The organism is Methylonatrum kenyense (assembly GCF_023195885.1).
Taxonomy (GTDB): Bacteria; Pseudomonadota; Gammaproteobacteria; order Nitrococcales; family Aquisalimonadaceae; genus Methylonatrum; species Methylonatrum kenyense.
Genome location: NZ_JALPKO010000004.1, coordinates 1 through 227,334 on the forward strand (window position 1 = coordinate 1; position 227,334 = coordinate 227,334).

The window sequence follows — 227,334 nt, forward strand, 5'->3', positions numbered from 1 at the left end:
CAGCGAATGCACGCGGTGTGATCCGTTACCATGGCGCCAGCGCGCGCTCGGTCACCGCCGCCGCCAATACCCATCCCGGCCCTGGTTTGTTCGAACACCTTCCTTGTCCGAAAACCTTTGTTCGCCCGCCAACAGATCACACTGCGTGGGTCCGCTTCGCTTGACCCACCCTACGCCTCTACCGAACCGCCACCGCGGCTTGCCAGATGACCAAAACGGGTCTCGGGCGCAGGCGCGCGAATAAAGCAGCGTTTGCTTAAAGGGAATCCTTGAATTCGGCGCTGCTGACGATGCTGCGTTCGCGGATGCTGGCGGTGCGTGACCGCTCGTAATCCAGGGCGGCGCCAGCGACGCTGCCACGCTCGCCAGTACGCAGCCATTGCCTGGCCCGTGATGCATCTCCCAGCGGGGTGCGTGAGCCGAACGAGTCGAGAAACACCATGGCAGTGGGTTCGCCATCGATATTGGCCACCATCACCAGGCAGCGGCCGGCTTCATTGATGTAACCGGTCTTGCTCAGGGTGACGCCCCAACTGCCGGCATGCACCAGGGCGTTGGTGTTGCCGTACTGCAGGTCGTACCGCGGCGAGCGGAAACGGGCCTGGAACCCTGGTGTCGTCGAATATTCACGGATGGTCGGGTATTTGTGCGCCGCTCGCACCATGGCCAGCAGGTCGGCGGCCGAGGCAATGTTTTCCTCGGACAGGCCGTGGGGGTCGACGAAGCGGCTGCTGTGCATGCCCAGTTCCGCGGCCTTCTCGTTCATTGCCGCGACGAAGGCATGGCGACCGCCGGGGTGGTGCATGGCCAACACGTCCGAGGCCAGGTTTTCCGAGGACATCAGCGCGATGCGCAGCAAGTCCCCGCGGGTCAGCTCGGAGCCGATACGCATCCTCGAATAGGCATTGCGGTTGACCGCGTAGTCGCGCTCGCGAATGGTCAACCATTCATCCAGCGGCTCGCCGCTGTCGAGCACGACCATGGCCATCATCAGCTTGGTGATCGACGCAATCGGTACGACCCGGTTGGCATGTTTGCCGAAGCGTATGCCATCGCCATTCAACGGGCCGACCGCCGCGTTCACCGACGCCAGGTTCGGCCCGCGGTCGCCGGCATTCGCGGCGTGAGGCGTGCTGCTGAAGAAAAGGAGCAGCGCGAGTGCGCTGGCGAGGCAGAATCGGACCGGTCTCGACATGGCAGAATTCCGTTCAGGACCGGTTTGGCAGTGCAGCCATCCGGCCGTTTTTTGTCTGCACCGATTACTTCATACTCCGGGGCGGCATTCAAGCCCTTTGCGTCACAAGTCCGCGTCCTGGTTTGTGACCAGAAAACGGCTGCGGCTGCCGCCTTACAAGTCATCAGCAGGGGAGGCGATTCATGCAACGCATCGTGATTACCGGCGCAAACCGCGGCATCGGACTGGAACTGGTGCGCCAACTGCAGGCGAGAGGTGATGAGGTGATTGCCTGCTGTCGTCGGCGCAGCACCGAACTCGAAGCCACCGGTGCGCGGATCGAGGACGGGCTGGACGTCGCCGATCCCGGCTCCATCCGCGGGCTGCGCCGGCGGCTTGATGGACAGAAGGTGGACATGCTGCTGAATGTGGCAGGCATCATGCGGCTGCAGCAGTTCGGCGCAATCGACGATCAGGCGCTGGAGGCCATGCGCGAGCAGTACGATGTCAATGCGCTGGGCCCCCTGCTGATGACGCAGGCGCTGGCGGACCTGATGCCTGACGGTGCCAAGGTCGGTATCGTCACCAGCCGCATGGGCTCGATTGCCGACAACACCTCGGGTGGAAGTTACGGCTACCGGATGTCCAAGGTCGCCGTGAACATGGCCGGCGCCTCACTGGCGCATGATCTGCGGGACCGCGGTATCGCCGTCGCCGTTCTGCACCCGGGCTTTGTTCGCACCGACATGACCGAGGGGCGCGGCATGATAGATCCGCCCGAGTCGGCGGCGGGCCTGATCGCGCGGATGGACGAGTTGACCATGGAGAGTTCCGGCGGCTTCTGGCACACCAACGGCGAACGGCTGCCGTGGTAAGGCCGTCGCGGCCACCGGCCGGCGGTGCGGCATGAACACCATTACCCTCTGGGGCCTGACATTGCCCGGCTGGGCACCCTATCTGCTGGTGTTCGCCGTCGCCGTCGGCATCCTGTTCGCCCTCGCCTGCAGCAGTCGCCACTGAGCGGGCGCCTGCCCAGCATTACTTCACGTCGATCAGTTCGACTTCGAAGATCAGCGTGGCGCCGCCGGGAATGGTCGGCGGCGAACCGCGCTCGCCGTAGCCAAGCTCGGCAGGGATCACCAGTTCGATGCGGCCTCCCGGGGCAATCAGCTGCAGACCTTCTGTCCAGCCGGCAATGACCCGGTTCAACGGGAAGGTGGCCGTTTCGCCACGCTGGTGGGAGGAGTCGAACACGTCGCCGTTGGTCAGGCGCCCCTCGTAGTGCACCTCGACGGTGTCTCTTGAGCCCGGCTTGTCACCTTCCCCTTCCTCGAGAATGCGATAGGCAAGACCGCTGTCGGTGACTTCGCCGCCATCGGCGATATACGCTTCGATGTAGGCCTGTTGTTCCGCATGCTGGTCGGCGTTTTCGGCGCTGGTCGCGGCCTGGCGCTCCTGAACGAAGGCACTGATCAACTGCTGCTGGGTATCCGCATCCACCTGCGGTTCGGCGCCCCGTACCTGGTCACGGGCCCCGGCCAGCACATACTCCATTTCCGAATCGCTGAGTTCCAGCTCGGCCAGCTGCCGGCCAAGGATCTGGCCCAGGCTGTATAGGGCCCGGTCCTCATCCGACGTCAGGCTGACGTCGCCGTCAGCGGTGGCGTTGTCTCCGGTACAGGCGGCCACGGTGGCCAGGCTGCCGGCCAGCAGCAGGGCGAGCGGAAAACGTACTGACATGGTCATGGGCTCCAGACACGGGAAAGTCCGGAGCATAGCGCAAGCGGCATCCGCGGTCAGTCCTTGCCGAGTGTTTCCAGCGCGCGGTCCAGATCCCGTTCGGCATCACTAACGTTGTCGCTTGCCAAGTGCTGCTCGGCCTGCATATGCAGAGTGCGCACTTCCTGCGCTTCCAGCGGCGTCAGGCGCGCCAGTACCTCACGGTCGTCCAATGCGTCCTCGACCGTGGCCAGCTTCGTTTCGGCGTCGACCTCGGCCTGGACCAGCAGCGGCAGGCTCAGCAGCAGGGCAAAAATCAGCGTGCGTAACATCGGCAACCTCCGGTGTCGGCTAATCATGTGGTGGTCTCGACTACGAGCCTTGCCACGAGTTCCTTGTCGCTGATCCGGTCGGGGCGACAGGAATTCCACTACGGAAACGCTGTAAACCCTTCCCTGGGCGCTCGACGGCCGCGTCCATGCGGCCGACGTTCCTCCGTGTAATGCCTGTCACCCCGACCTGGCGGTGGACCGAGCCTAAGGCGTTAATGCGATCGCAGATGCCACCACACGCATGCCTGGGGCGGGAGACGTCGTTGCGGGATGTCGGCCGCAGGGATGCGGCCGTCAAGCCCGCATGGATGCGTTTACGGCGGTCCCGTCACGGTGTCTCCCGTCCTCAGGCTCGGAGCCTCGGTATCTATGGTCTGCTCCGGGTTGGCGGCTAGCCGGACAATCCTGCGCGGGCCTGTTTCATCATGTCGCGCCGTGACATGCGCCAGACCGGGTCCGTTTCCGGGTCGAAGGCCGGATCCAGGGCCTGGATCCGGCGCACCAGTGGCGGGTGCGTCGCTGTCAGGCCGGCGGCCTTCAGGGAGATGCCGTCGGCGAACAGCATGTGGCGCACCTCCTCGCCATGCGGATTGCCGAGACGCTCGCCGCGCTGGAGCGCGCCAATCTTCTTCAGGGCACGCGCCAGGGCTTCCGGATTGCGGGTGAACTGGGCGCCGGTGGCATCCGCAAGGTATTCCCGCCTCCGCGAGACCCCGGCCTGGAGCAGACGGCCCGCGAAAACGCCCAGGCCGCCGAGGACGATCAGGGCCAGGCCGATCGCTATGCCCGCCATCGCCTCACGCTGGTCGCGGTTGCCGCGCAGCATCGTCGCCCGCATGGCCATGCGGCCGGCCACGTACAGCGCCACGAGGCCGAAGATCATTGCCATCATGCGCAGGTTCAGTCGCATGTCGCCATTGGCGATGTGGGCGAATTCGTGCGCCACCACACCGGTCAGTTCATCCCGGTCCAGCGAGGCCAGGGCGCCGTGGGTCATGCCGATGGCGGCCGTCTCCGGACGCAGGCCGGCGGCGAAGGCATTGATGCCCTGTTCATGCTTGATCACGAACACCCGCGGCATCGGCAGATTGGCGGCGATGGCCATCTCCTCGACCACGTTGAAATAACGCCGATGGCTGGGGTTGCTGCTGTCCCGGGTGACCTCCTTGCCGCCCAGGGAACGCGCCACATTGGCGCCATCCGCCCCCAGCATCATGCTGCGGATGCCGGCGGCGAGCAGGATGACGCCGAACACCGCAAGCCCGGCAATGATCGCAATCTCCAGATCCATGGCCTGCAGCATGCCGGCGGCCGAGGTCGAATCGGTGGCGGGTGCCGGGGTCTGCTGCTGTGGCCCGGCCGCACCGGTCTCGGCGGCAAGCATCACGCCGGCGAGGACCCCGATTGCCGCAGCGATCAGGACCGTGATCGCCAGGAAGGCGGCCACCAGCAGCATGGTCTGCCGCCGGGCGCGTCGCTGATGCTCCGCGAAATTGAAGCTGGCCGGTCGACTCATGGCGGTCAGAAGCTGACCTGCGGTGCCTGCTGGATCGCTTCGCGATCCTCGAACTCGAGCATGGTGGCCGGCTGGAAGCCGAACATGCCGGCGATAATGTTGGAGGGCACCGTCTGCACCGCGTTGTTGTAGGTCATGGCGCCGTCATTGTAGGCCTGCCGGGCATAGGCGACCCGGTTCTCGGTGGCGGTCAGCTCTTCCTGCAGGCTCTGGAAGTTTTCACTGGCCTTCAGATCCGGATACGCCTCGGAGAGCGCGAACAACCGGCCCAACACGCCGCCAAGACTGCCCTCGGCGCGCGCCAGCTCAGCCATCGCACCGGCTTCGCCGGCCTGGCCGCTGGCCTGCTGGCGGGCGCTTTCCGCCTGGTTCCGGGCCTCGATCACCGCGGTAAGCGTCTCACGCTCGTGGGTCATGTAGCCGCGGACGGATTCCACCAGGTTGGGAATCAGGTCATGCCGCCGCTTGAGCTGTACGTCGATCTGGGCAAAGGCGTTTTTGTAGGCATTGCGCAGCCGCACCAACCGGTTGTAGAGCATGGCCACGAAGGCGCCCAGTCCGATCAGGACGACCAGTATGATGATCAGTTCCATCGTTCAATCACTCCAGTGATCCAGTGTTTGTCCTGTTGCACGTATGCTGCGGGATGCGGAGTGCGGTTGTCAGTCGTCGTCGCCGAGGCTGGGGTCCCAGCCTGCAGCCCTGGCTCGTTCGATGGCTTGCCGATGAATCCGTTCATGGCGCTCCCGGATCGGCTCGGGCAGGTTGCCGACACGAAACCCGTAGCTTCGCCATTGTTCGTGGACCTGGTCCTGCAGCGCATTCAGCCGATCGAGATCCCAGCCTTCGCCGGTCTCGGTCTCCGGAATCAATTCAAAGATCCAGGCATCCTTGATGATCTGGCCGAGCATGGTCATGCCGCCATGCTGATCGTGGTGAATACCCATGTAGGTTCGCTTCTTCATACGATCCGGTCCTGATTAGCTCCTGCACCATTCGCTGATTCCGTCACGCGCTACCTGCTTGGCGGCGCGCCAGTCCTGCTCGTTGCCATCGATGTCGTCCAGTTCCAGCAGTTGTTCCAGCGCTCCCTGGAAATCGCGGCAACGGATTTCGCGGACGCGTTCCGAGGGCGCAGCGCTGCGGCTGACAGCCGATCCCGGGACCTCCAGCGTGCGGAACGATACACCGTCTGGTGGTCGCTCGTCGCTGTAATGCCGGTTGCCGCGGTCATCGGTCCAGATATAGACCGTGGTGGCCATGGCCAGTGATACCTGCAGCAGCAGGCCTGACGTCAGCAGGGCAAGGAGAATGCGGATCGTCATCGTGCTGCAACGCGTGACCGATTGATGATTTATCGTATCGTGTCGGACAGTAGCTAAGGAAACGCTGATCTATTCGGGCGCAGACGCGCGAATAGATCAGCGTTTCCCTAAACACGGGTTGTGTGGGCGTGACGCGATGCTGAATTTTCTGCAGGGGTTTTCCTATGGACTGTTCCTGTCCTGCATCCCGTGGTTCATCATCGGGCTGCTGAACCCCCGGCTTGCCGTGCCGACCCTGGAGCCCTCGCGCTGGCAAGTGGTGCTGCGCTACTGGTTGCTGTTGCCGGGCGCCGCGTTCCTGCTCTGGCTGACTTCGCTTTGGGGCGGTTTCGGGCCGACCCTGGGCGGTTGGCTTGCCGGCCTCGCGGCGGTAGCGGTGGCCTTGCCGGTGGAGCGCTGGTGGCACCGCTGGCGGGCGCGCCGTGCCGAACGCCGTCGGCAGGCTGCCGCGGCAGCGGCCGACCGTGCCGAATCGGAACGTGGTGTCGCGCGCCTGAATCCGGATGCGCCACCGGCCGATGCGGATGATCTGGTCAAGGCGCTGTGTCGTGCCAAGGGTGTCCTGCTGGCGGCGGAATGCCGGCAGCACGCCGGCCAGGCGGACCGGCTCTACAGTCGTTACCGGCGGCTGCAAGGCTTGCTGGATCGCCGGTTTGGCGAGGGTGAGCTGGCCGCGCAGCGTGGCCATGCGGTGGTTCGGGAAGTGGTGGCCGCGGCCACCGAGCGGCTGCAGGCGATTGCGGCCCAGGCCGAGGGGCTTGCCAGCCTCGATGAGGCCTATGCCCGGCGCCGGCTGGATGCTGCCGAGGATGTCGATCAGACCGAGATTGCAGCCCTGCAGCGCCGGCTGCAGTTGATTGCGGAAACCCGGGCGCGGCTTGATCGAATGGCCTCGCAGAACGAAACCGCGTTGACCGCTCTCGATGAACTCGCCATCGCCTTGGCTCGCCTTGATACCTCGAAACCGCGGCATGCGGTATCCACCGAGCAGGCCTTGCTCGAATTACAGCGGTTTCTGGACCGCACCGATGACTACACGCATTCCGCCCGGCGTGCAGAGGGACAGTGATCATGAGCAAGGATCGGAACCAGTCACCCCCGGACAATCGGCCACTGGCGCTGGAGGTGCCGGATGCCGCCGATGCCCCGGCGGCAGGCGACGAGACGATTTCCGACCCCGAGCTGGAGGCGCGGGCACGGGCCTTCGTTGACGAAATCCTCCGTGGTGTCGATACCCATGCCGGGGCCCGGCAGCGAATCGACGGCATGGGCATCGAGGTCCAGCGGCAGGCAGCCTACCGCAGCGACATGTTGCGCGCACCGATACGCCAGCTGGCCGGCCAGGGCAGTGATCAGGGACCGGTGTCGGATGGGCTGAACACCTTGCGCCAGCAGATGACGCGCCTGGATCCCGCGCGGCAGGCGCCGCAGGGCGGACCGCTGGCACGTCTGCTGGCGCGGATTCCGGGTGTCCCCAGTCCCTTGCAGCGCTATTTCCGGCGTTTCGAAACCGCCCAGGACGCGCTGGATGCGGTGATCCGGGACCTGGAATCGGGTGCGGAACGGCTGCAACGGGATAATCTGACGCTGGCCGATGATCAGCAGGCGTTTCGCAGCATCGGCTCCGACCTGGAGGAACAGATCCGCCTGGGGCGGCTGATCGATGGCCAGCTGGTCGAGGCATCCGATGACGAAGCCGTTGCGCCGGACCAGCGGCGGTTCATTCGCGAGGAATTGCTGTTTCCCTTGCGGCAGCGGATTACCGATCTGCAGCAACAACTGGCAGTGACCCAGCAGGGTGTGCTCGCGCTGGAAGTCCTGATTCGCAATAACCGGGAACTTGTCCGCGGCGTCGAGCGCGCCATCAATGTCACCACGTCGGCGTTGAATGTCGCCGTTACGGTTGCGCTGGCGCTGGCCAACCAGCGCCTGGTGCTGGAGCGGGTGGACGCGGTCAACAGGACCACGTCGGATCTGATTTCCGGCACTGCCACGGCGCTGAAACAGCAGGGTGCGGAGATCCAGAATCGTGCCGGCAGCGCCACGCTGGACATGGAACAACTGGAGCAGTCGTTCCGCCAGGTGCTGGATGCGATCGAGGATGTGTCACGTTACCGGGAGGAGGCACTGCCGGTGTTGGCGCAGCAGATCCAGCGCATGGACGCCATGGCGCGGGAGGGCCAGGCGGCCATCCACCGGCTGGATGAGGGGAGTGCCGCCAATCGCGAAACCCGATCCGGCGAGGACGATTCCGCCCATTGACGGCAATGAGCGGAGCGGCGACACGGTCCGCCTAGGGAAACGCTGACCAGATGACCACAACCGGTCTCGGGCGCAGGCGCGGGAATAATTCAGCGGTTCCCTAAAGGTGCAGGCCGCACTCCGTCTTCGGCTTGCCCTGCCAGCGGCCGCTACGTCCCTCGCCCTTGACGGTGCAGTGCGAGCATCCGATGGAGTGATAGCCCTCGGACACCAGCGGGTGGAACGGCAGGTCGTGTTCGCGGATGTAGGCGTCCCGTTCCTCGCGGGTCACGTCGATCATCGGGTTGAACTTGATGATGCCGCGTCGCTCCTCGAAAACGTCCAGTTCGGCCCGGTGGTCGGTCTGCCAGCGCATCAGGCTAGAGGTCCAGACGTGGTAGTCGCCCTTGACCTCTTCCAGCGGTTGCACCTTGTTTACCGAGCAGCACAGATCCGGGTCGGACTCGTAGAGCTTCTGCCCCTTGGCGAAGCGGAAATGGTGCGAATCCGGACGGATATCCTCGACGGTCAGGCCGAACAGTTTCGCCAGATAATCCCGGTATTCCAGGGTCTCGCGGAAATGAAATCCGGTATTGATGAAGTGGATCACCTGTTCCGGCCGAATCCGCGAAATGATGTGCAGGAAGTAGGCCGATGTCGCCGCGAACGACGAGGTCACCAGCACCTTGTCGGGGTCAAAGTCCTGGTACACGCGCCGGATGCGCGCCTCGAAGTCCAGTGGCGCATATTCCGCGTTGAGGTCGGCTATGGCCTCCGCGGTGAGTCCGGCGGAATTGGTCACCGGCTCGGCTTCTTCGGTTACCGTCTGCAGCGTGCTTTGCATCGTTCCGGGTATCGCTGATGGCTTCTCTGAGACAGGCAAGGATACGGATTAACTCGGCAGGAAAAAGGAATATGTAATTGTATGGATATGCTGCGGCGGCATAATCAGCCCGCCGCCGGGCCGACTGGCGTATCGGTTGACGACCGGAACCCGATTCGGCAGATGCTGTCTCGGGAAGGGCATCGCCCACGCCATCCCATCATTGAAAGGAGTCTCGGTACTATGCGGTATTCCGCAAAGCAAGGATTCACGCATGAGGATACGCCCCGGCTTGGCGTGCTGATTGCCAACCTGGGGACGCCGGACGCGCCCACGCCGAAGGCCTTGCGTCGCTATCTGGGTGAGTTTCTCAGCGACCCTCGGGTGATCGAGGTGCCGCGGATCCTGTGGCGGATCATCCTGCACGGTATCGTGTTGCGCACGCGGCCGGCGAAGTCCGCCAAGGCGTATCAGGAAGTCTGGACCGAGGACGGCTCGCCGTTGCTGCAGATTGCCAGGGCACAGACGCGCGGCATTGCGGAACGGCTAGCAAAGCGGGTCAGTGGGCCGATTGCCGTCGAGCTGGGTATGCGCTACGGCAATCCGTCGATCGCCTCGGCACTGGAGTCGCTGCGCGACCAGGGCGCCGAGCGGCTGATTATGCTGCCGCTGTACCCGCAATATTCCGGTTCGACCACGGCATCGACCTTCGACGCCCTGGCGGACACCATGAAGGGTTGGCGCTGGGTGCCGGAGTTGCGGATCATCAACCAGTATGCGGACGACGAGGCCTATATTGCGGCGCTGGCCAACTCGATTCGCGAGCATTGGGAGCAGCGCGGCCGCGGTGAAAAGCTGCTGTTCTCGTTTCACGGCACACCACGCCGCTACCTGTTGAATGGTGACCCGTACCACTGCCAGTGCCACAAAACGGCGCGGCTGGTGGCTGAAAAGCTGGAGCTTTCCGCCGACAGTTGGCAGGTGTCATTCCAGTCGCGTTTCGGCCGTGAGGTCTGGCTGCAGCCCTACACCGACGAGACGGTGATGGCGCTGGGCAAGCAGGGGCTGAAGACCTTGGACGTGATCTGCCCGGGTTTTTCGGCAGACTGCCTGGAGACAATCGAGGAAATCGAGGGCGAGAATGCCGAATACTTCGAGGAATCCGGCGGCAAGGAGCTACGCTACATCCCGGCGCTGAATGCGCGGGGCGATCATCTCGACATGCTGACCAACCTGATCCTCGATCACGCCCAGGGCTGGCCGGAAACCGGCTCGCGCACCCGCGGCGTTCGTGATGAGGCTGCCACCGGTCGGCGCGCACGCGAGATGGGCGCCGAGGCCTGAGCAAGTGGTTCCCGGGTTCCGCTTTGTCGAAAGCTCCAGTTAGACTGGCGCGCTTTAGGAAACACTGATGCACACAGCAGCGAGGGCATGACATGGCGAAGGCAAGCGCACGACACATTCTGGTGGCTGATGAGGCCCTGTGTCAGGAACTGAAGACCCGTATCCAGAATGGCGAAGGGTTCTCCACCCTGGCGCAGGAATATTCCAGTTGCCCCTCGGGGCGCGCTGGCGGTGATCTGGGAAGCTTTGGCCCGGGTCAGATGGTGCGGGAATTCGACGAGGTTGTGTTCTCGGCGCCGCTGAACCAGGTCCAGGGTCCGGTGAAGACCCAGTTTGGCTATCATCTGCTGGAAGTCACCGAGCGCAGCGACTGAAGGCTTAGGGAAACACTGATTTATTCGCACGCCTGCGTTGGAGTCCGCATTTTTCTCCGAGGCAAGGCGCGGTGCGCCGCGTGAGGGTGATTCCCTCGTCCAGCGCCGCAACGCCGCAGGGCAGTGAATCCGGCGGTCACCCGCGGGGCTCGGGCCGTTCTTCCGCCTGGCGGTGTCGCAGGCCACCCCGGGTAGCACCACTACCCAAGGTGACCTGCTCCTGGCCAGCCGCAAGAACGGCACACGAGCGCGGCAGCGTGCGACGGTGCATGCTTGCCTCTGGTCGGGCCGGTTTTGGCCCCTGGCTGTGTTGCGCTACCGGCCCGGTAGCTACGGCTACCGAACCGGCACCGCGCCTTGCCAGATGCCCAAAACCGGTCTCGGGCGCAGATGCGGGAATAAATCAGCGTTTCCCTAGGCGGGAACCGACCAGTGTCCGCCGATCGGCGGACACTGGTCGGTTCCCGCCTGTTTCAGCCGAAGTAGCCATGCAGAAACCAGCGCCCGGGGTGTCGCCGATCCCGGAAGACCCATAGCCGGCTGCCGTCCGCAGCCTGTGCCTGATAATAGTCGCGGCTGATGTCCTGGCCGTCCCACCAGCCTCCTTCGATGCGCTCCGGTCCCTGGCAGAGCTGCAGCCGGCCACGGTGTTCGGGCAGGCCGTCGCGGCATGCCAGTGGTTTCGGCTCGGGCAACAGCCAGAGTGGTCTGTGCGGGCTGGCGGTCTGCTGTCTGTCGCCGGCGGGTGCCGGCATGTGCCAGGCCCGTTCGGGGCGGTGATCCGGAGCCGTGCCGAGACCACTGATAGCGGTGTCGCCCAGGCGCGCACCCAGACGTTCGGTCAACTGCTGCCACGACATCCGGGCGGCTTGTCCCTGCTGCAGCAAATCGGCGGGCCGTGCGGCCAGTGGCAGCAGATGCCGGGCCTCCAGGATCAGGCCGGTCACCGGGGCCTTTAGCGGCGTGCGCTGCAGCCGCTCGTTTGCCACGGCAAGCAGGCGTTCAACATCACGACTCGGGTCCTGCAGACCAAGCAGCAGCAGGGTTGCGGCATGATCTTCGTGCTGCAATTGCAGGTGCACCCGCTGCACGCCGGCCTGCAGGCTGATCAGCAATGCCCGCAGATCCTGCAGCAGACGTTGCAGGGCGAAGAGCACGGCGGTGCTGTCATGCGCGGCTGCCGGCAGGGCCAGTTCGCCGTGAAAAACCGGTCGTGGGCGGTGACTCGGGCGCGGGTCCGGCCGTTCGCCCAGGGCGCGTTGCAGTTGCTCACTCAGTGTTCCGCCCAGCCGTCGGCCCAGTTCCGCAGACGGCAGTCGCAGGCAGTCACCCAGGGTTTGCAGCCCCAGTCCGCTCAATGCCCTGGTCTGCTCGGGCGTGAGTTCCAGTACCTGGATGGGCAATGCGGCCAGTTGTTCTGCCAGTGCGGCACGTTGTGTCAGCAGGGTGCCGCCCCCGGCCCGGCAGAACAGACCGGCCGCGGCGGCGGTGGGTGCGACTGCGGTTTGCCAGTGCAGCCCAAGTTGCTGCAAATGCGCATTCAGCTGCTGCTGCAGGCCGGTCATGCCACCGAACAGTCGCAAGCTGCCGCCGATCTCCAGCACCAGTTCCAGGGGCGGTTGACGGCTGACCCAGCCGCTGAACTGCAACAGACCGTCGGCCAGCCGGCGCAGACTGTCCTGTTCCAGATGCGGTTTGCGTTGCACCAGTTGCAGCTCCGGGCACAGGCTGCGTGCCTGGGCCGGGCGCATGCCGGGGCATACGCCTTCGGCGGCGGCCGTGCGACTGACGGCGAGCAGGCGCTGTCCGTCGATTACCGCCATCAGGGGCTCGTCGGCACAGCCGCGGCGGAACACGTCCAGCGGCAGCTCGGGAAAGCGCAGTGCCTGCCAGAGCAGGGCCATGACAACACGCCGGCAGCCAGTCAGTGCATATGGTCCAACTGCCGTTCGCCATCCAGCGGCAATTGCAACTGCGGTACACGGCTGTGCGTGCCGCGGGGTTGCGGATACAGTGGCCGGACGATCGCCTTGCGGGCTGGTGTCGCCTCCGGCGCCGGCCCCCGCCGGCGAACAGCAGACGCTGTGCGGGATACCGGCAGGGCCCGCACCCGGGGAGTGCCCAGGTCAAGTTGCAGCGATTGTGGGCCCACGCTGCCGCGGCACTTGATCAGGTCCAGCTGGTTCCCGCCATCCGTCTCGCGTCGCAGCCGGACCCGCAGGGTGGCCGGGGAGGGTTGCGCCGCATCGGCCTCGCTGCGGAACAAAAAGCCCATGCAGTCACCGGTTTCGGCCGCCAGTTGCAGTCGGCGCAGGGCGCTCGCATCCGCCTGGCCGGGCCAGCAGATCACCGCGGCGCAGGTGCCTGCCCGCAAGGCCTGTTCCACGGCCCACAGGATGTCGACATGGCGCTGCGGGCGGACCAGCAGGACCCGGGACAAATCAATGCCGCGTGCCGCCAGTGCCGGCGCATAGGGGATATGCGGCGGCGCAATCAGTGCAATCCAGCGGTTGTTCCGGCTCAGACGGGCCAGCGCCGGCATCAGCAACTGCAGTTCGCCAATGCCCTGTTGTGCATGGATCACCTCGGTCAGTGCCGCCCGGGGCCAACCGCCACCAGGCAGCCGGGTATCCAGCTCGGCAAAGCCGGTGGCGGTGGCCGCAGTGCCGGCGGGTGCCGAGGTGGCGCGCCAGATATGGGGTTCGCGTAGCAGCTCGTGCAGGGCATCAGTCATGGCGACCTCGTCGTGTTGTTCTGGTCTGCGGGAAACGATTACAACGGTGTGCCGTTGCGGATCAGGCCGACGCCCAGTCCCTCGATGTCGAGCGGGTCCCGGCGCAGATCCAGTTCCAGGGTCCGGAACTCCGGGTTCTCCGCCTGCAGCCAGACCCGGTGCCCATCGCGGCGGAAGCGCTTCACGGTGACCTCGTCCTGCAGTCGGGCGACCACGATCTGGCCGTTGCGGGCCTCGCGGGTGCGGTGCACTGCCAGCAGGTCGCCATCGAGGATGCCGGCGTCCCGCATGCTCATGCCGCGTACCGCCAGCAGGTAGTCAGCCCGGGGCGAGAACATGTCGGCGGCGGCATGACAATGTCCGCGCACGTGTTCCTCGGCCAGTATCGGGCTACCGGCCGCGACCTGACCGATAATGGGAAGACCCTGGTGGGATTCTGTCACCGGTTCCTCGTCCAGCAGGCGTATGCCGCGGGAGGAGCCCGGCGTGAGTTGCAATGCGCCCTTGCGCTCCAGGGCACGCAGGTGGCTTTCCGCCGCATTGGGTGAGCGAAACCCCAGTGCCCGGTTGATATCGGCGCGGGTCGGGGGGTAGCCGGTTTCGGTGATGAAACGCCGAATCAGGTCCAGAATTTCCTGCTGGCGTGTCGTCAGCGATTGCATGGCTGGTCTCCATCGGAGGAATGCTGAAGCGCGATGACTGTCACTATAGACAGTGTTTTTTTGTACAGCAATAGTGTTTTTCTTTCGACCGGGCGGCGTAGAATGCCGGCCGCTAGGGAAACACTGATTTATTCGCACGCCTGAGCCGTGACCGGTTCCGCTCATCCGGTGGAATGGTCTGGCGCCGTATGTATCAGGAGCAGCATGGTTAGCGTCACCGATGACCTCAGTGAATTGTTCGCCAGCGGTGAACTGACTCTGGATCGCTGGATGGAGATGATCCTGCCGCAGGCGTCGGCGGATGAGCGCCGCCCGGTGACCGTGGCCTGGGAACTGGCCCAGGTCAGTTACGGCACGACCTGTCGGGCATCCGGTGAGAGCTATTTCGAGCATGCCGTATCGGTGGCCACGATCCTGGCCGGCCTCAAGCTTGACGTGCATACCCTGGTTGCCGGCCTGCTGCACGATGCGCCAACGGTCAGCCCAAGGGTCTGGCATGCCCAGCGGGAACGCTGCGATGCCGAGGCCCTGGTAATGATCGACGGTGTCTCGCGGATGGACCTGATCAGCGAGTTGCATGAATCGCCGGGCAACGACCGCGAGGGGCAGTCCGAGGCCCTGCGCAAGCTGTTGCTGGCCATGGCCCAGGACATCCGAGTGGTGTTCATCAAGCTGGCCGAACGGCTGCATGACCTGCGTACGCTGAAAACCCTGCCCGAGCCGGTACGGCAGCGGGTAGCGCGCGAGGCGGCCGACATTTACGCGCCGCTGGCCAATCGCCTGGGTATCTGGCAGGTGAAGTGGGAGATGGAGGATCTGAGCTTTCGTTACCGGGAGCCGGAGACCTACAAGCGGGTTGCCCGCCTGCTGCGCGAGAAGCGCCAGGACCGTGAGCGTTACATCCAGACAATCACCGGCGAGTTGAAGGCGGCGCTGGAAAGCGCCGGCATCGATGCGGAGGTGCATGGCCGGCCCAAGCATATCTACAGCATCTGGAAGAAAATGCAGCGCAAGGGGCTGGGCTTCCATGAGCTGTTCGACCTGCGTGCCCTGCGCGTCCTGGTGCAGGACGTTGCCGCCTGTTACGCGACCCTGGGCGTGGTGCACAGCCTCTGGAAGCACATCCCGAAGGAATTCGACGACTACATCGCCACGCCCAAGGAAAACGACTACCAGTCATTGCACACGGCGGTGATCGGCCCCGAGGGCAAGACCGTCGAGGTGCAGATCCGCACCCACGAGATGCATGAACAGTCCGAGCTGGGTGTGGCTGCGCACTGGCGGTACAAGGAGGGCGGTGCCCGCGATGCGCGTTTCGAGCAGCGCATCACCTGGTTGCGGCAGTTGCTGGAGTCCGGCCGCGACGAGTCGGCGCCGGAGGACTTCATCGACCGCTTCAAGGCCGAGGTGTTCGAGGACCGGGTTTACGTGATCAGCCCCCGCGGCGATGTCATGGACCTGCCCCGCGGCGCGACGCCGCTGGATTTCGCCTATTACGTACACAGCGATGTCGGGCATCGCTGCCGTGGCGCCAAGGTCAACGGCCGGATGGTGCCGCTGACCACGACCCTGAAAAACGGTGATCAGGTGGAGATCCTGACCGCGCGCAACTCGGTGCCCGGACGCGACTGGCTGAACCCGGCGCGTGGGTACGTCACCACCAGCCGCGCGCGATCCCGTATCCGGACCTGGTTCCGACAACAGGATCACGAAAAAAACGTTGCAGCCGGCCGCCAGGAACTGGATCGGGAACTGCATCGCCTGGGCTTGCGCGACATCAATCTGGAGAAGCTGGCGCAACGCACCCGGTTCCCGCAGACCGAAGAGTTTCTGGCAGCGCTTGGCCGCGGCGACATCACTGGTGGCCAGATCGCCGGCCTGCTGCGCGATCAGGTGTTGCCACGGGACGAGGAGCAGCCCCGGTCACTGGAGCGCCAGGCCACCTCGGATGGCTCCGGCGACGTTTCGATCTACGGTGTCGGCAATGTGCTGACGCGCCTGGGCCGTTGTTGCCAGCCGGCACCCGGTGATCCGGTGATCGGTTTCATTACCCGGGGCCAGGGGGTGACCATCCATCGCCAGGATTGCCCGAATCTGCGCAAGGCACTGGAAACCGATAGCCACCGCCTGGTGGAGGTGAGCTGGCGAGCCGGCTCGGAGAAGAAGTATCCGGTGGATATCCAGGTGGACGCCTATGACCGGCAGGGACTGTTGCGTGACATTACCGCGATCCTGACCAACGAAAAGCTGAACGTGGTGGGCGTCAATACCAGTACCGGGCGGGACGATCACATGGCACGCATGACCCTGACTGTCGAGATCAACGATGTCGAGCAGATGAGCCGCCTGATGGAGCGTATTGCGGGGCTGCGCAATGTCGTGGATGTCCGCCGCGCGGCGAGTTGACCCGGTTTCCCCGAGGCCTGCCTTGGAGTACACTTCGCAGCGGTTTTGGGGACACTGCTCACGCCTACGGATGACTGACGGGGACTTCATCGAAGCCCCCGGATTTCGTGCGCCCGCATTCAGGAGAAGCTGTTGAACGCACCGGCTGTTCTTGCGCTTGAAGACGGAACCCTGTTCCGCGGCGAATCCATTGGCAGCGCCGGCAGCGCCAGTGGCGAGGTGGTGTTCAACACGGCGATGACCGGTTACCAGGAGATTGCCACCGATCCGTCCTACAGTCGGCAACTGGTGACCCTGACCTATCCGCATATCGGCAACACCGGCGTCAATGCCATCGACCAGGAGGCCGATCGAGTCCAGTTCGGTGGCCTGATCATTCGCGACCTGCCGGTGCGGGCCAGCAACTGGCGCAGCGAAGGCGATCTCTCGGACTATCTGCAACAGCACGGCATTGTCGCCATTGCCGGTGTCGACACCCGGCGGCTGACCCGGCTGTTGCGCGAGCAGGGTGCCCAGAGCGGCTGCATCATGGCCGGCGAGGTGGATCCGGAACAGGCGATTGCGGCCGCGTGTGCTTTCCCCGGCCTCAAGGGTATGGATCTGGCGCAGACCGTCACCACCGAGTCCAGCTACGAATGGCGCCAGGGCAGCTGGAGCCTGGCTGACGGTACCGCCGACACTGCCGAGACCGATGCCGCGGCCCTGCGCTGGCATGTCGTCGCCTGGGACTACGGTATCAAGCGCAACATCCTGCGCATGCTGGTGGATCACGGTTGCCGGGTGACCGTGGTGCCGGCGAAAACACCGGCCGCCGAGGTGCTGGCAATGCGTCCGGACGGCGTGTTCCTGTCCAACGGCCCCGGCGATCCCGAGCCCTGTGATTACGCCATTGCTGCCATACGCGAGGTGGTGGACGCCGGACTGCCCACCTTCGGCATCTGCCTGGGCCATCAGCTGCTGGGGCTGGCCAGCGGTGCGCGCAGCGTGAAAATGAAGTTCGGCCACCATGGCGCCAATCACCCGGTGGTCGATGTCGACAGCGGCCGGGTCATGATTTCCAGTCAGAACCACGGTTTTGCGGTCGACGAGGACAGCCTGCCGGCCACACTACGGACCACGCACCGTTCATTGTTCGACGGCTCCCTGCAGGGCATCCAGCGCACGGACCGGCCGGCCTTCAGTTTCCAGGGTCATCCCGAGGCGAGCCCCGGGCCGCACGATGTGCGGCCGTTGTTTGCCCGCTTCATCGAATTGATGCAGCAGCATCAGGCCTGAATCCGCCTCTGGCAGAAAGCGAGACACCATGCCCAAGCGTACCGACATCCAGAGTGTGCTGATCCTCGGCGCCGGTCCGATCGTGATCGGCCAGGCCTGCGAGTTCGATTACTCCGGCGTGCAGGCCTGCAAGGCCCTTCGTGAGGAGGGTTACCGCGTCATTCTGGTGAATTCCAATCCGGCCACGATCATGACCGATCCGGATACCGCGGATGCGATCTACATCGAGCCGGTGAGCTGGGATGTGGTCGAGCGGATCATCGAGGCCGAACGGCCGGATGCGCTGCTGCCAACCATGGGCGGGCAGACGGCGCTCAACTGCGCGCTGGATCTGGACCGGCATGGCGTGCTGGAAAAGTTCGGCGTGGAAATGATCGGCGCCTCCAAGGATGCCATCGACAAGGCCGAGGACCGGGAACGCTTCCGCCATGCAATGAACGCCATTGGGCTGGACACGCCCACCGCCGAACTGGCGCATTCCATGGACGAGGCGCTGGACGTGCAGAGCCGGATCGGTTTCCCGACCATCATCCGGCCGTCATTCACGCTGGGCGGTTCCGGTGGCGGCATTGCCTACAACCGGCAGGAATTCATCGAGATCTGCGAGCGCGGCCTGGACCTGAGCCCGACCAACGAACTGTTGATCGAGGAATCGGTACTCGGCTGGAAGGAATACGAGATGGAGGTGGTCCGCGACAAGGCGGACAACTGCATTATCATCTGCTCCATCGAAAACCTCGACCCGATGGGCGTGCACACCGGCGATTCCATTACCGTGGCGCCGGCGCAGACGCTGACCGACAAGGAATACCAGATCATGCGCAATGCCTCGCTGGCGGTGTTGCGCGAGATCGGTGTCGAGACCGGCGGCTCGAACGTGCAGTTCGCGATCAACCCGGACAACGGCCGCATGATCATCATCGAGATGAATCCGCGGGTGTCTCGTTCCTCGGCGCTGGCCTCCAAGGCGACAGGCTTCCCGATCGCCAAGGTCGCGGCCAAGCTGGCCGTGGGCTACACGCTGGATGAACTGCGCAACGAGATTACCGGTGGCGCCACGCCGGCCTCATTCGAACCCAGCATCGACTATGTGGTCACCAAGATCCCGCGCTTCACCTTCGAGAAATTCCCGCGCGCCGAGGCGGTACTGACCACGCAGATGAAGTCTGTGGGCGAGGCAATGGCCATCGGCCGCACCTTCCAGGAGTCCTTCCAGAAGGCCCTGCGCAGCATGGAGACCGATCTCGAGGGGCTGGACGAGCGGTTGCTGGCGAATACCGACGAATTGCTGGATCAGTTGCGTGACCGGTTGAAGATGCCGCGACCGGAGCGTGTGCTGTACCTGGCGGATGCCTTCCGCGCGGGACTGGGGGTCGACGAGGTCTACCGCATCACTGCCGTGGATCCCTGGTTCCTGGCGCAGATTGCCGACCTGGTGGCGCATGAAGCCGAGGTCTGCGCCGGCGGCCTGGCCCGGCTGACGGCCGACCGGCTGTGCGGGCTCAAGCGACGCGGTTTTTCCGATGCCCGCCTGGCCCGCCTTCTGGGCAGCAGTGAAGATGCGATTCGGGCGCTGCGCTGGGAGGCCGGCATCCATCCGGTCTACAAGCGCGTCGACACCTGTGCCGCGGAGTTTGCTTCCAGCACCGCCTACATGTACTCCACCTACGAGGAGGAGTGCGAGGCAGAGCCCTCGCAGCGGCGCAAGATCATGGTGCTCGGCGGTGGCCCGAACCGGATCGGCCAGGGCATCGAGTTCGACTACTGCTGCGTGCACGCCGCCTTCGCCCTGCGCGAGGACGGCTTCGAGACCATCATGGTCAACTGCAACCCGGAGACCGTGTCCACCGACTACGACACCTCCGACCGGCTGTATTTCGAGCCGCTGACGCTGGAAGACGTACTCGAGATCATTCACCGCGAGCAGCCAGAGGGCCTCATCGTCCAGTACGGCGGCCAGACGCCGCTGAAGCTGGCGCGGGACCTGGAGGCGGCAAAGGCGCCGATCATCGGCACCACGCCGGATTCGATTGACCTGGCCGAGGATCGGGAGCGCTTTCAGCAGCTGATCGAGCGGCTGGGCATCCAGCAGCCGCCGAACCGGCTGGCACGGGCCGCCGACCAGGCCCTGCAGCTTGCCGCCGAGATCGGCTATCCGCTGGTGGTGCGTCCGTCCTATGTGCTCGGTGGCCGGGCCATGGAAATTGTCTATGGCGAAGGCGAACTGACCCAGTACATGAATGAGGCGGTCAAGGTCTCGCACAATTCGCCGGTGTTGCTCGATCGTTTTCTCGACGATGCCGTGGAAGTCGATGTCGACGCGGTCTGCGACGGCAGCGAGGTGCTGATCGGCGGCATCATGGAACACATCGAGCAGGCGGGCGTGCACTCCGGCGATTCGGCCTGCTCCCTGCCGCCCTACACCCTGTCCCAGGCCATGCAGGATCGCCTGCGTGACCAGGTGGGACAACTGGCGCGGGCACTGGGCGTGGTCGGCCTGATGAACACCCAGTTCGCGATCAAGGGTGAGGAGATCTACATCCTGGAGGTCAATCCCCGGGCCTCCCGCACGGTGCCGTTCGTGTCCAAGGCAACCGGCGTGCCGCTGGCCAAGGTGGCCGCCCGCTGCATGGTTGGCCAGACCCTGGCCGAGCAGGGCCTCACCCGCGAGGTGATACCGGCCTTCTATTCGGTAAAGGAGGCGGTGTTCCCGTTCATCAAATTCCCCGGCGTTGATCCGATCCTGGGTCCGGAGATGAAATCCACCGGTGAGGTCATGGGTGTTGGCTATACTTTTGGTGCCGCTTACGCCAAGGCGCAGCGCGGGGCCGGCGTGAATCTGCCGACCAGCGGCCGGGTTTTCATCAGCGTGCGCGAGGCGGACAAATCCTTGTTGCCGGAGATTGGCCGGGCATTGACCGGCTGGGGTTTCGACTTGATTGCGACCCACGGCACCGCCGATACCCTGAAAGCTGCCGGCGTCGCCTGTGAAACCATCAACAAGGTGCGGGAGGGGCGTCCGCATGTGGTGGACGCAATCAAGAACGAGCAGGTTGACCTGATCATCAATACCACCGAAGGGCGGCAGGCGATCGCGGATTCCTATTCCATCCGCCGCGAGGCCCTGCATCACAAGGTGAGTTACACCACCACGATGGCGGGTGCGCGTGCCATCGTGCTGGCGCTGGACTATCTGAACGAAACCACCGTGAACCGTCTGCAGACATTGCACAAGGAGGCCACGGCATGAGCAGCAAGGTGCCGCTGACCCTGCGGGGTGCCGAAAAGCTTCGCGAGGAACTGAATCGACTGAAGTATGAAGAGCGGCCGCGCATCATCGAGGCCATTGCCGAGGCGCGTGCCCACGGTGATCTTAAGGAAAACGCCGAATACCATGCGGCGCGGGAGCAGCAGAGCTTCGCCGAGGGCCGGATCAGGGACATCGAGGGCAAGCTGTCGAATGCCCAGATCATTGACGTGACCAAGCTGAACGCCAACGGCAAGGTGGTGTTCGGTGCGACGGTGGATCTGGTGGATGAGGACTCCGGCGAGGAATTCACCTACCGCATCGTTGGCGAGGATGAGGCGGACATCAAGCAGGGCCTGATTTCGGTGCAGTCACCGATCGCCCGTGCCCTGATCGGTCACGAGGAAGGGGACATCGCCTCGGTGGATGCGCCGGGCGGCACCCGTGAGTACGAAATTCTGGCGGTGAAGTACATCTGAATGTGGTGTCGCTATGCCGTTGGCCGTTGAACGGGGGTAGGTGACTGCGGGGGTGCCGTGCAGGCGCCGCGGGAAGGTGGCCGGAACGCGGCTCCGGAACCGCCGTAAACCCATCCATGGGGGCTTGACGGCCGCGTCCATGCGGCCGACATTCCTGCGCCGCGTTCCAGCCACCTTCCCACGGCTGTCGGGCGCCGATAGGAATGAAAACTCCGATCAGCGTTTGTTCAGGGCAGCGCGATGCGGCGCTTCTTTTCGATGCGGGAGCGGCGGAACAGCAGGATGATGTTGCCCACGGCCTGGACCAGGGCGGCGTCCTGTTCCCGGCTGATCCGTTCACCGAGTTCGCGGCGCTCGGTACGGTCGTCGGCCACCAGTTTGACCTTGATCAGTTCGTGATCGTCCAGTGCCTGGTCGATTTCGGCCATCACGCCATCGCTCAGGCCACCGGCGCCCATTAGCACTACCGGTTTCAGCGCATGGCCCAATCGGCGCAGGTGCCGTTTCTGGTCTTCGTTGAGGCTTTTCATGATGCAGCAATCAGACTCCGGAAATCACAGGCGCGGGAGTGTAGCACGCGGCGGCGGCGCCACTCAGACGATCCTGCTGCCGGCGGTGAAGCTGGACTTGGGGGTGCTGGTGCTGGCCTTGCTGTGTCTCTGGTTCGGCGTCATGATCGCGCCGCTGAGCCGGCCGCTGGAACTGCTGACGTTGTTCGGCGGTTCGCTGCTGGGTGCCGGCTGGCTGGCCTGGCGTATTCGCCGGGCGCTGGCGCGGGCGCGGCAGGAATTGGCACGGGAGGCGGATGATGGCACGCAGCAAGAGTAGCGGTCGCTGGCTGCGCGAACATTTCAACGATCCGTTCGTCAAGCAGGCGCAGCGCCAGGGATACCGCTCGCGGGCGGTGTTCAAGCTTCAGGAGATCGACGCCAAGGATCGCCTGCTGCGGCCAGGCATGGTGGTGGTCGACCTGGGGGCGGCCCCCGGCGGCTGGAGCCAGTTTGCGGCCGAAAAGGTGGGCAGCGCGGGCCGCGTGGTGGCGCTGGACATTCTGCCCATGGACGCGCTGGCCGACACCACGGTGCTGCAGGCGGATTTTACCGAGGATGAGGCGCTGCAGCAGCTGCGTGATGCGCTTGGCGGTCGACCGGTGGACCTTGTGCTTTCGGACATGGCCCCCAATATCTCGGGAATGAAGGCAGTGGACCAGCCGCGCGCCATGTACCTGGTGGAACTAGCGCTGGATTTCGCCCGCGACGTGTTGAAACCGGGCGGCGATTTTCTGGTCAAGACTTTTCAGGGCGAGGGTTTTGACCCGTTCTTGAAAACACTGCGAAGCGAATTCGACCGGGTCGTCTCACGCAAGCCGGAGGCGTCGCGGGGGCGCAGCCGCGAAATTTACCTGCTGGCCCGGGGCCGGCGGCTGTAGTACCGTCGAAGGTTACCCCGGCGGTCATTGCAGTGACTCCAAATGCTATCGCGTGAGTGGCTTGCGCCGATGGCTTCAACGACCGAGGTGAACCACCTTGAATGATATGGCCAAGAACCTGATTCTGTGGGTGATCATCGCCGTTGTGCTGATGTCGGTCTTCAGTAATTTCCAGGATCGCCAGACGACGACCGACAAGATCACCTACTCCGAATTCCTTGCCGATGTGGAACGCGGCAATGTGAGCGAGGTGACCCTGCAGGGTCAGGAAATCCGCGGCACCACAACCGGTGGCAATAGCTTCCGCACGATGAGTCCGGAGACGGACAACCGTGCCCTGATCGGCACCCTGCTGGATAACAGTGTCAGCATTGATGCGGAGGAGGCCGAGGGCCGCAGCATGCTGCTGCAGATCCTGATCTCCTGGACACCCTTCCTGCTGCTGATTGCCGTCTGGATCTATTTCATGCGCCAGATGCAGGGCGGCGGCGGTGGTCGCGGTGCAATGTCCTTCGGCAAGAGCAAGGCCAAGCTCATGACGGAGGAACAGGTCAAGGTCACGTTCAACGACGTCGCCGGCGTCGAGGAGGCCAAGGAAGAGGTTTCCGAGCTGGTCGATTTCCTGCGCGACCCGACCAAGTTCCAGCGCCTTGGTGGGCATATCCCCCGCGGCGTCTTGATGGTTGGCTCGCCGGGTACCGGCAAAACCTTGCTGGCGAAAGCGATCGCCGGCGAGGCCAAGGTGCCGTTCTTCAGCATCTCGGGTTCCGACTTCGTCGAGATGTTTGTCGGCGTGGGCGCCTCGCGTGTGCGCGACATGTTCGCCCAGGCCAAGAAGCATGCGCCTTGCATCATCTTCATTGACGAGATCGACGCGGTCGGCCGACAGCGCGGCGCGGGCCTGGGTGGCGGCCACGACGAGCGCGAGCAGACCCTGAACCAGCTGCTGGTGGAAATGGACGGCTTCGAGGGCAGCGAGGGCATCATCGTGATCGCCGCCACCAACCGCCCCGACGTGCTGGACCCGGCACTGCTGCGCCCTGGCCGCTTCGACCGTCAGGTGGTGGTGCCGCTGCCGGATGTGCGTGGCCGCGAACAGATTCTCAAGGTACACATGAGCAAGCTGCCGCTGGCCCGGGATGTCGATCCGTTCATTCTTGCCCGCGGCTGCCCCGGTTTCTCGGGTGCCGATCTGGCCAACCTGGCCAACGAGGCCGCCCTATTCGCGGCGCGCAGCAATAAGCGCGAAGTGGATATGGAGGACTTCGAGCGGGCCAAGGACAAGATCATGATGGGCTCCGAGCGCCGTTCCATGGTGATGAACGAGGATGACAAGCGCCTGACCGCCTACCATGAGTCCGGTCACGCGATCGTCGGCCGGATCACTCCGGAGCACGACCCGGTGCACAAGGTCACGATCATCCCGCGCGGGCGGGCCCTTGGTGTCACCATGTTCCTGCCGGAAGAGGACCGGGTCAGCTACTCCAAGCAGCGACTCAACAGCATGATTACCTCGCTGTTCGGTGGCCGTATCGCGGAGGAAGTGATCTACGGCGACGACAAGGTGACCACCGGTGCCTCGAATGACATCGAGCGGGCCACGCAGATTGCCCGCAACATGGTGACCAAGTGGGGGCTTTCCGATCGGATGGGCCCGCTGGCCTACAGCGAGGATGAGGGCGAGGTGTTTCTTGGCCATTCCATGGCCAAGCAGAAACAGATCTCGGATGAGACCGCCCATGCCATCGAGAACGAGATCCGTCGCATCATCGACGACAACTATGCGCGGGCGAAGCAGATCATCACGGACAACATGGACAAAATGCATGCCATGGCCGATGCCCTGATGAAGTACGAGACCATCGACAAGAGCCAGATCGACGACATCATGGCGGGTCGTCCGGTGGGGCCGCCACGCGGCTGGAACGACGGTCAGGGCAGCTCCGGCAGCAGCGGTGATAACCGCGAGGCCAGGCCTGCCGATGACAGGCGGGAAGGCGAGGGTGGCATCGGTTCGCCGGCCGGCGAACACTAGGGAAACGCTGATTTATTCCCGCGTCTGCGCCCGATAGATCAGTGTTTCCTTGACGCCAGTGCCCGCACGGTCCGCCGCGCGGGCACTGTTTTTTAACGGATGCAGGCATGGAACGACAGGACAGGCAGGGGCCGGTGTTGGAGTGCGGGCGGCATCGGCTGGATTTGGCGGCACCGCGGGTGATGGGCATTCTCAACGTGACGCCGGACTCGTTTTCCGACGGTGGCCACTTCATCGATCCCGCGCGCGCGCTGGACCGGGCGCATGCCATGGTCGAGGAGGGCGCGGATCTGATCGACGTCGGTGGCGAATCCACCCGGCCGGGTTCCGAGCCGGTGCCGCTCGACGAGGAGCGCGGTCGCATCATGCCGGTGCTCGAGGCCCTGTGCCCGGCCCTGCCGGTGCCCGTGTCGGTGGATACCAGCAAACCCGAGGTGATGCGCGCGGCGGCCGAAGTGGGTGTCGGATTGCTGAACGACGTGAATGGCCTGCGTGCGGACGGCGCGCTGGAGGCAGCGGCGGAGACCGGTCTGCCGGTTTGCCTGATGCATATGCTGGGCACGCCGCGGACCATGCAGGAGGATCCGCGCTACCGGAATGTCACGCAGGAAATACTCGACTTCCTGCTGCAGCGCGTTGCCGCCTGCGAGGCCGCCGGCCTTCCCAGGCGGCGCCTGCTTCTGGACCCCGGTTTCGGCTTTGGCAAGCGCTCGGCCCATAATTTCCAGCTGCTGCGCGAGCTGGATCAGTTTGTTGCCACCGGGCTGCCGGTGCTGGTTGGCATGTCGCGCAAGGGAATGGTCGGTCAGGCGACCAACAAGCCGCCGCAGGAGAGGCTGCACGGCAGCGTGGCGGCAGCGGTGATGGCGGCGACCCTCGGTGCCCGCATCATCCGCGTGCACGATGTGGCGGCGACCCGTGAAGCCATGGATTTCGTCGCCGCGGTGCTGGGCGGCAAGGCGGCCGGCTGACGCAAGGGGTCAACAGGAAATGGCACGACACTATTTCGGCACGGATGGCATTCGCGGCAGGGTCGGCGAACCGCCGATTACCGCGGATTTCATGCTCAAGCTTGGCTGGGCCCTGGGCCGCGTACTGGGACGCGAGCGCCGGCCACTGGTGATGATCGGCAAGGATACGCGGATCTCCGGCTATATGTTCGAATCGGCCCTGGAGGCCGGTCTGTCCGCCGCTGGTGCGGATATCCGGCTGCTGGGTCCGATGCCGACGCCGGCAATTGCCTACCTGACCAGCACCTTTCATGCGGCCGCCGGCGTGGTGATCAGCGCCTCGCACAACCCGCATGAGGACAACGGCATCAAGTTCTTTTCCGGTCATGGCCACAAGCTGGACGATGCCACCGAGGAGGCAATCGAGCGCGAACTGGAACAGCCGCTGCTGACCGTGCCGTCCGCGGAGCTCGGCAAGGTTGCCCGGCTGGCCGACGCACCCGGGCGGTATATCGAGTTCTGCAAGGGTCGGGTCAGCCGGACAATGCGGTTCGATGATCTGCGGCTGGTCATCGATTGCGCCAATGGCGCCACCTATCAGGTGGGACCGGAGGTGTTCCGCGAACTGGGTGCCGATGTGATTCCCATCGGAGATGAGCCCGACGGCCTGAATATCAATGTCGATTGCGGGTCCACTCATCCGGAACAATTGCAGGCGGCGGTTCGGGAGCACGGCGCCGATCTCGGCATCGCCCTGGACGGTGATGGCGATCGCGTGCTGATGGCGGATGAGCAGGGCGAGTTGGTGGACGGCGACGAATTGCTGTTCATCATTGCCAGCGGCCGGCACGCCGCCGGCAAGCTCCGCGGGCCGGTGGTTGGCACGCTGATGAGCAATCTCGGACTGGAACTCGCGCTAAGCGAGAAAGGTATCGCTTTTCGGCGTGCCAAGGTGGGTGATCGTTACGTCATGGAGCTGCTGCGCCGCGAGAATGGCCTGCTGGGTGGCGAATCCTCGGGTCACCTGGTGTGCCTGGACCGAACCACCACCGGTGACGGCATCATTTCGGCGCTGCAAGTGCTGGAGATCATGAAGCATACCGGGCGCAGTCTTCATGACCTCAAGCAGGGGATGCGGCGTTTGCCGCAAACGATGATCAATGTGCCGGTCGAACGGGGCGTCAACCCGGTACAGGACGCATCGGTCCGGCGCGCGGTTGCCGCGGTGGAGGCAGACCTCGGTGACACCGGGCGCGTCCTGCTACGTCCGTCGGGAACCGAGCCCGTGGTGCGGGTCATGGTCGAGGGGGTTGACCCGGAGCAGGTCAGCCGTTGTGCCAGCCGCATTGCCGAGGCCGTGGGCGCGGCGGCCGGTTAGGCGGCGCCCCGTTCCAGGGTGTTCCCGGTTATCATGCCGGCCACCCGGCCGATCCCGAGTCGTCCTCTCGACAAGACTGGCTGCCTTCCTTACCATTGCCGGCTGATTTTCGGTCGCGCAATGAGGTTTTGTCCTCTGGCGGCCGGCGCGGCCGCCATAAGCATTGCAACGGAATCGGCCGCGACCTGGACGGCTTTCTCGGAGGAGCAAGGGCATGCGCAGGAACTTCGTGGCGGGCAACTGGAAGATGCACGGCAACCGGGCCATGGTCCGCGAACTGCTTGATGGCATCCTGGCCGAGGTCGACCAGATCGAGGCGCCGCCGGCCATGGCGGTGATCCCGCCGGCGATTCTGATTCCGCAGGTGGCCGAGCGAGTGGCCGGCAGCGCGATCGAAGTTGGCGCGCAGAATGTCTGCGACCAGGAGGGCGAGGGCGCCTTCACTGGCGAAATATCCGGTGCCATGTTGCAGGAGGCGGGCTGTCGTTATGCCCTGGTTGGGCATTCCGAACGGCGCGCCCTTTACGGCGAGTCGGATGCGCTGGTCGGCCAGCGCGCTCTGGCTGCGCTGGGAGCTGGTCTGACGCCCATCGTCTGCGTCGGCGAGACGCTGGAGGAGCGCGACGCGGATCAGACTGAAGGCGTGGTGCAGCGGCAGTTGCAGGCCGTGCTGGCAGCGACCGGCGCGGACCGGGCCCGAGACCTGGTCATTGCCTATGAGCCGGTCTGGGCCATTGGCACCGGACGCACGGCGACGCCGGAGCAGGCCCAGGCGGTGCACGCCTTCCTGCGTACCCAGCTTGGATCCGCCGCACCGGACGTGACGATCCTGTATGGCGGCAGTGTCAAGGCCGACAACGCCGACGCATTGTTCGGCATGGACGATATCGATGGCGGTCTAATTGGCGGAGCATCGCTGAAGGCCGATCAGTTTCTGGCAATTTGCCGGGCAGCAGCAGCCTAGGCCCGCGCCCCGGTTCGAGAGAGGTCCTGATGGGACAGATCATTCTGGTCATTCATGTGTTGATTGCGGTGGTGCTGGTGGTGTTGGTCCTGCTGCAGCATGGCAAGGGTGCCGATGCCGGCGCCGCATTCGGCAGTGGCGCATCGGCGACGGTGTTCGGTTCCCGGGGTTCGGCCTCTTTCCTGACCAGGATGACCGCCATGCTGGCGACCGGGTTCTTCCTGACCAGTCTGACGCTTGCAATGATCGCAGCGCGACAGGCGGGACCCGGCAGTGTGGTTGATCGGGTGCCGGACCAGCCGGTCCCGGAAGAGACTGCGCCGGCCGCACCGGAAGACGATGACGCGGCCAACGAACAGGCGCCGCCCGCCCCGGACGAGTAGGCTGCATTGCGCCAGATGCTGGTTGATGGCGGTTTCTCTCTTGCCGCTGCAGGGGGAGGTTGCTAGACTTCGGCCGGCTTTCAGGATCCAACCCTGAACATCAGCGGATGTGGTGGAACTGGTAGACACGCTGTCTTGAGGGGGCAGTGGCGCAAGCCGTGCCGGTTCGAGTCCGGCCATCCGCACCAATTATGCCCGGTCTGTTTCGGGCTTCTTAAGTTTTTGATTTTGTTAAATATTAATCCGTAGTGCTGGTTGACGGAGCGATCCGCGCGACCTTATACTGCACTGCGAAATGCGTCTGCGCGCGTGTCGTCCCGATGCGTGCTCTCGCGGGCGCCGGTCGAGGACGCTCGAATGCTCGAAGCCTACCTGCCAATCCTGTTGTTCATTATCGTCGGTCTGGGCATGGGCGTTGTGCTCATCACCGTGGGTTTCGTGCTGGGCCCGCATCGGCCCAACGACGAGAAGCTGTCTCCCTACGAGTGCGGTTTCGAGGCGTTCGAGGATTCGCGCATGAAATTCGACGTGCGCTACTACCTGGTCGCCATCCTGTTCATCATTTTCGATCTGGAGATAGCCTTCCTGTTCCCCTGGGCGATCGTGCTGGATGAGATCGGCCTGTTCGGCTTCGGTGCAATGGCGGTATTCCTGGGCATTCTGCTGATCGGGTTCCTTTACGAATGGAAGAAGGGAGCGCTGGAATGGGAGTAGAAGGCGTTCTGGAGAAGGGCTTCGTCACCACCTCGGCGGACAAGCTGATCAACTGGGCGCGCACCGGTTCGATGTGGCCGATGACCTTCGGCCTGGCCTGCTGCGCGGTCGAGATGATGCACGCTGGCGCCGCCCGCTACGACATGGACCGCTTCGGCGTCATTTTCCGTCCGAGCCCGCGCCAGTCCGACGTCATGATTGTTGCCGGTACGCTGTGCAACAAGATGGCGCCGGCGCTGCGCAAGGTCTATGACCAGATGTCCGATCCCAAGTGGGTGATTTCCATGGGCTCCTGCGCCAACGGTGGCGGCTACTACCATTACTCCTATTCGGTGGTGCGCGGCTGTGATCGGGTCGTGCCGGTGGACGTGTATGTGCCCGGATGCCCGCCGACCGCCGAGGCGCTGCTGTACGGCATTGTTCAGTTGCAGAACAAGATCCGCCGCACCAACACCATCGCCCGCTAGCTTCTCAGGATAGTGTGACCATGTCTGACGCCCTTGACGGCCTGCTGGAACGCCTGCGCGAGCGCTTTGGAGACCGGATAGTCTCCGCATGCCAGGATGTGGGCGAGTTGACCATCGAGTCGCGTGCCTCCGATCTGCTCGAAATGATGACCGCGCTGCGCGACGAGGAGCCGTTTCGCTTTGAACAGCTCACCGATCTCTGCGGCGTTGACTATGCCGCCTACGGCCAGGGTGAATGGATCACCGAACAGGCCTCCAATGCCGGCTTTTCGCGTGGCGTCCAGGGCAACAACTTCGCCCGACTGGGCCTCACCGGCATTTACGGTACAGATACCATCGAAAGCAATACCGGCCGGCGGTTTGCCGCCGTCTATCACCTGCTGTCGGTGACGCATAACCATCGCCTGCGCGTTCGGGTTTTCTGCGAGGACGACAATTTCCCGGTGGTGCCGTCGGTGATCGACATCTGGGCCGGGGTCAACTGGTTCGAGCGCGAGGCCTTCGATCTCTACGGAATCATTTTCGAAGGGCATCCGGACCTGCGTCGCCTGCTGACCGACTACGGATTTATCGGCCACCCCTTCCGCAAGGATTTCCCGCTGATCGGTAACGTCGAGGTTCGCTACAACGAGGAAAAGGGTCGCGTGGTCTATGAGCCCGTTTCCATCGAACCGCGGGTGCTGGTGCCACGGGTGGTGCGCCAGGACAGTCGTTATGCCGACGACGATCGGCCGCAGGAGGACGCCGGTAATGGCTGACATTCGCTCCTACACAATGAATTTCGGACCGCAGCATCCGGCTGCCCATGGCGTGCTGCGCCTGGTGCTGGAGATGGAAGGCGAGACCATTCGCCGGGCCGATCCGCACGTCGGCCTGCTGCACCGGGCGACCGAAAAGCTGGCTGAAAGCAAGCCCTACAATCAGAGCATCGGTTACATGGACCGTCTCGATTACGTGTCCATGATGTGCAACGAGCACGGTTATGTGCTGGCCATCGAAAAACTGCTCGGCATCACGCCGCCGCGGCGGGCGCAGTACATCCGCGTCATGTTCGACGAGGTCACGCGCATCCTGAATCACCTGATGTGGCTTGGCGCGCATGGCCTGGACGTGGGCGCGATGACGGTGTTCCTGTACTGCTTCCGCGAGCGCGAGGACCTGATGGACGTCTACGAGGCGGTCTCCGGTGCGCGCATGCATGCCACCTACTACAGGCCGGGCGGTGTCTACCGCGATCTGCCGGAGCGCATGCCGCAGTACGAGGCGTCCCGCTTCCGCAGCGACAAGGATCTGAAGGACCTGAATGCCGCCCGCCAGGGATCGCTGCTCGACTTTCTCGAGGATTTCTGCGAGCGCTTCCCGGCCTGCGTCGACGAGTACGAGACGCTGCTCACCGATAACCGGATCTGGAAGCAGCGCCTTGTCGGTATCGGCGTGGTGTCGCCGGAGCGTGCGCTGGAACTGGGCTTCACCGGCCCCATGCTGCGTGGTTCGGGCGTGGAATGGGATCTGCGCCGCAAGCAGCCCTATGAGGTCTATGACGAGCTGGATTTCCGCATTCCGCTGGGCACCAACGGCGACTGCTACGACCGTTACCTGGTGCGGGTCGAGGAAATGCGTCAGTCCTGCCGGATCGTCAAGCAGTGTATCGACTGGCTGCGGCAGCATCCAGGCCCGGTGATGCTGGGTGACCACAAGATCGTGCCGCCCAGCCGGGAAGAGATGAAGGACGACATGGAATCCATGATCCACCACTTCAAGCTCTTCACCGAGGGCTATACGGTGCCCGCCGGCGAAGCCTATGCCGCGGTCGAGGCGCCGAAGGGCGAATTCGGCTGCTACCTGATTTCCGATGGCGCGAACAAGCCTTACCGGCTGAAGGTCCGGGCGCCCGGGTTCACCCATCTGGCGGCGATGGACGAGATGGCCAGCGGTCACATGCTGGCTGATGTGGTAGCGCTGATCGGCACGCAGGACATCGTTTTCGGGGAGATTGACCGATGAGTGCGGTTTCCAACGATGGGCAGCTGCTGTCCGACGACGTGCGCCGTCAGATCGATCACTGGCTGGCCAAGTTTCCGCCGGAAGGCAAGCGCTCGGCGGTGATCCCGGCCCTGCATGTGCTGCAGGATGCCAACGGCGGTTACCTGACCAACGAACTGATGGATGCCCTGGCCGAGTACCTGGATCTGCCGCCGGTGCAGATCTACGAGGTGGCGACCTTCTACACCATGTTCGATACCAAGCCGGTGGGCCGGCACAAGGTCAATATCTGCACCAATATCTCCTGCATGCTGATGGGTTCGGACGAGATCGTCAGTCACTGCGAGAAGAAGCTTGGCATCCGTCTCGGCGAGACCACGCCGGACAACCGCATCACGCTGAAGGTCGAGGAAGAATGCCTGGCGGCCTGCACGGGTGGTCCGATGATGGTGGTCGATGGCCACTACCACACGCATCTGACGCCGGAGACGGTGGACAAGATCCTGGACGAGCTGGAGTAAGCCATGGCGAATGAAGTCTGCTTTCAGACGCTGGCATTCGATCAGCCCTGGAGCCTGGAAAACTATCGCAAGGTCGGTGGCTACCAGGCCTGGGAGAAGATCCTGGCTGAGAAGACGCCACCGGGCGAGATTATCGACACGGTGAAAAAGTCGGCCCTGCGCGGTCGCGGTGGTGCCGGCTTTGCCGCCGGTCTGAAGTGGAGCTTCATGCCGCGTAATGCGCCGGGGCAGAAATACCTGCTGTGCAACTCCGACGAGTCCGAGCCGGGTACCTGCAAGGACCACGACATCCTGCGCTTCAACCCGCATGCGCTGATCGAGGGCATGGCCATCGCCGCCTATGCCATGGACGTTACCGTGGCGTACAACTACATGCGCGGCGAGTTCCATCACCTGCCGTTCGAGCGCATGGAAGGCGCATTGAAGGAAGCCTACGATGCGGGCCTGCTGGGCCGCGATATCCGCGGCTCCGGCATCGACTTCGATCTGCACAACCATTACGGTGCGGGCGCCTACATCTGTGGCGAGGAGTCGGCGCTGATGGAATCGTTGGAAGGCAAGAAGGGTCAGCCCCGGTTCAAGCCGCCGTTTCCGGCCCAGTTCGGGCTGTACGGCCGGCCGACCACGATCAACAACACCGAGACCCTGGCCTCGGTGCCAGCGATCATGCGCGAGGGTGCCGACTGGTTCCTGAATCTGGGCAAGCCCAATAACGGTGGCACCAAGATCTTCTGCATGTCCGGCCACGTGGCCAATCCGGACAACTTCGAGATTGCCCTGGGCACGCCGTTCCGCGAGCTGCTGGAAATGGCCGGCGGGGTGCGTTACGGCCGTGAGCTGAAAGCGGTGATCCCCGGTGGCTCGTCGATGCCAGTGGTTCCCGGTGAGATCATGCTGCAGCTGGACATGGATTACGACAGCCTGGCCGAGGCCGGCTCGGCGCTGGGTTCTGGCGGCGTGATCGTGATGGACGAAGCCACCGACATGGTCAAGGCCATCTGCCGGATCAGCCGGTTCTACTACGCCGAGTCCTGTGGCCAGTGCACACCCTGCCGTGAAGGTACCGGCTGGATGTACCGCGTGCTGCGCCGCATTCTCGACGGCAAGGGCCGGCCGGAAGATCTGGAACTGCTGGATGCCGCGGCCGGCCAGATCGCGGGCCACACCATCTGCGCGTTCGGCGAGGCCGCTGCCTGGCCGGTGCAAAGCTTCCTCAAGCATTTCCGGCACGAATTCGAGTACTACATCGAGCATGGCCGTTCGATGGTGAATGGCGCCGCAGGAGCTGCCGCATGAGCGAACGGGCCGAAGCCAACAATCCGGGTCTGGTCACGATCGAAGTCGATGGCGTCGAAATGCAGGCGCCGAAGGGCTCGATGATCATCGAGGCCACCGACAAGGGCGATGTGGCGGTGCCGCGGTTCTGTTACCACCGCAAGCTGTCGATCGCCGCCAACTGCCGCATGTGTCTGGTGGATGTGGAAAAGGCGCCAAAGCCCCTGCCCGCCTGTGCCACGCCGGTGGCCGATGGCATGAAGATCCGGACCCGCTCCGAGCGTGCGCTGAAGGCGCAGAAAGGGGTCATGGAGTTCCTGCTGATCAACCATCCGCTGGACTGCCCGATCTGCGACCAGGGCGGGGAGTGCGAGTTGCAGGATCTGGCCCTGGGTTACGGGCGCGGCGTGTCCCGCTTCAGCGAGCGCAAGCGCGTGGTCAAGGACGAAAACCTGGGTCCGCTGATTGCCACCGAGATGACCCGCTGTATCCATTGCACGCGCTGCGTGCGCTTCCTCGACGAAGTGGCCGGGACCTCCGAGCTGGGGGGCATGTTCCGCGGCGAGCACACCGAGATTTCGACGTTCGTCGGCAGCGGCGTGCATTCCGAGATGTCCGGCAACATCATCGATCTGTGCCCGGTGGGCGCGCTGACCTCGAAGCCGTACCGCTTCAGCGCCCGCTCCTGGGAGATGTTGAGCCATGCCTCCGTGTCGCCGCACGACAGTGTCGGCAGCAACCTGCAGATCCATCATGTGCGCGGCTCGATCAAGCGGGTGGTGCCGCGTGACAATGAAGCGATCAATGAATGCTGGATCGCTGACCGCGACCGTTTTGCCTACCAGGGGCTCGCCAGTGACGAGCGCCTGAACGAGCCGATGGCCAAGGTTGACGGTCGCTGGCGGACGGTGAGCTGGGACACGGCGCTGGAGCTCACGGTCGACAGTCTGCGGGCAACTGCGGCCGAGCGCATCGGCGTGCTCGCTGGGCCGCAGGCAACGCTGGAGGAGCAATACCTGCTCGGACTGCTGTTGCGCGGCCTCGGTGGCAACAATATCGACAGCCGTCTGCGGCAGAGTGATTTCTCCGACCAGGCCGCGCGGCCGGCATTTCCCTGGCTGGGGCTGCCGCTGGAGTCGCTGGACAACCGCGACGTAACCTTGGTGATCGGCGGGCTGCTGCGCACCGAGCAGCCGATCCTCAATCATCGCCTGCGCAAGGCGGTGAAGGCCGGGGGACGGGTTGCCTATCTGAATCCGTTGGTGCAGGACCTGACCTATCCTGCCGACCAGTTTGCGGTTGCGCCTGAGCGCCTGGTGCCGGCACTGGCGGCGCTGGTGCTGGCCGCAGCCGAGGCGGCCGGCAAGCCCGCGCCCGACGGGGTCGCCGAACTCGCCGATCAACAGGTGATCGGTGAGACCGAGAAGAATCTGGCAGCTGCACTGGTGCAGGCCGAGCGTGGCCTGGTGCTGTTGGGCAGCCTTGCGGAAACCCACCCGCAGGCGGCGACACTGCGTTCACTGGCGGCCCACCTGGCAGGACTCGGCGGCAATGCCCATGGTGTGGTCGCGGAGAACGCGGCCAGCGTCGGTGCATGGCTCGCGGGTGCCGTGCCGCATCGCCGCGCCGGCGGCAAGGATGTGGACTCGACTGGACTTGACGTTGCCGGCATGCTCCGCGCACAGCTCGATACCTTCGTATTGTTCGGCACCGAGCCGGAGCTGGACTGCCAGGATAGTGCGGTGGCCTTGCAGGCCCTGTCCCGGGCCGGGAACGTCATCGCGGTGACGCCGTTTGCCTCCGATGCAATGAAGGAATACGCCAGCATCCTGTTGCCGGCCTCCAGTTTCGGCGAGAGTGCCGGCACGCTGGTCAATGCCGAGGGCCGTTGGCAGCGGTTCCCTGGTGTCGCGGCGCCGCCAGGCGAGGCCCGGCCGGGCTGGAAAATCCTGCGCGTGCTGGGCAACCTGCTGGAGCTCGACGGCTTCGGCTACAATGCCGCCGACGAAATCACTGATGAACTGGAGGCGGTATGCGCTGGCGTGAGTCCGCAGGCGATGGCGCCGGGGCCGCTTGCCGCCAACGCGGCAACGGAATCGGAGGGCCTGCAGCGTATCGGCCTGGTGCCGCTGTATGCCGGTGATTCACTGGTGCGTCGGGCGACCGCGTTGCAACAGACCGATGCGGCCCGGGACTTGAGGGCACGGATGCATCCCGAGGAAGCCGCGGCCCAGGGGCTGGACGGCGAGCACTGGGTTCTGCTGCGCCAGGATGGCGGGGATATCCGCATGCCGCTGGTGCTTGACGATGCGGTGCCACGGGGTGCCGTGGTGGTCCCGGCGGGGGTCCGCGAGACCGCCGGACTGGGGGCGCAGTTTGGGCGCGTCGCGGTACACAAGGCCTGAACACGGGCCTTTCGCCGGCAATCGCCGGTACAACGAAAAACGAGATTCGTGAGGTGCGGGCAGACAGGCGCCTCACGTTGCACGTCCGGTGCACTAATAGCGTGACCGGGACGATGACAGGGGTTGTGAGACACGCATGGCTGAGTTGATAGAACTGGTCTGGATTCTGACCAAGATTGGCGCCATCCTTGGGCCGCTGATCCTGTCGGTCGCCTATCTGACCTATGCCGAGCGCAAGATCATCGGCTGGATCCAGAACCGCAATGGTCCCAACCGCGTCGGCCCGATGGGGCTGCTGCAGCCGTTCGCCGATGTCTTCAAGTTGATGTTCAAGGAAGTGGTATTGCCGTCCAATGCCAACCGCTTCCTGTTCCTGGTTGCGCCGTTATTGTCGTTGATGCCGGCGCTGGCTGCCTGGGCGGTGATCCCGTTTGGTGCGGGCCTTGTCCTGACGGATATCAATGCGGGTCTGCTCTACGTGCTGGCGATGACCTCGCTGGGCGTCTACGGCGTCATCCTTGCCGGCTGGGCCGCCAACTCCAAGTATTCGATGCTCGGCGCCATGCGCTCGGCGGCGCAGATCGTGTCCTACGAGATTGCCATGGGCTTCGCCCTGGTCGGTGTGCTGATGGCCGCGGGCACGATGAACATGAGTGGCATCGTGCAATCGCAGGCCGGACCGATCTGGAACTGGTTCTGGTTGCCGCTGCTGCCGCTGTTCGTTGTCTACTGGATTTCCGGTGTGGCCGAGACCAACCGCGCACCGTTCGACGTGGCCGAGGGCGAGTCGGAGATCGTTGCGGGTTTCCACGTCGAGTATTCCGGCGTCGCCTTCGCGGTCTTTTTCCTGGCCGAATACGCCAACATGATCCTGATTTCCGGTCTGGCCGTGATCCTGTTCATGGGTGGCTGGTATTCGCCGTTCCACGGGCTGCCCGTACTGGGCCCGGTGTTTGACCTGGTGCCGGACCTGGTCTGGTTCGTGATCAAGGTGGCCGGCTTCCTGTACCTGTACCTGTGGTTCCGCGCCACCTTCCCGCGCTACCGCTATGACCAGATCATGCGCCTCGGCTGGAAGGTGCTGATCCCGGTCACCGTGGTCTGGCTGGTGGTCCTGGCGCTGATGATTCTGGCCGGTTTCGGCCCCTGGTTTGACTGATGGCTCGGCGTGATCGCCTGGAGCGTGTGGCATGACAGCGATTCGTGATTTCTTTCGGACCTTTTTCCTCTGGGAATTGTTGCTCGGGCTGCGCCTGACCGGACGCAACCTGTTCCGGCGCAAGGTCACGATCCAGTATCCCGAGGAAAAGGCGCCGCAATCGCCGCGGTTCCGGGGGCTGCATGCGCTCCGACGCTATCCCAACGGCGAGGAGCGCTGCATCGCCTGCAAGCTGTGCGAGGCGGTCTGCCCGGCGCTGGCGATCACCATCGAGTCCGAGGAGCGGGAGGATGGCCAGCGCCGCACCACCCGCTATGACATCGATCTCTTCAAGTGCATCTACTGTGGCTTCTGTGAGGAATCCTGCCCGGTGGATTCCATCGTCGAGACACGGATTCACGAGTACCACATGGAAAACCGTGGCGAGAACATCATGACCAAGGACAAGCTGCTGGCCGTGGGCGACAAGTACGAGAAACAGCTCGCTTCGGACCGCGCCGCTGACGCGCCTTACCGTTAGGGACAGGGGTCGGTATGACGCTTTTTATCTTTTATTGTTTCGCCGCGGTGCTGATCTTCGCCGCCACGATGGTGATCACCGCGCGCAACCCGGTGCATGCCGCCATGTATCTGGTGCTGGCCTTTTTCAACAGCGCCGCGCTGTGGATCATGGCCGGTGCCGAGTTCCTCGGCATCGTGCTGGTGCTGGTCTATGTCGGCGCGGTGATGGTGCTGTTCCTGTTCGTGGTGATGATGCTGGACATTAACCTGGAGAAGCTGCGCGAAGGTTTCGTCCGGCATCTCTATATCGGCCTGCCGATCGCGGTGGTCATGGTCGTGCAGATGCTGCTGGTGGTGGGTTCCGGGATCATGGATCCGGCGACCCTGCCCAGCGGCGACCTGCCGATTCCGGAGGATGCCGGGAATACCGCCCTGCTCGGCTCGGTGCTGTACACGGTGTACGTCTACCCGTTTGAACTGGCAGCCGTGATCCTGCTGGTGGCCATCATCGCCGCGATCATGCTTACCTTGCGCCGGCGCGAGGGCACCAAACACCAGGATCCGGGCCGTCAGGTGAAGGTCCGCAAGGAAGACAGGCTGCGGACCGTGGATCTGCCGCGCAACCAGCAGAGCGGCTCACGCTGAGCGCTAATCGGGCACAGGGATTTCTATGATCGGTTTATCGCATTATCTGGTGCTGGGGGCCTTGCTGTTCGCCCTGGGCATGGCTGGCATTTTCCTCAACCGGAAGAATGCCATCGTGCTGCTCATGTCCATCGAGCTCATCCTGCTGGCGGTGAATTTCAATTTCATCGGCTTCTCCACCTTCATGGGCGATCTGGCCGGGCAGGTCTTCGTGTTCTTCATCCTGACCGTGGCGGCCGCGGAGTCGGCCATCGGTCTGGCCATCATGGTGGCGCTGTTCCGCAACCGGAACTCCATCGATGTGGCCGATCTGGACACCATGAAGGGGTGACGGCACAGCTATGAAGACGATCTATCTGCTCATCGTGCTGTTCCCGCTGGTCGGCGCCCTGATCGCCGGGCTGCTGGGCTCGCGTATTGGCCGCGAAGGCGCGCACTGGGTCACCAGCCTGAGTGTCGGTATCTCCTTCGCGCTGTCGCTGCTCGTGCTGATCGGCCTGATGGCCGGTTGGGTGCAGCCGTTCAACGGCACCGTCTACACCTGGATGGTGTCCGAGGGGATCCGATTCGAGGTCGGTTTCCTGGTCGACAACCTGTCGGCCATGATGATGACCGTGGTGACCTTCGTCTCGCTGATGGTGCACGTCTACACCATCGGCTACATGTCCCACGACGAGGAAAACTGGCCGGCTGGCAGTCTGGCCGGGGTCAATGCCTATCAGCGGTTTTTCAGCTACATCGCGCTGTTTACCTTCGCGATGCTGATGCTGGTCATGTCCAACAACTTCCTGCAGCTGTTCTTCGCCTGGGAAGCCGTTGGCCTGGTCTCGTATCTGCTGATCGGTTTCTGGTTCAACCGGCCCACGGCGGTGTTTGCCAACCTCAAGGCCTTCCTGGTCAACCGGGCCGGCGACTTCGGCCTGCTCCTGGGGATCGGCGCGGTGCTGTTTTATTTCGGCAGCCTCGATTATGTCGAAGTGTTTGCCGCCGCCGAGGCGGACCCGGATCGCACCATGAGCATCTTCGGCGGCGCCGAATGGAAGGTGGTCACGGTGGCCGGCATTCTGCTGTTCATCGGCGCCATGGGTAAATCGGCGCAGGCGCCGCTGCATGTCTGGCTGCCCGACTCCATGGAAGGCCCGACACCCATTTCGGCCCTGATCCACGCCGCCACCATGGTCACCGCCGGCATCTTCCTGGTGGCGCGGATGTCGCCGCTGTACGAGCTGTCCGAGGTGGCGCTGTCGTTCATCCTGGTGATCGGCGCCTTCACCGCGTTCTTCATGGGCCTGATCGGCCTGGTGCAGAACGACATCAAGCGCGTGGTGGCCTATTCGACGCTGTCCCAGCTTGGCTACATGGTCGTCGCACTCGGGGTATCGGCCTATGCCGCCGGCGTGTTCCACCTGATGACCCATGCCTTCTTCAAGGCCCTGCTGTTCCTCGGCGCCGGTTCGGTGATCATCGCCATGCACCACAAGCAGGACATGCGCGAGATGGGCGGTCTCAAGCAGTACATGCCGGTCACCTACTGGACCATGCTGCTCGGCACGCTGGCGTTGATCGGTTTCCCGGGCTTCTCCGGCTTCTTCTCCAAGGACGCGATCATCGAGGCCGTGCATGCCTCGGATCGGGCTGGCGCCGGTTTTGCGTACCTGATGGTGCTGCTCGGGGTGTTTGTCACCGCGCTCTACAGCTTTCGACTGTTCTTCATGGTGTTCCACGGCGAGGGCCGCATGGATCACCACACCCGCGAGCACCTGCAGGAAAGCCCGCGGGTGGTGACCGTGCCGTTGATCCTGCTGGCGGTGCCGTCGGTACTGATCGGGCTGTTCACGATCGGACCGATGGTCTTCGGCGGCTTTTTCGATGGCGCCATCTTCGTCCACCGGGCGAATGATGTGCTGGCGTACCTTGGTCAGGATTACACCGGGCCGTTCGGCTTCATCGCCCACGGCTTTGTCACGCCACCGCTTTATCTGGCCGCCGCCGGTGTTGCCACCGCCTGGTTCCTGTATATCAAGCGGCCGGATCTGCCACCGGTGATCCAGTCACGCCTGCGGCCCCTGCATGCGGTGCTCGAGAACAAGTACGGCTTCGATGACCTGTACATCAAGGGCGTTGCCGGCGGTAGCCGCGCGCTGGGTGGCTTTTTCTCCCGGGTGACCGACGCACGCCTGATAGATGGCCTGCTGGTCAACGGCACCGCGCGCTCGATCGGTTGGGCCGCCGGCGTGATGCGGCGGCTGCAGACAGGTTACCTGTATCACTACGCCTTCGTGATGATCATTGGCCTGGTCGTGATGCTGACCTGGTTCGTATTCGGGGCACGTTAGGCAAGCCATTCTGTATCGTCGGCCTCCTGAGGCCGGCGGCACCATTTGACGGAAAGGAACACAGCGGATGTTGGAATCATCCTGGCCATTGCTGAGTTTGCTGATCTGGCTGCCGATCCTCGGCGCCGTGGTCGTGCTGGCGCTTGGCGACGACCGCGAGGAGCAGGGTCGAATCGTGGCCCTTGGCACCGCCGCATTGACGTTCCTGTTCAGCCTCGGGCTGATCACGGGGTTTCAGTCGGGCACCGCGGCGATGCAGTTCGTCGAGCTGCGGTCATGGGTCGAGGCGCTGAACGTCAATTACCACCTGGGTGTGGACGGTATTTCCATGCCGCTGGTGGTGCTGACCACCTTCTCCACCCTGCTGGTCCTGATCGCCTCCTGGCGCCGGATTACCGTCAAGCCGGCACTGTTCCAGGCCTGCTTTCTGATGCTCAATGGCATCATGGTGGGCGTGTTCTCGGCACTGGACGCGATCCTGTTCTACGTGTTCTTCGAAGTGATGCTGGTGCCGATGTTCCTGCTGATCGGTATCTGGGGCGGTGCCAACCGCATCTATGCCACGATCAAGTTCTTTCTCTACACCTTCATCGGCTCGGTGATGATGCTGGTGGCCCTGGTCTACCTGCAGTTCCAGGCCGGCGGTAGTTTCCACATCCTGGATTTCTACGGCCTCGACTTGCCGCTGAATGCGCAGATCTGGCTGTTCATCGCCTTCCTGATGGCCTTTGCCATCAAGGTGCCGATGTGGCCGGTACATACCTGGTTGCCCGATGCGCACGTGCAGGCGCCTACCGGTGGCTCGGTGATCCTGGCTGCGATCATGCTCAAGATCGGTGGTTACGGCTTCGTCCGCTTCAGCCTGCCGGTGGTGCCCGAGGCCAGCATGACGCTGGACTGGCTGATGATTGCGCTGTCGCTGATCGCGGTGGTCTACATCGGCCTGGTGGCGATGATGCAGCAGGACATGAAGAAGCTCATCGCCTATTCATCCATCGCTCACATGGGCTTCGTCACGCTCGGTTTCTTCATTATCTTCGCGATCGCCGATCGTACCGGTGGCAGCGGCATGCTGCTGGCGCTGGAAGGCGGCATGGTGCAGATGATCTCGCACGGCTTCATTTCCGCCGCGATGTTCCTTTGCGTTGGCGTGCTGTATGACCGCATGCACACCCGCGAGATGGCCCATTACGGTGGCGTCGCCCACCGCATGCCGGTTTTCGCCGGCTTCTTCGTGCTGTTTGCGATGGCCAATGCCGGCCTGCCCGGAACGTCCGGCTTCGTCGGCGAGTTCATGGTCATCCTGGCCGCCTTCCAGGCCAATTTCTGGTATGCCTTCGCCGCCGCCACGACCCTCATCCTGGGGGCTGCCTACACGCTCTGGATGGTGCGGCGGGTGATGTATGGCGAGGTGACCAGTGACGATGTGGCCAAGCTCGAGGATGTGGACCGGCGCGAGTTGCTGGTGCTGGCCGTGCTCGCCGCGGCGGTGCTCTGGCTGGGCCTGTACCCGGCACCGCTGATCGAGATCATGGAGCCGTCGCTGGAGAATCTGCTGGAGATCGTGGCCGCCGGCCTCTGATCGTGCCGTACAACTTGGAGCCCGCCGCTGCGGGCCCTGATGCAGGACGAAAGGAAACCTTATGACGACCGCTGACGCGTTCGAGACACCGGACCTGATGCTGGCACTGCCGGAAATCTGGCTGCTGGCGATGGCCTGTCTGGTGCTGGTCGTGGACCTCTTCAGCAAGGATCGGGACCACACGCCGGCTTTCTGGTTGACCCAGTTCGCGCTGGTATCGACCGCCGTGATCACGATCAACCTGCAGTGGGGCGTGGACGCGACCACCTTCAGCGGTACCTATGTCGCCGATGACTTCGGCACCATCCTCAAGGTCGCCGCGCTTGGCCTGGGTTTCCTCGGCTTTGCCTATTCCAGGGATTACATGCGGGACCGCGGGCTGTTGACCGGCGAGTTCTACATGCTGTCGCTGTTCGCGATGCTGGGCATGCTGGTCACCATCTCCGCGCACAATCTGCTGACCCTGTATCTGGGGGTCGAGCTGATGTCACTGTGCTTCTACGCGCTGGTTGCAATGGACCGGGATTCGCCGCGCGCCTCGGAAGCGGCGATGAAGTACTTCGTGCTGGGGGCGCTGGCCTCCGGGATGCTGCTCTACGGCATGTCGATGCTGTATGGCACCACCGGCAGCCTGGATCTGGCGACCATCCGTGAAGCAGCGGCCACGCTGGAAGACAACCGCATCCTGTTCCTGTTCGGCCTGGTGTTCATGGTGGTGGGCGTTGCCTTCAAGTTCGGCGCCGTGCCGTTCCACATGTGGGTGCCGGATGTCTATCACGGGGCACCGACACCGGTGACGCTGATGATCGCGACCGCGTCCAAGGTTGCCGCCGTGGGCCTGTTTCTGCGCCTGATCGGCGAGGGCCTGGAGCCGCTGATAGCGGACTGGCAGCAGATGATCGTCATTCTGGCGGTGCTGTCACTGCTGGTGGGCAACACCGTTGCGCTGGTGCAGACCAACATCAAGCGCATGCTGGCCTATTCCACGTTCAACCATATGGGCTTCATCCTGATGGGCCTCCTCGCCGGAGCGCCTGGCGGCTATGGCGCCGCGGTTTTCTATGCGGTGACCTATGCGATGACGGTTGCCGCGGCCTTTGGTGTCGTCCTGCTGCTCAGCCAGAAGAACTTCGAAGCGGATCAACTGACTGACTTCAAGGGCCTTAACGAGCGCAGTCCACTGTATGCCTTCATCATGCTGCTGCTGATGATCTCCCTGACCGGCATTCCCGGCACGGTGGGTTTTTACGCCAAGTGGCTGGTGCTGAAGGCGACTGTCGAGGCCGGCTTCGTTTGGCTGGCCGTGCTCGCCGTGGCGGGCGCTGTTGTCGGTGCCTTCTACTATTTGCGTATCGTGCGACTGATGTATTTCGACAAGCCCGAGGGTGCCGGTCCGCAGCCCTCCGGCTCGGGCGGCTTCCGTGCCGTGCTCACGCTCAACGGGCTTGCGGTTCTGGCCCTAGGTATCTTCCCGGGGGCGCTGGTCGCCATCTGCATGGCGGCCTTCGCGCCCTGAGCGAGGTCGGCACCCGTGGTGCCGGTGGTGACGCGTAGCTGGCCGTAGGCTGCCAACAGGCGGCGGCTTGGCGACCCGGGCACCCTGAATGGAGACGAGATGACTGAAACCGGAGCCTTTCTGCTGCTGATGCTGGTTGCCGTCGTGGCCGCCAACCTGCCCTGGTTCAGCGAGCGGGTGTTGTTCATTCGCGTGCCGGCCGCCGGCCGCAAGCGGGAATGGATCCGGTTGCTGGAATGGGGCTTCTTCTACGGTGTGGTGGCAGCGGTCGCCGCGGGGCTCGAGTATCGGGTTACCGGTGATATCTATCCGCAGGACTGGGAGTTCTGGGTCACCACCTTGTGCCTGTTCATGGTCTTCGCGCTGCCGGGATTCATCTGGTATCACGACCTGCGCCATCACCTGAAGAAACGTGGCCCGAAAAAGCGTCGCGCCGCCTCCAGCAGCGACTGATCAGGGAACCGCTGACGGCGCGTACCGGGGTGCATCGCGTTTTGGCAGCCTGGCGGGCCGGTGGCATACTCCAGGGAAGCACTGATTTATTCCCGCGTCTGCGCCCGAGACCGGTTTTGGTCATCTGGCAAGGCGCGGTGCCGGTTCGGTAGCCGTAGCTACCGGGCCGGTGGCGCAACGCAGCCAGGGGCCAAAACCGGCCGGGCCACTGGCAAGCATGCGCCGTCGCACGCCGCCGCGCTCTTGTGCCGTTCTTTCGACTGGCCAGGAGCAGGTCGCCTCGGGTAGTGGTGCTACCCGGGGTGGCCTGCGACACCGCCAGGCGGGAGAACGGCTCGAGCCCTGCGGGTGACCGCCGGATTCACCGCCCTGCGGCGTTGCGGCGCTGGACGAGGGAATCACCCTCGCGCGGCGTACCGCGCCTTGCAGGTCAGCGAATCCGACGGTCACGCGGTGGCGTGCGACGGTGCATGCTTGCCTCCGGTTGGGCCGCATTTTTCCCGACTGCTGCGTTGCGCTGCTTGACCGCAGAACGACTGCGGCGCTTCACAGCGCGCCTTGCCTCGGAAAAAATGCGGACTCCAACGCAGGCGTGCGAATAAATCAGTGTTTCCCTAGGGATGCGAATCGTTCTCAAGCAGATCGCCAAGCCTGCGACGAAGGAGTAGCCGTGACCTCTGTCCGCCCGCCCATTCGAGGCCTCTGGGTCCTGTCGTTTTTCCTATTCCCCCTGCTTCTGCTGCTGAACCCGGTTGCACAGGCGGGCGACCGCCTGTCCCTTGAGTTGAACAAACTCGAGGATACCGACGGTGCCTGCCGTGCGTACCTTGTGCTGGACAATGGTACCAATCAGGCGGTTGAATCCCTTCGCCTGCAACTGGTGCTGTTCGATCCGGAGGGTGTGATCAATCGCCGACTGGCGGTACAGGCCGGACCGGTCGGTGCCGGCAAGACCAGCGTCCGGATTTTCGATGTCAGCGGCCAGCAATGCGGGGAAATCGGTCGAATCCTGTTGAACGACATTGCCGAATGCGAAGGCCCCGATGGCGAAATCGCCGATTGTGCCGGGCGGCTTGATATCTCGTCGCGTGCGGACGTGCCGTTTGACGACTGAATTCTACCGGTCGTCCTGTTGCGCGGAAACTAATGCCCCGGCGTTGGTCAACGCCCCTTGAAAGATGGCGGTCAGTTGACTAAGATGCGCAGCGTCGATTGCGGGGTGGAGCAGTCTGGCAGCTCGTCGGGCTCATAACCCGAAGGTCGCAGGTTCAAATCCTGCCCCCGCTACCAGTTACAATAACAACGGGCAGCCCAAGGGCTGCCCGTTGTCGTTTCTGCCGTCGGTTAATGACTGTGGTGCTGCGCAGCGCGCCTTGCTTCGGAAAAAATGCGGACACCAGAGCAGGTGTGCGAGTGGATCAGTGTTTCCTTACCGTTCCGCTTGACGGTTTCGAGCCCGCGAGCGTACCATTTTGCGCTGTTCGCGGCGGAGCGTTGTCCATCGACAGGGCTGCCGTCATAAACGGGGGCCGCTTGCGGCCTTTTTTTATCGCTGGTGGGAGGTCCCTGGCCGGCGATAGCCAGACCGACTGGCGAAATTGCGGTGAGCGAGTCGGATGGGCATGAGCGGTGCTGCAAGGGCGGCATTGTCTCAGGGCCCTTTTTTTGTTTCCGGGATCGCTAATGGACGCATTGACAGAACGCCTGACTCAGCTGTTCGAGCCTGTGGTTGAGGGGCTCGGTTTCGAGCTGATCGGGGTGGAGTATCACCCGGGACGTGGCGAGGGCCTGTTGCGGGTGTACATCGATCATGCGGACGGTATCTCGGTGGACGATTGCGCGCGGGTCAGTCACCAGGTCAGCGGTGTTCTGGATGTCGAGGACCCGGTCAGTGGCCGCTACCGGCTTGAGATTTCCTCGCCGGGATTCGACCGGCCGCTGATCCGGGAACGTGACTATGTTCGCTTTGCCGGGCATGAGGTGAAGCTGAAACTGGCCGGACTCTGGGAGGGCCGCCGCAAACTGCGCGGCATCCTGCAGGGTCTGGAGGGCCAGGACGTGTTGATCGAGGAGGAGGGGCAGTCGTTGCGTGTGCCCCTGGATCGAATCGAAAAAGGCAATCTGGTTTCGGATCTGTGAGATCCACCAACGCCGCCGGCCGAAATCGGGCGGGGCGGCGCGGAGCGTAAGGTATGAGCAAGGAAATCCTGCTGGTCGTCGAAGCCATGTCCAACGAGAAGGGCGTGGACAAAGACGTGATTGTCGAGGCAATCGAGGCGGCCCTGGCCTCGGCGACCAAGAAGCGGTACCCCGAGGAAATCGATGTGCGGGTGGCGGTGGATCGCCAGACGGGCGAGTACTCCACTTTTCGCCGCTGGGAGGTGGTCGAGGACGAGGCACTGGACGAGGTCGAGTTTCCGGGACACGTGATGGCGCTGTCGGAAGCGCGCGGAAGACAGTCGGATGTCCAGGTCGGCGATTTCATCGAGGAACCGATGGAATCCATTGCCTTTGGCCGAATCGCTGCCCAAACCGCGAAGCAGGTCATCGTGCAAAAGGTCCGCGAGGCCGAGCGGGCCAAGGTGCTGGATGCCTACCGGGACCGGGTCGGCGAACTGATCACCGGCATCGTCAAGAAGGTCGAACGGGGCAACGTGATCGTCGATCTGGGTGCCAATGCCGAGGCGATCATTCCGCGGGAATGGGTGATCCCGCGCGAGGCGTTCCGGACCAACGACCGGGTCCGCGGTTACTTGAAGGAAGTGCGACCGGAGGCCAAGGGGCCACAGCTGTTCGTTTCCCGCACGGCGCCGGAATTCCTGATCGAGCTGTTCAAGCTGGAAGTGCCGGAAGTGGGCCAGGAGCTGATCGATATCCTGGGCGCTGCCCGTGACCCGGGATTGCGCGCAAAGATTTCGGTGCGTTCCAATGATCCGCGCATCGACCCGGTCGGCGCCTGCGTCGGTATGCGGGGGTCGCGCGTGCAGGCGGTGTCGAATGAACTCTCCGGCGAGCGGATCGACATCATTCTCTGGAACGATAACCCGGCCCAGTTCGTGATCAATGCGATGGCGCCGGCCGACGTCGAGTCCATTGTCGTCGACGAGGATTCGCACAGCATGGATGTTGCCGTGGTCGAGGATCAGTTGTCGCAGGCCATTGGCCGGGGCGGCCAGAACGTTCGGCTGGCAAGCCAGCTCACCGGCTGGGAACTCAATGTCATGACCTCGGCTGATGCCGAGGCCAAGAGTCAGGAAGAAGCCCAGAAGACCATTGACACCTTCATGAACACGCTGGGCGTGGACGAGGAGGTCGCGTCGATCCTGGTTCAGGAGGGTTTCAGCACCATCGAGGAAGTGGCCTACGTGCCGACATCCGAGATGCTGGAAATCGAGGAGTTCGACGAGGATATCGTCGAGGAATTGCGCTCCCGGGCCCGCGATGCATTGCTGACGCAGATGATTGCCACCGAGGAGCAACTCGGTGATGCCCAGCCGGCTGACGATCTGCTTGCCATGGAAGGCATGGATGAGGGTACGGCCCGTCGGCTTGCAGCCGGCGGGGTCGTGACCATGGAAGACCTGGCCGAGCAGGCGGTGGACGACGTGGTGGAGATCGCCGAGATCGAGGCTGAACGTGCTGCGGCCCTGATCATGAAGGCGCGCGAGCCGTGGTTCGCGGAACAGCAGGAAGAGAAGGAATCCTGATGCGGCACGCCGGGCCTTGACGGCCCGGCCGCACGACCCGTTGCCCAGTCGGGCAAGAGCCAGAGCAGGATTCAGGGAGATTTGCATGTCTGAAGTCACAGTCAAACAGTTCGCGGAAACCGTCGGGACCCCGGTGGATCGCTTGCTCTCGCAGCTGAACGAAGCAGGTGTCGATATCCAGGATGCCGACGCCGTGCTTTCCGACGAGGACAAGGCAACCCTGCTTGCGTACCTGCGCCGGGCCCACGGGCGAGGTGGCGAAGAGGCCGAAGCCGAGGCTGAACCGCGCAAGATCACGCTGCGGCGGAAGAGTACCAGCCAGATCAAGCTGTCCTCCGGCGCCGGTGGGCGCGGTGCCCGTGGTCCGGCGCCCACGCGCACGGTCAACGTCGAGGTGCGGCGCAAGCGCACCTACGTGAAGCGCAGCGTTGTCGAGGCAGAGCGGGAGCGCGAGGAAGAGGCGAAACGCCTGGAACAGGAGGCCGCCGAAGCGGCCAAGCGTGAGGCCGAGGAAGCCGCAGAGCGCGAGCGTGAAGCCGCCCGGCGTGCCGAGGAAGAGGCGGCCGAGGCCGCGCGCAAGGCCGAGGAAGACGCCCGCAAGGCAGAACAGGAGGCCGCCGCGCCGGCAGAGCCGGAACCAGAGGTCGCGGCCGAGCCGGTGGCCGCAGAGAAACCGGCCAAGCCGAGGAAGAAGGCGGAGCCGCCACCGGTGGCCGATCCGGCAACGCTGGAAGCGGAGGCCGAAGCCGAGGCGTCCAAGCGCAAGAAAGCCAAGGACAAGGAGAAGACGGAGGCCGAGGAGCGGGAGCGTCGGCGCAGCAAGCCGAAGCGCGGCCGTGGTGGTCGCGAGGAATTGCGAGTGGCCCCGGGCAAGGGCGGTCGCCGCAAGCGGCGTGATCAAACTGCAGCGAGTGGTGCCGGCCAAGCGCTGCAGCAGGGTTTCGAGAAGCCAACGGCGCCGGTGGTGCGCGAAGTTCAGATTCCGGAAAGCATCAGTGTGGGTGACCTGGCGCAGCGCATGAGTGTCAAGGCCGCCGTGCTGATCAAGGAAATGATGAAGCAGGGCATGATGGCGACGATCAACGAGATCATCGATCAGGACACTGCCGTGCTGCTGGTCGAGGAACTTGGGCACAAGCCGAAGATCGTCAGCGAAAACGCCCTGGAAGAGGAAGTGGCAGCCGAGCTGGAAAGCCCGGAGGGCGAACAGGTCGGCCGGGCCCCGGTGGTGACCATCATGGGTCACGTGGACCACGGCAAGACCTCGCTGCTTGACCATATTCGCCGCGCCAAGGTGGCGGCCGGCGAGGCCGGCGGCATTACCCAGCACATCGGTGCCTACCATGTGGAAACCGAGCGCGGCGTGGTCACCTTCCTGGATACCCCGGGACACCAGGCCTTCACCGCGATGCGTGCACGTGGCGCCAAGATCACCGATGTGGTGGTGCTGGTGGTAGCCGCGGATGACGGCGTGATGCCGCAGACCGAGGAGGCGATCAAGCACGCCAAGGCAGCCGGTGTGCCGCTGGTGGTGGCGGTGAACAAGATCGACAAGCCGGAGGCGGATCCGGACAAGGTCAAGCAGGAACTGACGGCCTATGAAGTCATTCCCGAGGAATGGGGCGGTGATTACCAGTTCGTGCATGTCTCGGCCAAGACCGGCGAAGGCATCGAGGAGCTGCTGGAGGCAATCCTGCTGCAGTCGGAGTTGCTGGAGCTGAAGGCGGTCGCGGATTGCGCGGCCACCGGCGTGGTTGTCGAATCCAGCCTCGACAAGGGGCGTGGTCCGGTTGCCACGGTGCTGGTGCAGAACGGCCAGTTGAAGAAGGGTGACTTCATCCTGTCCGGCGTCGAATACGGCCGTGTCCGGGCCATGCTCAACGAGACCGGTAAGCAGGTGGACAGCGCCGGCCCGTCGATTCCGGTGGTGGTGCTGGGGCTCTCCGGTACGCCCAACGCCGGCGATGACGTCATGGTTGTCAAGGACGAACGGCGCGCCCGCGAACTGGCCGAGCTGCGCAAGGAGCGCCTGCGGGACAAGCGCCTGGCGCAGCAGAAGGCGGCCAAACTGGAGGATATCTTCGGCGAGGCGCAGTCGGACGAACAGGTGGTGGTCAACATCATGCTGAAGGCCGACGTGCAGGGCAGCGCCGAGGCCCTGAGCCAGTCGTTGACCGAGTTGAGCAACGAACACGCCAAGATCAATGTGATCTCGGCGGGCGTTGGCGGCATTAACGAATCGGACATCAACCTGGCACTGGCCTCCAGCGCCATCGTGATCGGCTTCAACGTCCGGGCCGACGCCGCGGCGCGCAAGCTGATCCAGGAAGCGGAAGTGGATGTGCACTATCACAGCATCATCTACGAGGCGCTGGACCAGTTGAAGAACGCCATCAGTGGCATGTTGGAGCCCGAGATCCGCGAAGAGATCATCGGTCTGGCGCGGGTCCAGGACGTGTTTAAGTCCTCCAAGCTGGGCGCCATTGCTGGCTGCCTGGTGGAAGAGGGCGTGGTCAAGCGTGCCAACCCGATCCGGGTGCTGCGTGACGATGTGGTGATCTACCAGGGCGAGCTGGAATCCCTGCGCCGGTTCAAGGACGACGTCAACGAGGTTCGTTCCGGCACCGAATGCGGTATTGGCGTGAAAAACTACAATGACGTCAAAGTGGGTGATCAGATCGAATGCTATGAGCGCGTCGAGGTGGCACGCACCCTGTAGGCGTGCTTGGCAGCAGAGCGATGTATAACCGCGGGCCCGCCGACACCGTCGGCGGGCCCCGTTGTTTCGGCAGCAGCGCCGGAGATCGAGAAAATGGCGAGAGACTATCCACGAACGCGCCGGGTGGCGGACCAGATCCAGCGCGAACTGGCCGGACTGATCCGGGACGCCGTGCGTGATCCGCGGCTGGGCTCGGTGACCGTCTCCGAGGTGAACGTCAGCCGCGACATGGGCCATGCCAAGGTCTACATGACAGTGCTCGGCGCCGATGCGGACACGTCTCGCGAGGCGGTCGAGATCCTGAATGGTGCCGCCGGCTTCCTGCGCCGCGAGCTGGGCCGTTCGATGCGTCTGCGTACGGTGCCGGCACTGCATTTTTTGTACGACGATGTGTTCGATCGCGGCGCCGATCTGAGCCAGCTGATCGACCGTGCGGTGGCTTCGGACCGTGGCGACGATGGCCAGGGTGAAGGATCGGATCAGGATCGGTAGCGGCGGCTGGAACGGATCCTGATGGTCAAGCGAGCGAACCGCCGGCGGGTCGACGGCATCCTGTTGCTGGACAAGGCGGTGGCAGTCAGTTCCAACCGCGCCCTGCAGCAGATGAAGCACCTGTTCCAGGCGCGTAAGGCTGGCCATACCGGAAGCCTGGACCCGCTGGCCAGCGGTCTGCTGCCGATCTGTTTTGGCGAGGCCACGAAAATCTCCGGCTTTCTGCTGAATGCCGACAAGCGTTATCAGGTGGTCTGCCGGCTGGGCGTGACCACCGACAGCGGTGATGCCGATGGCGAAATCCGGCAACGGCGACCGGTGCCGGAGCTCGAGCGCGGGCGAATCGAGCAGGCGTTGGCGGCCCTGCGCGGCCCGATCCTGCAGGTGCCGCCGATGGTTTCCGCGCTGAAGCACCAGGGGCAGCGGCTTTACAAGCTGGCGCGTCAGGGCATCGAGGTCGAGCGGCCACCGAGGGCGGTAACCGTTCACCAATTGCGGCTTGAATCGCGGCCCGAACCAGATTGCCTGGCGCTGTCGGTGCACTGTTCCAAGGGCACCTACGTCAGATCGCTGGTGGAGAGCATCGGCGAGGACCTTGGCTGCGGCGCGCATGTGATCGCGCTGCGTCGGACCGCACTGGGCCCGTTTGCCGGCGAATCCATGGTAACCGCCGACGCAATGCAGGTGCTGGCCGCCCGAGGCGGTCTGGCGGCTCTGGACCGGCAGTTGCTGCCGGTGGAACAGGGTCTTGCCGGATGGCCGGATGTCCATCTGGCCGAGGAGGCCGCGCACTTTCTGGTTCAGGGACAGGCGGTGTGGACGCCGGGCCTGCCGGAGCCAGGCCTGGTGCGGGTTTTCGGGCCGACCGACTTTCTGGGCATGGGCCGGGTTGGCGAGGATGGACGGCTGCAGCCGCATCGGCTGATGCGGACCGACTGAATGACCGGTGTCCGGGCGCCATCGCCGCGTTGCCCCGGATTTCGGAAAAATCATTGAAAACAACGCGGCTTAGCTTGTGACACCGGGGGCGCGTGGCTACAATGTCCGCCCTTGCAAATCCGGCATGGAACCGATCGGGAGCATCTTGATGTCATTGAACGCCGAACAGAAGGCAGAAATCGTGCAGGACTACCGCCGCAGCGAGACCGATACCGGCTCGCCGGAGGTGCAGATTGCACTGCTGTCCAACCGTATTACCCACCTGACCCAGCATTTCGCCGACCACAAGCAGGATCACCATTCCCGGCGTGGTCTGCTGAAGCTGGTCAATCAGCGGCGCAAGCTTCTGGATTACCTGAAGCGCAAGGATCAGAGCCGTTACCAGACCGTCATCGAGCGCCTGGGCATTCGTAAGTAAGAGAGCGACGCGCAGGGGCGCGTCGTTCGTATTTTGGCAGGTGCAAGAGAGGACAATCGCACGTGGAACCTGTTAGCAAGTCTTTCCAGTACGGTGAACACACCGTCACACTCGAAACCGGTGCCATCGCGCGGCAGGCGACCGGGGCCGTCATGGTCAACATGTCCGACACCGTGGTTCTGGTTACCGTGGTCGGCAAGAAGGATGAACCGGGTCAGCGCGACTTCCTCCCCCTGACTGTCAATTACCAGGAACGGACCTACGCGGCGGGCCGCATCCCTGGCGGTTTCTTCAAGCGCGAGGGTCGTCCCTCCGAGAAGGAGACCCTGACCAGCCGCCTGATCGACCGGCCGATTCGTCCGCTGTTCCCGACCGGCTTCTACAACGAAGTGCAGGTGATCGCCACGGTGATCTCGATGAACCCCGACGTGGATCCGGACATCCCGGCGCTGATCGGGGCCTCGGCCGCACTGGCCATCTCGGGGATCCCGTTCGATGGTCCGATCGGCGCTGCCCGGGTCGGATATCGCAACGGCGAATACCTGCTCAACCCGAGCTTCAGCAGCCTGGAGACCTCCGAGCTTGATCTGGTAGTAGCCGGCACCAGTGATGCGGTGCTGATGGTCGAGTCGGAGGCCAGGGAACTGCCCGAGGACGTCATGCTGGGCGCCGTGCTGTTCGGCCACGAACAGATGCAGAAGGCGATCGCGGCGATCAACGAACTGGCGGCCGAGGCCGGCAAGCCGCGCTGGGACTGGCAGCCCGTGGAGAAGGATCAGACCCTGGGCGAGGCGGTGGAATCGATGGTCGGCGACGAGTTGCGCGCCGCCTACAGCATCGCCGACAAGCAGGAACGCAGCGATGCGGTTGCCGCCCTGCGTCAGCGCGTAGTCGAGGAACTGGTGGATGAAGAGGCCGAGGGCCGCACCGCCAACGACGTCGCAGGCGCCTTCAAGACCGCCGAAAAGGAAATCGTGCGCGGCCGTATCCTGGCCGGAGAGCCGCGGATCGATGGCCGTGACCGCAGCACCGTGCGGCCGATTGACATCAAGGTCGGCGCACTGCCGCGCACCCATGGTTCGGCGGTGTTCACCCGTGGCGAGACCCAGGCCGTGGTGGTAACCACGCTGGGCACCGGTCGCGACGCGCAGATCATCGATGCCATCGAAGGGGAGCGCAAGGAACCCTTCATGCTGCATTACAACTTCCCGCCGTACTGTGTCGGCGAGACCGGTTTCATGGGCGGCCCCAAGCGCCGTGAGATCGGGCACGGCAAGCTGGCCAAGCGCGGCGTGATGGCGGTCATGCCGCAGCCGGAAGACTGCCCCTACGTGATTCGCGTGGTCTCCGAGATCACCGAATCGAATGGTTCCAGCTCCATGGCCAGCGTGTGTGGCACGTCCCTGGCCCTGATGGATGCCGGCGTGCCGGTGAAGGCCCCGGTAGCGGGTATTGCCATGGGCCTGATCAAGGACGGTGAGCAGTTCGCCGTGCTGTCGGACATCCTCGGTGACGAGGACCATCTCGGTGACATGGACTTCAAGGTCGCCGGCACCGAGGGCGGCGTGACTGCCCTGCAGATGGACATCAAGATCAACGGCATCACCCGCGAGATCATGGAGCAGGCGCTGGATCAGGCCAAGGCCGGCCGCCTGCATATCCTTGGCGAAATGGGCAAGGCGCTTGCCACGCCACGGACCGAGATGTCGGAATACGCGCCGCGCATGCTGACCATCCGTATCGATCCGGAAAAGATTCGTGATGTGATCGGTAAGGGCGGTGCAACCATCCGTGCCCTGACCGAAGAAACCGGTGCCAGCATCGACATCAAGGATGACGGCACCGTCACCATCGCCTCGGTGGACAAGGCGGCCGGTGAGGAAGCGCGTCGCCGGGTGGAACTGCTGACCGCCGATGTCGAGGTTGGTCGGATCTACGAAGGTCGCGTGGTCAAGCTGATGGACTTCGGCGCCTTTGTCAGCATCCTGCCAGGCAAGGACGGGCTGGTGCACATCTCGCAGATCTCCAATGAGCGGGTCGAGAACGTTGCTGATAAGCTCAGCGAAGGGGATGTGGTGCGCGTCAAGGTGCTGGAGGTTGACCGCCAGGGGCGTGTGCGCCTTAGCATGAAGGCCGTGGAAGAGGCCGAGGCCTGATTCCTTAGCCCGCACGACGCATACCGAAACCCCGCCTGGCGCGGGGTTTTTTTTGGCCGCTGGTGTTGCTGTCAATGGAGGACGCCATGAGTTGGAATCCCGCTGAACCGCCGATCCGCGCCTGTGTATTTGATGCCTACGGCACGCTGTTCGATGTTCATTCGGCGGTCGATCGACATCGCGAGCGTATTGGATCGTCGGCCCAGGCGATGAGCGCGCTATGGCGCCAGAAGCAGCTGGAATACACCTGGTTGCGCAGTCTGATGGGGCGATACGTCGACTTCGACCGCTTGACCGCGGATGCCCTGGCCTATGCCATGGAGACCCATGCAATCGACGATCAGGCCCTGACCCGGGACCTGCTGGAGGCCTATCGGGAATTGTCCTGTTATCCGGAGGTGCCGGCCCTGCTGCGGCGCCTGCGGCAGGCGGGTTTGCCCACGGCGATATTATCCAACGGCACCGAGGCGACCCTGCATCACGCCAGCCGCAGTGCAGGGCTGGACGATGGGCTGGACCGGATCCTGTCGGTAGACACCCTTGGCATCTACAAGCCGGATCCACGGGTCTACCAGCTGGCCGTGGATGCCCTGGAGGTGCCGGCGGACCAGATCCTGTTCCATTCCTCGAATGCCTGGGATGTGGCCGGTGCTGCCAGCTTCGGCATGCGCGTGGCCTGGATCAACCGCTCCGGGGCATGCGCCGAACGCCTGCCGGATGGTCCCGATCTGGAGCTGGCCAATCTGGAGCCGATAGCGGATCTGCTACGGCTTCCCTGACGATTTCAGGCGAGCTGCGGCGATGCCTCGCCGATGCGTACGTCCGAGTGCTCACCCCCAGCCTCGGGCAGCAGGACCACGAATGTCGCGCCTTCACCGGGTGCGCTTTCCAGTGAAATCTTGCCCCAGTGCAGTTCGGCAATGCGCCGGCAAATGGCCAGCCCCAGGCCGCTGCCCTTGGGCTTGCCGGCCTGCTGATCGCTGATCTGGTGGAACTTCTCGAACACCCGGTCCTTCTCTTCCGGTGCCACGCCGGGGCCATGGTCCCTTACCCGCAATTCAATCCCGCGCCGAGTCCGTGACCACGACACCTCGACGTCGCCACTCTCCGGGTCGGTGAATTTCACGGCGTTGGACAGCAGGTTGATGACCAGCTGGATCAGGCGATCGGCATCGCCCTTGATGTTGCAGGGATAGTCCGGCGACCGGATCGCAAGCCCGACCTTGCGATCGCTGAACAGCTGCGAGGTCGCGCGCCGCGCCGAGTCCACGATTTCGCCCAGTTCCAGGTCTCGCAGCCGCCATTCGCCCCAGCCGCTTTCGATCTTGGACAGGTCCAGCACCTGATTGATCAGCCGGGTCAGGCGTTCGCTTTCGGCAACGATAACGCTCAGGAACTCTTCCTGTTGCTGCCGCGGCACCTCGGCGTCGTCCTGCAGGATTTCGGCGAAGGCGCGGATCGAGGTCAACGGTGTGCGCAGTTCATGGCTGACCATGGACACGAACTCGTCCTTCAGTCGATCCAGCTCCTGCAACCGCTCATTGGCCGCACGCAGTTCCGCGGTGGCCTGCTCCAGCTCCCGCGACTTTTCCTCCAGCCGGTGGCTGTACTCGATGGCCTGCGAGGTGGCGTCGAGCAGTTCCATCACCCCCTCGAAGGTCAGGGCCTCGCCCTTGACGATGGACGACACCATGACCCGTGCCGATGCGGAGCCGATGTTGCCGGACAGCAGGCGTTCCGCCTGGTTCAGCAGTTCCGCAGGCACCTCGTCATCGGGGCGCAACGGGTGCTTGCGACGGGCACTGAAGCTGCGAATCGCGCCTGCGGCCTGGTCCGGTCCGATGAAGCGGGCGAGCAGGGCCTCGAGGTCGCCGACGCTGGTGGTGCCCTGCCAGAAACGCGCATCGCGCTCGGAGCGCAGGAACACGTCGACGAACAGGGCAGCCTGGATCCGCTCGATATTGCTTTGCCGGTCGTACAGCGAGATCAGCACCAGGCCCCCGATATTGAACAGCCAGCTCCAGAACAGGGCGTGGGTTATCGGACTCATGCCCTCCACGCCGAACAGGCTGTACGGGGCCAGCCAGGTGATGCCGAACGGACCGTCCTCGACCAGGCTGACCGGTAACCAGCCCGGTTCCACCAGCGACGGCAGGAACAGCGTGTACAGCCAGATCAGGAAGCCCGAACCCAGCCCGAACAGGGCGCCGCGCCGGCTGGCGCCCTTCCAGTACATCCCGATCAGGATCGGAGGCGCGAACTGGGCCACGGCAACGAATGAAATCAGGCCGATGCTGACCAGCGCATAAGCATCGGCGATCAGGCGGAAATAGGCATAGCCCAGGAACAGCAGCGCAACGATGATGACGCGGCGCAGATTGATGATTAGCCGTTGCAGACCGATGCGTTCGATGATCGGCAGGTGCTGCATGCGCAGCAGTGCGGGCATCACCAGGTCATTGCTGACCATGATGGCTAGCGCGATGGTGGCGACGATGACCATGCCGGTGGCGGCGGAGAAACCGCCCAGATAGACGAACAGGGCCAGCAGTTCGCGACCCTCGGCCAGCGGCAGGGCAAGCACGAAGTTGTCCGGATTCACCGAGCCGTCGCCGAAGTAGAGCAGGCCGGCCACCGCGATCGGCAGCACAAACAGGTTGATCAGTAGCAGATACAGCGGGAACAGCCATGCGGCGGTGCGGATATGGTCCTCGTTGACGTTCTCCACCACCGTGACCTGGAATTGCCGTGGCAGGAACATGATGGCCGCCATCGACAGCAGGGTCAGCGCCATCCAGTTGCCATAGCCGCCCGGCAGGCCGGAAAACGACAACAGCTCCTGCAGCGCCGGCACCGCGGAGGCCTGGAAAAACAGGTCCGCCGGGCCGTTGAACAGCATGAAGGTGACGAAAACACCGACCGCGAGGAAGGCCAGCAGCTTGATCACCGACTCGAAGGCCACCGCCACCACCATGCCTTCCAGCCGCTCAGTGGCGTCGATGTGTCGGGTGCCGAACAGGATCGAGAAGGCGGCCAGCACCACCGCGACCCAGAGTGCCTTGTCCTGGACGATGGGCGCGGTGCTCTCGCCCACCGCATTAGCGGCCTCGGGGAAGGTCAGCAGCACGTCGAAACTGGCCGAGACCGCCTTCAACTGCAGTGCGATGTAGGGGGTAATGCCGATCACCGCGATGAAGGTGGCCAGCCCGCCCAGCAGCATGCTCTTGCCGTAGCGCGAGGCAATGAAGTCGGCGATGGAGGTGATCCGGTGCACCTTGCTGATGCGGATCATCTTGCGCAGCACCAGCCACCAGAGTGCCGCCATCAGCGTCGGCCCCAGGTAGATGGTCAGAAAGCTGACGCCGTCCTCGGCGGCCCGCCCGACGCTGCCGTAGAACGTCCAGGCAGTGCAGTAGACCGCGATGGACAGGGTGTAGATGTACGGGTTGCTGACCAGGGAACGCGCCGTGTAGGCGCGCCGATCCGCGTAGTATGCAATTGCGAACAGCAGGCCCAGATAGAGGAACGGCGTCAGCAGGATGGCCCATTGCGGCAGCATGTCAGAGGCGGTCCCTTTGCCGTCCGTTACCGCGATCGTTGCGACCGACGATCCACCAGGTCAGGCCGATGAAGCATGCCCAGGCCAGGAACAGGTAGGCCACCAGCAACGGGATGCCGAACACTTGTCCGTCCACCGCGAACAGCGAGAGCAGCGGGTAGTTGAAGGCCAGCGCACCGAGCACGAACAGCGCGATCACCCGTTCCCGTCGACGTCGTGCTGGATCAGTCATGCTCTGCGGTCCCTCCCGGAGCGCGGTTTTCCACCGGAGGATCGGAGGTCGGTTTCAGAATGCCCCCTGCCGGCGCCGCACCTCCACCATGCGGTCGGCTGCATCAATGGCCTGCTCCAGGGTCAGGATATCCCGAGCCGCCAGCAGTTCAATCATGCGTGTAAAGATGCCGGCCGTGACCAGGGCGTCACCCAGTGCCGTGTGCCGGCCCTCGATGTCGACGCCAAGCCGCCAGGCAATGCTCTCCAGCGTGTGTTCAGGCGTGTGGTCATGCAGGAACACCGAAAGCAGCAGCGTGTCCAGCACCGGGTTGTCAAAGCGGAGGCCGCAGTGCGCTTCCTTCATTCGCAGGAACTTCATGTCGAAGGCAGCGTTGTGCGCAACCAGTACCGCACCGTCGACGAAGGCATGAAATTGCGGCAGCACCTGCTCGATGCCGGCTTGGTCGGCGACCTGTTCGTCGGTAATGCCGTGGAAGCGGGTGGAGTTGCGCGGAATCGGTCGGCCGGGGTTCACCAGTCGATCGAATGTTTCGCCGCGCAGGATGCGACCGTTCATCACCCGCACACCGGCAAGGGAAATGATTTCGTCGCCGCCGGATGGTGACAGGCCCGTGGTTTCGGTATCGAACACGACGAGGTTGAGCCGGTCCAGGCGCTGCTGTGCCAGGACGTCCAGATCGGCCGCCTGGTCCGCCAGCGAGAAATCGTAGAACTCCGGGCGCGCGGGAGGCGTCGGGCTTGGCGTCTGCCACTGGCGCCGCGAGGCCGGCAGGGGCAGACGCAGCACTGCTCGTCCCCGGTCGACCGGGTGCGGACGGCTCCAGGCGGTGCTGCCATGGCGTTCCAGGACCTGTTGCGCGGTGCTCGCGCCGGTCAGCGCCGGCAGCGGTTCGGACAGCCAGTGATCCAACGTCGCGGCGGCCACCGGTGGTCCGTTCCAGAGTATCTCCAGGTAGACGCGCTGATCACCGAGCATGGCTTCGATCAATGCGGCACGCACCCGGTGGTCGCGTCGCAGCCGGCTCAGCAGGTGATCCAGCACCAGGCTCACCGAATGGATCTCGGCGTGCAGCCAGAGGGGGATGCCGCGTTCCCTCAGGCGCGGCAGTTCGGCGCCGCCCCGCAGGCGGACGCTGGTGATCAGGTCGGAGGACTGGATGTCGGCCATGGTCCAGGGGGCCGAGACGAAGCGCTGGCTTTCACTGGCCATGTGGTCAAAACGGCGACTGAGTTCCCGGCTCTCGCGGGCGATCAGTTCCTCGAACATCCGTCGATCGGTCTCGTCCAGATCCGTTTCCAGCACGATGTTCTCGGCCGCGGCGCGCAGATTGGCCAGCGGGGCGCGTAATGATTCCACGGCTTCGCGCAGCATCTGGTCGCGACGGGACAGGGCGTGGACCTTGCGGGTGACATCGTCGAACGACAGCAGGAAGGTCGACCGCAGGGGCGAGTCTGCCGGCAGCAGACTCATCCGGCAGTGCAGCAGCAGGCCGTCGTCGTGCGTGGTGCAGACAAATTCCGCCTCGCGTTCGGCATCGGCGTCGTCCTGGCAGCGCAGGCGCAGGAGCTGCAGGGTCTGTTCCACAGGTGTACGCGCCCAGATTGCATACAGCGAGCGGCCCAGGCCGATGGCCTCGGTACCGTCGAGGATGGCGACTGCGGCCGGGTTGTAGAGCAGGATGCGGCCCTCGTAATCGCAGACCACCACGCCCTCGCGGATGCCGCGCAGCACGGTCTCCAGTCGTGCCTTCTGGTCCTCGGTGTCGGCAGCGCCGGCCGACATCGCCTTGGTGACTTCCCGCCTGCAGGCGTAGAGTTCGGTGCCCAGGCCTTGCAGTTGCTCCGGCAGGTCGCCAAGCAGGTGGTGCTCCGGTATTTCCAGCTCATGTGGCGCACGTGCCTGACGCATGATTCCGGCGCCGCGGGACAGCGCGCCCAGTGGTCTGACAAGACAGTAGTCGATCAAGGCGAAGACGATTGCCAGCAGGGCAATGCCGGCGCAAGCGGCGACGACGGTTAGAAACAGGCCGCGGGTCTGCTGTTGTGCGCTGTCCAGGGAGGGCCAGATCGAGGCCAGCAGTAGTGAGGTCAGCAGCAACAGGGCCAGCGCCAGACAGCCGAACACCAGCCACAGCAGCAGGCGGGCCGAGAGCCTGTGACCGGCAAGGGTCATGCGTCGCCCAGAAGCTGGCGCACCTTGGTCACGACATCCTGGGTGGAAAACGGTTTGGTGATGTAGTCGTCTGCACCAAGCGACAGACCCTTCTCCCGTTCCACGTCACGACCCCGGGCGGTTAGCATGATAATCCGCAGGTCTGCGGTATCGTCCCGCTCCCGCAGTATCTGGCAAACCTGATAGCCGTCCTTGCGCGGCATCATCACGTCCAGCAGCAACAGATCAGGCTTGCGTGCCTCGATGGCTGCCAGCGCTTCCTCGCCGTCGCTGGCGGTGCTCACCTCGTAGCCGCGCCGCCGCATCAGGAATTCCAGCGAGAGCACGATGTTCGGCTCGTCATCGACGATCAGGATATGTTTTGCGGCGTTCTCTGACATCGGCTCTCCCCGTGTGTCGTTGTTGTCGTCTTTGCGGCTATTTCTGTCCTGCCGACGACCAGTCTGCGCCGGCCGTCGGTCCAGTGCTACAGGCCGAAGCGCGCCTGCAGTGCGTTCTGGAACCGTTTGACCGCGTGCATGCTCATGCGCAGGCTTTCCAGTGCCAGCGGATCAAGACTGTCGGTGCGAATTTTCTTGTCGGGCTCCTCGCCGGCCTCCGCCTGACGGATCTGGTGATCCAGTAGCAGGTCCATCAGCTCGGCCTGGGCGGCGATCACGGTATCGACGAAATCCGCGTCCAGCACGCCCTGGCGGACGAGCCCGCGGAGCCGCTCCAGGGTGTTCGTGTCGCTGATGCCGGCACTGACGGCGAAAATCCGCGCGGCGTTGTCGATCAGTCGCAGTCCCTGGCGTTTGACATCGACGCGGCTACCGGTCTTGTCATCGTCGGTGGTCAGCAGGCGCCGGAACAGGCCGATGGCCGGGCTGCCCTCGGCATCGTCCGCGGTCATGAAACCCAGCAGTCGCGGGCGTTTCGCCAGGGTCTTCAGGATGTGGCTCCAGAGCCTGCTGTACAGCCGCGCATCGCCGTAGAGCAGATCGAAATCCAGCATGATATTGGCCCAGCGGGCCACTTTCTCGTTCGGATGACGGGCCACCTGGTCGATCTGCCGACACCAGTCGCCCAGCGTTTTCTGGTAGGCCGGGTTGCGCGCCATGATGTCGCCGGGGCAGAGGATGTAGCCGGCCGTGTCCAGGTTGCGATTGAAGCGATCGGTGAATACCTCGAACCAGCGCCGTTCCTCCGCGGAGAGATTGCCGTCCTCGTCATCCAGGATGATGCCGTTGTCCTGGTCCGGATTGAGCAGCATTTCCCGGCGGCCGCCCGAGCCCATGATAATCAGTGCATAGGCGCGCGGCGCCTCGCCGAGATCCTCGTCCCGCAGTTCCTGCAGGGTCAGTTCCGCGCAACGCCGCTGGATCGCCAGGTGGAAATCACTGAGCAGCAGTACCGCCCGGTTGGCATCGCGGTTCCGCAGCCAGGCGTCGCGTGCGAACGTGGCCACGTCGTCGTAGATTCGACGCAGTGCCGCCGGCGAATCACAGGCCGTGATGTCCTCAAGCAGGGCGTTCTGCTGCGCCAGCAGGGCCTGCAGGATGTTGGTCTGCGACAGCATGCCCACCGGGCGCTGCTCGTCGACCACCACCAGGTACTTGACGCGACGCCGCTTCTGCACGGCCTCCGCCCGCCAGAGCGGTGTTTCCGGCGTGACCGTCTCGGCCTCCTGGCAGGCGACCGCGACGCTGGCATCGGTGGAGGCGCCGTCGACCAGCGTCGCACGGGCCAGACTGGCTAGGGTAACGACACCTTGCAGATGTCCGTCCTCGTCCAGCACCCCGAGGCTGCCGATCTTGCGCTCGTGCATGGCCTGGAAGGCTTCGATAAGGGTCCACTCGGCAGTGCAGCTTGCCAGCGGCGCGTTCATCACGCGGGCCACCGTCTGCGCCAGCGCTCCGCGTGGTCCGCTGTCGTTCTGCAGGCTGTGCGCGCGAATCCGCCCGCTGATAATGCGATTGAGCGTGCCGGCGATTTCGGGGTGATCGGATTCCAGCGCCCGGATGCGTTCGAAGGGCAGGCGCAGCATTACGCCCGGGCGTAGCGCGATGGCGGCCCCGTAGTAGCCTGAATCCTGTTCCAGATAGCGGTCCAGGCCCAGCACCAGCCCGGGACCGGAGCGTGTGCGTCCGCCGTCGGCGGCGTATAGCTCCACGGCCCCGCGCCAGAGAATCAGCAGCTCGTCATTTGCCGGGTCCTGCTCGATGCGTTCGCCGGGTTCCAGCTCGGTTCTCGACGCGGCTGCCAGCAGCGCATTCAACGAGTCCTCCGGCAGATGCTGGAAATCCGCTGGTGCGGTTTCTGCTTCGGCGGAATACATGGCGGAGCGACTCCTTGCCTTATGATTTATTCGCACGCCGGCGCTGGAACAGATCAGCGTTTCCGTATCCGATTCCTGCAAACGGTTTCCAATCTGGTGCCGAAACTCGGGGAACATCTGGCTTTCGCCTCATTATCGCGTAAGTGCCGGCCTTTCCAAGCCGAGTACCGCCGGTGTTACCAATGGCAACGCTTTTGTCGCTATCGGGTAACGTCTGGGACATTTTGTCTGCCTGTTGCCAGGCCGCGACGGGCGAAAAACGGCTTGACAATCAGTTTTCGCCGGAACCGGCATGATATTCGCCTTGCCAACGACTAGCCTTTCAGGAAGTGCGGGGTGATTGCCGCGTTTTCGTCAGGCGTCCGCACCATGGCAAGGCGCGAACGCGGCAACCATCGGCACTTTGCTGAGAAGTGCGGGTGCCGCGGCGGGTCCCATCCGCCCGGACGACGATAAGAATGCCGAGGGGGAGAATGTCATGTCAGCTATGGCCTGGTGGCTACTTATATTTGTAGGGCTTTATTGGTCCTACTGTATTTTCTGGGGCATCAAGGGCGCACTCTGGGCGCGCACCGCGAGTGACTATTTCGTCGCCGGTCGACAGGTCAGCATGTGGGTGTTCATGCTGGCGGCGACGGCCACGTCATTTTCGGGCTGGACGTTTGTCGGCCATCCCGGCCTGATCTACGTTGACGGGTTGCAGTACGCCTACGCGTCCTTCTACGCCATCACCATCCCGTTCACGGGCATGGTGTTCCTCAAGCGCCAATGGATGATCGGTAAACGCTGGGGCTATGTCACGCCCGGCGAGATGTTCTCGGATTATTTCCGGTCCGAGTCCATCCGCATGCTGATCCTGGTGGTCGCGCTGATCTTCGCCGTGCCCTATCTGGGCATTCAGCTCCGAGCCTCGGGCTTCCTGTTCAACGTGCTGACCGATGGCGCCCTGGGTGTCGAGGTCGGCATGTGGCTGCTGTCGGCGGTGGTGCTGTTCTACGTGGCCTCGGGCGGTCTGCGTGCGGTGGCCTACGTGGACGCCATGCAGTGCGTCCTGTTGATGATCGGTATCTCCGCGATCGGCGTGATCGCACTGTATTACGCCGGCGGCTGGGTCGACTTCACCCGGGGTATCGCGGCGGTGGCCGAGTGGGATCTGCTCAATCAGGGCGCGGGGCACCGATCCGGGAGCCTGACGCCTGCCGGCCACAGCGGCTATGTTGCGGTGCCGGGGGTCATACAGTGGGTGCCCGGCGCAGGCGCAGCCGCCGGTGGTGTCTGGACCGGGATGATGAACCTGACCTACATGTTCGCGCTGATGGGTATCATGGCCTCGCCGGCGTTTACCATGTGGGCATTCTCCAACACCAACCCGCGACCGTTCGCGCCTCAGCAGACCTGGATGTCGTCCTTCGGTATCGGCTTCATCCTGTTCGTGTTCACGGCCATCCAGGCCCAGGCCGGGCATATCCTCGGCGCGAACACGGACCTCGCCAAGGACGTGTTCGATCCGCAGTACGAGGAGACCCTGGGGCAGTACCGGGATCTGTTCGAGACGCGGCAAGACGCGGTGCTCCAGCGGGGGCTGATCGCCACGCAGAATCCGGACCTCAGCTTCGAGGAAGTGGACCGGCGGATCGAAGCCGGGCTGCAGGCCTTGCGGGACGGCGAGGATCCGGAGGCGGCCGGCTGGGTCGACCTGGTGCGTGATGGTGGTGGCGATGGTGCCCTGGTGCCGCAGCTGCTCGGCATGCTGCAGGCCACCGCACCGTGGCTGGCGGCACTGCTTGCGGTCTGTGCCCTGGCGGCGATGCAGTCGACCGGCGCGGCCTACATGTCGACGACAAGTGGCATGTTCACCCGTGACCTGTTGAAGCGATACCTGATGCCGAATGTGACGCACAAGGTACAGGTGTTTGCCGGGCGGTTGCTGGTGACGGCACTGGTGATAGCTGCCCTGATGGTGGCGACATTCACCACTGATGCGCTGGTCCTGCTAGGGGGGCTGGCGGTTGCGGTGGGGACGCAGATGTGGGTGCCGCTGGCGGCAATCTGCTTCTTCCCGTGGATCACCAGGGCCGGGGCCGTGCTGGGTCTCGCTGTCGGCGTCATCGCGGTGCTGATGACCGAGAATATCGGGATCAACGTGGTTTCCGGTTTCGGTATCGAAGTGCCGTGGGGTCGCTGGCCATGGACCATCCATGCTGCCGGTTGGGGCATCATCCTCAACATCGGGGTGGCGGTGGCCGTCTCGGCCGTAACCCAGAATCGGGAAGAGTATGAACACCGCATGACCTTCCACAATTTCCTGCGGGAGCATGCGGCCTTGCCGGAATCCAAGCGGCACCTGATCCCGATCGGCTGGATCATCGTGGTCGCCTGGTTCTTCTTCGGCAGCGGTCCCGGCATGGTGATCGGCAACTGGCTGTTCGGCCACCCGAACGATCCGACCACCTGGTGGGTCTTCGGCATGCCGTCCATCTGGGTCTGGCAGCTCATCTTCTGGGTCCTTGGCGTAGCCATGATGTGGTTCTGCTGCTACAAGCTGGAGATGAGCACGGTGCCCGAGAAGGAGATCGAGATCCTCTTCGACGAGGATGCCGGAGTGGATCGGGGAGCCACGGCCCGCAGCTAGTATGGCGGGACGTGTCACTCCTTGATCGGGGACAGACGGCGGGTGGGGCTTGCCCCCTCCCGCCGTCTTCATGTCTGACGGTTGCTACACATGACGCATGGTTTGTTCGTTTTCTACGTGGTTCTGCTTGCGGCGCTGCTGTTCTACCCGGTGAGCCAGTGGATCTGGGTCTTGAGCGTACGCCGACTGCAGCGCAAGCTGGATCGTGAGCTGAGTCAACCGGAGATCGCCGGCCAACGGCGCCGCGCCTGGGTTATTGCGACGGTGATCTGCCCGCTGTTCTCGGTCCTGTTCAATCTGTCGACGGTGGGAATGCCGCAATGATCATCACCGAACGCACGTACCAGGTTCTGAAATACCTTGCCATTGCCGTGGTCATCGCGCCGGTATTCTGGCTGGCCTACGAGGGCTTCGTGCCCGAGCGCGGGCCGGGGGATACCGCCGCCACGGCCGGTGATCGTGCCTTTGCCGACGGCTACTACGACCGCGCCCTGCGCGAGTACCGCACCGCGCTGGAGCGGGATCCGGAAAACCGGCACGCCCTGCTGGGCAAGGCCGGGACCTACGTCCAGATGGAACGGTACGATGAGGCGCTCGCCTCCTACGCCCAGTTCATCGAGCGCTATCCGGACTTTGCCGGCGCCTACGCCAACCGAGGTATCGCGCTGGATCGGATGGGACGCTACGAGGATGCGTTGGAGGACTATGATCGCGCATTGACCCTGGATACCTCGGTGGCCGACGGCCCCGGGTGGCTGACGCGATTCCTGCACATGGGTCCCGAAGGCCAGCCGACCGTGGCGGATCGTGCCGATTACATCCGCGAACAGCTGGCGCTGCCGGAGGATGAGCGGCAACTGTACGATCCGGAGCAGGATCGCGCCCAGCGCGTGTATACCCAGCGCGCCGATTAATCAAGCGGGAACGGAGCCCCTTGCCTGGGGCCCCGTCGGTGTCCGAGCTGGCTCCGAATGTGCGGCGCAGCACGACGCGCAAGGCCGCGGTGCGGCCGGGCCGTGCAAGCCTGCAGTTGCGCTCAGTCCTGGTCCAGCGGCTGGATGCCCCAGACCGGCAGGCCCAGGATGTCCACGAACAGGAAGCGCAGGGCGAAGGTCAGCGCGATGCAGCCGAACAGCAGATGGCCGGGCGTGTGCTCACCATTGGCATCACGGTGGGTGATGCCATGCCAGGCGATTGTGGCTGTAACCAGAAAATAGATCCAGGGCGACATATCCGCAGTTTCCCGCCTGCCGCCGTCGCTGGCAAGTGCTATTCCGAGCCGCAGTGTTCACTGCGGCGGGCATGAAAAAGGCCGCACCCTGTTGCCAGGGACGCGGCCCGTCTCAGCGTTTCCTTAACGGTTGGCGCGGTTCTCGATCAGCTCGTCGACCACCGCCGGGTCAGCCAGGGTACTCGTGTCACCAAGGCTGTCCAGCTCGTTGCAGGCCACCTTGCGCAGGATGCGGCGCATGATCTTGCCCGACCGGGTCTTCGGCAGGCCCGGGGCCCACTGGATGAAGTCCGGTTTGGCGATGGCGCCGATTTCCTTGCGGATGATGGCGATCAGCTCCTTCTTGAGGTCGTCGGACGGTTCCTCGCCTGCCATCAGCGTGACATAGGCGTAGATGCCCTGACCCTTGACGTCGTGGGGGAAGCCGACCACCGCTGCCTCGGACACCTTGGCATGCAGCACCAGCGCGCTCTCGATCTCGGCGGTGCCCATGCGGTGGCCGGAGACGTTGAGCACGTCGTCGACGCGGCCGGTGATCCAGTAATAACCGTCCTCGTCACGACGGGCGCCGTCACCGGTGAAGTATTTGCCCTTGTAGGTGGACAGGTAGGTTTCCATGAACCGCTTGTGATCACCGTAGACGGTGCGCATCATCGACGGCCATGCCCGGGTAATGCACAGATTGCCCTCGGTGGCGCCTTCCAGCACGTTGCCGTCGTTGTCCACCAGTTGCGGTGCCACGCCGAAGAACGGCTTGGTCGTTGACCCCGGCTTGAGGTCGGTGGCGCCCGGCAGCGGCGAGATCAGGATCGAACCGGTTTCGGTCTGCCACCAGGTATCCACGATCTGGCAGCGTTCCTTGCCCACGACCCGGTAGTACCATTCCCAGGCCTCCGGGTTGATCGGCTCGCCAACGGTACCAAGCAGGCGCAGGGAATCGAGCTTCGCGCGATTGACGAACTCGTCGCCCTGACCCATCAGCGCGCGGATCGCGGTCGGTGCGGTGTAGAAGATCGCCACCTGGTGCTTGTCCACCACATCCCAGAAGCGGCCGGCATCAGGATAGGTCGGCACGCCCTCGAACATCAGCGTGGTGGCGCCGTTGGCCAGCGGCCCGTAGACAATGTAGCTGTGCCCGGTGACCCAACCCACATCGGCCGTGCACCAGTACACCTCGCCGTCCTTGTAGTCGAAGATGTAGTGGTGGGTCAGGCTGGCGCCGAGCAGATAGCCGCCGGTGGTGTGTAGCACGCCTTTCGGCTTGCCGGTGGAGCCGGAGGTGTAGAGGATGAACAACGGATCCTCGGCGTCCATTTCCTCGGCCGGACAGTCGGCGGAGACGCTGGCAACGGCCTCGTGGTACCAGACGTCACGCTTGTCGTCCCACGCCACGTTGCCGCCGGTGCGTTTCACCACGAACACCGTGTTGACGTTCGGGCATTCCTCAAGCGCCACATCGGCGTTGGCCTTGAGCGGGAAGGCGCGGCCGCCACGTGCACTCTCGTCGGCCGTGATCAAGACCTGGCAGTCGGCATTCTGCATCCGATCCTGCAGCGCCTGCGGTGAGAAGCCCCCGAAGACAATGGAATGAATGGCACCGATTCGGGCGCAGGCCAGCATGGCGACAGCGGCTTCCGGAATCATCGGCAGGTAGATGCAGACCCGGTCGCCCTTCTTGACGCCGCGCTCCTTCATGGCGTTGGCGAAGCGACAGACCCGCTCATGCAGGTCCCGATATGAGATGTGCTGGGCTTCATCCTTGTTCGGATCGTCCGGTTCCCAGATAATCGCGGTCTGGTCACCACGGGTTTCCAGGTGCCGGTCGAGGCAATTGTCGGCTACGTTCAGCTTGCCGCCCTCGAACCAGCTGATCCGCCCCTCGGCCAGATCCGAGTTGTCGACCTTGTCCCAGCGCTTCATCCAGCGCAGCTGCTCGGCCTGTTCGGCCCAGAAATTGTCCTTGTCTTCGATGGACCGGCGATACATCTCCTCGTAGCCGGCCCGATCAACATGAGCCGCCTTGGCAACAGCCTCCGGAACCGGATAGGTCTTCTCTGCCATGATGTCTTTCCTCCTCTTTTAGAAAGGTAAGGTCGCCGGATACGAACAGCGGTAGCGCCTCGCCGAAATCGTTATCGTGTTCAGCGCCATTCAGCGCTTGCTGGTAGCCTAGCAGGCATGCCGGTCGCAAGCCCGCAGGTGGCAACGCTTTCCTCTGCCATTCCTCACCGTTACCCCCGCTTCCTCCGATTTCCGACCATCTTCGGCGACGGCCCACGTCGGGGGCACTATAAAGAGCAAGCCTCGTGCCGTAAACGGAAAATCCTTTTCCAGCAGCCGCTTGCATGGCTCCGCCTGCGTCTGGAATGGATCAAAGACGATACAGTGTTACCAATGGTGACATCAAATCGGTCCATCCGCGCCAGGCTCGACCCGGGTGCCCGCGGACGGGTCATGATTGCCGGCGGCGCGCGCGCGGGATACCGAGCCGTTGCCGTTTCTCCCACAGGGCCTTGCGGCTAATGCCGAGCCTGCGGGCCAGTTCGGTCTCCGTCAGCACGTCCTCATGCTCGCGCACGTACTGGCAGAAGTAGTCCTCCAGTGACAGATCCGGTGTGCCGCCGGTGTGCCGGCCGGCCGAGGGGCGGTCGCTCATGCCCAGCAGATCCGGCGTCAGCACGGTGCTGTCGCTCAGGATCACCGCCCGTTCGATGGCATTCTCCAGCTCGCGGACATTGCCCGGCCAGCTGTAGGTCCGGATTGCATCCAGCGCGTCATTCGAGAACCGCATGGGTGGTTGATTGAGCCGCTTGCAACCACGCTCCAGAAGAAACCGCGCCAGATCCACCACGTCCTCGCCGCGCTCACGCAACGGTGGCAGGCGAATCTCCATGACGTTGATCCGAAAGTAGAGATCTTCCCGGAACTCGCCGCTTTCCGATAACCGGGCCAGGTCCCTGTGCGTTGCCGCCACCAGGCGCACGTCCACTTGCCGGGAAGCGGCCGAACCGACGCGCCGGATCTCGCCTTCCTGCAGCACCCGCAAAAGCCTCGCCTGCGCTGCTGGCGGCAGTTCGCCGATCTCGTCCAGAAACAGGGTGCCGCCATTGGCTGCTTCCACCAGTCCCTGCCGCACGCCAACGGCACCGGTGAAGGCACCTTTCTCGTGCCCGAACAGTTCGGCCTCGATCAGCGACTCTGGGATGGCGGCGCAGTTGACCGCAATCAGCGGCGCATCGGCACGCCGACTGTTGGCATGCAACGCCCTGGCAACCAGCTCCTTGCCGGTGCCCGATTCACCCAGGATCAGGACCGTGGTGTCGGTCGGCGCCACCTTGCCGATGCGGTCGAACACCTCCTGCATCGGGCCGCAGCGGCCGACGATGCCGGCGACCGGATAACTGCGTTCGATATCCGCACGCAGGGCCGCGTTCTGCCGTTCCAGCCGGTTTTCCTTCAGCGCCCGCTCGACGGTGAGCAGGAGTTCGTCGTTATCGAACGGCTTGGCCACATAGTCCACCGCGCCCTGTTTCATGGCCTCGACGGCGGAGCGCACGCTGGCGTAGCTGGTCATGATGATGCTGGGGACGTCGGGCGCCCGTTGCAGCACATCGGTGCCGGGTCGCCCGGGCAGACGCAGGTCCGCGATGATCAGGTCGAAGCCGTCCAGGTTCCATTGCGATTCGGCCTCTTCCACCGATGCGGTATCGCTGACCTGGTGCCGTTGGCGTTCCAGCAATCGGCGCAGCGAGCGGCGGATGATTTCCTCGTCCTCGATCACCAGAATCCGTGCCATGTTGTCAGGCCTCCTCGATTTGCCGGACGGACGCCGTTTTCAGCGTCAGCGTAACGGCCGTGCCGGCGGTGTCACTGTCGATTTCCAGCGCCCCGCCACAATCGCGAATGATGTTGTATACCAAGGGCAGGCCGAGGCCGGTGCCATGGCCCGGCTGCTTGGTGGTGTAAAACGGTTCCAGCACCCGTGCTATGGACTGTTGCTCGATGCCGCAGCCATTGTCCCGCACCCGGATCCGGACCTGCGCGCCGCGATGTTCTGCGCTGACGCTGACCCGGCCGTCGGTGCGATCCTGACAGGCATCCGCTGCATTGGTGAACAGGTTGACGAAAACCTGGACCAGCGGCTGTGGCTTGGCCTCGACCTCAAGGTCCACCGGCACGCGGTTGTCGAAGCGCAAGTTACGCGCCCGTCGGCTGAGCATCGTTAGCCGGGTCGCCTCGGCCACGGTGTCATGCAGGTTCACCGCTTCCAGCGTGCCGGCTGACATCGGGCTGCCCCCGTGTGCGTAACGCACAAGGCTTTGCACGATGTTATTGATGCGCTGCGCCTGGTGCAGGATGTCCTCGGCGCATTCCTGAACCTGGGCCGGATCCGGCTGGTCGCGCAACTCCTGGGCCAGGCAGGTAATTCCGGTCACCGGATTGCCGATTTCATGGGCCACGCCGGCGGCCAGACGGCCAATCGAGGCGAGTCGTTCGCTGTGGGCCAGCTCCTTCTCCAGCACCTGCAGATCGGTGAAATCCTCGATCAGCAGCACCGTGTCACCGCTGCGGCCGTGTCCCGGTTCCTCGATGCTTGCCTTGTGCAGGCTGTACCAGCGGCTGCGGCCGGATTCCTCGACCTGTTGGCGGTGCCAGTGTGTCTTGCCGTCGTTCAGAAACTCGCTGAGCAGTTTGCCCCAGGGTGGTGGCAGTTCTTCCAGTCGGCGACCGATGACATCGGACAGCGCGATCCCGGTCAACCGCGCGATGGCCGGGTTCCAGCGCACCAGCCGGTTGCCATGGGCCAGCGCGCAGACACCCACCGGCAGGTCCTCGATGATTTGCCGGTGATACCGGCGCAGGCGGTCGAGTTCCGCGGCCAGGCCTCGCAGCCGCGTGCGTGAGGTCTCAAGCCGGTCCTCGACCAGGCGCACGTTCTGCGCTCGCGTCGTCGGATCCTCCTGCTCCAGTTCCAGCCGGTGATCGACGATCATCCGTGCCAGTACCGGTCCCATCATGCCCGACAGATTGCGCTGGATGCGGATTCGCAGGTCGTGCAGTGCACCCGGCCGGTTCTCGTTCCAGTCCATTGCCAGATCGCGCAGCGCGCGTTCAACCTCGGCCGAGGCGGTGTTACGCCCCATCACCGAGGCCAGGCGTTCAACGAACTGGTGTGGTGATGCGGCCCTCAGGTCGCCGACGGGGAAGGCCGGCGTCAGTTCGCGGCAGGCGGATGCGGCGTCTCGCTCGGCGTTGCTCTGGCGGCTGCACAGGGACACCAGAACGAACAGGATCGCATTCACGCTCAACGACCAGAACGTGGCCGACTGGTACATTTCCGGCGAACCCGCTGCCCCCGCCGCGCCCAGGCCGAACCAGGCCGGCCCGCTGTCGCCGGTCAACGGCGGCAGCAATGCGGTCAGGCTCCATACCGTGGCGCCTGCCAGCAGGCCGGCAATGAAGCCGCCGGCCGTGGCGCGGGGCCAGAACAGCAGGCCGAGGATGCCGGGCAGCAGTTGCGCCATGGCAAGGAAGGAGATCAGGCCCCAGCCGACCAGCCCGGTGCCGGCCTCCATCAGCAGGTAGAAGATGTAGCCGGCGGTAATGACCGCGACAATCAGTGCGCGCCGGGTCCAGCGCAACGCGCCGTACAGGTCGTTCTGGGGCTGCACGCCGGCCAGCGGCAGCAGCAGGTGGTTCATGGCCATCGACGAAATGGCCAGGGTCGAGACCACGATCATGGCACTGGCCGCCGAGATGCCGCCCAGGTAGGCAATGATCGCCAGTGTCGGCGAGCCGCTGGCCATGCTCAGGCCCAGCACGTGGTAGTCGGGGGAAGTCGCCGGCTGCAGCACCTGGGCCGACCAGAGAATCGGCGGAATCACCAGCGTCAGTGCCAGCAGGTAGAGGGGGAACGCCCAGCTCGCCGTGTAAAGGTGCCGTGAACGAATGTTCTCGGTGAACAGCATGTGGAACTGGCGGGGCAGCAGGAAGCCGGCCGCGAAGGCCAGTACCAGCAGGCTGGGCCAGGCCCCTTGCCGGGCCGGACCGTACAGATCCTCGATCAACTGCGGGTTCTCGACCAGGTGCTGCTGCAAGCCGGCAGGCCCGCCGAAAGCCTGGTAGACGGCCACGCCGGCAACCAGGAGCAGCGCAAAGAGCTTCATCACCGACTCGAAGGCGATGGCAACCACCATGCCCTCGTGCTTCTCCCGCGGCGTGACATGGCGGGCGCCGAAGATGATTGCAAACAGACTGACGATGATGACGAACCAGAGCGCCAGCACCTGCGGCGAGGAATCCTGACTGAGCACCACCGTGGACTCCGTGACCGCGCGGATCTGCAATGCAATGTACGGCAGCACGCCGGCCAGCATCAGCAGCGTGACCAGTATGCCCACCGGCTGGCTGTTGAAGCGAAAGGCGAACAGGTCGGCGACCGAAGACAGCTGATAGGTGCGGGTCAGCCGCAGGATCGGCATCAGCAGGACCGGAGTCAGGACGAAGGCCAGCGTGACGCCGAGATAGATGGTCAGGAACAGCAGTCCCTGCTGCTCGGCAAAGCCGACGCTGCCATAGTAGCTCCAGGAGGTTGCATAGACACCCAGCGACAGCACGTAGACGGCCGGGTGGCGCACCAGCTTGCCCGGTAACCAGCGTTTTTCCGCTGCGTGGGCAATCAGGAACAGCAGCAGCAGGTAGAGGATCGCGCTGATCGATAGGGTCGTGAGATCAAGCTGCATGGCGACGTGCCCGCCTGGCGAGCCAGGCGGTCAGACCGATGATCAGCAGCCACAGCAGGTAGACCACATACCAGGGTGCAGGCAGTTGCATCCACCATCTGGCAAACGGCGACACAAGCAGGAACAGCGAGAACAGGAACAGCAGCACGCTGGCAGCTCCCGGCCCTTGCTCTGTGGGCTGAGCCATCGGTCTTCGCTCCTTCCAAGGCCGACTTCGAGGTCACGCCGGCCGGTCCCGCCTGGGATGGCGCTCACCGGTTCGCGTGTCCTCACCGATCCGATGCGTGTTGCCGCATCGTGAGTGTTTGTTACGGAAGGTAGCATCCGTGCCCTTGCCTGGCCAGGCAATCAGGTTGTCATTCCCCGGTCCCCGTCTCGACGATCCGTTCCAGGCCTCGCAGCCGCTCCGGTTGCCAGTGTGACCTGGCCCACTGCCAGAGCGTAGCGACCGAGGCCCGTCGCAGGGCCGCCGGCGGTGCCTGTCGTAGCCGCTGCAGGGCAAGCCACAGGTTGGCAGCGGGCTTCCGGTCATCCAGTGGCGCGGCTCCCTGTTGCTTGCTCAGCTTGAAGCCGTGCTGGTCGACCAGTACCGGCAGATGGGCGTAAACCGGCGACGACAGCCCAAGGAGCCGCTGGATCAGGCGTTGCGGCGGCGTACACCAAAGCAGATCATGGCCGCGGACCACATGCGTGATGTGGCCGCCGCCGTCATCCACGGCTGCGGCCAGGTGGTAGGCCGGCAGGCCGTCGCTGCGCCGGACGATGAAATCGCCGACGGTCTCTGCCAGACAGGTCCGGATCGGCCCCTGGAGCTGATCGTCGAAACTGTCCCGTTCCTGGTCCACGCGCAGGCGCAGCGTTCGGGCCTCGCGTCCGGCTGGCAGTCCGTGGCGGCAGGTCCCCGGATACAGGGGGCCATTGGGACCGGGGCGGCCATGGCGGCGCAGGTCACGTCGGCTGCAACCACAGTCGAACAGGTGTCCGCGGGAGCGGAGTTCGGCAATCGCCGCCAGGTGCCGGTCTCGACAGGCGCTCTGGAAGCTTACCGCGGCATCCGGCTGCAGGCCGTGGACTTCCAGGCTTCGCCGGATGGCATCGCTTGCCCCTGGCATCTCGCGGGGCGGGTCGATGTCGTCGATACGCACCAGCCAGCGACCGTTATGGCGCCGTGCATCCAGGTAACTGCAAACGGCACTCAGCAGGGAGCCGGCATGCAAGGGGCCGGTCGGGCTCGGTGCGAAGCGCCCGCAATAGGTTGCGGCCGGGGTTTCCGTGTCAGTCATCGACCCAGTATCGCACGTGCCTTTGCATGGGCCGGAGCGGTCAGGATAATGGCCGCTTCGGCCGGCACCAAGTTGCGGCCTATTGGCACCCTCCCAGGCACCGGTGACCCAGCATGCGGCTGAAGACAATTCGACTCGCCGGCTTCAAGTCCTTCGTTGATCCCACTTCCGTGCATCTGCCCGGCCAGCTGGTCGGCATCGTCGGCCCCAACGGCTGTGGCAAATCCAACGTCATCGACGCAGTGCGCTGGGTCATGGGTGAGAGCTCCGCCCGGCATCTGCGCGGCGAGTCCATGACCGATGTCATTTTCAACGGCTCCGGCAGCCGCAAACCCGTCGGACAGGCCTCCATCGAACTGGTGTTCGACAACAGCGAGGGAGCGCTGGGGGGGAAATATGCCAGCTATGCCGAAATCTCCGTCAAGCGGCAGGTCAACCGCGAGGCCCAGTCCCAGTATTTCCTGAACGGTGCGCGCTGCCGGCGGCGCGACGTCACCGATGTATTCCTCGGCACCGGTCTGGGGCCGCGCAGTTACGCCATTATCGAGCAGGGCATGATCTCGCGGATCATCGAGGCCAAGCCCGAGGAGCTGCGCGTTTACCTGGAGGAGGCGGCCGGGATCTCGCTGTACAAGGAGCGCCGGCGCGAGACCGAGCGCCGGATTCGCGATACCCGCGAGAACATGGACCGACTCAACGATGTCCGCGAGGAGGTCGGCCGCCAACTCGAGAAGCTCAGCCGGCAGGCGAAAACCGCTGAGCGCTACCGGACCCTGAAGGCGGACGAGCGGCGTCTGCGGGCCGAGCTGCTGGCGTTGCGCCTGCGCGGCATGAGCGAGCTGGTCGCTAACGGCGAGCAGGACCTGCTGCAGCGGCAGAACGCGCTGGAGTCCGCCATTGCCGGCCAGCGGGCGGCGGAACGCGATATGACGCTGGCGCGGGAGCAGCAGGCCGAGCGGGGCGAGGCACTCAATGCCGCGCAGGGCGAGTATTACCAGCTCGGCAGCGAGATTGCCCGCATCGAGCAGCAGATCAGCCATCACCGGGACCTGCAGCGGCGGCGCAGCGAGGAGCGGGATGCCAACCGCCGTGCACTGGACGAACTGGCGCAGAACCTCGAGCAGGATCTGGAGAAGCAGGCGGCGCTGCAGCAACGGTTGAAGGTCCTGCAGCCCGACACCGAGGCGGCGGTGGAGCAGGAGCAGCAGGCCGCGGCTTCGGTGCAGGCCTGCCGCAGTGATCTGGATGCCTGGCAGAAGGCCTGGGAGCAATTCAACGCACGCGTCGCCGAATCGGTGCGCCAGGCGGAGATCGAGCGGACCCGGATCGAGCAGTTGGAGGAGCAGGATGATCAACTGCGGCGGCGCCTCGACCGCCTGCTGCAGGAACGGGAGGGCCTCGAAACGTCGCCGTTGCAGGATTTGCTGGCGAAGCTCGAGCGGGTCGAAGCCGACCATCTGAGGCAGCGCGATGAGCAGGCGGAGGCCGTGACGCTGCACGAAACCCGCCTGGCCGGGTTACGCACCGCCGAGCAGTCTGCCGCGGAAGAGCTGCAGCGCGCCCAGGGCGCGCTGCAGCAGGCCGAGGCCCGCCGCCAGTCTCTGGAGACCCTGCAGCAGCATGCCCTGGGTGACAGCGACGCCGCCGTGCGCCAGGTGCTGGACCGGCTGGGACTGGACACGGGAGCCCGGCTGGCACGTGAAATACGCGTTGATGCGGGTTGGGAACACGCCGTCGAGCGTGTGCTCGAGGATCGGCTGCAGGCGGTTTGCGGCTCCCTGGATGACGCCGCGCCGGAGGTGCTGGCCGGCCTCGAGAGCGGCAGTCTGACCCTGGTCGACACCGACAAACAGCCGTTGCCGATCAAGCACCGGCCGGACCTGCCCGATCTCGCCTCGCGGGTCGATGCGAGCTGGCCGGTGGCCGAACTGCTGGCGCACGTGTACTGCGCCGATTCGCTGGAGCAGGCCATGCGGCTGCGCGGGCAGCTGGCGGCCGGCGAGTCGCTGGTCTGCGCCGATGGTCACTGGATCGGACCACGCTGGATGCGGTGGACCGCTGCCAGCGCCGGCGGCGATGGGGCCCTGGCCAGGCAGCGGGAGCTGGATGGCCTAAAGCAGACCCTGGCCGAACACGAGGCGCAGGTCGCTGCGGCCAGGCAGCGCTTGCAGGAGCTGCAGGAGCAACGTGACGCCATCGAACAGGCGCTGGGACAGGCCCGGCAGGCACATGCCGAGGCGGCCGAGTCCCTGAGCCGGACGCGAAGTCAACGTCAGTCCGAGGCGCAGCGCCTGGCCGATATGCATCAGCGGCTGGAGCGTCTGGACGGCGAGCGGCAGGATATCGCTGAACAACGGGACGAGGGCCGGGAGCGGCTTGACGCGGCCCGCGGCCGGCTGCAGGAGGCGCTGGATCAGGGGGAGGGGCTGGACCAGGAGCGCGACCGGCTGGAAAACGAGCGCGGCCAGGCCAGCGCGGCGCTGGAGGCAGCCACCCTGCGCCACCAGGAATGCCGCGACAGGCACCACGAGCTGGCCCTGAAGCTGCGCGAGGCCAGGACCGTGACGGCCTCACTGGACGAACAGATCGACCGCCTGCGCAAGCAGCAACAGCGACTGCAGGGGCGCGCCGAGGAACTGGATCAGGCGATCAGCGAGGACGGCGATCCGACGGCGGAACTGGAAACCCGGCGGCAGGGGCTGCTGCAGCAGCGCAGCAAGGCGGAAACCGCGCTTGCCAGCCAGCGCCAGCAGCTCGGTGAGGTGGACGCCCGGCTGCGTGAATTGGATCAACAACGACTTGCCGCGGAAACCCGTGCCGAGGAGCTCCGCTCCGGTCTGGAGGCAGCGCGCCTGCGGCATCAGGAGCAGCGCACGCGGCGGCAAACGCTGCTGGAACAGTTCGAGGAAACCGAACGCGACCTGGAGGCGGTGCAGGCGGAATTGCCCGGGGATGCCAGCGAGGAGGCCTGGCTGAAGCACCTGTCGGACATCGAGAACCGGATCAGCCGGCTGGGCAGCATCAACCTGGCGGCAATCGAGGAACATGCCGCCCTGGACGAGCGCAACAGCTATCTGCAACAGCAGCATGCGGATCTGGAGGAGGCGCTGGAGACGCTGGAGAGCGCCATGCGGCGGATCGACCGCGAGACCCGGGTCCGTTTTCGCGACACCTTCGACCGGGTCAATGCGGGCCTGCGCGACATGTATCCCCGCCTGTTCGGCGGCGGCGAGGCCTATCTGGAACTGACCGGCGAGGATCTGCTGGATACCGGTGTCAGTATTCTTGCGCGGCCGCCGGGCAAGCGGATCAGCACGATTCATCTGTTGTCAGGGGGGGAGAAGGCGCTGACCGCCGTGGCGATGATCTTCGCCATATTCGCGCTCAATCCGGCGCCGTTCTGCATGCTCGACGAGGTCGACGCACCGTTGGACGAGGCCAATGTCGGGCGCTTCTGCCAACTGGTGCAGGAGATGTCGAAACGGGTACAGTTCGTGTTCATCACCCACAACAAGGGCACGATGGAGATCGCGTCGCATCTGATGGGCGTGACCATGTATGAGCCGGGCGTCTCGCGTCTGGTTGCCGTCGATGTGGACGAGGCCGCGGACATGGTCGAGGCCTGATTCCGCGGTAACGTGGCCAGACACCGGTCCGGCCGGGTGCCGTGGCCGCAGGACAATGATCGGAAACTGGGGGGAACGGCAGGCTATATGGATGCGCTGCGCTGGATACTGCTGATCGTCGGGCTGTTGGTGATTGCCGGCCTGTATGCCTATTTCCGCTGGAAGGAGGGGCGGCTGACGCTGCGCATGCCGTCCTGGAAGAAGGCCGGAAGTGGCCGCAAGCCATCCCGAAGTCGCCGCTCCGAGCGCGACGTGGACGTGGCCCTGCGCGAGCTGGACGATCTGGTGATCGATGATCCGGATTCCTCGGTGGAGCCGGATCCGGACCTGGCAATCTCGCCGGACGATGGCCCGTTTCCGGTGGACTGGGACGATCCGGACAACACGGTGTCGGCGCCGCGGGTGAGGCCGGTGGCCGGTCAGCGGGCGCGTGAGGAGTCGGCTTCGGCGCCGAAGGCCGCCGCCGGAGGCCAATCGCCGGAGCAGGATCCGGCCTGGCAGGATGCCGGGGAAAAACTGATCGTGCTGTATGTCACCGCAGGCCAGGGCTACGTGTTCACCGGCCCGCCGCTGATGGATGCGCTGGAGCGGGTCGGGCTGCAGCATGGCATGCATGACGTCTTCCACCACATGATCGATGCGCACAGCGGGCCGACCCCGCTGTTCAGCGCGGCGAACATGCTGGAACCAGGCACCTTTGACTTGCGTACCGTGGATCAGCTGGAGACCCCCGGCGTGGTCCTGTTCCTGCAGTTGCCGGGTCCGTTCGACGGTCTCACGGCCTTTGAAAAGATGCTGGAGACCGCGCGACGGCTGGAGGATCAGCTCGGCGGTCAGCTGCTCGACCGGCAGCGCTGCGACCTGACCGGTCAGGCGGTGGAACACCTGCGCGAGGAACTGCGCGAATACCGGCGACGTGCCAGGCTCGCCGGCAGTCAGCGTCGCTGACCGCCATTCGAGGGGCGTATGACCGGAATCCCGCGTCCGCCGGCTTCGGAGGCAGCCGCTCGTGAGCGGGCCACAAGCCTGCGTGAGCAGATCGAACAGCACGATTACCGCTATTACGTGCTGGACGACCCGCTTGTCTCGGATGCCGATTATGACCGGCTGCTGCGGGAGCTGCGGGCCATTGAGGCGGCTTACCCGGCACTGGTCGACGCGGCATCGCCGAGCCAGCGGGTGGCCGGGACGCCGGCCGGTGGTTTCGCCGAGATGCCGCACCCGGTGCCGATGCTGTCGCTGGACAATGCCTTCGACGCCGATGACCTGCGCGCCTTCGACCGACGCCTGCGGGACCGTCTCGAGACCACCCGAATAAGCTACGTCGGCGAGCCGAAGCTCGATGGCCTGTCGGTCAGCCTGCATTACGAGGATGGCGTACTGGTTCGGGCCGGGACCCGAGGCGATGGCCGCACCGGCGAGGACATCACCGCAAACGTCAGGACCATTCGCAGCGTGCCGCTGCGTCTGCGGGGCGTTGCTTGGCCCGCGGTACTGGATGTGCGTGGCGAGGTGGTGATCCGGCGGCGTGATTTCGACAGCCTGAACGCGCAGCGGCTGGCCGACGGACTGCGTCCGTTCGCCAATCCGCGCAATGCGGCGGCCGGCAGCCTGCGGCAGCTCGACCCACGGGAGACGGCTCGACGGCCGCTGACGTTTTTCACCTTTGGCGTTGCCGAGGGAGCCGAACTGCAGCAGGCAAGCCATCATGCCGTGCTTGAAGCGCTGCGCAGCTGGGGTTTTCGGGTCAATGACCGGGTTCGGACGCTGGCCGATATCGAATCCTGTCTGGATTATGCGGACAGCCTGCTCGAGCAACGCGACAGCCTCGATTACGAGATAGATGGCGTGGTGTTCAAGCTGGATGCGCTGGAAGATCGGCAGCGGCTCGGCTTTACCGCACGGGCCCCGCGCTGGGCCATTGCCTACAAGCTGCCGGCGCGTGAGGCCACCACGCGGGTCCGCGGTATCCTGGCCTCGGTGGGCCGGACCGGCGTGATCACCCCGGTGGCCGATCTGGAGCCGGTGGCTGTCGGCGGTGTTACGGTCAGTCGCGCGACACTGCATAACCTGGATGAACTGCGGCGCAAGGATGTGCGTGTCGGTGACACCGTGATGGTACGTCGCGCCGGCGACGTGATTCCGGAAATCACCAGTGTCGTGGTCGACGCCCGGCCGGCGGATGCGGAGCCCTGGCAGATGCCCGAGCGATGCCCGGTGTGTGATTCCGACGTGCTGCACATCGATGGCGAGGTGGATTACCGTTGCGTCGGCAGTCTCCGCTGCCCCGCGCAACTGAAGGAGAGCATTCGCCACTTTGCTTCGCGCAAGGCCTTCGATATCGAGGGTCTGGGGGAGCGCGTCGCCGAGCAACTGGTCGAGGCCGGACTGGTCACCGAACTGGCCGATATTTTCCACCTGCAACAGCAGGATCTGCTGGGCCTGGAGGGCTTCGCCGAGCTGTCGGCCGCCAATCTCCTAAATGGCATCGCCCGCCGGCGCCGTATCCACCTGTCCCGGCTGCTCTACGGCATCGGGATTCCCGGGGTGGGGGAAGAGACAGCCCGCCTGCTGGCGGAACAGACCGGCAATCTGGACTTCCTGCGTCAGGCACCGGCCCTGCTGTTCTCGCTGATGCCGGCAATCGGCCGGACCATGGCCGAGGAGATTCGGCGTTTCTTCGCCGATCGCGCCAACAGTGAAAGCCTGGACCGGCTGCTCGAACCACTGATCCTGGACGGGCTGGACGGTTTTTCGCCAGATTATGCGGCGCGGCTGCAGCCGGCGGAGCTGATCGCCGGATTCGGCTTCCGCGGGCTGGGGCCGAAACGTGCCGCCCAGTTGGCCGCGAAGCTCGACGCACTGACCGATCTCTCGGATATGCCGCTGCAGCGCTATCCGCTGCCGTCGGCCGAGGCCGAACGCCTGCAGCAGGCGTTCCAGCAGCGGCGGCAGGAGCTTGCTGCCGTGGATGCCTGTCTGCGCCGATTTGGCCTGCACTGGAGCGACAGTTGCGCAGAGGCGACGCTGCGGCGGCCCCGCTCCGAACAGGAGCTGCCGCTGGCGAACAAGACCTTCGTGCTGACGGGCTCGCTGGACGGTATGACCCGGGACGAGGCCGCGGCACTGATCCAGCAACGCGGCGGTAAGGTCACCGGCAGCGTGTCGGGCAAGACCGATTACCTGGTGGCCGGCGAGGCAGCCGGTTCAAAGCTGGAAAAGGCCCGCAAGCTAGGCGTTGCCGTGCTGGACCAGGCGGCGCTGGAGCGCCTGCTGCAGACCGACTAGGCGATCGCTCAGTCTTCCACCTCGGTGCGATAAAGCATCACATCACCCGCATCCCGCAAATCCCGCAGGTAGGCCTTCACCCGCTGGTCCATCAACATGGCCTGCAGGATCCCCCGCACCGCGTCGAACTCGGGCGGGCGCGCCGTGCGTACGTTCTGCAGCTTGACCACGTACCAGCCATGACTGGTTTCCACCGGATCCGTGCTGTACTCGCCGGGAGACAACTCCATGATGCGCTCGGCAACGGCGTCTGCCATCTGGTCCGAGGCCATCCAGCCGGGGTCACCGCCATCGCTGGCGCCTGATCCGGCGGAATAGCGCTGCGCCAGTTCCGCGAAGTCGGCACCGTCGGCCAGCTCCTCGAGTATGGCTTCGGCATCGTCCCGGGATTCCAGCAGGATCTGGCGGATCCGGTACTCCCGATGCGGTCGGTCGGCGAAGCGTTCGCCATACAGGGACTCCAGCATTTCATCGTCGAACGGCTCACGATGCAGGTGCTCGATGCGCTCATGGGCGAGTACCGCGCGCTGCATGTTTTCCACCTGGGCCTTGACCCGGCGATGTTCGTCCATGCCGTGATCGCGGGCATCCTGGGCGATCAGTTCCATTTCAACGAGTTCCAGCAGCAGCGTTTCGCGCTCGTCGTCGGAGAGTCGCGGTGCGCGCGCACCGGCACGTCGCTGGATATGCAGTTCCAGCATATCGGCGGTGATCGGCACGTCGTTTACCGTGGCAACCACGTCGTTACCGGGGTCGGACGCCTCGCTGTTGCCGTTGTCGGCGGGTTCGTTGCAGGCCGCAAGCAGTAGACCGCCGGAAAGCACAAGACTGAGAGCAGGGATCCGCATACGGTCAGGCATCCTGCGCACGCTCGGCCCGTTCCGCGTCGGTCTGCGCGCGGATGCTCAGGGCATGAATATCGGTTTCAAACATGTCACCAACGGCTTCGTTAACCAGCCGGTGCCGTTGCAACGGGGATTTGCCGGCAAAGGCTTCGCTGACGACCAGCAGGTTGAAATGACCACGACCATCGCGTGCACCGGCATGGCCGGCATGCAGATGGCTCTCGTCCTCGATGTCGATGTGGCTCACGGGCAACGCCGCCCGTATCCGCTGCTCAATGCGTTGCATACGATCGGCAGTCACGGCAATACCTTTCGAAACGGTTTAACGAACACTGAAGAATAGACACCGGCATCGACATAAGGGTCCGCATCGGCCCATTGTTCGGCCTCGGCAAGACTGCCGAATTCGGCGACGACCACGCTGCCGAGGAATCCGGCGTTACCCGGATCTTCCGCATCGATTGCCGGCATCGGCCCGGCCAGCAACAGGCGGCCCTCCGCCTTGAGGTCTTCCAGCCGCTTGAGATGCGCCGGGCGGGCGCCCTTGCGCAGCGGCAGACTGTCGGCAACGTCCTCGGAGATGATCACGTAGTACATGGTGGCTGTCGGTCCTCTTGTGAGACACTTCCGCGTCGTATCGAACTGCGCCGGAGCTTAGCACAGGCCCCGTGGCGGCCTGCCCGGTGTGCGCCCGATCCATTGCCCGCGCCACGCCATACGGTGTCGGGCGAGACGTCCCTGGAAGCCTCATGACTCAGTTTTTCGAGATTCATCCGGAAACACCCCAACTGCGCCTGATACGCCAGGCGGTCCGGCTGATTCGCTCGGGGTGTCTGGTGGTCTATCCCACCGATACGACCTATGCCCTCGGCTGTGGTCTCGGCGAGAAGGATGCCCTGGACAGGATCCGGCAACTGCGAAACCTGGACGCCCGGCACAACTTCACGCTCGCCTGCCGGGATCTTTCGGATATCGGCACCTATGCCCGGATCGAGAAGACTGCTTACCGATTGCTCAAGGCATTCACACCTGGCCCCTATACCTTCGTGTTGCGGGCTACCTCGGAAGTTCCAAGGCGCCTGCAGCATGCGAAGAAAAAGACCATCGGCATCCGCGTACCGGATCACGCCATCACCCGGGCACTGCTGGAGGAGCTCGGCGAGCCGTTGATGACCGCCAGCCTGCTGTTGCCGGGTCAGGAGATCCCGATGACCGAGGCCCCCGGTATCGTCGAGGCCATCGGCAAGCAGGTTGACCTGGTAATCGACGGTGGCGCCTGCGGCCTGGAACCGTCCACGGTGGTGGACCTGACGTCCGGTGTTCCCGAGGTGCTGCGGGAGGGTTGCGGCGACATCAGCGTGTTCGGTGAGCAATCGTAGCCGCCGATGCATCGGGTATGATGCGCACAGCAGATCGCAACGAAGCGTAAGGAGTTCGACTTGAGTTCGTTAGGGACATCGCAGAACCGCGTGCTGTCCGGCATGCGTCCGACCGGCAAACTTCACCTCGGCCACTACCATGGTGTCCTCAAGAACTGGCTCAAGCTGCAGCAGGAGCACGAGTGCTTTTTCTTCGTCGCCGACTGGCACGCGCTGACCACGCATTACGACGAGCGCGAGATGATAGCCGATCACGTCTGGGAAATGCTGATCGACTGGCTGGCCTGCGGTATCAACCCCAGCCTGGCGCGCGTGTTCATCCAGTCGCGGGTGCCGGAGCATGCCGAGTTGCATCTGCTGTTGTCGATGATCACGCCTCTGGGCTGGCTCGAGCGTGTGCCCACCTACAAGGATCAGCAGGACAAGCTACGGGAGAAGGATCTCGCCACCTACGGCTTCCTCGGTTATCCGCTGTTGCAGTCGGCGGACATCCTGATCTATCGCGCCGGCGGCGTGCCGGTGGGGGAGGACCAGGTGGCGCACGTGGAGATAACCCGCGAGGTGGCGCGTCGCTTCAACCATATGTTCGGCCGCGAACCGGGTTTCGAGGACAAGGCGATGGAAGCCTCGAAACGCATGGGCAAGAAGAACAACAAGCTCTACCAGCAGCTGCGGCGCAAGTATCAGGAGCAAGGCGACCAGGAGGCACTGGAGGTGGCCCGTGCACTGGTCCAGGGCCAGCAGAACATCACTCTGGCCGACCGGGAGCGCCTGTATGGCTACCTTGATGGCAGCGGCGTGGTGATTCTGCCGGAACCCCAGGCCATGCTGACCCCGGCCTCGAAGATGCCGGGGCTGGATGGGCAGAAGATGTCGAAGTCCTACGGCAACACCATAGCCCTTCGCGACGAGCCGGACGAGGTCGATCGCAAGATTCGCACCATGCCCACGGATCCGGCCCGGGTGCGGCGCAGCGATCCGGGCGAGCCCGAGAAATGCCCCGTCTGGTCGTTCCATGAGGTTTATTCGGACGATGCGACCAAGGACTGGGTGCAGCAGGGCTGCCGTTCGGCCGGTATCGGTTGTCTGGAATGCAAGAAGCCGGTGATCGACGCGGTGCAGGCCGAACTGGCACCGATTCGTGAACGCGCGCGAAAGCTGGAACAGGATCATGATGCGGTGCGCGCGGTGGTGGACAAGGGGGTGGAAGCGGCGCGGGATGCCGCCCGCGACACCATGGAGGAGGTTCGCCGGGTCATGGGGCTGGACTACCGTTGACCGTCGAGCACGGTATCGCCGGGCAGGAAGCCGTGGCGGCGGAGGAATCTCCGTCGGTGGTGCCCGGTGTGCGCGTCGGTAATGAGCCGCTGCGCGAACTGCCCCGGGATCTCTACATTCCGCCCGATGCACTGGAGGTTTTTCTCGAGACCTTCGAGGGACCACTGGACCTGCTGCTGTATCTGATCCGGCGGCAGAACCTGGACATCCTGGATATTCCGATCGCCGCCATTACCCGGCAGTACATGGGTTACGTGGAGGTGATGAAGGAGCTGCGCCTGGAACTGGCGGCGGAGTATCTGGTCATGGCCGCCGTGCTGGCCGAGATCAAGTCGCGCATGCTGTTGCCGCGGCCGGTCAAGGTCGACGAGGAAGAGGCGGATCCACGGGCCGAACTGGTCCGGCGGCTGCAGGAATACGAACGCTACAAGACGGCGGCCGAGGACCTGGACAGCCTGCCCCGGGTGGGGCGGGATCTGCAGCCGGCCACGGCGATGGTGCCGGAGATGCCGCGCGAGGCGCCGGCGCCGGAGGTCAGCCTGGACGACCTGCTGATGGCGCTGGCGGATGTCATGGCGCGGGCCGAGATGTTCAGCCACCATCACGTGCAGCGTGAGGTCCTGTCGGTCCGTGAACGCATGAGCTGGACGCTGCAGCAGCTGGACAGCGAGCAGTTCACCGACTTTCGCAGCCTGCTGCGGCCGGAGGAGGGCAAGCGCGGCGTTGTGGTCGGTTTTCTGGCCATCCTGGAGCTGATCCGCGAGGCGCTGCTGGAACTGGTGCAGGCCGAGCCGTTCGCACCCATCTACGTTCGCGCCCGGGCGTAAAGCTTAGATCTTCCATGTCCAGGCGTGGGTGGTCGACGCCGGCACTGCTCCGCCAGGCCCGCCGTGAACCCATCCGTGGGGGCTTAACGAAACACTGATTGATTTTCGCGTCTGCGTTGGAGTCGCATTTTTTCCGAGGCAAGGCGTGCTGTACCGCGCCGCAGTCATTCTGCGGTCAAGCAGCGCAACAAAGCATTCGGGAAAAATGCGACCCAACCCGAAGGGCCCGGCCGGTTTTGGCCCCTGGCTGTGTTGTGTCACCGGCCCGGTAGCTTTGGCTACCGAACCGGCACCGCGCCTTGCCAGATGACCAAAACCGGTCTCGGGCGTAGACACGAAAATCAATCAGTGTTTCCTTAACGCTCGCGTCCCTGCGACCGACAGCCTGTCGGAGCAGTGCCGGCGCCGCCCTGAAGGCTGGTGTCTTGGTGCTGGTTACTGTCTGAGGCCTGACTACGGATCTTGCGCTGGGATAACTGTCGGGAGACGGAAAACGATGGCCACGCCACCGCTGAAACACATCCTCGAGGCCGCAATGCTGGCGGCCGGCGATGCCCTGTCGCTGGAGCACATGCAGGCCCTGTTTCCGGACACCGACCGGCCGGAAAAGCCACGGCTTCGGGGTGCACTGCTCGAGCTGCAGCAGGATTACGCCGACCGCGGGCTCGATGTGGTGGAGGTGGCCAGCGGCTGGCGGATCCAGGTGGCCAGTGACATGGTGCCCTGGCTGGCGCGGCTGTGGGAGGAAAAGCCGGTGCGCTATTCCCGTGCCCTGCTGGAGACCCTGGCGGTCATCGCCTACCGGCAGCCGGTGACCCGGGGTGAGATTGAGGAGGTGCGCGGTGTCAGCATCAGTACCACCATCATGCGTACGTTGCAGGACCGTGGCTGGGTGCGGGTGATCGGGCATCGGGATGTGCCGGGCCGGCCGGCGATGTTCGGCACCACGCGGGCGTTCCTCGATCATTTCAATCTGAAAAGCCTGGATCAGTTGCCGTCGCTTGGCGAATTGCGTGATCTCAGCGAGCTGCATCCGGAACTGGATCTGGGCTTTCCGGATACCGCTGATCCTGCGGCGGAGGAAGCGGCGGACCGGGGATCAAGCGATGGATGAGAAGCTGCAAAAGGTGCTGGCCCGGGCCGGCTACGGCTCGCGTCGGGAAATCGAGGCCCTGATTGCCGAGGGCCGGGTGCTGGTCAATGGCGAGCCGGCGCGGCTTGGCGACCGCGTGACCGGTGAGGAGCGGATCCGCTGCAACGGCCGCCTGGTTCCGCGCGAGAAGCTGCAAGCCGGCGGGCGCAAGGTGCTGATGTACCACAAACCGGTTGGCGAGGTCTGTACCCGCGACGACCCGGAGGGGCGGCCGACCGTGTTCAGTGCTTTGCCGAAGCTTGGTTCCGGGCGCTGGATCAGTATCGGTCGGCTGGACCTCAACACCCTCGGCCTGCTGCTGTTTACCAACGACGGCGAGCTGGCCAACCGGCTGATGCATCCATCCCATGCGCAGGAGCGCGAGTATGCGGTGCGGGTGTTCGGTGAAGTGGACGAGGCCATGCTCCGGCGCCTGCAACAGGGTGTCGAACTCGATGACGGACCGGCCGCCTTCGAGCAGATTGAGGCCCGGGGCGGCGAAGGCGGCAACCAGTGGTTTCATGTGGTCATTCGCGAGGGCCGCAAGCGGGAGGTGCGCCGGCTCTGGGAGTCCCAGGGTGTGCAGGTCAGTCGCCTGATGCGGGTGCGTTACGGCCCGATCCGGTTGCCCCGGGATCTGCCCCGTGGCAAGTGGCGTTTCCTGCCGGACGACGCGGTCAATGCGCTGGCGGCAGGAGTTGGCCTGGCACCGGCTCCGGCGCGGAAGCCGCCGCCCAGGGGCGCGCGGCAAGGCAGGAAGGCGGGTTCGCCACGCCGTCGCCGGGGTTGACGTGGCAGACGTCGGGCAGACAGGCGCAGCGGGTGTTTACTGGCGGCTCAGGGAGTATTTCGGTCATCGCAATTGGTGGCCTGCGGATGACCCCTTCGAGATCCTGGTTGGCGCAATTCTCACCCAGAATACTGCCTGGACCAATGTCGAGAAGGCCATGGCCCGGTTGCGAGAGCAAGGGAGGCTGAACCCCGGGGCGCTTCTCGACCTGCCGGAACCGCAATTGGCCGAACTCATCCGCTCCTCCGGATACTACAACATCAAGGCGTCGCGCCTGCGTGCATTGCTGAGCGTCCTGCGGGAGGATGGCGGGCTGGACGGCTGGCGAGATCACGAGACGGCAGCGCTGCGGGCTCGCCTGCTGGCGGTCAGGGGGGTTGGCGAGGAGACCGCCGATTCCATCCTGCTGTACGCGCTGGGGCGACCGGTGTTCGTGATCGATGCCTATACCCGGCGTATCTTCAGCCGTCTCGGCCTGGTCTCCGGTGACGAGTCCTATCGCGAGCTTGCAGAATGGTTCGAGCGGCAGCTGACGGCCGATGTGGATTTGTACCAGGATTTTCACGCGCAGATCGTGACTCTTGGCAATGGCATTTGCCGACCGGCGCCACGTTGTGAGCAGTGCCCGCTGGCTGCCGGCTGCCCGCAGCGCGGAATCCAGCCCCGTCCTGCTTCGGCAAGGGGGTGAACGCCAGCGCAGGCGTTGGTGGACTACATCCGCTAGCCGGCTGCCGCCGGGGCGGACTTGTCACCCGCCTGGTGGCGGATGCGAACCACCTGGCCGGCCAGTTTCTCCGGCAGGTGAATCTTCCGGTCCATCATGATCAGCAGCCGGCGGACGCCGTCATCGCGCTGCAGCAGCCGTTCCAGTCCGCGCTGAACGCTGCTGTTCTGCAGCGCCTGGTCCATGTCCTTGAGCACATAGATGCCGTAATGCCGGCTGGCCGCGATGTAATTGATCGCATCGCCGACACTGCGTGTCTGCGGGATGAATATCCGTTCCGAACCCAGCCGAAACAGGCCATTGTCCGGCGACCAGCCGTAGATGGCCCTGCCGCTGGTGAGTGTCAGGCGCTTGAACACATCCAGTATCCGGTCGGGAGACCCGGTTTCCAGGGCCGCGATGCGGAACTCCGAATCGATAACCCGGCTCAGGTTGAAGTTACCACTCATGGCCCCGATTCTCCGTGGGTTCTATGTGTTGCGCTAAGACATACTCCAGTATAGGTTCCGGTGGCAAGGTGTCGTTGATTTCATGACACTTTTCCGCTCGGTGTCACCGACTGGCATGCGACCCGGCCGATATCGACCGGGCCCCTTGTCGGCGTCAAAATCATGACACTGCCGGCGACCACCGCAGGCCCTTGCCGTGGTAGGGCCGTCCCGAAGCGGAGAGCAGATAGACATAGGCGCGCGCCACGTCCTCCACCGACCGCAGTCCTGTCGTCTGTTCGGCGGGGTAGGCCTGCTGGCGCATCGGCGAATCCACCGGTCCCGGATCGAGGCTGCTGACCCGGATTCGACCCTTTCGGGCTACCTCCGCGGCCAGGGTCTGCATCATGCATTCAACACCGGCGTAGGCGACCCCGAAGGCGCCCCAGTAGGCCTGGCCCTGCCGGCCGCTGCGGTCTGAGGTGTGGATGATACGACTGTCTTCAGCGCGATCAAGCAGCGGCAGGCAGACCTGGTTCAGCAGGAACGGTGCATTCAGGTTGACATGCAGCGTCCTGGCCCAGAGCTCCGGATCGTATTGTGACAAGGGCGACAGCTCACCGAGCATGGCGGCGCAGTGCACCAAGCCGTCGAGGCGCCCGAACTGCTGATCGAGGGCTGTGGCCAGCTCCAGGTAGTCGGCCGGTCCGACACCTTCCAGATTCATGCCGTGCAGGATTGGCACCGGGGAGTCGGCGCTGTCTATTTCGTCGGCCAGGGCTTCGAGCTTTTTTACCGCCTTGTCCAGCAGGATCAGCTGCGCGCCTGCCGCGGCACAGTGGCGCGCCACCGCGCTGCCGATGCCGCCCGCGGCACCACTGAGCAGGATCACCCTGTCGCCAAGGGTTTCCGCTGAGGGCCTGAAATCGTCGGGGATTGTCAGTGTCTCAATCATGCGTGCTCTCTTTATGTTATCCAGTGCGCCAGGCCAGCCAGAGGCGGCGCAGCGGCGTGAGGCTGAGTTCTGCCTGCAGCATCGGGTAATCCGCCCTGCGCATCTCCTGCAGGATCGCAGCGGCGAGTCGGACGCGGATCCTGGTGCAGCGGTAACCGGGTGAGTCGGTCAGATCCAGGGCCTCGCTGGCCTTGTGCAACAGCGAGGCCGCGTTGTCCACTTGCGCGACAAGCGCCTGACGCGCCGCATCCGACCCGGCGGAGGCCGGCAGTTGCTCGACCGACAGGCCAGCGGCGCGCAGGTCCGACTCGGGCAGGTAGCAGCGGCCACGATCCAGTGCCGGCCGCAGACGCCGCAACAGCTCCGTCAGCCGCAAACCCATGCCCGCATGATGCGCGGCGCTGTCATTGTCGTCGCGGTACGGGTGGCCAATCTGAAGCTCCAGCGCTGCCAGTGGTATGCCGGTGCGGTGCAGATAGCTGGCCAGGGCATTGCCGTCCGGATAGCTGCCGTATTCCAGATCCATGCGCGCACCGTCGATCAATTGCCGGAATGGGGTCAACGGCAGTCCATGCCGCGTGATCGCCGGGCCCAGTGCCGTGGCCAGCGGGTGTCTGCCCTTGCCGCTGGCGATCCGTTCGATCTCCGCCTGCCACCAGTCCAGCTTGACCTGACCCACCCCCGGATCGGACACCGTCCAGGGCACCGCCAGGATTTCCTCGGCGAAGCCATGCACGGCGCGCAGAGCGGGCTGATGCTGCCGCGGTGCAAAACGCAGCGCATAGTAAAGCGCGGATCCGGGCGGGGCCAGGTCCGGCGCCTCGGCTGCCTTGGCGAACTCAGTCATCCCTGTCGGCTCGCGGGTCCTGATTGACCTCGACCGGGGCGGGTTCGTCTGGCGCGGGTGTGGCATCGCGCCCGCCGCTGCTGCGGCGCGCGCTGCGTTCCACCGGTTCAAGCGAGGCCAGTTCCTTGCGTGGCCGTAATCCGAGATCGGTGAATTTGCGGGCCCCGGGGATGACCTGACGCTCCAGCGAGCCAACCGCCTTGTTGAAGTGATCCACACTGCTGTTCAGGCTGCGACCCAGCCGGTCCAGGTGGGCGGTGAAGGTGACCACCCGGTTGTACAGTGTCTCGCCAAGCTCGCGGATCTTTTCCGCGCTCTCCGCCACCAGGTCCTGCTGCCAGCCGAATGCCACCGCACGCAGCAGCGCAACCAGCGTGGTCGGCGTGGCGATTACCACCCGCTTTGCCAGTGCATCCTCCATCAGGCCGCGGTCCTGGTCCTGGGCAGCGGCCAGGAACTGCTCGCCGGGCAGGAACAGGACCACGAAATCCGGCGAGTTGGCGAACTGTTGCCAATAGGCCTTGCCGGCCAGTTCTCGGACCCGCTCCCGGACCTTGCGGGCGTGGCGGTCCAGGGCCAGGGCACGGGCGGCATCGTCCACCGCCTCCACGGCCTCGATGTACGCGTCCAGCGGCGTTTTCGCGTCGATCACCACCTGCCGGCCATTGGGCATGCGGACTACCATGTCCGGGCGTTGCACCCCATCATCACCGCGCAGACTGGCCTGTTCCTCGAAATCGCAGTACTCCACCATGCCGGCGAGCTCCGCCAGCCGGCGCAGCGTCATCTCGCCCCAGCGGCCGCGGACTTCGGGCCGACGCAGCGCCTTGACCAGATTTCGCGTTTCGGTCTGCAGCGTCGCCTGGTGCTGGGCCATGCTGGTCAGGTGCCGGTCCAGGTCGCCATAGGCCTTCTGCCGTTCCTTCTCGACCTGCCGGATCTGCTCCTCGGTCCGCTTCAGTGCCTCGCCGATCGGCTTGACCAAGGCCTCGACCGCCTTTTCCCGCTGGCTGAGCTCGGCGCTGGCCTGGGACTGCTGCTGTTGCAGGCGTTCCCGCGCCAGTTGCAGGAATTGTTCATTGTTCTTGCGCAGGGCCTCGCCGGACAAGGCCGAGAAACGTTCCGCCAACTGGTCGCGGGCCTCGGCGAAGGCCGCCTGGCGCTCCTCGGCGATACGTTCCTCGGCCAGCAGGCGCCCCTCCAGGCCGGCGATCTCCTGTTCCAGCGCGGCAATCCGGCGTTGCCGGCGTTGCTGCACGATGGCGCCCCCAAGCAGCGCGCCAAGCCCCGCCGCGCCCAGCAGCAATGCGATGATCAGGCCGATCGGCAGGCCGGGATCGCTCATGCCGCCTCCCGCCGTTCCACGTGTTCCAGCCAGCGCAGCAGGTCCAGCGGTTCCTGCAGCAGGCCGTCCGCACCCCAGCGGGTGGGGCGATCCTCGGCGCAGAGGTAACCGAACAGGCAACCCAGCGTCCGCATGCCGGCGGCATGCCCGGCCGTGATGTCGCGCTTCGCGTCACCGACCATGACTGCCTCCGCCGGCGTGACGCCGAGCATGGCACACAGTTCCAGCAGCATCTCCGGATGCGGCTTCGGTCGCTGCACCTGGTCACCGCAGAGCAGCGCATCGGCTCGCTCCAGCAGATCGAATGCGGCCAGCACCGGTTCGCTGAGGTCCTTCGGCTTGTTGGTGGCGACGGCCCAGGCAATGCCACGCGCCTCAAGCGTATCCAGCACCCCGAGCATTCCGGGGAAAGGTCGGGTACGGTCGCTGATCTGTTGCCGGTACAGTCGCAGGAAACGCGCATGCAGCGGCGCCATGTCGGGATGCCCCGGCGGCAGGTGAAAGGCGCGCTGCAGCAGACCGGCGCTCCCCAGCGAGGGGCTGTGGCCGTAGCTGCCGGGCCGCTTCTCGGCCAGTCCCTGTTCGCGCAGCAGCTGGTTGGCACAGGCGATCAGGTCCGGCGCCGTGTCCAGCAGCGTGCCGTCCAGGTCCAGCAGCACCGCCCGCACCGGTTTGCCCTCACGGTGCATCGGTGCCCCCGGCCCGCTGATAGGCTGCCATGTAATTGACCGAGACATCGCGGTTCGCATGGAATTGCCGGGCCAGCGGGTCGTACTGAATGCCGCGCAGCGCCGCCAGTTGCAGGTCGGCCTCACGGGCCCAGCGGGACAGTTCTGACGGGCGAATGAACCGGGCGTAGTCGTGGGTGCCCCGCGGCAGCATGCGGAGCAGGTATTCGGCGGCAACGATGGCCAGCAGATAGGCCTTCGGGTTGCGATTCAGGGTGGAGAAAACCACCGTACCCCCGGGCCTCACCAGTTGCGCACAGGCACGAACCACCGAGGCCGGGTCCGGCACGTGCTCCAGCAGTTCCATGCAGGTCACCAGCTCATACTGCCCGGCATGATCGGCGACCAGCGATTCCACGCTGCGCAGTTGATAATCGATCTCCAGCCCCGATTCGAGCGCATGCAGACGCGCCACCTCGATGGCGCCGGGGCTCAGGTCGATGGCCGTCGTGCGGGCACCCTCCCGCGCCAGGCTCTCGCTTAGAATGCCGCCACCACAGCCCACGTCCAGTACCCGGCAGCCGGCGAGGGCGACCTGTTCCCTGATGAAGGCCAGGCGCAACGGGTTGATCTGGTGGAGGGGCTTGAACTCGCCCTCCTGGTCCCACCAGCGGCTGGCGACGGCGTCGAACTTGTCGATCTCATCGCGGCTGGCATTGACGCGCTCTGGCTCGGTCATGATTCCTCGTCTTGTTCCTGGCGTCCTGGCTTGGCGGCTCAGGCCTGCGCCTGCAGGCGCTGCTGCCAACCGCGCATGCGTTGCATGAGTTCATCCGGATTGATCGTGGTCAGGGCGCGTTCGCGCACCAGCTGACGGCCGGCAACCCAGACATCGGATACGCGGTCCCGGTTGACCACATAGACCAGTTGCGACAGCGGGTGATACAGCGGCTCAGTATCGATGCCGGCAAGATCAACGGCAATGACGTCGGCGAATTTGCCGATTTCCAGCGAGCCGATGTCGCGCTCCAGGCCCAGCGCCCGCGCCCCATTCAGCGTGGCCATGCGCAGCGCCTGGTGGGCGGGCAGGGCGGCCGCGTCCCCGGCAACCCCCTTGGCCAGCAAGGCCGCGGTGCGCATTTCGCCGAACATGTCCAGGTCGTTGTTGCTGGCCGCGCCGTCGGTGCCCAAGGCGACATTGATGCCTGCATCCAGCAGTTTCTGCACCGGGCAGAAGCCGCTGGCCAGCTTGAGGTTCGATTCCGGGCAATGCACGACGTTGCTGTTGGACTCGGCCAGCAGGGCGATCTCTTCATCCAGCAACTGGGTCATGTGGACCGCCATCAGCGAGGGGCCGAGCAGGCCGTGCTCGGCCAGTCGCGCCAGCGGACGTTTGCCGTGCTGTTGTTCCGCGTCGGCCACCTCGAATGCGGTTTCGTGCACATGCATGTGTACCGGTGCATCCAGCTCGCCGGCCAGGGTCGCGATCCGTTGCAGCGCCTCGTCACCCACCGTGTAGGGCGCGTGCGGTGCGAACACCGTGCTGATCAACGGGTCGCTGCGGCGCTCGTCGCGCAGCGCCAGCCCCTTGTCCAGGTACTCGCGGGGGTTGTCGGCGTAGGCGCTGGGGAAATCGATGACAATCATGCCGACCGAGGCACGCATGCCCACCTGGCTGGCGGTGCGTGCGGTGACCTCGGGGAAGAAGTACATGTCGTTGAAGCAGGTGACCCCGCCGAGCAGCATCTCGGCGCAGGCCGACAATGTGCCGTCATGCACGAATTCCGGCCCAACATGGGTCTGCTCGGCGGGCCAGATGTGCTCCTTTAGCCAGCGCATCAGCGGCAGGTCATCGGCAAGCCCGCGCATCAGGTTCATCGCGGCGTGGGTATGGGCATTGATCAGGCCGGGCAGGATGGCCTGTTGCCCGCGATCCACCACGGTATCCGCCTGATAGCGCTCGCGGGCCGCTTCGGTGGGCAGGATGTCGAGGATCCGACCGTCGTTCACGGCAACACTGTGATCGGTGAGCACCGAGTCGTCCGGATCCACTGGAATGACCCAGCGGCCGTGAATCAGCGTGTCGATGCGCTCCATAGCCCCTCCCGCGATAACTGGGCGCCGAGTATAACGTGCACGGCGGGGCCTTGTGGCACGGACGGGCTGTGCAACAATACGAGCCCGCCACGAGTGCAGACTGGAGTGTGCATGCCGGAATTCGACCAGGTCAGACCCCTGCGCTGGCAGGGCGACAGGCTTGAACTGCTGGACCAACGCCTGTTGCCCGAGCGCGAGCACTGGATCTGCTGTCGGGATCACCGGGCGGTGGCTCAGGCCATCCACGACATGGTGGTGCGTGGCGCGCCGGCCATCGGCGTCACCGCGGCCTATGGTGTCGTGCTGGCGGCCATGGAGCAGCCGGAACCGGAGTCTTTGCGCACCGGGCTGCTGCAGCCGGCGCTGGATCTGCTGGCCGCGGCGCGTCCGACGGCGGTCAACCTGCACTGGGCGGTGACACGCATGCGGGACTGCCTGGAAGGCGGCGGCAACTCGGTTGACCGCCTGCTGCAGGAAGCGGATCTGATCCATGACGAGGATCTTGCCGCGAACCGGCGCATGGGCGAGTTGGGTGCCGCCCTACTGGAACCAGGGACGCGGGTGCTGACCCATTGCAACACGGGCTCACTGGCCACCTCCGGATTCGGCACCGCCCTGGGCGTGATCCGGGAAGCCTGGCGTCAGCAGCGCATCAGCGAGATTTACGCGGGCGAGACCCGCCCCTGGTTGCAGGGTGCGCGGCTCACCGCCTGGGAATTGGGTCGCGATGGTCTGCCGGTGACCCTGGTGGCAGACGGCGCTACAGCATTGCTGATGTCCAGCGGCCTGGTGGACTGGGTCATTGTGGGTGCCGACCGGATTGCGGCGAACGGCGACGTGGCCAACAAGGTGGGAACCTACAGCCTGGCGCTGCATGCCCGTTCCCACGGTGCCCGCTTCATGGTGGTGGCGCCGGCCTCGACGGTGGACATGACGCTGGCCGATGGTGGAGCGATTCCGATAGAACACCGTGATGGCGATGAACTGCTGAGCATCGGCGGTCAGCGAATCGCCGCCGCCGGGGCGAGAGCCTGGAACCCGGTGTTCGATGTGACGCCGGCGCGGCTCGTGGATGCGCTGGTCACCGAGCGTGGCGTGTTGGATCAGCCCGATGCGGCGGCCATGGACACGCTGTTTGGCCAGGTGGTGGCGGGGCGGGACGAGCATGGTGATTGATAACTCAATCGTGATAGGCGCCCTGCTGCTTGGGCTGGCGGCGCTGGTCTGGCGCTCGTCAATGGCGGCGCTTGAACGCGCCCGGGAGGCGGGCAAACGGGCCTGCCGCCAGGCCGGAGTCCAGTTCCTGGACGATACCGTGGTGCTGCGCGGTATCCGGTTGCAGCGATCACCCGGTGGCGTTCCCGCCTTCGAGCGCCGGTATCGCTTCGAATTCGCGACCCGGGGAGATCGCCGTTACCGGGGCACCGTGACGGTGTTTCCACGGCGGCCGACCCGGGTTGAAATGGAAGCCTACGAACCCCTGGGTGCGGAACGTGTCGATTGACAAAATGCTGTCGTCAGGGCGCGGTTGGCCCTGCGGCGGCGTGGCGGAGACGAGCACAGGGGTGACTTGATGCAGTGGTTAACTGGAACCGGAAGCCGGCTTGCAGCCGTTTTTTTCATGCTGACGCTGGCAGCGGGGTCGCTGGCCGGAGAAACGACGGAAGAGGACGTGCCGATGGTGGTATTCGAGACGAATTTCGGCGATATCACGCTGGAGCTGAAGCCCGACGAGGCGCCGGTGACGGTGGAGAATTTCCTGCAGTACGTGGACGACGGATTCTACGACGGCACGATATTCCATCGCGTTGTCCCGGGGTTCGTCATCCAGGGTGGTGGCTTCGACCAGGACATGAAGCAGAAGGAGACCCGTGAGCCGATCAGGAACGAAGCGGACAATGGGCTCAAGAATACCCGTGGCAGCCTGTCCATGGCGCGCACCCAGCAGGTTGACAGCGCCACCTCACAGTTCTTCATCAATCTCAATGACAACGCCTTCCTCGACCATGGCGGCCGCGACTTCGGTTACGCGGTATTTGCCCATGTGGTCAATGGCATGGACGTGGTCGACCGGATTGCCGAGGTCAGCACCGGCAATCATGGCATGCACCAGGATGTGCCGCAGGAACCGGTGATCATCGAGCGGGCCAGGCGCCAGTAATCGAGGCCCACGCTGATTGATCGCGCGCCGGCGCCGGAATTCGCATTCGGCCCGGGTGCGATCGCGCGTATTGGTCAGTGTTTTTCCTTGCTGTCTCCGTGCCCGCTGGACGGCGCACGGAGGCTACTCAATAGCCGGACCGCCCGGGCCCGGCTGTGCTATCCTCCCGGACTTTTCCAGGCAGCGCCACGTGCAAACCGCGAAGACGGTTCTGCGTGCTGTGATCACTCGCTATTCGGGAACGCTTGATGGCAAACGTCGCGAAAGAAATCCTTCCGGTCAATCTCGAAGACGAAATGCGGCAGTCCTACCTGGATTATGCGATGAGCGTAATCGTGGGGCGGGCGTTGCCGGACGTGCGCGACGGCCTCAAGCCGGTCCACCGGCGCGTGTTGCACGCCATGCGCGAGCTGGGCAACGACTGGAATCGACCGTACAAGAAATCGGCGCGTGTGGTGGGTGACGTCATCGGTAAGTACCATCCACATGGCGACTCTGCGGTCTACGACACCATTGTCCGGATGGCGCAGCCATTCTCGCTGCGCTACATGCTGGTGGACGGCCAGGGCAACTTTGGCTCCGTGGATGGCGATGCCCCGGCTGCCATGCGTTATACCGAGGTACGCATGGCCAAGATTGCGGCCGAGCTGCTGGCGGATATCGACAAGGAGACCGTTGATTTCGTCGATAACTACGACGGCTCCGAATCCGAGCCGTCCGTGCTGCCGACCAGGATCCCGAACCTCCTGGTCAACGGCGGCTCCGGCATCGCCGTCGGCATGGCGACCAATATCCCGCCGCACAACCTGGGCGAGGTCATTGACGCCTGCATTGCGCTGATCGACGACGACGGCCTGGGCATCGACGACCTGATCGAGCTGGTGCCCGGCCCGGATCTCCCCACCGCCGGCATCATCAATGGCACGACCGGCATTCACGAGGCCTACCGCACCGGGCGTGGCCGCCTGCTGATGCGTGCCCGCAGCCATATCGAGGATGACGAGCGCAGCGGCAAGCAGCGCATCGTCGTCACCGAGTTGCCGTACCAGGTGAACAAGGCCCGGTTGCTGGAGAAGATCGCCGAGCTGGTCAAGGAAAAGCGGATCGATGGCATCACCGAGCTGCGCGACGAGTCCGACAAGGACGGCATGCGCATGGTGGTCGAGCTGCGCCGCGGCGAAGTCGCCGAGGTGGTGCTCAATAACCTGTTCCAGCATACCCAGCTGCAGACCGTGTTCGGCATCAACATGGTGGCGCTGGTGGACGGCCAGCCGCGGCTGCTGAACCTGCGCCAGGTGCTGGATGCTTTCATCCGTCACCGCCGCGAGGTGGTTACCCGGCGCACCGTTTACGAGCTGCGCAAGGCGCGCGAACGTGCCCATGTGCTGGAAGGCCTGGCGGTCGCACTGGCCAACATCGACCCGGTCATCGAGCTGATCAAGGCCTCGCCGGGCCCGGCAGAGGCCAAGGCCGCACTGGTCGGACGTGCCTGGCAGCCGGGCGCCGTCGCCGACATGCTGGAGCGCGCCGGTTCCGATGCCTCGCGGTTGCAGGGGCTTGATCCGGCGCTGGGTCTGGTCGATGGCATGTATCACCTCAGCGAGGCGCAGGCCCAGGCCATACTCGACCTGCGACTGCACCGCCTGACCGGTCTGGAACAGGACAAGATCCTGGGCGAGTTCCGCGAACTGCTGGACCGGATCGTCGACCTGATCGATATCCTGGACAGCACCGAGCGGCTGATGCAGGTCATCCGCGACGAACTGATCCGCATCCGGGAACAGTTCGCCGACGCGCGGCGTTCCGAGATCGTGCAGGACCAGATCGACCTGACCATGGAAGATCTGATCACACCGCAGGATGTGGTGGTGACGCTGTCGCATCACGGCTATGCCAAGTACCAGCCACTGGACACCTACCAGGCCCAGCGCCGTGGTGGCCGTGGCAAGAGCGCCACCAGCATGAAGGACGAGGACTTCGTGGATCAGCTCTGGGTGGCCAACACCCACGACACGCTGCTCTGCTTCTCCAGCAACGGCAAGTGTTACTGGCTGAAGGTCTACAACCTGCCGCAGGGCAGTCGCGCCGCCCGTGGCAAACCGATCGTCAACCTGCTGCCGCTGGAAGACGACGAACGGATCAATGCGGTCCTGCCTGTGCGCGAGTTCGACGACGAGCACTTCGTGTTCATGGCGACCCGCGCCGGCACCGTGAAGAAGACCCCGCTATCGCATTTCTCGCGCCCGCGCAGCAACGGCATCATCGCTGTCGACCTGCGGGGCGAGGATTACCTGGTCAATGTCGGCATCACCGATGGCCAGCGTGACGTGATGCTGGTCAGCGATGCAGGCAAGGCGATCCGCTTCAGTGAATCCGACGTGCGGCCAATGGGGCGGGTCGCCGCCGGTGTCCGCGGCATGCGGCTGGATGCCGGGCAGTCCGTGATTGCGCTGCTGATCCTGGGGCAGGGTGATGTCCTGACCGCCACCGAGCACGGTTACGGCAAGCGCACGCCGCTGGATGATTACCCTTTGCGTGGTCGGGGCGGCATGGGCGTGATTGCAATCCGTACCGGCGGTCGCAACGGCGACGTAGTCGGTGCGGTCCAGGTCCAGGAGTGTGACGAGGTGATGCTGATCACCCGTGGCGGCACGCTGATCCGTACGCCGGTCGAGGGCATCTCCAGCATGAGTCGTGCAACCCAGGGTGTGAAGCTCATTGCGCTGGATGACAAGGAACCCCTGGTGGGCCTGCAACGGCTGGAGCAGCTTGACGATGACTCCGATGACGACGAGACGTCGCCATCGGAGCCGGATTGAGGCCGACCGACCGGGCCTGATCATCGGCCCGGTTGGAAGCTCAAACGCGAACCCTTTCGTTTGATTCCGGGAGTGCAAGGCATGGCACGTGTTTTCAATTTCAGTGCGGGTCCGGCGGCGTTGCCGGAGCCGGTATTGCAGCGCGCCGCGGAAGAGATGCTCGACTGGCGCGGCTGCGGCATGTCGGTGATGGAGATGAGCCATCGCGGCAAGCAGTTCGTGGAGATCGCGGGGCGCGCCGAGCAGACCCTGCGTGAGCTGCTGCAGGTGCCGGACAACTATCGGGTGTTGTTCCTGCAGGGTGGCGCCAGCGGCATGTTTGCCGCGGCGCCGATGAACCTGCTGCGGGGGGCCTCGCGCGCCGACTATGTCAATACCGGTGCCTGGTCCAAGAAGGCGATCGCCGAGGCCAGGAAGTACTGCGAGGTCAACGTGGCGGCGGCCAGCCGGGACGGTGAACTGCGCATCCCGCCGCAGGCCGATTGGCAGCTGTCGGGTGATGCCGCCTACCTGCATTACACGCCCAACGAGACCATCAGCGGTGTCGAGTTTCACTGGGTGCCGGAGGCGGACGCACCGCTGGTGGTGGACATGTCCTCGACCATCCTGTCACGCCCGGTCAATGTCGCCGACTACGGCATGATCTACGCCGGCGCGCAGAAGAATATCGGCCCGGCAGGCATTACCGTGGTCATCGTGCGTGACGATCTGATCGGCGATGTCCTGCCCGGGACCCCCGCCGTCTGGGATTTCAAGGCGCAGGCCGAGGCCGATTCCATGCTCAACACCCCACCCACCTACGCGTGGTATGTCGCCGGTCTGGTGTTTGAATGGATCCGCGACAATGGCGGATTGCAGGCCATGGGTGAGCGCAACCGGCGCAAGGCGGAGACCCTGTATCAGGCCATTGATGGCTCCGACTTCTACCGCAACCCGGTGGATCCGGCCTGCCGGTCGTGGATGAACGTGCCGTTCATCCTGGCCGATTCCGGGCTGGACAAGACCTTCCTTGCCGAGGCGGCGGAGCAGGGCCTGCAGACCCTTTCCGGCCATCGTTCGGTGGGCGGCATGCGGGCCTCGATCTACAACGCGATGCCGCAGGAAGGCGTCGATGCGCTGGTGGCCTTCATGCAGGAGTTCGAGCGCCGCCACGGTTGATTGTCATGGAGACCCCGATGTTCAAGATACTGACCCTGAACAACATTTCGGCCAAGGGCCTGGACCGTTTGCCGCGCGATCAATACGAGGTGGCATCCGAGATCGGGCATCCCGACGCGATCATGCTGCGCTCCCACAAGATGCACGGCATGAGCCTGCCGGAGACGGTGTTGGCAATCGGCCGGGCCGGCGCGGGGGTCAACAATATCCCGGTCGAGGCCTGCAGCGGGCAGGGAATCGTCGTGTTCAATGCACCGGGTGCCAATGCCAATGCGGTCAAGGAGCTGGTGCTCGCGGGCCTGTTGCTGGGTATGCGCAACCTCGCCCAGGGCTGGGATTTCGCGCGCAAGCTGGACGGCGACGATGCCGAAATCAATCGTCAGGTCGAGGCCGGGAAGAAGCACTTCGTCGGCGGCGAACTGCCGGGCCGGACGCTCGGAGTGATCGGCCTCGGCGCGATCGGCGTCAAGGTCGCGAACGCGGCCCGCGCGCTGGGCATGAACGTGGTCGGTTTCGATCCCGGCATCACGGTCAATCGGGCCTGGGAGCTGGAATCCGGTGTCCGCCAGGCACACAGCATCGAGGAAGTGGTCAGCCGCTCCGACGCGATCAGCCTACATGTGCCGTTTACCGACAGCACCGCCAACACGATCAACGCGGCACGCCTCAAGCTGATGCGCCCCGGCGGCGTGCTGCTGAATTTCTCCCGCGCCGGTATTGTGGATGATGCGGCCGTGATCGAGGCGCTGGATGCCGGGCACCTCAGCGCCTATATCAACGACTTTCCGACCAATCTTACCCGCCGGCACCCGCGCTGCGTGACCCTGCCGCACCTCGGCGCCTCCACCGTCGAGGCCGAGGAGAACTGTGCCGTCATGGTGGCTGACCAGCTGCGGGACTATCTGGAAAACGGCAATATCCGCAACTCGGTGAACTTTCCGGAAATCTCCATGCCGCGCGGCGACAAGGGTGATCGGATTTCGGTGATCAATGCCAATGTGCCGAACATGCTCGGCCAGATTTCCACCACCCTCGCCAACGCCGGTCTGAATATCGACGACATGTATAACAAGTCGCGGGGTGATGTGGCCTACACCCTGGTGGACGTCGAGGGCACGATTGGTGACGCGGTGGTCGCCCGGCTAGCGGCGATGGAGGGCGTGCTGCGGGTCCGCGTGATTCGTTGATGGGTCAGGTCGGTCGCGGCATGATGCCGGGCACGTTGGGGCCGGAGAGCATTAGCATGGTGGACGAGGACAAGCTCAAGCAGGTGCGTGCACGGATCGATGCGCTGGACGGCGAGATCCTGCGGCTGGTCAGCGAACGCGGCAGGCTTGCCGGCGAAGTGGCCCGGATCAAGCGCGAAGCCGGCGAGACCTGCGATTTCTACCGCCCTGAGCGTGAGCAGCAGATCCTGCGACGCATGCTGAAAGAGAATCCCGGGCCGCTGCCCGACGCCGCCATCAGCCGGCTGTATCGCGAAATCATGTCGGCTTGCCTGGCCCTGCAGATGCCGCTGACCGTGGCCTATCTGGGCCCGGAGGGCACCTTTACCCAGGCCGCCGCGCTGACCCAGTTTGGCCATGATGCCCGGCTGCGCCCGGCCAGCTCCATTGATGCCATTTTTCGGGCCGTGGAATCCGGTGAGATGCACTACGGCGTGGTGCCGGTGGAAAACTCCACCGAGGGCGTGGTCAACCACACGCTGGATTGTTTCATGAGCTCGCCGTTGCAGATTGTCGGCGAGGTCGAACTGCGTATTCAGCACAACCTGGTCAGCCGCGAGAGCGAAATCGGCGATGTTCGCTGTGTCTACTCGCATCAGCAGGGGCTGGCCCAGTGCCGCGGCTGGCTGGACAGCCACCTGCCCGGGGTCGAGCGGATCACGGTCAGCAGCACGGCCGAGGCGGCCCGGCTGGCCACCGCCGAGCCCGGCTCGGCGGCGATAGCAAGCAGCGCTGCGGCAGAGATGTACGGGCTCGGCCCGCTGGCCGAGGGCATCGAGGATATCTCGGGCAACACCACCCGGTTTCTGGTCATTGGCCAGCAGTCGCCGCCGCCGACCGGGGATGACAAGACGTCCTTGCTGATATCGCGCAACGACCAGCCCGGTGGCCTGTGCCGGCTACTGGAGCCGCTGGGCCGTCACGGCATCAACATGACCCGGCTGGACGCCAGGCCCTCGCGGCAGGGCGTCTGGGAATACGCCTTTTTTATCGATTTTCTCGGCCATGCTGAGGAATCCCCGGCCCGGGAAGCGCTGCAGGAGATGCGGGAAGAGTCCTCGCTGCTGCGCGTGCTGGGCTCATACCCTCGTGTCGCGCGCTAGGGAGCACCACAAGCATGCTGCACAAGACCATTGATTTTTCGAGCCTTGCGGTGTCCGGAGTCCGCGCCCTGCAGCCCTATCAGCCGGGCAAGCCGGAATCGGCATTGAAGCGGGAATACGGCCTCGACGACGTCATCAAGCTGGCCTCCAACGAGAATCCGATGGGGCCCGGCACCAGGGCCATCGAGGCGGCCGGCGCGGAGTTGCAGGGCGCTCATCGCTACCCGGATGGTGCGGGCTTTGCGTTGCGGCATGCCCTGGCCGAGCGGCACGCGGTCGACCCCATGCAGGTGACGCTGGGCAATGGCTCCAACGACGTGCTGGCGCTGGTCGCCAACGCATTTCTCGAGCCCGGCCGTGAGGCCGTTTTCTCGGCCCATGCCTTCGCCGTATATCCCATTGTCACGCAGGCGGCCGGTGCCAGTGCCGTGGTGGTGCCGGCCAACGCCCCCGATCACGCAATGCCGTTCGGCCACGACCTGGAGGCAATGGCGGCGGCGGTCAGCGAGCGTACCCGGGTGGTCTTCGTTGCCAACCCGAACAATCCCACCGGGACCTGGTTGCAGGCCGATCCGCTGCGCGCCTTTCTGCAGGGCCTGCCGGCCGAGGTGATCGCGGTGGTCGACGAGGCGTATTTCGAGTATGCCGATGACCCGGATTATCCGGATGCGTCGCTCTGGCTACAGGAGTTTCCCAACCTGGTCGTCACCCGGACCTTCTCCAAGGCCCACGGCCTGGCTGCGTTGCGGGTCGGTTACGGGCTGTCACATCCAGCGGTGGCGGACCTGCTCAACCGTGTGCGCCAGCCGTTCAATGTCAGCAGCGTGGCGCAGGCGGCGGCGCTGGCATCGCTGGCGGACCAGGACTATATCGCCCAGTCCGTGGCGCTGAACCGCGAGCAGCGGGACTGGTTGCGGCAGGCCCTGCAATCCATGGGTCTGCAGGTGTTGCCCTCGGCCGGAAACTTCCTGTGTTTCCGGGTCGGTGAGCGGGCCGATGCGATTTACGAAGGACTGCTGCGGCGCGGCGTGATCCTGCGCCCGGTCGCCAACTATGCGCTGCCCGGGTTCCTGCGGGTTACCGTGGGCCTGCCTGCCGAGAACGCCCGCTTTGTCGAGGCCCTGCAGGCGGAGTTGCGGGCTTGAGCAGCGCTGCAGTACCAGTTCGTCGCCTTTGCGTCATCGGTGTTGGCCTGATTGGCGGTTCCCTGGCCCGGGCCCTGCGTCTGGCCGGCCAGGCCGAGGAGGTTGTCGGCTGTGGACGTGGCCTGGCGAACCTGGAACGGGCCCGGGAGCTGGGCGTCATCGATCGTTTCGAGACCGATCCGGGTCGCGCGGTGGTCGGCGCCGACATGGTGCTGCTGGCCGTGCCACTCAGCGCCATGGATCCGGTCATGACCGCCATTGCGCCGACGCTGGAGCCGGATTGCGTGGTCACCGATGGCGGCAGTGCCAAGGCCAGCGTGGTGGAGGCCGCGCGGGCAACGCTCGGGCCGGCCCTGCCGCGTTTCGTCCCCGGTCACCCGATTGCCGGCACCGAGAACAGCGGGGTTGAGGCCTCCTTCCCGGAGCTCTACCGGGGCCGCAAGGTCATTCTCACGCCACTGGAGGAGACGGCGGTCGAGGCGGTGGCCACCGTGAAGAACATGTGGGAGGCCTGTGGCGCCCGCGTCTCCTGCATGAGTGTCGCGCACCACGACGAGGTGCTGGCCGCCACCTCGCACATGCCTCATGTGCTGGCCTTTGCCCTGGTGGATGCGCTGTCGCGCTGGGGTGATCGCGACGAGATTTTCGCCTATGCCGCCGGCGGGTTTCGGGACTTCACGCGGATTGCCTCCAGTGACCCGTTGATGTGGCGTGATATCTGCCTCGCCAACCACGAAGCGGTGGTGGCGGCGCTGGAGCGCTACACCGGGGATCTGACGCGAATGACCGAGGCCGTTCGCCGGCAGGACGGCGAGGCGCTGGAGCGGGCCTTCCGCAATGCGCGGGATGCCCGCGAGCGGTTTCTGGCCATGCTGGAAAGCTGAACCGATGACATCAAAGGAAACGCTGTGACGCAGGCAGTCATGGAAGAACGGAATTTTGTGGTCGATCCTGGCGGTGCGCTGCACGGGCGTTTCCGCGTGCCGGGTGATAAATCCATTTCCCATCGCTCGATTATGCTGGGTTCACTGGCCGAGGGTGAGACCCGGGTCAGTGGTTTCCTGGAGGGTGCGGATGCGCTGGCCACGCTGGCCACGTTTCGTGCCATGGGCGTTGTCATCTCGGGGCCCGATCACGGTCGCCTGCGAATCAGCGGGGTTGGCCTGCATGGCCTGCAGCCACCGGCCGAACCGCTGTACCTGGGCAATTCCGGTACATCGATGCGCCTGTTGTGCGGCCTGCTGGCGGGACAGTCCTTCGATTCCGTGCTGCAAGGTGACGAGTCGCTGTCGCGGCGACCGATGAAGCGCGTGACCGAGCCGCTGGCCGCCATGGGCGCCCGGATCGAAGCCGCCGAGGGCGGCACCGCGCCGTTGACCATCCGCGGCGGCCATCCGCTGACCGGGTTCCGCTACGACATGCCGGTGGCAAGTGCCCAGGTCAAGTCCTGCCTGTTGCTGGCCGGCCTGTTTGCCGAGGGCGAGACCTGGGTGAGGGAGCCGGCGCCGACCCGCGACCACACCGAACGCATGCTTGAGGGCTTCGGTTATCCGGTGCTTCGGGACCAGGGCTGGGTCGGCGTTGCCGGCGGCGGCCGCCTGCGTGCCGGCGATATCGATGTGCCGGCCGATATCTCCTCGGCGGCGTTCTTCATTCTGGGGGCCTGTATCGCCCCGGGTTCCGAAGTGGTGCTGGAGCACGTCGGCATCAATCCGACGCGCACCGGCGTCATCGATATTCTCAACCTGATGGGGGCGGATATCGAACTGCGCCATCGGCGCGAGGTGGGTGGCGAGCCGGTGGCGGACGTCCACGTCCGCTCGGCGCAGTTGCACGGGATCAGGATCCCGGAGCATCTGGTGCCATTGGCGATCGATGAATTCCCGGCAATTTTCGTGGCGGCAGCCTGTGCCAGGGGCACCACGGTGCTGACCGGTGCGGAGGAACTGCGGGTCAAGGAAAGCGACCGGATCGCAGTCATGGCGGAGGGCCTGCGGGCCCTGGGGATCGATGCGCGGCCGACGCCGGATGGCATGGAAATTACCGGCGGCGAGTTGGCCGGCGGCCGGGTGGACAGCCATGGCGATCACCGCATTGCCATGTGCTTCGCGATGGCCGGTTTGCGCTCCGGCGGCCCCATTGAAATTGCCCGCTGTGCCAATGTCGAGACCTCGTTTCCCGGCTTTGCCGACCTGGCCTCGGCGCATGGTCTGGCGATCCGTGCAGAGCCCGTCTGATGATGGACGCCAGTGTTCCGGTTGTTGCCGTTGACGGGCCCGGGGGCTCGGGCAAGGGTACGGTCTGCCGCCTGCTTGCCCGGGAACTGGGGTGGCATCTGCTTGATAGCGGCGCCATCTATCGTGCGACGGCCATTGCCGCAGCCCGACGTGGTATCGATGCCGGTGATGGTGCTGCGCTGGCTCCGCTGGCCGCTGCACTGGACCTGGTGTTCGAGGCGCCACTGGATCCGGCCGACGAATCGCTCGTGCGCCTGGATGGCGTTGATGTCACCGGTGAACTGAGGCAGGAGACCACCGGTGAGCAGGCGTCCAGGCTGGCAGCGATTGCCGAAGTCCGCGAGGCGCTGTTGCAGCGGCAGCGGGATTTCCGACAGCCTCCCGGGTTGGTGGCGGACGGTCGCGACATGGGCACCGTCGTGTTTCCGGATGCGGCAGTCAAGGTGTTCCTGACGGCGAGCGCCGAGGAGCGGGCTCGAAGGCGTCATAAACAGTTGAAGGAACAGGGGGTCAGTGGTAGCCTCACTGCCCTTTTAGAGGAGATCACCGCGCGCGATGCCCGCGATCAGGGGCGTGCGGTGGCTCCGTTGGTTCCGGCCCGGGATGCAGTGGTGATCGATACCACCGGCCTGTCCGTGAACCAGGTTGCGGACAGACTCCGGGAGTTGCTCGAGCGCTCCACAGTCTACGCTGATAAGGATTGATCGGTACCCGGGATTGCCGGTGACCGATTCTCGTGGCGTACCGGCCTGCCGTAGCAGGGCGGTATTGTTGTTTTTTAACCGTCAACCACCGATAGCGGCATCCCGCTGCTGTCCAGGAACTACTGACCCATGAGCGAAAGCTTTGCAGAACTGTTTGAACAGAGCCTGGCCCAGACCGATATGCGTCCCGGCTCCATCGTCATCGGCCATGTCGTCGCCATCCAGGGCGACCACGTGGTGGTCAATGCCGGCCTGAAATCCGAGGCCGTCATCCCCGTCAACGAATTCTACGGGGATTCCGGCGAGCTGGAAGTGGCCGTCGGTGATGACGTTGAAGTGTCTCTCGACGCGGTCGAGGATGGCTTCGGGGAAACCCGGTTGTCCCGCGAAAAGGCCAAGCGTGCGCATGCCTGGAAGTTCCTGGAGAAGGCCTACGAGGCCAGCGAGACTGTCACCGGGATCATCAGTGGCAAGGTCAAGGGCGGTTTCACCGTCGATCTCAAGCACATTCGCGCATTCCTGCCCGGGTCGCTGGTGGATATCCGGCCGGTTCGTGACACCACCTACCTGGAAGGTCGGGATCTCGAGTTCAAGGTCATCAAGCTGGACGAGCGGCGCAACAACGTGGTCGTGTCCCGCCGTGCGGTGGTTGAAGAAGAGTACAGCGCAGAGCGTGAAGCCCTGCTGGAACGCCTGCAGGAAGGTCAGCAGCTCAAGGGCATCGTCAAGAACCTCACCGATTACGGTGCGTTCGTCGACCTGGGCGGTATCGATGGTCTGCTGCACATCACCGACATGGCCTGGCGCCGGGTCAAGCACCCGTCGGAAGTGGTGGAAGTCGGTCAGGAAATCGAAGTCAAGGTTCTCAAGTTCGACCGCGAGCGCAACCGCGTGTCACTCGGCCTGAAGCAGCTGGGCGAGGATCCGTGGGAAAACATTGCCCGCCGTTATCCGGAGAACACCCGCGTCTTCGGCAAGGTCACCAACATCACCGACTACGGCTGCTTCGTGGAGATCGAGGAAGGCGTGGAAGGCTTGGTGCACGTGTCCGAAATGGACTGGACCAACAAGAACGTGAATCCGGCCAAGGTGGTCGCCATCGGCGACGAGGTCGAGGTCATGGTGCTCGATATCGACGAGGAGCGCCGTCGTATCTCGCTGGGCATCAAGCAGTGCCAGTCCAACCCGTGGGAAGAGTTTGGTACCCAGTACAACAAGGGTGACCGGGTCTCCGGTGCGATCAAGTCGATCACCGACTTCGGTATCTTCGTCGGTCTGGACGGCGGTATCGACGGGCTGGTGCATCTCTCCGACCTGTCCTGGGACGATGTCGGTGAAGAGGCCGTGCGCGACTTCAAGAAGGGTGATGAAGTTGAAGCAGTCGTGCTGTCCGTGGATCCGGAGCGTGAGCGTATCTCCCTCGGCATCAAGCAGCTGGAGCAGGATCCGTTCTCCTCGTGGATGGCCGAGCATCCGAAGGGTTCTCTGGTCACCGGCACGGTCAAGGAAGTGGACGCCAAGCTCGCGGTCATCGACCTGGGCGATGGCATCGAAGGCCACATCCGCGCCGCCGACGTGGCCCGGGAGCGGGTCGACGATGTCCGCAGTCACCTGAAGGAAGGTGATTCGGTCGAGGCCAAGTTTGTTGCTGTCGATCGCAAGAACCGCGCGATCAGCCTGTCCATCAAGGCCAAGGACTTCCAGGAGGAGGCCAAGGCCGTGCAGGATTACAGCCGCAGTGGGGCCACCGGCACCACGACGCTCGGCGATCTGCTCAAGGAGCAGATGGACGGCAATCAGAAGGACTGATCTGCCTGACCGTTGCGGTCCGGGCGGCGATGACGACCGCCCGGGCCCGTTTTCATGCCTCGCTCCGGGCCGCGTAAGGGACCGGAGACCCATCGGACATTCTTCGGGACGTTCAGGACGATGACCAAATCCGAGCTGATCGAATTGATCGCGGTGAAGCAGCAGCACCTTGTCTATCGGGACGTCGAACTGGCGGTCAAGACCATTCTCGAGCACATGAGTGAGGCCCTGTCCTCGGGTGAGCGCATCGAGATTCGTGGTTTCGGCAGTTTTTCCCTTCACCACCGACCGCCGCGCATCGGTCGTAATCCGAAGACCGGTGAGCCGGTCGCGCTTCCCGGCAAGCATGTGCCACACTTCAAGCCTGGAAAGCAGCTTCGGCATCGGGTGAACGGGGACTAGGGCAAGCCCCCGATCCCATGTCCCGGCCGCCCGGCAGGCGCCGGGGTCGCCGTCCGATCTCTCGTTGCTGGCTGCACTTCTGCCTCATGTCTGATTCGGGAGTGAACGGATGCGCCGTATTCTCGGTTTGATTGCATTGCTGGTGGTCATTCTGTTTGGCCTGAGTTTCGCCTTGCTCAATGCGCACACCGTCAGCGTTGATTACTACTTCGGCGAACTGTCACTGCCGCTGTCGTTGCTGCTGGTGTTCATGCTGATTATCGGCGCCGCCGTTGGCATTCTTGCCAGTCTGTCGATGGTCCTGTCCCGTGCCAACCAGGCGCGGAAACTCCGGAAACAACTCTTCAATACCGAACGCGAGGTCAACCAGCTGCGCCGTCTGCCGCTGAAAGACAAGCTCTGACATGGTTGAACTCTTCTGGCTGCTATTGCCCGTTGCAGCCTTGTCCGGCTGGTGGATAGGTCGCCGCGGCACGGGGCGACACCGGGCCAACGGCGGGCCGCTGCGGCAGGATTATTTCCAGGGCCTGAACTACCTGTTAAACGAACAGCCCGACAAGGCCATCGAGGTGTTCACCCGCATGGTGCAGGTGGACTCCGACACGGTGGAGACTCACCTCGCGCTGGGCAATCTTTTCCGCCGCCGCGGCGAAGTGGACCGCGCGATCCGCATTCATCAGAACCTGATCGCTCGCCCGACCCTCAGCCGCGACCAGCGAACCTATGCGCTACTGGCCCTGGGTGAGGATTATCTGCGGGCCGGACTGCTGGACCGGGCGGAGAGCCTGTTCCAGGAAGTGGTGGACCTGAACGCCCATGTCGAGGCTGCATTGCGCAGCCTGCTGGAGATCTACCAGCAGGAGAAGGAGTGGGACCGGGCTATCGATGTGGCCGAGCGGCTGGAGGCGCGCACCGGCCAGCTGATGCGCCGGCAGGTCGCCCAGTTTCATTGTGAGTTGGCGGAGCGGGAACGTGATCGCGGCGAAATCAACAACGCACGGCAATGCCTGCGCCGGGCGTTGAAGGCGGACCCGAACTGCGTCCGTGCCAGTGTCCTGGTCGGCGAACTGGAACGCAGCCTGGGGAATCATGAGGGCGCGGTGGAGGCCCTGACCCGCATCGTCCAGCAGGACGCGGAGTTCCTGCCGGTGGTGCTTGATGATCTGGGCGAGAGCTACGCGGTGCTGGATGCGGAAGACCGTTTCCAGCGATTTCTCGCGGCGGTTCCGGAACAGGCCCGTGGTGCCTCGGTCATCCTGCGACAGACCGAGCTGGTAAGGAAACGCGAGGGTGATGAGGCCGCGCAGCGGTTCCTTGTCGAGACCCTGCGTCGGCACCCGTCGGTGCGCGGCCTGGACCAGTTGATCCAGTTCAACCTCAACGCCGATGGTGACGCGGACTCGACAGAACTATCGGTGCTGCACGACCTGTTTTCCCGTTTGCTGCAGGACAAGCCCATGTATGCCTGTCACCAGTGCGGTTTTTCCGCGCGGGCCTTGCACTGGCAGTGCCCCGGTTGCCGTTCCTGGGCGAGCATCCGGCCGATCCGGGGCGTGGAAGGAGAATGATGCACAGGGACGAGACGCGATCGGTGATTATTGTTGCGCTGGATTACGCCACCGCCGACGAGGCCCTGGCGCTGGCCGGCCAGTTGCGGCCCGCGCAATGCCGGTTGAAGGTTGGCAAGGAACTGTTCTGTCGAGGCGGTCCGGACCTCGTCAGGGAGCTGGTCGACCAGGGTTTCGACGTCTTTCTTGACCTGAAATTTCACGATATCCCCAATACCGTCGCCGCAGCCTGTCGGGCCGCTGCCGAGCTGGGCGTCTGGATGCTGAACGTGCATGCCCTGGGTGGACGCCGGATGATGGAGGCCGCCCGAGAGGCACTGGCGGCACGGCCGACACCGCCGCTGCTGACAGCCGTGACGGTGTTGACCAGTCATACGGCGGAGACCCTGGCCGAAGTCGGGCTTGTTGCCGATCCGCGGCTGCAGGTGCAGCGGCTGAGTGACCTGGCCCGGGATTGCGGCATGGACGGCGTCGTCTGTTCGGCGCAGGAGGCCCGGATGTTGCGGGCCGGCTGGGGGACCGATGGCGTGCTGGTGACGCCGGGGATTCGGCCGGCGGAGAGCAGTGCCGACGATCAGAAACGGGTTCTGACGCCGCAGCAGGCGGTGGCCGCTGGCAGCGACTATCTGGTCATCGGTAGGCCGATCACCCGCGCCGCCGATCCGGCGGCGGCACTGGAGGCGATTCGGCAGCAACTCGCTTGATCCATCCGGATGCTGCCTGAAAAGGTCCCGGCCCCGTGCCGTGTGAGGACAAGAATTTTCTCCGGACTGACGTACCTTCGGTCCAACAGGTCCGGAGAAAATCTTGTCCTCCCCCGGCACTACGTGGAGGCCGGCACCCATTGCCAGGACCTTCGATCCGCGGCGTCTCTGCCCCGTTGAAGCAACCGCACTGTCAGCCTGGCAGGGCCGGTGGACGTTATCGTCTGGCGTCGTTGGACCAAAGGTACGTCGCGCCAGACGATAACGTCCACCGGCCTATATGTTACCGGTAAGGCTCTCGCTCGACGTTGTCGGAAACGCAAGGATGACAAGCTGCTGCCGCTCAGGAATTCGGATCGGTCCGAGGGCCGGATCTTTGACAGGGGTGTGAAGGCGATCTAACTTTTCATTGGTGCCGCCGGGAACGGATGGCACGGGGCCGCGAAGGAATCGTGGTCTTTTCATGGATGAAATGACAAGGAGTGTTGCGCATGAACGCGTTTCTGAAGGGGGCCGCACTGGCCTTGGGGATTGTATTTTCAGCCGTCGCCTCGGCCGAGGTGGAAGTCAATATCAATGAAGCAGACGCCGACACCCTGGCCTCGCAGCTCACCGGTGTCGGCCAGAGCCGGGCGATGGCGATCATCGAGCATCGCGAGACGCACGGTCCGTTCCAGGCGGTGGATGAGCTGACCGCGGTAAGCGGTATCGGCAATTCCACGCTGGATGCAAACAGGGATCGCCTGGCGGTGGATTGAGCCGTGCGCTGGCGGGGACCGCAGGGTCCCCGCCAGTGAGTTGATATGGCGCATGTGTCATATTGACACCATCTTTGTCGTTGTTTTCCTTCTCCTGCTGCACCGGTTGGCCCGCTCCGGAGCTTACCGGACAAAGCTTTGCACTTCTTTACATCACACCACGAACACCATGACATGCATCCGGTCTACCCTGTGCCAACACAGGAAGGGTGGATTGGGTTGCCTGAAAGGGATTTCCGAACAACCGGGTTAGTGGTAATATCACCGCTTTGTCTTTCGGCGGGCAGACCCTAAGTCAATGATTTTTAATGGAAAGGGTCGGTCTGTGTCGATTTTTAAATAGCCGACAGGCGACTATAAAAGAGGAGAAGGAGAATGCTCTCGATGCGTAGCGTGTTTGGTGTGATCGGCGGTGCGATGCTGGCCATGGGCGCCGCCCAGGCCGAGTACGACATCCCCAAGGTCACCGAGATCGACGAAGTGACGCGTGGTGAAGGTCAGTCCATCGTGGAAAGCGCCTGCGTGCGCTGTCATGGTGCCGGCGTCATGGGTGCCCAGGGTCCTGGCGCACCGGGCTGGCAGCATCTCGTCGATGCCCGGGGTTTTGAAGCCCTAACCCGGAACGTGATCCGCGGTCGTGGTGCGATGCCGGCCCGTGGTGGCGCGAGCGATGCCAGCGATGCCCAGATCGCTGCCGCGGTGCGTTATTTCCTGGAGTCCTCCGACGTCGATCTGGAGGCCGTGGAACACTAAGTTCCTCGTCATCAGGACCTGAAAAGCCTGCCCGGCATCGCCGGGCAGGCTTTTTTTTGGCATACCGCTTGCTACTAAACGTTTTGAACTACGCTTAGTAGGTGGTTTGGCTCTGTCTGAGCCAGAACGAGAACGGTTATCCAAAGTAGTGAGGAGGAGTGCATGCGAAGCCTCAAGGTTCTTAGTGGAACGATCGCCGGGATGGCCCTTGGTTTGAGTGCGGCCCATGCGGATGCGCCGGACCCGGACGGTATCTTTGACGAGGTCAGCCGGGGTGATGCGGGCAGCATTGTCGAGAGCAACTGCATGCAATGTCACGGTGCTGGGGTCATGGGTGCTGCAGGTGTGGGCGAGGATTACAAGGAAACCTGGCAGGGGCTGGTTGAGGCGCGTGGCTATGATGGACTGTATGACAGCGTGCTTAACGGTCGTGGTGCCATGCCGGCACGCGGTGGTCAGGATATCAGCGACGAGGAAGTCGCGGCGGCCCTCGTCTACATGCTGACTGAGTCGGGTGTCGGAAAGGATGACATCAAATAGCGCGCGATTCCGAGATCCAGCTAAAAAGCCCGCTTCGTTGCGGGCTTTTTAGTGGCGGGGCGTTTCATTTTTGCATCATTGTTGTGTTATCTGTCCTAATAAAGCCATAAAAAACAACTGGTTGTTTTCATGGGGCAGATCTTGCCTCCCCCTTACGCGCCGGGCGCTTCGCATTGGTCGCGGGAGAAATCCAATGAAGCTTTTCTATTCTCCGTTTCACACCTTTATTCACAAGGTTCTTGTAACCCTGCATGAGACGGGCAACTGGGATGCGGTCACGTTCGTTCCCACCTTTCCGTTCAAGGATAACGACGGCGAGGATGTGGCCGGGCAATACAGCATTGCCGCTCTGAATCCGCTGGATAAGGTTCCAACGCTGGCCCTGGAATCGGGGCAGATGATCTATGGCAGCCAGGCCATTTGCGAATACCTCGACAGCATCAGCATTGCCAATCGCCTCTACCCGGAGCCCGGCCCCGAGCGCTGGGACGCGATCACCCGATTGGCATTGTGTGACACGATGTTTGAATTGACCGTGCAGATGGTGATGGAGGGTTGGCACCCCGAGGTGAACCGGCGGCGCGGGCTCTATGAATGGATCTGGCCCAAGCTTGAGCGCGGCCTCGTTACTCTGGAAAACAGTGTCACGGCGGGCGGGGATCGTTTCGATATAGGCCACGCCGCAGCATTACACATGCTCAGCTACACGGAGTTCCGCTTTAATTTCTACGGTGACAAGGATCCCGTTCGACCCAATTTTGACTGGCGGGAGGATCATCCTAATCTGCAGGCCTGGTACGAAAAGTCGGTTCAACGGCCGTCAGTCACGGCCCACTACAATGTTGATTTTGCCGGTGAAAAAAGCGCCGCCTTTCATCAGGCGATGGTGGCAGAGGTGCTCGAAGCACAAAAGAGGAATGGCACCAGATGATCGATCTTTACTACTGGCCCACGCCCAATGGCCACAAAGCTTCCATAATGCTGGAGGAAAGCGGACTCGATTACCGGGTACATCCGATCAACATACTCAAAGGCGATCAGTTTTCCCCGGAGTTCCTCGAGATAAGTCCGAACAACCGGATTCCGGCCATCGTCGATCAAACTGGTCCGAACGGCGACGCCTTTCCGATCTTTGAATCAGGTGCGATTCTGATGTATCTGGCCGAGAAAAGTGGATGCTTGCTGCCGGAAACCCCGGCAGAACGCTTTCAGGTTCTGCAGTGGCTGTTTTTTCAGGTTGGCAACGTTGGTCCGATGTTCGGACAGTGCGGCCATTTTCTCGGCTACGCACCGGAACCGGTGCCCTATGCGATGAAACGCTACCAGGACGAGACCCGCAGGCTTTACGGAGTAATGGATGGGGTACTGGGCGAGCGCCCTTATCTCGCCGGTGACAGTTATTCGATCGCTGACGTTGCGACCTATCCTTGGTTAATGCCCAGGGTGCGGCAACTCCATGAAATGACGATTGAAGACTTTCCGCGCTTGCACGACTGGGTCACGCGTATTGCGGCCCGGCCGGCAGTTCAGCGAGGCTCTGCTGTGCTGGCGGACGTGATGAAGATCGGTGATCCGACTGACGAAGCGCGGGAGGCGCTTTTCGGCCAACGGCAGATGGATCGTCGCTGACACGGAGCAGAACCTGAAACGTCGAAGGCCTGATCACTTGGCGCGATCAGGCCTTCGATAAACTGGCTCCCCGGGACGGGCTCGAACCGCCGACCCAGTGATTAACAGTCACTTGCTCTACCAACTGAGCTACCGGGGAAGTAGGCCGGTATTCTACAGTTTCGCCGGAGACCGTCAACCGACCTCCGGCGTCGGCTGTGGCTATCCGTTAACCACCTTCGCAAGGCGCTCCATGGCCCGCCGCAGGTTCTCCATGCTTGTTGCATAGGAGATGCGTGCGCAGCCGGGAAGGCCGAACGCGGAGCCCGGAACAAGCGCGACTCCCGCCTCATTGATCAGGTGCTCGGCGAATGCCATGTCATCGCTCATGCCCAGTTTGCGCATGGCGCCAGCCACAGACGGGAATGCGTAGAACGTGCCGTCGCCCCGCAGGCATTCGATGCCGTCCATTGCGTTCAACGCCTCGACCACATAGTCGTGCCGTTCCCGGAAAGCCTTCAGCATCGGGGTCATGCAACCCTGGTCGCCGGTCAGCGCGGCCACCGAGGCAGCCTGGGCGATGGAGGTCGGGTTGGACGTGCTCTGCGACTGGATCTTCTTCATTGCGCCGATCAGCGGGGCAGGGCCCGCGGCATAGCCAATGCGCCAGCCGGTCATTGCGTAGGCCTTCGAGACACCGTTGATGACTACGGTGCGGTCCTGCAGGTCCGGGCAGGCATTGACGATGTTGCAGAATCCCTCATCGGTCCAGAGGATGTGCTCGTAAATGTCGTCGGTGAACACAACCACATCCGGGTACTTGCGGATCACTTCACCCAGGGCCTGGAGCTCCGCCTTGCTGTAGGCGACGCCGGTGGGGTTGGAGGGGCTGTTCAGCACCACCAGGCGCGTCTTGTCGGTGATCGCCGCATCGAGCTGGTCGGGTGTCATCTTGAAGCGCTGGTCCTTGCCTGCTTCGACGATGACCGGTACCGCCTCGCAGAGCAGGGCCATGTCCGGGTAGGACACCCAGTAAGGGGCCGGGACGACGACCTCGTCGCCGGCATTCAACAGGGCACACATCAGGTTGTAGATGCTGTGCTTGGCACCCGAGGACACCAGGATCTGGTTCAGCTCGTAGTCCAGCCCGTTCTCGCTGGAAAACTTGCGCTGGATGGCCTGCTTCAGTTCGGGCGTGCCGTCCACCGGCGTGTACTTGGTCTTGCCGGCGCGGATCGCCTCGATGGCCGCTTCCTTGATATGCTCCGGTGTGTCGAAATCGGGTTCCCCCGCTCCGAGGCCGATGATGTCCTTGCCCGCGGCCCGCAGCTCCGCCGCACGCGCGGTGACGGCCAGTGTGGGGGAGGGCTTGACGCGTTGAACCCGGTTCGCAAGTCGAATGTCCAAAATGACCTCCAGTCGGCAGTTTCCTGGTTGGCACCGCTCCAGTCTGGCGCGCCTCGCGCCCGGCGGTCCGATGAAAAATAAGCCGCACATCATAGAGTAATTTCAGGCAGGTATAAACGTGACAGGCAAACGCTTTGCCATGGAGTCGGCGTATCAGCCGGCCGGAGACCAGCCGCGTGCAATCGAGGGATTGGTGCAGGGGCTGCACCGGGGGTATCGCCATCAGACGCTGCTCGGCGTCACCGGTTCGGGCAAGACCTTCACCATGGCCAACGTTATCCAGACCCTGCAACGGCCGGCCCTGGTGATGGCACCGAACAAGACACTCGCCGCCCAGCTGTATGGCGAGATGCGCGAGTTCTTCCCGCACAACGCGGTCGAATATTTCGTTTCCTACTACGACTATTACCAGCCCGAGGCCTACGTGCCGTCGTCCGATACCTTCATCGAGAAGGACGCATCGGTAAACGACCACATCGAGCAGATGCGCCTGTCCGCGACCCGGGCGCTGGTGGAGCGTCGGGACACGATTCTGGTTGCTTCGGTGTCCTCGATCTACGGTCTCGGCGACCCCGATGCCTACCTGAACATGGTGCTGCACCTGGTGCGCGGTGACGTGGTGGACCAGCGACAGATCCTGCGGCGGCTGGCCGAGCTGCAATACACCCGGAACGATCTCGATCTCAAGCGAGGCACCTACCGGGTGCGCGGAGAGGTGATTGACGTGTTTCCGGCCGAAGAGGAAACCGAGGCGGTCCGGATCGAGCTGTTCGACGACGAAGTGGAGAAACTCAGCCGCTTTGATCCGCTGACCGGCGAGATGTCGGAAGTGCTGCCGCGGCTGACCATTTATCCGAAAACCCATTACGTGACCCCGCGAGTCACGATTCTCGACGCGATCGAACACATCAAGCTGGAGTTGCGCGAGCGACTGGAGGAGTTGCGTGGCGCCGGCAAGCTGCTGGAGGCACAGCGGCTGGAGCAGCGCACCCAGTTCGATATCGAGATGATGCAGGAGCTGGGCTACTGCAATGGCATCGAGAACTACTCGCGCTATCTGTCCGGTCGTAAGCCCGGAGAACCGCCGCCAACGCTGTTCGATTACCTGCCGAAGGACACGCTGCTGTTCATCGATGAATCCCATGTCACGGTGCCGCAGATCGGTGGCATGTACCGGGGTGATCGCGCGCGCAAGACCACCCTGGTGGAATACGGGTTTCGCTTGCCTTCGGCGCTGGACAACCGGCCCATGCGGTTCGATGAATGGGAGGCAGTGGCACCGCAAATGGTATTCGTGTCGGCCACTCCCGGCCCCTACGAAGCGCAGCATGCGGCTGCCGTGGTCGAGCAGGTGGTACGTCCCACCGGGCTGGTGGATCCGCAGATCGAGGTGCGGCCCGCAACGACCCAGGTCGATGACCTGTTGTCGGAGGTCAACGACCGGGTCATGCGTGAGGAGCGGGTGCTGGTGACCACGCTGACCAAGCGCATGGCCGAGGATCTCACCGAATACCTGGGCGAGAACGGGGTGCGCGTGCGGTACCTGCATTCCGACGTGGATACCGTGGAACGCATGGAGATCATCCGCGATCTGCGGCTGGGCGAGTTCGACGTGCTCGTGGGCATCAACCTGCTGCGCGAGGGCCTGGATATCCCCGAGGTGTCACTGGTCGCGATACTCGACGCCGACAAGGAGGGCTTCCTGCGCTCGGAGCGGTCGCTGATCCAGACCATTGGCCGCGCCGCACGGAACCTCAATGGCCGCGCGATTCTCTACGCCGATGCGGTAACCGCCTCCATGCGCGCGGCAATCGATGAAACCGAGCGGCGCCGCGACAAGCAGCTTGCCTTCAACGCCGAGCATGGCATTACGCCGCAGGGTATTCGCAAGGCGGTGGCGGATGTGATGGAGCGTGGCGGCGTCCCGGGTGGCGGCAAGGACCGCAAGCAGGAGCAGGCGGTGGCCGACGAGGCGGCCCGCTACGCAGCGATGACACCGAATCAGGTGGTCAAGGCGATCCGCGAACTGGAGGAACAGATGTACGCCCATGCGCGCAATCTGGAGTTCGAGGAGGCCGGGCGGATCCGTGACCGGATCCGTGCGCTGGAGCAGCATGGTCTCGGCCGCCCGGATGTGGCGCAGGCCTGAGCGCCAGCGAACGCCTGTTTCAGCCTACTGCCCGGTTGCCATCGCCACCACCTGTCGGTGGCGGTTCCCAGCCGTTGCGCAGGCGCTGATGCAGTCGTTCCGGAATGCGGTCGGAGAAGCGCAGTGCCGGTCCGCCTTCTGTGTCAACGCAGCGGATCCATCCCTGGTCCAGTCCGGTGACGCGCTGGATATCCTCGCAGGCGCCGACGAAGCTGCTCGGCGGCTTGCCCTTGGTCACGACCGTACGCCGCGGCCGGAACCGGATTTCGAAGCGAATCCGGTGGCGCAGCAGCAGCACGACAATCGCGATAGCTGCCAGGGCGACCAGCAGGAGCACAATCAGGGCCGGGTTCTGGCTCATTCCAGTGCCCGGGAGATCGAAAAGGCGCCGCGCAGATCTCCTGCCCTGTAATCGACCGCCTGGTCGTGGGGATACAATTCACCCAGTACCTTGAAGGTGTCGGCGTGCCGGTCTTGCCGTTCGCCATGACAGGCCAGACAAGCGTCCTGCGTGCCGATGCCGCGCATGAAACGGAAGACCTCGCCGTCCGGTTCGGCAACGCGTTCGGCATGCCGCAGCTCGGTCATGGCCCGACCCTCGTCAAGCTGTTGCTGGAAATCGGACAGCACGGTCTGCTCCCAGGCATCAGGCCGTCCGAGCAGCGGATTGCGCACCCGGGTGCCGACGCGGGTCACGCGCCAGCCGGTGCTGCGTGACAGCTCGGCCTTGAGTTGCGGTGCCAGGTCGCGACAGACGCTGATGGCCTCTGGCGGCCCGCCGCGTTGCATGGCCTCCTGCAGCGCGTCGGTCAATTGTTCCGCCAGCTGGCCACTGATCGTCATGGCTTCGGCTTCCAGTTCGTCCATCGCCGTGTCGGCGAGGACGAGATTGGCGGCGAATGGCAGCAGGGCAAGTGCCAGCAGGCCGTGTGCCAGCGGTCGACCGCGCGTCCGTCGTGACGTTGTCCGGTGTTCCCCAACGTGGCGCATCAGCTCCCCCTCCCGACCTGCTGCATCAGCTGCTCCATTTCGTCCAGTGACTGCTCGCGCGCGCTGTCGATCAGTGGCTGCAGGCCTTCGCTTTCCGCCAGCTCGCGAACGACGGCACGGCAATCGTTCAGCACGGTATCGAGGGTTTCGTAGACGTTGTCGCCGCGCTCGTTCGAGGCACTTGCGATCGGGCTGGCCAGCTCGACCAGTTCCATCAGTTCCCCGTCGTCCCCGCCACCGAAGCGTTGCAGGGCAACGGCGATGTAGGCGTAGCGGTTCTGCAGGTTCATCGCCGCAAAGGCCGCATCCGCCGCCTGTTGCTGCACCGCATAGTCACTGAAGGCCATGGTAAAGCGTGCGGCTACTGCATAGCGCGCGGCACAGGCCTGGACGTTCGAGTACGGATCGCCCGGATGGACATCCAGGCGTGATTCGGCATGCGCTGCGGCAAATGCCTGTAGAAGGAGCAGGGCAGGGAGGTATCGTGTGATGGACCTGAGCATGGTCTGGGTGCGTCCGGTAACCGAGTACCTGCTGATTTCATCCCCTGTCCCGCACCGCGTCAACCATCCTCTTGCCCGATCGTTGCCGGGTGGGGATCATCAGCGAATGAAGTCGCGCTGTTCACGCCTGAATGGATTCCTGCTGCCGCCCCTGGACTGGCTGGTGCCGAACTGGTCCCAGGCGGTCATGCTGGATCATTTCCAGTCCGACAGTGGGGAGTATCGCGGGCCGGTCTTTCTCGCGCTGACCGGGCATGATGCTGTCGGGCTGATCCGTAACGGCCCGGTGGATGAGCCGGGAGCCGTCGCTATCGTGACCCGGTTTCCACTTGCTGCCGGTATCCGGGTGGCCAGCGGGAAAGGCGAGGTGCGGCCGGCGACCGCGGCGGAACAGGCCGCTGCGATGCGCGCCTGCTCCAGCGGCTCGGTGTCACGACTGGACCCGACCTGGCTGTTCGGCCAGTTGGGTTTCTGCCTGCACGGGGAGCCCTGGCTGATCAGCGTTTTCCAGTTTCGGGATGGGGATTGCGTTGCCAGTTGTTCATCGACAGTAGATCAGCGGATCGTGCCCTTGGCCGAGGAGTAGTCGACCGGCTCAATATTCCTCGCACAACGCTTACCTTGGGGGTGATCTCAAGCACTGGTTCGGCCTGGAAGCACCTGATTCGCGGACTATCGCAAGGTATCCGCTCGATCCGCTTTACACAGTGGGGCCCGGAAATCAGACTCGATGACGGTTGTCGCCATCTGCACGCCATGGAGCCAGTTTATGCGGGGCAGCGCAGAAGTCCGGGAGATTCGACAGCATCTCGGCAACTACCCGCCGTTTGACGGCTTGTCGGACGAGTTGCTGGATGCCGTGGCCGATTCGGTCGATGTCGCCTATTTCAAGAGCGGCAGCAGCATCCTTGACCGAAACGACGGCATCGACAGCCTGTACTACGTCCGCAGCGGCGCGGTCGATATCTACCGGCGCAACGGCGCACTCTACAATCGTCTCGGCGAGGGCGATATTTTTGGCCATTTCAGCCTGTTGCGGCATCGCAAGGTGCACTTTCCGGCCAAGGCGATAGAGGACACGTTGATCTATCTGGTTCCGGTCGCCGTGTTCAGCGATCTCTGCGAGCAGGACGAGCAGTTCGCGGACTTTGTCGAGCTGGAACGCCCCCGCCTGAAGTCATCGGTGGAGAAGCAGTTCAACGAAAGCAGCATGCTGACCACCCGGGTGCGGCGGCTGATTTCCCGCCCGCCGCTGATCCTCGATGCCGCAACCACCGCCCGCGAGGCGGCCGCGCGCATTGGTGCCGAGAACATCTCCGGTGTCCTGGTCACCGGGCCGGCCGGCGAGCGACCGGACCGTACCTACCAGGATGCCGATGGCGAAGCCCGTGAACTGCTCGGGATTCTCACCGACAGCGATTTCCGCGAGCGGGTGATCGCACAGGGGCGCTCTGTCGATACGCCGTTGTCGGAGCTGGTCGAGCCAAACCTGATCAGTGTGCAATCGGATTCCACCGCCTATGATGCGATGCTGACCATGCTGCGCAGCAATGTGCAGCACCTGCCGGTCTTGCATCGACGCGAGCCGGTGGCCTTGCTGCACCTGACCGACCTGATTCGTTTCCAGACCAACAGCAGCCTGTACCTGGTCAGCACGATCTTCAATCAGGGCAGCGTGGCTGGGCTGGAGCGCCTGAAGCCGGATGTCGAGGCCGCCTTCCTGCGCATGGTGGAGGAAGGCAACAGTTCGCAGATGATCGGCAGCGCGCTGGCCACCATCGGCAGGGCCTTCAGCCGCCGCCTGCTGGAACTGGCCGAGCAGGAGCTTGGCCCGCCGCCTGTGCCGTACTGCTTTATCGCCCTGGGCTCGATGGCACGCAATGAGCAGACCATCGTCACCGATCAGGACAATGCCCTGGTGCTGGATGACAGCTTCGATCCGGCGCAGCACGACGCCTACTTCAAGCAGTTGGCGAAGCGGGTCAGCGACGGACTTGCGGCCTGTGGCTACAGCTATTGCACCGGGGGCATCATGGCGACCACCGACGCCTGGCGTCAGCCGCTGTGCGTCTGGAAATCCTACTTCGGTGACTGGATCGACAAGCCGGATCCGAAGCGGCTGTTGCACAGTTCCATTTTCTTCGACCTGGACAGCGTCTACGGCGAGGAGTCCTTCGCCCTGGCGTTGCAGGACCTGGTTGCGGATAAGGCCGCGCAAAGCCCGCTGTTCCTGGCAGCCATGGCGCGTAACGCCCTGAACCGTACCCCGCCCATCGGTTTTTTCCGTAACTTCGTCATGGAAAAGGACGGTCGGCAGAACAATACGATTGATGCCAAGCGTCGCGGAACTGCGCCGATGACGGACCTCATTCGGGTGCATGCCCTGGCCTGTGGCTCGCGCGCACAGAACTCCTTCGAACGCCTCAATGCGATTGGCCGGACCCAGCTGCTGCCGTCCGGGGTCGGTGAACGGTTGCGCTATGCGTTCGAGTTCATCGCCATGCTGCGCATCCGGCAGCAGGCTTTGGATCTGCGCCACGAGCAGCCACCCGACAACAAGGTCGATCCCGAAACCATATCCTCCAGCGAGCGGCACCATCTGAAGGATGCTTTCCAGGTGTTGAGCGACGCACAGAAATTCCTTCGCTTCCGGTATCCCATGCCATGAGGCTGGTGTCTCGCCGCGCAGACCCCAATACCTCCTGGCCAGCGTATCTGGCAGATCGTGCCGCACGCACCCGCCACCCGGAGCTCGCGGCGCTGTACGCCAGCTGGTCCGGCCTGCAAGCTGACATGCCGATTGCCGACGTGCCCCTGCTGGCGATGGATCTGGAAACCACAGGGCTCGACGAACAGCGCCACGCCATCATCAGCATCGGGTTGGTGCCGTTTGATTTGCGCCGCATCCTGTTCTCGGCGCACAGCCACTGGCTGGTCCGGCCGCCGCGGCCGCTGGAGGCGAAGTCGGTGACGCTGCATGGCCTGACCCATGATGCCCTGGCCAGGGCTCCCGACCTGTCTGACATCCTGCCCGAGGTCTTCCGAGCCATGCAGGGTCGGCTGCCGGTGGTGCATTTTCGTCAGATCGAGCGCCCATTCCTTGACGCGGCCGTCCAGGCTCGTCTGGGGGAAAATCTGCTTTTCCCGGTCATTGACACCATGACCATCGAGGGCCGTTGGCACCGCCAGACCGTGTGGGCGCGACTCCGGGCTGCTTTCGGTGCGCCGGAGGTGTCGCTGCGCCTGCATGAGAGCAGGCTGCGCTATGGCCTGCCCGCCTACCAGCCACACCATGCCGCGGTGGATGCCCTGGCAACCGCCGAACTGTTTCAGGCTCAGGTTGCCCGGCGCCTGGCGCCGGATACGCCCGTTGGCCGACTCTGGACATAAACTGGACATAAAAAAGGGCGCCCGCGGGCGCCCTTGTCGTTTCTTGCGGATTTTCCTCAGCCGCGCGGCTCGCTCATCAGTCCCTTGATGATTGCGTAGCAGCCCACCAGTAGCACCAGGGTAAACGGCAAGCCGGTGGAAACGGCCATTGCCTGCAAGGCAACCAGGCCGCCGCCAAGCAGCAGCGCTGCCGCAATCACGCCCTCGATGATGGCCCAGAACACGCGCTGCGGTTTGGGGGCATCGACCTTGCCGCCGGCGGTGATGGTGTCGATCACCAACGAGCCGGAGTCCGAGGAGGTGATGAAGAACACCACCACAAGGACGATGCCGACGAACGAGGTGATCTCGGTCAGCGGCAATTCGCCGAGCATCACGAACAGCTGCAGCTCCAGATCGGCGTCACGGGCACCTTCGAAGCCGGCGGACACGAGCTGGTCGATCGCGGTGCCGCCGAAGGCGGTCATCCACAGCACCGAGACGGTCGACGGCACCAGCAGCACGGCAATCAGGAATTCGCGCACGCTGCGGCCCCGACTCACCCTGGCAATGAACATGCCGACGAACGGTGACCAGGAAATCCACCAGGCCCAGTAGAACGCGGTCCAGCCCTGGCTGAAGTTTGCGTCCTCGCGGCCGAACGGATTGGACAGCGCCGGCAAGTGGGTGACATAGGCGAACAGGTTCTGGAAGAAGCCGGTGGCAATCAGCAGTGTCGGTCCGACGATGATGACGAACAGCATCAACAGGAAAGCCAGCACCATGTTGATCTCGGACAGCCGCCGTACACCCTTGTCCACGCCTGCCAGGATCGAGACGATCGCGATCGCGGTGATGCCGAAGATCAGCAGCACCATGGTCACGTTGCCTTCAGGTGCTCCGAACAGGTGACTGAGGCCGGCCGCGGCCTGCGAGGCGCCGATCCCGAGTGACGTCGCCAGCCCGAACAGCGTCGCGAACACCGCAAGCATGTCGATGATGTGCCCGGGCCATCCCCAGACGCGCTCTCCGAGCAGGGGATAGAAGATCGAGCGGACCGTCAGTGGCAAGCCCTTGTTGAACGAGAAAAGTGCCAGCGCCAGCGCGACAACCGCGTAGATTGCCCAGGGATGCAGTCCCCAGTGGAAGATCGTGGCCGCCATGCCCAGCGTCGATGCTGCGGCTTCGTCGCCGGCCGCGCCACCAAGCGGCGCCCAGTCCGTTCGCGCACCGTTCTCGGTCTCGGTGCCGCCGAGCGCCGCGCTGAAGTGCGACATCGGTTCGGAAACGCCGTAGAACATCAGCCCGATGCCCATGCCCGCGGCGAACAGCATCGCGAACCAGCCCAGGTAGCTGAAATCCGGGGTTGCCTCGGTGCCGCCGATCCGGACCTTGCCGAGCGGCGAGACGATCAGGGCGAGGCACAGCAACACAAAGATGTTGCCAGCGAGCAGGAAGAACCAGGCCATGTTGCCGGTCAGCCAGTCACGCAGACCGTTGAACAGCGGCTCCACTTCACTCTGCAGTGCCAGGGTGAGCACCACGAAGAAGATGGTGACCGCCGAGGAGATCAGGAATACGGCTCCGTGGATATCCAGATTGATACCCAGCGGCCTCGCCGTGTAGTTGTCCTGTCCAACGACGTAATCGGTGTCGATCGGATTGGCGGCACCTTCCGGTGCCGGAACGCCCTCGCCCTCTGGAATGTCGGACGATGAATCATTGGGATTTTGAGCCATCGAATCCGTCCTCTTGCGTTTTTCTGTAATGAATGGAAAAAGCCTGGTTTCCGCACGCCAGTGCCCCAGCGTGACTTGTTACACTCGAATAGCTGGTTTCCGGCAGAGGCAGGCCCGAATCGCTTACAGGGGCAGCAATTTCGGCTTGCCCGGTGTCCACCCTACACAATGATCGAAGAGCCGCCTATGGCTCTCGCAGATTGAGGACGACGACCATGGCAAACGGTTGGGCACGTGAAGGTGCCGTTCAGGAACAAATCGACAGTACGGTGGAGGACGCCGTGCTGCGCGCACGCAGTCAGCTGCCGCGCGGAGAAAGCGCCGAATTCTGTGATGCCTGCGATGCGCCGATTCCGCAGGCCCGTCGCGAGGCGGTGCCGGGCGTGCGATTCTGCGTTGGCTGCCAGAGTGAGCGTGATCAGGAGCAGCAGCGCTTCACCGGCTACAACCGTCGGGGCAGCAAGGACAGTCAGTTACGTTGACCGGGTCGGCCTGCATCGCGGCGGATACCATCGCGCGGAACGCCGCCCGCCATCGCCTGGCCGATGACGAGCCGGTCTGGCTGTTTGGCTACGGTTCCCTGATCTACAAGGTCGACTTTCCGTACCTGCAACGTTGCCCGGCATCGGTAACAGGCTACCAACGGCGTTTCTGGCAGGGGTCGGAGGATCATCGGGGCACGCCCGGGCGGCCCGGGCGTGTGGTAACCCTCGTGGAAGAACCCGGTACGCGCTGCGGCGGCATGGCCTATCAGGTCGCCGCGCGGGTCTTCCGGGCGCTGGATGTGCGCGAGAAGAACGGGTATCTGCGCCTGTGGACCCGGCTTTGGTTGGCCGGGCAGAAGGAGGTGGACGGCTTGATCTATATTGCCGGGCCCGACAACCCGGCCTTTCTCGGCCCGGCGCCGGATGCCGAGTTGGCCCGGCAGATAGGGGTCGCTTGTGGTCCGAGCGGCAGCAATTCCGATTACCTGTTGCACCTCGCCAGGGCCCTGCGAGATCTGGATGAGTATGACCCGCACGTGTTCGCGCTGGAGAAGGCACTGCTGCGGGCGCGGAAGTCTGGGATCGCGGCTCCGGAAGCGAATCCGTTAGAGGCGGAAATTTCGGATCTGGAGTTTTTTTGACGTCAAACACGCCGTAGTGTTGTCGGCGTGACAGATCGCTGTGTTGTCGATGGAGTCGCCCTGCGGACTCCGACAACCGCCGGGCGAGAAAAATCATCGGATTCACGAACAGGAAACGGCGGTGACGCCGCCGTTCCAGTCCCGCCTTTTTGCGGAGGAGTCGATTTGGGAAAGGTGCTGCTCGGGACTGCGCTGATGCTTGTCGTGCTGATCGTTGCTGCGACATTCCTCGGCACGGAGCGGACATCGTCGCAGGGCGCGGCCGGTGCCACCCCTGGTGATCCGGCCGAGCGCAGCGGCGCGCTAGTGGATCAGGTGGTATTCACCCAGGAATCGGACATGGGCAAGGTCAGCGGCTTGATCGAGGGCGGCGCCCATCAGGTCTTTGCCCAGGGCATTACCAGCGCCTCCGTGTTTCACCGCATACGCGATTCTCAACGGGTCGTCAGCGACCTGTCCTATGGTTCCTCGGTCGAACTGTCTCTGAATCCGTCGGGTCCGGAATTCGATGACGGCAGCCTCAACCCCTTTCATGTGCCGGCCATGCGTGAGGCCCTGAACCGGTTGGTCAACCGGAGCTACATCGCCGAAGAGATCTACGGTGGGCTCGCCGTACCGCGGTACCTGCCGATCAACACGGCGTTCCCCGATTTTGCCCGGCTGGCCGATGTGGCCCGCGCGCTGGAACTCGAGTACCAGCATGACCCGCGGGCGGCGGCGGATGCGATCAGCGAAACCATGCGTGACCTGGGCGCGGTCAAGCAGGCCGATATCTGGCATTACGAGGGCCGCCCGGTAAGGCTGATCGTGCTCATCCGTACCGAGGACGAGCGTCGCCGGGTTGGCGACTACGTGGCCAATCTGCTCGAAGACCAGGGGTTCCGTGTGGAACGGCGCTACCGCACCGCGGAGGAGGCCTCGCGCATCTGGATTGCCGCCGATCCGGCGTCGGGCCAGTGGCACGTCTACACAGGAGGCTGGATTTCGCCATCCATCAACCGCGATGTGGCGGCCGACCTTGCCTATTACTACACCCCGCGCGGTCGCGCCGAGGCGCTCTGGCAGGCCTATGAGCCGGACCCGGAATTCGACGCCCTGGCCGATCGTCTGCAGCGCCGCGACTATCGCAGCTGGAGCGAGCGGCAGGCGCTGATGGCGCGGGGCCTCGAACTGGCGATGAAGGATTCCTCGCGGGTCTGGCTGGTCGACCAGTTGAACGCCTGGCCGCGGGCGGAAAACGTCGAGCTGGCCGCCGATCTGGCCGGTGGTACCGCGGGTTCTGCGCTCTGGCCCTATACCTTGCGTTACCGGGACCGGGTCGGCGGCAATATGGTGATGGCGGCGCCGAGCCTGCTCACCGAGCCCTGGAATCCGGTCTCCGGCAGCGGCTGGATCTTTGACCGAATGGTGCTGAACGCGATCGAGGATTCGGCGGTCATGCCGGACCCATTCACCGGTCTCTACTGGCCGCAGCGGCTGGCCGAGGCGGAGGTCACGGTGGAAGAGGGCGTGCCGGTCAATCGCACGCTGGACTGGGTCAGTCTCGACTCCGCCGCCGAGATCACCGTACCCGGCGACGCCTGGATCGACTGGGACAGCTCGGAGGGGCGTTTTGTTACCGTCGACGAAGCCCATGGCGACGAGCCACCCACTGCTCGCAGCCGGATTCGGATCCGCTACGAGGACGGTTACTTCGATCGCTACTGGCATGACGGCAGCCGGGTCTCGCTGGCCGATATCCTGCTGCCCTGGATTCTCAGCTACGAACGGGCCGATGAGGACAGTCCGCTGTTCGATCCGGCCCATGTGCCGACCTTCGAAGTGCATCGGCAGCATTTTCGCGGATGGCGCATCGTCTCCGAATCGCCGCTGACGGTGGAGATCTACAGTGATCAGATCTACCCGGATGCGGAGAACATGGTGGGCGCCCGGGCGCCCTCGGCACAGCCATGGCACATGCTGGCGCTGGGCATTCGCGCCGAGCGTGCGGGCGATCTCGCGTTCTCCTCCAACAAGGCGGACCGCATGCAGGTGGACTGGCTGAACCTGGTTGGCGGCCCGAGCCTGAGTATCCTGAATCGTCACCTGGAGCGCTCGCGCAATGAGAACTATGTCCCGTTTGCCGGGGTGCTCGCGGATGTGCTGGGTGAGGATGAGGCGCGGCAACGGTATGCCGCGATCAGTGACTGGTATGCGGACAGGGGTCACTTCCTGGTTGGCGATGGGCCGTTCTACCTGCATTCGGTGCATGCGGTGGAGCGCAGTCTGGTGCTGCGACGGTTCGAGGATTTTCCCGATCCTTCCGACAAGTGGCTGCGCTTCACCCGGGCCGAGATCCCGGAACTCAGCCTGGACGGGCCGCTGGTGGTCGAGCAGGGCGAAGAGGCGGAGTTCCGGCTCAGCATCACCTTCGAGGGCGAACCCTATGCCAGCGAGGACATCGAGGCAGTGCGCTACCTGCTATTCGATGGCAGTGGTGAGCTGGCGGTGCGCGGTGATGCCTCGCAGAACGACGACGGCGACTGGACCGTGACCCTGAGCCGCGGTCAGATCGAGGCCCTGGGGGCGGGCGCCAATAGCCTGGAATTCGCGGTCACCAGCCACCGCGTGGCACTGCCCAGCTTTGCCACCCATGGCTTCGCCACTGTGCCCGCGCGGCGAGCCGCGCAGAGCGGGGGGGGCGAATGACTGCGGCGGTCGGCATGCAACGGGATTTTCGCCGCCTGGGCCTGTTCACCGGCAAGCGCCTGCTGGCCTTGTTCCTGACCATTCTGGTCGGTGTCTATCTCACCATCCTGATCGCCAATATGGGCGGCCGGGTGGATGACCTGCGCATGGTCCAGATTCAGGGCGAGGTCTCCGAGATGGTGCGCGGCGATCCGGCGTTCCAGGACATGTCCAGCGAGGAACGCAACGCCCTGATCCAGCGGCAGGTGGACCTGGAGGTCGAGCGGCTGCGGCTTGACCAGCCGTTCATCCTGCGCAGCTTCGACTATCTGTACCGGGCCATGCTGCTGGACCTCGGCCGCGCCGAGCAGATGCACAGCGATACCGGCTCGCGGCAGGTCTACAACATCATCGTCGAGCGCCTGCCGGCGACCCTGTTGCTGTTCGGTACCGCCAACCTGCTGGTGTTTTTCTTCTCGGTCTATATCGCGCTCTCGCTGTCGCGGCGCTACGGCAGTGCCATGGATCGCAGTGTCATCGCGCTGGCGCCGAGTTCCGCCGCGCCTGCCTGGTTCTACGGCATTTTCCTGATCCTGCTGTTTGCCTTCGTCGTGCCGATCCTGCCGTCCGGCGGCATGGTGCAGGCGCCGCCACCAGAGAATCCGCTGCACTACGGGCTGGACGTGCTGCGGCACATGCTGCTGCCGGTGCTGGCCATGTTCTTGTCGCAGATCTTCATCTCGATCTATTCCTGGCGCACCTTCTTCCTGATCCATTCCAGCGAGGACTACGTCGAGATGGCCCGTGCCAAGGGGCTGCCGGACAAGCTGATCGAACGGCGCTACATCCTGCGGCCGACGCTGTCGCCGATTGTCACCAGCTTCCTGCTGATGCTGATCGGCCTGTGGAGCGGGGCGATCATTCTGGAACAGGTGTTCAACTGGCCGGGGTTGGGCACCCTGCTGTTCCAGGCCATTGGTCACCGGGATACGCCGGTGATCATCGGCTCGGTGGTGATCTTCGCCTACCTGCTGGCACTGACCGTGTTCCTGCTTGACATCCTCTACGCGATCCTGGATCCGCGCATCCGCCTTGGAGGCGACTGATGGGACGGTTGTCCTCCGCCCTGGCCGAACTGCGCAATTACCCGTCCGCCATCATCGGCCTGGGAATCATCGCCTTCCTGGTCGGCCTCGCGGTCTATACCGTGGTCGTCATTCCCTACGACGATGCGCTGGACAAGTGGCGGGGCGGCGATCAGTGGCGGCTGTATCCGGTGAACGCGAGCCCGGTCTGGTCGGATCGCCTGCTCGGTGGCCAGGCGCCGGAGACCAAGGTGGTGTCGAGCCGCGACGCGGAGATCGAACGCGAGGCCTTCGAGGGTGGCGAGCGGCTGTCGATTCCGCTGCGGGTGGATTTTCAGGCCGGTGATTTTCCATCGGAAATGACGGTGTTCTTCGATGCCGACGGCCATGAGCGCGAGCCGTTTGCGCGCCTGGTCTGGCGTACGCCGGATGGTCGCGAGATGCCGCTGGGCGGCAGCCGTATCTCGCGCCAGGATCGCATGTCGATATCCCAGGACCGGGCGCTGGAACAGCGGCTTGGCCTGGTGCCGCATATCGGCCTGCTGGCAACCCCCGATTCCGAACCGGGGGATGCACGGGTACAGACCGGCGAGTACGAGCTGACCCTGGATGTCATCGTGTTCGAGGAGAATGCCGATTTCGAGGCCGAGCTCGTACTCTACGGCCGGGTCCACGGGCTGGCCGGAACCGATCACCAGCGCCGGGACCTGATGGTGGCCCTGATGTGGGGCACGCCGGTGGCCCTCGCCTTCGGCCTGCTGGCGGCGGTGGGAACCACCATCACCACGTTGATAATCGCTGCCACCGGAGTCTGGTTCGGCGGTTGGGTCGACGCCACCATCCAGCGGCTGACCGAGGTCAACATGATCCTGCCCCTGCTGCCGATCCTGGTCATGGTCGGGACGCTGTATTCCACCAGTATCTGGCTAATGCTCGGGGTGGTGGTGGCGCTCGGCATATTCAGTGCCGGTATCAAGATGTACCGGGCCATGCTGTTGCCGATCCGTCAGGCGCCCTACATCGAGGCTGCCCGCGCCTATGGCGCCGGCAACACCCGGATCATCCTGCGCTACATGATTCCGCGCATCCTGCCGGTGCTGATCCCGACCTTCGTTACGCTGATCCCGACCTTCGTTTTCCTCGAGGCCTCGCTGGCGGTGCTCGGACTCGGTGATCCGGTGCTGCCCACCTGGGGCAAGGTGCTGAACGACGCGCAGAGCGAGAGTGCGTTGTACAGCCAGTACTACTACTGGGTGCTGTCGCCGGCCTTCCTGCTGATGCTGACCGGGCTCGGTTTCGCGATGCTCGGCTTCGCCCTGGACCGCATTTTCAATCCGCGACTGAGGACCTTGTAGATGGCCGTGCCGCTGCTCAGCGTCGAAAACCTGCGCCTGAACTACCACACCAGGCAGGGCCTGGTGCAGGCGGTGGCGGGCGTGGATTTCGAGATCCGTCATCGGGAAGCCCTGGTGGTGCTCGGCGAGAGCGGCTGCGGCAAGAGTTCGCTGGCCAAGGCCCTGATGCGAACCCTGCCGCGCAATGCCGGCGAGCCGCAGGGCCGGGTCCTGCTGGAGGGCGAGGACATCATGGCGCTGGACGAGGAACGCTTCCGGCGCGAGGTGCGCTGGTTGCGCATGGCGCTGGTCATGCAGGCCTCGATGAATGCGCTCAATCCGGTGGTGAAAGTGGGCGAACAGGTGGCGGAGCCGCTGCGGGTGTTGCGAGGCTGGTCCGGAGGTCGGGCCCGTGAGCGCGCCGCCGAGGTATTCGACCTGGTCGGCGTGTCGACGGATTTTCTCAACCGCTATCCGTTTGAACTCTCCGGCGGCATGCGTCAGCGGGTGGTGCTGGCGATGGCGCTGGTCACCGATCCGCAGTTGATCATCCTTGATGAGCCAACCTCGGCCCTGGATGTGCTGACCCAGGCGAGCATCATGAACGTGCTGAAGCGCATCAAGCGGGAGCAGGGCACCAGCTTCATTCTGATCACTCACGATGTTGCCACCTCCAGCGAACTGGCCGACCGGGTGGCATTGATGTACGCCGGACAGATTGTCGAGACCAGCAGTGCCGCCGAGTTCTTTCGCGAGCCGGCCCATCCCTATGCGCAGATGCTGATGGACAGCGTGCCGCGCCTGCGTCAGGACACCCGCCCGACACACATTCCCGGGCAGCCACCGAGCCTGCTCGACCCGCCGTCGGGCTGTCGTTTCGCGGACCGCTGCCCATCCCGTTTCGACCGCTGCGAGCGGGATCCCGGCGCATTTCGCAAGGGCGACCGGCGCCGGGTCCGTTGCTGGCTGCATGCCGGCGGGAGTCAGTTGTCATGAGTCAGGCTGCGTCCACCGCAACGGCGGCTGCCGGCCAGTCCCTGGTCGAGGTGCGGGACCTGCGTACCTGGTTCGAGCTGCGCCAGTGGGGCTTCATGCGCCTGGGTTCGGTGAAGGCGGTCGACGGGGTCAGCTTTGCCCTGCAACGCGGTGAATCGGTGGCCTTTGTCGGCGAAAGTGGCTGCGGCAAAAGCTCGCTGGCGCGGACCCTGCTGGGCCTGCATCAGCCCACCGAGGGCGACGTCGTCTTCGAGGGTCAGTCGATGGCGCGACTCGGGCGCCGGGCCATGCGTGATTACCGTGCACGCGTCGGTTATGTGCAGCAGGATCCGTTTGGCGCCTTGCCGCCGTTTCTCGATGTGCGCCGCATCCTTGCCGAGCCGCTCAAGGTGCACGGTATCGGCCGCAGCGAGCGCGAGCGTCGTATCCGCGCCGTGCTGGAAGAGGTCCGGCTGTCACCGGCGGATGATTACCTGCGCAAGTTCCCGCATATGCTTTCCGGTGGTCAGCAACAGCGTGTGGTGATCGCCCGGGCGCTGATTCTTGAGCCATCGCTGTTGATCGCCGACGAGCCGGTGTCGATGCTGGATGCCTCGGTGCGGGTTGAGATCCTCAATCTGCTGCGCGGCATACAGCAGCGCCGCGAGTTGACGCTGGCGTTCATCACCCACGACCTGTCCACGGTGCGGCATTTCGCCGACCGGATATTCGTCATGTACGCGGGCCGGATCGTCGAGACCGCGGCTGTGCAAGAGTTGCTGGATCACCCGCAGCATCCCTACACCCAGGCACTGCTGGCGGCATTGGCCGATCCCGATCCGGATAACGCCCTCGACCTGCGCGAGGTGCCTGGCGGCGAGGCCCCGAGCCTGCTCAATCCGCCACCGGGTTGCCGCTTCCATCCCCGCTGTCCCAAACACATGCCCGGTGTCTGCGATATCGAGGATCCGCCGGATTTCGAGCCGCGGCCCGGACATCTGTCTGCCTGTCTGCTGCATCGTTGACGCCATGCGCCTGATCGTCTACGGCATCCTGCTGATGCTGCTCAGCCTGAGCCTGTTGATGGCCATGGTGACACCGCTGCTGCCGCCGTCGCTGGGCCTGTCCCTGCTGGCCTATGGCGGTTGCCTGACCGGTTTCCTGCTGGCCCTTGCCGGTGCCTTGTCCCGACTCCGCTGAACCGTCGGCGCTGCGATTGGTCCCATCGCAGGCACAGACTACATCCTGCTGGCGAAGGGCACCCATCAATGGCGGCGCTTCCCGAACCCGTAGCAGTGGCGGACATGCTGGCGAAGGATGGTCTCGAGGTAATCCGCCAGGTTGGTGTCAAGGTCAATCCATTGAGCCGCCGCATGTGGCTGTCACGCTCGATGAGTGACAACGACATGCTGATGGCGCGGAAGGACGATGCGGATGCATGACAACAAGCGCCCTGTGGTCTTTTTCGATGGTGGCTGTCCGGTCTGCCGCCGGGAGATCGGTTTTTACCAGCGCCTGGATCGCCGGCATGCCATCGACTGGCGGGACATCGCCGCCGAGCCTGAGTTGCTCGACGGCAGCGGCGTCGACTGGCGCACGGCGATGCGTCGTTTCCATGCCCGCGATGCGGACGGTCGGATGCGCCAGGGCGTCGATGCCTTCGCCATGGTCTGGGAGTACTTGCCGTACTGGCACTGGCTGGCCCGGCTGGTGCGTGGCCTGCGCCTGGTCGGGCCGCTGGAGCGGCTGTATGGCTGGTATGCCGATCGGCGATTCCGACGCCGCTGTCAGACAAGCCGGTGTTCGGCAGACGACGGCAATGCAGACAACTAGGGAAACGCTAGCAGCACCGTGGCCGTAGGCGCTTTCAGACCGGGTCCGGACGCACCCGGCTGCCGTCGCTGATGCGATCGCTGGGGTGAATGATGACCTCCTCGCCGGGCTCCAGGCCCGAGATTATTTGCACCTGGCCGCCGCTGCGCTGGCCGATCTCCACGTCACGGCGCTGGGCGCGATCGTCACGAACCGCGAACACCTGCCATTGCCGGCCACTGCGGAACAGGGCGCTTGAGGGCAGTTGCAGCACGTCCTCCTCCTCCCAGATCACGAAACGGGCCTCGATCCGATAGCCGTCCCCGAGCCGCTGCCAGGCAACGCGTTCGGTATCAATGCGGATCAGCACCGGCACCCGGTGTTCCTCCACGCCGAGCGCCGAGGTGCGTTCGAAACCGCGTGGCTCGACCCGCCGCACCGTGCCCTGCAGCGGCTCGTCCCGACCCCAGCGCTCGATACGTACCGGCGTCCCCGGTTCGACCTGCACGGCATCCATCGACAGCAGGTCCACGCGGGCCTCGAGTTGCTCCAGATCGCCGATCTCGAGGACCAGGTCGCCGGCATTGATCGGCCCCTCGCAGCAACGGGGGCGGGCAACGATGGTGCCGCTGATCGGTGCACGCACGGTCAGCGTCGGTTGTGTCTCCGGTGCGCGCTCGCCGTCCTGGATGGCCAGTGCGATGCGCGCGGCCTCCAGCTCGAAGCTCGCGATCTCGATCGCATGCCGCGCACTGCGCTCGGCGGCGCGGCTGGCGTCGCGCTGACTCCGGCTGCGTTCCAGTTGCTCGGTGGACAGGAACTGCTGGTCGTGCAGGGTCTCGTGCCGTTGAAGCTCCGACTCCGCAAGCTGTCGCTGGGTGCGGCGGATGTCGAGTTCGGATTGGGCTAGCTCGAGCCTGGCCTGGGCCGCGGAAACGGCCTCCCGCGCCTGTTCGCGGGCGCGGGGATCCAGTGACGGTGATGGCATGGCCTCCAGCTCGAACAGGGCGTCGCCGGCGTTGACCGTGTCGCCGGGTTCCAGCACGACCCGGCGCAGGAAGCCGCTGATCGGCGCGGACACGCGATGCGGATCGCGCAACTGCATCCGGCCTTCCTCCTCGATCACTACCGAAAAGGGCCCGCGTTCCGCGATCACCGTGCTGACGGGCAGCGGCGCGGGCAGCAGAAGGACGATGATGCCCCCGACGAGGGCAAGCCCAAGCAGGGTGTAGAGCGCTTTTCGGGTCAGTGACATCGCTGCCTACTCCGCGGCCTTCAGGGCCGTCACCATGTCCAGTCTGCGCAAGCGGCGCTGAATCAGCAAAACCGAGAGCGCGGTGGCGAGCAGAATGCCGGCACCGGACAGGCCATAGGCCTGCGCGGTGACCACGAAGGGCAGGCGCAGCAGGTCCATGCTCAGGGCCTCGGTCAGTAGCCAGGCGAAGCCGGTGCCGATCAGCCAGCCCAGCGGGATCGCGATCAGGGTCAGCAGCAGCAACTCGCCGATCAGCACCCAGGCCACCTCGCCGCGACCGAAGCCCAGCACCCGCAGGGTCGCCAGTTCACGCTGCCGCTCGGCAAAGGCGATGCGCGCATTGTTGTAGACCACGGCAAAGGCAATGCTGCCGGCGAGCACCAGCAGGATTCCCATCAGGACCAGCATGGTCTCGTCGATGTAGGCGCGAATCGCGGTCTCGGACTCTCCGATAACGCCGATTCCGGCGACCACCGCCAGTTGGTCGAGTCGCTGGAACAGCTCGTCGCGGGATGCCGGATCGATCGCCAGCCAAGCACCGTTGATGGCCGGACCCTCGCCGAGCAGCCGATTCAGCGCCCGCCGTTCCAGGTAAGCACCGACGCCGATCGGCTCGGCGACAACGGCCGCCAGCGGCAGGTCGAGGATCCGACGCTCGCCATCCAGCACCTCGACCTGCACCGGGTCACCGGTGCGCAGCCCGAGCCGTTCGGCCAGGAAATCGGTCAGTACGAGCCCGTCCTCCGGCAGTGAGCGGCGGCGGTGATCCGCGTCGATCAGGCGTCTTAACTGCGGTTCACGCTCCATGCCGAGCAGCAGCGTGCGTTCACTACGATGGCCGTGGGAGAGGCGCACCGGGACCTGCCTGTAGCCCTCCGCCTGCAATACGCCGGGCAGATGACGGAGCTCGCCGATGGCGCGCTCGGGGGTTGCTTCGGTCAGGGTCAGATGCAGGTCGGCCTGCTCCACCAGCCGGTACTGAATGTCCAGCAGGCGGTCCACGGCCTGGAATTGATAGCTGCCGACCAGGATCAGGCTGGTTGAAAGGGCGATGCCAAGCATCGACAGCGCTGACTTGAGCGGATGCCGGCCCAGGTTGCGCAGGATCATGCGCGCCGGCTGGTCAAGACGGCGCCAGAATGCCGTGTCGGCCAGCCGGCCCCGGCGATAGCGCGCCGGCAGCGGTGGCCGCATGGCCTGGGCTGGTGTCAACCGGGCCGCGCGGGCCACGGCACGGCCGGTGCCGATGCCACCGGCCAGGATGGCCACCGCCACCGCCAGCAGCACTACGTCGGGCTGCAGGCGGAAATACAGTTCCGGGAATCGGAAGTACTCGATGTAGAGCCGCGCATAGGCTTCCGCGGCCCAGGCGCCGAAACCCAGGCCCAGCAGCAGGCCGAGGCCGACGATCAGGGCGGTCAGGGCCAGATAGTGTCGCGCGATCTGGCCGATACCGTAGCCGAAGGCCTTGAGCACCGCGATTTCCTGGATCTGCTGGCGGATGATGCGCTCCAGGAGCACGCTGAGCAGGAAGGCGGCGACACCGAGGAAGATCATCGGAAAGGCAACCGCCATGACCCGCAACTGGTTCAGTTCCTCACTGATGAACCGGTGCGAGGCCTGTTCGTCCCGATCGTAGCTGCCCTGGCCGCCATAGCGTTGCAGCTGGCGGTCGAGGGCCTGGCGTACATCTTCCGTGCGGGCACCGGCTTGCAGGGTGGCCACCAGGCTGTTGAAGGCGCCGTCCAGGTCGGTGGCCCGGGCCAGAGCGCTGCGGTTCATCCACAGGGTGGCGTAACGGCGGTAATCCGGTAACAGGTCACCGGGTCCGGTCTGGTAGACGAATTCCGGCGAGAGCGCGATGCCGCTGATTCGCAGGCGCTGTTCGCGCCCGTGAATGATCGCGGTCAACTGGTCGCCGGGCAGCAGGCCATGGGCTTCGGCGAAGGGTTCACTGACCACCACTTCATCCTGTCGCTCCGGCTGCGGCAGCTGCCCCATGCGCAGGTGCAGGCGGTTGATGTCCGGCTGGCGGCCATCCGGAATCGACAGCACCAGGCCCCGGACCGGATCGTCGAAGTCGTCGACGCGCAGTCGGACGCCACTGCGGACGCGGCTCTCGATCCGGTCGATGCCGGGTATTTCGGCCAGCCGCGGCAACAGGCTCTCCGGCGCCCGGGTCAGGTCGGCGAACACCTCGGCGAAGCCACGCTCCTGGTAGAACCGCTCCTGGGTCAGGCTGAGTGCGCTCAGAGTGGTGACGCCGAGGATCAGAGTCATGACGCCGGCGCCGATGACCACGGCGATCGCCAGGATCTGGCCCCGCAGTGTCAGCAGGTCCCGCAACAGCTTGCGGCGCAGCGTGCGCATGCGGGCTACCAGGCCAGCTCGTCCGGCGAACGGGGGCTGGGGTTGTCGGCGATGTCGGCAATGCGGCCATCGCGTAGCCGGATGACCCGATGCGCCATCTCGGCGATGACTGCATTGTGGGTGATGATCGCGGTGGTGGTGCCGAGCCTGCGGTTGATGTCGAGCAACGCGTTCAGTACCTGACGCCCGGTCTGCGAATCCAGCGCCCCGGTGGGCTCGTCGCAGAGCAGCACGGCGGGCTGCTTGGCAATCGCGCGGGCGATTGCCACCCGTTGCTGTTCACCGCCGGAGAGCTGCGCCGGGAAGTGATCCAGCCGCTCGCCAAGGCCAACCAGTGCCAGTGCGTCCTCAGGTGGCATCGGCCGTTCGCAGATGTCGGTGACGATGGCCACGTTTTCGCGCGCGGTCAGGCTCGAGATCAGGTTGTAGAACTGGAACACGAAGCCGACATGGTCGCGGCGGAACCGCGTCAGTTGTCGTTCACTGACGCGGGACAGGTCCTGCTCGCCATAGAACACCTCGCCGCTGCTGGCCGCGTCGAGTCCGCCGAGCAGGTTCAGCAGTGTGGACTTGCCGGAGCCGGAGGCGCCGAGCATGACCACGAGTTCTCCGGCGTAAAGGTCGAGATCGACGCCACGCAGCGCGTGTACCTCGGTTTCACCCAGCCGATAGGTCCGGCACAGGCCGCGGGTGCGAAAGACGACACGGCGCTGGCCGTCCGGCGTCGTTTTCTCCGGCGCGTTCATCGCAAGGCAAACAGCACCATGGCCAGCAGCAGCGCGCCGGCGGTCAGCAGGCAGGCCTTGAGCAGGCGGCCGGTGCTGCCCCGGCGGTTACCCAGCGTGTAGCGGAAGCGCTCGCAGATCACGCGCTCCGGCGCGATGCCGAACCGGTTCAGCAGGGTGTCCTCGACGGCATCGATCATGGCCGGCGGACCACAGACGTAGAACACGCCATTGTCGCGCTCCGATTCGGAGATACAGCGGGTGAGGAGCGCGCCGTCGGGGAAGCCGCTTTCACCCTGCCAGCCTGCCGGCGGTTCGGCCAGCACCTGATGGACCTGCGCGCGGCCCTGGGCCTCGCTATCGGCCAGCTCCTCCCGATACAGGATTTCCTGCTCGGTGTTGTTGCCCTGGATGACGCGCATGTGCCGCGAGACACCGCGCGCCACCACGTCGCGCAACAAGGCCATCAGCGGTGCCATGCCGACGCCGCCGCCGATCAGAACCAGCGGGCGAATGTCTCCTGGTTGCAGCGTGAAATTGCCGTAGGGACCATCCAGATAGACGCGGCTGCCGATCAGGATATCGCGGATGCCATTGGTGAAGTCGCCGGCCTCCTTGATCGTGACGCGCAGCTGCAGTCCCTCGCTCGGCGCCGAGCTGAGCGAGAACGGATGCTCGGTAATGCGGAACAGGGCGCGCTGGAAGCGCAGCCAGACGAATTGTCCGGCCAGATAGGGAAACGGCGTACCCGGATGTCCGGCCTCGCGGTCCGGTTCCAGCATCAGGGTCCAGGTTCGATCCGCCTCCTTTTCGACGGCGCCGACGCGGTAAGGGTGCCGGCGCTGCCCCAACGGGATCAGCAGATGCACGTGAATCAGCGAGGCGATGGCGATCAGGACGGCCAGCGACCAGACCGTGGCCAGCAGCGGATCGCCGCTGTAGTGACCGGCTTCCAGCGTGTGATGCAGACCGAGCAGCGCGATCAGCACGGCACCGATGCCGTGGCTGGCGCGCCAGGTTTCGTAGCGTATTCCCAGGTCGTCGCGGACCGCAGCGGTAAACACCAGAAGCAGCAGCAGGAACCAGGCGATCCAGCCCGTGAGGCTGGGCAGGAAGTCGATGTCGCCACCCTCGGTGGCCGGTCCCTGCATCGGCCCGGCAGTGGCACCGGTCGGAAGGTAGTAGAGGAACGGGTGGATCACCAGCAGGGCCACCAGGATCCAGGCCATCAGTTGATGAAACTGCATCACCCGGTCCATGCCAACCAGGGCCGACAGTCCCTTGAAGCGGCCCGAGAGCAGGAACTCAAGCAACAGCATGGAGAACCCGACCAGGGCCAGGCCGCTGGCCAGGTCATCCAGGAACGGTCGTGGCGGCAGTCCCTGGAGCGTTGCCAGTAGCAACGGCAACAGGGCGATAAGGCCGTACGCGCAGACCAACAACCAGGCCAGCCGTGTTTCCGTCATGGTATCCCCCTGTTGTGCCATCCCACGGGTTGGTCGGAATTTACTTGAGCGTTGGTTATCGACGGTATGGCGGTCAAGCCGGTGGAACCTCTTCGGTGCTCTCGGTTTTCTCGTCGGGTCGGATTGTCCGCAGTGTATGCAGCCCCTTTGTCAGTTGATCGAGTGCGCGCCGTAGCGTGCTGAGTTCATCCAGCAGGTTGACCATGCGCCGCACCGGCAGGCTGCCCTGGCTTCCCTCGCGCAACAGCTTCTCCTTGATGTGCTGGTAATCGTTCAGCAGGGGGTTGGCCCAGTCACTGACGCCGGTCTCGGCCCCGACACCCCAGTCCCCGTGTTCGCCGATGGCAACGGCAAGACGTTCGCACCATTGCCAGGCGTCACGTGTTCCGCTGGTGTCTGCGCCGGCCGTGCGGCCGCGTCGCTGGCGCCGGTAATCCAGCGCGCGTTCTGCGATATCGGCCTGATACTGTCCGGTGCGCAGAGTCAGGGGCAGGGCCTCCCGCAGTGCCTCCGGCAAGTCGGTGTCGTGCAGGCGGTTGACGAACTCGGCGATGTAGTCGAGCCGCTGTTCCAGCGCATCGCGTCGTGGCATCAACGCGGCATCGCGACCAGCCAGGCTGTCCAGCAGCAGGGCATTGGCCATGTTTCCGGTGCGCTGCAGTTCAAGCGCCACGGCGTCCAATGCCAGGGCCGGACTCCGCAACACGTTCCGGTCAAGGAACTCTGGTTTCGCCAGATCTTCCTCGGTTGTTCGAAAACGCCGGTGCAGCCAGCTGACAAGGCGGTCCGTCAGGGGCCAGATGACGGCCAGGCCGGCAAGTTTCGTCTGCGTGTGGAACACCGCCAGCGTGGTGGCAATCCCTGCCGGGCCGGGCAGCAGGCCGCCGGCCCGGGACGCAAGCCAGAGCTGCAACGGCAGCGTCGCCAGCGCCACGATGGCCGTCACAGCATTGAAAACGACATGGGACAGGGCGATTCGGCGGGCGTTGACGGTGGCGCCGATGGCCGCGAAGACCGCCGTCGACGTGGTACCCAGGTTGGCGCCGATAACCATGGCAGCGGCGGCGGGAAGCGGAACCAGGCCGCCGGCGGCGGCGGTCAGTGTCAGCGCCAGCGCGGCGCTGGAGGACTGCATCAGTACGGTCAGGATGATCCCGATCAGCAGCATGATCAGGACGCCGGCGATGCCCGGCAGGGCGAGGGCGCCAAGGTCGACACTGCCGCCCAGGTCCTGGAATGCCAGCCGCAGGATATCGATACCGATGAAGAACAGGCCGAAGCCGGCAAGCGCGTCGCCGAGTGGGCCGCGGCGTCGACTGCTTGCTCCGATGCGCAGTGCGGCACCGACGGCGATGGCCGGCAGTGCGAGTATCTGCAGATTGACATTGAAGCCAAGTAGCGCCACCAGCCAGCTGGTCAGCGTGGTGCCCACGTTGGCGCCGTAGATGATGCTGATCGCCTGTGCCACGGATAACAGCCCGGCGTTGACGAAGCCGACCGTCGCAAAGGTCACGGCGCTGGATGATTGGACCAGGGCCGTGATCATGACCCCCGAGCCGAGGCCACGCCAACGGCTGCCGGTACATGCCGCGAGAATCTGGCGCAGGGCATCGCCGGCGGAGACTCGCAGCCCCTCGCTCATCAAACGCATGCCGAGCAACAGCAGGCCAAGCCCCCCGGCGAACTGCATCAGGCCAAGCCAGTGCACCGCAGTGTCTTCCCCATCCGTCGAAAATGCGAACCGCACACGTACATCAGACGACTCTCCCGGATAGCAAGGAAATTTCGTTCGTGTCGGTTCGTGCCCGTTTAACAGCTGTCGCCATTCTGCGACGATACCTCAGCCTGACCGATCCGCGCTTCCTTGTTGGCGCGAGCCGTTTCGGAAAGTATCTCTCAGGGAGGTGACGTGGTGCGCCCGGATAGCCTGACCGCAGACCAGACAGCAGACCTGCTGCGGGCACTCTGGAACGAGAGCGGTGCCCATTATGCGCTGTTGCAGATCAATGATCTGGGGGCGGTGGAATCCCTCGTGGTCAGCCCGGCGCTCTGTCGGCTGCTCGGGTTGCCCGAGGATGCAGTCGAGGTCGAGTTGCTGGACACGGCAGCGCGCGCCCGGTTGCGGGACTGGCTTGCCGGCGCAGGAGGGCCACGCGGCGACGCCTGCCTCGCGCTGAGTCTGGTGCCCGGGCTTGCCCTGAGCGAACTGGACGTGGTCCTCCGGCAACTGCCGGAATCGCCGGGTCTGATACTGTTGACGGCGCTTGCCCGCCCGCCGGCAACACTGCCGGACGCGCTGGCAGCTGTCGACCGTCACATGCCGGGATTCATCTATGAACTGGAAATGTCGCCGGACGAAGTCCTGCGCGTTCGTTTCGTGTCCCGTGCCGTCGAACCTGTCCTCGGCATTGCGGCCGATGCGCTAAGCCGCGATGCGCATTGCCTGTTGGACCTGATCCATCCGGAGGATCGCGACCGGTTCATGCGGCAGTTGCAGGAGCAGGTGGAGACACTGCGGGCCGGCGAGCTTTGTTTTCGCGTGTATCACGCCCAAAGCGGCGGGCTTCGCTGGATCGAGTGGATCGGCGAGCCACAGCGTCGGATAGACGGCACGGTCAGCTGGGTCGGCTTTGCCAATGACGTGACCGATCGCGTCGAGATGCAGTCACGCCTGCGGCAGCTGGCGCATTACGACCGCCTCACCGCATTGCCCAATCGCCGTCTGTCACTGGAACTGACCCAGCAGGCGCTGGAGCTGGCGCAACGTGAAAATCGGTCGCTGCCGTTGCTTTACCTGGATCTGGAGGGCTTCAAAGCCATCAGTGATCGCTTCGGGCAGGCGGCCGGCGACGAATTGCTGCGCGAGCTGGCCCGCCGGATGATGACGGTGCTGCGAGCCTCGGATGTATTGGGGCGGGTCGGGACCGATGAATTCGTCATTCTCCTGCCGAACACGGACGCGCCGGCGGATGCGCAGCGGGTGGCCGACAAACTGCGTGCGGCCATTGCCGAGCCCATGCGGCTGTCCGTTGCCGGTGTGCTGGAGGTGTCGGTCAGCATCGGTATTGCCTGGTTCCCGGAGCAGGCCAAGGACCTGACCGAATTGGTGCGCCAGGCTGATCGCGGCCGGTTTCAGGACAGGCGTCGTCACGATAGGCTTGCGGCCCGGCCATCAGACGGAGATGAAAGAACCCATGGGGGCTGAGTCGAAGCCGCGAGAGCTGATCAATACCGACCCATTCTACGGCCAGGCTGAAAGCGGTCCGCTGAAAGGCATGAACCCGCGGGTGACCATCATTTCGATGGTCGTGGTGCTCGCGGCGGTGATTGCCGGTGCTGCTTACACGACGCAAAGCGCGCAGGCGGTGGGTGCGATGCGCGGTTTCCTGACGCCGTTCCTGGAATGGTACTACGTGTTGCTGGTCGGCTTTCTGCTGTTCTTCATGGCCTGGCTCGGCACCGGGCGCTACAAGAACGTGCGTCTGGGTGGCGACGACGAGCGGCCGGAGTTTACCTATTTTTCGTGGATCAGCATGCTGTTCGCGGCAGGCACCGGGGTTGGCATCCTGTTCTGGGCCGTGGCGCAGCCCATCCTCCAGTTCCAGTCCAACCCGTTCGTCGAGGACGGCCAGAGCGCCGAGGCGGCGACGGTGGCCATGCGCCTCAGTTTCTTTCACTGGGGTCTGAACGGCTGGGCAATCTTTTCCTTTGTTGGCCTGGTCCTCGGTTATTTCGCGTTTCGCCACGGACTGCCGTTGACCATCCGTTCGGCCCTGTTTCCGTTCCTTGGCGAACGCTTCCGCGGCCGCTGGGGCGACTGCGTGGACGTGCTCGCCGTGTTCGGCACGGTGTTCGGGGTGGCGACGACCCTGGGCCTGGGCGTGCAGCAGATGAATGCCGGCCTGGGCCAGGTTTTCGGCATCGAGACCTCGGTAACGCTGCAACTCACCGTTACCGCCGTCATCATGGGTATCGCGACCATCTCGGTGATGTCCGGCGTCCAGCGTGGTGTCCGCCTGCTGTCCGAATTCAACGTCTGGCTTAGCATTGGAGTGGTTGTTTTCCTGCTAGTTTTCGGTCCGACCCAGTACCTGATCGGTCTGACCATCGAGGCCACCGGCGACTACATCCAGAATCTGCTGGCACTGACCTTCCACACCAACGTGACGCGTGGCAGTGACTGGCAGGCGGAATGGACGGTCTTCTTCTGGGGTTGGTGGCTCGCCTGGTCGCCGTTCGTGGGGATGTTCATTGCCCGGGTCTCCCGCGGCAGGACGTTCCGGGAATTCGTGATGGGCGTGCTGCTGGTGCCGACCGCGATAACCATCATCTGGATCGGACTGCTCGGCGGCACCGCGCTGCACCATGAGTTGTTCGGTGACGGCGGAATCGTCGAGGCGGTGTCCCGGGACGAGGCCGTGGCCCTGTTCGTGACGATCCAGGCGCTGGATATCGGCGTGCTGGGAGTGGTCGCCAGCGCCGCGATGGTTGTTCTGATTGCCACTTACCTGATCACGTCGGCCAATGCCGGAACGCTGGTCATCAACACCATACTGGCCGGCGGTGATCCCGAGCCGCCGACGGTGCATCGCCTGCTCTGGGGTGTGATCCTCGCGCTTTTGACCGCGACGCTGCTGCTGGCAGGCGGCCTGGAGACCCTGCAGAACGCGGTCATCACCGCCGCGCTGCCGTTTTCACTGGTGGTGGTCTTGATGATGGCGGGCCTGCTGCGGGCGCTGAACGGCGAACGCTTTGCCGCGCGCCGCGGGCAGCGCTCCGCACTGCCGCACGAACCGTGGGTTGAATCAGGCCATGAGGCCAAGGAACCGGACGATAACGTGGAGATTCACACCGTCGTCGAGGCTCCTTCGGACGAGGCCGCCGAATCCAGGGACTGAGGTTGCCGCGGGCCACCAAGGCCAGCCGGCCATGGGCGGATCAGCGTGCAAGATCCGCCATTGCCGGCCGTTCCGGAGTTGCCGAGGGTCGGGCGAAGTAGAAGCCCTGGACATAGTCCACGCCCTGCTCCTGCAACCATTCCCAGTCTTCCCGGTTTTCAATACCTTCGGCGATCAGTTGCACGTCCAGTTCCCTGGCCATGCTGATCAGCCTCGAGGTGATCGAGGCCAGGTAACGACTGCCCGACACGCCATCGACCATCTCCCGGTCGAGCTTGACGAAATCGGGCCGAATTCCCTGCAGCAGATTCAGTGAGCTGTAGCCCGCGCCAAGGTCATCCAACGCGATGCGGAAGCCATGGTTGCGGTATTCGGCAAGGATGTTCTTCAGGTGTCCATGATCCGAAATGTGGTCCGTCTCGACGACTTCAAACACGTAATTCGCGGGGCAGGTGCCAATTGCATTGACCGCATCGAAAGTCGTCTTCAGGCAGAACGACGGTTCATAAACCGACGTCGGATTGAAATTGATGAACAGTGTTTCATCGATTTGCGCACCGTGCGCCTGACGGATCGCCGCGACGCGCGCAGCCCGGTCCAGATGGAACAACAGGTCCGCCTCCCGTGCCGCGCCGAACAGATCGTTCGGCGGGATACGCTTGCCGTCGGCGCCAATTCCACGGACGAGGGATTCGAATGCGAATACGCCGCCGCCATCGGCGTGGAGGATTGGCTGGAAATGCATCTCCAGACGCTCGTCGGTAAGCAGCTCACTGAGCCAGGCCGACTTTTGTCGTGCGATCAACACGCGCAGCGGCGTCGTGTCTGCCAACTGACGGATCCCGAACGGCTGGCCGGGATCAAGCATGACCGCCGGGCAATTCGACTGCTCGGGCGAGGTCATGACCTGATCCAGATCGTCCAGCAATGTCGCCGATTGTCCGTCGGCCACCTTGACCACCAACACGGCGCCGTCGATGTCCTCAACGATCCAGCCTGCGTCTCGTAATCCGCGTGCGGCCACTGCCCGGGTGTGTGCAAGCTTTGGTGCCAGGTACAGTCTGATATCTCCCTGCGGTAGGGACGGAACAACTTCACAACCGATGCAGGCCATTCGATAACTCCGTCCGTACAACTTCCAGGACCGGGTTTACACCATGGCCCCGATCAGAAATCAAATGGCGCGGCGGCGCAACAGTCCACCTGTCGTCAAAAGCGTGCAGAACACGTGACTCATGCCGCCGCTGCCGCTAGCCTGAGGGCAGTTCATTGGAGTTCAAGGAGTTTGGCCCATGGGAAGGCATACCATGCCAGCACGTTTCGTTCGCGCGTCCGTCGTAATTGCCGTCATCGGCCTGTGCGGTGCGGTCCTGGCCGCCTGTGCCAGTAGCCCGCGGTCGCCGGCGCCCGATGCGCAGCGACAGACGGTCTGGGCCAGTGACAACGGTTATGTCTGGTTGGTGCCGAGCGAGACCGGCGCGGAGCCAAACGCACACCCTGCCTCGTTGGAGACTTCGGAAATTAAGGGGTTGCTCGCTGCACTGCGTGCCGCCAATGCCGAAGGCCGGGGCCTGGAGGCGGCGACCGGGGGTGACCACGACGGTCCCGTGTTTACCGAGGACATGCGTGAGCGGCTGGCGGAACCACTGAGGCAGGCCCTCGCCGACGCCGGACCGGATCAGGACGTGATCCTGAGTGTACGTGGTTTTCGCGCCCTGCCAGGCTCATCGCGTATCGGCAACACCGTGGTGACCTCAGCCCGGGTTTTCTACAAGGACGATGCCCTGCACGTCATGGTGGGTGAGTTGAATCGCCGGATCGAGCGCGAGTTTCCGTTCCAGTACACCGGGCCAACGGACTTGTCCCGGCGCGGCGGGGATGCGCGCTTCGGCAGTCGCCAGCCGGACGGCGAACGCCGCGGATGGAACCTGGTGGGCATGGAGCCAGGTGTCACGCTTGCGGAACACGACGGGGTGGCGCGCAGCGACTACGTGTTGGCTGCACTGGATGTTGATCGCGATCCGGCGGAACCGGAGACCGAGCCGCGGTTGCCCGCCGCCGATACCGCACCGGAGCCGCCGCGGGAAGAAGCGGTCGGCGTGTCGCAGCCGTCGGACCCCACCGCGGCCGCGGACTCGGACGAGTTGCCGGTGGCGGACCAGCCCGAGGTGGACACGCTGCCGGACTCGCGCCGCGAGGAATTGCGCGAATTGCGTGACCTGTACGACGAGGGCCTGATCCCCGAGTCGATTTATCACGAGCGGGTGCGCGAACTGCTGGACCGCTGACCGGTCCTCGATTGATTCCCGCGGGGCGGCATTCAGGTGCCCGTGCTGCCGCTGTCATTGTGCAGGGCGGGGTGGGTGCGCGCCTTGTCGTAGCAGAGGCCATCAATGCCCGTGGACCGCATCGACAGCTCCAGCGAGCGACTCAGGGCATAGGCATAGACCCGGCGGTAGAAGCCAAGATCCTCGCGGTGATGGGGCAGGGCGCTACGCAGCGTCTCCGCGCCTGCCAGCTCCTGCTCGAACCGGTGCTGCCGTTCCCGAAGGCTTGCCTGTAACGCGGCATTGCTCGCTGCATTCGTGTCCAGCTGCAGCGTCCAGCTCAAGTCCCCATGCAACCAGCATTCGCCGATATAATCGCCGGCAATCGCCGGGTGCCAGCCGTCGGGCGGCGTCAGGCGTAGCCGAAAACGACCCTGTTTCCGATACAGCCAGTGCGGACGGCCGATGGTGGGCTGAAAGTCGAAATCGCTCTCCAGAATGAAAACCGAGGTGAACAGCTCGGAGGCGATCCGCGCGGCATCCTTGGGCTCGCTGACCGTCAGGCCTCGATCCTGCTGCGCGATCACGGCAAGCAGCGGCGAAACACCCTTGCCCTGCGGATTCGGTTTTCTGTTCATGCTCGGGCAGACCAGGCCGGTCGGTGGTGGTTCAGCTGTTATCAACTCTGCCGTCGATCTGTTGTCATAAGTCCCGCGGCTGGGCAAAGGGCTGTCGCCTGCGTGGCGGCCGCCGGGATCGGGAGACGGGTATGGATCGGCGACGTTTTGTTGGTGGCTTGCTTGCCGTCGGTGGGCTGGCGGTGCTGCCATCGGGCCTGCTCAAGGCCGGTCAGCGGGGCGATGGTCATTCGCTGTCGGTGCCCTCGGAGAAGCTGGAGCGCCTGCAGCGTGATCCGGAATTCTGGCGTGACTTGGTGGATGAAGAGGCCTGGCGCATCCTGTTTCAGGAACGCACCGAGCCGGCATTTTCCAGTCCCCTGGACCAGTTCTACGAAGATGGGACCTACGTCTGCGCCGCCTGTCACCTGCCATTGTTCAGTTCGGAAACCAAGTACGATAGCGGCACCGGTTGGCCCAGCTTCTATGATGTGATCGACGGTCATGTCGACACCAAGCCGGATTTTCTGTTGATCTTCCGGCGAACGGAATACCACTGTATTCGTTGTGGTGGTCATCAGGGCCATGTGTTCAATGACGGTCCGGAGCCGACCGGCAAGCGTTGGTGCAATAATGGGCTTGCGCTTCGCTTTGTGCCGGCCGAGGAGTCTTTGCCGGCCTTGCGGGGCTGAGTGTTTTTGCTGTGTCTCACGCCGATCACGGCGCTCGTGATCGTTAATGCAGATGGAGTGACATGCGCAGGGAATGCCCGCCCGTGAGAAGGGAACGCGATGCCATCAGCGATGCCGACGAGGCAGCCGCGGCCGACACCAGGCCTCCGGTTATGGTGGATGTGCAGGGTCTGCGCAAGCAGTATCACGGTGGCTTCCTGGCATTGCGGGACGTCAGTCTCCGGATTCGCCGCGGCGAGATATTCGGGCTACTCGGGCCCAATGGCGCGGGCAAGACCACGCTGATTCACATCATCTGCGGCATCGTGACCTTGTCCGCGGGCACGGTGCGCGTCGCCGGTTACGATATTCACCGCCAGTACCGCGAGACGCGGCGTCGCATCGGGCTGGTGCCGCAGGAACTCACCAACGAAGCATTCGAGACCGTCTGGACAACGCTCACCTACAGTCGCGGCCTGTTCGGCAAAGCGGCCGACCCCGTTTATCTGGAGCGGCTGTTGAAGGATCTGTCGCTGTGGGACAAGCGGCACAGCCCCATGATGCAGCTTTCCGGCGGCATGAAACGTCGGGTATTGATCGCCAAGGCCCTGTCCCATGAGCCGGAAATCCTGTTCCTGGATGAACCCACGGCGGGCGTCGATGTGGATCTGCGGCGTGACATGTGGAAGCTGGTGCGGGGCCTTCGGCGCCGTGGTGTCACCATCATACTGACCACGCACTACATCGAGGAGGCCGAGGAAATGGCCGATCGCATCGGCGTGATCCGTGATGGTGAGTTGATTCTGGTTCAAGACAAACACGAGCTGATGCGATCGCTGGGCAGCAAGGTCGTGACCCTGGAACTGGCTCAGCCACTGGCGCATCTGCCGGAAGCACTGGCCAGGCTAGGCGTGGAATGCGAGCAGGGTGGGCGCACCCTGCGCTACCGCTATTCCGCGGAGGGGGGTGAGGCCGGCGTTGACGCCGTATTGCGGGCGGTGCAGCAGGCAGGGCTTACAGTGCATGATCTGCACACCCGGGAAAGCAGTCTGGAGCAGATCTTCGTGCGCCTGGTTGGCGAGCAGCCGGAGGAGGCGCAATGAACTGGCACGGCATTGCCGCCATTTACAGGTATGAAATGGAGCGCACGCGGCGTACCCTGCTGCAAGGCATCGTCTCGCCTGTCATTATCACCTGCCTGTATTTCATTGTTTTTGGCGCGGCCATCGGGTCCCGCATCGACGAGGTGCAGGGCGTCAGCTATGGTGCCTTTCTGGTGCCCGGGCTGACCATGTTCATGGTGCTGACCCAGAGCGTTTCCTACGCGTCGTTCGGGATCTATTTCAAACGCTTTACCGGTACCATCTACGAGTTGCTGTCGGCACCCATGTCTGCCATCGAGATTGTCATCGGGCATGTCGGTGCGGCGGCCAGCAAGTCATTCGTGCTGGGCTGCATCATCCTGGCCACGGCGGGCGTTTTCGTGCCGCTGGAGATCCAGCATCCGGGCTGGATGCTGCTGTTCCTGGTACTGACCTGCATCACTTTCAGCCTGCTCGGTTTCATTATCGGTATATGGGCGGATGGCTTTGACAAGCTGCAGTTCGTGCCGTTGCTGGTGATCACTCCGCTCGTCTTCCTCGGCGGTACCTTTTATGCCATCGACATGTTGCCGCCGTTCTGGCAGACGGTGACCCTGTTCAACCCCGTGCTCTACCTGATCAGCGGCTTTCGCTGGAGCTTCTACGGCACCGGTGATGTCAGCCTCTGGGCCAGCCTGGGGATGATCGCCGTTTTTCTCGGCCTGGCACTGGTGCTGATATCGTGGATATTCCATACCGGCTACCGACTCAAGGATTGACCGTGGCAAACCGCTCCAGATCAACGGATATCGCTGCAGACCGGGCAACGGAATCGCTGAAAACCATCACCCAGGTGGTTTACGGACTGCAGGCTGCATCGTTCCTGATCGGCATCAGTTTTCTGGTCGCAGTGATCATCAACTACGTCAAACGGGACGAGGTGCGCGGCACCTGGCTGGAATCGCATTTCCGTTGGCAGGTCAGGACCTTCTGGTTTGCCCTGTTGTGGTTCGTGATCGGCTTCCTGACGACGGTGATTGGCATCGGATTCCTGATCCTGCTGGCCACTACGATCTGGATCATTTATCGCATCGTACGTGGATGGCTGCGTCTGCTGGACGGTCAGACGATGGATTTCTGACCGCCCAGGGCCTTCCGGCGCAACATGGGCGAGCGTTTCGTGCTGACCATGGACGCCTCGGCGCCGATCCGTTTTGGCGGTCGGCACCGGCACAGTCTGCGCCTCATCTACCTGCCATGATCGCGTATCATGTGGCCAAAACGGTTATCGGAGGAGACGATTTTGGCAGACGAGAGTGATCTGATGGAGGCGCGTATTGCCGCGCTTGGCCTGCCCGAGGGCACCAGCTTCCGTGGCTATGTGGTGCACCTGCCGGAGGCGGAGCAATACCTGTCGCATGTCGAACAGCGCGGGCCGAACCAGACCAACCGCATGTTTGTCCGTACCCCGGACCAGGCCCAGTTGCATGCAGACCCCGATGCAGCCCGACACGCCGCCGCGGATTGCCGCTCGGCCGGGCATGTCGCCGAAGCCTGGCAACTGTTCTCTGACGGTACGCGATTTTACGCGGCACCGCTGCCGGTCAACGGCGTAACCCCTGACGGTTCCGCGTAAGGGAAACACTGGTCTATTCTCGCGCCTGCGTTGGATTCCGCGTTAGCGCGAAGGCCCAGCCACCGAGAACGCCGCTGATGGACAGGGCGAGCAGGCCCACCGGCTCGGCAGTCATTTGCACGGCGGTCATCGGCAGCAACTGGTTCATGATCAGGAAGGCGGCAAGCACGGCGGTGCCGCCTGCCAGGGCATATAACCAGCCCGGCCTGGCTGATCGCCGGCGAGCCAGCCAACCGGCCAGGCAGAATGCAGGCAGGAAAGCGACGACCAGCAGCAGTGCGAAAATCGGGGCGAAATGCAGCAGGTCGCCGGCAGTCATCGCCAGCCGTTCCCGTATGCCGACATCCACCTGAAGCCGGGCAAGGGCGGCGACGTTGAACTGCGTCTGGATCAGTGATCCGCTCGCGGCGGCAACAACGGCACCCAGCAACAGGGCAACGAGTCGGCGAAGCAGGAACATGCTGGTCCTCATGGAAACGGCGTGATTACCATCCCGGGGCATGGCTTGGCCCCGGCATCCTTGCTGCATACCTTGCCTCGGAAGCGGGGCAGACGCCATGGATAATCGGGAAAAACGGGAAACTGGCCATGACACTCCTGCGTAATCTTGCCGGTAGCCTGGCGTGTTGCCTTGCGGTGTTTCTGCTTGCCGGAGGCGTCGCTGCGGAAACCCAGGGATCGGAGTACGAAGTCGAGACGCTGGCCGATGGCCTGGAGCATCCCTGGGCGCTGGCCTTCCTGCCTGATGGCCGCATGCTTGTTACCGAGAGAGCCGGCCGGCTGCGCCTGGTGGACGAGGACGGACTGCATCCGGATCCGATCGCCGGCCTGCCGGATGTGCATGTGCACTCCCAGGCGGGCCTGTTCCACGTCCTGCCCGACCGCGAGGCGGCGAATGTCCTGTACCTGACGCTGGTGGAAGGCGACCGTCGCGAGAATACGCTGACGCTGGTCCGTGGCCGCCTGGAGGAGCATGCGCTGGAAGATCTCGAGGTGCTGTTCAGGGCCGCCCCGTGGCGCGATACCAGCGTGCATTACGGCGGACGGATGCTCTGGCTCGACGATGGCAGTCTGCTCCTGACCACTGGGGACGGCTTTGATTACCGTTACCGGGCGCAGCAGCCGGAGGATCATTTCGGCAGCGTGCTGCGCATGGACGCTGACGGCAAGGCAATGCTGGACAATCCCTTTGCCGCGCTGGAGGACGCGCGGCAGCCGGAAACCTGGACCATCGGCCATCGCAACGTGCAGGGCGTGGCGCTGGATCCGGACACGGGTGAGATCTGGGTCAGCGAGCACGGGCCGCGGGGCGGCGACCGCCTGCATCGCCTGCAGGCCGGTGCCAACTACGGCTGGCCGATCACCGCCCATGCGCGCGACTACAGCGGGGCGCAGATCACGCCGTACCGGAGTTACCCGGGCATGCAGGATCCGCTGTACGTCTGGGACAGTGCCATCGCGCCGGGCGGGCTGGCCGTGTATCGCGGAGAGACGTTCCCCCAGTGGAACGGTGATCTGCTGGTGCCGGGGCTGGTGAGTCGTGCCGTACACCGCCTGCGTGTGGATGGTGATCGTGTTTCCGAGGAGGAACGGCTGTTTACCTCGCTCGACCGACGCATCCGTGCGATCGAGGTGGGGCCGGATGGCGTCCTGTATTTATTGACCGATCACTCCAACGGCGAGCTGCTGCGCATTGTCCCGTCTTCCTGATCGGCGTCGTCTTCGTCCTCTTCCGTCGCTTCCTCGCTTTCGTCATCGCCCGTGCCCGGCAAGCTGACATCCGTCTCCAGCTCGGCGAGCGGGCCATGCAGACGAACCGGCACATCGATATCCCGGAGCAGGGAGAGCAAACGCTCGCTGTCGGTTTCGAAGGTCTCGACCATGCGCAGTAACAGGCGGTAATCGAGTTCCAGCGTGTCCAGCGCGAGCACGCCCTCACCCTGGGCTTCGAAATGGCGCGAGCGTGCGCTCGCCGAGGGGTTTTCCAGGCGTCCGTCGCGAATTCGCAGCTCGCCCTCGAGTTGGCTGATCTCCGTGGTCGCGTCGTCGCCAAATGTGTCCCGGCTGGCGCCGCCCAACGAGCTCGGCACGCTGTCCTCGACCTGTCGTTTCAGGCTGAAGCCCCGGATCTCGGCTGCGGACAGAAATACAGTTCCTTCTGCATCAAGGCTGTCGCGGATTGCAGGCCATTCCTGGCCGTGGAAGCGGCCGCTAAGATCCAGATCCAGGTCTCCGCTGAGGAAGTCGCCCTCAAACAGGGTGGACAGCGGTATCGCCGGATCGATGCCGAACGTGCTGAGTCGTACGTCGTAGGCGCGCGGGTCAGACTCAAGGTCGATGGTCACCGCGCCGTCGAGCTCGCCGTCCCAGGCTGCAGCGGTCACCGGGCTCAGTGACAGGTTTCGCCGGTCACCCTGCAAATCAGTGCGGAACCGTTCGAAGGCCAGGTCCAGCGTCTCCAGTCGATCCCACTGCAGATAGCCGCTGATCTCGTGCCGTGATGCCAGCGTGGCAAGCAGCTCGATCACTGCGCGAACCATCTCGGGATCCGGCTCGGGCGGTGTGTAACGGTCCAGATCGAGTTCGCCGAAATCCAGCTGCAGGCGCAGTTCGGCGGGCTCATTGTTCCAGTCCAGGTTGCCGCTGATACCAGTCTGATCCAGGGCTCCTTCCAGCTCTGCGATACTGATTCGCCGGTCGTCCAGCCGCAGCCGACCGGCCAGCGCCAGCTCACGAAAGGCCGCGTCGTCCTCCATTTCGAGTTTCGCGTTGCTGATCCTTTCGACGCTTCGACGCAGATCCGAGGCAGCCAACTCGAAGTCGCCAACGGCGTAGGGTCGGCCATCCCTCAGAACCAGGGTCCCGGACAGGTCGAGACGGTTGCCATCATCGGCCAGGTGCGCATCGCGCAGCTGCAGCCCGGGTCGTTCCAGATCGACCAGCAGTCGGCCTTCTCCGGTGATGCCAATCGGCTGGTCTGATATCCGGCCATCCATTGAAAAGCTCTCGATGCCCAGGCCCAGGCCCCAACCGCCCTCGCGCAACCGCAGGCGGCTCTCCATGGCGCCTGACAGATCCAGGCCGTTGGCACCTTGCACTTGCCAGTCGCTGCGCAGATGTCCCCTGGCGCCGGCTTCCAGATCGTCCAGTTCCAGGTCTGTCAGCAGCAATTGGTAGTGGGCTTCCGTGTCCGCCTCATGGTAGCGGATGCGGAGCCTGTCCGCGGTGATCTGGCGGGCGCGGTGCAGGGACAGCGTGACCGGAGGGCCTTCGTCGCCTTGTGGCTGGATTTGCAGTGATTCCCAGTTGCCGGTTGCGTCAGTGTCGCGGGCCAGGTTCACGCTGCCGTCATCGATATGGAGCTGGTCCACCACCAGTTGCCCACGTAGCAGGGCAGGCAGCGACAATGTGACGCGCACACCCTCCAGCGTTGCAAGGGATCCGTCGGGAAATTCCTCCGGGTTGGCAAGTTCCGCGGCGGCGAAGCGGAAGCCCGGGCGCGGAAACAGCAACAGGCTTGCGTCGCCATCGAATTCGACGGCGAGGCCAAGCATTTCTTCTGCCTGGCGTTCGATCTGGGCACGGGGCTCGACCCGGTCCAGCACCAGCGCCAGCCCGAGGTACAGCGTCAGGAGAATTCCGGCAGTGATCAGCAGCCAGCGCATGGCGAATCCGTCGCTTGGTCAACAGAGCGCGGCAGCATGACCTGATTGGCGGCACGGAGACAAGTTGGCCAGGACTTTGGAATCGCGGCGGGTGGACCGGACCGGGGCCATCCGCCGATGTCCGGTCCACCGCCGCGTCATCTTGTGTCCGATGGGGCCTGCGGACAGGCGCCATCGGTCACGCCTTAGCGGCCACCGCCGCCCGCCGCGCGGCGTGGCTGGCCCGAATTGTTTCGGGCCGATGGCTTGGCGCGCCGGGGTGCGCCGTTGCCGGAGGGGCGCGGTTGCCGGGTTCTGGATGGTGCTGGCTGGCGTTTCTTGAAAAGGGGCTGCGGCCGCTCATTCGGATCCGGCTCGAATCCAGGTACCACCTGACGGTCCAGTTTCTGGCCGATAAGCTTTTCGATGCCGCCGAGCAGTTTCAGCTCATCGACGCAGACCAGCGACAGGGCGGCCCCGTCATGCCCGGCGCGACCGGTGCGACCGATGCGGTGGACGTAGTCCTCTGGCACGTTCGGCAGCTCGAAATTGACCACATGGGGCAATTGGTCGATATCCAGGCCGCGGGCCGCAATATCGGTGGCGACCAGCACCCGCACGCTGCCCTTCTTGAAGTCTGCAAGTGCACGGGTACGGGCGGTCTGGCTCTTGTTGCCGTGGATCGCGGTGGCAGTGATGTTGTCGACGGCCAGCTGCTTGGCCAGACGGTCGGCACCGTGCTTGGTACGGGTGAAAACCAGCACCTGGCGCCAGTCGCCATTGCGGATCAGCTGCGACAGCAGGGCGCGCTTGCCGCCCCGGTCCACCGGGTGCACATGCTGCTGGATGGTCTCCACCGCGGTATTCCGCGGTGCAACCTCGATCCGCACGGGTTCCCTGAGCATGCCCAGGGCCAGCTTCTGGATATCGTTCGAGAACGTGGCCGAGAACAGCAGGGTCTGCCGCTGCTTCGGCAGTTCGGCGATGACCTTGCGGATATCGTGAATAAAGCCCATGTCGAGCATGCGATCGGCTTCGTCCAGCACCAGTGTCTCCAGCCGGGAGAGGTCGATGCTGCGCTGACGGATATGGTCCAGCAACCGACCCGGGGTCGCGACCACGATGTCCACGCCCCGACGCAGGCGGTCGACCTGCGGTGACATGCCGACTCCACCGAAAATGACCGTCGACCGAAGGCCCGCATGGCGGCCATAGGTGGTGACGCTCTCCTGCACCTGTGCGGTCAGTTCCCGCGTCGGCGTCAGAATCAGGGCGCGAACCGGACGGAATTTGCCGCGCGCGGCGGTGGGCTCAGCCAGTCGAGCCAGCAGTGGCAACGTGAAGCCGGCGGTCTTGCCGGTGCCCGTCTGGGCCGCGGCCATCACGTCGTGACCGGCGAGAATCGCCGGAATGGCCTCGGCCTGGATGGCCGTCGGTTCGGTATAGCCCTGCTCGCGCACGGCGCGTACCAGGCTATCGGGAAGTCCTAATTGATCGAATTGCATTGTTCTAAAAAGTCTCCTGGGCGTCTTCCGTTCCGGTCATCAGGCTACGGTCGGATCCGATCCAGACAGATTGAGATGTACCGCTCGTCGGCGAGGTCCAGGGAAAGCGTAGGCTTCAACACGTCGGGGACGGGCAGGGAAAGCACGATTGGGCGCCGCTGCTGGGGCGGGCCATTCTGGTCGTGTTCCGTTCGAAGACACTTCCGGCGGGAAAACACCCGGGGGTAGCGGCATGGATCGGTACATGCCGCCGGCGCACTATACCAGAGCAGCGTTCGAGCGCCAGCTTTTTCGCGCACTCCCGCTCCGGTGAAGGCTGCGGCGACGTCCGATGCATCGTGGCTCCGAAGCAGACGGCTGCAAACGCAAAGGAGCCGCCAACCAACGGCCGGCGGCTCAATCTGACCAGAGGGGTTGGTCGGTCTTACCAACCGTACTCATCCTCCTCGTCCCATTCGTCCAGGTCGTCCTCTTCATCACCATCCTTTTCGACCACGTAATCGTCAACGGCATTCGATGAAGCTTCACCATCTGCCGCGATGGCCGGCGCCATTCCGCCGAGAGTCAGCCCCAGGGCGAGGAGCAACGTCATCAGCAAGCTCTTCAGATTGGAGAACCACATACCAGCCTCCTGCGTTTGCTTCCGACGCCCAGAGTGCTGCATCGCCCATGCCAGAGAGAGAAGACAATAAAAACAGTAACATAGATAATTTCATGGCGCAGAAATGTGTGTCAATACGACGCATGAGTCAGGAAGACTCACAGAATGCCCGGCAACGCGCGGGTTATCGCGATCAGGGCCGCTGCGGTCGACAGGGACAGGATCGCAGGTCTCAGCCAGCGACGGTCAAGCCAGCCCGCGAATCGCCCTGAGAGGATGAAGCCCAGGCCGATGGCAGGCAGCAGGGCAATGCCCATCATCAGTTCGCCGGCACCGAACCGGCCGGCCCAATAAAGGCTGGCAAGTGCCAGCACGCCACCGGGAAAAAAGATCGCGGACAGCGTGCCACGCAGTCGTGGTCCGCGGAGATGCTGGAAGATCAACGCCAGGGGAGGACCACCGATTGCGGTGGTTGTCGCCATGAAGCCGGATAGCCCACCACCGGTCAGGATCACGCCTGGCGTCGGTCTCGGGGTCAGGCCGACCAGGCTGATGGCTACCGCCAGCAGTACCAGGCCACCGAACAGCAGGGCCAGGCCATCGGTGGACAGGACGCCGATGACGAGGCCACCCAGGAGTGTCCCGAACAGCGTTCCGGGCAGGGCCCAGGCGACATCGCTGCCGTGGACGTGCCGCCAGTCCCGCAGCACGATCAGCGCCGGCAGGACCATGCCGACAATGATTACCGGCGCCGGTACCAGTGCCGGGTTGATCAGATAGAGCAGCGGGGCGCCCAGCAAACCCACGCCGAAGCCGATGGCGCCCTGGATCACGGCGCAGACCAGCAGGACCATGCTGGCCAGAAGCCAGTCCAGTGCCGACATGTCAGACCTCGCGCCAGGCGCCGGGCTGCAGGCCGTCCAGTGTCCAGGAGCCGATCCGATAGCGGATCAGTCGCAGGGTCGGATGACCAACCGCTGCGGTCATGCGCCGGACCTGTCGGTTGCGTCCCTCATTGATGATGAGCCGCAGCCACTGGGTCGGAATGCTTGCCCGGTAACGAATGGGCGGCTCGCGGTCGGGGACGTCCGGTGGATCCATCAGGGCGGCACGTGCCGGGCGGGTCAGGCCATCCTTCAGCGAAACACCGTGCCGCAGGGTATCCAGTGCCTGCTGATCGGGAATGTTCTCCACCTGGACCCAGTACTCCTTGTCCATCGCCTTGCCCGGATGGGTGATCCGCGCGTTCAACTTGCCATCGTTGGTCAGGACCAGCAGACCCTCGCTGTCGCGGTCAAGCCGGCCCGCCGGATAGACATTCCTGATCGGTACATGGTCCGCCAGGGTTGCCCGCCCGAGTTCGTCGGTGAACTGGCACAGCACACCGAAAGGCTTGTGGAGTAGCACAATTTTCCGCATTCGTCCGGTATGGGGATTGTCGGCATGACCCACCGATTAGAGTCAGCTTCGTTCAGCTCATGGATACGCTGGAGGTCAAAGCCTGGCCAGGATTGCGATTACCTCGGACGGAGTCTGTAGCGGTCCAGCATTCGATACAAGGTGAGGCGCGAGATGCCAAGGAGCCGTGCGGTCCGCGAGACATTGTTCTGCGTGTAACTCAGGGTAAGGCGAATCGCGTCTCGCTCCGCTTTTTCGCGCACTTGTTGAAGCGTTGGCATCTCGTCATAACCGTCATCGTCCAGGCCAAGGTCTATCGGCTGCAGTACGCGGTTCTCCGACATTACGATGGCCCGTCGGATTCGGTTTAGCAGTTCGCGGACATTACCCGGCCAGTCATGCGAGAGCATGGCTTCCTCGGCACGCGCGCTGAATCCCCGGAGGGGACGATCGGCATCACAGCGAAATCGCCGAAAGAAATAATGCGCCAGCAACAGGATATCCGTATTCCGTTCCCGCAGCGCAGGAAGAGTGAGTTCCAGCACATTCAGGCGATAGAAGAGATCCTCCCTGAAGCGCCCCGCCTCGACTGCCGCGGTCAGATCGACATGTGTGGCAGCGATGATACGTGTGTCCACGCGTATTGATCGGGTGGAGCCAAGTCGTTGCACAGAGGACGTTTCGAGAAACCGTAGCAGATTGACCTGCTGATCCAGAGGAAGATCGCCGATCTCGTCGAGAAACAGAGTCCCTCCGTCGGCTGCCTCGATACGGCCGATGTTCCTGCGGTCGGCACCTGTAAAGGCGCCACGCTCGTGGCCAAACAGTTCAGACTGTACAAGTCCGGAGGGTAATGCCCCGCAGTTGACGACCACGAGTGGCTCGCGCGCGCGATCAGATTCTGCATGTATCGCCTGCGCGGCCAACTCCTTGCCAGTGCCGCTTTCCCCGCGAACGAGCACCGGGGCTCCGTTATTGGCTGCTTTGTGGATCTGCTTGTTGAGCTCCCGCATGCGGCGGCTACGGCCAACCAGCGTGAGCGTCTTGGGTTCCCTTCTGCTCTCGCCGCGTCGTAGTTTGATCATTCCGTCGGCCCGCCCGAGAGCGACGGCGAGTCGATCAGCATCGACGGGGAGGGTATGGAAGTCGTAGAACGACTTGCTGATCAACCGGCGGACCTGTGGATCATCGAGCTCCTCCGGCAAGACGAGGGCAATCCACTCGATTTCATCCGTCAGAAACGCGCCGCGGTCGAGAGCATCCAGGATTGAGGGATCGCTGCGAAAGGGTTCGACCAGGCCCACCGAGACATCGGAGTTGTTGAGCTTTTCCCTGAGTACGGACTCGGTTGTTGCACTCTGGATGGTCCAGCCGTTCGACAGTATCGATTGCAATCGAGCGGCCGCGCGCTCATCGCCGCCAACGTACAGTGCGGTTCTCGTTGCGACAGATGAATCGTGGCCGGCGGAATCTGGCGACATACTGCCTCTCTTGTCGCTTTTTGGCGACATTTGATTGTTCTCTAGCCTCAGGATTTCTCTCGCCGATTTCAAGCGCCTGACGAACAGCGAGTCCACGGGGCAGCGTTGCCGAGCACTGTCAGTACAGAGCGCGGACGCTGACTTCTACGGTGTCTCGGTATTGACCGGCGAAGACATTGCCGACCTGACCGATCTCGAAAACCAGCGGAGTAGATGTGCCGCGAATGCTGCTGGGTCGGGGCATTTGTTTCTGACCCGGCGCGGCCAGGTCAAACCGCTGTCGGCCGAGCTGCACTGTGTAGGGAATCGAGGGAAGCTGTGGATCGTCCTCATGTACCAGGCGACCGTTGTTCTCTGATCGCATCGAAACCTGATACTCACTGTTTGATCGCACCTGGACCACAACATCCCGCCGAAGCCCCGATTGCAGGGTGCCGAAGTCGATCTGGTTTACGCTGCCCCGCTCGCCGAATGGCCCGGAGCTGCCGGCAATATTGATCTGTGCCCGGGCGGGGACGAATGTTGCAATACGCAGCGGCAATTCCTCGCTGAGAAAGCGGTTTGATTCGGCATCACGCAGCTGGAAGCGCACGGTGTCCTGGTAGTTGCCCGGGCGTGGGTAGGCACCAGCGGCTACAAGCACCTCAAGTTCGACCTCGGTGCTGTCCGCTGCAGGCACGTCGAATGCGATGCCGCGGCCGCTGCCGCGCATGCCGTCGCTAGTGCCGGCCATGACGATTTCGGCTTGTGTGCCGAGGTTGTCCAGGCGCGCGACTCGACTCCGGTCACCTCCAGTGATCAATTCCAGTACCACGGGACAGGTCTGGTCGGAATTGTTGCTGATCGTGATACGCGTAGTACCGAGGGCGCGTTCCAGATCGAAGGGGTCGTATTCCAGTTCGACGTCTTCGGGTTCCTCGGCGGTCAGCGCGATGTCACAAGGGGTTGCGGCAGCGGCTGAACCGGAATGGGCCAGGTACGCCAGGGCCACGCCGGTCAGAAAAAAGACTTTCCCATCAAGGCATTTGCAATGTGCCGACATCGATTAAACCCTCCGCGTCCTCGGGGATATCGATTTCGATTTCCCCATCGTATCCATCCATTGTCAGGATGAAGGTGCCAGCAGGCAGGCGTTCACCGACAAAACGGCCGGTGCGGTTCGTGAAAATGGAGCGAATGCGGTCGTCCTCCTGATCGATTCTGGTCAACCGCCCGGTGGCGAGGCTGAACGGTTCGCCGTCGCTGTCCTTGATGAAACCGAGCAGGGTGCGTGACTCGTCGGATCCGATAACGAAATGGTGGCCGCTGAATCCACCTGGGAGCACGCCGATTCGACCCTCACCGATGTCATAGCCAAGCGGCAGGTCCTCGACGTCTACGTCAAGTCGCAGGGGAATGTATGGTCGGCGCACCGGCGCCACCGCTGGGCCCATGCGGCTGCTGTGTGCTGTCGTTCCGAAAACGCCACGGTCCAGCGTCGTGCGGCGGCCATCGAGGCTGTCATGGGGCTCAGTCATGACGAAGCCACGTGCGGCCCGGCGGCCGACACCGACACCGCTTGGTGTCACGGCGAGACCACTGCTGGCCGTCAATCGTGATTCGTGGGTTGTGCCCCCGCCGTCGCGACCCCGGGTCTGCCGGGTGAGTGCTTCTGCTTCGAATCGGTTTCCGGTGTATCGGCCGCGCGCCTCCCCGAGGTCTCGCCGGTCGGAACGACTTGACAGAACCCGACCGCTGACGTCATTGACGACGTCCCGTCGAGTCCGATCGAGCTGCACGCGGGTTTCGCTATTTCGTGTGTTGTGGGTGGTTCGCGCATTGAAACGGTTCCCGAAACGGTAGGAAATCCCGACAAACGCGGTATAGGTGTCATCTTCGAATTCGCTGTCGACATAGGCCATGTTCAGAAACAGGCTCAGGCCTCCGTCAAAGAAGCGGGAAATGCCGACATCGACACGGCGGTCAATGATTCCGTCAGGCCGCAGCTTCTGCTGCTGCGCGCCGACGGTCACGCCGACGTTGGCCGGCAAGGTGGTCTGCACCCGCGCCAGCACCGAGTAATCTCGGGTATCGCCGAATTGCAGGTCACTGAGCGTCCGGTAGCCATCGGAAAACCGCTCTGCCACCAGGTTGATGCTGGTAGGCAAGCTTGCTGCTACCGTCTGCCAGGCGTAGACGATCCCGAGAGCATGGCCGCTTTCCGAATCGAAACCATCGGGGTCGGCCCGACTCCATGCTGCATCGAACTGAAAACTGCCAAAGCGCGTACTGGTGGTGGCGTTCAGACCGGTATTGACCAGGCCGTCGGTGAACTGGCTGTTTGCTCCGAGGCTAATGGTGTCGGTGAACCCGTGCTCGATGAACCCGGTGAAGGCGAGGTCGTCCTCGTACTCGATATCGCCGATGCCGGCGGGGTCCTCCAGCAAGCCGACATTGGCGCTGAAAAGCGTCACACCCTGGCGCAAAGAAACCGGGTCAAAGAATAGGGAGAAGCTGGCTGCTTCACGTCGCCCGGCATCATCCTCGACAAACAGGCGCACGTCATTGGCGCCAAGTGCCAGGGGAAAATCACTCAGATTGTAACGGCCGGCAGGTAGCACCAGCGTATCCACGATGACGCCGTTGACTTCGACATCCACGCGGGACGTGCTGTCCAAGACAACTTCCTGCCTGCCTCCGGGGCGAATATTCTGGAACGGGCGAATGTCACCAAACTGCCGAGCGATGCTGACGCCGCCCAGGCGTGGACTGCTTTGCAGCCCCTGAGTCAGCGGGAAGATGTCACCGGCGCTGTAGCGAATGGCGTTATCGTAGTCATCGTGGAACAGCAGCATGTCCCGGCGTTGCATGCGATCGCTGCTGTTGGCGACGCGTCCGTCGTAAAGCATGCTGCCGATAAAATTCAAACCGCCAAACCCGCCGACGTTGGCGCCAATGTCGAGCCCAACCACGGGATCAACGGCGCCGGTCTCCCGACTGTCAGAGCGGTGGACGTAGTCCTGCGCGTAGCTCAGGTCGATTCCCAGGCTTGCCGGCTCGGGGCGGGGGAATTCCTCGCGGTCGGGCTGATCGAGGGCTGACAGCCGACGTTCCCCCGCTCGCAGGCGCCCGGTATCGATCCGACCCTGGACTTCCAGCGCTGACTGGCTAAACCGGATGTTGAAGGAGTCGGTCTCCAACTGGTCGAGCGGTACCAGTTCGCGATCATCCGCTTGTTGCCGCAATTCCGACATTTCGTTCCGATCCAGACGCCCCTCTAGCAGTTCCATCAGGCGGGCCGTCTCAACGCTGGCGTCGTAAGCAGCGTCGATTTCCACGAGCACTTCGCCGACTAGGGCGTCGTTCAGCGTAAGCGGAACGTTTATCCGGTAAAGCTGCTCGTCATCCGCCGGTGCCACATTCATACCGAGCAGAGAGGCCGCGACCAGAAGCAACAGCTTCCGGCCAGGCCAGGTGGGCGCCTTTGCTGCAAGCCGATCCATTGGTGGCTCACTCGATGGCGGTCAGCTGCAGCTCGGCGTTCCGCTCCCAGTCTTCCTCGATCGGGATTCGGAGGTAGCGGGTGGTTTCCGGGTAGATGGCCGGATTGCCGATGATGGCCTCGATTTCCTCTTCGTCCTCGAAGCTCCGTGTCTCGCCGTTGGGACCGGCGAGTTCGAGGCGGTAGTCGATCAGCAATGCGAACAGATTGCCGCGGTTTTCCAGGCGGGCAGTGAGTACACTGTCATCCGCGTCGGACACGGAGGTACCGGCGACGACTAGATCGCTCTCCGCCCCGGGTGGCACGACGTGGGCTGCGGTGCCAACATCGAAAATGACCTGCACGCCGGTCGAACCCCCGGGGCGTTCCACCGGTAGTTGGGTAATCGCGACGGTATAGCTCTTCGACTGCTCCAGGTCCGGCGGCCCGATATACTGCACGCGAAAGTTCTGAGTCTCGCCGGGCTGGATTTCGGCCTGCGGCGGGAAGACCAGGAAGTCGTCTTCGCCCGAGCGCTCTCGCGGGTTGCCGTGTTCGTCGGCGCTGCGCTCGCGCACCGTGATTTCCAGTGGTAGCGGGTTTCGGGTCGGGTTACGGACGCGAACTGTTTCCTGCGCGTCGGAACCGGAAGGCGCGAGGATGTAGCGCATGGGCTGCACCTCAAATGCCTGGCTCGTGGCGATCGGCAACAGCACGGCCGCCGCGATAATCGCGGTGATCAATGGATTAGTGATGCGCATGACCCACCCCTGGATGTTTTTCGATATCTTCGAGTTTTCGAAAAAAAGGGGTGGCCGTGAAACGCCACCCCTTAATCAACCGCCAATTACAGGCGTGCGTTACTTCCTGATCAGTTGGCGTTCACGGACACGGTGATGGTGTCGGAATACTCGCCGGCCCAGGCCTGGGAATCGTCGCTCGGCGGGTTGGTCATCCGCAGGCTCAGGTCACCGCTGCGCTGCTGCGGTCCCGATGCGAAATCGCCCTGTGGATTCCAGGGGCTGCCAGGGTTGTAGGAAAGCACGCTTCGCGTGTTGGGCGTGGAGAGCGACGTGAAACCGAATCCGGTACCGACGCCCTCGCCGGTATGCCGCACCTGATACGGCAAGCCGCTGGAAAATCCGAAACCGAAATCATTGACCATGCTGCCGTCGTTCTGCGAACTGATAGTCCGCGTGAAGCCGGCCTTGACGTTGCAGTTGTAAGTCAACGTGCCGAGATTCTGGGTGCTTGAATCGAGCAACTCGACATCGACATTGTTGTCGCCGTCCAGGGAAACCGTGCATACCTCCTCGATTTCCCCAGTGAGGTCGATGGTGACCTCGTCGTCGCCCGCCATGGCGGAACCGGCGAGCAGCAACGCGGAAGCGGAAAGGCCTGCGATGATTTGCTTGTTCATGATTGTTACCTCTTTCTTAACATTGAGAGCCCGGTACTGGCTGTTGGGCAGCGAGTCCGGCCCGGCTGGCTTTCTCTGAAACAGGACGCTGTCGGCCCTGATCCCACCCGTCGCAGGGAAGCCTGAACCTGTATCTCGGCACTCCCACGGCGGCCCCGAGCCGTTTCTGCTCGGGTTGCCAAGCCCGTATCAAGCTCTGTGCCATGGTAAAAAAAATTTGATATGTCAATGAATTAAGGGGGTGTCCTACGGTTTTTTCTTCGCGGACGTCGGTGAAGAGCAGTTGACCTGTTTCATCAGCGAAACAAGTGACGAAAGCTGTCAGGTTTCGGAGCGGATGCCGGCGAAGCGTGGATCGGTCGCCGGCAGTCCGTTCCCGGCGAGGCGTGAACCGGCTTGGTAGGAAATATTGCTTGAATTGAAGCGGATTAGGGCGCCGCATGCGGCAGAACGTTGGCGGGAGCCTTGCTCAAAGCGCCTGTTTCCATCTTGAGACAGTCTGCGGGCTAGCACCGAGATGGCGGCCCTGAAACTGTAAACAACAGTTTACAGGTGACGGAATTTGTCACCTCCGGTTTACGAATCGACCGCGTGTGGATTGGACGAGAGGCGTGGGTCCAAAGGATCCGATCGACGGCACGCTCAGGTGGAATGTGGTGGGCTGATGGCCGCCCCCGCGCCGGAGGGCGGCCGACTCTGTCGCTGCCAATGTCGGACAGACGGAATACTTCGGCTGGAATTACTGGGCACCCAGCGATGGCAACCAGAGCGAGATCTGCGGGAACATGATCAGCAGAACCGTGGCCGTCAGCAGGATCAGAATGAACGGTGGTGTGCCGCGAATCACATCGAAGTAGGGCCTTCGGAACACGGCCATCGCGGTGAATATGTCGCAGCCAAAGGGTGGTGTTGCCGAGCCGATCGCGGCCTGCAGGGTAACGATCACGCCGACATGGATCGGATCCAGGCCGGCCGCACTGACGGCGGGCGCGAAAAGTGGGGTGAGGATCAGGATTACGACGATCGGATCGACGAACATGCAGCCGATGAAGAAACTGATCGCAATCAATGCCAGCACTGCCGTCGGGTTGTCTGCCAGATTGGCTATCACCGGTTGCAACAGCGCATCCGGGATGCCGGCGAACGATATCGTGTAGGTAAAGGCGTTGCCGGCGGCAACAAGGATGAACACCACGGCGGTGATCAGGCCGGTGGACAGGGCGATGCCCCAGAGGTCCCGAATCCGCACTGCGCGCAGGATGATCACTTCCAGGATCAGCGCGTAGAGCACGGCAATTGCAGCGGCCTCGGTGGGGCTGAAGAAACCGCCGTAGATGCCCCCAACCACCACCAACGGAAAGCCTAGCGGCAGCAGGGCGCGTCGGAACGCCTGCCAGCGCATCAGCCAGCCGACCCGCTCTTCCGGTTCGATACCCTGGATCCGGGAGGCGATGTAACAGTAGATCGAGATCATCACCAGGATCATCAGGCCCGGCACGATGCCGGCGATGAACAGGTCACCGATCGAGGCGCCGGCAACCACGCCGTAGATGATCATGCCGATACTGGGCGGGATGAGCAGCGCGATATCGCTGGCATTGATGATCAGCGCCAGCGAGAACTTGTCGCTGTAGCCTTTCTCCAGCAGCTTCGGCCGCATCGGCCCACCCATGGCGACCACGGTGGCCTGGGTCGATCCGGATACGGCACCGAACAGCGTGCAACTGACCGCGGTGGTGATTGGCAGGCCGCCACGCATGTGGCCGACGAAACTCTGTACCAGGTCCAGCAGGCGGTTGGCGGTATGGCCCTTGGTCATGATGTCGGCGGCGAGGATGAACAGGGGTACCGCGGCCAGCGCCCAGGACTGCACGCCGCTCATCAACTGGCCGATCAACAGGCTGACGTTGGTCGAGCCGATCTCGAAAACCAGTATCAGCAGGGCCGCGCTCAGCAGGGGAACCATCATCGGGAACCCGAGCAGCAGCAGGATGACCATGACGATGAAAATGAATGTCAGCATGACTGGCGCGCCTTTTTTATACGGTTCGTCTTTTATACGGTTCGTCGTTGGGCCGGCTCAGACAGAGTCTTCAGGCACTTCGTCGTACTGTTCCTTGTCCTGGAAGGAACGGTAGATTCCCGGCGTCGTGAGGTTGCGTATTGCGGTCAACCAGTACTGGATCCCCGCCATGGCCAGGCCAATCGGTGCCACGGCGTAGGGAATCCAGAGCGGGATGGAGAGGGCCGAGGAGGTGCGCCCACGACGGTAGGTGCCTTCGACGTAGCCGAAGGCGTGCCAGGCCAGATAGAACATCAGGGCGCCGGTAAGCAGGCTGATGCTCACCAATACCGCCTTCCGCGGTGTGCCGGTGAGCTGATCGTAGAATGCCGACATGCTGATGTGGCGCGCCTTGCGCACACCGTAGCCAATGCCGGCGAAGGTGATGATCACCATGGACAGGCGGGTCAGTTCGACCTGGCCCGGGATGCCGACGCCGAACAACTGGCGCCCGAGGACATGCAGGATCAGCAAACCGGCCAGGAAAAGTATCGTTCCGCCGACCAGGAATTCCTCGATATGCTCCGTGCCCCTGTCCAGCCAGCCGAGTATCTTCCCGCCCATGGCCATCTCCGCCCTCTGAACCGTTCGAAAATGATGCCGCAGCCCAACGCGACACGATTCGTTTGTAAGAAAACGCTGACTCAAGCCCGCATCTGCACCCGAGACAGGTTTCGGTTATCTGGCAAGGCGCAGTGTCGATTCGGTAGCTACCGGGCCGGTGGCGCAACGCCGACAGGGACCAAAACGGCCGTGCCCTTCGGGTTGTGCCGGGATTTTCCCGACAGCTGTATTGCGCTGCTCGACCGTAGAATGACCGCGGCGCCGCGCAGCACCCCTTGCCCCGGAAAAGTTCGGGTTCCCACGCAGGCGTGCGACGAAATATTAGCGTTTCCTTGATTTGACAGTACCGTACTTTTTCCGGGCTGAACACCGCGTAGACAGGGCGGAAGCCTGTGTTAAGGTTGAATTGAGATCGTCATGTGGCGGTTGCAGATGGCGCTTAATCAGGGCCATGCGCGGGCGCTGGCGGTGGGCAAGAATCAACCGTCTCTCAATTCGGTTTCCTGCCACCCGGAAGCGCAGTGCGAAAGCATCGTCATACATCAAAAGACACACTCCAGGAGGTTCTCATGCAGTGGCGTTATGGCGTAATCGCAGCATCCCTTTTTGCTCTGGCAGCCTGTTCCGATGCCCCGGATGACGGGACGCAGACCTGGGACTTCGGCCTGGAGGAAATCGAAGGCAGTGTGCAGCATGAATATGCGGTTCGGTTTGCCGAATTGGTGGAGGATCGGACCGACGGCGCGGTCAACGTTCGCATTTATCCTTATGGACGTCTCGGTGATCTGACCGACATCTACGATCAGGTGCAGGACGGCGCCATCCAGCTTGCGTTTGGCTCGGGTTTCCTCGGCGGCACCGTGCCGGAGAGCCAGCTGTTCAGCCTTAACTTCATTCTCAGTGAAGACGAGCACCTCAACACCCGGGTGTTGAACTCCGATGCGTTTCTGAAGAGCGAGGATTTCCAGGATTCGTTCCGTGACCGTGATCTGCATCCGATCGCGGTTGTGCCCGAGGGCTGGCAGGTCTGGACTGCGAACAAGGAGATCCGCACGCCCGAGGACTTCAGCGGCGTCGCAATCCGTACCATGGACAATCGGCTGCTGCGTGAAACCTACCGGGCCTACGGTGCCGACCCCACCACGATGGAATACGGCGAGATCTACAGCGGGCTTCAGCTCGGCCAGATCGATGGCAACATCCAGCCGGTGTTTGCCCACGAGGAAATGGATTTCTATCAGGTGCAGGACTACATGATCTTCGCCAACCAGGCGCAGTTCATTGCCACCTTCATGGCTAATCGCGACTGGTACGACGGTCTGTCCGACGAGCACAAGCAGATGCTCGACGAGGTCGCGGCCGAAATGGTGGATTACATCCATGATGTTCAGGTGCGCCTGAATGAGGAGCGCATGGAGACAATTACCGGTAACAGCGACATCGAGGTGATCGAGCTGACCTCGGACGAACGCGAGGCGTTCCGCGAGCTGAGTATTCCGGTGCGCGATGTATTCGTGGACATGACCGGGGATCGCGGCGATCGCCTGCTGAATCTGCTGCTCGAGGAAATCGAGAGCGCTCGGGAGGGTTGATAAATTTCCCGGCTTGAGCCGTAACGATAAGTATTTGCCGGGACGCTGCGAGAGCAGCGTCCCGGCTTTTTCCGGAGAAGAAGAAGCATGCCGACAATCGCTGAATCAACGGTGTTGGTGACCGGGTCGGTTGCCCCCGATTTCCGGCTCAGGGAGGCCGAGGGTGGACTCGTCGCACGGGACGATTTCGCCGATTCCGATGCACTGCTTGTCGCCTTTATCTGCAACCATTGCCCCTACGTTGTTCATATTAGTTCGGCCCTGGCGAGCTTCGCGCGCGAATTCATGCCCCGGGGACTTTCCATTGTCGCAATCAACTCGAACGATGCGGTGCGTTATCCGGCCGACAGTTTCGAGGCGATGGTCGAGGAAAAGCGGCGCGCGGGTTATCCGTTTCCCTACCTGCATGACGAGACCCAGCAGGTGGCCAAGGCCTACGGGGCGGTCTGCACGCCGGATCTTTTCCTGTTCGATGGCGAGATGAAACTTGCTTACCGGGGACGATTCGACGAAAGCACACCCGGCAACGACAAGCCTGTGAGCGGTGATGACCTGCGTGATGCCGTGACTGCCCTGTTGACGGGCAAGCCACTGCCCGAAAACCCGTCTCCAAGCATGGGCTGCAGCATCAAGTGGAAAGAGGGGTGATACAGGACTGTTTCCGGTTTGGGGCGGAGGCCTGTTCACGCCGTCACGTCTGCGTGACAGAGATATCAGATAAACCGGCCTTCAGGGTCGGTGGAACGGCTCGGGGAAGATGGCATTTAAATTGCTTGACCAGAGATTGAAGGCACCGCGGGTCCTCCTGTCGGAGGCTTCCGGAGGATGGTCCGGTGGCTGTTTTCTTCAAGCTTCTTCTGAGCCGGCAAACGGCTTTTCGAGGGGATGATCTTTCATCCCCTCTTTTTTTGCATGTCAGTACCGAAATGATGGGCAAGCTCCCGTTTCCGGCAAGGCGTCGCCAGTTGGGCTATTATCGATAAATCGCTCTTTGGAATCACTGCAAAAAGCGAGGCGGTCGAGCCGTTACGTGAGTGCCACTGCGGATGCATTGGCCGTTTTCGGGCTCCTGGTGGTGTTCCCGCGGTGTGATTGCTGCGATCCGGGGCAGGCGACACACACCGCCCGATAATCGTTGTTTGTCGGCTCGCAAGGCGCCGACAGGTCGTCCGGATTTTCCGCCGGAAGTCCGCAATACAAGAAAGCTAATACAAGAAAGCGAAGGAGAAGCTTCCCGATGTGTCTCTATCCTCGAACCCTCTCGGCAGTTGCCGTCGTTTTGATTGCAGGTGCAGTGGGTACCGCAGCCGCAGAATCAGTCCGCCTGGAACCCATCACCGTGACCTCGCCCCGTGTCGAGCGGGATATCACCGAAACGCCGCAGGCCGTAAGCGTGATCGAACCGGAGGACATCCAGCAGGGCCGGCAGGGCCTGCAACTGGACGAGTCGATCAACCGTGTGCCCGGCGTGTTTACCCAGAACCGCTACAATTTCGCGCAGAACCTGCGGGTTTCCATCCGCGGTTTCGGTGCCCGGGCGCCGTTCGGGATTCGCGGTATCCGCGTGCTGGTGGACGGCATCCCGGAAACCCTGCCCGACGGCCAGTCCCAGGTGGACGCCATTGATCTCGAATCCGTGGACCGTATCGAGGTAATACGGGGGCCGTCATCGGCCATCTATGGCAACGCCGCCGGCGGGGTCATCGACATCACGACCATGGAAGGGCCGGATGAGCCCTACGCCGAGATTCGTACCACCTTCGGCAGCGACAATTTCCAGCGCTACGGCGTGCGCGGCGGCGGCCGGGTCGGCGACTGGGCCGGCCATATCAGCGCGTGGGAGCTCTCCTATGACGGTTATCGGGAGCAGAGCGAGACGCGCAAGCGACTGGTGAACACCAAGGGTTCCTACGATATCGACGAACAACGTCGACTCACTGCGGTGTTCACGGCACTGGATCAGCCAAAAGGTGAGGATCCAGCGGGGCTGAGCCGTGAACAGGTCCGTGACGACCGGAGGCAGGCTTCCGGCCCGGCGGAGACGCTTGATGCAGGGCAACGGGTTCGTCAGCAACGGTTAGGTGTCATTTACGAGGATGCCGGAAGTTTGCCGGGTACCGTTACGGTCCGCGCTTTCTACACCAATCGCGATTTCAGGCAACAATTGCCATTCCCGCCGGCCATCGTGACTCCTGGGGGGCCTGTTTCGGCGCCGAGCCTCATTCGCTTCGACCGAGATTTTTACGGTGTCGGCGTCGAGTATTCGGACGCGGATAATCTCGGAGCGATCCCGATCCGTTACACCGCGGGCGTCGAGGCAAATTTTCAACGTGATTCTCGCCGAAGATGGAACGTTTTCGGTACCGACGGCACTCGTGATGACCAGACTCAGCAAGCTCTAGAGAGTGCGGAGACTGTTGGTGTATTCGCGCAGAACGATTTCCTGCTGACGGACCGCCTGACCGTCACGCTTGGCGGCCGCTTCGATCGGCTGCGGCTGAAGATCGATGATCGGCTTGGTGATGGTGCGGCTTCCGGACGGGAGTCCTTCAGTGAGTTGAGCGGAACGGCGGGCCTGTCTTACAGGTTCCTGCCACAGCACACGTTTTACGCCAGCGTCGGAACGGCCTTCGAAAGTCCTTCATTCACCGAATTCTACGACCCCACCGAACCGGGCGAGGGATTTGATCCCGGACTTGATCCGCAAAAGGCGTTGAACTACGAAGTCGGGCTCAAGGGTTTCCTCGGCGAGAATGCGCGATACGAGTTGACTGCGTTCACTGTGGAAACACGGGATGAGATCGTGCAGGTAATGAGTGAGCCGGATCGATTCGATAACGCCGGGCGCACACGGCGTTACGGGGTCGAGGCGGGGTTGGAATATTTCTTTACCCCCCGCCTCAGCGCGTCCGGTTCTTACACGTGGTCTGATTTCCGTTTCCGCAGTCTGGAGAATGCGGACGGAGACAGCTTCAGGGGTAAGCGTCTTCCGGGGCTGCCGCGACACGCCTTCTTCGGCGAGTTGGCCTGGCGCGAGCCAACCGGTTTCTATGCCGTTGCCGACACACTGTTGGTCAGTCATGTGTATGGCGACAACGCCAACGATGATCGCGTCGCCGGTTACGGCGTCGTCAATGCACGCGTGGGCACGACGCAGCAGGTCGGTGCAGTGGAGTTCGAAACCTTTATTGCAGTGAATAACATCCTGAACAAAGAATACATTGAGAATGTGCGTGTGAATTCAGCGCCGAATTTCCTTGAGCCCGCCCCGGAACGCAACATGTTCGGCGGCGTACGCGCCCGCTTCTGACCCGGGTAAAGCTTCGCCTGCGTCGTCACGGCCCCGCCACTGGCGGGGCTTTTTTGTGCCGTATCGGTTTTGTCACAACCACGGTGTTACGCCCGACGAAAGCTGCCCCGGTGGCGTGACAGTTGCCGTGTCGCCCGTTTCCCAAGCCGAAAAAAACGAGGAGGGGCGCGGTTTTCAATGAGTGGCATAGACCTTGCCTATTGCTCGTCGTGGCTCTTCATGGCCCGCGGCGGCCTACTACCGCCTTCACCACTATAAAGACAGAGGTTGGGAGGATACTCCAATGCGTTTTACCCGAACCCGCAGCATGATGGCTGCCGGCGCGTCGTCCGCGCTGATGGCCGCCGCGCTGACATCCGGCACTGTTGTCGCATCTGATAACAACGTCGTCACGCAGCAGATGATCAACGAAGATGCCATGCATACGGACCGTGTCACGTCCTATGGCATGGGTCCCCATCACCAGCGTTACAGTTCGCTGGATCAGATCAACCACGACACCGTGAGTGGCCTGGTTCCGGCCTGGGCCTTCTCCTTCGGCGGTGAGCAGCAGCGTGGCCAGGAAACCCAGGCGCTGATCCACGAAGGGGTGATGTACATTACCGGCTCCTATTCCCGGATGTGGGCGCTGGACGCCAAGAGCGGCGAGATGCTCTGGTCGTACGAGCATCGTCTGCCAGACGGCATCTCGCCGTGCTGCGACGTGGTCAATCGCGGCGCTGCCATTTATGACGATCTGGTGATCTTCGGCACGCTGGACGCCATGATGGTCGCCGTGGACCGGGAAACCGGCCGTGTCCGCTGGCGTGAAAAAATCGCCGATTACCAGGCCGGCTACTCCTACACCGCTGCGCCGCTGATCGCCAACGACCTGCTGATCCACGGTAACTCCGGTGGTGAGTTCGGTGCTGTCGGCATGGTCACTGCCCGTGATCCGCGCACCGGCGAGATGGTCTGGGAACGTCCGGTGGTCGAAGGCCATGTGGGCACCCTGCCCGACGGTTCGGAATCCATGACCGGCGAACTGAACGCCACTTGGGAAGGCGAGACCTGGAAACAGGGCGGCGGCGCGCCGTGGCTCGGCGGCAGCTATGATCCGGAGCTGAACCTGATCTACATCGGTACCGGCAACCCGGCACCGTGGAACGCCCACGCCCGGCCGGGTGACAACCTGTACACCTCCACCCGGCTTGCGCTGGATGCCGACACCGGCGAAATCGTCTGGCATTACCAGCCGACCCCGAACGATCACTGGGACTATGACGGCGTCAACGAAATGGTCCTGTTCGACCTGGACTATGACGGTGAGACCGTGAAGGCCGCGGCTACCGCCGATCGCAACGGCTTCTTCTACGTGCTGGACCGGGAAAACGGTGCCCTGCTCAGCGCCACGAAGTTCGTCAACGAAGTCAGCTGGGCCGAGGGCGTCGACCTGGAAACCGGTCGTCCGATCGAAACCGGCAACCGTCCGGGCAACCCGGCGGACACCGAGGGTGACGAAGGCGAGTCCGTGGTCGCGCGTCCGGCCTTCCTCGGCGGCAAGAACTGGAACCACATGTCCTACAGTCAGCGGACCGGGCTGTTCTACATCCCGTCCAATGAGTGGGAAATGGAAATCTGGAACGAGCCTGTCACCTACCGTCGTGGTGCCGCGTTCCTGGGCGCCGGCTTCACCATCAAGCCCGTCTATGACGACAAGGTGGGTGTGATGCGGGCCATGGATCCGAAGACCGGGGAAATCAAGTTCGAGGTTCCGAACCGTACGCCGCTCTGGTCCAGCGTGCTGACGACCGCCGGTGGCCTGGTGTTCTACGGTACCCCGGAGGGTTACCTGAAGGCCATTTGTGACGAAACCGGTGAGGAAATGTGGAAGTTCCAGACCGGTTCCGGTGTCGTGGGCCAGCCCGTGACCTGGGAAATGGACGGTGAGCAGTACATCACCGTTGCATCCGGCTGGGGCGGTGCGGTGCCGCTGTGGGGTGGCGAGATCGGTCCGCTGGTCAGCCACATCACTCAGGGCGGCATGATGTGGACCTTCAAGCTGGCCGATATCCAAACGGCAGCAGCTCGCTGATCGCGAGAACCAGGAACCGGGCAGCGGGTCTGAACGTTGCCCGGTTTCTGATCGCCAGAAACCTATTGAACTACAGGTAGAAAAGCATGATTCATCACCTCAAGCGTGTTTCCGTGGCTGCCCTGGTGTTGGGTGGTTTTCTCTTCTCGGCAGGGACGCTGCATGCTCATGGGGATGTGAACCCGCAGCCCGTGGAAACCGACGGACTGCCCGAACTCGGTGAATGGAAGGACGAGAACCCCTATCGCGATCTGGAGGGGGACGAATACGAACGCGCCATTACGATCGGTCGGCGCGGCTACCAGGCCAACTGTGCGGCCTGTCATGGACTGGGCGGTGTCTCCGGCGGTATTGCCCCGGACCTGCGCCTGCTCGAGCCCGGATTTGACGATGCGTTCTATGTCGAAAAGGTGCGAAAAGGCGCCCGCGGCATGCCGGCGTTTGATGGCGTGCTTGACCAGGAAGCACTGTGGGCGATCAAAACCTGGCTGGAAACCATGCATGAGGAAGCGATGGAGCAGCGTTATGGGCGTTAAGGGCGCGGTAATCGGTGCGCTCGCTGGCGCAGCGCTGCTCGGGTCGGCAACTGCATCGGCGGACCGTATGGATGAGATCCGCGACGGTGGCACGCTGAAGATCGCCGTGTACAACGACTTCGCGCCTTATTCCTGTGTCGGACTGGAACGCGATCTGACCGGAGTGGATGTTGAACTGGCGAACGCACTGGGCGAATCGCTTGGCGTCAACGTGGAATTGTTCGGTTTCAGTGCTGCGGATTCCATGGATGCGGACCTGGAGCGGCTGATGGACGAGGAGCGGGACGACAGCTGGCGTGACGACTATTTTCCGGATCGTGCCCCGGACCTGATGATGCATGTGCCCATCGACCCGGTGTTTGCGGCGCGCAATCCGGAGTACGAGTTCACTGCCGGTTATTTCCACGAGGCCATGGCCGTTCTCTACGACAGGGAACAGCTTGGCGAACTGCCGGCGGTGGTGAACACCCCGGATCCGTTCATCGGTGAACGCATCGGCGTGGAAATGTACACCCTGAGCTACGTGTTCCTGACCAACGGCTTCGACGGACGCCTGCGCGAGACGACGGTGAACCACAAAAGCGTCGTCGAGGCTGTCGAATCGCTTCTGAAGGGCGATGTGTCTGCCGTAATGGCGCCCCGCGGCGAGTTGCATGCGGCGCTGGCAACGTTTCCGGAGGTCGAGGGCAGCTTTGGCATGAGCGGGCTTGACGATCTTTTCCGCACGGACCGGGTGCGCAGCGCCTGGGACGTGGGTGTGGCGCTACAGAGCGGCAATCCCGCCTTGCAGGAGGCGGTGGAGCAGGCCATGGCCGACTTGATCGAGGACGGAACCGTTGCCGAAATCTTCGGGTATTACGGGATCGCATGGACTGCAGCGCGCGGCGAAACCTCCGCCAATGGTGCCATGCCTGCCGGTGATGGTCCGGCTGGTGTTGCCCGCCAGGGCCTCGACCGCAGCCGGGTCTGTCGTGCGACCGTGCCTGCGGGGCTGTACTAGGTCCCACGGCGGTGAAGGTATTGCAGCAAAGCCGCCGTGGGACCGTCCCTGGCGGCTTGTTTATTTTTGGTGGGATGGCGCTGCTCGTGCGGCCTTTGAACCACCGGCATGACAGGACGGGGCGATACAGGTCCCGCTGGGAGCAGGCATGAACAAGCTGATCTGTTTGATGGCCGGGGTCTGCCTTTGTCTCGTCGGCGTGGCGCATGCGGCGACCGAGGACCCGATGCGATCGCCGGGTTGGCGAATCATCGAGCAGCGATTCTTTGCCGATCAGACCGTGGTGTTCGATGACAGGGTCCAGGTTCTGGCACCACAGAGTGCCGAGGATACCTTTGCCGTGCCCGGCTTCGTCCGGGTCGATGGCATCGAGGACATCGAGCGGCTGGTCGTGATTACCGATCTCAACCCCATCCAGCGGGTGCTTGAGATGGACATCAACGACGCAGTCAAGCCTGCGGTCGGATTCCGCTTCAAGGTTCAGCAGCGCACACCCGTGAGGGCTGCGGTGCAGACCAGCGACGGCACATGGTACCTGGGTGGTACCTGGGTGGATGCCGCTGGCGGCGGCTGTACCGCGCCGAGCACGGCCAGCGCCGATCCGGACTGGGCCAACCGGCTAGGCGAAGTCGACGCGGCGTTATGGGCCCGTGACGACGGAATCCAGAGGCTGAAGACCCGATTGGTTCACCCTATGGATACCGGGCTGGTGGACAATATCCCGGCCTTTTACCTGGAGACGCTGGAATTGCTGGACGAGAAGGGCGATGTGCTGACCAGTCTCAGCATCCAGGCCGCCATGTCGGAGAATCCGGTGCTCAGTTTCGACCTCGCCGTGGACGGCCCTGTCCGACTGCAGGGCAGGGACAATCAGGGCAATCGCATCCGCGGGATGGTGGAGCCGTGATCCGTCTGCTGTTGCTCGGCTTTCTGCTGTTGCCGGCGTCGGTGCAGGGGTACAGTCTGTCGCCGCAGCAGATTGCGCCCGGCGTCTATATGTTCGAGGGCGCCACCGAGCACTTCACCCGCGACAACAAGGGCGATATCGCCAATACGGGGTTCATCGTCGGCGAAGACGGCGTGCTGGTGTTCGATACCGGGCCGTCCCGCAACTACGGGCAAAGCATGCGCCTCGCCATTGCCACGGTAACCGACAAGCCGGTCGTGGCGGTCTACGTCAGCCACCATCATCCGGATCATTTCCTTGGCAATCAGGCCTTCGGGGACGTCCCGATCCATGCCCTGGAGCACACCATCGAGACGATCCGTCGCGATGGCGATGCGGTTACCGACAGTCTGTATCGCCTGGTGGGTACACCAATGGCCGGCACGGAACCGGTTGAACCCGGCGAGCTTGTCACGCTCGGGCGCCAGACCGTTGCCGGCCGGGATATCGAGCTGATTGCCGCCGGCGGGCATGGTGGCGACGGGCATGCCGACCTGATGCTCCTGGATCACGCCAGCGGCGTGCTGTTCGCCGGCGATCTGGTGTTTCATGAGCGGGCACCGACCACGCCCAATGCCGAACTAGGCCAGTGGCACGATGCCCTGGACCGGATCGAGGAGCTTGACTTCCGGGTTCTGGTGCCGGGACACGGTCCTCCGGCGCGTGGTCCCGAGCCGGTGCAGCAGACCCGGGATTACCTCCGCTGGCTGGAGGAGCACCTGCATGAGGCTGCTGCGGCCGGGTTGGATGCCGCCGAGGTCATGTACCTGGATCTGCCCGACCGGTTCCAGCACATGGGTGTCCTGGAGCAGGAGTATCGCCGCTCGGTGGCGCATCTTTACCCGGATATCGAACGCGCCACGCTGCGTGATGTTCGGGAGCCATGATTCTTCGGCAACTGCTCTGTTGCGGTCTGCTGATCGTTGCCGCGCAGTCACTGCATGCTGAGCCGGACAACGACAGCGAGGCGTGCAGCGCAGGGTTTCGTCATATCAATGACGAGGGTTACCGCGAAGATTACTACATGGCCCGCACCCCCGATTGCGTTCCCGGTGGGGTGCGCCTGGACACCGGGGGGTTGCGTGAACTGATCAGCAACCGTCCGGAAGCGGTATTGATCGATGTCATGGCGGTCCAGGATCACATTCTCCCGGATCTGGAACGGGGCTGGATCCAGGGCGAGGAACGGGTTTCGATTCGCGATAGCCTTTGGTTGCCCAACGTCGGACTGGGCTGGATCGACGACGAGATCCGGCAATGGTTTGCCGAACGACTGCGCGCCTACAGCGGCGGCGATTCCGCCCATCCGCTGGTCTTCTACTGTTTGCAGGACTGCTGGATGGCGTGGAATGCGGCGCGTCGGGCGGCGCGCATGGGATACACCGCCGTCTACTGGTACGCCGACGGCATTGATGTCTGGGCCGAAAAGGGGTTGCCCACCGAGAGGGCGGAACCGGTGCCATTGCGGGGGAATCTTGATGACAAGTGACGCCGACTCTGAATCCGAGGATAATGGGACTTTGTCATCAAACAGCGCTGCTGCCGGATGCGTCTGGCGCGGTGGCGCCGGGCGCCGCAAGCATGATTATCGGGGCGCTGTGAGTGACAATCAGCCGACGGCCCGCGAAGAACGGGCTGCAGGAGGAGCCATGGCCCGCACTGACGGAGCCGGACAACTCGAAGCGCCGTTAAACCGCGCCGCTGCGCCGAACCAACGGCGCGAGGACGGCCTCAGAATCATTCGCCGCTCCTGGGAGCGCTGCAATGCCGAGTACGGCATCGACCGGGTCGCCAATCACCCGCCGGCAGTTGTCGACAGCCCGCATCTGGTGGAGTCCAAGGACCAGTACGGTGAACTGGTGCAGGTGGCGCGGACCGAGATGCAGAGCCTGTACCAGCAGATTGCCGGTTCGGGCTATGCGCTGCTGCTGACCGACGCCTGCGGGATGATCCTGGAATACGTCGGCGAGGACAACCTGAAGGGCATGTTCCGTGATGCCGGCCTGCTGCATGGCGCGATCTGGGACGAGGCCCATGAGGGCACCAACGGCATCGGTACCTGCATCGCCGAGAGTCGACCCGTCAATGTCTTTCGCGACCAGCATTTCCGTGCCCGGCACCAGCCACTGAGTTGCTCCGGTGCCCCGATCTGGGATCCCGAGGGCAAGCTGCTGGCGGTGCTGGATGCGTCGACGGTCAGTGCCTCCGATACGCCCCAGAGCCAGTTGCACACACTGGCGCTGGTGACGATGTCCGCCCAGCTGATCTCCAAAACGCGTTTTACCAGCAGTTTCAGGGATGCGCTGATCCTGCGCTTTCACAGCCGCCCGGAATATGTCGGTCTGATCAATGACGGCGCCCTCGCCGTCTCGGGCGACGGGCGAATCATCGCCGCGGATCACAACGCCGTCGGCTATCTCGGGGCGCGTGACAGGGTCGAGATTGTCGGCCGGCGGATCAGCGATGTGCTGGATATCCAGCCGACAACACTGCGCGAACGCGCCAGTCGGCCGTCGATGCCGTACTGGCCGGTGTACGGGAAGGGTGGCGGTGCCCGGTTCTATGCCACGGTGCTGAGTCCGGCGCGCGATGGTCTTCCCGGCGACCGCCTGCTCGCTCGCGAGCAGCGGCCGGTTTCGCGGGCGCAGCAGCGCCGCTTTCCGGCGGACCTGTCCTGCCTGGCGGGGCAGGATCCAACCATGCAGGAGAACATCGATTGCGCCCAGCGGGTCATGGACCGGGACATTCCGATCCTGCTCATCGGCGAGACAGGCACCGGCAAGGAATTGTTCGCTCGTGCGGTGCATGAGGCCAGCAGCAGATCGCAACGGCGCTTCGTGGCGGTCAACTGTGCCGCCATCCCGGAAAGCCTGATCGAAAGCGAGTTGTTCGGTTACAAGCCCGGCGCATTTACCGGGGCCCAGCGGGGCGGCAACAAGGGCCGCGTGCTGGAGGCCGATGGCGGCACGCTGTTCCTTGACGAGATCGGCGACATGCCGCTGGAACTCCAGACGCGGCTGTTGCGCGTGCTGGAGGAGCAGGAGGTCGTACCCCTGGGTGGTGGTGAGCCGCTGCCGGTGGAGATCAGCCTGGTCAGCGCCACCAACTCCGACCTGGAAGGTAAGGTGGCCAGCGGCGCATTCCGCGAGGACCTGTACTACCGCCTGAACGGCATCTGCCTGCAGCTGCCGGCGCTGCGCGAGCGGCATGACATGGCGGAAATCATCCATAACGTACTCGAGCATGAACTCGACAGCCGCGAGATCACGATCAGCCCGGAGGCCTTCAGTTGTCTGATGGCCTATCACTGGCCCGGCAACCTGCGGCAATTGCGCAACGTGCTGCGCACGGCACTTGCCCTGTGTCGTGATGGCGTGATTCGTCGCGAGCAGCTAAGCCGCGAACTGCGGGCGCTGCAAGTCGATGCGCGGCCGGAGGCCGACAACGCCGATGGCGCCACTTCGACGCCGGGCAGGCTGGACGCGGCCGAACGTGCAGCATTGCTGGCGGAGCTCAATCGCCAGGACTGGAATGTCACGCGCACGGCCGCCGAACTCGACATGAGCCGCAACACCCTGTACCGCAAGATGCGCAAGCACGGCATATCGCCGCCGGCCTGAAGCGCGGGGATCGATCAGCGTCTTTCCAGGGGGGTTCCTAAATCTTCAGCCGCCGTCCCACGGCGTCGTTCTCGCGCAGCCGTGCAACTGATTCGTCATCCGGAATCTGTGGCCGGTCACGCTCCCGATCGACAATGCACAGAAACCCCAGCGGTTCATCGCCCAGCGGGTGAAACTGGTGCACGGTGTGCGAGGAGATATAGACGCAGTCGTGTAGCTCGATGGGTTCCACGCGGTCCTGCAGGATGACTTCGCCGCGGCCCCGGATCACCACCACCGCGTGGGGGTGTTCGTGGTGTTCCAGCGAGGAATAGCCGCCGGGCTGCACCTCGAAATAGCGCGTGATGAAATTCAGGCGCGACTCGTCTGAGCCCTCGCCCAGCAGGGTCTGGCGCGTGATATCCCGAAAGCCGGTGCCCTCGGTCTTGTATTGCTTCAGGTCCACCGAATCCCAGCGGTAGTCCCGCGCCCGAATCACCTTTGCCATGCAATACACCTTCCTGCCGTCGTGTCAGCGCCCAAGGGTTGCGAGCAGCCGCCGTGTGGCGCCACGCAGGTCATCCTGCTGGTACAGGCTGCCGCCGATCAGCACCATGGTATCGACCCCGTACTGGTCGATCCAATGCGCTGCCCGGGCCATGTCCATGCCGCCGCCGGGTGCGGGCATCGCGCCACACAAACGGCCCAGCGGCCGCCGCAGGGCATGGTTGATGGCTTCACAGGTGGCGAGACTGAAACCGAAGCGACCGCCGGTATTCGGATAGATCACCGCATCGGCACCGGCGACACGAAACAGGTCGCCCAGCAGTACCTCCGGCTGCAGCCCGTGGTCTGTCCCGAAGTAACTGCCCGTCATCGCCGGATGCGCCAGCACGGCCAGGCCGAATTCATCGCGGGCAAGACGCATGCTGTCCAGCCCGCACAGCCAGGGTGACAGCAGCACGCCGCGGCAGCCGGCATTGCGGGCCATCGCCATGCGTTCCAGCAACTCGCCGGGTCCGGCGGTGACGTTCGGAAAATACAGGCTGCGGCCGGCCTGCTGCGCGTTCATCTGCTCGACGGCCCGCTGGCAGGCAAGCATCCGGTCACGAAAGCGCGCCGAGGGCTGGTTTGCCAGACCGTGATCATCCTTGATGATATCGACGCCGCCGGCGGCAAAGGCACGGGTGATTTCCGCCAGGGTGCTCGCATCGGAGCCCATCGGTTTCAGCGCGGTACAACTCAGCGGCTGGTCCGGCGACAATTGCAACAGGGCGCGCAGGCCGGCGATGCCGTGGCCGGGGCCACCAAAATGATCCAGCAGCGTCTCCGGCCAGTCGATACCGGTGATCAGGATGCCGGCCTTCATCGAGATATTGCCGAACAGCATGTTGAGCAACTGGGTCAGCTCACCACCGCACAGCTCGGCGGCGTAGGCGATGGATGCATTCCAGGTGTGTTCGCCGGTCTGCCGCAGGTCGACCACCTGGCCGACGTGGCGTTCCAGCAAGGGCTCCGGGATGCAGCGCGCCGGAAGCTCGGCGGTCTGTTCCAGGGCGATGCCGCGGGCCTTGTCCGCGCCGTTTTCGCCGGCGGCCAGGGTCAACCGGTAATGAACCCGCAGGGCATTGTCCATGGTTGCGGCGCTCCAGGGCCTGTGTTCAGAGGTGGTGAACGGCGCGCAGCGCGGCAATGGGGGAACCGATCACCAGGATGGCCAGCAGCAGGAAGGCGAGAAACATCGCCCACGGCGGCAGTTGCGGCCAGATGTGCGTGAAAAACCAGTAAAGCGCGGCAATATAGCCGCCAACGACCGCGCTGCCTACCAGCACGGCAATGATCAGCCGTCGTCGCAGGTCGCTGTTCGGCGCGTCAGACATGGTTTTGCACCGCATCGGCTTGTAACGTTACGTCAACGCGGATCGTTTCCCACACGGCTGACAGGGCCGCGCGGCACGACAGCTGATTTGGCATTCCGCATCGTCCTGGAGGAAGGTTCATGCCCGAGTTGCGTACAACGGATCTGTGTGACGCTCATGGTAATGCGGTTCGCATTATCGCGCCCATGTTTCAGGATTATGGTGGCCGGCGCCTGTTCAACGGTCCGGTGAGTACCGTGCAGACCTTCGAGGACAATTCCCGCGTCCGCGAGGCGCTGTCCGAGCCTGGTGACGGGCGGGTGCTGGTTGTGGACGGCGGTGGTTCCATGCGCTGCGCGCTGCTGGGTGACAACCTCGCCCGCATGGGACATGACAATGGCTGGGCCGGAGTCGTGGTCTACGGCTGCGTGCGGGATGCCGCCGAACTGGCTGCCATTCCATTGCCGGTCAAGGGCCTGAATACCCATCCACGGCGTAGCGAGAAGCGGGGTGAGGGTGAGCGCGATGTGCCGGTGAGCTTCGGCGGTATCAGCATTCGGCCGGGCGAATATCTCTATGCGGATGAGGATGGCGTCATCGTTGCGGCCGAGCCTCTGGATCTGCCCGGCTGAGTGGGGTGGACGCCGTGGAATGACGTGGTTGGGTGGTGAGCAGGCGGATATGAGCGAGACAGGCGTACGTGTGGATCGCTGGCTGTGGGCGGCGCGGTTCTTCAAGACCCGGCGGCTTGCGGTTGAAGCGATCAACGGCGGCAAGGTGGAGTTGAACGACGCGCGGGCCAAGCCCGCGAAGACGGTGCGTCCCGGGGATGAGCTGCGCATCCGCAAGGATGCCTTCGAATTCCATGTGCAGGTGCTGGATGTGGCCGAGCAGCGCGGCCCGGCAAAGATCGCGCAGACACTGTACGAGGAGTTCGCCGACAGCATCGAGCGGCGTGAAGCACTGCGCGTGCAGCTCCGCACCCAGTCCGCCGCCTTTCCACAGCCCAGGGGTCGCCCCGACAAGCACAGCCGACGTGAACTGGCACGGTTCAAGAAGGGAGAGGTCTGAGGGAAAAGTGAGAAGTGTTCAGTGTTCAGTTTTCCGACAGACATCCGGCTTCCGGATAGGCATTGCAGATCTGCACCGTCTGAACACTGAAAACTGAACCACTGAACACTTCCCCTACCTGAAATCCCTCGACCGGGTCTGCAGTCGCCCGAGCAGTTCCGAATGATCCTCCAGTTTTCCCGCCACCAGATGACAGACCTCGCCGCGGCGTTCCCAGGTGCCGCTGACACCCAGCAGGCTGGCGCCGAGCAGGATGCGGCGCTGGGCCTCGGCGGTGCGTTTCCAGACCACCAGATTGATGTGCCCGGTTTCGTCCTCCAGGGTGACGAAGGTCACGCCGCCGGCGGATCCCGGGCGTTGCCGGTTGATCACCAGGCCGGCGGTGCGCACCAGCCGGCCATGTTCCATGGCCTGCAGATCGCTCGCACAGAGTAGCCGCCGGCGGCGCAATGTCCGCCGCAGCAGGGCCAGCGGGTGTGCCTCCAGGCTGAGGCCCAGGCTGGCATAGTCGGCCACCACGTTATCGCCGGTACTCGGCGGCGCCAGGGCCGGCTCATGCACCTGCTGGCTGCTTGCGGCCAGCAACGGCAGATCCGGTTCGATGGCCAGTACCTGCCAGCAGGACTGCCGCCGATCCGCTGCCAGGGAGTGCAGCGCGCCAGCCTCGCTCAGTGCCTGCAGATCGCGTCGCGACAGTTGGCTGCGGTGTGCCAGATCGCCGATGCCGTAAAATGTTGCCTGTTCGCGCGCATCGATCAGCGCCCGGATGCCCTCGGCGGACAGTCCCTTGACCCTGTTCAGTCCGAGCCTGAGCGCCGGATTGCGGTTGTTGTCGCCGGCCTGTTCCAGGCTGCAGTCGGCCCGGCTGTGCAACACATCCACCGGCAGCACGGTGACGCCATGCTGGCGCGCGTCCCGCACCAGTTGCGCCGGGGCGTAGAAGCCCATCGGCTGGCTGTTGAGCAGGGCGCAGCAGAAGGCCGCCGGGTAGTGGTGCTTGAGCCAGGCGGAAACCCAGACCAGCTTGGCGAAACTGGCGGCATGGGACTCGGGAAAGCCGTAACTGCCGAAACCGCGGATCTGGCGGAAGATCTGATCGGCAAAGGCCCGGCTGTATCCACGCTCGGCCATGCCCTGGCGCAGACGTTGTTCGAAGTGCTCCAGCCCGCCCTTCATTTTCCAGGCCGCCATGGAGCGGCGCAGGTGATCCGCCTCGTCGGCGCTGAAGCCGGCGGCGGCCTGGGCCAGTTGCATCACCTGTTCCTGGAAGATCGGTACGCCCAGGGTTCGCTTGAGGACATGCTGCACCTCGTCGCTGGGGTAACTGATCGGTTCGAGTCCATCCCGTCGCCGCAGATAGGGATGCACCATGTCGCCCTGGATCGGGCCGGGACGCACGATGGCAACCTGGATCACCAGGTCATAGAAACGGCAGGGCCTGAGTCGTGGCAGCATGGCCATCTGGGCGCGGGACTCCACCTGGAATACACCCATGGAATCGCCGCGCTGGAGCATGCGGTAGACGGCCTCGTCCTGTTGCGGGATGTCGGCTATTGTCAGGTGTCGACCGTGGTGTTCCGCCAGCAGGTCCAGGGTCCGGTGGATGGCGCTCAGCATGCCCAGCGCCAGTACATCCACCTTGAGCAGCCCGAGCGCCTCCAGGTCATCCTTGTCCCACTGGATTACCGTGCGCTTGGCCATGCCGGCGTTTTCCACCGGCACCAGTTCGCTTAGCGGGCCGCGGGAGATCACGAAGCCGCCGACATGCTGGGACAGGTGGCGAGGGAAGCCGACCAGCTCACGCACCAGGGTTAGCAGGCGATGCACCACCGGGGCTTGCGGATCGAGGCCGGCTTCGCGCACCCGCTCCGGATCGATGCCCTTGTCATCCCACCAGTTCAGGTTGCCGCTCAGGCGTTCGATCTGGTCCTCCGCCAGGTCCAACGCCCGCCCCATGTCGCGGATCGCGCTGCGCGGCCGGTAGCTGATCACGGTGGCGGCCAGGGCGGCGCGCTGGCGGCCGTACTTGCGATAGATGTACTGGATGACCTCTTCACGCCGCTGGTGTTCGAAATCGACATCGATGTCCGGCGGTTCGTCGCGTGCACGGGAGATGAAGCGCTCGAACAGCAACTGGCTGGTGGCCGGGTCGACCTCGGTAATGCCAAGGCAGTAGCAGACTGCCGAGTTGGCGGCGGAACCGCGTCCCTGGCAGAGGATGTCCCTGCTGCGGGCATAGCGAACAATGTCGTGCACGGTCAGGAAGTAGGCCTCGTAACGCAGTTCCGCGATCAGGTTCAGTTCCCGCGCGAGTTGCTGCCGGACCACTGCAGGCGCGCCTTCCGGCCAGCGCCAGCGTGCCCCCGCCTGCACCAGGCAACGCAGATGGGCGTCGGCGGTCATGCCGGCGGGGACCAGTTCCTCGGGATACTCGTAGCGCAGTTCGTCCAGCCGGAACCGGCAGCGCTCGGCGATCCGCAAGGTCTCCTGCAGCAGGCTGGCGGGATAGAGGCCGCGCAGGTGCCTCAGGCTGCGCAGGTGGCGTTCACCATTGGACTGCAATTGCAGGCCCAACGCCGTCAGTGGCTTGCGCAGGCGGACGGCGCTCAGGCTGTCCTGCAGGGCGCGTCGTCCGCGACGGTGCATGTGGACATCGCCGGCAGCAACCAGCGGCAAGTCCAGTTCTTCGGCCAGTTGCTGCAGATGTTGCAAGTGGCCCGCGTCGTCAGGGCCATGAAAGCATTCGACGGCGATCCAGCCACGACCGCGAAAATGCCGCGCGAACCAGTCGGCGCTCGCGTGATCGGGTGTCGACCCCGGAACCAGCAGTGCCAGGCAGGCGGGTACCGCCTGTTCCAGATCATCCCGGAACACGCGGTAGCGCCCCTTGTCGGCGCGGGTGCGTGCCCGGGTGATCAGCGCACAAAGCTGACCGTAGGCGGCCCGGTCCGGCGCCAGCAGGACCAGGGTCGGTCCGTCGGTCAGCCGCAACTCGCTGCCGACAATCAGTTTCAGCCCGGTTTCCCGTGCCGCCCGCCAGGCCCGTACGACCCCGGCCAGCGAACATTCGTCGGTCAGCGCCAGGGCCTGATAGCCCAGGGCATGGGCCCGCCTGACCAGCTCACCCGGATGGGAGGCGCCGCGCAGGAAGGTGAAGTTGCTCAGGCAATGGAGTTCCGCATAGGACATGCGAATACTGTACAAATAAACAGTATTCCTGCACAGGGCTGGCAGCCTGGCAGGGCCAGTGGAAGCTTTCGGCCGGCCCTGTTGAACCGGAGGTTCGTCAGGCCGGGCGAAACCTTGCATTGGCCCAACACTCCGGAGATGGCAACGGCGGCCCGTGCCGGGTGAGGACAAGTTTTTCCCCGGACTGACGTGCCTTCGGCCCAACAGGTCCGGGTAAAAATTCTCCTCCCCCGGCACTCAGCGGCGACCGGCATGGTGGTGGTCGTCCGCAAAGCCATCGGCCGGGCGGTTTGGCGCGAGCGAAGCAACACAGTCTGCAGCCTGGTAGGGACAGTGGAAGCTTTCGGCTGGCCCTGTTGAACCGGAGGTTCGTCAGGCCAGGCGAAACCTTGCGCTGGCCCAACCCACTCGGGATGGCACCAGGCCCCGTCCAGATTACCCTTGTAAGCCCGCCGCCTCGCCCGCATGGTATGAGGCACACCAAACACCGTGGACGCTCCGCCATGCCCCTGCTGATCCTGCTAACCGTGCTGGTCGTCGTGCCGCTGACCGAGATCTACATCCTGATCGCGGTGGGCACGCAGATCGGCGCTCTCAGTACCATTGCCCTGTGTCTGTTGACTGCCGCCATCGGAGCTGCGCTGCTGCAGCGTCAGGGCCTGCAGACGATGCAACGGGCGCGGGACAATCTTGATCGCGGGCGTGTGCCGGCGATGGAGATGCTGGAAGGCGTGGCCCTGGCCATCGGTGGCGTGTTGCTGCTGACCCCGGGCTTCGTGACCGACGCCATCGGCCTTGCCTGCCTGATTCCGTTCACCCGCAGACTGATGGTGCTGGGCCTGATGCAGCGGGTGCGCGTGGTGCATGGTCCGATTCAGGGTCAGTCACGGCCGGGAGCGGGTCAGGGGTCCGAGGCGGAGGGTCGGCAGACCATCGAGGGCGAGTTCAAGCGGCGCGATCCTTAAGCCGCCGGATCAGTCCAGATCGTCCGCGTGCTGTGTCTTGCGGAGGTCGTTCAGCATATGATTCAGCCGCCGCTCCTGGGTGGCGCGCCGCTTGGCACTGCTGATCCACCAGATGTAGTCCCGCTGCTGTTCCAGCGAGCAGGCACGGTAGGCGTCCATCAGTTTTTGCCGCTCCAGCGCGGTACGCACGAAGTTCGGCATCGATTGCCGCTGCTGCCTGTCCAGTTCGTCAGAGCCGGATACCATGCCAACCCCTCCCCCAGCGACACGCGCTCCGGGCGTTCGGCAGGATGGATCTGCCGCCAGACCGATTTCTTCCAGGCGCCCTGACTCGATCCCGCAGCGGGACGCCTGGCCACAAGTATAGGAAATCAGGGATAGCTGATGCCGCCGCCCGGCCCCAGCGGCAGACCCGTCGCCGCCCAAACCGCCAGCAGCAGGCTCCAGAACACGGCGAAGCCGATGGCGTAGGGCAGCATCAGGGCCAGCAGGGTGCCGATTCCGGCATTGCGCTGCCAGCGCTGGGCAAAGGCGAGAATGATGACCCAGTACGGATTCAGCGGCGTGATCACGTTGCTGACCGAGTCTCCCACCCGGTAGGCAGCCTGGGTCAGTTCCGGGCTCAGGCCGGCCTGCATCAGCATGGGCACGAACACCGGCGCCAGCAGCGCGTACTTGGCCGAGGCGGACCCCATCAGCAGATTGGCCAGGATCACCAGGGTGATGAAGGCGGTCACCAGGACCGGCGCGGGTGCCGCGAGGGCGGCCAGCAGTTCACCACCGTGGATCGCCAGTAGGAGTCCGAGTTGACTGTAGCGGAAGGCCTCGATGAATTGCGCGGCAACGAAGGCCAGGACGATGTACGGGGCCAGCCCGCGCACCGTGTCACTGAGCATCTCGGCGATGTCGCGGTCGTTGCGAACGGTGCCCGCCCCGATACCGTAGGCCAGGCCGGTTCCGAGAAAGGTCAGGAACAGGATCGGTACCATGACCTCGATCCAGCGGGCGAACTGTTCACCATCACCGTGCAGTGGTGCGCCGGGGACCAGGATCAGCAGTGCCAGGACGAACAGCGTGACCAGTAGCGTCAGTCCGGCGGCGCGCAGGCCGCGGACCGGCTTGTCGCCGGTGCCGGATGTCTGTTCTGCGGGTGCGGCCTGGTCGTTCACGGTGTGTTGCTGGCGCGGTTCGACGAAACGCGCGGTGAGCCACCAGCCAACCAGGGTCAGCACGACCGCCGAGACGGCGGCGAAATACCAGTTCGCGGTGACGGCCACCTGCCATTCGGGGGCAATGATCCGGGCGGCACTCTGGCTCAGGCCGGCCAGCAACGGATCCAGCGCGGTGAGGACGATATTGGCGCTGTAGCCCGCCGAAACCCCGGCAAAGGCGGCGGCAAGCCCCACCAGGGGCGGCCGGCCCGCCATGTAGTACAGGGCCGCGGCCAGCGGCGGCAGGACCACGTATCCGGCATCCACGGTCAGCGAGGAACAGATGCCGAGAAACAGCACGGTGGGCGTCAGCAGTCGCTGTGGAGCACCGCGCAGACCGCGTTCGAGGACTGCTGCCAGCAGCCCGGAGCGTTCGGCCAGGCCGATGCCGAACATCGCCACCAGCACGATGCCGAGCGGCGGGAAGAGGACGAAATTCTCCACCATGTGCCGCAACAGCCACCAGCTGCCATCGGCCGAGAGCAGGCTCTGCACCTGCATGGTTTCGCCTTCCGGTGTGAGCGCAGACCAGTGCAGCCAGGCACCGATCTGTGACAGCAGCATCACCAGCAGCAGGGCGATCGCGAACAGGCTGACCGGTTCCGGCAGGCGGTTTCCCAGTCTTTCCAGGGTATCCAGCCAGCGATTTCCATGGTGCGGTATGTGGGTCATCGGCTTCATCACTGCATGTGCGAGGCGCGCCAGCCGCGCCGCCGCCATTCTGGTGTCAGGCGGCGCTCCGCCGCAATCGGGTTGATGGCCCCGCTGGTCGGGGCCGGGGTTGCGTGCTGCCTGTGAACCCGGGCCCGGAAACGCTGTCCGCAAGACACAGGCAAGGGCCGGCTGATTTGTCTTTGAGTCAGCGCCGTCCTGCCGGGAGGCATCGCCTGGTTTCGGCCCCGGATGGGGTTGCGATGACAGTCCGGTCGCTTAAGCTACCGAACCGGCAACGCGCCGTACCCGTGGAACAGACGGGCTCCGGGCGCCGACGTGGAAAGCGTCAGGATCTCCCTGGCCCGCCTACATTTTATTCAGCGACCAAAACGGGGTGACACCGTGCAGAATTCCAAGAGCTCACGCATGCGGACACTGATCTGCAGCATGACCGCCGCTCTCGCGATGGCCGTCCTGCCTTTGCAGGCGGACTGGCCGGAGCAGGTTCCGGAGGACGCCGACGGCCTGGAGGAGTTTATCAACGCCCGTTACGACGTGCTCGATGCCGAACTTGAAGCGGCAATGAACGTGGCGCGCGAGGACGGCAAGATCGACGTTTATGCGCTGGACGAAGTGCTTGTTTACAGCATGTCGTCTGACAGCAGCGACCAGACGTATGCCCAGTTCAACCAGCGGCTGCGCCAGGCTGCCGGCAACGACGAAATCGACAACGACACGCTTCAACGCCTTGAAGAACTGGCGTCCGAGCGCAAGGCGCAGCACGAGGAGATCGGCAACGATCTGGTGGCGGCCTTGATGCAGAAGATGGCGGAAACCGGTGCCGGTGAGAACCAGCAGGCGCAGGCCTGGCTGACGGTGTTCGCGCTGTTTGCGCTGGACTTCACCGAGGCGATGAAGGCACTGGACGAAACGGCGGTCCGTGCGGCAGTGACCGGAATCGAGGGCGATTTGCCGCCGCAGGTGCTTTCCGCAGCCCGTTCCGCGCCGGAAGACGAGACCCGCGAGACGGCTTTCCTGGAAGTCATGCAATCCAGTGCCGAGGCCGCCGATGAGGTCTGCATGCTGCCGGCGCAGGAAACCGTACCGTCCGGGCGCGAGGACACCGATCATCTGCGCGGCATGCTGGCCGAGCACTGCAAGATCATCATTGCCGGCATTGCCGTGGGTGACATGCCCAATGCCATGTTGAGCCTCTACCAGGCAGCAGGCTGGGACGAGACCATGGGTCCTGTCATGGACGAGTGGGTGGCCCGCCTCAACGACAATTAGTACCAGGCGAGCGCGGTCTCGATCCCGCGCCTGCTGTTTAGCGAAAACCGGCTGTCATCGTGGCAGCCGGTTTTTTTGACGGACGGTTTCCGGTTCAGTCGCCGTTCAGTTGCCCTCCGGCAAGCTCGATCCCGAGTCATGATTAACAGGCGCAAGGAGGGAAGAACCATGTTCCGCAATATGCTTCTTGGAATGATGCTGACGGCCTCTCTGGTGGCTCCGATGACGGCGAGCGCCTACGACCAGAGCACCCGGGCCGCGATCGGTGGCGGCATTGGCGGTGCACTGGGCGGCTATCTGGGTTCGGAACTTGGTGGTCGCGAGGGAGCGATTCTTGGTGGCGGCCTGGGCGGTGCCACCGGCTCGGCAATCAGTACGCGTGACGCCCGGGATCGGCGTTACCAGGAGCGCCGTTACGATGACCGCTATCATCGCGGTGGCCGTTACCAGGAAAACCATCATCATTACTATCAGCAGGGGCCGCGTGGCCGCTCGGGTTTCTGCCCGCCGGGACAGGCAAAGAAAGGTCGTTGCTGAGCAGGGGTTTTCGGAAGGCGAAAAAAGCCGGGCATCAGGCCCGGCTTTTTCTTTCAACGACTCTCTTGTCTCAATTACAAACCCGGCGGTGCGCCATGGCCCCCTTCCCCGGGAGTGCCACCCGCCCCGGGCGTACGTCCGGGATTCTGGCCGGGCAGCGGCTGAGCACCCTGTTGGCCGCCCTGGCCACCCGGTTGCTGTGGCTGCTGCTGTTCATCCGACGGCTGGTTCGGCATGACACTCGGTCCCGCCTGGTCGCCGCGCAACTGTTCGCCCGGCATCGGCTGCCGACCACGGCCTTCCCCGGTGGCGGTTTCCGGCCGTGACGGCGCCAATTGCGAATCATCCGGTCCCATTTCCGGCAACTGCTGTTCATCAGCAGCGGGGGCCCGTTCCTCGGCCGAGGCCGGCGGCCCTGCCGGCGCCTGCGGGCTCGGTTGAGCCGGTTCGCCAGGCTGTGCCGGCTGCGCCGGTTGATCCTGCCCCGGCACGGGCTGTGCGGGTTCCGCCGGCTGCGCCGGCTGCTGACCTGCCTGACCCGCCGCCGGCGGTTCCTGCGGAACGCCTGCTTCGGGCTGCTGGGGCTGGGCTTCGGGTTGCCGGCCCTGCGGTGGCGGGGCGGGCTGTGCCTCGCCGCCCGGTGCCGCCTCACCCGGTGTAGCCGGCGGCTCGGCCTGTGGCTGCATTTCCTGGCTGGTGCCCTGAGCCACTGGAAGCATTAGTAATGCCAGTCCCAGGGCGCCTGTGCGAAGTCGAATCATTCTGCGTCCCTCCTGGTAGGCCCGTGTATCGCGGCCAATCCCGGATTGCGTGTGGCACCATGCTACGGCATCGAGTTGTTATGAAAAACCGTTGCCGAACATGGCATGCGGTCAATGGGGGATTGCAAGTCGGTGATGGGTCGCAGGGTGTCACCATGGTAAACGCCGTGGCGTTTCAGGCGGATCATCGCCTTGGAACGGCGCACGCGAATAGTGCGTAGGCACCAGGGTGGGGCGGTTTAGAATTCCACCAGCAGGTCCCGCGGTTGGCCATTGCGCAGGATTTCCATGGCAAGCGCGCTGCCGGGGCGTTGCTGATCGAGTAGCGCCAGCAGGTCGTCGCGACTTGCCAGCGTTCGTCCACCGGCCTTCACCAGAATATCGTCCGCCCGGAGCCCGGCACGGTCCGCCGGGCCGTCGCTGCTGACTTCGGTCACCAGCAGGCCTTCGGCTTCCGCGCTGACAGAGGCCCCCAGCCGCGGTGGCGAGACCCTGCCGTCGTGACTACCGGTCGCGATGCCGAACAGGGCGTCGGCCGGGTACGGTGATTCCGCCAGACAGGCCTGGCCCTGCCGATGGGGTAGCAGGACCACAACCTGATCGATACCCAGGTCCTCGAGCTGATGCGGGATGCCATGCCCGTATTCGGCGTGGCCGCGACCGACGATACCGATCGCTGGCCCGTCGTGGCGTTTTGTGGCCTCGGCAAGCTTCTCGGCCATGGCGCGGTCCCAGACCGTCTGCGAGCGCACGAATTGATCCAGAAAGTCTTCCGGTTCGGCATCGTCGGGCAGGGGATGACTGGCAAGCACCTCCCGCATTTCATCGACATAGTCTGCTGGCGGCTCTGCCGCCGGACCGACGTGCTCGCGCTCGTCATCCGGCAAGGCCTCCCAGCCGCTGCGGCCGATTCGGCTGACAGTGTCCCGGTCCACGTTCAGCGCATAGCTCGGGATCCGGTGCATGCGGGCGAACTGGAACAGCGGCATGTAGAGGGACGAGGCGTGTCCCCAGACTTCGAACCAGTTGCTCTCCTTTAGCAGTTCCTCCTCGTCGAGTTCGCCGCGGATCCAGGCATCCAGGCTCGCCTGACTGCGTCGCGGCAACATCTCGAAACCAATGCTCATCTCCGGGTGGCGGCCATGCAGGGCCGCCAGCAGGTGCAACTGCCAGCGATGATCCTGGATCCGGTCATGCGTTTCACCGAGCAGAATCACCTGCGCCGAATGGTAACGGTCCAGCAAGTCGCTGGTGCTGAACTGGCCGTTCTCGCCGGCCACCGCCCAGGTACCCGGATCCGGGCAGACCCCCTCGGTGCCTGTCCAGGCGGGAAATACGACAAGCAACAGGCAGAGCAGCAGGGGGCGGGCAGGGTGAACGGAGCATTGCATCGTCATGGGCAGGTTCCCGTGTTGTTCCTGCTTGTCCTTTGCGACCGCTGGGTGCCGTCGACGTGCTTGTGGGGGTCGGCGGAAACATGCTGCTATGATTCGCCGCCATAAAAATGCTTTTGGGTGTCCGCGCCTGCGCCGGAGTCGCCACGCCCCCGGTTCAATTACACGCTTCCTGGAACAAGAATGAAAATCCGTCCGCTTTTGTCTTCTCTGTTGTTGGGCATTGCCCTGGTCCTGCCGACCCAGTCCGCCATAGCCGATTCCGGTTCGTCCCACGAATGGGCCGGGCCGGATCGCGAGCGCTGGGTGTTCGCCTATGCCGGTCGGCTGAGCCGCGACCGCATGGTGCGTATCCTGACCCGGCTTGAAGCCTCGTTCGAGGACTCGGAATACTATTCCGGTGGTTTCGGCTGGCATCTTGGCACCAGTTGGGAGCACCTGCGCTGGGAGGCGGAGGTGCAGGCCGGGCGCCACAGCGGTGACCAGGATCACTGGGAATTCGTCGGTGTCATCGTCGCCCGCTGGACCAGATTCCCCTGGGACAACTACCTGGACACCAGTTTCGCCTTCGGTGAGGGCCAGTCCTATGCCACCAATTCACCGGTTTCCGAGCAGCGCAAGGGCACCCAGCGGCTGCTGAACTACCTGCTGGTCGAGGTCAGCGTCACCGTGCCCGGGACGCAGAATTTCGATGTGTTCACACGGCTGCATCACCGCTCCGCGGTGTTTGGCCTGTACGGCGGGGCCAGTGGCGGCTCCAATGTTGTCGGCATAGGCACGCGTTACCGATTCTGATTCTGGGGCGCCCTGGTTCGCGGATTAAAAAAAGGCGCCCGAAGGCGCCTTTTTCATGCGCTTCTGAAACCCGAGATCAGAAGCTGTACTTGGCCGAGACCTGCACCCGGTTCATGTCACCGGAGCCGACCCTGCCGGAGCGACCATCCGCACGGGCCACGCGGCCTTCGATGTTGCGCTCGGCCCAGAGATACTCGATGCCCACGTCCAGGTTCGAGATCGGCGAATGGATCAGGTTCACGTGTACCGACTGGATCGACTTGTTCGCCGCGTCAGGCGCGCTGCTCGGGTTGTCCGCCTCGACATAGCTGTAGATCAGGCTGCTACGGGTGCGGTCGGTCCACCAGCGCTGGTAACCAACGAAGCCGCCGGTGACGGTGACCAGATCCAGCCGGCCGTTCTCATCGACGAAGGCGTCGGGGAAGGCATTCAGCGAGATGTAACGGCCCAGGGCGTTGCCGACGTTGAACTGGAACTTGAGGGTGTCCTTGCCCACGGTCTTGACGTTGGCGCTCAGGCTGGCCGCGGCACCCCACTTGTCGTCGTCGATGTCGGCACCGGCGTCGGTGGAGCTGCTGCGATCGGCCCGGATGTTCCGCGCCATCACCGCCAGCGAGCCGTTGCCCCAGTCGCCGCTGGTGTTATAGCGGGCGACGATGTCCGGGAAGCGGTCATCACGGCCGGAGCGCAACGCGCCGCCTTCTGCAATCACAGCAGATTCCGTCACGATGGGGTTGCCGTCCTCGTCAATTCCGACAGAAGTTTGTGTTCCGAGGGCGTCTTCGGCAACGAGAGTCGTGAACGGCTGCTCGAGGGCAAACATCATGTTGTTGCCCATACCCATGTCGTGGGTGTAGCGCACCTGCAGGTTGCGGTTGAAGACGGTGCCCACCGGGCCAATGAAGTCCAGTGCCTCGGGCAGCGAGGACACATCGTAGAAGGTGCCCCAGGTCTGACCCACCAGCCAGGGGCCGACGGAGACAAACGCGTGGCGCAGGCGCGGCGTGGTGTTGCCGACCAGCCGCGAGCGGGCCAGGTCGCGTTCTTCGAGGAAATCCATCTCGATGAAGGTGCGCACCTCGCCTAGCCGGCTTGGAGTGCTGGTGCCGAAGTTGATGCGCGACTCGCGGACGCTGTAGCGGGTCACGTTGTCTGCGTCCTGTGCGCCTTCCAGCGGAATCAGCGCCGGCACGAGGAAGGACTCATTGGCGTCGTTCAGCGCGCGGTTGGTGCGGTCGGTGAACATGGCGTCGGCCTTGACGTAGCCACCTATGGAGAAGGTGGTGTCGTTGAACGTGCCGAGTTCCACTGCGGCCGCGTTCTGCGCCATCATCAAGCCTGCCACCAGGCCGAGTGCGGTCCCGGCAGTTTTTCCAGTCAGGATTTTTCTGCTCACGGTTCTTCCTCCGTTATCTGAAATCGCGTGCCCGGGCGGCGAGGGGTAGCCGCGCAAGCTTCTTCTTGGTGCATCGCTGGCCTCGTTCCGTCGAATCCCTTGGTCTTCTGGTGTCTGCCCTGAGTGGCGACGGAGGAGGCCGTGACGGGACCTTTGATCAGGCACGGTCCCACGTACGCATTGCATTTCGCTTGTTCCGGCGTTGCCTCCAATCGTTTGTTGGAGTTTCGCGACACCTGCGTCAGTGTCGGCCGGGTTTGTTGGTGAAATGCAACGACACTGGAAAGATCGCCGCTATCCGGCATTTTGTCAATTTTTCGAAGATGTTTTTCTCGGCTGTATGCCGCGTCAAATAAGGAAAAATGCCTATTTGTTATGAAAGGAAAAATTAAAAATTAACAGAACAAATGAAAGCCGTTGGGGGTTTTTCGTTGTTTTTTCACAACGCATATGAGGCCGTGCGGGTCTTTGCGGACCGGGCAGGCAAGCAGCCTCGCTGCTTTCCGAGGCATTTCCTGGCGGTGTCCCGGAGCGGTGCAGCCCGATGCCGGGATTTACTGAGGAATGGCTCCAATCAGGCGTAGGAACCGTGATCGGGGCGGGTGTTACCAAATAACCCAGGCTTCCGGGGTGATTGTTTTCCTGGCGGGAACCGACAAAAAAGCCGGCCCGCGGGCCGGCTTCGGATTTCCTGGGGGTCGGATCAGGCAGCGCGGTCGATGGCCTTGCTGACCGTCTCGATCTGTTCGCGGCTCAGCTTGCTGGTCTGTTCCGCGTAGTCACGGCCGAAGCCCAGCAGGGTCTGGACGTCGTCGCCAACCCGCTTGCCAACGGTCTGCACGGCATCGCCGCGCCCACCCAACCACTTCTGCAGGCTCTGCGGGCTGTCGATGGCAGCCGCTTCCTTGGCATAACCGACGCCCATCAGGATGTAGTCCCGGGCCACTTCGGTCTGGAAGGCCGATACTTTCTGGGCGTGATCCAGTGCCAGTTCGGCAAACTTGCGGGCCGGGCCGGTCAACTGCTCGAGCTGCTGTTCAAACATCTTGTTCACATCGGTGCTCATCTGATACCTCCTTGCGGTATCGGTGAATGATGCGTTGCAGCATAGCGCATCGATTGCTGCGATGCAACATTTCTTTTCGTCGAGCGGCGGGCGGCGCATACTGCGGTTGCGTCCTCATGGAATCTCCGGCCCATGCGATTGTTTCGAACCTCGGTTGCCGCCATCTGCCTGTCGCTGTTCGCCACCGTGATCACGGCGGAAGAGACACTGACCGTACCCCTGGACCTGAGCCCGCCGATGCTGGAGAAACTGCTGGCGCGGGATCTGGGCATGGATGCGTCCGGCCAGGTAACGCTGCGCCAGGACGGCTGCAACTGGACCCGGCTCTCCGACATGCAACTGACGCCGGGGGAAGGCGGTTTGCAGGCCAGCTTCGCGACCCGGGCGCGGATCGGAACCGAGGTCTTCGGACGCTGCATCGGCAACGGCGAGTGGCATGGCCGGGTGCAGGTCGACCTGGAACCGGCGGTTGTCGAGGCCGGACTCGCGGTTGCCTTCCGGCCCAGTCGCACCGAGCTCCGGCGCCCGGACGGTACCGACACCTTACTGACCCGGACAGCGAGTTATCTGGTGGACTCGCTGGTGGTGCCAAGACTTGGCCAGCTGCGTATCGACCTGCGTCCATCACTGGACGCGCTGGACCGCTTGCTGGCCGACCTCAGCGCCGGCGTTGATCAGGAGTCGCTTGTCGATCGTGCCCGTCTGGCGGATGTCCAGCTCCATGACGACGGGCTAGAGGCTTCGCTGGCACTGCGCGTTCGGCCGCCTGCCGGGGCCATCGCCGAACCGCCGCTGGATGAAGAGGAGTTGCTCGAATGGCAGCGGCTCGAAGACGAGCTGGATGGATTCCTCACGGTGGTGATCCTGTATTTCGCCTCGTTCGTCGAGCAGCCCGCCATGCAACGGGATCTGTTCGCGGTGCTGCTGGATTCCCGCCACGCCATCGCCGAGGCCCTGGTCGGCGAGGATGACGGGTCGGAACCGGATCCGGTCCGCAATTTGTTCGTCGGCAGCTGGGATCGCCTGCGTCCCCATCTGCTGGCGATGGAAGACGCGGGTCTGCTACCCGACGACGAGTTGCGCATTGCCGCGTTCATGGCCGGCAGTGACGCCATCCGGGCGCTGGATGCGCTGGGTCCGGAGTATGGCTTCGAAATCACTCGCGACGGATTGCGGCGCCTGGCGCGACTGCTGCTGGCCGACGAGGCGCCGGCACGATTCACGCCGCTTCCGCTGGACGTCGACCCGCAGATGCGACGGCTGTTTCCGCCGCTCCGCGATATTCCTCTGGATGACGAGTCCGCTTCGTCCTCATGGCCACGCCTGCAGCTGATTCGCACCGCTGTCGCGGCGGACCGCTCGGCCGCCGAGGCCCTGCGTGGCCGCGTGGCAAGGCTCTCGGAACTGGATGAGTACCTGGGTCTGGTGGCGACGTTGCTGGATGAAGAGGCCCAGCGTCGGATCGGCGGCGGCAGCCGCATCCCGCCGGTGTTCCGTCACATGATCGATCCGTTGATACGGGCCACGGCCTGGAAGGAGTCCTGCTGGCGGCAGTACACCGGCTCACCGGAAAACCCACGGGTGATGACTTCCCCGGTGGGCGCACTGGGCATGATGCAGGTCCATGCCCGGGTCTGGCGGGGCCTTTACGACGTGAATCGCCTGGCGAACGATGTTGCCTACAACGTCAGCGCCGGAGCCGACATCCTGGATTATTACTTCGTCGATTACGCCCTGCGCCGGGAAGAGCATCTGCAGCCCGGCGGCATGACCAACCTGGTGCGTGCCACCTACGCTGCCTACAACGGCGGCCCCGGACATCTCGGTCGGTATCGCCGGGAGGGTACGGCGGCCAGCCTGCGGGCCATCGACCGGGATTTCTGGCACCACTACCAGGTGATGCGCCGTGACAAGTGGCCCGATGTGGCAAGCTGTTACGCGGTTAACTAAGCGAGGAATCCCATGCGTTATTCGGACCGCCCGGCCTGGCGCGGGCAATGGATGCTGATGATCGTCGTCGCCTTCCTGCTGCTGCTGGCCCTGGCGACGACTCCCGGATTTGGCGGCGAACCGGGGGAGCGGATTCTGGCGGCCGGCCTCTGGCTGGCCATGCTGGGCAGCCTGCTGCTGTTGTTGTATCGCCACTACGCCTGGAAGTACGAGATCGACGACAGCCGCGTGTCCCGGCATTACGGGATTGTCTCGCGGAATCAGCAAAGCGTCCGCATTCGGGATATCCGCAGCGTCGAACTGAATCAGACCCTGTTCCAGCGGATCTTCAATATCGGCGATTTGCTGTTCTACTCGGCCGGGTCGGCGGCGGCAGAGGTTGAATTCCGCGGCGTGCGCGACCCGTCCGGCGTACGTGACCAGGTGGATCGTGCCATGGACAGCCAGACCGGCGAGGCCTGACGCCGCCGGGAACGATGTATTTCGCACATTTCGACCCGTTCAGCCTCTGCGGGTATCATTGCCGGCTGGCCGCGGCGTAGCGCCGCAATTCAGTGACGAGAGCAGCACATCATGGGTAACGACAAGAAACGGCAGTACTCCAGTCAACTGGTGGATGGACCGCGCAAGGCCCCGGGGCGGGCCATGTTGCGTGCCGTCGGTTTCGGCGATGACGACTTCAAGAAGATGCAGGTGGGTATTGCCTCCACCTGGAGCATGGTCACGCCGTGCAATATGCACATCAACAAACTGGCGGATATTGCCGCGGCCGGCGTCGATGAAGCCGGCGGCAAGGGCGTGATCTTCAACACCATCACTATCTCGGACGGCATTTCCAATGGCGCCGAGGCGATGAAGTATTCGCTGGTCTCGCGCGAGGTGATTGCCGACTCCATCGAGACCGTGGCCGGTTGCCAGGGTTTCGATGGGCTGGTGGCCATCGGTGGCTGCGACAAGAACATGCCTGGTTGCCTGATCGCCCTGGCACGGCTGAACCGGCCTGCGGTGTTCGTCTACGGTGGCACGATTCGCCCGGGTGCGAATCGCACCGACATCGTCTCGGTGTTCGAGGCGGTGGGCGCGCATGCCAAGGGCAGCATCTCCGAGGTGCAACTTGGCGAGGTGGAGCGCACGGCGATCCCGGGGCCGGGTTCCTGTGGCGGTATGTACACGGCCAACACCATGGCCTCGGCCATCGAGGCGCTGGGCATGAGCCTGCCCGGCAGCTCGGCCCAGGATGCGATCAGCGAGGCCAAGGCCGAGGATTGCCGGCGCGCCGGCGCAGCGGTACTTGCGCTGGCCGACAAGGGCATCCTGCCGCGCGACATCATGACCCGCGAGGCCTTCGAGAACGCCATTACCGTGGTCATCGCGCTGGGCGGCTCGACCAATGCCGTACTGCATCTGCTGGCCATGGCGGACACCGCTGGCGTGCCGCTGTCGCTGAATGATTTCGTGGAAATCGGCAAGCGCGTGCCGGTCCTCGCGGACCTGCGGCCGAGCGGCCGCTACATGATGTCGGAGCTGGTGGCCATTGGCGGCATTCAGCCGATGATGAAGATGCTGCTCGACGCCGGCCTGCTGCACGGCAGCTGCATGACCGTGACCGGTGCAACCCTGGCCGAGAACCTGGCCGCCGTCGCGCCCTATGGCCCCGATCAGGACATCATTCGCCCCCTGGACAAGCCGATCAAGGCGGAAAGCCATCTGCGCATCCTGCGCGGCAATCTGGCGCCGGACGGCGCGGTGGCCAAGATCACCGGCAAGGAGGGCACGCAATTCTCGGGCAGTGCCCGGGTGTTCCATTCCGAGGAGCAGGCACTGGATGCCATCCTCGATGGCACCGTGGTTGCGGGCGATGTGATCGTGATTCGTTACGAAGGACCGAAGGGCGGTCCCGGCATGCGCGAGATGCTGGCGCCAACCTCCGCGATCATGGGCCGTGGTCTGGGCCAGGATGTGGCTTTGATCACCGACGGTCGCTTCTCAGGCGGCAGCCACGGTTTCGTGGTCGGTCATATCAGCCCGGAGGCGATGGACGGCGGCCCGCTGGCGCTGGTGGAAGACGGCGACCGGATCACCATCGATGCCGAGCAGGACCAGATCGTGTTGCATGTCGATGATGCGGAGCTGCAGCGCCGCCGCGACGCCTGGGTTGCGCCGGAGCCGCGCTACCCTCGTGGCGTGCTGGCCAAGTATGCCCGCACGGTTACGTCCGCCTCGCTTGGGGCGATCACCGACGCGCCCGACGATTGATCGTCCGGGGGCGGCGTACTGATCCATGCATAGTGGCGACCACAGAGTGCTGGGAGCGTCCGCTTTCCTTTGTCGCCATATTGTAGAAATCTACAAATACGCCGAAATCGGAAAAACGGGAGGTTAAGCGATTACGTGGCCCAAGACTTTCATGAGGTTTTTGAGCACATGGAAGGATGTTCGACCCGGGCGCCCGCCCGGCCGCGTTCTGCGGCAACGCCTTGCGCTTGTTCCGCGACGTGCATCGGCAACATTCTGGCCAGTCAGATCGGTGGGCGGCCACGCCCTTCGCCACTGGGGTAGGAACAGTTGAGTTCCGTGAGCAGTGCATCCCACGGTGTCACCGCTCCGGGCCGGATATTCCACTAAATCGGAGACGCTCAATTGCATAGGTGGAACGCTCTCGGTTTTCTGTCATAGTCATGATATCTCAACTCGGGACAGGAAGTTCAACCGCAAGGCCGAAATAAATCAGCATTTCCCTAATGGCGAGCCTTATGCTAGATAATGCCAAAGGAGATTAGTCGATGGGCGAATTGTTCGTGATTGCATTTGTCCTCGGTATGTTAGTGCTTGCCGTTTTGGGACTTGTTGGGCTAGCGAACCCAGGTTGGGTAGGTCTGAAGGGGCGCCTGCAATCTTCTCTAGTGTACTTCGGTTCAGCGATTTTTTGTTTTTTTTTCGCCGTCACCTTGATTCCAGATTCTTCCAAAGAATTACACAGTGCGGAAAGTCTGGCACAAGAGAGTTCTAATGATGGGGAAGTGGCAGACGATACCGAAAATGTCGAGTACGTCGCACTTAGGAAACTAATCTCAAATTTTTCTGACTTAACAGAGGCGCAGAGGGGTCGTTGGAGGGAAGGTAATGATTGGGGGCATTGGGTTTATGGGGTATGCGTTATTTCGGAAGTCTCCAACACCAGCTGGGTGTCCGAGATATCAGACGCCGCTTTTGAGGTTACATGTGAATTGCCTGACGGTAATCGCGCAATTCTTTTCTATGATGACGCAAGAGAAGAGAAGGTTATGGGTTTCAGTCGGGGAGATGTTTTAGATTTTCGCGGAAGACTGAAAACAATAAGGTATTGGGGGTTTTGGTCCAGCGGTTACGTTCAAGTCGATTGACACCGTTTCGAAAATAAGGAGTAATAAAATGAGAAAGGCAGGCGGAATTATCGCTCTCATAGCTGGTATTTTTGGAATATTTGCAGCATTTACAACGCTCTTCGTTGGAGGCATGGGTAGCGCTTTTGAGGCTGAAGGTGCCGCCACTGTGGTTGGGTTGGGATGGGGCGGGGTTATCTTCTCGTTTCTGGTCGTTATACTCGGTGCTGTTTGTATGGGCGCGAAGTCAAAGGCGCCTGGAGTGCTGCTGATTATTGCATCAATATTCGGTGCTGTACTCGGGGGCACATTGGTAGCGCTTTTCATGGTGCTTGCCCTTATTGGAGGCATCCTCGCGCTCTTTGAAAAGGGTCAAGAACAAACGAGTCCGGCGGCAGATTAGTCTAGCTACCGGGTCTCGTGTGATTGCGCACATGTCTGACGGGGAGATATGGATGGTTTTCTACCATAATTTCATGGCCTGCAGTCGTGTTGGCTGGTGTAGTGCTATCGGGTTCGCCCCCAGTTTTACGGACGCTTCCAAGAAGCCTTGGACTTCCCCCGGTGCAGAGGACACTCCGGCACTATGATTCGAGCATAGTAGGAAGTCCATGAGCACCCAACGTTACAGCCCCGAATTCAAGGAAGAGGCAGTCCGTCAGATTGTCGATCGCGGTTATTCCGTGGCCGACGTCTCCGAGCGGCTCGGTGTCTCGGCCCACAGCCTTTACAAGTGGGTCAGCGGTCAAGCCGGACCGCAGTGACCAACACGCGGCGGAGCTGATGGTGGCGAAGAGCGAGATCCTCAAGTTGTGCGCCCAGCTGCGGCGTACCGAGGAGGAGCGCGACATCCTAAAAAAGGCCGCTCGGTACTTTGCCAGGGACCCCGAGTAAAGTACCGGTTCATCAACGATCATCGTCATGAGCGCAAGGTCGCCACGATGATGCCGAAAAACCCCGTTTCAATTCCCATTCCCTGACTCCCTGATCCGTGCATTTTCGCTCCGGAACGATAGGTGACCCTTGAACAGCCCGCAAGGCGACGCCACCTCCCGACACTAGGAGTTGGAACGTTTTGTGCTCCTGCTCGTTGGACCGAATACCATGCGCAACTGCAAAGAGGTTATTGATGCGCCGAATCTATTTTCTGCTGCCCGGAATCGACGATGCCCGTGAACTGGTCGACGCGTTCCGTCGCAACGGCTACCAGGACCGGGATCTGCATCTGGTCGCGCGTCAGGATGTGCCGATGGAGGATTTGCCCGAGGCCAGCCTGACCGAGCAGTCAGACTTGTTGCCGGCGCTGAAACGTGGCACGGCGGTTGGCGGTACGGTGGGCTTGCTCGCTGGCCTGGGTGCCGTTGCCCTGCCGGGCGTCGGTGTGGCGGTCGGCGGTGGTGCCGTGGCCGCGATGACGGCCGCCGGTGCGACCTTCGGCGGCTGGTCAGCCACCCTTGTGGGTGCCGGCATGGACCGCAAGCAGATTGCCGACTGCGAGCAGGCGTTGCAGGAGGGCAAGGTGCTGATGCTGGTCGATGTCGAGGCGCACCAGGTGGACGCCGTACGCGAGACGGTGACCAGCCACTACCCGGACGTGGAGGTCGAAGATATCGAGCGGGTCATGCCGGCACCTGACGTGCTCGCCGAAAAGGGTTGATCTGGGCGCTACGTCGTCACCGAAACCGTTCCTGTTTGAACAGGCCCATCCATCGCGGTTGAGCCTGTTTCAAGTCAGTCCCGCGCTGGCCAGCGCATCGGCCAGTTCGTCGAGTTGTTCCAGCCCGCCGATATCCGTTTCCAGCATTGGCAGGTGAATCGCGTCCAGCCCGCGTAGGTCATCCGCGATGGCCTGCAGGTAAACCGCTTCCTGCTGTTTGCGTCGACGCAGAAAGTCGCCGTCAGCGGCCTCGGGCAGGACCCGGTTGACGATTGCCCCCAGCACCGGAATATCGAACTGCCGCAAGGCATCGACTGCGCGCCGTGTCTCGACGATGGGAAGCCGCTCCGGGGTCAGCACGAACACGAACGCGGTTTCGGCCGGATTGGTCAGCAGGCGACGCGTGCGATGAAACAGGCGGCGCCGTTCCAGCAGGGTTTCGGCAATGCGACGGGTCCGGGTTTCCATGCCGGCGAACGGATCGGTGTCGGGTTCGTCGAACGGCGTTGGCACCTCGGCGCGCATGCCTTCGGGCGTCAGGTGCTTCAGCACCTTGCCCAGTTGTTCCGAGCGGCGATTGTGCGAAATCAGACCGTCGGTCCAGGCGGCCATGGCCTCCGGCAGGGACAGTAACCGCAGCGTGTGGCCGGTTGGCGCGGTATCGAAAATCAGCAGGTCGTAGTTGTCCCGCTGCTCCAGGATCAGGCGGGCGACCCGTTCCAGCAGTGCGGCCTCGGCGGCACCGGGCGAATGCGCTGCCAGTGCCATCTGCCGATCCAGTTCGGCATGCATGTCGGGCGCCGCCAGTTGCTTCATGTGCTCACTGACCGCACGAATGTGATCGCGGGCCTGTTCATCCGGATCGATTTCCAGGCCCCAGACACCGGCGGTTATCCCGGTAATGCGGTTGCCGATCGGCCGGTCCACCGCGTCACCCAGGGAATGTGCGGGGTCGGTGGAGATGACCAGCACGCGCAGGCCGCGCCGCGCCGCGAGCACCGCGAGTGCGCTGGCGACCGAGGTCTTGCCGACCCCGCCCTTGCCGCCAACGAAGACGATCCGGCGTTCCAGCAGCTTCTGCAGCGTGCCCGGGCCCACTTCAGCAGCAGCGGAAGTGATCCAGCGGTGAGCGCTCCATGCCCATCCGCCGATGCCAGTCATGGAAGCGTTCCAGCAACAGCGGCTGCAGTTCCATCGTGTAGTAGCTGGCCGGATTCGGCACGCCCATCATCTCCGAGTAGACCAGCAGCATGAACAGGTCTTCCTCGTCGCGGCGGGCCCGTGCAATGGTCGAGCGATAGCGTCCGAAATACAGCTCTTCCGCATAGTAGCTGGCACGACGAAGCCATTGGCGCCAGCCATCGGATTCACCATGTCGCTCATCGGACGCCATCGCGCAAGCCTCAGGATGTTGCCGCGGCGTTGCGCAGGTGCTTGCGAAGGACGCCAACGGCTTCCAGCAGGACCATGACCGCGGCAACCAGGATCAGGATATCCAGGAAGAACAGGAACCAGTTGCCCGCGTCGTAGAACGTCTTCAACTGCACCAGCAGGGCCAGTGTGGTCATGAACAGCAGGAACGACAGCGGAATCAGCGTGAACCACATGCTGCGGCCCAGGCGCACGATGATCACGGTCATGACCAGCAGGGTCAGCCCGGCCAGGAGCTGGTTGGTGGTGCCGAACAGCGGCCACAGCAGCATGCCGCCCGTGCCATCCACGCCACCGGCACCGAAAGCCAGCGCCAGGCAGGCGCCGACGGCAAGCACCGTGGCGAAAGGCAGGTTCTTCAGGATCGGCAGATTATAGATGGTGCCCCACTCCTGCATGATGTAGCGCTGCAGGCGCACACCAGTGTCCATCGTGGTGCCGGCGAACAGCACGGCCATGACGGTCAGCAGGGTGACGGCAACCGCCTCGGAGAGTCCGGTTCCGGCGGCGACGATGTTGGCACCACCGGTTACAAAGGCATTGACGCCACCGTCACCGAAGGCGCCGTAGATTTCCCGCCATTCACCCAGCGTCGCGAAGCCGGCCGTGGTCACGAGAATGGCAGCAAGGGCCAGGCAGCCCTCGCCGACGGCACCGAAGTAACCGACGAAGCGGACGTCCTTCTCGTTACTGATCTGCTTCGAGGTGGTGCCCGACGAAACCAGTCCGTGGAAGCCTGAGATGGCACCGCAGGCAATGGTCACGAACAACAGCGGGATCAACGATGGGGTGCCTGCCGGTACATCGGTATTGAAGGCCGGTGCGACGATGCTCGGATTGGACAGCAGGATCGCGGCATAGACCAGGCCGAGGCCGATGAACAGCTGCAGGCCGTTGATGTAGTCCCGTGGTTGCAGCAGTACCCAGACCGGCAGCAGCGAGGCGATGGCCGCGTACAGGAATAGCAGGATGATCCACTGGCTGTTAGCCGGCAGGCCAAGCACGGATTCCGGCAGTTCCACCGGTACGCTCGGACCGATACCGATCAGCGCATAGAGCGCCACCACGCCGATGATCGAGACGGCCAACAGATTGATGCGGAAACGGTAGATCATCTGGCCGATGATCAGCGCCACCACAATCGCGCCCCATGCCGGGACGACCGCCGACGGATTGTTGACCAGCAGGCCGGAGATGGCGACGGCAAACACCGCATTGACCATCAGCAGCACCAGGAAGATCACGATCATGAACAGCGCCCGGGCACGGGGCCCGACGACGTCGCCGGTGACGGCACCGATGGAGCGCGCCTTGTGTCGGACGCTGGCCCAGATGGCACCCGCGTCATGCACGCCGGCAAAGAAGATGGTGCCGAGGATGACCCAGGCGAAGGCCGGTCCCCAGCCCCAGATGACGGCGATCGCCGGCCCGATGATCGGGGCCGCACCGGCCACCGAGGTGAAATGGTGTCCCCAGAGAATGAACTTGTTGGTCGGCACATAATCGACGCCGTCCTCGAGTTCGTGGGCCGGCGTACGAAAATCCGGGTCCAGCTGAAAGATGCGCTCGGCAATGAACTTGGAGTAGACGAAGTAGCCCAGAGCCATGGCCGCGAGGCCGGACAGCAATACGAAAATGGCACTCATGCCACATCTCCTCTTCTGCTTTTCTCTGGTTGACACCGCACGTGCGGGGGTGCGGCGTGCCGTTATTGCGCGGACCTCGCGGCCTTTACTGCTGTCCTAGTCTGGAAGTCCGGAGCCGGGAACACAAGGCAGAGGGCGAGAATCCGGGTCCATCGATCCATCAGCGCATCAGTTTCAATAGCTGGTCCAGCCCGGCGCGATGGACGTGATGGATTCTCTGTCGGTGCAGGTCCATCAGGCGCAGCCAGATGCGTTCATGCCCGGCCTCGATGGGGGCACCCAGGGGCGGGGCCTGGTCCACCTGAATCAGGCAGAAGGTCTGCCGGTAACGCCAGTACTGCCGATGGCCCGTGGCGTAATAGTGGCTCTGGAACTGAATTCGGTCGGCACCGTTCAACGAGGTCGCCGGCAGGTCCACGCCAGCTTCTTCACGCAGCTCCCGTTGCAGCGCTGCCTCGGTTGTCTCGCCTCGCTCGATGCCGCCGCCGGGAAGTTCCAGCCAGTTGGCACGGGGCGCGCGGACCAGCAACACGGCATCGTCATGCCAGAGCGCGCAGTGCACGCCATGGCGATCGGTGATCGGCTGATCGTCGGGCCGATGTACCAGTTCCCCGTAATGGTTGACGAAGTAACGACTCAGAACGGTTCCTCACGGCAAGGGCGGACGCGATGGCCGGCGATTGCCGGCACTGCCTGAATAAGGGCCAGAGTGTAACCCCTGTGTTGCCGTGTCGGCACCCTTGCCGCGGGCGGCGGCGGCTGTTAATTAAGGGAACGCTGGTTTATTCCGCCTCCGGAGCTGCGCGTCCTCATGAGTCGTTCACTGATCCTTTTGCTGGTCCTTCTGATGTTGCCGTCATGGCTGGCGGCGGCAATGCCGGAATCGGTGCAACAGGTGTTGAACCGCCATCAGCTGGGTGCCGGACAGGTCAGCGTGCTGGTACAGCGCGCCAGTGACGGCGAGACCGTTCTTGAGCTGGCGCCGGACCGTCCAAGGAACCCGGCCTCGGTCACCAAGCTGCCGGTGACCTTCGCGGCACTCGAAATCCTCGGCCCGACGCACACCTGGCGGACCGATGTGTTCGCCGAGGACGAGCCCCGGGACGGCGTGCTGGACGGCAATATCTGGCTGCGGGGGACTGGTGATCCGTACCTGGTGACCGAGGAATTCTGGAAGCTGCTCGGCGGAATTCGCAGGGCCGGTGTCGAGCGGATCACCGGTGATCTGATCCTGGATACCAGTCATTTCGCGCTCGAGCCGGAAGACCCCGGGGCCTTCGATGACCGACCGGACCGGGCGTACAACCAGACACCCCATGCCCTGCTGGTGAATTTCAACGTGGTCCGTTTCCAGATCGATGGCCAGGCAAATGGCCAGGCCCGGGTGTCAACCGATCCGCCCCTGCCGGAGCTTCGGATCAACAATCGCCTGCGTCCGGCATCCGGCGGATGTGGTGCGCACCAGGGCATGTCCTATCGCAGGTCCGGTGACCTGGAAGTCAGCCTGGATGGGCAGCATCCCGGAGGCTGTCGCGGCTTTGATCTGCTGCGGGTTGCGATGGAGCCGGAGGATTTCACCCACCAGGTCTTCTCCGGACTGTGGCGCCAGTGGGGCGGTGAGTTCCGCGGTGGCTGGCGGCGGGATATCTGGTCAGGCAGTCAGCGCCCGCTCTATACCCACCGCTCACCCCCGCTGGCCGAACTGATTCGGCCTGCCAACAAGTTCAGCAACAATGTCATGACCCGTCACTTCAAGTTGGCGGTTGCGGCCAAGGTGCATGGTGAGCCGGCGACCGTTGACGGCGGTAACCAGGCGATCATCGATTTCTTCGCCGACAAGGGGGTCAGCACCGAGGGCATGGTGATGGACAATGCCGCCGGCTTGTCCCGTAATAACCGCTTCACTGCACGCCAGGTCGCGCAGATCCTGCGCGTGGCCCAGAGCAGCCCGTTCAGCGCGGAATTCCGCTCGTCGCTGGCCTTGTCCGGACTTGATGGCACCATGCGGCGGCGGTTCAGTGATGGACCGGAGCGAGGTCGCATGCATCTGAAAACCGGCTCGCTGAATCACGTCTCGGCGGTGGCCGGCTATGTGCGCAGCCGCAGCGACGAAGACTACACCGTGGTCGTGCTGGTGAATGGCGAGAACGTGCACTGGGGGCCGGGTAGGGCGGTGCAGGATGCGGTCCTGGCCTGGGTCTATCGCCAGTGATTCAGTGTCTGCCCGCAAGCCAGCGCATGGCATGCTGATAAAGCAGCCAGGCGCTGATGCCCGCAGCGATGTTGCCCAGCATGGCGCCGGTCAGCAGACCGGTCATGCCGGCAAGGTGGCTGAACAGCCAGAGCGCCGGAAGATAGAACAGGAACAGACGCAGCAGCGAGATCAGCAGGGCCTGCAAGGGCATGCCCAGGGCATTGCAGACCGAGACCATCAGCATGCACACGCCCAGGGCCGCATAGCTGAGAGGCACCCGCAGCAGATAGTCCCGCAGGATGTCGCTGACCGCCCCATCGCTGCTGAGAAACCCGGACAGGAACCCGGAACCGAGGAACAGCAGCAGCCCCACGGCGAGTTGCCAGGCAAGGACGAAACCGACCGCCAGGCGTACGACCTGCCTTATCCGTGTGATCTCCCCGGCGCCGTAGAAGCGACTGACGATCGGCGGCAAGGACATCGTCAGGGCCAGCACCACCACCATGGAAAAGAACTCCAGACGGGTGCCGACCCCCCAGGCCGCAACGGCGGCACCGCCGTGATAGGCCACCAGGCCGGTCGCCAGCGCGGCGGCCAGTCCGGGGGCCAACTGGCCGAGGGTTGCCGGGCCGGTGATCGCGCCCAGATCCCGCAACGCCCGGGTTAGCGGGAACGAGCTGAAATCCCGACTCAGCCAGTGGCGCAACCAGACATGCCAGTAGACGCAGACGGTTCCACTGGCGAAGGCCGCCACCGTGGCCCAGGCGGCACCCGGCAGGCCCCAGCCGAAGGAGAAGATAAACAGCGGGTCGAGCACCAGGTTGATCAGGCTGGTCACGACCATCAGCAATCCTGGCAGGCCGCTTTCGCCGCGGGCCCGGCATAGTGAGTAACCGAAATACAGCAGTCCGCCAAACCAGGCGCTCAACAGCCACGGTGCCCAATAGGCGCGAATCAGCGGCAGCAGCTCGGCTTCGGCGCCCATCGCGGTGAGCAGCAGGGCCTGACTCAGCCAGAGCAGAATGCAGACCGCTGCGATGAAGGCGGCCCCAAGCAACACCACCAGCAGGCTGATGCAGCGGGCATCCTGATGCCGACCGGCACCCAGGGCCCGGCCGACCAGGGCCGTGGTGGCGATGCCCAGGCCAACCTGCGCGCCGATCAACAGCTGCTGGATCGGCTGGGTGAAACCGAAGGCGGCAAGCGGCTCCACACCCAGGCGGGCGATGAAGGCTGCGTCCACCAGTTGCACGCCGAGCAAGGCAACGACGCCGAACAGCATGGGCCAGGTCATGCGAAACAGCGTTGCTGCCAGGTTGTTCCGGCTCAGCTCTTCGGTGGTCGCGGAGCCAGTGCGGCTCATGTCCGGGCAGCACCGATCAGCATGGCAAGCAGGCCGGCAATCGGTGCCAGGATCAGGCAGGCCAACAAGCGGATTCCGGTCAGGCGCCAGCCCAGTGCCGGAAGCTCGAAGGCAATGACCCGATGCAGGGCCAATACCGACCAGGCCGTGATCAGGGTCACCATCTGTGCAGTCCCGGTGCCAGCGCTGATCAGGGCCAGCGCAATCGGGAAGGTGATCATCGGGCCGCCAGGCATCACCGCGCCCAGCAGCGTGGCCAGCAGGATACCCTGCAGCCCGGAGCCGTCGCCCAGGGAGCTCGCCACCAGTTCCCTGGGCACCAGCATGGCGAGGAAGCTGCCGGCGATCAGCGCGATCGGGATACGCACCAGCAGCGGCCGCATCTGGCGCCAGCCGCCAGCGGCGATCTGTCGATGACCGGGGTCGGGCTGGGTCTGGCGCCACAGCGCCAGACCCAGCAACAGCACGGCCAGGGTGACGTAGGCGCTGATCACGTCACGGTCCTGGAAAAGCGGTGCAGCAGACCGCGGGTCAGCAGTCCGGCGATCAACGGCAGCGGCAACGACACCAGCAATCGGGTCAGCGTGAATTCCGGGCCCAGTAGCGGCAGTTCCCAGACCAGGGCGCGGTTGATTCCCAGCACCGACCAGGAGGTGAGGTAGGTGACGCAGACCGGAACCGCCGCTCCAGAACGGTACAGGGCCAGCACCAGCGGAAAGGCCGCGAACGGACCGCCGGGGGTCAGCGAACCGGCTGCGGTGGCCAAAAGCAGGCCGCGCATGCCGCTGCTTCCGCCCAGCCAGCGCTCCATGGCCTCGCGTGGCACCATGGCCTGGACATAGGCGCCAACCAGGACCGCCGCGACCACGATGGGCATGATCAGCAGCAACAGGCCCAGCCCATCGGCCAATGCCGTATTGAACGCATCAGCGCCGCGCAACAGCAGCACGGCGAGACCCGCACCCAGGGCCAGCAGGACGAAAAAGACGGTGCTACCGTCCAGCAACGGCGGACCGTTGCGCGCAGGCTTGCCTCCGGTCTGTCCGGCCATGAGCGACCTCGTTTGCGGGATGGGGAGTCGGAAGCGCGCATGGTAACGCATCGGCCGTTGAGCCGAGTCGTCGGCAAGGAGCCCGAACATGCATCACTGGAGCGCCACGCGATTGCTGCAGGGACTGGAATCCCGGCTGTTCAGTTCCCGTGAACTGGTGCAGCAGCTGCTGGCAAGGATCGAGGAGCGCAACCCGGCACTGAATGCCGTGGTCACGCTGGATGCGGAGCGGGCGTTTGCCCGGGCGGGGGCAGCCGACGCGGACCGCGCCCGCGGCCGCCGCTGGGGCGCGCTGCATGGCCTGCCCATCACCATCAAGGACACCTTCGCCACCGCCGGGCTGCGGACGACGGCCGGGAGCCCCGATTACGCGGATTACATGCCGGCAGAGGATGCGGTCGCCGTGGCCAGGCTGCGTGCGGCCGGCGCGATTGTTCTGGGCAAGACCAACACCGCCGAGCTGGCCGGCGACCTGCAGTGTGACAATCCGCTGTTCGGCCGCACCAACAACCCCTGGGATATGGAGCGCACCAGCGGCGGCTCATCCGGTGGTTCGGCGGCGGCCCTGGCCGCCGCCCTGACACCGTTGGAGCTGGGCAGCGATATCGGTGGTTCGATACGGTTGCCGGCGCATTTCTGCGGTGTTTGTGGGCACAAGCCGACCCATGGCCTGGTGCCGATGCGCGGCCATATACCCGGGCCGCCCGGGACCCTGGCGCGAACGGACCTTGCCGTCGCCGGTCCGATGGCGCGTTCGGTGGAAGACCTGGCGCTGGCGCTCGAGCTGTTGGCAGGCCCGGACGAGCCGGAATGCCGAGCCTGGTCATTGACGCTGCCGCAACCCGAGGCCCGTCGCGCCGGCGACTGGCGAATCGCGGTCTGGTCCGAGCAGGCCGGCTTTCCGCTGGCAGCCGGGGTGCGTGAGGGCCTTGACCGGGTGGTAAGCAGCTTGCTTGAAGCCGGGGCCAGGGTGGATTCGGCGGCGCGGCCGGCCAGTGTCGATCTCAGCGCCGCGCATGAGTTGTTCTACAGTCTGCTGGCTGCGGCCATGAGTGGTGGGTTGACCCAGGCCGAGATTCGCGAAGGGCGGCAACTGCCCGGCAGCGGAGCCGATGATTCGGACCGGGTCCGGTTCTATCGCAGTGCCGCCATGAGCCATCGTCGCTGGCAACGGCTGCATGAGCAGCGTCTGCAACTCGCGGCGCGCTGGCAGGCATTCTTCGACGAGTGGGATGTGTTGCTGTGTCCGGTGGCGCCGGTGCCGGCGTTCGCCCATGACCTCGACCGTCCGCCCCTGGATCGGCTGGTGTCCGTTGCTGGTGTGGAACGGCCTTATTCTGACCTATCGTTATGGTGTGGGCTTGCCGGCCTGCCCTACCTGCCCGCCACCGTGGTGCCGGCAGGTCAGGACGGGAACGGCTTGCCGGTGGGCATCCAGGTCGTGGGGCCGCGATTCGGTGACAGGCTGACGCTGGCCGCGGCGGCGCTGGTCGAGGAGGTTTGCGGTGGCTTCGCGGCACCGGGTGAACCGATCTCACGGATGTGAGGTCCCCCGGACTGTGGCACCCTTTTCTGAAGGGAACACTGATTGACGATTGGGAGAGTACGCGAATGACTAGCAAGGATGATCGTCCGGATATCCCCCTGACGCGGGCGGAGGCAGAGGAATTCGAGCGTCCGATCCGGCGGAGTATGTGGATTGGTATCGGCGTGGCGGTGGCGGTGCTGATCGTACTGATCGTGCTGGTCATGGAGTCGCGGTACCGCGCCGGGCTCGCGCAGCCCCACCCCAGTGCCGTCTTCGATGGAGGCCTGCAGGAAATCGTCGATACCTATCGGCCGTTGCCGGATGCCGAAATCAGCCTGGAATTGCGGACGGATCGTTCCGGTGACCGGGACCAGTACACGGTCAGGATTCTCGACCAGGACGGTGAAACCTTGTATCAGGCAGCCCATGATGCCGCGTACATCTACACGGTCGGGCACGGCAGCCGCGAGGGCGATTCCATCCGCTTCGAGGTGAATCTGGAGCTCGATTACGACGGCTCGCTCAGCGGCCGCTACCGGCAGGATCGGGGGGTCGCGGTGGCCGCGTATCAGGCGGCATTGCAGCGGCTGGTCAACCAGTCGCTGGCGGCGTACGTTGCGGGATCGGGTGCCGCCGTCTACCAGGATGATCCGGATGTGGAGCCCGATGCAGCCAGCATCCGGCGGGACTGGGATGCGGTCATGGATCCGAGATAGCCTGCCCGACAGCATGATTCTCCAGCGCGGCCGGTCACTGCCGACGACCGGCCGTTTTACTTACGGAATCGCGAGCCATTGCACGCAAGCCATGAAATTTTTGTCACGGCCCCGGCAGGACTGGAGCCGTTGCTGTCTGACGAGCTGCGCCAGCTCGGTATCGCCGAGCCCCGGCAGCAACGCGGCGGTGTCAGCTGTTCCCTGACGCTGGAGCAGGCCTACCGGGTTTGCCTCTGGTCGCGTATCGGCAATCGTGTGCTGTTGCCCCTGGCAACCTTTCCCGCGCCGGATCCGGAGGCCCTGTACCAGGGGCTCCGGACGGTGACCTGGCTCGAGCATCTGGCGGCCGACGGCAGTCTGGCGATTGACGTTACCGGCGTTCGCCCGGCCATCGGTCATAGCCGCTTTGCGGCGCAGAAGGCAAAGGACGCCATCGTCGACCAGATACGCGAGGCTGCCGGTTCCCGGCCGACCGTGAACCTGGAGACGCCGGACTGCCGCCTGCACCTGCACCTGGCCGGTGAGCAGGGCACCATCTCACTGGATTTGTCGGGTGACAGCCTGCACCGGCGGGGATACCGCGAACCGGGGACGGCGGCGCCGCTCAAGGAGAATCTGGCAGCGGCCGTATTGGTGCGCGGCGACTGGCCGGCGATCGCCGCGGCGGGAGGCAGTTTCTACGATCCGTTTTGCGGCTCCGGGACGCTGGCCATCGAAGCGGCCTGGATGGCGGCCGATGTGGCCCCGGGCCTGCTGCGGGTGCGTTACGGCCTGCATGGCTGGCGTCAGCACGACGACACCTGCTGGAAGGGCCTGCTGGACGAGGCCCTGGAGCGCCAGGAACAGGGCATGCAGCGGCTGCCGGTGCTGGTTGCCACGGATCACGATCCGCGCGCGGTGCGGCAGGCGCTGGACAATGTGCGCCGGGCGGGACTCGCCGGTCATGTGCATGTGGAGCGCCGGGAGTTGGATGAACTGGCACCGTCCGAACGGCATCGCCCCGGTCTGGTCGCGATGAATCCGCCCTACGGCGAGCGTCTGGCGCAGAACCGCGAACTGGTGCCCCTGTACGCCCGTATCGGCGACGTACTGCGCAGCCGTTTTGCTGGTTGGCAGGCGGTGTTGCTGACTGGTGCCGAGGCGGAGATCGGCCTGCGGCCGGATCGCTCCTGGAAGGTCTTCAACGGGCCGATCCGCTGTCGTCTGGAACGGTTCCTGATCGCGGACGAGGGCGGCTCGGAGCAGAACGCCGCCGCTGAACCGCTGGTCAACCGCCTGCGCAAGAATCGCCGACAATTGTCCAGCTGGTTGAAGCGGCATGGAGTGACCAACTACCGGCTCTACGATGCCGATATCCCGGAATTCGCGCTGGCGGTGGATGTGTACGGCAGCCGTGGCGGCGACTGGTTGCACGTGCAGGAATACCAGGCACCATCGACCGTGGACGCGCGCCAGTCGCAGACCCGTTTGCGGGCGGCACTGGCCGCGTTACCCGGCGCGCTTGATGTGCCGGCCCAGCGTCTGGTCTACAAGGTTCGCAGCCGGCAGCGCGGTGACAGCCAGTATCGGCGCCAGGCCAGTGAAGGGCGCTGGCTCGAGGTCACCGAAGGCAACTGCCGCCTGCTGGTGAACCTGACCGACTACCTGGATACCGGCCTGTTCCTGGACCACCGCCCGGTCAGGCACTGGCTGGGTGGGCAGGCCAATGGCAAGCGCCTGCTGAACCTGTTCTGTTACACCGGCGCCGCGACGGTACACGCTGCAGTTGGCGGCGCCAGCCGCAGCGTCAGCGTGGACATGTCGCGGACCTACCTGGACTGGTTGCAGCGCAACCTGGAACTGAACGGCATGGCGACGCCGGCGCACGAGATCATTCGTGCCGACTGTCGGGACTGGCTGCAACAGGATCAGGGTGAATACGACCTGATTTTCCTGGACCCGCCCAGCTTCTCCAACTCCAAGCGTATGGACGGGACGCTGGACATCCAGCGCGACCATGTGGACCTGATCCGGGCTGCGATGGCACGCCTGGCCACCGACGGCACGCTGATCTTTTCCACCAATCGTCGCCGCTTCCGACTGGATCGGGAGGCGTTGTCAGGACTGACCGTCGAGGATCGCACGGCCTGGTCGATCCCGAAGGATTTCGCCCGTAACCAGCGCATCCACCAGTGTTATTTCATTCGTCGAGCAGAGTGATCTCACCGCGTGCGGCGGCCGTTCGCAGCCGCTGCACCCGTTCCTCCCAGCGCTCGAGTTGCTCGTCATGAAGTTCCAGGATGCAGGGATCGCAGCCGCCGCCGCAGCAGTCCGCGGGGTCCGGCGGTTCGGGTTTGGGCGGTAGTCGTTTTCGCGGCGGTGTCTCGGCCATCGACGGCTCGCCTCCCTGGGGATGCCGACCCCCCCATCATAACGTGACCTGGATGGCGGAGACTGCCGCGCAGGCCTTGCTCCGTGCGGCATCGACGCTGTCGTCGCGGGCAATGACAACGCCCATGCGTCGGCGCCCGCGGACCTCGGGCTTGCCGAACAGGCGCAGTTCCGTGTCGGGCGCCTGCAGGGCCTGCTCCAGCCCGGAAAATACGGCGCTGTCGGAATCCCCCTCGACCAGAATCACGCAGGACGCGCTGGCACCGTGCTGGCGGATGACCGGCACCGGCAACCCGAGTATCGCGCGGGCATGCAGGGCGAATTCCGAAAGATCCTGTGACAGCAGGGTAACCAGTCCCGTGTCATGCGGCCGTGGCGAGACTTCGCTGAACCAGACCTGGTCTCCCTTGATGAACAGCTCGACACCGAACAGGCCGTAGCCGCCGAGGTTGTCGGTCACGGCGCGGGCGATCCGTTCCGCTTCGCGGCGTGCACCGTCGCTCATTGCCTGGGGCTGCCAGGACTCGCGGTAATCGCCGTCCTCCTGTCGATGCCCGATCGGCTCGCAGAAGCTGGTGCCACCGACATGACGCACGGTCAGCAGCGTGATTTCATAGTCGAAATCCACGAAACCCTCGACGATGACGCGGCCGGCACCACTGCGACCGCCTTCCTGCGCATAGCGCCAGGCCGGCTCGATATCTTCGGGGTCCCGGACCAGCGACTGGCCCTTGCCCGAGGAACTCATCACCGGTTTGACCAGGCAGGGCAGGCCGATCTCGCTCACCGCCGCCTCATAGTCGGTCACGGTTTCGGCAAAGCGATACGGCGAGGTCGGCAAGCCGAGCTCCTCGGCGGCCAGTCGCCGGATCCCTTCCCGGTCCATGGTCAGCCGTGTCGCCCGCGCCGTCGGGATAACGCGGTATCCCTCGGCTTCAAGCTCGATCAGCGTTGCCGTGGCGATGGCCTCCACCTCGGGCACGATCAGGTGCGGCCGCTCCTGTTCGACCACGCGTCGCAGCGCCTCGCCGTCCAGCATCGAGACCACATGGCAGCGGTGCGAGACTTGCATGGCCGGCGCGTCCGCGTAGCGGTCGGCAGCGATGACCTCGACGCCGAGCCGCTGCAGTTCGATGGCCACTTCCTTGCCCAGCTCGCCGCTGCCAAGAAGCAGCACTCGGGTCGCGGTGTCGGTCATTGGGGTGCCGATCTGGCTCATGGCGGGGACCTCGATCGATTGCTGCCGTCGTGTGCGCGGGATGCGGTCGGCTATCGTGCCGCGTGCCATGGCGGGCCGTCCAGCCCGGGGCGGACCTGCGGCGGGAGAAACCGTCGATCAGGCTGTGTATTGCGCTGATTGGTCTGTAGAATCCCGGCTTTTCGGCGAACAACGCAGGGGTGGACCGGGGCAGATGAGCATCAAATCGGATCGCTGGATTCGCCGCATGGCGGAGCAGGAAGGCATGATCGAGCCGTTCGAACCCGGACAGGTCCGGGAGACCGACCAGGGCCGGATCATTTCCTACGGTACGTCGAGCTATGGCTACGATGTGCGCTGCTCTCGGGAGTTCAAGATCTTCACCAATATCAATTCGGCGGTGGTGGATCCGAAGAACTTCGACGAGAACAGTTTCGTCGACGTGCAGAATGACGTCTGCATCATCCCGCCCAATTCCTTCGCGCTGGCCAGCACCGTGGAGTACTTCCGGATTCCGCGCAGCGTGCTGACGGTCTGCCTGGGCAAGTCCACCTACGCCCGATGTGGAATCATCGTCAACGTCACGCCGCTGGAGCCGGAATGGGAAGGCCATGTGACGCTGGAGTTCTCCAACACCACGCCGTTGCCGGCAAAGATCTACGCCAACGAGGGTGTTGCCCAGATGCTGTTCTTCGAGTCCGACGAGGTCTGTGAAACGTCCTACAAGGACCGGGCCGGGAAGTACATGGGCCAGCGCGGGGTGACATTGCCCCGCTCCTGAGACCGTTTCAGTCGGGCAGTGGGTCCCCGGCGCGAACCTGGAGCGGCCTGGCCAATGGTTTGCCGTCCAGGATCACCGAATCGGGATTCAGTTGCAGCCGGCCGTCGGCGAACCAGCGCACCACATGGGGGTAGATCCGGTGTTCCTGGCGTAGCACCCGCTCCGCCAGCGTCTGTTCGTCATCTTCGGCCCGCACCGCCACCCGCGCCTGCAGAATGACCGGCCCGCCATCGAGTTCCGGCGTTACCGCATGCACACTGCAGCCGTGTTCCGTGTGGCCTTCGGCGATTGCCCGTCGGTGTGTGTGCAGGCCGCGCAGTGCCGGCAGCAGTGAGGGATGAATGTTCAGCATGCGGTTCTGATAGCGGATCACGAAATCATCGGTGAAGATCCGCAGAAACCCGGCGAGCAGCACCAGGTCGGCCTGCCAGGCGTCGATCTGTTCGCTCAGTGCGGCATCGAACGCCGCGCGGCCCGGATAACGGGTGGCGTCGACCACGGCGACCCGGCAACCGGCGGCCGCAGCACGGCGCAGACCAGGGGCGTCATCGCGGCTGCTGATCACGCCGACGATCTTGACGCCGAGTTCGCCGCCGCGCTGGGCGGCAAGCAGGGCCTGCAGGTTGCTGCCGCGGCCCGAAATCAGGACGACTGCACGCATCGCTGCGTCGGCTTCAGTCCGCGCTCAGCATGCGGACGCGCGGTTGCCGGTCCTGCGCCTTGACGATGCGGCCGATCTGCCAGGCCGACTCGCCGGATTCGTGCAGGCTGCGAATGGCGGCGTCGACTTCATCCTGCGACACGCAGAGCACCATGCCGACACCGCAGTTGAAGGTGCGCAGCATCTCCGCATCGCTGATGTTGCCGGCCGCCTGCAGCCACCGGAACACGGCCGGCTGATGCCAGCTGCTGAGGTGGAGCTCCGCCGCCATGTTCTCAGGTAGCACGCGCGGCAGGTTCTCGGGCAGACCGCCGCCGGTGATGTGCGCCATCGCGTTTACGCTGACGCGGTCCAGCAGTGTCTGCACCGCGCGCACGTAAATGCGGGTTGGCGCCATCAGGGCATCGGCCAGTGGCCGATCATCCACATGCTGATCCAGAGACGCGCCGCTATGGTCGAGCACGCGACGAATCAGTGAATACCCATTGGAGTGGGGGCCGCTGGATGCAATGCCGATCAGGGCGTCGCCGGCGCTGACCCGCGAGCCGTCAATCAGATCGTCCTCATCGACCACGCCGACGCAGAAGCCGGCCAGGTCGTAATGGCCCTCGCTGTACATGCCGGGCATCTCAGCGGTTTCACCGCCGATCAGTGCGGCGCCGGCCTGCTCGCAGCCGCGGGCAATGCCCTGCACGACGCTGGCGGCGACGTCCACGTCCAGCTGGCCGGTGGCGTAGTAGTCCAGGAAAAACAGCGGTTCGGCGCCGCAAACCAGAATATCGTTGACGCACATGGCGACCAGGTCGACGCCGATGCCATCGTGCCGGCCGGTTTCGATCGCCAGTTTGAGTTTGGTGCCAACCCCGTCGGTACCGGACACCAGTATCGGGCTGCGGTAGCGGCCTACGGGCAGCCGGAACAGGCCGCCGAAGCCGCCTAGCCCGCCCATCACCTCCGGGCGGTGGGTGCGTTTGACGAACGGCTTGATGCGCTCGACCAGGGCGTTGCCGGCGTCGATGTCGACACCGGCGCCGCGATAGGTCAGACCGCCGTTGCGGGACTGGCTTGAATCGCTCAACGGAACCCCCGTGTGCTGGCGGAGCACAGCATGGCTGTGTGAGTATCCGGGTGATGGAGCGCCGGTCCGCCAGGCCGGGCGCTTCCCCCCGCCGCGGCGCGCGAGCGGGCACGTATAGTACCGGACAGGGCGGCATTCCCGAAAGCGGCCTTGCTGCACACGGCGGAGGGTAGTGTAAATGCGGAAGATCAGGGTCTGGCTGGGGCTCATTGCCCTGGCCGTTTTGGCGCCCACCGCGATGGCAAACGGCCTGTATCAGGTGGAAGTTCTGGTCGAGGACCAGTCCGAGGAAGCCCGCCAGCAGGGGGTCCGGCAGGGCCTGGCCGAGTTGATGGAACGGTTGTCCGGACGCGAGGATGCCGCCTCCGCCTCGGGTGCGTCCTCGATCATCGGTGAGTCCTCCCGTTACCTGCAGCAGTTCGATTATGGCGAGCCGGTGGAGCGCGACGGCGAGCAGCGCGAGCGGCTGCGGCTGCGCTTTGACGGCGAGATGCTGGAAGAGGCGATGCAGGAGGCTGGCATTCCCGTCTGGGCCGGCGCTGATCGGCGACCCGCCGTCAGCTGGCTGGTGGTCGAGCATCGGGGAGAACGCCAGATTGCCGGCGGTGATGTGCTGGTGGATGGACAGCAGGCCCTGCGTCGGGCCGGCGAACGTCACGGCCTGCCGTTGACGCTGCCGCTGATGGATCTTGAAGACCAGCGGGCCATGGATTCCTCCGACCTCTGGGGAGGGTTCCGCGAGCCCATCCTGGAGGCCTCGGCCCGCTACGAGGCGGACACGGTCATCGTTGGCCGGCTGGACCAGCGCGGCAGTGCCTGGCAGGGACGGTGGATCCTGTTTCGCAACGGCGATACGCAGGAACTCAGCGTCCAGGGAGAGACGCCGGCCGAGGTCGTGGATTCAGGCATTGCCGCTATGGCTCGTCGGATGACCCGTGAGCTGGCCGCCGTCGGTGTTGGTGCGGAGGCGGATATCTACCGGGTTCAGGTGCGGGGAATAGGAAGCCTCAGCGATTATGCCTGGGTCCAGCGCGCCATCGAGGGTCGTCGCGGTGTCGGTCGCGTCGAGCCGGATCAGGTGAATGCGGACAGCGTGGAGTTCCGGGTCAGCACCAGCCTTGACCGTGACGGTCTGGCGCGGGAGCTGGCCGATGTCCGGCGGCTGGAGCGCGAAGAGGTGGCCGAGGACCGGATGCCGGCGGAGCGCGAGCAGCGCCCAGATCTGCGGTTCAGGCTCCGGTGACGGCCGCGCCGCAGCCGCGGTGCGGCCCGTTTTCAACCCCTAATAAGCCCCGGCCGTGTTTGATGGCCGGGGCTTTATCGCGCGACCTACCAGCTGTAGCCAACGGTCAACAGATAGGCGGTGTCGGTGGTGGTGTTGCCGGCCGGTGGATCCCGGTCGTAATCGACATTGACCTGGGCGGTGCCGGTCATCCCCAGCACCAGCGGAAAGCGCAGCCCGGTACGGGTCAGGACCAGCAGATCCCGCGACTCTTCCAGCCCCTGGAAACCTTCCTGATTGTGGAAGAAGCGCAGTCGGCTACCGAGCAGGCGTTCCTGGTAGTCCACTGCCCAGCGGCCTGCGGCGCGACTCTCGTTGCTGGCCTCGCGAAACTCCTCGTTGACGTAGGAGAGGCCGAGTTCGGCGGACAGCACCCGTTGCGGCGTGTCGAAGAACTGATAACCGAGACCGGCACCGACGATGGTCCGCAGTTTCAGATCACGAAAGCGATCGGTGGCCAGGCTCAGGTTGCTGTTGAGGTATAGCCGTTTGCTGACGAAGTGGTCGTACCGCATGCCGCCGCGCGCGCTTTCGCGCGACAGATCGCCATCTTCCTTGGCGCGGGCGCCCTCGGCGAACAGGCGCAGACGATTGACATCGGTGCGTGCCTCGAAATCAGCGTTGATGTTGTAGGCCTCGGTGCGCGTGTTGCCGCGGGTCAGGCTGCCGCCGAACGCGATATTGCCGCTGGTGCGCACGGCCGGTGTCGGACTGGTATTGGCGCCCTCGATGGCGCTGAATTCGACGCTGGCGGGTTCTGCCAATTGGCCACTCATGAGTCGCAGCCGGCCGTCATCGCTTTCCACCGCCTGGCCCACGAGCTTGCTGCCGTCCTCAAGCCGGACGTAAAGGGTGCGGTCGGTTTCCAGGCCGACCACGCGATCCCAGCGGATATTCACCGAGTCGCTTGCCTGCTCCGGGCGAAATTCCACGGTGCTGCCATCGGCCTTGATGAACGTGCCGGTGATCCGGTCGCCGTTGTCCAGGACAAGGACATCGGCCGAGACCTTGCCTACCGATGCCAGCAAGAGCAGCAGCATCAGGCTCTGCAGAATGTGGCGTTGCTTCATGCGGTTTCCTCGTTTTGTCGATGGTTTATGGTCAGACGCGCATGGCCGAGATGACAATTTCGAAAGCAAATCGTTTGCTATGCCGCGCGAAATTCGGCGGAGGAGGGTAGCAGATTTGGCCTGCGCCGGGCATGACGGCCGCCGGCGCGCCGGTTACACTCCGACGCAACGCCCCCGCCCGGATACCCTGCATGCCCTCGTCCAACGCGGATCAACTACGCCAACTTGCCCTCAGAATCGGCTGGGAGCCGGAAGCCACGCTTGAGCAGTTCGTTGCTGGCGCGAATTCGGATGCGCTGGCCGCGTTGCGGGGTGAACTTGGTTCGGACAGCGAGTCGCTGGTGATCTATGGCGCCGCCGGCACCGGCAAGACGCACCTTCTGCAGGCCGCTTGCCGGGAACTGGCCGGCGGCACCAGCAGCTATGTGCCGCTCGCTGCGGCCAGCGAACTGTCGCCGGCGTTGCTGGAGGGACTGGATGCCATGACGCTGGTCGCGCTGGATGATCTGCAGGCAATCGCCGGCCACGGTGCTTGGGAAGAGGCGGTATTCCACCTGTTTAACGGCATCAGGGCGCGCGGCGGTCGCCTGGTGTTGGCCGCCCGGCAAGCACCTTCGGCGCTCGGTCTGCTGATGCCGGATCTGACGTCCCGCCTGCAATGGGGGCTGGTCTACCGGCTGCAGCCTCTTGATGAAGACGCCCTGCTTGCGGCCCTGCAGAACCGGGCGCGGCAGCGTGGCCTGGAGTTGCCGAGCGAAGTCGGCCGCTTCCTGTTGAACCGGTTTCCACGTGATTGTCACAGCCTGTTCGGCCTCCTGGAGACGCTGGATCGGGCCGCACTCGCAGCGCAGAGGCGGCTGACCATTCCGTTTGTCCGTCAGGTGCTGGGCCTGTCCTGAACCCGGGACCGCGTGGCGCGCACATACAACAGGCAGCTGGCGAACAGCAGCAGGCTCAGGAGTACCTCGATCCCACCCAACATGCGCAGTGTTCCCGGTGTGCCCATCGCGGCGACGCCATGGGCGAAATACAGCAAGGCCAGCAGGCTGCACCAGGCTGCGGTGTAACGCCTTGCCGCCAGCAGACCGCGTAGCGGCAGCAGTAGTGGTCCACCGAGCAGCAGCAACATGGGTGCGGTCAGGCCTTCCGGGGGGGGCGCCAGCCATGTGAGCCAGGCCGTCTGCAGGGACAGCAGGCCGAGCAGGCCGAGCAGCATCATTCCATGCAAGAGCCGGGTCATTGGCGAACCGCCTTCAGCGCGCAGGCCACCTCGGCCAGGCGTCGCCCCAGTGCACGGCAGAGTGCGTCCTCGTGTTCGGTATGGGGTTCCTTGCCCTCGCTGCCCGCGAAATGGCTTGCTCCGTACGGCGTACCGCCACTGCGGGTGGCGGCCAGGGCCGGTTCCGAGTAGGGCAGCCCCAGCACCAGCATGCCGTGGTGCAGCAGCGGCAGTTGCATGCTCAGCAGGGTGCTTTCCTGGCCGCCGTGCAGGGATCCCGTGGAGGTGAAGGCACAGGCCGGCCGGCCGGCCAGTCCCGCGGACAGCCACAGGCTGCCGGTTTGGTCGAGGAAGTGCTTGACCGGTGCCGCCATATTGCCGAACCGGGTCGGGCTACCCAGCGCGAGACCGTCGCAGGCGGCCAGTTCGTCAATTGCCGCGTACGGTGCCCCGTCATCCGGCACTGCCGGCGCGGTTGCTTCGCAGACGGTGGAAACCGGTGGCAGCGAGCGCAAGATGGCCTGGGCCGCGTCGACCGTTTCCACACCGCGGGCGATCTGTTCCGCCAGATGCCGGGTGGCGCCGGTCCGACTGTAATACAGCACCAGGATTCGACAACTCACGATTCCGCCTCCAGCAGGGACTGCAGTGCTTCCGGTGGGCGGGCGACCACGGCACGCTGACCATGGACCACGATCGGACGTTGCAGCAGCCGTGGTTCGCGGCTTACCGCCTCGGCAAGCGCTGCGGTATCCGCGGAATCCGGGTCAATGCCCGATTCCCGGAATGCGGTGTCGCCGGTGCGCAGCAGGTCCCTTGTCGGCCCGGGGACCTTGCCCATCAGCTCAAGCACCTCGGTGGCACTCGGAGGGTTCTTCAGGTACTCGATGATCTGCGGCTCGATGCCGCGGTCGCGCAGGATCTGCAACGCCTGGCGGGATTTCGAGCAGCGTGGGTTGTGGTAGATTTTCCATTGCATCATTGCACCTCGGCTTACGGAAACGCTGAATTATTCGCACGCCTGCGTAGGAGTCCGCATTTTTTCCGAGGCAAGGCGCGCTGCGCAGCGCCGCAGTCATTCTGCGGTCAAGCAGCGCAACGCAGCAATCGGGAAAAATGCGGCCCTACCGGAGGCAAGCATGCGCCGTCGCACGCCGCCGCGTGACCGTCGGATTCGCTTGCCTGTGGCCCGGCCGGTTTTGGCCCCTGGCTGTGTTGCGTCACCGGCCCGGTAGCTCAAACTACCGAACCGGCACCGCGCCTTGCCAGATGACCAAAACCGGCCTCGGGCGCAGACGCGGGAATAAATCAGCGTTTTCTTAGAAGCCGCCATTCTGAAGTTTTTTGTCGCCGGGTCCAGATCGATGCGTGTTCAATGCCGCCGATTCCTCATTTCAGGCCGCGTCCAGGGCGTCTGGTTCCGAGCCGGCACCCGCGAGCAGGCTGTGTCGCTGGGGCTTGATGGTGTGGCCCGCAACCTGGATGACGGCCGCGTGGAAGTGACGGCTTTCGGACCGGCCGAGGCGCTGGAGCAATTACACGACTGGTTGCAGCGTGGAACATCCCAGGCCCGGGTCGAGGAGGTTCGTGAGGTTTCGGCACCATCGCAACCTGAAAAGGGCTTTCGGATCGCCTGACAGGCCAACCGGGGTAACCGGGACGGTATGGTCTTTACCGGCGTGGCGATCCGTGGAACCATAACGCCCTGAAAATTTCGTATCGACTTGCTCCCAAGGCTTGCGAGTCAATAAGCCGGTCTAGGCCAGTGCTGCGGCCTGACTCGGCCTGATACCAACGCAGCAGCGAGAGAACGTGATGAGACTGAAGAGTATCGTATTGGCGTCAATCTCAGGCGCTCTACTGGCTTCCGGTGCACTCCAGGCCGAGGAGGGAGATGCGGTCCGTGGCGAAAGCCTCGCCTGGTCCTGCATGGGCTGTCATGCCGTGGAGTCGGCGCGCAACAGCTACCCGTCCTACCGCGTGCCGATGCTCGGCGGTCAGAACGAGCTGTATCTGTACCAGTCATTGGTGGCCTACAGGGAAGGCCAGCGCGAACACGCGACGATGCAGGCGCAGGTTCGCAGCCTCTCCGATCAGGATCTGCGCGATCTTGCCGCCTACTTTGCCGGCGACGACGACTGATCGGGCCGCTTAGCCGAGAGATTGATCATGATGAAACTTTCTACTGCAATGTTGGCGCTGGCCGGCCTGTGCATGGCCGGGAGCGCGGCCGCGATCGAGCGCGGCGATATCGAACGTGGTGAAGACCTGTCGCTGGCCTGCATGGCCTGCCACTCGGCGGATGCCACCAACAACAACCCGGAATGGCCCCGGCTCTACGGCCAGCATGGTGAATACCTGCTGCAGGCGCTCCGCGACTACAAGACCGGGAGCCGTGACAACGCGATCATGCAGCAGCAGGTGGACCACCTGTCGGACCAGGATCTGAGGGATCTCGCTGCCTACTTCTCGAAGCGGGAAGGGCAGCTTTATACCAACCGTCCGCCTCGCCGGTAATCAACGCTGTCCAGTTCACAGATTGGGGCCGGCGTGGCCCTGGTCTAGCATGGCCCGGTAGCCGGCGCGAAAATCCGGATAGCGGAAGCTGAACCCGGAGCCTCGCAGGCGGCGATTGCAGCAACGCTTGTTGCTGCCCCTTTGATCGCCGGGTGCTCCGCACTGTCGCGGCAGGCGCGGGAGCCCCATCTCGTCCGCAAGCCAATCCAGCACTTCATGCATCGGTGACGGCCTGTCGTCGACACCAAGGTAGATCGGCGCCGCTTGGGGCAGTGTGAGCAGATGGTCCAGCACCGCGATGCAATCGCTCTGGTGAATGCGGTTGGTGTACGTGGGGGGGTCGGCCACTACCGGCCGGCCTTCGCGTACGCGTTTCAGCAGCCGTTCCCGCCCCAGCCCGTAAATCCCGCCCAGCCGCAGGATCACGCCCCGGTCTCCCAGGGGACGCAACAATGACTCTGCCTGCAGCAGCCGTCGGCCGGAAAAGGCCTGCGGTTGCGTCGCGCTGGTCTCGTCCACCCACGCCCCGCCGGTATCCCCATAGACCGAGGTGCTGGACACGAATATCACCCGGGCCGGGCTTTGACCGGCGTTTTCCAGCGACTGCAGCAGATTGCCGAATCCACGGACGTAGGCCTGTTCATAGGCGGCATCGGTAAAGGTGCCGGGCGTTGCCGTAAACACCACCGCGTCCAGATCCGCCGGCAGCGAAGCGCGCAGGGATGCCGGGTCCGCCAGATCCGCGCTCAGCGGTTCAATCGGCTCAGGCAACAACGATGCCTGCCGCCGCAGGCCGAAAACCCGGTCGCCAGCGGCGGCCCGACGAAGTCCGAGTTGGGTGGCAAGCTTGCCGCAGCCGGCAA

212 protein-coding genes, 3 tRNA genes and 2 pseudogenes (1 of these 217 only partly in view) are annotated in these 227,334 nt (G+C 64.1%); 133 read left to right on the top strand and 84 right to left on the bottom strand.

The features are described 5' to 3' along the window. Window positions 1-256: 256 nt before the first annotated feature. Window positions 257-1,195 (bottom strand): D-alanyl-D-alanine endopeptidase, encoded by a 939-nt coding sequence (gene pbpG, locus M0534_RS06010; RefSeq protein WP_248567518.1) that lies wholly within the window; start codon window positions 1,193-1,195, stop codon window positions 257-259. Window positions 1,196-1,377: 182 nt separating this feature from the next. Here pbpG and M0534_RS06015 point away from each other — a divergent pair, with 182 nt between their 5' ends. Next, window positions 1,378-2,049 (top strand): SDR family oxidoreductase, encoded by a 672-nt coding sequence (locus M0534_RS06015; protein ID WP_248567519.1) that lies wholly within the window; start codon window positions 1,378-1,380, stop codon window positions 2,047-2,049. A gap of 163 nt (window positions 2,050-2,212) precedes the next feature. Here M0534_RS06015 and M0534_RS06020 read toward each other — a convergent pair whose 3' ends face one another. From M0534_RS06020 to M0534_RS06045, 6 genes are all read right to left on the bottom strand, one after another. Then, the gene (locus tag M0534_RS06020; RefSeq protein ID WP_248567520.1) at window positions 2,213-2,914 is read right to left on the bottom strand and encodes an FKBP-type peptidyl-prolyl cis-trans isomerase; all 702 of its coding nucleotides are present in this window, start codon (window positions 2,912-2,914) and stop codon (window positions 2,213-2,215) included. 56 nt (window positions 2,915-2,970) lie between these two features. Further along, complete coding sequence (locus M0534_RS06025; RefSeq protein WP_248567521.1) at window positions 2,971-3,225, bottom strand: hypothetical protein; 255 nt, start codon at window positions 3,223-3,225, stop codon at window positions 2,971-2,973. 391 nt (window positions 3,226-3,616) lie between these two features. After that, window positions 3,617-4,741 carry a M48 family metallopeptidase gene (locus M0534_RS06030; RefSeq protein WP_248567522.1) on the bottom strand — a complete coding sequence of 375 codons (1,125 nt, stop codon included), beginning with the start codon at window positions 4,739-4,741 and terminating at the stop codon, window positions 3,617-3,619. 5 nt (window positions 4,742-4,746) lie between these two features. Further along, complete coding sequence (locus M0534_RS06035; RefSeq protein ID WP_248567523.1) at window positions 4,747-5,334, bottom strand: LemA family protein; 588 nt, start codon at window positions 5,332-5,334, stop codon at window positions 4,747-4,749. A gap of 69 nt (window positions 5,335-5,403) precedes the next feature. Then, window positions 5,404-5,706, bottom strand: coding sequence for a hypothetical protein (locus M0534_RS06040; protein ID WP_248567524.1), 303 nt, complete (start codon window positions 5,704-5,706; stop codon window positions 5,404-5,406). Between the two features lie 15 nt (window positions 5,707-5,721). Continuing rightward, window positions 5,722-6,066 carry a DUF4124 domain-containing protein gene (locus M0534_RS06045; protein ID WP_248567525.1) on the bottom strand — a complete coding sequence of 115 codons (345 nt, stop codon included), beginning with the start codon at window positions 6,064-6,066 and terminating at the stop codon, window positions 5,722-5,724. Window positions 6,067-6,202: 136 nt separating this feature from the next. Between M0534_RS06045 and M0534_RS06050 the strand changes: the two genes are divergently transcribed. After that, entirely contained in the window at window positions 6,203-7,135 is a 933-nt protein-coding gene (locus tag M0534_RS06050) for a cobyrinic acid a,c-diamide synthase (protein WP_248567526.1), read from the top strand. Between the two features lie 2 nt (window positions 7,136-7,137). Continuing rightward, window positions 7,138-8,328 (top strand): toxic anion resistance protein, encoded by a 1,191-nt coding sequence (locus M0534_RS06055; RefSeq protein WP_248567527.1) that lies wholly within the window; start codon window positions 7,138-7,140, stop codon window positions 8,326-8,328. Window positions 8,329-8,428: 100 nt separating this feature from the next. On the opposite strand, the gene M0534_RS06060 is transcribed toward M0534_RS06055, so the two are convergent. Next, window positions 8,429-9,151 (bottom strand): phosphoadenylyl-sulfate reductase, encoded by a 723-nt coding sequence (locus tag M0534_RS06060; protein ID WP_248567528.1) that lies wholly within the window; start codon window positions 9,149-9,151, stop codon window positions 8,429-8,431. A 222-nt stretch (window positions 9,152-9,373) separates the two neighbouring features. On the opposite strand from M0534_RS06060, the gene hemH reads away from it, so the two are divergent. After that, complete coding sequence (hemH, locus tag M0534_RS06065; RefSeq protein ID WP_248567529.1) at window positions 9,374-10,474, top strand: ferrochelatase; 1,101 nt, start codon at window positions 9,374-9,376, stop codon at window positions 10,472-10,474. Between the two features lie 92 nt (window positions 10,475-10,566). Then, on the top strand, window positions 10,567-10,848 hold the full coding sequence (locus tag M0534_RS06070) for a peptidylprolyl isomerase (RefSeq protein ID WP_248567530.1): 282 nt from the start codon (window positions 10,567-10,569) through the stop codon (window positions 10,846-10,848). Between the two features lie 473 nt (window positions 10,849-11,321). On the opposite strand, the gene M0534_RS06075 is transcribed toward M0534_RS06070, so the two are convergent. Genes M0534_RS06075 through lexA form a run of 3 tightly spaced genes read right to left on the bottom strand, consistent with a single transcriptional unit; the run spans window position 11,322 to window position 14,244 of the window. After that, window positions 11,322-12,752 carry a Y-family DNA polymerase gene (locus M0534_RS06075; protein WP_248567531.1) on the bottom strand — a complete coding sequence of 477 codons (1,431 nt, stop codon included), beginning with the start codon at window positions 12,750-12,752 and terminating at the stop codon, window positions 11,322-11,324. A 20-nt stretch (window positions 12,753-12,772) separates the two neighbouring features. Then, on the bottom strand, window positions 12,773-13,582 hold the full coding sequence (imuA, locus tag M0534_RS06080; RefSeq protein ID WP_248567532.1) for a translesion DNA synthesis-associated protein ImuA: 810 nt from the start codon (window positions 13,580-13,582) through the stop codon (window positions 12,773-12,775). A gap of 38 nt (window positions 13,583-13,620) precedes the next feature. Next, on the bottom strand, window positions 13,621-14,244 hold the full coding sequence (lexA, locus tag M0534_RS06085) for a transcriptional repressor LexA (protein ID WP_248567533.1): 624 nt from the start codon (window positions 14,242-14,244) through the stop codon (window positions 13,621-13,623). Window positions 14,245-14,448: 204 nt separating this feature from the next. Between lexA and relA the strand changes: the two genes are divergently transcribed. The 4 genes from relA (at window position 14,449) to greA (ending at window position 21,651) form a co-directional block, all read left to right on the top strand. Continuing rightward, entirely contained in the window at window positions 14,449-16,650 is a 2,202-nt protein-coding gene (relA, locus tag M0534_RS06090; protein WP_248567534.1) for a GTP diphosphokinase, read from the top strand. Between the two features lie 132 nt (window positions 16,651-16,782). Further along, the gene (carA, locus tag M0534_RS06095) at window positions 16,783-17,925 is read left to right on the top strand and encodes a glutamine-hydrolyzing carbamoyl-phosphate synthase small subunit (RefSeq protein WP_248567535.1); all 1,143 of its coding nucleotides are present in this window, start codon (window positions 16,783-16,785) and stop codon (window positions 17,923-17,925) included. 28 nt (window positions 17,926-17,953) lie between these two features. Further along, complete coding sequence (carB, locus tag M0534_RS06100; RefSeq protein ID WP_248567536.1) at window positions 17,954-21,175, top strand: carbamoyl-phosphate synthase large subunit; 3,222 nt, start codon at window positions 17,954-17,956, stop codon at window positions 21,173-21,175. Continuing rightward, window positions 21,172-21,651, top strand: a complete 480-nt coding sequence (gene greA, locus M0534_RS06105) for a transcription elongation factor GreA (RefSeq protein WP_248567537.1) — start codon at window positions 21,172-21,174, stop codon at window positions 21,649-21,651. Before carB ends, greA begins: the two co-directional genes overlap by 4 nt. Before the next feature lie 227 nt (window positions 21,652-21,878). Here the strand turns inward: greA and yhbY are convergent, their stop codons facing one another. Continuing rightward, entirely contained in the window at window positions 21,879-22,181 is a 303-nt protein-coding gene (yhbY, locus tag M0534_RS06110) for a ribosome assembly RNA-binding protein YhbY (protein ID WP_248567538.1), read from the bottom strand. Here yhbY and M0534_RS06115 point away from each other — a divergent pair. The 33 genes from M0534_RS06115 to M0534_RS06275 all read left to right on the top strand — a co-directional run bounded on the left by M0534_RS06115 (window position 22,180) and on the right by M0534_RS06275 (window position 55,557). Then, window positions 22,180-22,479, top strand: a complete 300-nt coding sequence (locus M0534_RS06115) for a hypothetical protein (protein WP_248567539.1) — start codon at window positions 22,180-22,182, stop codon at window positions 22,477-22,479. The genes yhbY and M0534_RS06115 overlap by 2 nt on opposite strands. Continuing rightward, on the top strand, window positions 22,457-23,080 hold the full coding sequence (rlmE, locus tag M0534_RS06120; protein WP_248567540.1) for a 23S rRNA (uridine(2552)-2'-O)-methyltransferase RlmE: 624 nt from the start codon (window positions 22,457-22,459) through the stop codon (window positions 23,078-23,080). Before M0534_RS06115 ends, rlmE begins: the two co-directional genes overlap by 23 nt. 97 nt (window positions 23,081-23,177) lie before the next feature. After that, a complete protein-coding gene (gene ftsH, locus M0534_RS06125; protein WP_282571320.1) occupies window positions 23,178-25,115 on the top strand; it encodes an ATP-dependent zinc metalloprotease FtsH in 1,938 nt (645 codons plus the stop codon). A 107-nt stretch (window positions 25,116-25,222) separates the two neighbouring features. Further along, window positions 25,223-26,086, top strand: a complete 864-nt coding sequence (folP, locus tag M0534_RS06130; RefSeq protein WP_248567541.1) for a dihydropteroate synthase — start codon at window positions 25,223-25,225, stop codon at window positions 26,084-26,086. Window positions 26,087-26,105: 19 nt separating this feature from the next. Then, window positions 26,106-27,443 (top strand): phosphoglucosamine mutase, encoded by a 1,338-nt coding sequence (gene glmM, locus M0534_RS06135; protein WP_248567542.1) that lies wholly within the window; start codon window positions 26,106-26,108, stop codon window positions 27,441-27,443. Between the two features lie 214 nt (window positions 27,444-27,657). After that, window positions 27,658-28,407 (top strand): triose-phosphate isomerase, encoded by a 750-nt coding sequence (tpiA, locus tag M0534_RS06140; RefSeq protein ID WP_248567543.1) that lies wholly within the window; start codon window positions 27,658-27,660, stop codon window positions 28,405-28,407. 29 nt (window positions 28,408-28,436) lie between these two features. After that, window positions 28,437-28,790 carry a preprotein translocase subunit SecG gene (gene secG / locus M0534_RS06145; RefSeq protein ID WP_248567544.1) on the top strand — a complete coding sequence of 118 codons (354 nt, stop codon included), beginning with the start codon at window positions 28,437-28,439 and terminating at the stop codon, window positions 28,788-28,790. A 103-nt stretch (window positions 28,791-28,893) separates the two neighbouring features. Continuing rightward, window positions 28,894-28,978: transfer RNA gene (locus M0534_RS06150), tRNA-Leu, on the top strand. Between the two features lie 169 nt (window positions 28,979-29,147). Continuing rightward, window positions 29,148-29,504: an NADH-quinone oxidoreductase subunit A gene (locus M0534_RS06155; protein ID WP_248567545.1), complete on the top strand. Its 357-nt coding sequence runs from the start codon at window positions 29,148-29,150 to the stop codon at window positions 29,502-29,504. Continuing rightward, window positions 29,495-29,971, top strand: a complete 477-nt coding sequence (locus M0534_RS06160) for a NuoB/complex I 20 kDa subunit family protein (protein ID WP_248567546.1) — start codon at window positions 29,495-29,497, stop codon at window positions 29,969-29,971. Before M0534_RS06155 ends, M0534_RS06160 begins: the two co-directional genes overlap by 10 nt. A gap of 20 nt (window positions 29,972-29,991) precedes the next feature. Continuing rightward, a complete protein-coding gene (locus tag M0534_RS06165; protein ID WP_248567547.1) occupies window positions 29,992-30,729 on the top strand; it encodes an NADH-quinone oxidoreductase subunit C in 738 nt (245 codons plus the stop codon). After that, complete coding sequence (locus M0534_RS06170) at window positions 30,722-31,975, top strand: NADH-quinone oxidoreductase subunit D (RefSeq protein WP_248567548.1); 1,254 nt, start codon at window positions 30,722-30,724, stop codon at window positions 31,973-31,975. The genes M0534_RS06165 and M0534_RS06170 overlap by 8 nt, the downstream gene beginning before the upstream one ends. Beyond that, window positions 31,972-32,475, top strand: coding sequence for an NADH-quinone oxidoreductase subunit NuoE family protein (locus M0534_RS06175; protein WP_248567549.1), 504 nt, complete (start codon window positions 31,972-31,974; stop codon window positions 32,473-32,475). Before M0534_RS06170 ends, M0534_RS06175 begins: the two co-directional genes overlap by 4 nt. A gap of 3 nt (window positions 32,476-32,478) precedes the next feature. Then, window positions 32,479-33,771, top strand: a complete 1,293-nt coding sequence (gene nuoF / locus M0534_RS06180) for an NADH-quinone oxidoreductase subunit NuoF (protein WP_248567550.1) — start codon at window positions 32,479-32,481, stop codon at window positions 33,769-33,771. Further along, the gene (gene nuoG / locus M0534_RS06185; RefSeq protein WP_248567551.1) at window positions 33,768-36,155 is read left to right on the top strand and encodes an NADH-quinone oxidoreductase subunit NuoG; all 2,388 of its coding nucleotides are present in this window, start codon (window positions 33,768-33,770) and stop codon (window positions 36,153-36,155) included. The genes nuoF and nuoG overlap by 4 nt, the downstream gene beginning before the upstream one ends. Window positions 36,156-36,291: 136 nt before the next feature. Further along, window positions 36,292-37,314 (top strand): NADH-quinone oxidoreductase subunit NuoH, encoded by a 1,023-nt coding sequence (gene nuoH, locus M0534_RS06190; RefSeq protein WP_248567552.1) that lies wholly within the window; start codon window positions 36,292-36,294, stop codon window positions 37,312-37,314. A gap of 31 nt (window positions 37,315-37,345) precedes the next feature. Continuing rightward, the gene (nuoI, locus tag M0534_RS06195; protein ID WP_248567553.1) at window positions 37,346-37,834 is read left to right on the top strand and encodes an NADH-quinone oxidoreductase subunit NuoI; all 489 of its coding nucleotides are present in this window, start codon (window positions 37,346-37,348) and stop codon (window positions 37,832-37,834) included. A 14-nt stretch (window positions 37,835-37,848) separates the two neighbouring features. Next, window positions 37,849-38,460 (top strand): NADH-quinone oxidoreductase subunit J, encoded by a 612-nt coding sequence (locus M0534_RS06200; protein WP_248567554.1) that lies wholly within the window; start codon window positions 37,849-37,851, stop codon window positions 38,458-38,460. Between the two features lie 25 nt (window positions 38,461-38,485). Then, complete coding sequence (nuoK, locus tag M0534_RS06205; RefSeq protein WP_248567555.1) at window positions 38,486-38,791, top strand: NADH-quinone oxidoreductase subunit NuoK; 306 nt, start codon at window positions 38,486-38,488, stop codon at window positions 38,789-38,791. Window positions 38,792-38,801: 10 nt separating this feature from the next. Beyond that, window positions 38,802-40,796, top strand: coding sequence for an NADH-quinone oxidoreductase subunit L (gene nuoL / locus M0534_RS06210; protein ID WP_248567556.1), 1,995 nt, complete (start codon window positions 38,802-38,804; stop codon window positions 40,794-40,796). Window positions 40,797-40,863: 67 nt separating this feature from the next. After that, a complete protein-coding gene (locus M0534_RS06215; RefSeq protein WP_248567557.1) occupies window positions 40,864-42,378 on the top strand; it encodes an NADH-quinone oxidoreductase subunit M in 1,515 nt (504 codons plus the stop codon). A gap of 61 nt (window positions 42,379-42,439) precedes the next feature. Continuing rightward, window positions 42,440-43,894, top strand: coding sequence for an NADH-quinone oxidoreductase subunit NuoN (gene nuoN, locus M0534_RS06220; protein WP_248567558.1), 1,455 nt, complete (start codon window positions 42,440-42,442; stop codon window positions 43,892-43,894). A gap of 99 nt (window positions 43,895-43,993) precedes the next feature. Further along, window positions 43,994-44,347: a DUF2818 family protein gene (locus M0534_RS06225; protein ID WP_248567559.1), complete on the top strand. Its 354-nt coding sequence runs from the start codon at window positions 43,994-43,996 to the stop codon at window positions 44,345-44,347. A gap of 670 nt (window positions 44,348-45,017) precedes the next feature. Further along, window positions 45,018-45,461, top strand: coding sequence for a Tat pathway signal sequence domain protein (locus M0534_RS06230; protein ID WP_248567560.1), 444 nt, complete (start codon window positions 45,018-45,020; stop codon window positions 45,459-45,461). Window positions 45,462-45,560: 99 nt separating this feature from the next. Further along, window positions 45,561-45,637: transfer RNA gene (locus M0534_RS06235), tRNA-Met, on the top strand. Window positions 45,638-46,030: 393 nt separating this feature from the next. Continuing rightward, entirely contained in the window at window positions 46,031-46,486 is a 456-nt protein-coding gene (gene rimP, locus M0534_RS06240) for a ribosome maturation factor RimP (protein WP_248567561.1), read from the top strand. Window positions 46,487-46,539: 53 nt separating this feature from the next. Beyond that, complete coding sequence (gene nusA, locus M0534_RS06245) at window positions 46,540-48,054, top strand: transcription termination factor NusA (protein ID WP_248567562.1); 1,515 nt, start codon at window positions 46,540-46,542, stop codon at window positions 48,052-48,054. A gap of 85 nt (window positions 48,055-48,139) precedes the next feature. Beyond that, window positions 48,140-50,773, top strand: a complete 2,634-nt coding sequence (gene infB / locus M0534_RS06250; RefSeq protein ID WP_248567563.1) for a translation initiation factor IF-2 — start codon at window positions 48,140-48,142, stop codon at window positions 50,771-50,773. Window positions 50,774-50,866: 93 nt separating this feature from the next. Further along, the gene (gene rbfA / locus M0534_RS06255; protein ID WP_248567564.1) at window positions 50,867-51,265 is read left to right on the top strand and encodes a 30S ribosome-binding factor RbfA; all 399 of its coding nucleotides are present in this window, start codon (window positions 50,867-50,869) and stop codon (window positions 51,263-51,265) included. Window positions 51,266-51,286: 21 nt separating this feature from the next. Next, window positions 51,287-52,204, top strand: coding sequence for a tRNA pseudouridine(55) synthase TruB (truB, locus tag M0534_RS06260; RefSeq protein ID WP_248567565.1), 918 nt, complete (start codon window positions 51,287-51,289; stop codon window positions 52,202-52,204). Between the two features lie 148 nt (window positions 52,205-52,352). Continuing rightward, window positions 52,353-52,622 carry a 30S ribosomal protein S15 gene (gene rpsO / locus M0534_RS06265; RefSeq protein WP_248567566.1) on the top strand — a complete coding sequence of 90 codons (270 nt, stop codon included), beginning with the start codon at window positions 52,353-52,355 and terminating at the stop codon, window positions 52,620-52,622. A 62-nt stretch (window positions 52,623-52,684) separates the two neighbouring features. Continuing rightward, a complete protein-coding gene (gene pnp / locus M0534_RS06270; RefSeq protein WP_248567567.1) occupies window positions 52,685-54,778 on the top strand; it encodes a polyribonucleotide nucleotidyltransferase in 2,094 nt (697 codons plus the stop codon). 86 nt (window positions 54,779-54,864) lie between these two features. Then, window positions 54,865-55,557, top strand: a complete 693-nt coding sequence (locus M0534_RS06275) for a haloacid dehalogenase type II (RefSeq protein WP_248567568.1) — start codon at window positions 54,865-54,867, stop codon at window positions 55,555-55,557. A gap of 5 nt (window positions 55,558-55,562) precedes the next feature. Here M0534_RS06275 and M0534_RS06280 read toward each other — a convergent pair whose 3' ends face one another. The 5 genes from M0534_RS06280 to M0534_RS06300 form a co-directional block, all read right to left on the bottom strand. Further along, entirely contained in the window at window positions 55,563-58,337 is a 2,775-nt protein-coding gene (locus tag M0534_RS06280) for a sensor histidine kinase (protein ID WP_248567569.1), read from the bottom strand. A 1-nt stretch (window position 58,338) separates the two neighbouring features. Next, entirely contained in the window at window positions 58,339-58,569 is a 231-nt protein-coding gene (locus M0534_RS06285) for a hypothetical protein (protein ID WP_248567570.1), read from the bottom strand. Window positions 58,570-58,623: 54 nt separating this feature from the next. Further along, window positions 58,624-60,744: a 3'-5' exonuclease gene (locus M0534_RS06290; protein ID WP_248567571.1), complete on the bottom strand. Its 2,121-nt coding sequence runs from the start codon at window positions 60,742-60,744 to the stop codon at window positions 58,624-58,626. Beyond that, window positions 60,741-61,124, bottom strand: a complete 384-nt coding sequence (locus tag M0534_RS06295; RefSeq protein WP_248567572.1) for a response regulator transcription factor — start codon at window positions 61,122-61,124, stop codon at window positions 60,741-60,743. The genes M0534_RS06290 and M0534_RS06295 overlap by 4 nt, the downstream gene beginning before the upstream one ends. A gap of 86 nt (window positions 61,125-61,210) precedes the next feature. Continuing rightward, window positions 61,211-63,061 (bottom strand): putative nucleotidyltransferase substrate binding domain-containing protein, encoded by a 1,851-nt coding sequence (locus tag M0534_RS06300; RefSeq protein WP_248567573.1) that lies wholly within the window; start codon window positions 63,059-63,061, stop codon window positions 61,211-61,213. A gap of 478 nt (window positions 63,062-63,539) precedes the next feature. On the opposite strand from M0534_RS06300, the gene M0534_RS06305 reads away from it, so the two are divergent. The 3 genes from M0534_RS06305 (at window position 63,540) to M0534_RS06315 (ending at window position 66,607) form a co-directional block, all read left to right on the top strand. Beyond that, window positions 63,540-65,693 carry a sodium:solute symporter family protein gene (locus M0534_RS06305; RefSeq protein ID WP_248567574.1) on the top strand — a complete coding sequence of 718 codons (2,154 nt, stop codon included), beginning with the start codon at window positions 63,540-63,542 and terminating at the stop codon, window positions 65,691-65,693. Window positions 65,694-65,783: 90 nt separating this feature from the next. Then, entirely contained in the window at window positions 65,784-66,017 is a 234-nt protein-coding gene (locus M0534_RS06310) for a hypothetical protein (RefSeq protein ID WP_248567575.1), read from the top strand. Next, complete coding sequence (locus M0534_RS06315; RefSeq protein ID WP_248567576.1) at window positions 66,014-66,607, top strand: tetratricopeptide repeat protein; 594 nt, start codon at window positions 66,014-66,016, stop codon at window positions 66,605-66,607. Before M0534_RS06310 ends, M0534_RS06315 begins: the two co-directional genes overlap by 4 nt. A 122-nt stretch (window positions 66,608-66,729) precedes the next feature. Here the strand turns inward: M0534_RS06315 and M0534_RS06320 are convergent, their stop codons facing one another. The 6 genes from M0534_RS06320 to gluQRS all read right to left on the bottom strand — a co-directional run bounded on the left by M0534_RS06320 (window position 66,730) and on the right by gluQRS (window position 74,950). Further along, window positions 66,730-66,924, bottom strand: a complete 195-nt coding sequence (locus M0534_RS06320; RefSeq protein ID WP_248567577.1) for a hypothetical protein — start codon at window positions 66,922-66,924, stop codon at window positions 66,730-66,732. A gap of 123 nt (window positions 66,925-67,047) precedes the next feature. Beyond that, window positions 67,048-68,985 carry an acetate--CoA ligase gene (acs, locus tag M0534_RS06325; RefSeq protein WP_248567578.1) on the bottom strand — a complete coding sequence of 646 codons (1,938 nt, stop codon included), beginning with the start codon at window positions 68,983-68,985 and terminating at the stop codon, window positions 67,048-67,050. Window positions 68,986-69,376: 391 nt separating this feature from the next. Continuing rightward, window positions 69,377-70,720 (bottom strand): sigma-54-dependent transcriptional regulator, encoded by a 1,344-nt coding sequence (locus tag M0534_RS06330; RefSeq protein WP_248567579.1) that lies wholly within the window; start codon window positions 70,718-70,720, stop codon window positions 69,377-69,379. A 4-nt stretch (window positions 70,721-70,724) separates the two neighbouring features. Further along, window positions 70,725-73,667, bottom strand: a complete 2,943-nt coding sequence (locus M0534_RS06335) for a sensor histidine kinase (RefSeq protein ID WP_248567580.1) — start codon at window positions 73,665-73,667, stop codon at window positions 70,725-70,727. Next, window positions 73,657-73,854: a hypothetical protein gene (locus M0534_RS06340; protein ID WP_248567581.1), complete on the bottom strand. Its 198-nt coding sequence runs from the start codon at window positions 73,852-73,854 to the stop codon at window positions 73,657-73,659. Before M0534_RS06340 ends, M0534_RS06335 begins: the two co-directional genes overlap by 11 nt. Before the next feature lie 169 nt (window positions 73,855-74,023). After that, on the bottom strand, window positions 74,024-74,950 hold the full coding sequence (gluQRS, locus tag M0534_RS06345; RefSeq protein ID WP_248567582.1) for a tRNA glutamyl-Q(34) synthetase GluQRS: 927 nt from the start codon (window positions 74,948-74,950) through the stop codon (window positions 74,024-74,026). Window positions 74,951-75,063: 113 nt separating this feature from the next. Here gluQRS and smc point away from each other — a divergent pair, with 113 nt between their 5' ends. The 3 genes from smc (at window position 75,064) to ligA (ending at window position 81,864) form a co-directional block, all read left to right on the top strand. Then, a complete protein-coding gene (gene smc, locus M0534_RS06350) occupies window positions 75,064-78,576 on the top strand; it encodes a chromosome segregation protein SMC (RefSeq protein ID WP_248567583.1) in 3,513 nt (1,170 codons plus the stop codon). An 87-nt stretch (window positions 78,577-78,663) separates the two neighbouring features. Further along, a complete protein-coding gene (zipA, locus tag M0534_RS06355; protein ID WP_248567584.1) occupies window positions 78,664-79,524 on the top strand; it encodes a cell division protein ZipA in 861 nt (286 codons plus the stop codon). 18 nt (window positions 79,525-79,542) lie between these two features. Continuing rightward, the gene (gene ligA / locus M0534_RS06360) at window positions 79,543-81,864 is read left to right on the top strand and encodes an NAD-dependent DNA ligase LigA (protein ID WP_248567585.1); all 2,322 of its coding nucleotides are present in this window, start codon (window positions 79,543-79,545) and stop codon (window positions 81,862-81,864) included. 8 nt (window positions 81,865-81,872) lie between these two features. On the opposite strand, the gene M0534_RS06365 is transcribed toward ligA, so the two are convergent. From M0534_RS06365 to M0534_RS06375, 3 genes are read right to left on the bottom strand one after another with little or no spacing between them, the layout of a single operon-like run. Next, a complete protein-coding gene (locus M0534_RS06365) occupies window positions 81,873-82,712 on the bottom strand; it encodes a peptidylprolyl isomerase (protein ID WP_248567586.1) in 840 nt (279 codons plus the stop codon). A gap of 4 nt (window positions 82,713-82,716) precedes the next feature. Continuing rightward, on the bottom strand, window positions 82,717-82,995 hold the full coding sequence (locus tag M0534_RS06370; protein WP_248567759.1) for a BolA family protein: 279 nt from the start codon (window positions 82,993-82,995) through the stop codon (window positions 82,717-82,719). 11 nt (window positions 82,996-83,006) lie between these two features. After that, window positions 83,007-83,306: a YciI family protein gene (locus M0534_RS06375; protein WP_248567587.1), complete on the bottom strand. Its 300-nt coding sequence runs from the start codon at window positions 83,304-83,306 to the stop codon at window positions 83,007-83,009. 152 nt (window positions 83,307-83,458) lie between these two features. On the opposite strand from M0534_RS06375, the gene M0534_RS06380 reads away from it, so the two are divergent. The 6 genes from M0534_RS06380 to M0534_RS06405 all read left to right on the top strand — a co-directional run bounded on the left by M0534_RS06380 (window position 83,459) and on the right by M0534_RS06405 (window position 88,803). Beyond that, entirely contained in the window at window positions 83,459-84,088 is a 630-nt protein-coding gene (locus M0534_RS06380) for an L-threonylcarbamoyladenylate synthase (protein ID WP_248567588.1), read from the top strand. Window positions 84,089-84,148: 60 nt separating this feature from the next. Beyond that, window positions 84,149-85,366 carry a tryptophan--tRNA ligase gene (locus M0534_RS06385; protein WP_282571321.1) on the top strand — a complete coding sequence of 406 codons (1,218 nt, stop codon included), beginning with the start codon at window positions 84,149-84,151 and terminating at the stop codon, window positions 85,364-85,366. Window positions 85,367-85,380: 14 nt separating this feature from the next. Continuing rightward, window positions 85,381-86,193, top strand: a complete 813-nt coding sequence (locus M0534_RS06390) for a segregation and condensation protein A (protein WP_428348509.1) — start codon at window positions 85,381-85,383, stop codon at window positions 86,191-86,193. A gap of 496 nt (window positions 86,194-86,689) precedes the next feature. Next, window positions 86,690-87,307, top strand: coding sequence for an SMC-Scp complex subunit ScpB (gene scpB, locus M0534_RS06395; RefSeq protein ID WP_248567589.1), 618 nt, complete (start codon window positions 86,690-86,692; stop codon window positions 87,305-87,307). Continuing rightward, window positions 87,300-88,115 (top strand): 23S rRNA pseudouridine(2605) synthase RluB, encoded by an 816-nt coding sequence (gene rluB / locus M0534_RS06400; RefSeq protein ID WP_248567590.1) that lies wholly within the window; start codon window positions 87,300-87,302, stop codon window positions 88,113-88,115. The genes scpB and rluB overlap by 8 nt, the downstream gene beginning before the upstream one ends. Before the next feature lies 1 nt (window position 88,116). Further along, complete coding sequence (locus M0534_RS06405; protein WP_248567591.1) at window positions 88,117-88,803, top strand: endonuclease III domain-containing protein; 687 nt, start codon at window positions 88,117-88,119, stop codon at window positions 88,801-88,803. A gap of 32 nt (window positions 88,804-88,835) precedes the next feature. On the opposite strand, the gene M0534_RS06410 is transcribed toward M0534_RS06405, so the two are convergent. From M0534_RS06410 to M0534_RS06440, 7 genes are all read right to left on the bottom strand, one after another. Then, entirely contained in the window at window positions 88,836-89,288 is a 453-nt protein-coding gene (locus M0534_RS06410; protein ID WP_248567592.1) for a hypothetical protein, read from the bottom strand. Between the two features lie 160 nt (window positions 89,289-89,448). After that, the gene (locus tag M0534_RS06415; protein ID WP_248567593.1) at window positions 89,449-90,222 is read right to left on the bottom strand and encodes an SDR family NAD(P)-dependent oxidoreductase; all 774 of its coding nucleotides are present in this window, start codon (window positions 90,220-90,222) and stop codon (window positions 89,449-89,451) included. Window positions 90,223-90,238: 16 nt separating this feature from the next. After that, the gene (locus tag M0534_RS06420) at window positions 90,239-91,069 is read right to left on the bottom strand and encodes a squalene/phytoene synthase family protein (RefSeq protein ID WP_248567594.1); all 831 of its coding nucleotides are present in this window, start codon (window positions 91,067-91,069) and stop codon (window positions 90,239-90,241) included. Continuing rightward, window positions 91,062-92,414, bottom strand: coding sequence for a DNA recombination protein RmuC (locus M0534_RS06425; protein ID WP_248567595.1), 1,353 nt, complete (start codon window positions 92,412-92,414; stop codon window positions 91,062-91,064). The genes M0534_RS06420 and M0534_RS06425 overlap by 8 nt, the downstream gene beginning before the upstream one ends. Continuing rightward, window positions 92,411-93,103, bottom strand: a complete 693-nt coding sequence (locus M0534_RS06430) for an HAD family hydrolase (RefSeq protein WP_248567596.1) — start codon at window positions 93,101-93,103, stop codon at window positions 92,411-92,413. The genes M0534_RS06425 and M0534_RS06430 overlap by 4 nt, the downstream gene beginning before the upstream one ends. Next, the gene (gene ubiG / locus M0534_RS06435) at window positions 93,093-93,821 is read right to left on the bottom strand and encodes a bifunctional 2-polyprenyl-6-hydroxyphenol methylase/3-demethylubiquinol 3-O-methyltransferase UbiG (RefSeq protein WP_248567597.1); all 729 of its coding nucleotides are present in this window, start codon (window positions 93,819-93,821) and stop codon (window positions 93,093-93,095) included. Before ubiG ends, M0534_RS06430 begins: the two co-directional genes overlap by 11 nt. A gap of 38 nt (window positions 93,822-93,859) precedes the next feature. Then, a complete protein-coding gene (locus M0534_RS06440) occupies window positions 93,860-95,179 on the bottom strand; it encodes a TRZ/ATZ family hydrolase (protein ID WP_248567598.1) in 1,320 nt (439 codons plus the stop codon). A gap of 111 nt (window positions 95,180-95,290) precedes the next feature. On the opposite strand from M0534_RS06440, the gene mtnA reads away from it, so the two are divergent. The 21 genes from mtnA (at window position 95,291) to M0534_RS06545 (ending at window position 115,895) form a co-directional block, all read left to right on the top strand. Next, entirely contained in the window at window positions 95,291-96,355 is a 1,065-nt protein-coding gene (gene mtnA, locus M0534_RS06445; protein WP_248567599.1) for an S-methyl-5-thioribose-1-phosphate isomerase, read from the top strand. Next, window positions 96,345-96,683 (top strand): DUF3301 domain-containing protein, encoded by a 339-nt coding sequence (locus M0534_RS06450; RefSeq protein WP_248567600.1) that lies wholly within the window; start codon window positions 96,345-96,347, stop codon window positions 96,681-96,683. The genes mtnA and M0534_RS06450 overlap by 11 nt, the downstream gene beginning before the upstream one ends. 174 nt (window positions 96,684-96,857) lie before the next feature. After that, window positions 96,858-97,340 carry a peptidylprolyl isomerase gene (locus M0534_RS06455; RefSeq protein ID WP_428348511.1) on the top strand — a complete coding sequence of 161 codons (483 nt, stop codon included), beginning with the start codon at window positions 96,858-96,860 and terminating at the stop codon, window positions 97,338-97,340. Window positions 97,341-97,588: 248 nt separating this feature from the next. Next, window positions 97,589-100,159 (top strand): DNA gyrase subunit A, encoded by a 2,571-nt coding sequence (gene gyrA, locus M0534_RS06460; RefSeq protein WP_248567601.1) that lies wholly within the window; start codon window positions 97,589-97,591, stop codon window positions 100,157-100,159. Window positions 100,160-100,240: 81 nt separating this feature from the next. Beyond that, the gene (gene serC, locus M0534_RS06465) at window positions 100,241-101,317 is read left to right on the top strand and encodes a 3-phosphoserine/phosphohydroxythreonine transaminase (RefSeq protein WP_248567602.1); all 1,077 of its coding nucleotides are present in this window, start codon (window positions 100,241-100,243) and stop codon (window positions 101,315-101,317) included. 17 nt (window positions 101,318-101,334) lie between these two features. Beyond that, entirely contained in the window at window positions 101,335-102,504 is a 1,170-nt protein-coding gene (locus M0534_RS06470) for a phosphoglycerate dehydrogenase (protein WP_248567603.1), read from the top strand. 56 nt (window positions 102,505-102,560) lie between these two features. Continuing rightward, window positions 102,561-103,646, top strand: coding sequence for a prephenate dehydratase (pheA, locus tag M0534_RS06475; RefSeq protein WP_248567763.1), 1,086 nt, complete (start codon window positions 102,561-102,563; stop codon window positions 103,644-103,646). A gap of 14 nt (window positions 103,647-103,660) precedes the next feature. Then, window positions 103,661-104,791: a histidinol-phosphate transaminase gene (hisC, locus tag M0534_RS06480; RefSeq protein ID WP_248567604.1), complete on the top strand. Its 1,131-nt coding sequence runs from the start codon at window positions 103,661-103,663 to the stop codon at window positions 104,789-104,791. Then, window positions 104,788-105,675 (top strand): prephenate dehydrogenase, encoded by an 888-nt coding sequence (locus M0534_RS06485; protein WP_248567605.1) that lies wholly within the window; start codon window positions 104,788-104,790, stop codon window positions 105,673-105,675. The genes hisC and M0534_RS06485 overlap by 4 nt, the downstream gene beginning before the upstream one ends. A gap of 39 nt (window positions 105,676-105,714) precedes the next feature. After that, window positions 105,715-107,028 (top strand): 3-phosphoshikimate 1-carboxyvinyltransferase, encoded by a 1,314-nt coding sequence (gene aroA, locus M0534_RS06490; protein WP_282571328.1) that lies wholly within the window; start codon window positions 105,715-105,717, stop codon window positions 107,026-107,028. Then, window positions 107,028-107,732: a (d)CMP kinase gene (gene cmk, locus M0534_RS06495; protein WP_248567607.1), complete on the top strand. Its 705-nt coding sequence runs from the start codon at window positions 107,028-107,030 to the stop codon at window positions 107,730-107,732. Before aroA ends, cmk begins: the two co-directional genes overlap by 1 nt. Window positions 107,733-107,861: 129 nt before the next feature. After that, the gene (gene rpsA, locus M0534_RS06500; RefSeq protein WP_248567608.1) at window positions 107,862-109,541 is read left to right on the top strand and encodes a 30S ribosomal protein S1; all 1,680 of its coding nucleotides are present in this window, start codon (window positions 107,862-107,864) and stop codon (window positions 109,539-109,541) included. Between the two features lie 120 nt (window positions 109,542-109,661). Next, a complete protein-coding gene (locus M0534_RS06505) occupies window positions 109,662-109,943 on the top strand; it encodes an integration host factor subunit beta (protein ID WP_248567609.1) in 282 nt (93 codons plus the stop codon). Between the two features lie 109 nt (window positions 109,944-110,052). Then, window positions 110,053-110,346 carry a LapA family protein gene (locus M0534_RS06510; protein ID WP_248567610.1) on the top strand — a complete coding sequence of 98 codons (294 nt, stop codon included), beginning with the start codon at window positions 110,053-110,055 and terminating at the stop codon, window positions 110,344-110,346. A gap of 1 nt (window position 110,347) precedes the next feature. Next, window positions 110,348-111,511 (top strand): lipopolysaccharide assembly protein LapB, encoded by a 1,164-nt coding sequence (lapB, locus tag M0534_RS06515; RefSeq protein ID WP_248567611.1) that lies wholly within the window; start codon window positions 110,348-110,350, stop codon window positions 111,509-111,511. Next, a complete protein-coding gene (pyrF, locus tag M0534_RS06520) occupies window positions 111,508-112,215 on the top strand; it encodes an orotidine-5'-phosphate decarboxylase (RefSeq protein WP_248567612.1) in 708 nt (235 codons plus the stop codon). The genes lapB and pyrF overlap by 4 nt, the downstream gene beginning before the upstream one ends. Before the next feature lie 491 nt (window positions 112,216-112,706). After that, window positions 112,707-112,973, top strand: coding sequence for a ComEA family DNA-binding protein (locus M0534_RS06525; RefSeq protein ID WP_248567613.1), 267 nt, complete (start codon window positions 112,707-112,709; stop codon window positions 112,971-112,973). Between the two features lie 384 nt (window positions 112,974-113,357). After that, window positions 113,358-113,726, top strand: coding sequence for a c-type cytochrome (locus M0534_RS06530; protein ID WP_248567614.1), 369 nt, complete (start codon window positions 113,358-113,360; stop codon window positions 113,724-113,726). A 162-nt stretch (window positions 113,727-113,888) separates the two neighbouring features. Next, complete coding sequence (locus M0534_RS06535) at window positions 113,889-114,266, top strand: c-type cytochrome (RefSeq protein WP_248567615.1); 378 nt, start codon at window positions 113,889-113,891, stop codon at window positions 114,264-114,266. A gap of 193 nt (window positions 114,267-114,459) precedes the next feature. Continuing rightward, the gene (locus tag M0534_RS06540) at window positions 114,460-115,197 is read left to right on the top strand and encodes a glutathione S-transferase family protein (RefSeq protein ID WP_248567616.1); all 738 of its coding nucleotides are present in this window, start codon (window positions 114,460-114,462) and stop codon (window positions 115,195-115,197) included. After that, window positions 115,194-115,895, top strand: a complete 702-nt coding sequence (locus M0534_RS06545; RefSeq protein WP_248567617.1) for a glutathione binding-like protein — start codon at window positions 115,194-115,196, stop codon at window positions 115,893-115,895. Before M0534_RS06540 ends, M0534_RS06545 begins: the two co-directional genes overlap by 4 nt. 63 nt (window positions 115,896-115,958) lie before the next feature. Here the strand turns inward: M0534_RS06545 and M0534_RS06550 are convergent. Further along, window positions 115,959-116,034, bottom strand: a tRNA-Asn gene (locus M0534_RS06550). A 62-nt stretch (window positions 116,035-116,096) separates the two neighbouring features. Continuing rightward, window positions 116,097-117,281, bottom strand: a complete 1,185-nt coding sequence (locus tag M0534_RS06555; RefSeq protein WP_248567618.1) for a pyridoxal phosphate-dependent aminotransferase — start codon at window positions 117,279-117,281, stop codon at window positions 116,097-116,099. Window positions 117,282-117,420: 139 nt separating this feature from the next. On the opposite strand from M0534_RS06555, the gene uvrB reads away from it, so the two are divergent. Next, window positions 117,421-119,430 carry an excinuclease ABC subunit UvrB gene (uvrB, locus tag M0534_RS06560; protein ID WP_248567764.1) on the top strand — a complete coding sequence of 670 codons (2,010 nt, stop codon included), beginning with the start codon at window positions 117,421-117,423 and terminating at the stop codon, window positions 119,428-119,430. A 19-nt stretch (window positions 119,431-119,449) separates the two neighbouring features. Here the strand turns inward: uvrB and M0534_RS06565 are convergent, their stop codons facing one another. The 3 genes from M0534_RS06565 to M0534_RS06575 are packed head-to-tail and all read right to left on the bottom strand — an operon-like array spanning window position 119,450 to window position 120,923. Further along, window positions 119,450-119,791: a DUF3634 family protein gene (locus tag M0534_RS06565; protein WP_248567619.1), complete on the bottom strand. Its 342-nt coding sequence runs from the start codon at window positions 119,789-119,791 to the stop codon at window positions 119,450-119,452. Beyond that, window positions 119,788-120,420: a Tll0287-like domain-containing protein gene (locus tag M0534_RS06570; RefSeq protein WP_248567620.1), complete on the bottom strand. Its 633-nt coding sequence runs from the start codon at window positions 120,418-120,420 to the stop codon at window positions 119,788-119,790. Before M0534_RS06570 ends, M0534_RS06565 begins: the two co-directional genes overlap by 4 nt. Continuing rightward, window positions 120,420-120,923, bottom strand: coding sequence for a hypothetical protein (locus M0534_RS06575; protein WP_248567621.1), 504 nt, complete (start codon window positions 120,921-120,923; stop codon window positions 120,420-120,422). Before M0534_RS06575 ends, M0534_RS06570 begins: the two co-directional genes overlap by 1 nt. Before the next feature lie 106 nt (window positions 120,924-121,029). Between M0534_RS06575 and M0534_RS06580 the strand changes: the two genes are divergently transcribed. The 3 genes from M0534_RS06580 (at window position 121,030) to M0534_RS06590 (ending at window position 124,313) form a co-directional block, all read left to right on the top strand. Further along, window positions 121,030-121,509, top strand: a complete 480-nt coding sequence (locus M0534_RS06580) for a hypothetical protein (RefSeq protein WP_248567622.1) — start codon at window positions 121,030-121,032, stop codon at window positions 121,507-121,509. Between the two features lie 183 nt (window positions 121,510-121,692). Further along, window positions 121,693-123,591: a DUF294 nucleotidyltransferase-like domain-containing protein gene (locus M0534_RS06585; protein ID WP_248567623.1), complete on the top strand. Its 1,899-nt coding sequence runs from the start codon at window positions 121,693-121,695 to the stop codon at window positions 123,589-123,591. Then, entirely contained in the window at window positions 123,588-124,313 is a 726-nt protein-coding gene (locus M0534_RS06590; protein ID WP_248567624.1) for a 3'-5' exonuclease, read from the top strand. The genes M0534_RS06585 and M0534_RS06590 overlap by 4 nt, the downstream gene beginning before the upstream one ends. A 56-nt stretch (window positions 124,314-124,369) precedes the next feature. Here the strand turns inward: M0534_RS06590 and M0534_RS06595 are convergent, their stop codons facing one another. Beyond that, window positions 124,370-126,031, bottom strand: a complete 1,662-nt coding sequence (locus M0534_RS06595) for a BCCT family transporter (RefSeq protein ID WP_248567625.1) — start codon at window positions 126,029-126,031, stop codon at window positions 124,370-124,372. Window positions 126,032-126,246: 215 nt separating this feature from the next. On the opposite strand from M0534_RS06595, the gene M0534_RS06600 reads away from it, so the two are divergent. The 10 genes and pseudogenes from M0534_RS06600 to M0534_RS06645 all read left to right on the top strand — a co-directional run bounded on the left by M0534_RS06600 (window position 126,247) and on the right by M0534_RS06645 (window position 135,051). Beyond that, window positions 126,247-126,513 carry a DksA/TraR family C4-type zinc finger protein gene (locus tag M0534_RS06600; protein ID WP_248567626.1) on the top strand — a complete coding sequence of 89 codons (267 nt, stop codon included), beginning with the start codon at window positions 126,247-126,249 and terminating at the stop codon, window positions 126,511-126,513. A 14-nt stretch (window positions 126,514-126,527) separates the two neighbouring features. Continuing rightward, window positions 126,528-127,157, top strand: a complete 630-nt coding sequence (locus M0534_RS06605; protein WP_248567765.1) for a gamma-glutamylcyclotransferase — start codon at window positions 126,528-126,530, stop codon at window positions 127,155-127,157. 195 nt (window positions 127,158-127,352) lie between these two features. Next, window positions 127,353-129,845 (top strand): ABC transporter substrate-binding protein, encoded by a 2,493-nt coding sequence (locus tag M0534_RS06610; RefSeq protein ID WP_248567766.1) that lies wholly within the window; start codon window positions 127,353-127,355, stop codon window positions 129,843-129,845. Then, a complete protein-coding gene (locus M0534_RS06615) occupies window positions 129,842-130,930 on the top strand; it encodes an ABC transporter permease (protein ID WP_248567627.1) in 1,089 nt (362 codons plus the stop codon). The genes M0534_RS06610 and M0534_RS06615 overlap by 4 nt, the downstream gene beginning before the upstream one ends. Continuing rightward, a complete protein-coding gene (locus tag M0534_RS06620) occupies window positions 130,930-132,264 on the top strand; it encodes an ABC transporter permease (protein ID WP_248567628.1) in 1,335 nt (444 codons plus the stop codon). Before M0534_RS06615 ends, M0534_RS06620 begins: the two co-directional genes overlap by 1 nt. Further along, a complete protein-coding gene (locus M0534_RS06625) occupies window positions 132,265-133,239 on the top strand; it encodes an ABC transporter ATP-binding protein (RefSeq protein WP_248567629.1) in 975 nt (324 codons plus the stop codon). Next, window positions 133,236-134,243, top strand: a complete 1,008-nt coding sequence (locus M0534_RS06630) for an ABC transporter ATP-binding protein (RefSeq protein ID WP_248567630.1) — start codon at window positions 133,236-133,238, stop codon at window positions 134,241-134,243. Before M0534_RS06625 ends, M0534_RS06630 begins: the two co-directional genes overlap by 4 nt. Window positions 134,244-134,247: 4 nt before the next feature. Further along, window positions 134,248-134,418, top strand: a complete 171-nt coding sequence (locus tag M0534_RS06635) for a hypothetical protein (protein ID WP_248567631.1) — start codon at window positions 134,248-134,250, stop codon at window positions 134,416-134,418. A 24-nt stretch (window positions 134,419-134,442) separates the two neighbouring features. Further along, a pseudogene (locus M0534_RS06640) lies at window positions 134,443-134,660 on the top strand (bifunctional 2-polyprenyl-6-hydroxyphenol methylase/3-demethylubiquinol 3-O-methyltransferase UbiG); the annotation flags it as partial. Continuing rightward, window positions 134,653-135,051: a thiol-disulfide oxidoreductase DCC family protein gene (locus M0534_RS06645; protein WP_248567632.1), complete on the top strand. Its 399-nt coding sequence runs from the start codon at window positions 134,653-134,655 to the stop codon at window positions 135,049-135,051. The pseudogene M0534_RS06640 and the gene M0534_RS06645, both read left to right, overlap by 8 nt. 34 nt (window positions 135,052-135,085) lie before the next feature. On the opposite strand, the gene M0534_RS06650 is transcribed toward M0534_RS06645, so the two are convergent. The 5 genes from M0534_RS06650 to M0534_RS06670 form a co-directional block, all read right to left on the bottom strand. Continuing rightward, window positions 135,086-136,285: an efflux RND transporter periplasmic adaptor subunit gene (locus M0534_RS06650; protein ID WP_248567633.1), complete on the bottom strand. Its 1,200-nt coding sequence runs from the start codon at window positions 136,283-136,285 to the stop codon at window positions 135,086-135,088. A 6-nt stretch (window positions 136,286-136,291) separates the two neighbouring features. Then, entirely contained in the window at window positions 136,292-138,655 is a 2,364-nt protein-coding gene (locus M0534_RS06655) for an ABC transporter permease (RefSeq protein WP_248567634.1), read from the bottom strand. A gap of 5 nt (window positions 138,656-138,660) precedes the next feature. Further along, window positions 138,661-139,401, bottom strand: coding sequence for an ABC transporter ATP-binding protein (locus tag M0534_RS06660; RefSeq protein ID WP_248567635.1), 741 nt, complete (start codon window positions 139,399-139,401; stop codon window positions 138,661-138,663). Further along, the gene (locus tag M0534_RS06665; RefSeq protein ID WP_248567636.1) at window positions 139,398-140,846 is read right to left on the bottom strand and encodes a ferredoxin reductase family protein; all 1,449 of its coding nucleotides are present in this window, start codon (window positions 140,844-140,846) and stop codon (window positions 139,398-139,400) included. The genes M0534_RS06660 and M0534_RS06665 overlap by 4 nt, the downstream gene beginning before the upstream one ends. 73 nt (window positions 140,847-140,919) lie before the next feature. Next, window positions 140,920-142,554 (bottom strand): Na/Pi cotransporter family protein, encoded by a 1,635-nt coding sequence (locus M0534_RS06670; protein ID WP_248567637.1) that lies wholly within the window; start codon window positions 142,552-142,554, stop codon window positions 140,920-140,922. Window positions 142,555-142,755: 201 nt separating this feature from the next. Between M0534_RS06670 and M0534_RS06675 the strand changes: the two genes are divergently transcribed. Then, complete coding sequence (locus M0534_RS06675; protein ID WP_248567638.1) at window positions 142,756-144,051, top strand: diguanylate cyclase domain-containing protein; 1,296 nt, start codon at window positions 142,756-142,758, stop codon at window positions 144,049-144,051. Next, window positions 144,041-145,744: a BCCT family transporter gene (locus M0534_RS06680; protein ID WP_248567639.1), complete on the top strand. Its 1,704-nt coding sequence runs from the start codon at window positions 144,041-144,043 to the stop codon at window positions 145,742-145,744. The genes M0534_RS06675 and M0534_RS06680 overlap by 11 nt, the downstream gene beginning before the upstream one ends. Window positions 145,745-145,784: 40 nt before the next feature. Here the strand turns inward: M0534_RS06680 and M0534_RS06685 are convergent, their stop codons facing one another. Beyond that, a complete protein-coding gene (locus M0534_RS06685) occupies window positions 145,785-146,858 on the bottom strand; it encodes an EAL domain-containing protein (protein WP_248567640.1) in 1,074 nt (357 codons plus the stop codon). 193 nt (window positions 146,859-147,051) lie between these two features. On the opposite strand from M0534_RS06685, the gene M0534_RS06690 reads away from it, so the two are divergent. Further along, window positions 147,052-148,032 carry a hypothetical protein gene (locus tag M0534_RS06690; RefSeq protein WP_248567641.1) on the top strand — a complete coding sequence of 327 codons (981 nt, stop codon included), beginning with the start codon at window positions 147,052-147,054 and terminating at the stop codon, window positions 148,030-148,032. A gap of 32 nt (window positions 148,033-148,064) precedes the next feature. Here the strand turns inward: M0534_RS06690 and M0534_RS06695 are convergent, their stop codons facing one another. Then, entirely contained in the window at window positions 148,065-148,649 is a 585-nt protein-coding gene (locus M0534_RS06695; RefSeq protein ID WP_248567642.1) for a DUF2452 domain-containing protein, read from the bottom strand. A 131-nt stretch (window positions 148,650-148,780) separates the two neighbouring features. On the opposite strand from M0534_RS06695, the gene msrB reads away from it, so the two are divergent. The 5 genes from msrB to M0534_RS06720 all read left to right on the top strand — a co-directional run bounded on the left by msrB (window position 148,781) and on the right by M0534_RS06720 (window position 152,017). Continuing rightward, entirely contained in the window at window positions 148,781-149,320 is a 540-nt protein-coding gene (gene msrB, locus M0534_RS06700; RefSeq protein WP_248567643.1) for a peptide-methionine (R)-S-oxide reductase MsrB, read from the top strand. 152 nt (window positions 149,321-149,472) lie between these two features. Next, window positions 149,473-150,402, top strand: a complete 930-nt coding sequence (locus M0534_RS06705; RefSeq protein WP_248567767.1) for an ABC transporter ATP-binding protein — start codon at window positions 149,473-149,475, stop codon at window positions 150,400-150,402. Further along, window positions 150,399-151,160: an ABC transporter permease gene (locus M0534_RS06710; RefSeq protein WP_248567644.1), complete on the top strand. Its 762-nt coding sequence runs from the start codon at window positions 150,399-150,401 to the stop codon at window positions 151,158-151,160. The genes M0534_RS06705 and M0534_RS06710 overlap by 4 nt, the downstream gene beginning before the upstream one ends. Window positions 151,161-151,162: 2 nt before the next feature. Next, window positions 151,163-151,522 (top strand): hypothetical protein, encoded by a 360-nt coding sequence (locus M0534_RS06715; protein WP_248567645.1) that lies wholly within the window; start codon window positions 151,163-151,165, stop codon window positions 151,520-151,522. A gap of 162 nt (window positions 151,523-151,684) precedes the next feature. Next, on the top strand, window positions 151,685-152,017 hold the full coding sequence (locus M0534_RS06720; RefSeq protein WP_248567646.1) for a hypothetical protein: 333 nt from the start codon (window positions 151,685-151,687) through the stop codon (window positions 152,015-152,017). 13 nt (window positions 152,018-152,030) lie between these two features. Here M0534_RS06720 and M0534_RS06725 read toward each other — a convergent pair whose 3' ends face one another. Continuing rightward, window positions 152,031-152,477, bottom strand: coding sequence for a hypothetical protein (locus M0534_RS06725; protein ID WP_248567647.1), 447 nt, complete (start codon window positions 152,475-152,477; stop codon window positions 152,031-152,033). Window positions 152,478-152,605: 128 nt separating this feature from the next. On the opposite strand from M0534_RS06725, the gene M0534_RS06730 reads away from it, so the two are divergent. Beyond that, the gene (locus M0534_RS06730; RefSeq protein ID WP_248567648.1) at window positions 152,606-153,727 is read left to right on the top strand and encodes a PQQ-dependent sugar dehydrogenase; all 1,122 of its coding nucleotides are present in this window, start codon (window positions 152,606-152,608) and stop codon (window positions 153,725-153,727) included. On the opposite strand, the gene M0534_RS06735 is transcribed toward M0534_RS06730, so the two are convergent. From M0534_RS06735 to M0534_RS06790, 12 genes are all read right to left on the bottom strand, one after another. Next, window positions 153,685-155,682, bottom strand: a complete 1,998-nt coding sequence (locus M0534_RS06735; protein ID WP_248567649.1) for an AsmA family protein — start codon at window positions 155,680-155,682, stop codon at window positions 153,685-153,687. The two genes, M0534_RS06730 and M0534_RS06735, sit on opposite strands and share 43 nt — an antisense overlap. Before the next feature lie 185 nt (window positions 155,683-155,867). Beyond that, window positions 155,868-157,166: a DEAD/DEAH box helicase gene (locus M0534_RS06740; protein ID WP_248567650.1), complete on the bottom strand. Its 1,299-nt coding sequence runs from the start codon at window positions 157,164-157,166 to the stop codon at window positions 155,868-155,870. A 424-nt stretch (window positions 157,167-157,590) separates the two neighbouring features. After that, on the bottom strand, window positions 157,591-157,788 hold the full coding sequence (locus M0534_RS06745) for a hypothetical protein (protein WP_248567651.1): 198 nt from the start codon (window positions 157,786-157,788) through the stop codon (window positions 157,591-157,593). Between the two features lie 137 nt (window positions 157,789-157,925). Then, entirely contained in the window at window positions 157,926-158,651 is a 726-nt protein-coding gene (locus M0534_RS06750; protein WP_248567652.1) for a sulfite exporter TauE/SafE family protein, read from the bottom strand. 1 nt (window position 158,652) lies between these two features. Then, window positions 158,653-159,186 carry a pseudouridine synthase gene (locus M0534_RS06755; protein ID WP_248567653.1) on the bottom strand — a complete coding sequence of 178 codons (534 nt, stop codon included), beginning with the start codon at window positions 159,184-159,186 and terminating at the stop codon, window positions 158,653-158,655. 98 nt (window positions 159,187-159,284) lie between these two features. Beyond that, a complete protein-coding gene (locus M0534_RS06760; protein WP_248567654.1) occupies window positions 159,285-160,646 on the bottom strand; it encodes a sigma-54 dependent transcriptional regulator in 1,362 nt (453 codons plus the stop codon). Window positions 160,647-160,764: 118 nt separating this feature from the next. After that, window positions 160,765-161,688, bottom strand: coding sequence for a hypothetical protein (locus M0534_RS06765; RefSeq protein WP_248567655.1), 924 nt, complete (start codon window positions 161,686-161,688; stop codon window positions 160,765-160,767). Then, complete coding sequence (locus M0534_RS06770; protein WP_248567656.1) at window positions 161,663-164,128, bottom strand: fimbria/pilus outer membrane usher protein; 2,466 nt, start codon at window positions 164,126-164,128, stop codon at window positions 161,663-161,665. The genes M0534_RS06765 and M0534_RS06770 overlap by 26 nt, the downstream gene beginning before the upstream one ends. A 7-nt stretch (window positions 164,129-164,135) precedes the next feature. Further along, on the bottom strand, window positions 164,136-164,867 hold the full coding sequence (locus M0534_RS06775) for a fimbria/pilus periplasmic chaperone (RefSeq protein WP_248567657.1): 732 nt from the start codon (window positions 164,865-164,867) through the stop codon (window positions 164,136-164,138). A gap of 110 nt (window positions 164,868-164,977) precedes the next feature. Next, window positions 164,978-165,526 carry a hypothetical protein gene (locus M0534_RS06780; protein ID WP_248567658.1) on the bottom strand — a complete coding sequence of 183 codons (549 nt, stop codon included), beginning with the start codon at window positions 165,524-165,526 and terminating at the stop codon, window positions 164,978-164,980. Between the two features lie 739 nt (window positions 165,527-166,265). Further along, window positions 166,266-167,549, bottom strand: coding sequence for a TRAP transporter large permease (locus M0534_RS06785; protein ID WP_248567659.1), 1,284 nt, complete (start codon window positions 167,547-167,549; stop codon window positions 166,266-166,268). Between the two features lie 57 nt (window positions 167,550-167,606). Continuing rightward, window positions 167,607-168,152, bottom strand: coding sequence for a TRAP transporter small permease (locus tag M0534_RS06790; RefSeq protein ID WP_248567660.1), 546 nt, complete (start codon window positions 168,150-168,152; stop codon window positions 167,607-167,609). A 569-nt stretch (window positions 168,153-168,721) separates the two neighbouring features. Here M0534_RS06790 and M0534_RS06795 point away from each other — a divergent pair. The 10 genes from M0534_RS06795 (at window position 168,722) to M0534_RS06850 (ending at window position 181,230) form a co-directional block, all read left to right on the top strand. Further along, a complete protein-coding gene (locus M0534_RS06795) occupies window positions 168,722-169,744 on the top strand; it encodes a TRAP transporter substrate-binding protein (protein ID WP_248567661.1) in 1,023 nt (340 codons plus the stop codon). A gap of 87 nt (window positions 169,745-169,831) precedes the next feature. Continuing rightward, on the top strand, window positions 169,832-170,392 hold the full coding sequence (locus M0534_RS06800) for a thioredoxin family protein (protein WP_248567662.1): 561 nt from the start codon (window positions 169,832-169,834) through the stop codon (window positions 170,390-170,392). Between the two features lie 691 nt (window positions 170,393-171,083). Further along, window positions 171,084-173,054 carry a TonB-dependent receptor family protein gene (locus M0534_RS06815; protein WP_345894707.1) on the top strand — a complete coding sequence of 657 codons (1,971 nt, stop codon included), beginning with the start codon at window positions 171,084-171,086 and terminating at the stop codon, window positions 173,052-173,054. Window positions 173,055-173,337: 283 nt separating this feature from the next. After that, window positions 173,338-175,128, top strand: a complete 1,791-nt coding sequence (locus M0534_RS06820) for a PQQ-dependent methanol/ethanol family dehydrogenase (protein ID WP_248567663.1) — start codon at window positions 173,338-173,340, stop codon at window positions 175,126-175,128. A gap of 86 nt (window positions 175,129-175,214) precedes the next feature. Continuing rightward, window positions 175,215-175,664 (top strand): cytochrome c-550 PedF, encoded by a 450-nt coding sequence (gene pedF, locus M0534_RS06825; RefSeq protein WP_248567664.1) that lies wholly within the window; start codon window positions 175,215-175,217, stop codon window positions 175,662-175,664. Next, complete coding sequence (locus M0534_RS06830; RefSeq protein ID WP_248567665.1) at window positions 175,630-176,664, top strand: substrate-binding periplasmic protein; 1,035 nt, start codon at window positions 175,630-175,632, stop codon at window positions 176,662-176,664. The genes pedF and M0534_RS06830 overlap by 35 nt, the downstream gene beginning before the upstream one ends. Window positions 176,665-176,812: 148 nt before the next feature. Then, complete coding sequence (locus M0534_RS06835; RefSeq protein ID WP_248567666.1) at window positions 176,813-177,571, top strand: quinoprotein dehydrogenase-associated SoxYZ-like carrier; 759 nt, start codon at window positions 176,813-176,815, stop codon at window positions 177,569-177,571. After that, on the top strand, window positions 177,568-178,497 hold the full coding sequence (locus M0534_RS06840) for a quinoprotein relay system zinc metallohydrolase 1 (RefSeq protein ID WP_248567667.1): 930 nt from the start codon (window positions 177,568-177,570) through the stop codon (window positions 178,495-178,497). Before M0534_RS06835 ends, M0534_RS06840 begins: the two co-directional genes overlap by 4 nt. Next, a complete protein-coding gene (locus tag M0534_RS06845) occupies window positions 178,494-179,099 on the top strand; it encodes a rhodanese-like domain-containing protein (RefSeq protein WP_248567668.1) in 606 nt (201 codons plus the stop codon). Before M0534_RS06840 ends, M0534_RS06845 begins: the two co-directional genes overlap by 4 nt. Before the next feature lie 160 nt (window positions 179,100-179,259). Beyond that, window positions 179,260-181,230 carry a sigma-54-dependent Fis family transcriptional regulator gene (locus M0534_RS06850; RefSeq protein WP_248567669.1) on the top strand — a complete coding sequence of 657 codons (1,971 nt, stop codon included), beginning with the start codon at window positions 179,260-179,262 and terminating at the stop codon, window positions 181,228-181,230. A gap of 37 nt (window positions 181,231-181,267) precedes the next feature. Here M0534_RS06850 and M0534_RS06855 read toward each other — a convergent pair whose 3' ends face one another. The 3 genes from M0534_RS06855 to M0534_RS06865 are packed head-to-tail and all read right to left on the bottom strand — an operon-like array spanning window position 181,268 to window position 183,089. Further along, on the bottom strand, window positions 181,268-181,717 hold the full coding sequence (locus M0534_RS06855) for a cupin domain-containing protein (RefSeq protein WP_248567670.1): 450 nt from the start codon (window positions 181,715-181,717) through the stop codon (window positions 181,268-181,270). Between the two features lie 24 nt (window positions 181,718-181,741). Further along, window positions 181,742-182,845, bottom strand: a complete 1,104-nt coding sequence (locus tag M0534_RS06860) for a RuBisCO large subunit C-terminal-like domain-containing protein (RefSeq protein WP_248567671.1) — start codon at window positions 182,843-182,845, stop codon at window positions 181,742-181,744. A gap of 25 nt (window positions 182,846-182,870) precedes the next feature. Further along, on the bottom strand, window positions 182,871-183,089 hold the full coding sequence (locus M0534_RS06865; protein WP_248567672.1) for a hypothetical protein: 219 nt from the start codon (window positions 183,087-183,089) through the stop codon (window positions 182,871-182,873). Between the two features lie 119 nt (window positions 183,090-183,208). Here M0534_RS06865 and rraA point away from each other — a divergent pair, with 119 nt between their 5' ends. After that, on the top strand, window positions 183,209-183,700 hold the full coding sequence (rraA, locus tag M0534_RS06870) for a ribonuclease E activity regulator RraA (protein WP_248567673.1): 492 nt from the start codon (window positions 183,209-183,211) through the stop codon (window positions 183,698-183,700). A gap of 19 nt (window positions 183,701-183,719) precedes the next feature. Beyond that, the gene (locus tag M0534_RS06875; RefSeq protein WP_248567674.1) at window positions 183,720-184,139 is read left to right on the top strand and encodes an RNA-binding S4 domain-containing protein; all 420 of its coding nucleotides are present in this window, start codon (window positions 183,720-183,722) and stop codon (window positions 184,137-184,139) included. A gap of 114 nt (window positions 184,140-184,253) precedes the next feature. On the opposite strand, the gene M0534_RS06880 is transcribed toward M0534_RS06875, so the two are convergent. Continuing rightward, entirely contained in the window at window positions 184,254-187,328 is a 3,075-nt protein-coding gene (locus tag M0534_RS06880; protein ID WP_248567769.1) for an error-prone DNA polymerase, read from the bottom strand. 503 nt (window positions 187,329-187,831) lie between these two features. Between M0534_RS06880 and M0534_RS06885 the strand changes: the two genes are divergently transcribed. After that, entirely contained in the window at window positions 187,832-188,293 is a 462-nt protein-coding gene (locus M0534_RS06885; protein WP_248567675.1) for an FxsA family protein, read from the top strand. Between the two features lie 9 nt (window positions 188,294-188,302). Here M0534_RS06885 and M0534_RS06890 read toward each other — a convergent pair whose 3' ends face one another. Both M0534_RS06890 and M0534_RS06895 read right to left on the bottom strand, forming a co-directional pair. Next, a complete protein-coding gene (locus tag M0534_RS06890) occupies window positions 188,303-188,539 on the bottom strand; it encodes a YdeI/OmpD-associated family protein (RefSeq protein ID WP_248567676.1) in 237 nt (78 codons plus the stop codon). A 125-nt stretch (window positions 188,540-188,664) separates the two neighbouring features. Further along, the gene (locus tag M0534_RS06895; protein ID WP_248567677.1) at window positions 188,665-190,176 is read right to left on the bottom strand and encodes an AbgT family transporter; all 1,512 of its coding nucleotides are present in this window, start codon (window positions 190,174-190,176) and stop codon (window positions 188,665-188,667) included. Between the two features lie 384 nt (window positions 190,177-190,560). Here M0534_RS06895 and M0534_RS06900 point away from each other — a divergent pair, with 384 nt between their 5' ends. The 4 genes from M0534_RS06900 to M0534_RS06915 all read left to right on the top strand — a co-directional run bounded on the left by M0534_RS06900 (window position 190,561) and on the right by M0534_RS06915 (window position 192,707). Further along, window positions 190,561-191,448, top strand: coding sequence for a hypothetical protein (locus M0534_RS06900; protein ID WP_248567678.1), 888 nt, complete (start codon window positions 190,561-190,563; stop codon window positions 191,446-191,448). Between the two features lie 168 nt (window positions 191,449-191,616). Beyond that, window positions 191,617-191,985, top strand: coding sequence for a glycine zipper domain-containing protein (locus M0534_RS06905; protein WP_248567679.1), 369 nt, complete (start codon window positions 191,617-191,619; stop codon window positions 191,983-191,985). A gap of 95 nt (window positions 191,986-192,080) precedes the next feature. Next, the gene (locus M0534_RS06910; protein WP_248567680.1) at window positions 192,081-192,311 is read left to right on the top strand and encodes a hypothetical protein; all 231 of its coding nucleotides are present in this window, start codon (window positions 192,081-192,083) and stop codon (window positions 192,309-192,311) included. A gap of 9 nt (window positions 192,312-192,320) precedes the next feature. Then, entirely contained in the window at window positions 192,321-192,707 is a 387-nt protein-coding gene (locus tag M0534_RS06915) for a hypothetical protein (protein WP_248567681.1), read from the top strand. A 278-nt stretch (window positions 192,708-192,985) separates the two neighbouring features. On the opposite strand, the gene M0534_RS06920 is transcribed toward M0534_RS06915, so the two are convergent. Continuing rightward, entirely contained in the window at window positions 192,986-194,143 is a 1,158-nt protein-coding gene (locus tag M0534_RS06920) for a ChaN family lipoprotein (protein ID WP_248567682.1), read from the bottom strand. Between the two features lie 180 nt (window positions 194,144-194,323). On the opposite strand from M0534_RS06920, the gene M0534_RS06925 reads away from it, so the two are divergent. Further along, window positions 194,324-194,935, top strand: coding sequence for a hypothetical protein (locus M0534_RS06925; RefSeq protein WP_248567683.1), 612 nt, complete (start codon window positions 194,324-194,326; stop codon window positions 194,933-194,935). Between the two features lie 76 nt (window positions 194,936-195,011). Here M0534_RS06925 and M0534_RS06930 read toward each other — a convergent pair whose 3' ends face one another. Continuing rightward, window positions 195,012-196,331 carry a DcaP family trimeric outer membrane transporter gene (locus M0534_RS06930; protein WP_248567684.1) on the bottom strand — a complete coding sequence of 440 codons (1,320 nt, stop codon included), beginning with the start codon at window positions 196,329-196,331 and terminating at the stop codon, window positions 195,012-195,014. A 703-nt stretch (window positions 196,332-197,034) separates the two neighbouring features. Next, complete coding sequence (locus M0534_RS06935) at window positions 197,035-197,397, bottom strand: phasin family protein (protein ID WP_248567685.1); 363 nt, start codon at window positions 197,395-197,397, stop codon at window positions 197,035-197,037. Window positions 197,398-197,529: 132 nt separating this feature from the next. Here M0534_RS06935 and M0534_RS06940 point away from each other — a divergent pair, with 132 nt between their 5' ends. The 7 genes and pseudogenes from M0534_RS06940 (at window position 197,530) to M0534_RS06970 (ending at window position 204,366) form a co-directional block, all read left to right on the top strand. After that, the gene (locus M0534_RS06940) at window positions 197,530-199,347 is read left to right on the top strand and encodes a lytic transglycosylase domain-containing protein (protein WP_248567686.1); all 1,818 of its coding nucleotides are present in this window, start codon (window positions 197,530-197,532) and stop codon (window positions 199,345-199,347) included. A 12-nt stretch (window positions 199,348-199,359) separates the two neighbouring features. Further along, window positions 199,360-199,809, top strand: coding sequence for a PH domain-containing protein (locus tag M0534_RS06945; RefSeq protein WP_248567687.1), 450 nt, complete (start codon window positions 199,360-199,362; stop codon window positions 199,807-199,809). Window positions 199,810-199,920: 111 nt separating this feature from the next. Continuing rightward, a complete protein-coding gene (gene ilvD, locus M0534_RS06950; protein ID WP_248567688.1) occupies window positions 199,921-201,603 on the top strand; it encodes a dihydroxy-acid dehydratase in 1,683 nt (560 codons plus the stop codon). A gap of 527 nt (window positions 201,604-202,130) precedes the next feature. Then, window positions 202,131-202,730 carry a hypothetical protein gene (locus M0534_RS06955; protein WP_248567689.1) on the top strand — a complete coding sequence of 200 codons (600 nt, stop codon included), beginning with the start codon at window positions 202,131-202,133 and terminating at the stop codon, window positions 202,728-202,730. Between the two features lie 28 nt (window positions 202,731-202,758). Beyond that, complete coding sequence (locus M0534_RS06960; protein ID WP_248567690.1) at window positions 202,759-203,112, top strand: hypothetical protein; 354 nt, start codon at window positions 202,759-202,761, stop codon at window positions 203,110-203,112. 208 nt (window positions 203,113-203,320) lie between these two features. Further along, window positions 203,321-203,653 (top strand): annotated as a pseudogene (locus M0534_RS06965) (transposase); the annotation flags it as partial. Window positions 203,654-203,838: 185 nt separating this feature from the next. Then, on the top strand, window positions 203,839-204,366 hold the full coding sequence (locus tag M0534_RS06970; RefSeq protein WP_248567691.1) for a DUF1269 domain-containing protein: 528 nt from the start codon (window positions 203,839-203,841) through the stop codon (window positions 204,364-204,366). A gap of 69 nt (window positions 204,367-204,435) precedes the next feature. On the opposite strand, the gene M0534_RS06975 is transcribed toward M0534_RS06970, so the two are convergent. The 4 genes from M0534_RS06975 to M0534_RS06990 all read right to left on the bottom strand — a co-directional run bounded on the left by M0534_RS06975 (window position 204,436) and on the right by M0534_RS06990 (window position 208,005). Beyond that, entirely contained in the window at window positions 204,436-205,527 is a 1,092-nt protein-coding gene (locus tag M0534_RS06975) for an ArsA family ATPase (RefSeq protein WP_345894708.1), read from the bottom strand. Continuing rightward, window positions 205,466-205,759, bottom strand: a complete 294-nt coding sequence (locus M0534_RS06980) for a cory-CC-star protein (RefSeq protein WP_248567692.1) — start codon at window positions 205,757-205,759, stop codon at window positions 205,466-205,468. The genes M0534_RS06975 and M0534_RS06980 overlap by 62 nt, the downstream gene beginning before the upstream one ends. 10 nt (window positions 205,760-205,769) lie before the next feature. Continuing rightward, window positions 205,770-207,443 carry a carbon starvation CstA family protein gene (locus M0534_RS06985; protein WP_248567693.1) on the bottom strand — a complete coding sequence of 558 codons (1,674 nt, stop codon included), beginning with the start codon at window positions 207,441-207,443 and terminating at the stop codon, window positions 205,770-205,772. Window positions 207,444-207,603: 160 nt separating this feature from the next. Then, the gene (locus M0534_RS06990) at window positions 207,604-208,005 is read right to left on the bottom strand and encodes an NUDIX domain-containing protein (RefSeq protein ID WP_248567694.1); all 402 of its coding nucleotides are present in this window, start codon (window positions 208,003-208,005) and stop codon (window positions 207,604-207,606) included. A 249-nt stretch (window positions 208,006-208,254) separates the two neighbouring features. Here M0534_RS06990 and dacB point away from each other — a divergent pair, with 249 nt between their 5' ends. Next, a complete protein-coding gene (dacB, locus tag M0534_RS06995; protein ID WP_248567695.1) occupies window positions 208,255-209,655 on the top strand; it encodes a D-alanyl-D-alanine carboxypeptidase/D-alanyl-D-alanine endopeptidase in 1,401 nt (466 codons plus the stop codon). Between the two features lies 1 nt (window position 209,656). Here dacB and M0534_RS07000 read toward each other — a convergent pair whose 3' ends face one another. Genes M0534_RS07000 through M0534_RS07010 form a run of 3 tightly spaced genes read right to left on the bottom strand, consistent with a single transcriptional unit; the run spans window position 209,657 to window position 212,051 of the window. Next, the gene (locus M0534_RS07000; protein WP_248567696.1) at window positions 209,657-211,000 is read right to left on the bottom strand and encodes an MATE family efflux transporter; all 1,344 of its coding nucleotides are present in this window, start codon (window positions 210,998-211,000) and stop codon (window positions 209,657-209,659) included. Then, window positions 210,997-211,494: a hypothetical protein gene (locus tag M0534_RS07005; protein WP_248567697.1), complete on the bottom strand. Its 498-nt coding sequence runs from the start codon at window positions 211,492-211,494 to the stop codon at window positions 210,997-210,999. Before M0534_RS07005 ends, M0534_RS07000 begins: the two co-directional genes overlap by 4 nt. Then, entirely contained in the window at window positions 211,491-212,051 is a 561-nt protein-coding gene (locus M0534_RS07010; RefSeq protein WP_248567698.1) for a permease, read from the bottom strand. The genes M0534_RS07005 and M0534_RS07010 overlap by 4 nt, the downstream gene beginning before the upstream one ends. 88 nt (window positions 212,052-212,139) lie before the next feature. Between M0534_RS07010 and M0534_RS07015 the strand changes: the two genes are divergently transcribed. The 3 genes from M0534_RS07015 to rlmKL all read left to right on the top strand — a co-directional run bounded on the left by M0534_RS07015 (window position 212,140) and on the right by rlmKL (window position 216,494). Further along, window positions 212,140-213,597, top strand: coding sequence for an amidase (locus tag M0534_RS07015; RefSeq protein ID WP_248567699.1), 1,458 nt, complete (start codon window positions 212,140-212,142; stop codon window positions 213,595-213,597). A gap of 65 nt (window positions 213,598-213,662) precedes the next feature. After that, window positions 213,663-214,295, top strand: coding sequence for a hypothetical protein (locus M0534_RS07020; protein WP_248567700.1), 633 nt, complete (start codon window positions 213,663-213,665; stop codon window positions 214,293-214,295). Window positions 214,296-214,373: 78 nt separating this feature from the next. After that, complete coding sequence (rlmKL, locus tag M0534_RS07025; protein ID WP_428348486.1) at window positions 214,374-216,494, top strand: bifunctional 23S rRNA (guanine(2069)-N(7))-methyltransferase RlmK/23S rRNA (guanine(2445)-N(2))-methyltransferase RlmL; 2,121 nt, start codon at window positions 214,374-214,376, stop codon at window positions 216,492-216,494. Here the strand turns inward: rlmKL and M0534_RS07030 are convergent. Both M0534_RS07030 and purT read right to left on the bottom strand, forming a co-directional pair. Next, window positions 216,475-216,666 carry an oxidoreductase-like domain-containing protein gene (locus M0534_RS07030; protein ID WP_248567702.1) on the bottom strand — a complete coding sequence of 64 codons (192 nt, stop codon included), beginning with the start codon at window positions 216,664-216,666 and terminating at the stop codon, window positions 216,475-216,477. The two genes, rlmKL and M0534_RS07030, sit on opposite strands and share 20 nt — an antisense overlap. A 36-nt stretch (window positions 216,667-216,702) precedes the next feature. Then, window positions 216,703-217,884 (bottom strand): formate-dependent phosphoribosylglycinamide formyltransferase, encoded by a 1,182-nt coding sequence (gene purT, locus M0534_RS07035; RefSeq protein ID WP_248567771.1) that lies wholly within the window; start codon window positions 217,882-217,884, stop codon window positions 216,703-216,705. 193 nt (window positions 217,885-218,077) lie between these two features. Between purT and dcd the strand changes: the two genes are divergently transcribed. Continuing rightward, the gene (dcd, locus tag M0534_RS07040) at window positions 218,078-218,644 is read left to right on the top strand and encodes a dCTP deaminase (protein ID WP_248567703.1); all 567 of its coding nucleotides are present in this window, start codon (window positions 218,078-218,080) and stop codon (window positions 218,642-218,644) included. Window positions 218,645-218,651: 7 nt separating this feature from the next. Here the strand turns inward: dcd and purN are convergent, their stop codons facing one another. Continuing rightward, window positions 218,652-219,305 carry a phosphoribosylglycinamide formyltransferase gene (gene purN / locus M0534_RS07045; protein ID WP_248567704.1) on the bottom strand — a complete coding sequence of 218 codons (654 nt, stop codon included), beginning with the start codon at window positions 219,303-219,305 and terminating at the stop codon, window positions 218,652-218,654. Window positions 219,306-219,318: 13 nt separating this feature from the next. Beyond that, window positions 219,319-220,383, bottom strand: coding sequence for a phosphoribosylformylglycinamidine cyclo-ligase (purM, locus tag M0534_RS07050; RefSeq protein ID WP_248567705.1), 1,065 nt, complete (start codon window positions 220,381-220,383; stop codon window positions 219,319-219,321). 178 nt (window positions 220,384-220,561) lie between these two features. Here purM and M0534_RS07055 point away from each other — a divergent pair, with 178 nt between their 5' ends. Further along, window positions 220,562-221,626 (top strand): DUF2066 domain-containing protein, encoded by a 1,065-nt coding sequence (locus M0534_RS07055; protein ID WP_248567706.1) that lies wholly within the window; start codon window positions 220,562-220,564, stop codon window positions 221,624-221,626. Between the two features lie 86 nt (window positions 221,627-221,712). Here the strand turns inward: M0534_RS07055 and M0534_RS07060 are convergent, their stop codons facing one another. Continuing rightward, complete coding sequence (locus M0534_RS07060) at window positions 221,713-222,735, bottom strand: DUF481 domain-containing protein (protein WP_248567707.1); 1,023 nt, start codon at window positions 222,733-222,735, stop codon at window positions 221,713-221,715. A 191-nt stretch (window positions 222,736-222,926) separates the two neighbouring features. On the opposite strand from M0534_RS07060, the gene hda reads away from it, so the two are divergent. Beyond that, on the top strand, window positions 222,927-223,634 hold the full coding sequence (hda, locus tag M0534_RS07065; protein ID WP_248567708.1) for a DnaA regulatory inactivator Hda: 708 nt from the start codon (window positions 222,927-222,929) through the stop codon (window positions 223,632-223,634). Here hda and M0534_RS07070 read toward each other — a convergent pair. Genes M0534_RS07070 through arsC form a run of 3 tightly spaced genes read right to left on the bottom strand, consistent with a single transcriptional unit; the run spans window position 223,613 to window position 224,936 of the window. Next, a complete protein-coding gene (locus M0534_RS07070) occupies window positions 223,613-223,975 on the bottom strand; it encodes a DUF2069 domain-containing protein (RefSeq protein ID WP_248567709.1) in 363 nt (120 codons plus the stop codon). The two genes, hda and M0534_RS07070, sit on opposite strands and share 22 nt — an antisense overlap. Beyond that, the gene (gene wrbA, locus M0534_RS07075) at window positions 223,972-224,577 is read right to left on the bottom strand and encodes an NAD(P)H:quinone oxidoreductase (RefSeq protein WP_428348491.1); all 606 of its coding nucleotides are present in this window, start codon (window positions 224,575-224,577) and stop codon (window positions 223,972-223,974) included. The genes M0534_RS07070 and wrbA overlap by 4 nt, the downstream gene beginning before the upstream one ends. Beyond that, window positions 224,574-224,936 carry an arsenate reductase (glutaredoxin) gene (gene arsC / locus M0534_RS07080; RefSeq protein WP_248567710.1) on the bottom strand — a complete coding sequence of 121 codons (363 nt, stop codon included), beginning with the start codon at window positions 224,934-224,936 and terminating at the stop codon, window positions 224,574-224,576. The genes wrbA and arsC overlap by 4 nt, the downstream gene beginning before the upstream one ends. Before the next feature lie 382 nt (window positions 224,937-225,318). Here arsC and M0534_RS07085 point away from each other — a divergent pair, with 382 nt between their 5' ends. The 3 genes from M0534_RS07085 to M0534_RS07095 all read left to right on the top strand — a co-directional run bounded on the left by M0534_RS07085 (window position 225,319) and on the right by M0534_RS07095 (window position 226,471). After that, the gene (locus M0534_RS07085) at window positions 225,319-225,591 is read left to right on the top strand and encodes an acylphosphatase (RefSeq protein ID WP_248567711.1); all 273 of its coding nucleotides are present in this window, start codon (window positions 225,319-225,321) and stop codon (window positions 225,589-225,591) included. A gap of 178 nt (window positions 225,592-225,769) precedes the next feature. Beyond that, the gene (locus M0534_RS07090; RefSeq protein WP_248567712.1) at window positions 225,770-226,096 is read left to right on the top strand and encodes a c-type cytochrome; all 327 of its coding nucleotides are present in this window, start codon (window positions 225,770-225,772) and stop codon (window positions 226,094-226,096) included. Window positions 226,097-226,123: 27 nt separating this feature from the next. Beyond that, on the top strand, window positions 226,124-226,471 hold the full coding sequence (locus M0534_RS07095; RefSeq protein WP_248567713.1) for a c-type cytochrome: 348 nt from the start codon (window positions 226,124-226,126) through the stop codon (window positions 226,469-226,471). 15 nt (window positions 226,472-226,486) lie between these two features. Here the strand turns inward: M0534_RS07095 and M0534_RS07100 are convergent, their stop codons facing one another. Further along, window positions 226,487-227,334 carry the 3' portion of an SDR family oxidoreductase gene (locus M0534_RS07100; RefSeq protein ID WP_248567773.1) on the bottom strand. The gene runs 16 nt beyond the window's last position, so only the last 848 of its 864 coding nucleotides appear in the window; its start codon lies beyond the right edge, outside the window — the gene reads right to left on this strand; its stop codon occupies window positions 226,487-226,489.

Coding starts and splice junctions, on each gene's coding strand:
- pbpG (WP_248567518.1), bottom strand. CDS start 1,195: ATGTCGAGACCGGTCCGATTCTGCCTCGCCAGCGCACTCGCGCTGCTC.
- M0534_RS06015 (WP_248567519.1), top strand. CDS start 1,378: ATGCAACGCATCGTGATTACCGGCGCAAACCGCGGCATCGGACTGGAA.
- M0534_RS06020 (WP_248567520.1), bottom strand. CDS start 2,914: ATGTCAGTACGTTTTCCGCTCGCCCTGCTGCTGGCCGGCAGCCTGGCC.
- M0534_RS06025 (WP_248567521.1), bottom strand. CDS start 3,225: ATGTTACGCACGCTGATTTTTGCCCTGCTGCTGAGCCTGCCGCTGCTG.
- M0534_RS06030 (WP_248567522.1), bottom strand. CDS start 4,741: ATGAGTCGACCGGCCAGCTTCAATTTCGCGGAGCATCAGCGACGCGCC.
- M0534_RS06035 (WP_248567523.1), bottom strand. CDS start 5,334: ATGGAACTGATCATCATACTGGTCGTCCTGATCGGACTGGGCGCCTTC.
- M0534_RS06040 (WP_248567524.1), bottom strand. CDS start 5,706: ATGAAGAAGCGAACCTACATGGGTATTCACCACGATCAGCATGGCGGC.
- M0534_RS06045 (WP_248567525.1), bottom strand. CDS start 6,066: ATGACGATCCGCATTCTCCTTGCCCTGCTGACGTCAGGCCTGCTGCTG.
- M0534_RS06050 (WP_248567526.1), top strand. CDS start 6,203: ATGCTGAATTTTCTGCAGGGGTTTTCCTATGGACTGTTCCTGTCCTGC.
- M0534_RS06055 (WP_248567527.1), top strand. CDS start 7,138: ATGAGCAAGGATCGGAACCAGTCACCCCCGGACAATCGGCCACTGGCG.
- M0534_RS06060 (WP_248567528.1), bottom strand. CDS start 9,151: ATGCAAAGCACGCTGCAGACGGTAACCGAAGAAGCCGAGCCGGTGACC.
- hemH (WP_248567529.1), top strand. CDS start 9,374: ATGCGGTATTCCGCAAAGCAAGGATTCACGCATGAGGATACGCCCCGG.
- M0534_RS06070 (WP_248567530.1), top strand. CDS start 10,567: ATGGCGAAGGCAAGCGCACGACACATTCTGGTGGCTGATGAGGCCCTG.
- M0534_RS06075 (WP_248567531.1), bottom strand. CDS start 12,752: ATGGCCCTGCTCTGGCAGGCACTGCGCTTTCCCGAGCTGCCGCTGGAC.
- imuA (WP_248567532.1), bottom strand. CDS start 13,582: ATGACTGATGCCCTGCACGAGCTGCTACGCGAACCCCATATCTGGCGC.
- lexA (WP_248567533.1), bottom strand. CDS start 14,244: ATGCAATCGCTGACGACACGCCAGCAGGAAATTCTGGACCTGATTCGG.
- relA (WP_248567534.1), top strand. CDS start 14,449: ATGGTTAGCGTCACCGATGACCTCAGTGAATTGTTCGCCAGCGGTGAA.
- carB (WP_248567536.1), top strand. CDS start 17,954: ATGCCCAAGCGTACCGACATCCAGAGTGTGCTGATCCTCGGCGCCGGT.
- greA (WP_248567537.1), top strand. CDS start 21,172: ATGAGCAGCAAGGTGCCGCTGACCCTGCGGGGTGCCGAAAAGCTTCGC.
- M0534_RS06115 (WP_248567539.1), top strand. CDS start 22,180: ATGATGCAGCAATCAGACTCCGGAAATCACAGGCGCGGGAGTGTAGCA.
- yhbY (WP_248567538.1), bottom strand. CDS start 22,181: ATGAAAAGCCTCAACGAAGACCAGAAACGGCACCTGCGCCGATTGGGC.
- rlmE (WP_248567540.1), top strand. CDS start 22,457: ATGATGGCACGCAGCAAGAGTAGCGGTCGCTGGCTGCGCGAACATTTC.
- folP (WP_248567541.1), top strand. CDS start 25,223: ATGGAACGACAGGACAGGCAGGGGCCGGTGTTGGAGTGCGGGCGGCAT.
- glmM (WP_248567542.1), top strand. CDS start 26,106: ATGGCACGACACTATTTCGGCACGGATGGCATTCGCGGCAGGGTCGGC.
- tpiA (WP_248567543.1), top strand. CDS start 27,658: ATGCGCAGGAACTTCGTGGCGGGCAACTGGAAGATGCACGGCAACCGG.
- secG (WP_248567544.1), top strand. CDS start 28,437: ATGGGACAGATCATTCTGGTCATTCATGTGTTGATTGCGGTGGTGCTG.
- M0534_RS06155 (WP_248567545.1), top strand. CDS start 29,148: ATGCTCGAAGCCTACCTGCCAATCCTGTTGTTCATTATCGTCGGTCTG.
- M0534_RS06160 (WP_248567546.1), top strand. CDS start 29,495: ATGGGAGTAGAAGGCGTTCTGGAGAAGGGCTTCGTCACCACCTCGGCG.
- M0534_RS06165 (WP_248567547.1), top strand. CDS start 29,992: ATGTCTGACGCCCTTGACGGCCTGCTGGAACGCCTGCGCGAGCGCTTT.
- M0534_RS06170 (WP_248567548.1), top strand. CDS start 30,722: ATGGCTGACATTCGCTCCTACACAATGAATTTCGGACCGCAGCATCCG.
- M0534_RS06175 (WP_248567549.1), top strand. CDS start 31,972: ATGAGTGCGGTTTCCAACGATGGGCAGCTGCTGTCCGACGACGTGCGC.
- nuoF (WP_248567550.1), top strand. CDS start 32,479: ATGGCGAATGAAGTCTGCTTTCAGACGCTGGCATTCGATCAGCCCTGG.
- nuoG (WP_248567551.1), top strand. CDS start 33,768: ATGAGCGAACGGGCCGAAGCCAACAATCCGGGTCTGGTCACGATCGAA.
- nuoH (WP_248567552.1), top strand. CDS start 36,292: ATGGCTGAGTTGATAGAACTGGTCTGGATTCTGACCAAGATTGGCGCC.
- nuoI (WP_248567553.1), top strand. CDS start 37,346: ATGACAGCGATTCGTGATTTCTTTCGGACCTTTTTCCTCTGGGAATTG.
- M0534_RS06200 (WP_248567554.1), top strand. CDS start 37,849: ATGACGCTTTTTATCTTTTATTGTTTCGCCGCGGTGCTGATCTTCGCC.
- nuoK (WP_248567555.1), top strand. CDS start 38,486: ATGATCGGTTTATCGCATTATCTGGTGCTGGGGGCCTTGCTGTTCGCC.
- nuoL (WP_248567556.1), top strand. CDS start 38,802: ATGAAGACGATCTATCTGCTCATCGTGCTGTTCCCGCTGGTCGGCGCC.
- M0534_RS06215 (WP_248567557.1), top strand. CDS start 40,864: ATGTTGGAATCATCCTGGCCATTGCTGAGTTTGCTGATCTGGCTGCCG.
- nuoN (WP_248567558.1), top strand. CDS start 42,440: ATGACGACCGCTGACGCGTTCGAGACACCGGACCTGATGCTGGCACTG.
- M0534_RS06225 (WP_248567559.1), top strand. CDS start 43,994: ATGACTGAAACCGGAGCCTTTCTGCTGCTGATGCTGGTTGCCGTCGTG.
- rimP (WP_248567561.1), top strand. CDS start 46,031: ATGGACGCATTGACAGAACGCCTGACTCAGCTGTTCGAGCCTGTGGTT.
- nusA (WP_248567562.1), top strand. CDS start 46,540: ATGAGCAAGGAAATCCTGCTGGTCGTCGAAGCCATGTCCAACGAGAAG.
- infB (WP_248567563.1), top strand. CDS start 48,140: ATGTCTGAAGTCACAGTCAAACAGTTCGCGGAAACCGTCGGGACCCCG.
- rbfA (WP_248567564.1), top strand. CDS start 50,867: ATGGCGAGAGACTATCCACGAACGCGCCGGGTGGCGGACCAGATCCAG.
- truB (WP_248567565.1), top strand. CDS start 51,287: ATGGTCAAGCGAGCGAACCGCCGGCGGGTCGACGGCATCCTGTTGCTG.
- rpsO (WP_248567566.1), top strand. CDS start 52,353: ATGTCATTGAACGCCGAACAGAAGGCAGAAATCGTGCAGGACTACCGC.
- M0534_RS06275 (WP_248567568.1), top strand. CDS start 54,865: ATGAGTTGGAATCCCGCTGAACCGCCGATCCGCGCCTGTGTATTTGAT.
- M0534_RS06280 (WP_248567569.1), bottom strand. CDS start 58,337: ATGCTGCCGCAATGGGCCATCCTGCTGACGCCGTTCCTCTATCTGGGC.
- M0534_RS06285 (WP_248567570.1), bottom strand. CDS start 58,569: ATGACTGATCCAGCACGACGTCGACGGGAACGGGTGATCGCGCTGTTC.
- M0534_RS06290 (WP_248567571.1), bottom strand. CDS start 60,744: ATGACCCTTGCCGGTCACAGGCTCTCGGCCCGCCTGCTGCTGTGGCTG.
- M0534_RS06295 (WP_248567572.1), bottom strand. CDS start 61,124: ATGTCAGAGAACGCCGCAAAACATATCCTGATCGTCGATGACGAGCCG.
- M0534_RS06300 (WP_248567573.1), bottom strand. CDS start 63,061: ATGTATTCCGCCGAAGCAGAAACCGCACCAGCGGATTTCCAGCATCTG.
- M0534_RS06305 (WP_248567574.1), top strand. CDS start 63,540: ATGTCAGCTATGGCCTGGTGGCTACTTATATTTGTAGGGCTTTATTGG.
- M0534_RS06310 (WP_248567575.1), top strand. CDS start 65,784: ATGACGCATGGTTTGTTCGTTTTCTACGTGGTTCTGCTTGCGGCGCTG.
- M0534_RS06315 (WP_248567576.1), top strand. CDS start 66,014: ATGATCATCACCGAACGCACGTACCAGGTTCTGAAATACCTTGCCATT.
- M0534_RS06320 (WP_248567577.1), bottom strand. CDS start 66,924: ATGTCGCCCTGGATCTATTTTCTGGTTACAGCCACAATCGCCTGGCAT.
- acs (WP_248567578.1), bottom strand. CDS start 68,985: ATGGCAGAGAAGACCTATCCGGTTCCGGAGGCTGTTGCCAAGGCGGCT.
- M0534_RS06330 (WP_248567579.1), bottom strand. CDS start 70,720: ATGGCACGGATTCTGGTGATCGAGGACGAGGAAATCATCCGCCGCTCG.
- M0534_RS06335 (WP_248567580.1), bottom strand. CDS start 73,667: ATGCAGCTTGATCTCACGACCCTATCGATCAGCGCGATCCTCTACCTG.
- M0534_RS06340 (WP_248567581.1), bottom strand. CDS start 73,854: ATGGCTCAGCCCACAGAGCAAGGGCCGGGAGCTGCCAGCGTGCTGCTG.
- gluQRS (WP_248567582.1), bottom strand. CDS start 74,950: ATGACTGACACGGAAACCCCGGCCGCAACCTATTGCGGGCGCTTCGCA.
- smc (WP_248567583.1), top strand. CDS start 75,064: ATGCGGCTGAAGACAATTCGACTCGCCGGCTTCAAGTCCTTCGTTGAT.
- zipA (WP_248567584.1), top strand. CDS start 78,664: ATGGATGCGCTGCGCTGGATACTGCTGATCGTCGGGCTGTTGGTGATT.
- ligA (WP_248567585.1), top strand. CDS start 79,543: ATGACCGGAATCCCGCGTCCGCCGGCTTCGGAGGCAGCCGCTCGTGAG.
- M0534_RS06365 (WP_248567586.1), bottom strand. CDS start 82,712: ATGCGGATCCCTGCTCTCAGTCTTGTGCTTTCCGGCGGTCTACTGCTT.
- M0534_RS06370 (WP_248567759.1), bottom strand. CDS start 82,995: ATGCAACGCATTGAGCAGCGGATACGGGCGGCGTTGCCCGTGAGCCAC.
- M0534_RS06375 (WP_248567587.1), bottom strand. CDS start 83,306: ATGTACTACGTGATCATCTCCGAGGACGTTGCCGACAGTCTGCCGCTG.
- M0534_RS06380 (WP_248567588.1), top strand. CDS start 83,459: ATGACTCAGTTTTTCGAGATTCATCCGGAAACACCCCAACTGCGCCTG.
- scpB (WP_248567589.1), top strand. CDS start 86,690: ATGGCCACGCCACCGCTGAAACACATCCTCGAGGCCGCAATGCTGGCG.
- rluB (WP_248567590.1), top strand. CDS start 87,300: ATGGATGAGAAGCTGCAAAAGGTGCTGGCCCGGGCCGGCTACGGCTCG.
- M0534_RS06410 (WP_248567592.1), bottom strand. CDS start 89,288: ATGAGTGGTAACTTCAACCTGAGCCGGGTTATCGATTCGGAGTTCCGC.
- M0534_RS06415 (WP_248567593.1), bottom strand. CDS start 90,222: ATGATTGAGACACTGACAATCCCCGACGATTTCAGGCCCTCAGCGGAA.
- M0534_RS06420 (WP_248567594.1), bottom strand. CDS start 91,069: ATGACTGAGTTCGCCAAGGCAGCCGAGGCGCCGGACCTGGCCCCGCCC.
- M0534_RS06425 (WP_248567595.1), bottom strand. CDS start 92,414: ATGAGCGATCCCGGCCTGCCGATCGGCCTGATCATCGCATTGCTGCTG.
- M0534_RS06430 (WP_248567596.1), bottom strand. CDS start 93,103: ATGCACCGTGAGGGCAAACCGGTGCGGGCGGTGCTGCTGGACCTGGAC.
- ubiG (WP_248567597.1), bottom strand. CDS start 93,821: ATGACCGAGCCAGAGCGCGTCAATGCCAGCCGCGATGAGATCGACAAG.
- M0534_RS06440 (WP_248567598.1), bottom strand. CDS start 95,179: ATGGAGCGCATCGACACGCTGATTCACGGCCGCTGGGTCATTCCAGTG.
- mtnA (WP_248567599.1), top strand. CDS start 95,291: ATGCCGGAATTCGACCAGGTCAGACCCCTGCGCTGGCAGGGCGACAGG.
- M0534_RS06450 (WP_248567600.1), top strand. CDS start 96,345: ATGGTGATTGATAACTCAATCGTGATAGGCGCCCTGCTGCTTGGGCTG.
- M0534_RS06455 (WP_428348511.1), top strand. CDS start 96,858: ATGGTGGTATTCGAGACGAATTTCGGCGATATCACGCTGGAGCTGAAG.
- gyrA (WP_248567601.1), top strand. CDS start 97,589: ATGGCAAACGTCGCGAAAGAAATCCTTCCGGTCAATCTCGAAGACGAA.
- serC (WP_248567602.1), top strand. CDS start 100,241: ATGGCACGTGTTTTCAATTTCAGTGCGGGTCCGGCGGCGTTGCCGGAG.
- M0534_RS06470 (WP_248567603.1), top strand. CDS start 101,335: ATGTTCAAGATACTGACCCTGAACAACATTTCGGCCAAGGGCCTGGAC.
- pheA (WP_248567763.1), top strand. CDS start 102,561: ATGGTGGACGAGGACAAGCTCAAGCAGGTGCGTGCACGGATCGATGCG.
- hisC (WP_248567604.1), top strand. CDS start 103,661: ATGCTGCACAAGACCATTGATTTTTCGAGCCTTGCGGTGTCCGGAGTC.
- aroA (WP_282571328.1), top strand. CDS start 105,715: ATGGAAGAACGGAATTTTGTGGTCGATCCTGGCGGTGCGCTGCACGGG.
- cmk (WP_248567607.1), top strand. CDS start 107,028: ATGATGGACGCCAGTGTTCCGGTTGTTGCCGTTGACGGGCCCGGGGGC.
- rpsA (WP_248567608.1), top strand. CDS start 107,862: ATGAGCGAAAGCTTTGCAGAACTGTTTGAACAGAGCCTGGCCCAGACC.
- M0534_RS06505 (WP_248567609.1), top strand. CDS start 109,662: ATGACCAAATCCGAGCTGATCGAATTGATCGCGGTGAAGCAGCAGCAC.
- M0534_RS06510 (WP_248567610.1), top strand. CDS start 110,053: ATGCGCCGTATTCTCGGTTTGATTGCATTGCTGGTGGTCATTCTGTTT.
- lapB (WP_248567611.1), top strand. CDS start 110,348: ATGGTTGAACTCTTCTGGCTGCTATTGCCCGTTGCAGCCTTGTCCGGC.
- pyrF (WP_248567612.1), top strand. CDS start 111,508: ATGATGCACAGGGACGAGACGCGATCGGTGATTATTGTTGCGCTGGAT.
- M0534_RS06525 (WP_248567613.1), top strand. CDS start 112,707: ATGAACGCGTTTCTGAAGGGGGCCGCACTGGCCTTGGGGATTGTATTT.
- M0534_RS06530 (WP_248567614.1), top strand. CDS start 113,358: ATGCGTAGCGTGTTTGGTGTGATCGGCGGTGCGATGCTGGCCATGGGC.
- M0534_RS06535 (WP_248567615.1), top strand. CDS start 113,889: ATGCGAAGCCTCAAGGTTCTTAGTGGAACGATCGCCGGGATGGCCCTT.
- M0534_RS06540 (WP_248567616.1), top strand. CDS start 114,460: ATGAAGCTTTTCTATTCTCCGTTTCACACCTTTATTCACAAGGTTCTT.
- M0534_RS06545 (WP_248567617.1), top strand. CDS start 115,194: ATGATCGATCTTTACTACTGGCCCACGCCCAATGGCCACAAAGCTTCC.
- uvrB (WP_248567764.1), top strand. CDS start 117,421: ATGGAGTCGGCGTATCAGCCGGCCGGAGACCAGCCGCGTGCAATCGAG.
- M0534_RS06565 (WP_248567619.1), bottom strand. CDS start 119,791: ATGAGCCAGAACCCGGCCCTGATTGTGCTCCTGCTGGTCGCCCTGGCA.
- M0534_RS06570 (WP_248567620.1), bottom strand. CDS start 120,420: ATGCGCCACGTTGGGGAACACCGGACAACGTCACGACGGACGCGCGGT.
- M0534_RS06575 (WP_248567621.1), bottom strand. CDS start 120,923: ATGCTCAGGTCCATCACACGATACCTCCCTGCCCTGCTCCTTCTACAG.
- M0534_RS06580 (WP_248567622.1), top strand. CDS start 121,030: ATGAAGTCGCGCTGTTCACGCCTGAATGGATTCCTGCTGCCGCCCCTG.
- M0534_RS06585 (WP_248567623.1), top strand. CDS start 121,693: ATGCGGGGCAGCGCAGAAGTCCGGGAGATTCGACAGCATCTCGGCAAC.
- M0534_RS06590 (WP_248567624.1), top strand. CDS start 123,588: ATGAGGCTGGTGTCTCGCCGCGCAGACCCCAATACCTCCTGGCCAGCG.
- M0534_RS06595 (WP_248567625.1), bottom strand. CDS start 126,031: ATGGCTCAAAATCCCAATGATTCATCGTCCGACATTCCAGAGGGCGAG.
- M0534_RS06600 (WP_248567626.1), top strand. CDS start 126,247: ATGGCAAACGGTTGGGCACGTGAAGGTGCCGTTCAGGAACAAATCGAC.
- M0534_RS06610 (WP_248567766.1), top strand. CDS start 127,353: ATGCTTGTCGTGCTGATCGTTGCTGCGACATTCCTCGGCACGGAGCGG.
- M0534_RS06615 (WP_248567627.1), top strand. CDS start 129,842: ATGACTGCGGCGGTCGGCATGCAACGGGATTTTCGCCGCCTGGGCCTG.
- M0534_RS06620 (WP_248567628.1), top strand. CDS start 130,930: ATGGGACGGTTGTCCTCCGCCCTGGCCGAACTGCGCAATTACCCGTCC.
- M0534_RS06625 (WP_248567629.1), top strand. CDS start 132,265: ATGGCCGTGCCGCTGCTCAGCGTCGAAAACCTGCGCCTGAACTACCAC.
- M0534_RS06630 (WP_248567630.1), top strand. CDS start 133,236: ATGAGTCAGGCTGCGTCCACCGCAACGGCGGCTGCCGGCCAGTCCCTG.
- M0534_RS06635 (WP_248567631.1), top strand. CDS start 134,248: ATGCGCCTGATCGTCTACGGCATCCTGCTGATGCTGCTCAGCCTGAGC.
- M0534_RS06645 (WP_248567632.1), top strand. CDS start 134,653: ATGCATGACAACAAGCGCCCTGTGGTCTTTTTCGATGGTGGCTGTCCG.
- M0534_RS06650 (WP_248567633.1), bottom strand. CDS start 136,285: ATGTCACTGACCCGAAAAGCGCTCTACACCCTGCTTGGGCTTGCCCTC.
- M0534_RS06655 (WP_248567634.1), bottom strand. CDS start 138,655: ATGCGCACGCTGCGCCGCAAGCTGTTGCGGGACCTGCTGACACTGCGG.
- M0534_RS06660 (WP_248567635.1), bottom strand. CDS start 139,401: ATGAACGCGCCGGAGAAAACGACGCCGGACGGCCAGCGCCGTGTCGTC.
- M0534_RS06665 (WP_248567636.1), bottom strand. CDS start 140,846: ATGACGGAAACACGGCTGGCCTGGTTGTTGGTCTGCGCGTACGGCCTT.
- M0534_RS06680 (WP_248567639.1), top strand. CDS start 144,041: ATGGGGGCTGAGTCGAAGCCGCGAGAGCTGATCAATACCGACCCATTC.
- M0534_RS06685 (WP_248567640.1), bottom strand. CDS start 146,858: ATGGCCTGCATCGGTTGTGAAGTTGTTCCGTCCCTACCGCAGGGAGAT.
- M0534_RS06690 (WP_248567641.1), top strand. CDS start 147,052: ATGCCAGCACGTTTCGTTCGCGCGTCCGTCGTAATTGCCGTCATCGGC.
- M0534_RS06695 (WP_248567642.1), bottom strand. CDS start 148,649: ATGAACAGAAAACCGAATCCGCAGGGCAAGGGTGTTTCGCCGCTGCTT.
- msrB (WP_248567643.1), top strand. CDS start 148,781: ATGGATCGGCGACGTTTTGTTGGTGGCTTGCTTGCCGTCGGTGGGCTG.
- M0534_RS06705 (WP_248567767.1), top strand. CDS start 149,473: ATGGTGGATGTGCAGGGTCTGCGCAAGCAGTATCACGGTGGCTTCCTG.
- M0534_RS06710 (WP_248567644.1), top strand. CDS start 150,399: ATGAACTGGCACGGCATTGCCGCCATTTACAGGTATGAAATGGAGCGC.
- M0534_RS06725 (WP_248567647.1), bottom strand. CDS start 152,477: ATGTTCCTGCTTCGCCGACTCGTTGCCCTGTTGCTGGGTGCCGTTGTT.
- M0534_RS06730 (WP_248567648.1), top strand. CDS start 152,606: ATGACACTCCTGCGTAATCTTGCCGGTAGCCTGGCGTGTTGCCTTGCG.
- M0534_RS06735 (WP_248567649.1), bottom strand. CDS start 155,682: ATGCGCTGGCTGCTGATCACTGCCGGAATTCTCCTGACGCTGTACCTC.
- M0534_RS06740 (WP_248567650.1), bottom strand. CDS start 157,166: ATGCAATTCGATCAATTAGGACTTCCCGATAGCCTGGTACGCGCCGTG.
- M0534_RS06745 (WP_248567651.1), bottom strand. CDS start 157,788: ATGTGGTTCTCCAATCTGAAGAGCTTGCTGATGACGTTGCTCCTCGCC.
- M0534_RS06750 (WP_248567652.1), bottom strand. CDS start 158,651: ATGTCGGCACTGGACTGGCTTCTGGCCAGCATGGTCCTGCTGGTCTGC.
- M0534_RS06755 (WP_248567653.1), bottom strand. CDS start 159,186: ATGCGGAAAATTGTGCTACTCCACAAGCCTTTCGGTGTGCTGTGCCAG.
- M0534_RS06760 (WP_248567654.1), bottom strand. CDS start 160,646: ATGTCGCCAGATTCCGCCGGCCACGATTCATCTGTCGCAACGAGAACC.
- M0534_RS06765 (WP_248567655.1), bottom strand. CDS start 161,688: ATGTCGGCACATTGCAAATGCCTTGATGGGAAAGTCTTTTTTCTGACC.
- M0534_RS06770 (WP_248567656.1), bottom strand. CDS start 164,128: ATGGATCGGCTTGCAGCAAAGGCGCCCACCTGGCCTGGCCGGAAGCTG.
- M0534_RS06775 (WP_248567657.1), bottom strand. CDS start 164,867: ATGCGCATCACTAATCCATTGATCACCGCGATTATCGCGGCGGCCGTG.
- M0534_RS06780 (WP_248567658.1), bottom strand. CDS start 165,526: ATGAACAAGCAAATCATCGCAGGCCTTTCCGCTTCCGCGTTGCTGCTC.
- M0534_RS06785 (WP_248567659.1), bottom strand. CDS start 167,549: ATGCTGACATTCATTTTCATCGTCATGGTCATCCTGCTGCTGCTCGGG.
- M0534_RS06790 (WP_248567660.1), bottom strand. CDS start 168,152: ATGGGCGGGAAGATACTCGGCTGGCTGGACAGGGGCACGGAGCATATC.
- M0534_RS06795 (WP_248567661.1), top strand. CDS start 168,722: ATGCAGTGGCGTTATGGCGTAATCGCAGCATCCCTTTTTGCTCTGGCA.
- M0534_RS06800 (WP_248567662.1), top strand. CDS start 169,832: ATGCCGACAATCGCTGAATCAACGGTGTTGGTGACCGGGTCGGTTGCC.
- M0534_RS06820 (WP_248567663.1), top strand. CDS start 173,338: ATGCGTTTTACCCGAACCCGCAGCATGATGGCTGCCGGCGCGTCGTCC.
- pedF (WP_248567664.1), top strand. CDS start 175,215: ATGATTCATCACCTCAAGCGTGTTTCCGTGGCTGCCCTGGTGTTGGGT.
- M0534_RS06830 (WP_248567665.1), top strand. CDS start 175,630: ATGAGGAAGCGATGGAGCAGCGTTATGGGCGTTAAGGGCGCGGTAATC.
- M0534_RS06835 (WP_248567666.1), top strand. CDS start 176,813: ATGAACAAGCTGATCTGTTTGATGGCCGGGGTCTGCCTTTGTCTCGTC.
- M0534_RS06845 (WP_248567668.1), top strand. CDS start 178,494: ATGATTCTTCGGCAACTGCTCTGTTGCGGTCTGCTGATCGTTGCCGCG.
- M0534_RS06850 (WP_248567669.1), top strand. CDS start 179,260: ATGGCCCGCACTGACGGAGCCGGACAACTCGAAGCGCCGTTAAACCGC.
- M0534_RS06855 (WP_248567670.1), bottom strand. CDS start 181,717: ATGGCAAAGGTGATTCGGGCGCGGGACTACCGCTGGGATTCGGTGGAC.
- M0534_RS06860 (WP_248567671.1), bottom strand. CDS start 182,845: ATGGACAATGCCCTGCGGGTTCATTACCGGTTGACCCTGGCCGCCGGC.
- M0534_RS06865 (WP_248567672.1), bottom strand. CDS start 183,089: ATGTCTGACGCGCCGAACAGCGACCTGCGACGACGGCTGATCATTGCC.
- rraA (WP_248567673.1), top strand. CDS start 183,209: ATGCCCGAGTTGCGTACAACGGATCTGTGTGACGCTCATGGTAATGCG.
- M0534_RS06875 (WP_248567674.1), top strand. CDS start 183,720: ATGACGTGGTTGGGTGGTGAGCAGGCGGATATGAGCGAGACAGGCGTA.
- M0534_RS06880 (WP_248567769.1), bottom strand. CDS start 187,328: ATGTCCTATGCGGAACTCCATTGCCTGAGCAACTTCACCTTCCTGCGC.
- M0534_RS06885 (WP_248567675.1), top strand. CDS start 187,832: ATGCCCCTGCTGATCCTGCTAACCGTGCTGGTCGTCGTGCCGCTGACC.
- M0534_RS06890 (WP_248567676.1), bottom strand. CDS start 188,539: ATGGTATCCGGCTCTGACGAACTGGACAGGCAGCAGCGGCAATCGATG.
- M0534_RS06895 (WP_248567677.1), bottom strand. CDS start 190,176: ATGACCCACATACCGCACCATGGAAATCGCTGGCTGGATACCCTGGAA.
- M0534_RS06905 (WP_248567679.1), top strand. CDS start 191,617: ATGTTCCGCAATATGCTTCTTGGAATGATGCTGACGGCCTCTCTGGTG.
- M0534_RS06910 (WP_248567680.1), top strand. CDS start 192,081: ATGGCCCCCTTCCCCGGGAGTGCCACCCGCCCCGGGCGTACGTCCGGG.
- M0534_RS06920 (WP_248567682.1), bottom strand. CDS start 194,143: ATGACGATGCAATGCTCCGTTCACCCTGCCCGCCCCCTGCTGCTCTGC.
- M0534_RS06925 (WP_248567683.1), top strand. CDS start 194,324: ATGAAAATCCGTCCGCTTTTGTCTTCTCTGTTGTTGGGCATTGCCCTG.
- M0534_RS06935 (WP_248567685.1), bottom strand. CDS start 197,397: ATGAGCACCGATGTGAACAAGATGTTTGAACAGCAGCTCGAGCAGTTG.
- M0534_RS06940 (WP_248567686.1), top strand. CDS start 197,530: ATGCGATTGTTTCGAACCTCGGTTGCCGCCATCTGCCTGTCGCTGTTC.
- M0534_RS06945 (WP_248567687.1), top strand. CDS start 199,360: ATGCGTTATTCGGACCGCCCGGCCTGGCGCGGGCAATGGATGCTGATG.
- ilvD (WP_248567688.1), top strand. CDS start 199,921: ATGGGTAACGACAAGAAACGGCAGTACTCCAGTCAACTGGTGGATGGA.
- M0534_RS06955 (WP_248567689.1), top strand. CDS start 202,131: ATGGGCGAATTGTTCGTGATTGCATTTGTCCTCGGTATGTTAGTGCTT.
- M0534_RS06960 (WP_248567690.1), top strand. CDS start 202,759: ATGAGAAAGGCAGGCGGAATTATCGCTCTCATAGCTGGTATTTTTGGA.
- M0534_RS06970 (WP_248567691.1), top strand. CDS start 203,839: ATGCGCCGAATCTATTTTCTGCTGCCCGGAATCGACGATGCCCGTGAA.
- M0534_RS06975 (WP_345894708.1), bottom strand. CDS start 205,527: ATGACTGGCATCGGCGGATGGGCATGGAGCGCTCACCGCTGGATCACT.
- M0534_RS06980 (WP_248567692.1), bottom strand. CDS start 205,759: ATGGCGTCCGATGAGCGACATGGTGAATCCGATGGCTGGCGCCAATGG.
- M0534_RS06985 (WP_248567693.1), bottom strand. CDS start 207,443: ATGAGTGCCATTTTCGTATTGCTGTCCGGCCTCGCGGCCATGGCTCTG.
- dacB (WP_248567695.1), top strand. CDS start 208,255: ATGAGTCGTTCACTGATCCTTTTGCTGGTCCTTCTGATGTTGCCGTCA.
- M0534_RS07000 (WP_248567696.1), bottom strand. CDS start 211,000: ATGAGCCGCACTGGCTCCGCGACCACCGAAGAGCTGAGCCGGAACAAC.
- M0534_RS07010 (WP_248567698.1), bottom strand. CDS start 212,051: ATGGCCGGACAGACCGGAGGCAAGCCTGCGCGCAACGGTCCGCCGTTG.
- M0534_RS07015 (WP_248567699.1), top strand. CDS start 212,140: ATGCATCACTGGAGCGCCACGCGATTGCTGCAGGGACTGGAATCCCGG.
- M0534_RS07020 (WP_248567700.1), top strand. CDS start 213,663: ATGACTAGCAAGGATGATCGTCCGGATATCCCCCTGACGCGGGCGGAG.
- M0534_RS07030 (WP_248567702.1), bottom strand. CDS start 216,666: ATGGCCGAGACACCGCCGCGAAAACGACTACCGCCCAAACCCGAACCG.
- purT (WP_248567771.1), bottom strand. CDS start 217,884: ATGAGCCAGATCGGCACCCCAATGACCGACACCGCGACCCGAGTGCTG.
- dcd (WP_248567703.1), top strand. CDS start 218,078: ATGAGCATCAAATCGGATCGCTGGATTCGCCGCATGGCGGAGCAGGAA.
- purN (WP_248567704.1), bottom strand. CDS start 219,305: ATGCGTGCAGTCGTCCTGATTTCGGGCCGCGGCAGCAACCTGCAGGCC.
- M0534_RS07055 (WP_248567706.1), top strand. CDS start 220,562: ATGCGGAAGATCAGGGTCTGGCTGGGGCTCATTGCCCTGGCCGTTTTG.
- M0534_RS07060 (WP_248567707.1), bottom strand. CDS start 222,735: ATGAAGCAACGCCACATTCTGCAGAGCCTGATGCTGCTGCTCTTGCTG.
- hda (WP_248567708.1), top strand. CDS start 222,927: ATGCCCTCGTCCAACGCGGATCAACTACGCCAACTTGCCCTCAGAATC.
- M0534_RS07070 (WP_248567709.1), bottom strand. CDS start 223,975: ATGACCCGGCTCTTGCATGGAATGATGCTGCTCGGCCTGCTCGGCCTG.
- arsC (WP_248567710.1), bottom strand. CDS start 224,936: ATGATGCAATGGAAAATCTACCACAACCCACGCTGCTCGAAATCCCGC.
- M0534_RS07085 (WP_248567711.1), top strand. CDS start 225,319: ATGCGTGTTCAATGCCGCCGATTCCTCATTTCAGGCCGCGTCCAGGGC.
- M0534_RS07090 (WP_248567712.1), top strand. CDS start 225,770: ATGAGACTGAAGAGTATCGTATTGGCGTCAATCTCAGGCGCTCTACTG.
- M0534_RS07095 (WP_248567713.1), top strand. CDS start 226,124: ATGATGAAACTTTCTACTGCAATGTTGGCGCTGGCCGGCCTGTGCATG.